220 protein-coding genes, 3 tRNA genes, 2 pseudogenes and 1 riboswitch (2 of these 226 running past the window's edge) are annotated in these 230686 nt (G+C 67.2%); of the genes and pseudogenes, 108 read left to right on the top strand and 117 right to left on the bottom strand.

The genetic code is table 11. The features are described 5' to 3' along the window. Together DR843_RS16380 and DR843_RS16375 are read left to right on the top strand one after the other, a co-directional pair. On the top strand, positions 1-608 hold the 3' end of the coding sequence (locus tag DR843_RS16380; protein WP_109687522.1) for a plasmid pRiA4b ORF-3 family protein. Its footprint begins 913 nt before the window's first position; only the last 608 of its 1521 coding nucleotides appear in the window; its start codon lies off the left edge, out of view; its stop codon occupies positions 606-608. 159 nt (positions 609-767) lie between these two features. Continuing rightward, positions 768-2030 carry a flavin-containing monooxygenase gene (locus DR843_RS16375; protein ID WP_109687520.1) on the top strand — a complete coding sequence of 421 codons (1263 nt, stop codon included), beginning with the start codon at positions 768-770 and terminating at the stop codon, positions 2028-2030. 65 nt (positions 2031-2095) lie between these two features. Here the strand turns inward: DR843_RS16375 and DR843_RS16370 are convergent, their stop codons facing one another. The 8 genes from DR843_RS16370 to DR843_RS16335 form a co-directional block, all read right to left on the bottom strand. Further along, on the bottom strand, positions 2096-4207 hold the full coding sequence (locus tag DR843_RS16370; protein ID WP_245934163.1) for an oxidoreductase: 2112 nt from the start codon (positions 4205-4207) through the stop codon (positions 2096-2098). Continuing rightward, complete coding sequence (locus DR843_RS16365) at positions 4204-5343, bottom strand: M20 family metallopeptidase (protein WP_211310272.1); 1140 nt, start codon at positions 5341-5343, stop codon at positions 4204-4206. Before DR843_RS16365 ends, DR843_RS16370 begins: the two co-directional genes overlap by 4 nt. Further along, on the bottom strand, positions 5336-6010 hold the full coding sequence (locus DR843_RS16360; RefSeq protein WP_109689092.1) for a DUF1028 domain-containing protein: 675 nt from the start codon (positions 6008-6010) through the stop codon (positions 5336-5338). Before DR843_RS16360 ends, DR843_RS16365 begins: the two co-directional genes overlap by 8 nt. Beyond that, positions 6007-6435 carry a RidA family protein gene (locus DR843_RS16355; RefSeq protein ID WP_245934162.1) on the bottom strand — a complete coding sequence of 143 codons (429 nt, stop codon included), beginning with the start codon at positions 6433-6435 and terminating at the stop codon, positions 6007-6009. The genes DR843_RS16360 and DR843_RS16355 overlap by 4 nt, the downstream gene beginning before the upstream one ends. 2 nt (positions 6436-6437) lie before the next feature. Then, the gene (locus DR843_RS16350; RefSeq protein WP_109687514.1) at positions 6438-8006 is read right to left on the bottom strand and encodes a GMC family oxidoreductase; all 1569 of its coding nucleotides are present in this window, start codon (positions 8004-8006) and stop codon (positions 6438-6440) included. After that, positions 7999-9486: an aldehyde dehydrogenase gene (locus DR843_RS16345; protein ID WP_109687512.1), complete on the bottom strand. Its 1488-nt coding sequence runs from the start codon at positions 9484-9486 to the stop codon at positions 7999-8001. Before DR843_RS16345 ends, DR843_RS16350 begins: the two co-directional genes overlap by 8 nt. An 11-nt stretch (positions 9487-9497) precedes the next feature. After that, entirely contained in the window at positions 9498-10904 is a 1407-nt protein-coding gene (locus DR843_RS16340; protein ID WP_109687510.1) for a purine-cytosine permease family protein, read from the bottom strand. Positions 10905-11044: 140 nt separating this feature from the next. Beyond that, positions 11045-12001 (bottom strand): LysR family transcriptional regulator, encoded by a 957-nt coding sequence (locus DR843_RS16335; RefSeq protein ID WP_109687508.1) that lies wholly within the window; start codon positions 11999-12001, stop codon positions 11045-11047. Positions 12002-12137: 136 nt separating this feature from the next. On the opposite strand from DR843_RS16335, the gene DR843_RS16330 reads away from it, so the two are divergent. The 6 genes from DR843_RS16330 (at position 12138) to DR843_RS16305 (ending at position 20159) form a co-directional block, all read left to right on the top strand. Then, on the top strand, positions 12138-13763 hold the full coding sequence (locus DR843_RS16330) for an amidohydrolase (protein WP_109687506.1): 1626 nt from the start codon (positions 12138-12140) through the stop codon (positions 13761-13763). A 25-nt stretch (positions 13764-13788) separates the two neighbouring features. Continuing rightward, positions 13789-15291, top strand: a complete 1503-nt coding sequence (locus DR843_RS16325) for an APC family permease (RefSeq protein WP_109687504.1) — start codon at positions 13789-13791, stop codon at positions 15289-15291. 169 nt (positions 15292-15460) lie between these two features. After that, positions 15461-17047 (top strand): GMC family oxidoreductase, encoded by a 1587-nt coding sequence (locus tag DR843_RS16320; protein ID WP_109687503.1) that lies wholly within the window; start codon positions 15461-15463, stop codon positions 17045-17047. Beyond that, complete coding sequence (locus DR843_RS16315; RefSeq protein WP_109687501.1) at positions 17044-18555, top strand: aldehyde dehydrogenase family protein; 1512 nt, start codon at positions 17044-17046, stop codon at positions 18553-18555. The genes DR843_RS16320 and DR843_RS16315 overlap by 4 nt, the downstream gene beginning before the upstream one ends. A gap of 42 nt (positions 18556-18597) precedes the next feature. Further along, on the top strand, positions 18598-19680 hold the full coding sequence (locus DR843_RS16310; RefSeq protein WP_109687499.1) for a mandelate racemase/muconate lactonizing enzyme family protein: 1083 nt from the start codon (positions 18598-18600) through the stop codon (positions 19678-19680). 140 nt (positions 19681-19820) lie between these two features. After that, positions 19821-20159 (top strand): hypothetical protein, encoded by a 339-nt coding sequence (locus DR843_RS16305; protein ID WP_109687497.1) that lies wholly within the window; start codon positions 19821-19823, stop codon positions 20157-20159. A gap of 7 nt (positions 20160-20166) precedes the next feature. On the opposite strand, the gene DR843_RS16300 is transcribed toward DR843_RS16305, so the two are convergent. Beyond that, positions 20167-21285: a baeRF11 domain-containing protein gene (locus tag DR843_RS16300; RefSeq protein WP_109687495.1), complete on the bottom strand. Its 1119-nt coding sequence runs from the start codon at positions 21283-21285 to the stop codon at positions 20167-20169. 126 nt (positions 21286-21411) lie between these two features. Between DR843_RS16300 and DR843_RS16295 the strand changes: the two genes are divergently transcribed. Both DR843_RS16295 and DR843_RS16290 read left to right on the top strand, forming a co-directional pair. Beyond that, positions 21412-22974: an LLM class flavin-dependent oxidoreductase gene (locus tag DR843_RS16295; RefSeq protein WP_109687493.1), complete on the top strand. Its 1563-nt coding sequence runs from the start codon at positions 21412-21414 to the stop codon at positions 22972-22974. 3 nt (positions 22975-22977) lie between these two features. Then, positions 22978-23943 (top strand): cutinase family protein, encoded by a 966-nt coding sequence (locus DR843_RS16290; RefSeq protein WP_109687492.1) that lies wholly within the window; start codon positions 22978-22980, stop codon positions 23941-23943. 16 nt (positions 23944-23959) lie between these two features. On the opposite strand, the gene DR843_RS16285 is transcribed toward DR843_RS16290, so the two are convergent. Next, positions 23960-25441, bottom strand: a complete 1482-nt coding sequence (locus tag DR843_RS16285; protein ID WP_109687490.1) for an amidase — start codon at positions 25439-25441, stop codon at positions 23960-23962. A gap of 49 nt (positions 25442-25490) precedes the next feature. Here DR843_RS16285 and DR843_RS16280 point away from each other — a divergent pair, with 49 nt between their 5' ends. Further along, entirely contained in the window at positions 25491-27014 is a 1524-nt protein-coding gene (locus DR843_RS16280) for a long-chain-fatty-acid--CoA ligase (RefSeq protein ID WP_109687489.1), read from the top strand. Between the two features lie 4 nt (positions 27015-27018). Here the strand turns inward: DR843_RS16280 and DR843_RS16275 are convergent, their stop codons facing one another. Together DR843_RS16275 and DR843_RS16270 are read right to left on the bottom strand one after the other, a co-directional pair. Then, entirely contained in the window at positions 27019-27987 is a 969-nt protein-coding gene (locus DR843_RS16275; RefSeq protein ID WP_146202605.1) for a hypothetical protein, read from the bottom strand. Positions 27988-27991: 4 nt separating this feature from the next. Beyond that, complete coding sequence (locus tag DR843_RS16270; RefSeq protein WP_170119901.1) at positions 27992-28840, bottom strand: hypothetical protein; 849 nt, start codon at positions 28838-28840, stop codon at positions 27992-27994. A 185-nt stretch (positions 28841-29025) separates the two neighbouring features. On the opposite strand from DR843_RS16270, the gene DR843_RS16265 reads away from it, so the two are divergent. Continuing rightward, the gene (locus tag DR843_RS16265; protein ID WP_109687483.1) at positions 29026-30054 is read left to right on the top strand and encodes a GNAT family N-acetyltransferase; all 1029 of its coding nucleotides are present in this window, start codon (positions 29026-29028) and stop codon (positions 30052-30054) included. A gap of 5 nt (positions 30055-30059) precedes the next feature. Here the strand turns inward: DR843_RS16265 and DR843_RS16260 are convergent, their stop codons facing one another. Continuing rightward, positions 30060-31133 carry a hypothetical protein gene (locus DR843_RS16260; RefSeq protein WP_109687481.1) on the bottom strand — a complete coding sequence of 358 codons (1074 nt, stop codon included), beginning with the start codon at positions 31131-31133 and terminating at the stop codon, positions 30060-30062. A gap of 91 nt (positions 31134-31224) precedes the next feature. On the opposite strand from DR843_RS16260, the gene DR843_RS16255 reads away from it, so the two are divergent. Both DR843_RS16255 and DR843_RS16250 read left to right on the top strand, forming a co-directional pair. Next, positions 31225-31554: a putative quinol monooxygenase gene (locus DR843_RS16255; protein ID WP_245934161.1), complete on the top strand. Its 330-nt coding sequence runs from the start codon at positions 31225-31227 to the stop codon at positions 31552-31554. A gap of 35 nt (positions 31555-31589) precedes the next feature. Beyond that, positions 31590-32516, top strand: a complete 927-nt coding sequence (locus DR843_RS16250) for an alpha/beta hydrolase (protein ID WP_109687479.1) — start codon at positions 31590-31592, stop codon at positions 32514-32516. On the opposite strand, the gene DR843_RS16245 is transcribed toward DR843_RS16250, so the two are convergent. Beyond that, positions 32485-33621: an ABC transporter permease gene (locus DR843_RS16245; RefSeq protein ID WP_109687477.1), complete on the bottom strand. Its 1137-nt coding sequence runs from the start codon at positions 33619-33621 to the stop codon at positions 32485-32487. The two genes, DR843_RS16250 and DR843_RS16245, sit on opposite strands and share 32 nt — an antisense overlap. A gap of 284 nt (positions 33622-33905) precedes the next feature. Next, positions 33906-33989: transfer RNA gene (locus tag DR843_RS16240), tRNA-Leu, on the bottom strand. Positions 33990-34168: 179 nt separating this feature from the next. Here DR843_RS16240 and DR843_RS16235 point away from each other — a divergent pair. From DR843_RS16235 to pknB, 6 genes are read left to right on the top strand one after another with little or no spacing between them, the layout of a single operon-like run. After that, on the top strand, positions 34169-35092 hold the full coding sequence (locus DR843_RS16235; RefSeq protein WP_109687475.1) for an FHA domain-containing protein: 924 nt from the start codon (positions 34169-34171) through the stop codon (positions 35090-35092). A gap of 25 nt (positions 35093-35117) precedes the next feature. Next, complete coding sequence (locus tag DR843_RS16230) at positions 35118-35585, top strand: FHA domain-containing protein FhaB/FipA (protein ID WP_109687473.1); 468 nt, start codon at positions 35118-35120, stop codon at positions 35583-35585. Further along, entirely contained in the window at positions 35582-36835 is a 1254-nt protein-coding gene (locus DR843_RS16225) for a PP2C family protein-serine/threonine phosphatase (RefSeq protein ID WP_109687472.1), read from the top strand. The genes DR843_RS16230 and DR843_RS16225 overlap by 4 nt, the downstream gene beginning before the upstream one ends. Next, complete coding sequence (locus tag DR843_RS16220) at positions 36835-38205, top strand: FtsW/RodA/SpoVE family cell cycle protein (RefSeq protein WP_109687470.1); 1371 nt, start codon at positions 36835-36837, stop codon at positions 38203-38205. The genes DR843_RS16225 and DR843_RS16220 overlap by 1 nt, the downstream gene beginning before the upstream one ends. Further along, complete coding sequence (locus DR843_RS16215; RefSeq protein ID WP_109687469.1) at positions 38202-39653, top strand: peptidoglycan D,D-transpeptidase FtsI family protein; 1452 nt, start codon at positions 38202-38204, stop codon at positions 39651-39653. Before DR843_RS16220 ends, DR843_RS16215 begins: the two co-directional genes overlap by 4 nt. A gap of 31 nt (positions 39654-39684) precedes the next feature. Then, entirely contained in the window at positions 39685-41598 is a 1914-nt protein-coding gene (pknB, locus tag DR843_RS16210; protein ID WP_245934160.1) for a Stk1 family PASTA domain-containing Ser/Thr kinase, read from the top strand. A gap of 20 nt (positions 41599-41618) precedes the next feature. Here the strand turns inward: pknB and DR843_RS16205 are convergent, their stop codons facing one another. Next, complete coding sequence (locus DR843_RS16205; protein ID WP_109687467.1) at positions 41619-42245, bottom strand: aminodeoxychorismate/anthranilate synthase component II; 627 nt, start codon at positions 42243-42245, stop codon at positions 41619-41621. 99 nt (positions 42246-42344) lie between these two features. Next, positions 42345-43091 (bottom strand): DUF881 domain-containing protein, encoded by a 747-nt coding sequence (locus tag DR843_RS16200; protein WP_109687465.1) that lies wholly within the window; start codon positions 43089-43091, stop codon positions 42345-42347. A gap of 117 nt (positions 43092-43208) precedes the next feature. Between DR843_RS16200 and DR843_RS16195 the strand changes: the two genes are divergently transcribed. Further along, a complete protein-coding gene (locus tag DR843_RS16195; protein WP_109687463.1) occupies positions 43209-43724 on the top strand; it encodes a cell division protein CrgA in 516 nt (171 codons plus the stop codon). Positions 43725-43797: 73 nt separating this feature from the next. On the opposite strand, the gene DR843_RS16190 is transcribed toward DR843_RS16195, so the two are convergent. The 3 genes from DR843_RS16190 to DR843_RS16180 form a co-directional block, all read right to left on the bottom strand. After that, on the bottom strand, positions 43798-44631 hold the full coding sequence (locus tag DR843_RS16190) for a hypothetical protein (protein WP_109687461.1): 834 nt from the start codon (positions 44629-44631) through the stop codon (positions 43798-43800). A gap of 173 nt (positions 44632-44804) precedes the next feature. Beyond that, positions 44805-45701 carry a rhomboid family intramembrane serine protease gene (locus DR843_RS16185; protein WP_109687459.1) on the bottom strand — a complete coding sequence of 299 codons (897 nt, stop codon included), beginning with the start codon at positions 45699-45701 and terminating at the stop codon, positions 44805-44807. A gap of 83 nt (positions 45702-45784) precedes the next feature. Then, positions 45785-46303 (bottom strand): peptidylprolyl isomerase, encoded by a 519-nt coding sequence (locus DR843_RS16180; RefSeq protein ID WP_109689086.1) that lies wholly within the window; start codon positions 46301-46303, stop codon positions 45785-45787. A 143-nt stretch (positions 46304-46446) separates the two neighbouring features. Between DR843_RS16180 and DR843_RS16175 the strand changes: the two genes are divergently transcribed. Beyond that, positions 46447-47364, top strand: a complete 918-nt coding sequence (locus DR843_RS16175; protein WP_170119900.1) for a hypothetical protein — start codon at positions 46447-46449, stop codon at positions 47362-47364. A gap of 3 nt (positions 47365-47367) precedes the next feature. Here DR843_RS16175 and dinB read toward each other — a convergent pair whose 3' ends face one another. Next, positions 47368-48600 carry a DNA polymerase IV gene (gene dinB, locus DR843_RS16170; RefSeq protein WP_109687455.1) on the bottom strand — a complete coding sequence of 411 codons (1233 nt, stop codon included), beginning with the start codon at positions 48598-48600 and terminating at the stop codon, positions 47368-47370. Between the two features lie 109 nt (positions 48601-48709). On the opposite strand from dinB, the gene DR843_RS16165 reads away from it, so the two are divergent. Then, complete coding sequence (locus DR843_RS16165; RefSeq protein ID WP_146202603.1) at positions 48710-50158, top strand: hypothetical protein; 1449 nt, start codon at positions 48710-48712, stop codon at positions 50156-50158. 31 nt (positions 50159-50189) lie between these two features. Here DR843_RS16165 and DR843_RS16160 read toward each other — a convergent pair whose 3' ends face one another. Next, positions 50190-50990, bottom strand: coding sequence for a DUF1684 domain-containing protein (locus DR843_RS16160; RefSeq protein WP_109687451.1), 801 nt, complete (start codon positions 50988-50990; stop codon positions 50190-50192). 18 nt (positions 50991-51008) lie between these two features. Next, positions 51009-51123: riboswitch (SAM riboswitch) on the bottom strand. A 97-nt stretch (positions 51124-51220) separates the two neighbouring features. Here DR843_RS16160 and DR843_RS16155 point away from each other — a divergent pair. The 3 genes from DR843_RS16155 (at position 51221) to DR843_RS16145 (ending at position 53993) form a co-directional block, all read left to right on the top strand. Continuing rightward, the gene (locus tag DR843_RS16155; RefSeq protein WP_109687449.1) at positions 51221-51556 is read left to right on the top strand and encodes a hypothetical protein; all 336 of its coding nucleotides are present in this window, start codon (positions 51221-51223) and stop codon (positions 51554-51556) included. A gap of 134 nt (positions 51557-51690) precedes the next feature. Then, entirely contained in the window at positions 51691-52425 is a 735-nt protein-coding gene (locus DR843_RS16150; RefSeq protein WP_109687447.1) for an SDR family NAD(P)-dependent oxidoreductase, read from the top strand. Then, on the top strand, positions 52422-53993 hold the full coding sequence (locus DR843_RS16145) for an AMP-binding protein (RefSeq protein ID WP_109687445.1): 1572 nt from the start codon (positions 52422-52424) through the stop codon (positions 53991-53993). Before DR843_RS16150 ends, DR843_RS16145 begins: the two co-directional genes overlap by 4 nt. Positions 53994-54119: 126 nt before the next feature. Here the strand turns inward: DR843_RS16145 and DR843_RS20950 are convergent. The 10 genes and pseudogenes from DR843_RS20950 to DR843_RS16095 all read right to left on the bottom strand — a co-directional run. Continuing rightward, a pseudogene (locus tag DR843_RS20950) lies at positions 54120-54668 on the bottom strand (TetR/AcrR family transcriptional regulator); the annotation flags it as partial. Then, positions 54669-55493, bottom strand: a complete 825-nt coding sequence (locus DR843_RS16135) for an ABC transporter ATP-binding protein (RefSeq protein ID WP_109687443.1) — start codon at positions 55491-55493, stop codon at positions 54669-54671. Further along, positions 55490-57289, bottom strand: a complete 1800-nt coding sequence (locus tag DR843_RS16130; RefSeq protein WP_109687441.1) for a branched-chain amino acid ABC transporter ATP-binding protein/permease — start codon at positions 57287-57289, stop codon at positions 55490-55492. The genes DR843_RS16135 and DR843_RS16130 overlap by 4 nt, the downstream gene beginning before the upstream one ends. Continuing rightward, positions 57289-58146: a branched-chain amino acid ABC transporter permease gene (locus DR843_RS16125; protein ID WP_109687439.1), complete on the bottom strand. Its 858-nt coding sequence runs from the start codon at positions 58144-58146 to the stop codon at positions 57289-57291. Before DR843_RS16125 ends, DR843_RS16130 begins: the two co-directional genes overlap by 1 nt. An 87-nt stretch (positions 58147-58233) precedes the next feature. Continuing rightward, a complete protein-coding gene (locus tag DR843_RS16120) occupies positions 58234-59457 on the bottom strand; it encodes an ABC transporter substrate-binding protein (protein WP_109687436.1) in 1224 nt (407 codons plus the stop codon). A gap of 121 nt (positions 59458-59578) precedes the next feature. After that, the gene (locus DR843_RS16115) at positions 59579-60763 is read right to left on the bottom strand and encodes a lipid-transfer protein (protein WP_109687434.1); all 1185 of its coding nucleotides are present in this window, start codon (positions 60761-60763) and stop codon (positions 59579-59581) included. After that, entirely contained in the window at positions 60760-61218 is a 459-nt protein-coding gene (locus tag DR843_RS16110) for a MaoC/PaaZ C-terminal domain-containing protein (RefSeq protein ID WP_211310271.1), read from the bottom strand. Before DR843_RS16110 ends, DR843_RS16115 begins: the two co-directional genes overlap by 4 nt. Continuing rightward, positions 61215-62360, bottom strand: coding sequence for an acyl-CoA dehydrogenase family protein (locus DR843_RS16105; protein ID WP_109687432.1), 1146 nt, complete (start codon positions 62358-62360; stop codon positions 61215-61217). Before DR843_RS16105 ends, DR843_RS16110 begins: the two co-directional genes overlap by 4 nt. A 5-nt stretch (positions 62361-62365) precedes the next feature. Continuing rightward, entirely contained in the window at positions 62366-63340 is a 975-nt protein-coding gene (locus tag DR843_RS16100) for a bifunctional MaoC family dehydratase N-terminal/OB-fold nucleic acid binding domain-containing protein (RefSeq protein ID WP_211310270.1), read from the bottom strand. A 4-nt stretch (positions 63341-63344) separates the two neighbouring features. Further along, a complete protein-coding gene (locus DR843_RS16095) occupies positions 63345-64511 on the bottom strand; it encodes an acyl-CoA dehydrogenase family protein (protein ID WP_109687430.1) in 1167 nt (388 codons plus the stop codon). A gap of 69 nt (positions 64512-64580) precedes the next feature. On the opposite strand from DR843_RS16095, the gene DR843_RS16090 reads away from it, so the two are divergent. Together DR843_RS16090 and DR843_RS16085 are read left to right on the top strand one after the other, a co-directional pair. Beyond that, positions 64581-65198: a TetR/AcrR family transcriptional regulator gene (locus tag DR843_RS16090; RefSeq protein WP_170119899.1), complete on the top strand. Its 618-nt coding sequence runs from the start codon at positions 64581-64583 to the stop codon at positions 65196-65198. Then, entirely contained in the window at positions 65195-66094 is a 900-nt protein-coding gene (locus DR843_RS16085) for an SDR family NAD(P)-dependent oxidoreductase (protein WP_109687426.1), read from the top strand. Before DR843_RS16090 ends, DR843_RS16085 begins: the two co-directional genes overlap by 4 nt. A gap of 6 nt (positions 66095-66100) precedes the next feature. On the opposite strand, the gene DR843_RS16080 is transcribed toward DR843_RS16085, so the two are convergent. From DR843_RS16080 to DR843_RS16060, 5 genes are read right to left on the bottom strand one after another with little or no spacing between them, the layout of a single operon-like run. After that, positions 66101-67618 (bottom strand): acyl-CoA carboxylase subunit beta, encoded by a 1518-nt coding sequence (locus DR843_RS16080; RefSeq protein WP_211310269.1) that lies wholly within the window; start codon positions 67616-67618, stop codon positions 66101-66103. Continuing rightward, positions 67611-69266: a class I adenylate-forming enzyme family protein gene (locus DR843_RS16075; protein WP_211310268.1), complete on the bottom strand. Its 1656-nt coding sequence runs from the start codon at positions 69264-69266 to the stop codon at positions 67611-67613. The genes DR843_RS16080 and DR843_RS16075 overlap by 8 nt, the downstream gene beginning before the upstream one ends. Positions 69267-69313: 47 nt before the next feature. Beyond that, the gene (locus DR843_RS16070; protein ID WP_211310267.1) at positions 69314-70138 is read right to left on the bottom strand and encodes an SDR family NAD(P)-dependent oxidoreductase; all 825 of its coding nucleotides are present in this window, start codon (positions 70136-70138) and stop codon (positions 69314-69316) included. Then, positions 70132-71280 carry a steroid 3-ketoacyl-CoA thiolase gene (locus DR843_RS16065; RefSeq protein ID WP_109687424.1) on the bottom strand — a complete coding sequence of 383 codons (1149 nt, stop codon included), beginning with the start codon at positions 71278-71280 and terminating at the stop codon, positions 70132-70134. The genes DR843_RS16070 and DR843_RS16065 overlap by 7 nt, the downstream gene beginning before the upstream one ends. Then, positions 71273-72961: an AMP-binding protein gene (locus DR843_RS16060; protein ID WP_109687423.1), complete on the bottom strand. Its 1689-nt coding sequence runs from the start codon at positions 72959-72961 to the stop codon at positions 71273-71275. Before DR843_RS16060 ends, DR843_RS16065 begins: the two co-directional genes overlap by 8 nt. A gap of 82 nt (positions 72962-73043) precedes the next feature. Here DR843_RS16060 and DR843_RS16055 point away from each other — a divergent pair, with 82 nt between their 5' ends. The 3 genes from DR843_RS16055 (at position 73044) to DR843_RS16045 (ending at position 76332) form a co-directional block, all read left to right on the top strand. After that, positions 73044-74156, top strand: coding sequence for a TIGR03617 family F420-dependent LLM class oxidoreductase (locus tag DR843_RS16055; RefSeq protein WP_109687421.1), 1113 nt, complete (start codon positions 73044-73046; stop codon positions 74154-74156). A gap of 75 nt (positions 74157-74231) precedes the next feature. Continuing rightward, a complete protein-coding gene (locus DR843_RS16050) occupies positions 74232-75452 on the top strand; it encodes an acetyl-CoA C-acetyltransferase (RefSeq protein ID WP_109687419.1) in 1221 nt (406 codons plus the stop codon). Between the two features lies 1 nt (position 75453). Beyond that, positions 75454-76332: an enoyl-CoA hydratase gene (locus DR843_RS16045; RefSeq protein WP_109687417.1), complete on the top strand. Its 879-nt coding sequence runs from the start codon at positions 75454-75456 to the stop codon at positions 76330-76332. 20 nt (positions 76333-76352) lie between these two features. Here DR843_RS16045 and DR843_RS16040 read toward each other — a convergent pair whose 3' ends face one another. Both DR843_RS16040 and DR843_RS16035 read right to left on the bottom strand, forming a co-directional pair. After that, positions 76353-77099: an SDR family NAD(P)-dependent oxidoreductase gene (locus DR843_RS16040; RefSeq protein WP_109687415.1), complete on the bottom strand. Its 747-nt coding sequence runs from the start codon at positions 77097-77099 to the stop codon at positions 76353-76355. Between the two features lie 55 nt (positions 77100-77154). Then, positions 77155-77919: an SDR family NAD(P)-dependent oxidoreductase gene (locus DR843_RS16035; RefSeq protein WP_109687413.1), complete on the bottom strand. Its 765-nt coding sequence runs from the start codon at positions 77917-77919 to the stop codon at positions 77155-77157. Positions 77920-77978: 59 nt separating this feature from the next. Here DR843_RS16035 and DR843_RS16030 point away from each other — a divergent pair, with 59 nt between their 5' ends. From DR843_RS16030 to DR843_RS16020, 3 genes are read left to right on the top strand one after another with little or no spacing between them, the layout of a single operon-like run. Then, complete coding sequence (locus DR843_RS16030) at positions 77979-78890, top strand: SDR family oxidoreductase (RefSeq protein WP_109687410.1); 912 nt, start codon at positions 77979-77981, stop codon at positions 78888-78890. A 1-nt stretch (position 78891) separates the two neighbouring features. Then, positions 78892-80085, top strand: a complete 1194-nt coding sequence (locus tag DR843_RS16025; RefSeq protein WP_109687408.1) for an acyl-CoA dehydrogenase family protein — start codon at positions 78892-78894, stop codon at positions 80083-80085. Positions 80086-80092: 7 nt separating this feature from the next. Next, positions 80093-81214 (top strand): acyl-CoA dehydrogenase family protein, encoded by a 1122-nt coding sequence (locus DR843_RS16020; RefSeq protein WP_170119898.1) that lies wholly within the window; start codon positions 80093-80095, stop codon positions 81212-81214. 16 nt (positions 81215-81230) lie between these two features. On the opposite strand, the gene DR843_RS16015 is transcribed toward DR843_RS16020, so the two are convergent. Together DR843_RS16015 and DR843_RS16010 are read right to left on the bottom strand one after the other, a co-directional pair. Continuing rightward, positions 81231-82031, bottom strand: a complete 801-nt coding sequence (locus tag DR843_RS16015; RefSeq protein WP_109687404.1) for an SDR family oxidoreductase — start codon at positions 82029-82031, stop codon at positions 81231-81233. Further along, complete coding sequence (locus tag DR843_RS16010) at positions 82028-83179, bottom strand: acetyl-CoA C-acetyltransferase (RefSeq protein ID WP_109687402.1); 1152 nt, start codon at positions 83177-83179, stop codon at positions 82028-82030. Before DR843_RS16010 ends, DR843_RS16015 begins: the two co-directional genes overlap by 4 nt. Before the next feature lie 80 nt (positions 83180-83259). On the opposite strand from DR843_RS16010, the gene DR843_RS16005 reads away from it, so the two are divergent. The 11 genes from DR843_RS16005 to DR843_RS15955 all read left to right on the top strand — a co-directional run bounded on the left by DR843_RS16005 (position 83260) and on the right by DR843_RS15955 (position 93289). Next, positions 83260-84900, top strand: a complete 1641-nt coding sequence (locus DR843_RS16005) for a FadD3 family acyl-CoA ligase (protein WP_109687400.1) — start codon at positions 83260-83262, stop codon at positions 84898-84900. A gap of 85 nt (positions 84901-84985) precedes the next feature. Beyond that, positions 84986-85849 carry a CoA transferase subunit A gene (locus DR843_RS16000; protein WP_109687398.1) on the top strand — a complete coding sequence of 288 codons (864 nt, stop codon included), beginning with the start codon at positions 84986-84988 and terminating at the stop codon, positions 85847-85849. Beyond that, positions 85846-86628: a CoA-transferase subunit beta gene (locus tag DR843_RS15995; RefSeq protein WP_109687396.1), complete on the top strand. Its 783-nt coding sequence runs from the start codon at positions 85846-85848 to the stop codon at positions 86626-86628. The genes DR843_RS16000 and DR843_RS15995 overlap by 4 nt, the downstream gene beginning before the upstream one ends. Then, positions 86625-87701 carry an NAD(P)H-dependent flavin oxidoreductase gene (locus tag DR843_RS15990; protein WP_109687394.1) on the top strand — a complete coding sequence of 359 codons (1077 nt, stop codon included), beginning with the start codon at positions 86625-86627 and terminating at the stop codon, positions 87699-87701. The genes DR843_RS15995 and DR843_RS15990 overlap by 4 nt, the downstream gene beginning before the upstream one ends. Continuing rightward, positions 87701-88486 carry an SDR family oxidoreductase gene (locus DR843_RS15985; RefSeq protein WP_109687392.1) on the top strand — a complete coding sequence of 262 codons (786 nt, stop codon included), beginning with the start codon at positions 87701-87703 and terminating at the stop codon, positions 88484-88486. The genes DR843_RS15990 and DR843_RS15985 overlap by 1 nt, the downstream gene beginning before the upstream one ends. Before the next feature lie 20 nt (positions 88487-88506). Then, a complete protein-coding gene (locus DR843_RS15980; protein ID WP_109687390.1) occupies positions 88507-88962 on the top strand; it encodes an FAS1-like dehydratase domain-containing protein in 456 nt (151 codons plus the stop codon). Continuing rightward, positions 88959-89387 (top strand): MaoC/PaaZ C-terminal domain-containing protein, encoded by a 429-nt coding sequence (locus tag DR843_RS15975; RefSeq protein WP_211310266.1) that lies wholly within the window; start codon positions 88959-88961, stop codon positions 89385-89387. The genes DR843_RS15980 and DR843_RS15975 overlap by 4 nt, the downstream gene beginning before the upstream one ends. Further along, positions 89384-90127: an enoyl-CoA hydratase family protein gene (locus tag DR843_RS15970; RefSeq protein WP_109687388.1), complete on the top strand. Its 744-nt coding sequence runs from the start codon at positions 89384-89386 to the stop codon at positions 90125-90127. The genes DR843_RS15975 and DR843_RS15970 overlap by 4 nt, the downstream gene beginning before the upstream one ends. Before the next feature lie 21 nt (positions 90128-90148). Beyond that, the gene (locus DR843_RS15965; RefSeq protein ID WP_109687386.1) at positions 90149-91288 is read left to right on the top strand and encodes an acyl-CoA dehydrogenase family protein; all 1140 of its coding nucleotides are present in this window, start codon (positions 90149-90151) and stop codon (positions 91286-91288) included. A gap of 4 nt (positions 91289-91292) precedes the next feature. Beyond that, the gene (locus DR843_RS15960; protein WP_170119897.1) at positions 91293-92288 is read left to right on the top strand and encodes an acyl-CoA dehydrogenase family protein; all 996 of its coding nucleotides are present in this window, start codon (positions 91293-91295) and stop codon (positions 92286-92288) included. Further along, positions 92285-93289, top strand: a complete 1005-nt coding sequence (locus tag DR843_RS15955; protein ID WP_170119896.1) for an FAS1-like dehydratase domain-containing protein — start codon at positions 92285-92287, stop codon at positions 93287-93289. Before DR843_RS15960 ends, DR843_RS15955 begins: the two co-directional genes overlap by 4 nt. Before the next feature lie 89 nt (positions 93290-93378). Here the strand turns inward: DR843_RS15955 and DR843_RS15950 are convergent, their stop codons facing one another. Next, the gene (locus tag DR843_RS15950; RefSeq protein ID WP_109687380.1) at positions 93379-94980 is read right to left on the bottom strand and encodes an AMP-binding protein; all 1602 of its coding nucleotides are present in this window, start codon (positions 94978-94980) and stop codon (positions 93379-93381) included. Between the two features lie 24 nt (positions 94981-95004). Then, positions 95005-96123, bottom strand: a complete 1119-nt coding sequence (locus DR843_RS15945; RefSeq protein ID WP_109687378.1) for an MBL fold metallo-hydrolase — start codon at positions 96121-96123, stop codon at positions 95005-95007. Between the two features lie 145 nt (positions 96124-96268). On the opposite strand from DR843_RS15945, the gene DR843_RS15940 reads away from it, so the two are divergent. Then, positions 96269-97399: a serine hydrolase domain-containing protein gene (locus tag DR843_RS15940; RefSeq protein WP_109687376.1), complete on the top strand. Its 1131-nt coding sequence runs from the start codon at positions 96269-96271 to the stop codon at positions 97397-97399. 14 nt (positions 97400-97413) lie between these two features. After that, complete coding sequence (locus DR843_RS15935) at positions 97414-98748, top strand: flavin-containing monooxygenase (RefSeq protein ID WP_109687375.1); 1335 nt, start codon at positions 97414-97416, stop codon at positions 98746-98748. Positions 98749-98892: 144 nt separating this feature from the next. Here the strand turns inward: DR843_RS15935 and DR843_RS15930 are convergent, their stop codons facing one another. Beyond that, on the bottom strand, positions 98893-99369 hold the full coding sequence (locus DR843_RS15930) for a DUF6584 family protein (protein ID WP_109687373.1): 477 nt from the start codon (positions 99367-99369) through the stop codon (positions 98893-98895). A gap of 122 nt (positions 99370-99491) precedes the next feature. On the opposite strand from DR843_RS15930, the gene DR843_RS15925 reads away from it, so the two are divergent. The 3 genes from DR843_RS15925 to istB (DR843_RS15915) all read left to right on the top strand — a co-directional run bounded on the left by DR843_RS15925 (position 99492) and on the right by istB (DR843_RS15915) (position 102494). After that, entirely contained in the window at positions 99492-100286 is a 795-nt protein-coding gene (locus DR843_RS15925; RefSeq protein WP_109687370.1) for a DNA polymerase beta superfamily protein, read from the top strand. A gap of 193 nt (positions 100287-100479) precedes the next feature. Further along, positions 100480-101697 carry an IS21 family transposase gene (gene istA, locus DR843_RS15920; protein ID WP_109683678.1) on the top strand — a complete coding sequence of 406 codons (1218 nt, stop codon included), beginning with the start codon at positions 100480-100482 and terminating at the stop codon, positions 101695-101697. Further along, the gene (gene istB / locus DR843_RS15915; protein WP_109683679.1) at positions 101697-102494 is read left to right on the top strand and encodes an IS21-like element helper ATPase IstB; all 798 of its coding nucleotides are present in this window, start codon (positions 101697-101699) and stop codon (positions 102492-102494) included. Before istA (DR843_RS15920) ends, istB (DR843_RS15915) begins: the two co-directional genes overlap by 1 nt. On the opposite strand, the gene DR843_RS20945 is transcribed toward istB (DR843_RS15915), so the two are convergent. The 3 genes from DR843_RS20945 to DR843_RS15900 are packed head-to-tail and all read right to left on the bottom strand — an operon-like array spanning position 102491 to position 104164. After that, the gene (locus tag DR843_RS20945) at positions 102491-102757 is read right to left on the bottom strand and encodes a helix-turn-helix domain-containing protein (RefSeq protein ID WP_425451581.1); all 267 of its coding nucleotides are present in this window, start codon (positions 102755-102757) and stop codon (positions 102491-102493) included. The genes istB (DR843_RS15915) and DR843_RS20945 overlap by 4 nt on opposite strands. 2 nt (positions 102758-102759) lie before the next feature. Further along, positions 102760-103029 carry a hypothetical protein gene (locus tag DR843_RS15905; RefSeq protein ID WP_109687366.1) on the bottom strand — a complete coding sequence of 90 codons (270 nt, stop codon included), beginning with the start codon at positions 103027-103029 and terminating at the stop codon, positions 102760-102762. Position 103030: 1 nt separating this feature from the next. Next, a complete protein-coding gene (locus tag DR843_RS15900) occupies positions 103031-104164 on the bottom strand; it encodes an ISAs1 family transposase (protein WP_211310265.1) in 1134 nt (377 codons plus the stop codon). 685 nt (positions 104165-104849) lie between these two features. On the opposite strand from DR843_RS15900, the gene DR843_RS15890 reads away from it, so the two are divergent. Further along, a complete protein-coding gene (locus tag DR843_RS15890; protein ID WP_109687361.1) occupies positions 104850-105101 on the top strand; it encodes a hypothetical protein in 252 nt (83 codons plus the stop codon). A 221-nt stretch (positions 105102-105322) separates the two neighbouring features. On the opposite strand, the gene pqqE is transcribed toward DR843_RS15890, so the two are convergent. The 6 genes from pqqE to DR843_RS15855 all read right to left on the bottom strand — a co-directional run bounded on the left by pqqE (position 105323) and on the right by DR843_RS15855 (position 109678). After that, entirely contained in the window at positions 105323-106462 is a 1140-nt protein-coding gene (pqqE, locus tag DR843_RS15880; RefSeq protein ID WP_109687357.1) for a pyrroloquinoline quinone biosynthesis protein PqqE, read from the bottom strand. After that, a complete protein-coding gene (gene pqqD / locus DR843_RS15875) occupies positions 106455-106733 on the bottom strand; it encodes a pyrroloquinoline quinone biosynthesis peptide chaperone PqqD (RefSeq protein WP_109687355.1) in 279 nt (92 codons plus the stop codon). Before pqqD ends, pqqE begins: the two co-directional genes overlap by 8 nt. Beyond that, positions 106720-107412: a pyrroloquinoline-quinone synthase PqqC gene (pqqC, locus tag DR843_RS15870; RefSeq protein ID WP_109687353.1), complete on the bottom strand. Its 693-nt coding sequence runs from the start codon at positions 107410-107412 to the stop codon at positions 106720-106722. The genes pqqD and pqqC overlap by 14 nt, the downstream gene beginning before the upstream one ends. An 81-nt stretch (positions 107413-107493) precedes the next feature. Continuing rightward, positions 107494-107589 (bottom strand): pyrroloquinoline quinone precursor peptide PqqA, encoded by a 96-nt coding sequence (gene pqqA, locus DR843_RS15865; protein ID WP_109687351.1) that lies wholly within the window; start codon positions 107587-107589, stop codon positions 107494-107496. 49 nt (positions 107590-107638) lie between these two features. Next, positions 107639-108145 carry a hypothetical protein gene (locus tag DR843_RS15860; protein ID WP_109687349.1) on the bottom strand — a complete coding sequence of 169 codons (507 nt, stop codon included), beginning with the start codon at positions 108143-108145 and terminating at the stop codon, positions 107639-107641. 42 nt (positions 108146-108187) lie between these two features. Continuing rightward, complete coding sequence (locus tag DR843_RS15855) at positions 108188-109678, bottom strand: PQQ-dependent dehydrogenase, methanol/ethanol family (protein WP_281268882.1); 1491 nt, start codon at positions 109676-109678, stop codon at positions 108188-108190. Here DR843_RS15855 and DR843_RS15850 point away from each other — a divergent pair. Further along, positions 109658-110938: an IS256 family transposase gene (locus DR843_RS15850; RefSeq protein WP_172461486.1), complete on the top strand. Its 1281-nt coding sequence runs from the start codon at positions 109658-109660 to the stop codon at positions 110936-110938. The genes DR843_RS15855 and DR843_RS15850 overlap by 21 nt on opposite strands. Positions 110939-111251: 313 nt before the next feature. Here the strand turns inward: DR843_RS15850 and DR843_RS15845 are convergent, their stop codons facing one another. The 7 genes from DR843_RS15845 to DR843_RS19845 all read right to left on the bottom strand — a co-directional run bounded on the left by DR843_RS15845 (position 111252) and on the right by DR843_RS19845 (position 117759). Further along, on the bottom strand, positions 111252-112271 hold the full coding sequence (locus DR843_RS15845) for a hypothetical protein (protein WP_109687346.1): 1020 nt from the start codon (positions 112269-112271) through the stop codon (positions 111252-111254). Continuing rightward, on the bottom strand, positions 112268-112531 hold the full coding sequence (locus DR843_RS15840) for a WXG100 family type VII secretion target (RefSeq protein ID WP_109687344.1): 264 nt from the start codon (positions 112529-112531) through the stop codon (positions 112268-112270). Before DR843_RS15840 ends, DR843_RS15845 begins: the two co-directional genes overlap by 4 nt. Positions 112532-112538: 7 nt before the next feature. After that, entirely contained in the window at positions 112539-112781 is a 243-nt protein-coding gene (locus DR843_RS15835; RefSeq protein ID WP_109687342.1) for a hypothetical protein, read from the bottom strand. Positions 112782-112785: 4 nt separating this feature from the next. Continuing rightward, positions 112786-113451, bottom strand: coding sequence for a hypothetical protein (locus DR843_RS15830; RefSeq protein ID WP_146202601.1), 666 nt, complete (start codon positions 113449-113451; stop codon positions 112786-112788). A gap of 154 nt (positions 113452-113605) precedes the next feature. After that, positions 113606-116440: an FtsK/SpoIIIE domain-containing protein gene (locus tag DR843_RS15825; RefSeq protein WP_109687338.1), complete on the bottom strand. Its 2835-nt coding sequence runs from the start codon at positions 116438-116440 to the stop codon at positions 113606-113608. 35 nt (positions 116441-116475) lie between these two features. Next, a complete protein-coding gene (locus tag DR843_RS15820; protein ID WP_109683633.1) occupies positions 116476-117465 on the bottom strand; it encodes an IS481 family transposase in 990 nt (329 codons plus the stop codon). 63 nt (positions 117466-117528) lie between these two features. Next, complete coding sequence (locus tag DR843_RS19845; RefSeq protein ID WP_146202600.1) at positions 117529-117759, bottom strand: hypothetical protein; 231 nt, start codon at positions 117757-117759, stop codon at positions 117529-117531. A gap of 351 nt (positions 117760-118110) precedes the next feature. Between DR843_RS19845 and DR843_RS15815 the strand changes: the two genes are divergently transcribed. Then, entirely contained in the window at positions 118111-119391 is a 1281-nt protein-coding gene (locus DR843_RS15815; protein ID WP_172461486.1) for an IS256 family transposase, read from the top strand. A gap of 72 nt (positions 119392-119463) precedes the next feature. Here DR843_RS15815 and istB (DR843_RS15810) read toward each other — a convergent pair whose 3' ends face one another. The 7 genes from istB (DR843_RS15810) to DR843_RS15790 form a co-directional block, all read right to left on the bottom strand. Beyond that, positions 119464-120261, bottom strand: coding sequence for an IS21-like element helper ATPase IstB (istB, locus tag DR843_RS15810; RefSeq protein ID WP_109683679.1), 798 nt, complete (start codon positions 120259-120261; stop codon positions 119464-119466). Then, positions 120261-121478, bottom strand: a complete 1218-nt coding sequence (gene istA, locus DR843_RS15805; RefSeq protein WP_109683678.1) for an IS21 family transposase — start codon at positions 121476-121478, stop codon at positions 120261-120263. The genes istB (DR843_RS15810) and istA (DR843_RS15805) overlap by 1 nt, the downstream gene beginning before the upstream one ends. 53 nt (positions 121479-121531) lie before the next feature. Next, positions 121532-121888, bottom strand: a complete 357-nt coding sequence (locus tag DR843_RS20990) for a VapC50 family PIN domain-containing toxin (protein ID WP_483995135.1) — start codon at positions 121886-121888, stop codon at positions 121532-121534. Positions 121889-122075: 187 nt separating this feature from the next. Next, entirely contained in the window at positions 122076-122603 is a 528-nt protein-coding gene (locus DR843_RS15800; RefSeq protein WP_109687336.1) for a helix-turn-helix domain-containing protein, read from the bottom strand. A 305-nt stretch (positions 122604-122908) separates the two neighbouring features. Beyond that, a tRNA-Ala gene (locus DR843_RS15795) sits at positions 122909-122984 on the bottom strand. A gap of 34 nt (positions 122985-123018) precedes the next feature. Continuing rightward, complete coding sequence (locus DR843_RS20400; RefSeq protein ID WP_211310263.1) at positions 123019-123144, bottom strand: DLW-39 family protein; 126 nt, start codon at positions 123142-123144, stop codon at positions 123019-123021. Positions 123145-123196: 52 nt separating this feature from the next. Then, positions 123197-123270, bottom strand: a tRNA-Ile gene (locus DR843_RS15790). A 91-nt stretch (positions 123271-123361) separates the two neighbouring features. Here DR843_RS15790 and DR843_RS15785 point away from each other — a divergent pair. Further along, a complete protein-coding gene (locus DR843_RS15785; RefSeq protein ID WP_109687334.1) occupies positions 123362-123649 on the top strand; it encodes a DUF952 domain-containing protein in 288 nt (95 codons plus the stop codon). 122 nt (positions 123650-123771) lie between these two features. Here the strand turns inward: DR843_RS15785 and DR843_RS15780 are convergent, their stop codons facing one another. From DR843_RS15780 to dnaA, 9 genes are all read right to left on the bottom strand, one after another. Next, complete coding sequence (locus tag DR843_RS15780; RefSeq protein ID WP_245934157.1) at positions 123772-124347, bottom strand: DUF3566 domain-containing protein; 576 nt, start codon at positions 124345-124347, stop codon at positions 123772-123774. Continuing rightward, on the bottom strand, positions 124344-126962 hold the full coding sequence (gyrA, locus tag DR843_RS15775; RefSeq protein ID WP_109687332.1) for a DNA gyrase subunit A: 2619 nt from the start codon (positions 126960-126962) through the stop codon (positions 124344-124346). Before gyrA ends, DR843_RS15780 begins: the two co-directional genes overlap by 4 nt. A gap of 133 nt (positions 126963-127095) precedes the next feature. Beyond that, on the bottom strand, positions 127096-129174 hold the full coding sequence (gyrB, locus tag DR843_RS15770) for a DNA topoisomerase (ATP-hydrolyzing) subunit B (RefSeq protein ID WP_109687330.1): 2079 nt from the start codon (positions 129172-129174) through the stop codon (positions 127096-127098). A gap of 284 nt (positions 129175-129458) precedes the next feature. Continuing rightward, complete coding sequence (locus tag DR843_RS15765; protein ID WP_109687327.1) at positions 129459-130397, bottom strand: hypothetical protein; 939 nt, start codon at positions 130395-130397, stop codon at positions 129459-129461. A gap of 76 nt (positions 130398-130473) precedes the next feature. Continuing rightward, a complete protein-coding gene (locus DR843_RS15760) occupies positions 130474-131007 on the bottom strand; it encodes a DciA family protein (protein WP_245934156.1) in 534 nt (177 codons plus the stop codon). Continuing rightward, the gene (gene recF / locus DR843_RS15755; protein ID WP_109687325.1) at positions 131004-132167 is read right to left on the bottom strand and encodes a DNA replication/repair protein RecF; all 1164 of its coding nucleotides are present in this window, start codon (positions 132165-132167) and stop codon (positions 131004-131006) included. The genes DR843_RS15760 and recF overlap by 4 nt, the downstream gene beginning before the upstream one ends. Positions 132168-132195: 28 nt before the next feature. After that, positions 132196-133107, bottom strand: coding sequence for a phosphogluconate dehydrogenase (NAD(+)-dependent, decarboxylating) (gnd, locus tag DR843_RS15750; protein WP_109687323.1), 912 nt, complete (start codon positions 133105-133107; stop codon positions 132196-132198). 35 nt (positions 133108-133142) lie between these two features. Further along, positions 133143-134273 (bottom strand): DNA polymerase III subunit beta, encoded by a 1131-nt coding sequence (gene dnaN / locus DR843_RS15745; protein ID WP_109687321.1) that lies wholly within the window; start codon positions 134271-134273, stop codon positions 133143-133145. Positions 134274-134820: 547 nt separating this feature from the next. Next, positions 134821-136302, bottom strand: coding sequence for a chromosomal replication initiator protein DnaA (dnaA, locus tag DR843_RS15740; RefSeq protein WP_109689065.1), 1482 nt, complete (start codon positions 136300-136302; stop codon positions 134821-134823). Positions 136303-136864: 562 nt separating this feature from the next. Between dnaA and rpmH the strand changes: the two genes are divergently transcribed. From rpmH to DR843_RS15700, 8 genes are all read left to right on the top strand, one after another. Continuing rightward, complete coding sequence (gene rpmH / locus DR843_RS15735) at positions 136865-137002, top strand: 50S ribosomal protein L34 (RefSeq protein ID WP_109687320.1); 138 nt, start codon at positions 136865-136867, stop codon at positions 137000-137002. 12 nt (positions 137003-137014) lie between these two features. Then, positions 137015-137410, top strand: coding sequence for a ribonuclease P protein component (rnpA, locus tag DR843_RS15730; protein ID WP_109687318.1), 396 nt, complete (start codon positions 137015-137017; stop codon positions 137408-137410). After that, complete coding sequence (yidD, locus tag DR843_RS15725) at positions 137407-137745, top strand: membrane protein insertion efficiency factor YidD (protein ID WP_109687316.1); 339 nt, start codon at positions 137407-137409, stop codon at positions 137743-137745. The genes rnpA and yidD overlap by 4 nt, the downstream gene beginning before the upstream one ends. Before the next feature lie 65 nt (positions 137746-137810). After that, complete coding sequence (yidC, locus tag DR843_RS15720; RefSeq protein WP_109687314.1) at positions 137811-138818, top strand: membrane protein insertase YidC; 1008 nt, start codon at positions 137811-137813, stop codon at positions 138816-138818. Between the two features lie 47 nt (positions 138819-138865). After that, complete coding sequence (locus DR843_RS15715; RefSeq protein WP_109687312.1) at positions 138866-139471, top strand: Jag family protein; 606 nt, start codon at positions 138866-138868, stop codon at positions 139469-139471. A 39-nt stretch (positions 139472-139510) separates the two neighbouring features. Continuing rightward, on the top strand, positions 139511-140233 hold the full coding sequence (gene rsmG, locus DR843_RS15710) for a 16S rRNA (guanine(527)-N(7))-methyltransferase RsmG (RefSeq protein WP_109687310.1): 723 nt from the start codon (positions 139511-139513) through the stop codon (positions 140231-140233). 416 nt (positions 140234-140649) lie between these two features. Further along, positions 140650-141879, top strand: a complete 1230-nt coding sequence (locus tag DR843_RS20810; protein ID WP_281268881.1) for a ParA family protein — start codon at positions 140650-140652, stop codon at positions 141877-141879. Positions 141880-141954: 75 nt separating this feature from the next. Further along, positions 141955-142992, top strand: coding sequence for a ParB/RepB/Spo0J family partition protein (locus tag DR843_RS15700; protein ID WP_109687306.1), 1038 nt, complete (start codon positions 141955-141957; stop codon positions 142990-142992). A gap of 69 nt (positions 142993-143061) precedes the next feature. On the opposite strand, the gene trxA is transcribed toward DR843_RS15700, so the two are convergent. The 6 genes from trxA to DR843_RS15665 all read right to left on the bottom strand — a co-directional run bounded on the left by trxA (position 143062) and on the right by DR843_RS15665 (position 151056). Beyond that, a complete protein-coding gene (trxA, locus tag DR843_RS15695; protein WP_109687305.1) occupies positions 143062-143388 on the bottom strand; it encodes a thioredoxin in 327 nt (108 codons plus the stop codon). A gap of 169 nt (positions 143389-143557) precedes the next feature. Continuing rightward, positions 143558-144529 (bottom strand): thioredoxin-disulfide reductase, encoded by a 972-nt coding sequence (gene trxB, locus DR843_RS15690; protein ID WP_211310262.1) that lies wholly within the window; start codon positions 144527-144529, stop codon positions 143558-143560. A 96-nt stretch (positions 144530-144625) separates the two neighbouring features. Continuing rightward, positions 144626-146275 carry a protein kinase family protein gene (locus tag DR843_RS15685; protein ID WP_109687301.1) on the bottom strand — a complete coding sequence of 550 codons (1650 nt, stop codon included), beginning with the start codon at positions 146273-146275 and terminating at the stop codon, positions 144626-144628. A 61-nt stretch (positions 146276-146336) separates the two neighbouring features. Further along, positions 146337-148283, bottom strand: coding sequence for a murein biosynthesis integral membrane protein MurJ (murJ, locus tag DR843_RS15680; protein ID WP_109687299.1), 1947 nt, complete (start codon positions 148281-148283; stop codon positions 146337-146339). Further along, the gene (locus DR843_RS20150; protein WP_170119895.1) at positions 148280-150565 is read right to left on the bottom strand and encodes a hypothetical protein; all 2286 of its coding nucleotides are present in this window, start codon (positions 150563-150565) and stop codon (positions 148280-148282) included. The genes murJ and DR843_RS20150 overlap by 4 nt, the downstream gene beginning before the upstream one ends. Positions 150566-150570: 5 nt before the next feature. Beyond that, entirely contained in the window at positions 150571-151056 is a 486-nt protein-coding gene (locus DR843_RS15665) for an NUDIX hydrolase (RefSeq protein WP_109687295.1), read from the bottom strand. Positions 151057-151112: 56 nt separating this feature from the next. Here DR843_RS15665 and DR843_RS15660 point away from each other — a divergent pair, with 56 nt between their 5' ends. Beyond that, positions 151113-152606, top strand: a complete 1494-nt coding sequence (locus tag DR843_RS15660; RefSeq protein WP_109687293.1) for a CCA tRNA nucleotidyltransferase — start codon at positions 151113-151115, stop codon at positions 152604-152606. Here the strand turns inward: DR843_RS15660 and DR843_RS15655 are convergent. Both DR843_RS15655 and DR843_RS15650 read right to left on the bottom strand, forming a co-directional pair. Further along, positions 152597-153466: an SDR family oxidoreductase gene (locus tag DR843_RS15655; RefSeq protein WP_109687291.1), complete on the bottom strand. Its 870-nt coding sequence runs from the start codon at positions 153464-153466 to the stop codon at positions 152597-152599. The genes DR843_RS15660 and DR843_RS15655 overlap by 10 nt on opposite strands. Positions 153467-153611: 145 nt before the next feature. Further along, positions 153612-155048, bottom strand: a complete 1437-nt coding sequence (locus DR843_RS15650; RefSeq protein WP_170119894.1) for an MFS transporter — start codon at positions 155046-155048, stop codon at positions 153612-153614. Between the two features lie 195 nt (positions 155049-155243). Here DR843_RS15650 and DR843_RS15645 point away from each other — a divergent pair, with 195 nt between their 5' ends. Further along, positions 155244-155915, top strand: a complete 672-nt coding sequence (locus DR843_RS15645; RefSeq protein ID WP_211310261.1) for a TetR/AcrR family transcriptional regulator — start codon at positions 155244-155246, stop codon at positions 155913-155915. Between the two features lie 44 nt (positions 155916-155959). Here DR843_RS15645 and DR843_RS15640 read toward each other — a convergent pair whose 3' ends face one another. After that, complete coding sequence (locus DR843_RS15640) at positions 155960-156181, bottom strand: biotin/lipoyl-binding carrier protein (protein WP_109687288.1); 222 nt, start codon at positions 156179-156181, stop codon at positions 155960-155962. Between the two features lie 183 nt (positions 156182-156364). Here DR843_RS15640 and DR843_RS15635 point away from each other — a divergent pair, with 183 nt between their 5' ends. Then, entirely contained in the window at positions 156365-157171 is an 807-nt protein-coding gene (locus DR843_RS15635) for a hypothetical protein (RefSeq protein ID WP_109687286.1), read from the top strand. Between the two features lie 3 nt (positions 157172-157174). Here the strand turns inward: DR843_RS15635 and DR843_RS15630 are convergent, their stop codons facing one another. The 4 genes from DR843_RS15630 to DR843_RS15610 all read right to left on the bottom strand — a co-directional run bounded on the left by DR843_RS15630 (position 157175) and on the right by DR843_RS15610 (position 161807). Next, positions 157175-158164, bottom strand: a complete 990-nt coding sequence (locus tag DR843_RS15630) for an IS481 family transposase (protein ID WP_109683852.1) — start codon at positions 158162-158164, stop codon at positions 157175-157177. A 116-nt stretch (positions 158165-158280) separates the two neighbouring features. Beyond that, the gene (locus tag DR843_RS15625) at positions 158281-159501 is read right to left on the bottom strand and encodes a LysR family transcriptional regulator (RefSeq protein WP_109687284.1); all 1221 of its coding nucleotides are present in this window, start codon (positions 159499-159501) and stop codon (positions 158281-158283) included. A 592-nt stretch (positions 159502-160093) separates the two neighbouring features. Next, positions 160094-161185 (bottom strand): inositol-3-phosphate synthase, encoded by a 1092-nt coding sequence (locus tag DR843_RS15615; protein ID WP_109687280.1) that lies wholly within the window; start codon positions 161183-161185, stop codon positions 160094-160096. A 25-nt stretch (positions 161186-161210) separates the two neighbouring features. Further along, complete coding sequence (locus DR843_RS15610) at positions 161211-161807, bottom strand: PadR family transcriptional regulator (protein WP_245934155.1); 597 nt, start codon at positions 161805-161807, stop codon at positions 161211-161213. 240 nt (positions 161808-162047) lie between these two features. Here DR843_RS15610 and DR843_RS15605 point away from each other — a divergent pair, with 240 nt between their 5' ends. The 6 genes from DR843_RS15605 (at position 162048) to rplI (ending at position 167698) form a co-directional block, all read left to right on the top strand. Next, complete coding sequence (locus DR843_RS15605; protein ID WP_109687278.1) at positions 162048-164372, top strand: transglycosylase domain-containing protein; 2325 nt, start codon at positions 162048-162050, stop codon at positions 164370-164372. A gap of 31 nt (positions 164373-164403) precedes the next feature. Then, positions 164404-165843 carry a glycosyltransferase 87 family protein gene (locus DR843_RS15600; RefSeq protein WP_109687276.1) on the top strand — a complete coding sequence of 480 codons (1440 nt, stop codon included), beginning with the start codon at positions 164404-164406 and terminating at the stop codon, positions 165841-165843. 178 nt (positions 165844-166021) lie between these two features. Continuing rightward, on the top strand, positions 166022-166309 hold the full coding sequence (rpsF, locus tag DR843_RS15595; protein ID WP_109687274.1) for a 30S ribosomal protein S6: 288 nt from the start codon (positions 166022-166024) through the stop codon (positions 166307-166309). 59 nt (positions 166310-166368) lie between these two features. Then, the gene (locus DR843_RS15590) at positions 166369-166917 is read left to right on the top strand and encodes a single-stranded DNA-binding protein (protein ID WP_109687272.1); all 549 of its coding nucleotides are present in this window, start codon (positions 166369-166371) and stop codon (positions 166915-166917) included. Positions 166918-166988: 71 nt separating this feature from the next. Then, positions 166989-167225 (top strand): 30S ribosomal protein S18, encoded by a 237-nt coding sequence (rpsR, locus tag DR843_RS15585; protein ID WP_109687271.1) that lies wholly within the window; start codon positions 166989-166991, stop codon positions 167223-167225. A gap of 23 nt (positions 167226-167248) precedes the next feature. Next, entirely contained in the window at positions 167249-167698 is a 450-nt protein-coding gene (gene rplI, locus DR843_RS15580) for a 50S ribosomal protein L9 (RefSeq protein ID WP_109687269.1), read from the top strand. Between the two features lie 208 nt (positions 167699-167906). Here rplI and DR843_RS15575 read toward each other — a convergent pair whose 3' ends face one another. Then, a complete protein-coding gene (locus tag DR843_RS15575) occupies positions 167907-169250 on the bottom strand; it encodes an MATE family efflux transporter (protein WP_245934154.1) in 1344 nt (447 codons plus the stop codon). A 353-nt stretch (positions 169251-169603) separates the two neighbouring features. Here DR843_RS15575 and DR843_RS20805 point away from each other — a divergent pair, with 353 nt between their 5' ends. The 3 genes from DR843_RS20805 (at position 169604) to DR843_RS15560 (ending at position 173087) form a co-directional block, all read left to right on the top strand. Then, positions 169604-170359, top strand: coding sequence for a C40 family peptidase (locus DR843_RS20805; protein ID WP_281268879.1), 756 nt, complete (start codon positions 169604-169606; stop codon positions 170357-170359). A 400-nt stretch (positions 170360-170759) separates the two neighbouring features. Next, entirely contained in the window at positions 170760-171908 is a 1149-nt protein-coding gene (locus tag DR843_RS15565) for a C40 family peptidase (protein ID WP_109687267.1), read from the top strand. Positions 171909-171971: 63 nt separating this feature from the next. Further along, positions 171972-173087, top strand: coding sequence for a peptidoglycan-binding protein (locus DR843_RS15560; RefSeq protein ID WP_170119893.1), 1116 nt, complete (start codon positions 171972-171974; stop codon positions 173085-173087). A gap of 6 nt (positions 173088-173093) precedes the next feature. On the opposite strand, the gene DR843_RS15555 is transcribed toward DR843_RS15560, so the two are convergent. Continuing rightward, entirely contained in the window at positions 173094-173822 is a 729-nt protein-coding gene (locus DR843_RS15555; RefSeq protein WP_109687264.1) for an AIM24 family protein, read from the bottom strand. Positions 173823-173985: 163 nt separating this feature from the next. On the opposite strand from DR843_RS15555, the gene DR843_RS15550 reads away from it, so the two are divergent. The 4 genes from DR843_RS15550 to DR843_RS15535 all read left to right on the top strand — a co-directional run bounded on the left by DR843_RS15550 (position 173986) and on the right by DR843_RS15535 (position 178268). Then, positions 173986-174405, top strand: coding sequence for a hypothetical protein (locus DR843_RS15550; protein ID WP_109687262.1), 420 nt, complete (start codon positions 173986-173988; stop codon positions 174403-174405). Positions 174406-174847: 442 nt separating this feature from the next. Next, positions 174848-177520: a replicative DNA helicase gene (locus DR843_RS15545; RefSeq protein ID WP_170119892.1), complete on the top strand. Its 2673-nt coding sequence runs from the start codon at positions 174848-174850 to the stop codon at positions 177518-177520. A 161-nt stretch (positions 177521-177681) separates the two neighbouring features. Further along, a complete protein-coding gene (locus tag DR843_RS15540) occupies positions 177682-177936 on the top strand; it encodes a toxin HicA (protein WP_245934153.1) in 255 nt (84 codons plus the stop codon). A 29-nt stretch (positions 177937-177965) separates the two neighbouring features. Then, positions 177966-178268, top strand: coding sequence for a type II toxin-antitoxin system HicB family antitoxin (locus DR843_RS15535; RefSeq protein ID WP_245934152.1), 303 nt, complete (start codon positions 177966-177968; stop codon positions 178266-178268). Between the two features lie 275 nt (positions 178269-178543). Here the strand turns inward: DR843_RS15535 and DR843_RS15525 are convergent, their stop codons facing one another. Further along, a complete protein-coding gene (locus DR843_RS15525) occupies positions 178544-178816 on the bottom strand; it encodes an acylphosphatase (protein ID WP_109687259.1) in 273 nt (90 codons plus the stop codon). 19 nt (positions 178817-178835) lie between these two features. After that, a complete protein-coding gene (locus DR843_RS15520) occupies positions 178836-179213 on the bottom strand; it encodes a DUF427 domain-containing protein (protein ID WP_109687257.1) in 378 nt (125 codons plus the stop codon). Positions 179214-179348: 135 nt separating this feature from the next. Here DR843_RS15520 and DR843_RS15515 point away from each other — a divergent pair, with 135 nt between their 5' ends. Further along, positions 179349-179945, top strand: coding sequence for a hypothetical protein (locus tag DR843_RS15515; protein WP_109687256.1), 597 nt, complete (start codon positions 179349-179351; stop codon positions 179943-179945). 14 nt (positions 179946-179959) lie between these two features. Here the strand turns inward: DR843_RS15515 and DR843_RS20145 are convergent, their stop codons facing one another. Beyond that, positions 179960-180730, bottom strand: coding sequence for a phage tail tip lysozyme (locus tag DR843_RS20145; protein ID WP_211310260.1), 771 nt, complete (start codon positions 180728-180730; stop codon positions 179960-179962). Positions 180731-180863: 133 nt separating this feature from the next. Here DR843_RS20145 and DR843_RS15505 point away from each other — a divergent pair, with 133 nt between their 5' ends. Together DR843_RS15505 and DR843_RS15500 are read left to right on the top strand one after the other, a co-directional pair. Then, positions 180864-181691, top strand: a complete 828-nt coding sequence (locus DR843_RS15505; RefSeq protein WP_342767189.1) for a uracil-DNA glycosylase — start codon at positions 180864-180866, stop codon at positions 181689-181691. A gap of 9 nt (positions 181692-181700) precedes the next feature. Beyond that, positions 181701-182651, top strand: a complete 951-nt coding sequence (locus DR843_RS15500) for an aldo/keto reductase (RefSeq protein ID WP_109687252.1) — start codon at positions 181701-181703, stop codon at positions 182649-182651. 4 nt (positions 182652-182655) lie between these two features. Here DR843_RS15500 and DR843_RS15495 read toward each other — a convergent pair whose 3' ends face one another. After that, on the bottom strand, positions 182656-184212 hold the full coding sequence (locus DR843_RS15495; RefSeq protein WP_245934151.1) for an SLC13 family permease: 1557 nt from the start codon (positions 184210-184212) through the stop codon (positions 182656-182658). Between the two features lie 96 nt (positions 184213-184308). Further along, the gene (locus tag DR843_RS20140; RefSeq protein WP_170119891.1) at positions 184309-184467 is read right to left on the bottom strand and encodes a hypothetical protein; all 159 of its coding nucleotides are present in this window, start codon (positions 184465-184467) and stop codon (positions 184309-184311) included. A gap of 152 nt (positions 184468-184619) precedes the next feature. Here DR843_RS20140 and DR843_RS15490 point away from each other — a divergent pair, with 152 nt between their 5' ends. Both DR843_RS15490 and DR843_RS15485 read left to right on the top strand, forming a co-directional pair. Further along, positions 184620-185636, top strand: a complete 1017-nt coding sequence (locus DR843_RS15490) for an alpha/beta fold hydrolase (RefSeq protein ID WP_146202599.1) — start codon at positions 184620-184622, stop codon at positions 185634-185636. Between the two features lie 117 nt (positions 185637-185753). Next, positions 185754-186122, top strand: coding sequence for a hypothetical protein (locus DR843_RS15485; protein WP_146202598.1), 369 nt, complete (start codon positions 185754-185756; stop codon positions 186120-186122). Positions 186123-186127: 5 nt separating this feature from the next. Here DR843_RS15485 and DR843_RS15480 read toward each other — a convergent pair whose 3' ends face one another. Beyond that, positions 186128-186895, bottom strand: coding sequence for an endonuclease/exonuclease/phosphatase family protein (locus tag DR843_RS15480; RefSeq protein ID WP_146202597.1), 768 nt, complete (start codon positions 186893-186895; stop codon positions 186128-186130). Positions 186896-186941: 46 nt separating this feature from the next. On the opposite strand from DR843_RS15480, the gene DR843_RS20615 reads away from it, so the two are divergent. The 3 genes from DR843_RS20615 (at position 186942) to DR843_RS15465 (ending at position 188855) form a co-directional block, all read left to right on the top strand. Beyond that, complete coding sequence (locus DR843_RS20615; protein WP_245934150.1) at positions 186942-187124, top strand: barstar family protein; 183 nt, start codon at positions 186942-186944, stop codon at positions 187122-187124. A 214-nt stretch (positions 187125-187338) separates the two neighbouring features. Continuing rightward, entirely contained in the window at positions 187339-188220 is an 882-nt protein-coding gene (locus DR843_RS15470) for an NYN domain-containing protein (RefSeq protein WP_109687244.1), read from the top strand. Positions 188221-188276: 56 nt separating this feature from the next. Beyond that, the gene (locus DR843_RS15465) at positions 188277-188855 is read left to right on the top strand and encodes a YggT family protein (RefSeq protein WP_170119890.1); all 579 of its coding nucleotides are present in this window, start codon (positions 188277-188279) and stop codon (positions 188853-188855) included. A 45-nt stretch (positions 188856-188900) separates the two neighbouring features. Here the strand turns inward: DR843_RS15465 and glpK (DR843_RS15460) are convergent, their stop codons facing one another. Beyond that, positions 188901-190439, bottom strand: coding sequence for a glycerol kinase GlpK (gene glpK, locus DR843_RS15460; RefSeq protein ID WP_109687239.1), 1539 nt, complete (start codon positions 190437-190439; stop codon positions 188901-188903). Continuing rightward, entirely contained in the window at positions 190436-191194 is a 759-nt protein-coding gene (locus DR843_RS15455) for an IclR family transcriptional regulator (RefSeq protein WP_109687237.1), read from the bottom strand. Before DR843_RS15455 ends, glpK (DR843_RS15460) begins: the two co-directional genes overlap by 4 nt. 127 nt (positions 191195-191321) lie before the next feature. On the opposite strand from DR843_RS15455, the gene DR843_RS15450 reads away from it, so the two are divergent. From DR843_RS15450 to DR843_RS15440, 3 genes are all read left to right on the top strand, one after another. Further along, on the top strand, positions 191322-192131 hold the full coding sequence (locus DR843_RS15450; protein WP_109687235.1) for an MIP/aquaporin family protein: 810 nt from the start codon (positions 191322-191324) through the stop codon (positions 192129-192131). A gap of 27 nt (positions 192132-192158) precedes the next feature. Continuing rightward, positions 192159-193682, top strand: coding sequence for a glycerol kinase GlpK (gene glpK, locus DR843_RS15445; protein WP_109687233.1), 1524 nt, complete (start codon positions 192159-192161; stop codon positions 193680-193682). Between the two features lie 94 nt (positions 193683-193776). Next, a complete protein-coding gene (locus DR843_RS15440; protein WP_109687231.1) occupies positions 193777-195495 on the top strand; it encodes a glycerol-3-phosphate dehydrogenase/oxidase in 1719 nt (572 codons plus the stop codon). Here DR843_RS15440 and DR843_RS15435 read toward each other — a convergent pair. After that, positions 195488-196390: a LysR family transcriptional regulator gene (locus tag DR843_RS15435; RefSeq protein WP_245934241.1), complete on the bottom strand. Its 903-nt coding sequence runs from the start codon at positions 196388-196390 to the stop codon at positions 195488-195490. The two genes, DR843_RS15440 and DR843_RS15435, sit on opposite strands and share 8 nt — an antisense overlap. A gap of 91 nt (positions 196391-196481) precedes the next feature. On the opposite strand from DR843_RS15435, the gene DR843_RS15430 reads away from it, so the two are divergent. Next, positions 196482-197636, top strand: a complete 1155-nt coding sequence (locus DR843_RS15430; protein WP_109687227.1) for an SLAC1 family transporter — start codon at positions 196482-196484, stop codon at positions 197634-197636. Here DR843_RS15430 and pgi read toward each other — a convergent pair. The 6 genes from pgi to DR843_RS15400 all read right to left on the bottom strand — a co-directional run bounded on the left by pgi (position 197542) and on the right by DR843_RS15400 (position 203775). Next, positions 197542-199215, bottom strand: coding sequence for a glucose-6-phosphate isomerase (gene pgi / locus DR843_RS15425; protein WP_109687225.1), 1674 nt, complete (start codon positions 199213-199215; stop codon positions 197542-197544). The genes DR843_RS15430 and pgi overlap by 95 nt on opposite strands. 25 nt (positions 199216-199240) lie before the next feature. Continuing rightward, the gene (locus tag DR843_RS15420) at positions 199241-199723 is read right to left on the bottom strand and encodes a DUF3995 domain-containing protein (RefSeq protein ID WP_109687224.1); all 483 of its coding nucleotides are present in this window, start codon (positions 199721-199723) and stop codon (positions 199241-199243) included. Continuing rightward, a complete protein-coding gene (locus tag DR843_RS15415) occupies positions 199723-200373 on the bottom strand; it encodes a 4a-hydroxytetrahydrobiopterin dehydratase (protein ID WP_109687222.1) in 651 nt (216 codons plus the stop codon). Before DR843_RS15415 ends, DR843_RS15420 begins: the two co-directional genes overlap by 1 nt. Positions 200374-200415: 42 nt before the next feature. Next, a complete protein-coding gene (locus DR843_RS15410) occupies positions 200416-201027 on the bottom strand; it encodes a nucleoside deaminase (protein ID WP_109687220.1) in 612 nt (203 codons plus the stop codon). Between the two features lie 90 nt (positions 201028-201117). Next, on the bottom strand, positions 201118-202857 hold the full coding sequence (locus DR843_RS15405) for a cation:proton antiporter (RefSeq protein ID WP_109687218.1): 1740 nt from the start codon (positions 202855-202857) through the stop codon (positions 201118-201120). A 9-nt stretch (positions 202858-202866) separates the two neighbouring features. Then, positions 202867-203775, bottom strand: a complete 909-nt coding sequence (locus DR843_RS15400) for a LysR family transcriptional regulator (RefSeq protein WP_109687216.1) — start codon at positions 203773-203775, stop codon at positions 202867-202869. Between the two features lie 87 nt (positions 203776-203862). Between DR843_RS15400 and DR843_RS15395 the strand changes: the two genes are divergently transcribed. Then, positions 203863-204804 carry an EamA family transporter gene (locus DR843_RS15395; RefSeq protein ID WP_109689051.1) on the top strand — a complete coding sequence of 314 codons (942 nt, stop codon included), beginning with the start codon at positions 203863-203865 and terminating at the stop codon, positions 204802-204804. A 2-nt stretch (positions 204805-204806) separates the two neighbouring features. Then, complete coding sequence (ilvD, locus tag DR843_RS15390) at positions 204807-206657, top strand: dihydroxy-acid dehydratase (protein ID WP_109687214.1); 1851 nt, start codon at positions 204807-204809, stop codon at positions 206655-206657. A gap of 20 nt (positions 206658-206677) precedes the next feature. On the opposite strand, the gene DR843_RS15385 is transcribed toward ilvD, so the two are convergent. Beyond that, positions 206678-207199, bottom strand: coding sequence for a DUF6328 family protein (locus tag DR843_RS15385; protein ID WP_109687212.1), 522 nt, complete (start codon positions 207197-207199; stop codon positions 206678-206680). 12 nt (positions 207200-207211) lie between these two features. Continuing rightward, the gene (locus tag DR843_RS15380; RefSeq protein ID WP_109687210.1) at positions 207212-207664 is read right to left on the bottom strand and encodes a universal stress protein; all 453 of its coding nucleotides are present in this window, start codon (positions 207662-207664) and stop codon (positions 207212-207214) included. Between the two features lie 231 nt (positions 207665-207895). Between DR843_RS15380 and DR843_RS20610 the strand changes: the two genes are divergently transcribed. Then, positions 207896-208774, top strand: a complete 879-nt coding sequence (locus DR843_RS20610; RefSeq protein WP_245934149.1) for an XcyI family restriction endonuclease — start codon at positions 207896-207898, stop codon at positions 208772-208774. Between the two features lie 63 nt (positions 208775-208837). Continuing rightward, the gene (locus DR843_RS15370; protein WP_109687208.1) at positions 208838-209503 is read left to right on the top strand and encodes a helix-turn-helix transcriptional regulator; all 666 of its coding nucleotides are present in this window, start codon (positions 208838-208840) and stop codon (positions 209501-209503) included. Positions 209504-209506: 3 nt separating this feature from the next. On the opposite strand, the gene DR843_RS15365 is transcribed toward DR843_RS15370, so the two are convergent. The 3 genes and pseudogenes from DR843_RS15365 to DR843_RS15355 all read right to left on the bottom strand — a co-directional run bounded on the left by DR843_RS15365 (position 209507) and on the right by DR843_RS15355 (position 212685). Next, the gene (locus DR843_RS15365; RefSeq protein ID WP_109687206.1) at positions 209507-210175 is read right to left on the bottom strand and encodes a response regulator transcription factor; all 669 of its coding nucleotides are present in this window, start codon (positions 210173-210175) and stop codon (positions 209507-209509) included. A gap of 26 nt (positions 210176-210201) precedes the next feature. Then, positions 210202-211479: a sensor histidine kinase gene (locus tag DR843_RS15360; protein WP_109687204.1), complete on the bottom strand. Its 1278-nt coding sequence runs from the start codon at positions 211477-211479 to the stop codon at positions 210202-210204. Between the two features lie 217 nt (positions 211480-211696). Next, positions 211697-212685: pseudogene (locus DR843_RS15355) on the bottom strand (IS481 family transposase). Positions 212686-212855: 170 nt separating this feature from the next. Between DR843_RS15355 and DR843_RS15350 the strand changes: the two are divergent. Together DR843_RS15350 and DR843_RS15345 are read left to right on the top strand one after the other, a co-directional pair. Next, complete coding sequence (locus DR843_RS15350) at positions 212856-214223, top strand: NAD(P)/FAD-dependent oxidoreductase (protein WP_109687202.1); 1368 nt, start codon at positions 212856-212858, stop codon at positions 214221-214223. Between the two features lie 10 nt (positions 214224-214233). Further along, a complete protein-coding gene (locus tag DR843_RS15345) occupies positions 214234-214824 on the top strand; it encodes a GNAT family N-acetyltransferase (protein WP_109687200.1) in 591 nt (196 codons plus the stop codon). 21 nt (positions 214825-214845) lie between these two features. Here the strand turns inward: DR843_RS15345 and DR843_RS15340 are convergent, their stop codons facing one another. Then, entirely contained in the window at positions 214846-215868 is a 1023-nt protein-coding gene (locus DR843_RS15340; protein ID WP_109687198.1) for an ATP-dependent 6-phosphofructokinase, read from the bottom strand. 69 nt (positions 215869-215937) lie between these two features. Between DR843_RS15340 and DR843_RS15335 the strand changes: the two genes are divergently transcribed. Together DR843_RS15335 and DR843_RS15330 are read left to right on the top strand one after the other, a co-directional pair. Next, positions 215938-216429 (top strand): 8-oxo-dGTP diphosphatase, encoded by a 492-nt coding sequence (locus tag DR843_RS15335; protein WP_109687196.1) that lies wholly within the window; start codon positions 215938-215940, stop codon positions 216427-216429. Positions 216430-216507: 78 nt separating this feature from the next. Continuing rightward, entirely contained in the window at positions 216508-217347 is an 840-nt protein-coding gene (locus DR843_RS15330; RefSeq protein WP_109687194.1) for an alpha/beta fold hydrolase, read from the top strand. 6 nt (positions 217348-217353) lie between these two features. On the opposite strand, the gene DR843_RS15325 is transcribed toward DR843_RS15330, so the two are convergent. After that, a complete protein-coding gene (locus DR843_RS15325; RefSeq protein WP_109687192.1) occupies positions 217354-218121 on the bottom strand; it encodes an alpha/beta fold hydrolase in 768 nt (255 codons plus the stop codon). A 17-nt stretch (positions 218122-218138) separates the two neighbouring features. Between DR843_RS15325 and DR843_RS15320 the strand changes: the two genes are divergently transcribed. The 4 genes from DR843_RS15320 to DR843_RS15305 all read left to right on the top strand — a co-directional run bounded on the left by DR843_RS15320 (position 218139) and on the right by DR843_RS15305 (position 221132). After that, the gene (locus DR843_RS15320) at positions 218139-218609 is read left to right on the top strand and encodes an OsmC family protein (protein ID WP_109687190.1); all 471 of its coding nucleotides are present in this window, start codon (positions 218139-218141) and stop codon (positions 218607-218609) included. Between the two features lie 30 nt (positions 218610-218639). Further along, positions 218640-220187, top strand: a complete 1548-nt coding sequence (locus DR843_RS15315) for a bifunctional phosphatase PAP2/diacylglycerol kinase family protein (protein WP_109687188.1) — start codon at positions 218640-218642, stop codon at positions 220185-220187. A 67-nt stretch (positions 220188-220254) separates the two neighbouring features. After that, on the top strand, positions 220255-220422 hold the full coding sequence (locus DR843_RS15310; RefSeq protein WP_109687187.1) for a ribbon-helix-helix domain-containing protein: 168 nt from the start codon (positions 220255-220257) through the stop codon (positions 220420-220422). After that, positions 220419-221132, top strand: coding sequence for a VOC family protein (locus DR843_RS15305; protein WP_109687185.1), 714 nt, complete (start codon positions 220419-220421; stop codon positions 221130-221132). The genes DR843_RS15310 and DR843_RS15305 overlap by 4 nt, the downstream gene beginning before the upstream one ends. 92 nt (positions 221133-221224) lie before the next feature. Here DR843_RS15305 and yczE read toward each other — a convergent pair whose 3' ends face one another. Then, positions 221225-221881 (bottom strand): membrane protein YczE, encoded by a 657-nt coding sequence (gene yczE, locus DR843_RS15300; protein WP_170119889.1) that lies wholly within the window; start codon positions 221879-221881, stop codon positions 221225-221227. Positions 221882-221942: 61 nt separating this feature from the next. On the opposite strand from yczE, the gene yczR reads away from it, so the two are divergent. Next, positions 221943-223379, top strand: a complete 1437-nt coding sequence (yczR, locus tag DR843_RS15295; RefSeq protein WP_170119888.1) for a MocR-like transcription factor YczR — start codon at positions 221943-221945, stop codon at positions 223377-223379. A gap of 3 nt (positions 223380-223382) precedes the next feature. Here the strand turns inward: yczR and DR843_RS15290 are convergent, their stop codons facing one another. Beyond that, positions 223383-223841 carry a rhodanese-like domain-containing protein gene (locus tag DR843_RS15290; protein ID WP_245934148.1) on the bottom strand — a complete coding sequence of 153 codons (459 nt, stop codon included), beginning with the start codon at positions 223839-223841 and terminating at the stop codon, positions 223383-223385. Beyond that, positions 223838-224320 (bottom strand): cysteine dioxygenase, encoded by a 483-nt coding sequence (locus tag DR843_RS15285; protein ID WP_109687181.1) that lies wholly within the window; start codon positions 224318-224320, stop codon positions 223838-223840. The genes DR843_RS15290 and DR843_RS15285 overlap by 4 nt, the downstream gene beginning before the upstream one ends. 241 nt (positions 224321-224561) lie before the next feature. Here DR843_RS15285 and DR843_RS15280 point away from each other — a divergent pair, with 241 nt between their 5' ends. The 3 genes from DR843_RS15280 to DR843_RS15270 are packed head-to-tail and all read left to right on the top strand — an operon-like array spanning position 224562 to position 226672. Then, positions 224562-225974, top strand: a complete 1413-nt coding sequence (locus tag DR843_RS15280) for a glucose-6-phosphate dehydrogenase (RefSeq protein WP_109687179.1) — start codon at positions 224562-224564, stop codon at positions 225972-225974. Between the two features lie 52 nt (positions 225975-226026). Continuing rightward, complete coding sequence (locus DR843_RS15275) at positions 226027-226296, top strand: type II toxin-antitoxin system Phd/YefM family antitoxin (RefSeq protein WP_146202596.1); 270 nt, start codon at positions 226027-226029, stop codon at positions 226294-226296. 1 nt (position 226297) lies between these two features. Beyond that, positions 226298-226672, top strand: a complete 375-nt coding sequence (locus DR843_RS15270; protein WP_170119887.1) for a type II toxin-antitoxin system VapC family toxin — start codon at positions 226298-226300, stop codon at positions 226670-226672. Between the two features lie 48 nt (positions 226673-226720). On the opposite strand, the gene DR843_RS15265 is transcribed toward DR843_RS15270, so the two are convergent. Further along, entirely contained in the window at positions 226721-227860 is a 1140-nt protein-coding gene (locus DR843_RS15265) for a geranylgeranyl reductase family protein (RefSeq protein WP_211310259.1), read from the bottom strand. A 121-nt stretch (positions 227861-227981) separates the two neighbouring features. On the opposite strand from DR843_RS15265, the gene DR843_RS15260 reads away from it, so the two are divergent. Next, entirely contained in the window at positions 227982-229538 is a 1557-nt protein-coding gene (locus DR843_RS15260; protein WP_109687172.1) for a flavin-containing monooxygenase, read from the top strand. A gap of 9 nt (positions 229539-229547) precedes the next feature. Then, positions 229548-230686: the 5' portion of a glycosyltransferase family 4 protein gene (locus DR843_RS15255; protein WP_109687170.1), read on the top strand. The gene runs 109 nt beyond the window's last position; only the first 1139 of its 1248 coding nucleotides appear in the window; the start codon lies at positions 229548-229550; its stop codon lies off the right edge, out of view.

The raw sequence follows: 230686 nt of genomic DNA, 5'->3' as shown, positions 1-230686 counted from the left end.
CCGTACGCCCGTGGCAGCTCTTCCTCACCCTCGCCGGCGAGGACGGCATCCCGTTGACCTCCGCTGGCTGGATGCGCCCCGCGGTGGTGGAGCAGATCGCGCGCGAGTTGGGCGTGGACCAGTGGTGGATCGGCAAAACCAACCGGGAGGATCTCACCGCGCCCGTCGCCCGACTGCGTGAGCACGTGATGGAACTGGGTCTGCTGCGAAAGTTCAAGGGCAACCTGGTGCGTACGCCGCGAGGCCGGGCGATCGACGGCCATCCAGACTACCTGTGGGAACTGCTCGCAGACTCGCTTCTGACGACCGGTCGTGACGGTGATACGGGCGCGCGATTCGAGCAGAACGCAGCCGCCGCCAGCCTCGTGCACATTGCCGCCGGTCACCCGATCGGGCAGGAGACCAACGCCGCTGTCGCCACCTTGCTGACTCGCTCGGGGTGGTCGATCAACGGTGGACCGATCGACCGCCACGAGATCCCCTACCTCGGCTGGACAGCCGACGTTATCGCCTGGGTTGGTCCGGTGGAGCGACCACGGGGGTTGCGCTCCACCCCGCCCACCGCGGCGCAGCGTGCGCTCGCGGCGACCGCCCTCATCGTGGACTGAACCTGCACCGGCCCGGATCATCAATTTCTTTGAAGTAGAAGGCCAATAACATCTGTTGGACAGGCGCTAGGCATCTCGTCAAGACTCTTCTCAACGTCCTCCACCATCGAGTCGGCGCAGCGTCGCGCAGCACAGATGACGACCGGAAGAAGTCCAGCCATGTCTGAATCCCCCGAACCGCTGCGTGACGTCGAGGTGGCGGTGATCGGTGCCGGCCAGGCCGGGGTCGCCGCCAGTGAGCACCTCGGCCACCACGGCATCGACTACGTCGTCCTCGAACGGGATCGCATCGCCGAGCGCTGGCGCACCGAGCGCTGGGACTCGTTGGTCGCCAACGGGCCGGCCTGGCACGACCGTTTCCCCGGCCTGGAGTTCGACGACGTCGACCCCGACGGTTTCGCCGCGAAAGAGCAAGTCGCGCAGTACTTCGAGAAGTACGCCGCGATGATCGATGCGCCCATCCGGACCGGGGTCAACGTCACCAGCGTGCAGCGCCTCGACGGCAGCGCCGGTTTCCGCATCGAGACCTCCGAGGGTGCCTTCACTGCTCAGTACGTCGTGGTGGCCACCGGGCCGTTCCAGACCCCGGTCTTCCCGCCGATCGTGCCGCAGACCGAGGCCATCACCCAGATCCACTCCTCGGCGTACTTCAATCCGAAGCAGCTCGCACCGGGCAACGTCCTGGTCGTCGGCGCCGGTTCGTCGGGGGTGCAGATCGCGGAAGAGATCAACGCCGCGGGCCGCGAGGTCTATCTGTCCGTCGGCCCGCACGACCGGCCGCCGCGGTCCTACCGCGGCCGCGACTTCGTCTGGTGGCTGGGCGTTCTCGGCCTGTGGGACGCAGAGACCCCGCCACAGGGTGCCGAGCACGTCACGATCGCGGTCAGTGGCGCGGGCGGCGGTCACACCGTCGACTTCCGTCGTCTCGCCGAAGCGGGCATCACGCTGGTCGGGCGCACCGAGTCCTACCAGGACGGCGCGCTGAGCTTCGCGGACGACCTGGCCACGAACATCGCCTTGGGCGACGAGAACTACCTCGCCCTGCTCGATGCTGCCGACGCGTACGTCGAGCGCAACGGCCTGGACCTGCCCGAAGAACCCGACGCGCGGATCATCGGCGCCGACCCGGCGTGTGTCACCGATCCGCTGAACGAACTCGACCTCGCCGACGCCGGGATCACCACCATCGTCTGGGCCACCGGTTTCACCCAGGACTACGACTGGCTGAAGGTCGACGCCTTCGATGAGAACGGTCGCCCGGTGCAGCGTCGCGGCGTCAGCGCGGAGCCCGGCGTCTACTTCCTGGGCCTGCCCTGGCTGTCCCGCCGCGGCTCCAGTTTCATCTGGGGTGTCTGGCACGACGCGAAGTACGTCGCCGACCACATCCAGACCCAGCGCGGCTACCTGGCCTACTCCGACTGACAAGCCCCAACCACAAAAGCCCCCACGGTCCAGACGGACCGTGGGGGCTCTGTGCTGGTGCTGTCCTACTGCTCGTAGGCCAGGGACCGATCGAACTCCCATGCCGGCGCCAGCTGCGTGACCTCGCGACGGAACTGCACCGCATCGTTGGGCAACGCCGGGGCGTCGAACTCCTCAGCGGCCTTGCGCCCCGACCACACCGCGGCAGCGATCGTGCCCGGCGCCCAGCAGTCACCAACCCCACGCACCGTGGCCAGGCGTCCGTCAGCAGCCATCGGCAACAACTCGTTCAGCAACTCCTCACGGGGCAACCGTGCCGTCACCATGACGACGGAGTCAGCCTCCAAAGACCGCAGCCCGCCGGTGTAGACGTCGGCCACCTGCACCGAGTCGGCCTCGACGGACACCAGCGCGGTGTCGATCACCCGGTGGACGCCCTTCTCGATCAGTCGCGCCTGGATCTTGCCCACCTCGAACGTGTGCTGCGTCCACGGCGAGACCTGCGAGGTCGTCGTCACGATCGACACGTCGTACCCCTCGCCGGCCAGCAACTCCGCGACCACGCCACCGAGGTAGTAGTAATCGTCGTCCCACACCACGACCTTCTTGCCCGCCGGGCGCGCACCGGTGAACAGGTCGTTCGGCGTCAGCACCGACGCGCCCTGCGAGACCGGCACCGGCGTCGTGTGCCAGCGCCCGACCCCGTCGCGGCGCCATTCCGAACCGGTCGCGACGATGACGTTCTCGAACCCGAAGTCCTCGATATCGCCTGCGGTCATGGGGCTTTCGCGGTAGACCTCGACGTTCGACAGATCTTCCAGGGCCAGCTCGCGGTAGTCCCGCACCCGGCCCCAGGCACTCAGCCCGGGCAGTTTCGACTCGTCGGTCACCCGGCCGCCGAGGTTGCGTGAGCCCTCGACGAGCGTCACCTCATATTCGCGTACGCCGAGTGCCCGGGCCGCTTCCAACCCCGCCGGGCCGGCGCCCACGACGAGCACCTTGGACTTGGATTCGCGGACCCGGATCTTCTCCGGGTGCCAGCCGCGCCGGAACTCCTCACCCATGCTCGGGTTCTGCGTGCAGCGGATGACCGACATGGTCTGGTCGCCGGTGACGCACACGTTGCAGCCGATGCACTCACGGATCTTGTCCAGTCGACCAGCACGAATCTTGTTGGGCAGGAACGGATCTGCGATCGATGGCCGCGCTGCACCGATCAGGTCGAGGATGCCCTTGCGCACCTGCCGCACCATCTCGTCCGGCGAGGTGAAGCGGCCCACTCCGACAACCGGCTTGCTGGTCAGCGACTTCAGTCCCGCGACGTACTGCTCCTGACTGCCCTCCGCCCCGAACCGCGACGTGAGCGAGCACTCCTCCCAGGAACCCATCGCGAAGTCCCACAGATCGGGCACCTCGCCCACGGTCTCCAACACGGCCGAGATGTCCTCGCGGCCCACCCCGCCGACGCCGAACTCACCGTCGACCGCGATGCGACAGGCAACGGCTGCGCGACCGGCGACCTCTTCCTGGGTGTCCTCGAGGATCTCCCGCAGCAGGCGCATCCGGTTCTGCACCGAGCCGCCGTATTCGTCGGTGCGCTGGTTGTAGCGCGGCGACAAGAAGTGGTGCAGCCCGCTGTACCCGTGCGCGGCGTACACGTAGATCACGTCGTAGCCGAGTTCCACCGATTTGCGTACGGCGGTGCGGTGCCACCTGCGCAGGTCGGCGATGTCCGCTTTGGTCATGGCTCGCGCCTGCACCGGGGCGATCGTGTCCGGTGCAACCGGCAAATGCGCTGGGCCCAGGGGAGTTTCGCGGCTGTAGAGGTTCGGGGCGTTCATCCCGTTATGCGCCAACTCGATCCCGGCAAGGGCGCCGCCTTCATGAATCGCGTCGGCGATCCGGGCCAGCACCGGCAGGTCCTGGTCGTCCCAGATCCGCAACTCGATGAACGGCGCGATGTCCGAGGTCGCGTGGATCTCGACCTGCTCGGTGCACACCACGCCCCATCCGCCCTCGGCCTTGACGCGGCGCATCGCCGCCTGCGCGCTGGGGTCGCGGTAGCCCATCCCGTTGCAGTGCGGCACCTGGTAGAAGCGGTTCTTGGTCGTGCGAGGGCCGATCTGCACCGGCTCGAAGAGAATGTCGTACGGCGAGGGGCTGGCTTGATCGGTCACGAGAGATCCTTGGTTGCTGAGAATTGGTCGATGGCGGTCCACGCCAGGGCAACTGCTCCATCGAAGAGCGCCTGCTCGGCGACCGGTCCGATGCAGTGGTCAGCGAATTCCTTCTGGTGGTTGACCGCTGGCAGGCTGCCGACTCCGATGTAGGGGTGGATCGCGGGCACGGTCAGCGACACGTTGCCCATATCCGTCGAGGCGCGGTTCATCCGGCCGCCCAGGTCGGCGTCCGCGAACGAGCGACCCAGCGCGAGGGCATTCGCCTTGTAGAGGGCGAGAACGTCCTGGGCCGTGTGGAATTCGCTGTACGGCGCCGACTCCGGCTCGATGGTCAACGTGCACCCGGTAGCCAGAGCGCCCGCTTCGAAGCAGCGCCGAACGCGCTCTTCGATGACGGTGAGTTCGGCCAGCGTCTCGGCCCGAACGTACCACCGACCCTCCGTGCGATCCGGGATCACGTTGGGTGCGTCGCCGCCCTTGGTGACAATCCCGTGAACCCGCACCGAGTTCGGCAGCTGTTGGCGTAGTAGCGCAATCGCCAGCTGAGCGATCGTGAACGCGTCCGCTGCGTTGACGCCCTGCTCGGGGTACGCCGCGGCGTGCGCCGCCTTGCCGGTGTAGGTGATGTGCGAATGGGAGACCGCGAACGGTCGTGCTTCGGCGACGTCGACCGGCGCCGGGTGCGCCATCATCGCCAGGTCCAGACCGGCGAAGGCACCATGCTCGAGCAGTTCGATCTTGCCGCCACCCCCTTCTTCCGCAGGGGTTCCGTAGATCTCGACCGTGAGGTCCAACTCGGCAGCGACAGCCGCCAGGGCGCGACCGGCACCCACGGCGATCGCCGAGATCAGATTGTGCCCGCACGCGTGTCCCAGACCCGGCAGCGCGTCGTACTCCGCCATGATCCCGACCCGGCGCGAGCCGGAGCCGGCCACGGCGAGGAAGGCGGTCTCCAGCCCGAGGTAGGGCTGGGTCACCGTGAACGGCGGTCCCAGAGCGGCCGCAACGGCCACACTCGAGCGGTGCTCCTGCCACGCGGTCTCCGGTGCGGCGTGCAACTCCTCCGACAACGTGACCAGGTCGGCCCGATCAGCCGAAACCGTCTCGTAGGCAATCTTTTTCAGATCACTCATCGCCCGGGACCCCATACGCCGGTGCAGTGCTCGGATCCAGTCCGCGGGTCACGTAATCCGCCTCCTGCGGCGACCACAACTCCCACAACTGCTGCAGATCCGCCAGTGGGGAGTCCGACCAGTCGACCCGCAGATCGGTCACCGGCCAGGACACCTGGTCCACGATCAGCATCCCTGCCGAGTGCACCGGACCGGCCTCACCACCCGCGTCCGCGCCGGCGCGCAACGCGGCGAGCAGACGGTCCCCGAGGGGCAATTCGGCCGCCCGCTCGAACGCCGCCAGCATCGCCGCCGGTACGCCGTCGTCGGCCAACAGGTTGCCGGCGGCCACCGCTGCGTCACCGACCGCACTGGCATGCACCCCGAGGGTGCGCGACCCCGAATGCGCGGCCGCACCGCCCTGGCCGTCGACCACCGTCAGCTGGCGGTACTCGCTGAACGGGCCGGCGTCGACCACCAGATCGAGTGCCTCCTGCGCGGAGCGACCAGCGGCCACCGCGTCCAACAACGCCGTCCCGAGTGAAGGGTCGGTGATGTTCTGACTGGCCGCCGCCCCCACGCCGGCTCGCACGTGCGCGCACCGAGCCGCGACGGCCGGACTGGACGAGGACACGATGATGCCGAAACGACCGGTCTGCGGACAGCGGGCCGCCAAGGAGAAGGTCACGGGATCACCGCGACGACGCCGACCTCGACCAGCCACTCGGGCCGCGCCAACGCCTGCACCACCAGACCGGTCGATACATAGAACACACCGGCCAACCGCTCACCCATCACCCGGTACACGTCTTCACGGTGTCGGATGTCGGTCAGATAGATGTGGCAACTGACGATGTGCTCCGGCTGCGCACCCGCCTCGGACAGCAGCAGCAGGATGTTGTCGCACACCTTCTGGGTCTGCCCGGCGGCGTCGCCGACGGCGACGTTCTCCCGGGTGTCGAGATCCTGGGCGACCTGGCCGCGGACATAGACCGTGTTGCCTGCGACCACCGCCTGGCACAGATCGTTGCCGAGATTCTGCTCAGGGTAGGTGTCGGCGGTGTTGAACGGACGGATGCGGCGGTGGCCGCCGACGACGATCTCGTCGGTCACGGTCAGGCTCCTTCTGGGTGTGGAATTGCTTCGGTGATCAGGTCGGCGGCCCGCTCGGCCACCAGCATCACCGTCACGACCGGATTGGTCGCGGTGAGGGTGGGGAAGACGGAGGCATCGGCGATCCGCAGCCCGTCGATCCCGCGGACGGCGAGGTCCGGGTCGACCACGGCGAGACGGTCGTCGACTGCGCCGATCCGGCAGGTACCGCTGACGTGGTACACGGTCTGGTGGGTGGCCCGCAGGATGGCCGACAACTCATCGCCGTCCTGAATCTCACTGCCAGGGAACACTTCTCGCTCCACCCAGGAGGCCATCGGCTCCTCCTGGGCGATCAGCCGGGCCCGGCGGACGCCCTCGACCAGCAGTTGCTCATCGCGTCCGTCGGGATCGGTGAAGGACCGGTAGTCGATCGCCGGCGGCACGTCCGGGTCCGCAGACGTGATCCACGTGCGACCCCGACTCAGTGGGCGGGCCACGTTGGGCGCGATCGAGATGATGTTGTGGGGCAACGGTTCCTGACCGCGCTCGGCGCGGTAGCGGTCGGCGTGCACGGCCCACGGCTCGACCGGGAAGTGCATCAGGACGTCGGGTCGGTCATCGGGGGTCGCGTCGCTGATCATCGCGCCGGCGTCCCAGCCGCTCGCGCAGACCTCGGGCGGGGTCCGCCGCGACTGCCAGACCACCAGCCCTTCGACGTGGTCCTGCAGGTTCGCCCCGACGCCCGGGAGTTCGTGTCGCACGGGGACGCCGGCAGCTTTGAGTACGTCGCGTGGTCCGATCCCGGACAACTGCAGCAGCCGCGGGGTGTCGATCGCGCCCGCGCACAGGACGACCTCCCGCGTGGCCGATAGCGTCGTGGTCACACCGTCAGCGGACCGCACGCGCACACCGGTCGCGCGCCCGCCGTCGTCGGACAGCACGATCTGCGTGGCCCGCAGACCGGTGAGCACGGTTGGCAACGCAGTCCCTGGCTCCGCCTCGTGCAGGTAATGGATCGACGTAGACGCACGCACTCCGGACTCCGGCGTGTAGCCGACCTCGAAAAATCCTGCGCCGCTGGGTGATTCGTCCAGTCGTCCGTCGTTCCATGCGTCCTGCACCGGTACGCCGAGTGCGGACGAAGCGCTGGCCACCACGTCCGCGACGAATGGGTTCTGGTCCTCCTGCGACACAGGTTGAATGGGAGTCCGCAGTCGCTGGTAGAGCGGCAGCACGGCATCCGGACCCCAGCCGGTCGCGCCGAGCGACTCCCACTCCTGCAAGTCGGAGGCCAACGGACGCCAGGCGATCATCGTGTTCGCAGTCGAGCAGCCACCGAGAATGCGCAGGCGCGCCAACCGGATGTGGGAGTTGCCGCGCTCATTGGGCAGGCTGCGGTAGTCCAGGTCGTATTCGCCCTCGAGCATCTCGGCCCAGCGGCGCAGGTAGCGAGCCCGCGGCTCGTGCTTGTCCGAGGGGCCCCATTCGACCAGGGCTACGTCGCGGCCGCGCTCAGCCAGTCGGGCCGCGAGCAATGATCCGGCAGTGCCACCACCCACGACGATGAACTCGTGCTGCGAATCAGCCATAGTGCACCCAGGTCGTCTTCAACCCGGTGAATTTGTCCATCGCGTGCAACGACAGGTCACGACCATAGCCGGACAGGCCGAATCCGCCGAACGGCGTTGAAACATCCAATGCGTCAACGCAATTCACCGATACCGTGCCGGCTCGCAGCGCTGCAGCAACCCGGTGTGCCCGACGCAGATCGTCGGTCCACAGCCCAGCCGCCAACGCGTACGGCGTGCCGTTGGCCACTGCGATCGCCTCTTCCTCGGTGTCGACGACGTGCGTCACCAGAACTGGCCCGAAGACTTCCGTCTGCGCAATGCGGGCAGTGGGTGCGACATCGACCAGGACCGCGGGACGGACGAAACACTCTGTGGCTGCGCCGGGTTCGAGCTCGCCGCCGACCAGTGCTGCCGCTTCGGCCGCACCATCGGTGAGCAGCGAACGCACCTGCGTTGCCTGCCCGATGCTGACCAGCGGCCCCATGTCCGTCGCCGGATCCAACGGGTTGCCCACCGTGATCGCTGCTGTCCGGGCCAGGAGCCGCTCGGTCAGCGCCTCGGCAACCCCACGTTGCACGACCAGCCGTGACGTGGCGGAGCAGACCTGGCCGGCGTTGGTGAAGATCCCGCCGGTCACTCCGGCCGCGACCGCGTCGAGATCCGTCACGTCATCCAGGACCACGACGGCACTCTTGCCACCGCACTCCAGCCACACCTGCTTCATGTTCGACTCGCCGGCGTAAAGCTGGAAGAGCTTGCCGACCTGGGTAGAGCCGGTGAAGGTGACCGCGTCGACGTCGGTGTGACGCCCGAGCGCCTGACCCACGACCGGGCCGTCGCCAGGCACAACAGACAGCACGCCATCGGGAAGCCCTGCCTCCGTGGCCAATTCGCCCAGCCGCAACGCCGACAGAGGCGTTTCCTCCGACGGCTTGAGCACGACACTGTTGCCGACGGCGAGCGCCGGTGCCAGCTTCCAGATGGCCATCTCCAAGGGGTAGTTCCACGGCACGACCGCCGCGATGACGCCCAGCGGTTCGCGAGTGACCGTGGCCAGATCGCCCGGCCCGGTCGGCGCCACCTCGCCGTACACCTTGTCCAGGGACTCGGCGTACCAGCGCAGGATCGCGGCCGACCCGGGAATGTCGATGGCGGTCGTGTCGACGATCCGCTTGCCACCATCGCGGCTGTCCAGCAGCGCCAACTCATCGAGGTTGGCCAGGATCAGGTCGGCGAGGCGGCTGAGCACGGCGGCCCGATCCCGCGGCCCCTGACGGCTCCACGAGCCGGACAGGAAGGCCCGACGGGCGGCATCCACCGCGAGGTCGACGTCGCGCTCGTCGCACTCGGCGACCTCGGCGATGACCTGGCCGGTCGCCGGATCGACGGTGGGCCGGGTGCGACCAGAGCTGCTCGGGACGGGCCGACCGTCGATCCAGGCCAGTCCGGCGGGTCGCTGAGCGGCCGCGGCGGCGGCCCATTCGGGAGCTGTCTTCACAGAGTCGATCCTCACACCGTGGCGTCGGCAGCCAGCACCACGTGCGAGCTGCGAGCGGCCTTGGCCCAGAAGTAGTAGACGGGGCAGATGACGGCCAGGCCGACGATCCAGGAGATGTCGACCCCGTTCATCGCTTTGGCGATCGGGCCGGTGTAGAGCGTGTTGGACAGGAACGGCAACTGCACCAGGATGCCCAGGACGTAGCAGCCCACGGCGGGCACGTTGAGCTTGCCGTAGATGCCGCCATCGGACTCGAAGAGCGAGTCGATGTCGTAGTCCCCGTGGCGCAGCAGGTAGTAGTCGACCAGGTTGACCGCGGTCCACGGGATCAGCACGCACATCAGCAGCAGCATCAGGTTGCTGAAGTTGCCCAGGAAGTTGTCCTTGCCCAGCAGGCCGATCACACAGCTGATCGCGAACAGACCCAGGCAGACGATGATCCGCATGGCTGCCTTCGGTCGCCACGTGGGCCACAGCGTCTGGCCGATCGTGAGAGTGGACAGCGCGCCGCAGTAGAGGTTCATCGCGTTCGTGGCGGCGATGCTGATGCCGAAGACGGCCAGCACGAAGACCCCGAAGATCCCCGATCCGTCGCGCACCGCGGCGATCGTGTCGTCCTTGGGGAAGGCGGCACCGAGCACCGCGCCCAGGAGCATCGGCAACAACGAGCCGAGCACGCACCCGGAGTAGGTCGCCCAGAAGGCGGCCCGCACGCCGGTGTCCTTGGGCATGTAGCGGGTGTAGTCCGAGACGTACGGCGCGTAGGCGATCTGCCACAGGGCGGCCAGCGACAACGTGCTCATGAAACCGGCCCAGGAGAAGGATCCAACCGAGAAGGTGTCGCTCGGCAGTTTGATCACGAAGAGCATGACCAGCGACAGCAGCAGGGCCACACCGGCCAGCGCGCTGATGACGCCGGCCATGGCGTGGATGACCTTGTAGCCGAAGATGGCGCCGAGGACACCCAGCACACCGACCAGCAGGATCGCCGGGGTCTCACCCATCCCGATCAGGCTCGCGAGTGCCTGGCCGCCGAGCACCATGTTGGAGGCGAAGAACGCGGTGTACATCAGCACCACGATCGTGACGACCAGCAGGCTGCCGTAGGACCCGAACTGCGCACGGGTTTGCAGCATCTGCGGCACACCCATCTGCGGACCCTGCGCGGCGTGCAGGGCCATCACCACACCACCGACGAGGTTGCCGATGATCAGGGCGATCGCCGCCGCCCAGACCGGCAGCCCGAAGACCAGGGTGGCCAGCACACCGGTCGCCACGGTCAGCAGCATGATGTTGGAGCCGAACCAGATGGTGAACAGCTGGGTGGCACTGCCGTGCCGCTCGTCTTCGGGGATGTGCTCGATGGTGCGAGCTTCGAGAGTCTCTGTGAGCGTGGGGTTTTCGTGTGACGTTGCCATGGAGCGTCTCCTAGCAGTGCGGGGTGCGCGGGGCGCGATGTCAAGGGGATGCACCACGATGTGCGACGGGCACCCGCAGGTGCCGGATCACCCAACGATGTGGCGTCCGGCGGTCATTTGTCCATCACAAGAAAATGGCGTTAGTCATCTAATTTGCCGATACCCGGCTCCAGGCCGCCGATGGCGCGGCACTGCTCGATGAACGCCATCGCCTTGCGGGTCAGCCGCGCACCGTCCACCCAGGCCGCGACGGCGTCCAGGGTCGGCAACTCGTCCTTGATACGTAGCGCGACGACCGGCCCGCCGCTGTAGCTCTCGTCGCTGGCGGGGCGCTGGTTGAGGATGGAGTAGCCGTGTCCGGCGGCCACCATCGAGCGCACCGTCTCGAACAATCGCGACCGGTAGCCGATCGTCGGTTCGACCCCGACCTGGGCGAACAACGAGCGGAAGTAGCTGGCCGTGTGCGGCAGGTCGAGCAGCACCAACCGATCGCCGGCCAGCTCGGCCAGCGACACACTGCGCCGCCCCGCCAACCGGTGACCGACCGGGACCAGCACGTACGGCGGGATGGTCGCCACCGGGACGCAGCGCAACTCCGTGCCGAGGTCGTAGCTGTACATCACCGCGACCTCGAAGGCGCCGTCGCGCAACCCCTTCTTCAACTCCGCATGCTCGGCCTCGATCACGGTGAGGTCGACGCGGGGGTAGCGATCGGCGTACTGCGTGACCAGCCCGGGCAGCATGAACGGCGCGATGGTGGCGAACATGCCGACCCGCAACTCGCCCATCAGCGTCTGGCCCGCGTTGCGCGCGGCGTCGGCGAGCTCCTGGCTGTGCGCGAGGAAGCCGCGCAGTTCGGTGTAAAACTCCCGCCCGGCCGGGGTCAACGCCAGGCCGCGGGCATGATGGCGCAGCAACAGCTGGACGCCGAGTTCCTTCTCCAGCTGGGCGACCGCGGTCGAAACCGCTGACTGGGAGACGACCAACTCACGCGCGGCGGCGGTCATGCTGCCGTGTTCGGCCGCCGCGGCGAAGTAGCGCAGTTGGACGAGGGTGAAGTTCGGCAGGCGGTTGCCCGCGCGGTCCTGTGCGGCCATCGACGCCTCCCGGTGCAACAGAAATTCAGATGACTTTCATCAACAGAATCAGCTGAGCTGAAACTCAAACGTAACCGCCCGACCCCCTCCGGCGTGGGAGGGTCTGCGGAACACGTGCCGACCCCGGGAGGATCCAATGCGAGCCGACACTGTCTTCCGCGGATCGATCCGAGCCTCTGCGGGATCGCCGTTGACCGATGCCCTCGCCATCCGCGACGGCAGCGTTGTGGCCCTGGGCGCCACCGACTGCGCGGACCTGACCGGTCCCGGCACCCGGATCATCGACGTCGACGGAGTCGTGCTGCCCGGCTTCGTCGACGCGCACGTGCACCCCGCGATGGGTGGCCTCAACCGGATGCACTGCGATCTGGACGAAGTGCATGGCCTGCAGGCCTACCGCGCCCTGATCACGGCACACGTTGCCTCGTCCTCCTCGGAGTGGATCACCGGATCCGGTTGGTACGGCGATGTGTTCGCTGGCGGGTTCCCGACGGCGGCCGAGTTGGACAGCCTCACTGACGGTCGACCCGCGTGCTTCATGAGCCACGACGGCCACGGCGTATGGGTCAACTCGGCGGCACTGGAGCGTGCCGGGATCACCGAGAGCACACCCGATCCGGAGGGCGGTCGGATCATCCGCGACGCCTGCGGTGCGGCCACCGGCATGTTGGTCGAGTCCGCTGCCAATCTGGTCACCGACCTGCTCCCGGCACCGAGTGCGGCCGAGATCGAGCGCGCACTGCTGGAGGCGCAGACCTACCTGCACTCCGTAGGCGTCGTCGGCTGGCAGGACGCCGGTGTCGGCGAATGCCTCGGGCTACCAGACACGTTCGAGGCCTACCGGGCCCTGGACGCGTCCGGTGCGCTGACCGCGCGGGTCACCGGTGACCTGTGGTGGCAGCTGGACGGCGACCTCAGCCAGATCGAGGGTTTCGTACGCCGCCGCGAGACCACCCGGGACGCCCGCCGGTTCCGCACCACCGGGATCAAGATCATGCAGGACGGGGTCTGCGAAAACCTCACGGCCGCAGTGCTGGAGCCCTACCGGGGTCACCCGCACCAGCACGGTTTGAGCTTCTTGGAACCGGTGTGGCTCACCGAGATCGTCGGCGCCCTGTCCGCTGAGAACTTCGATGTCCATCTGCACGCAGTGGGCGATCGCGCGGTCCGGGAGGCGCTGGATGCCGTCGACGCGGCGGCCCACCGACCGGACGCCCGCCATCAGATCGCGCACATCGACCTGATCGACGCGGCCGACATCGACCGGTTCAAGCGGCTCGGCGTCATCGCCAACGTGTCCCCGTTGTGGGCCCGCGAGGACCGGGTGCTGGTCGAAACCAAACTGCCGTACCTCACCGACGAGCAGCGTCGCCGGCATTTCGCCTTCAGCAGCTTGCACGGGGCGGGCACTTCCCTGGCGTTCGGCTCGGACTGGCCGGTGTCGAGTCCGGACCCGCTGTGGGCGATTCACGTCGCCGTGAACCGGACTGCGCCCCATGCAGATCCGCACGCCGCGGACGAGCACGCCCAGCGAGTGCCGCTGTTGCCAGACGAAGGTCTGGACATCGTCACGGCGGTCCACGCGGCGACGGCCGGCGCCGCCTACGCGTCCCGCCTGGACCGCAACGGGACCCTCGACGTCGGTATGGCCGCCGACCTGGTGGTCCTTGACCGGGACCCGATCAGCACGCCAACGCACGAACTCTCCGCCATCCGGGTGCACGCGACGTACGTCGATGGCGCCCCTGTCTTCACCGCCTGACCCACTCAACGCAAGGACCCACGTCATGACCACCACACCCACCGCGTTCGCCCAGGAACAGGAGCAGAACCTGACCCGGTCCCTCGGCCGGTTCGACCTCATCTTCCTGTTGATCTCGGCCGTCGTCGGGCTGGAGACCCTCGGCCAGGTCTCCACCTTCGGAGCGGAAGCCTTCACCTGGACGGCCGTGCTGGCGGTGACGTTCCTGGTCCCCTACGGCCTGATCTTCGCCGAGACCGGTGGCGCGTTCACCGAGGAGGGTGGCGCCTACACCTGGGTGCGGGACGCATTCGGGCGCATGGCCGGTGCCGTCGCGGCGCTGCTGACCTGGGTGACCCAGCCGGTGTGGGTCGGCGGTTCGATGGCGTTCCTGGCCACCGAGGCCTGGAACGTGAATCTGGCGCACATCGCCTCCGGCTCGTTCGCCGACTACGCGTTCAAGCTGATCTTCGTGTGGGTGACGGTGATCGCGGCGATCGTGAGTCTGCGGTACGGCAAATGGATCCCGACACTCGGCGCGCTGCTCAAGGTCGGACTGCTGGTGCTCTTCATCGGCACGACCATCGCCTACGCGATCGAGCACGGCATCACCGATCTGTCGATCTCCGACTTCTCCCCGACCTGGATCGGCTTCTTCGGCGCGGTCCCGATCCTGCTGTTCGCCTACCTGGGCTTCGAGTCGGGCAACAGTGCGGCCGGTGAGGTGAAGAACCCCGCGCGGGACATCCCGTTCGGCATCCTGCGTTCCAGCGGCATCGCCGCGCTGTGCTATCTGCTGCCGATCTTCGCGATCCTGGCGGTGATGCCCAAGGACCAGATCAAGGGCATCAGCGGCTTCTTCGACGCAACCTCCACCGTCTTCTCGGTCTACGGTCCGGCCGCCGGCCCGATGCTGAAGGTCCTGTCGGTGTGTCTGGTGCTGATCCTGATGTCGCAGGGTGCGTCCTGGATGATCATCTCCGACCGGATGCAAGCGATCGCCGCGGCCGACGGTGCCTTCTTCGGCGGTTTCTTCGGTGTCTTCAACAAGCACCTGAGCACGCCGGTGCGGGTCAACTTCCTGTCCGGGGTCGTAGCGACGGTGTTCATGTTGGTCGCGATGCAGGTCAGCGGTGACGCCGGCGCGGTGTTCGCGGTCGTGCTGACCATCTCGATCACCACCTTCCTGCTCAGCTATCTGCTGGTGATCCCGGCGGCCATCCGGCTGCGCACGCTGCTGCCGGACGTGCACCGGCCGTTCCGGGTGCCGGTGTCGAACGCCGTCTTCACCGCGATGGGCGTGCTGTGTTTCCTGTGGATCCTGCTCGGGTCCTGGGTCGCGATCTTCCCGGGCACCCTGGAGGCGCTGGTCGGCGCGGACTACCCGTTCTTCGACACCTGGGGTGTGCACCGCGGCACCTTCGAGCTCTTCACGATCGGCACCCTCGTCGTCCTGATGATCCTGTGCGCCGTGGGCTACGTGCGTGGGGCACCGCTGCGGGCGAACCTGGCCACTCCCGAGCCGGAGCCGGTGCCCGCCACAGAGTGACCCCGTCCCGCCTGCTCCTCTGTCGACTTTGGATACGTGTGGCCGGTTTCGACGCCGCGAACCCGCCACATGTATTCAGACCCGCGCGAGGTGGGGTGACCGGACCGGGTGACGTCCCCAGCAACCCCGCGCATACTGTGCAGTAAGTCACACCGACGGCGGGAGCAGCATGGGCAACGAATCGTTCGACTACGTCATCGTGGGCGGTGGCAGCGCCGGAGCGGTCATCGCCGCCCGCCTCACCGAGGATCCGGCAGTCCGCGTCCTGCTGCTGGAGGCCGGTCCCGAACCGGATGCCGACGAGATCACCATCCCGGCGGCGTTCACATCGCTCTTCAAAACCAAGTGGGACTGGAACTACACGACCACCTCCCAGAAGCAGCTCGAGGGCCGTCCGACCTACTGGCCCCGGATGAAGGCCCTCGGTGGCTGCTCCTCAATGAACGCGATGATCTACATCCGCGGCAACCATCTCGACTACGACACGTGGCGGGACGAATTCGGCTGTGCTGGTTGGGGATACGACGAGGTGCTGCCCTACTTCATCAAGGCCGAAGACAACCAGAGCATCCACGACGAGTACCACGGCAACGCCGGACCCCTGTGGGTCGAGGACCGCCGATACACCTTCCCGTTGACGACCGCCTGGGTCGAATCGGCGATCGCCTCCGGCCTCAAACGCAACGACGACTTCAACGGTGCGGGCCAGGAGGGCGCCGGCCTGTACCAAGTGACCTGCAAGAAAGGGAAGCGCTGGTCCACCTGGAAGGCCTACCTCGAGCCGGCCCGCAAGCGCCCGAACCTCACCATCCGGACCGGTGCCCTGGCGACCCGTGTGGTGCTGGACGGTCAGCGGGCCACCGGCGTGGCCTACCTGACCGGCAGAGACGAGCACACGGCGTACGCCGATCGCGAAGTCATCCTGTCCGGCGGCGCCGTCAACTCGCCCCAGCTTCTCCTGCTCTCCGGCATCGGCCCGGCAAATCACCTGCGGGAGTTGGATATTGACGTGGCTGTCGATCTCCCGGGCGTGGGGGAGAACCTGCACGACCACCCGGCGGTCCCGATCATCTGGCGGACCAGGGGCGCCGACGATCCGGCTGCCATGCAGAACATGGTCAACCTGGGCAAAGCACTCGTCGGTGGTCGTGGCCCGCTGTCGTCGAACATCGGTGAGGGCGGCGCCTTCTTCACCAGTCGCGACGGTCTGGCGGCCCCGGACATCCAGATCCACGTCGCACCGACGTCGTTCTACAACAACGGACTCAACGAACCCAACGTCCGCTCCGTCACCACTGCGCCGACACTGGTGAACGTCGCCAGCCGCGGGACGTTGCGGCTGCGCTCGACGGACCCGCGCTGGGCGCCGACGATGGATCCGGCGTACTACGACGACCAGACCGACCTCGACGCCATGCTCGCCGGTTGCCGGCGGGCCATCGACATCGCTCGGAGTGGACCGTTCGCGCAATACCTCGCGGGGGCGGCCCGACCAGCCAGCAGTGATCCGAGCGACGAAGAGCTGACCGCACACATCCGCGCCTACACCCAGACGCTCTACCACCCGGTCGGCACCTGCGCCATGGGCGACGGCGAAGATGCCGTCGTCGATCCCTCCCTGAAAGTCCGCGGTGTCGAAAACCTCCGTATCGCAGACGCATCCGTGATGCCGATGGTCCCCCGCGGCAACACCAACGCACCCACCATCATGGTCGGCGAGAAGGCTGCCGACCTGATCCGAAAGGACGCTCGATGACCCTGACCGCCGACGCTCCCGTCACCACGACCGACGAGCAGCCGAAGACCTTCGACAGCTACAACCCCACCACCGGCGACGTCTACGCGACGTATCCGATCGACGACGCGGCCGCAGTGCAGGCTGCGGTGGAGCGTGCCCGCGAAGCTGCCGACTGGTGGGCCGGCCTTGGTTTCAAGGGCCGCGGCAAATACCTCGACCAGTGGCGCGCCGTCCTGGCTCGCCGGATGAACCAGCTCGCCGACGTCGTCTACGCCGAGACCGGTAAACCGCACGGTGACGCCGCCCTCGAGGTCGGCATGGCCATCGAGCACCTCGCGTGGGCGACCAAGCACGCCAAGAAGGTGCTCGGCAAGCGGCACGTCTCCAGTGGTCTGGTCATGGTCAACCAGCGCGCGACCGTGGAGTACCTGCCGCGTGGCGTCGTCGGAGTCATCGGCCCGTGGAACTACCCGGTCTTCACCCCCATGGGCTCGATTGCCTATGCCCTCGCGGCGGGCAACACCGTCGTCTTCAAGCCCTCGGAGTTCAGCCCCGCGATCGGCACCTGGCTGGTCGACGCCTTCCACGAGGTACTGCCCGACCACGACGTCCTGCAGATCGTGCGTGGCTTCGGTGAGACCGGAAATGCCCTGTGCACCAGCGGCGTCGACAAACTTGCCTTCACCGGCTCCACCAGGACCGGCAAGAAGGTACTGGCCGCCTGCGCCGAGACGCTGACCCCGGTGGTCATCGAGGCCGGCGGCAAGGACTCGATCATCGTCGACGCGGACGCCGACGTGGACAAGGCCGCCGAGGCTGCCGCCTGGGGTGCCTTCTGGAACGCCGGTCAGACCTGCATCGGCATCGAACGCGCGTATGTGCACGAGAAGGTCTACGACCGCTTCGTCGACAAACTGGTCGAGCGGGCCAAGGCCGTCCAACCCGGCGTCAACTACGGCCCGATGACCATGCCCGCCCAGGTCGAGGTCATCCGCAAGCACATCGACGACGCCATCGCCCGGGGTGGCAAAGCGCTCACCGGTGGCGAGGTCACCGACGGTTTCATCCCCGCCACGGTGCTGGTCGACGTACCTGAAGATGCTCTGGCGGTGACCGACGAGACGTTCGGCCCGACGATCACGGTCCGCAAGGTCACCTCCGCCCAGGAGGCGATCGACCTGACCAACGCCAGCGAATACGGCCTGGGTTCAGCGGTGTTCAGCAAGAAGAACGGCACCTGGATCGCCGACAAGGTGCGCTCGGGCATGACCGCCGTCAACGCCGTACTCGTCTACGCCGCCATCCCGTCGCTGCCGTTCGGCGGCGTTGGCCAGTCCGGCATCGGCCGGATCCACGGTGAGGACGGCCTGCGCGAATTCGCTCAGCCCAAGTCGGTCGTGAAGCAACTGATGCCGGCCGCGCTCAACGTGACCTCCTTCGACCGTGGGCCGACCGAGGACAAGCTGTGGGGTTCGCTGATCCTGACGTTGCACGGGCGCGCCAACCAGTTCCTGAAGAAGCAGTAGCCCGCCACCGGTGAGCGCAAGCCCGGCGATACCGTCGGGTTTGTGGTCATCACCGACGTCAACACCTCGATCCTGCGTTCGCCTCTGCACACGCCCTTCGTCACCGCCTTGCGCCGCACCACGACCTCCGACTCCCTGCTGGTCACCATCACCGACGACGAAGGCAGGACGGGGTACGGCGAGGCGCCGCAGATCTGGCAGGTCACCGGAGCATCCATCCCGGGTAGTCAGGCGTGCGTCGAGGAACTGCTGGCGCCACTACTGATCGGCCAGGACCCCCGGGCGTACGTCGACCTGATCCACCGCGTGCGCGGCGCCGTCGCGGGCAACGAGGCAGCGATCTGCGCCGTGGATGTCGCCCTGCATGATCTTGCGGCACGGGTCGCCGGGATCCCGCTGGTGCAATTGCTCGGCGGCAGCGCAGCCACCACGGTGGAAACCGACGTGACCCTCGCCGCGGGCACCGTCGATGAGTTGGCCGCTGCAGCGAAAGCGCGTGCGGCGGAGGGATTTTCGGTGCTCAAGGCAAAGGTGGGCACCGGCACTGCTGAGCAGGACGTCGCCCGGGTCAAGGCCATCCGCGACGCCGTCGGTCCGGACGTCACGATCCGCCTCGACGCCAATCAGGGCTGGACGCCACGCGAAGCGGTCCGGGCGATCCGCGGTCTGGAGGATGCTGATCTGCGCATCGAGTTGGTAGAGCAACCGGTGCGCCGTCTCGACATCGAAGGACTGGCCTGGGTCAGCGACCGGGTCGAGTTGCCGATCCTGGCGGACGAGGCTGTCTTCAGCGTGCACGATCTCGTCACCGTCATCCGGCATCGGGCGGCCGACATGGTCAACGTGAAGTTGGCCAAGTGCGGCGGCCTCCTGGCGGCCGGCACCCTGCTCGAGCTGGCGAAGTCCGAGGGCATCGCCACCATGGTCGGTTGCATGATGGAGTCCGAGATCGGGGTGGGGGCCGCGGCCAGCCTGGTGGCGGCGTACGGGACGAGCGTCGTCAGCGACCTCGACGCGCCCTGGTGGTTCGCGAGTAGTGCAGTACGGGGCGGAATGGCATTGCAGAGCAACCAGATTCACCTGGCCGACCTGCCCGGTAGTAGTGTGGATCGGATCTTGGAGTAATCGGCTGTGTCGGGGGAAGTCCCGACATCCGCCCACTAGGTCGCACAGGCTCGGCACAGATAGCGTTTCGATCGGTCGCAAACCCTCGCGGCCGAACGCAACGCCGGGTTCCATACCCTGCCCGCTCGGAGGAAAACCTGATGAAGAAGCTGTCCCGTTTCGCTGCCGTCTCCATGCTGGTCGCTACACCGGTCACCCTCGCCGCGTGCGGTGGTGGTGACGACAAGCCGGCCAAGGCCGATGTGAAGTCCGGCTACAGCAAGCTGCTCAAGACGTCGCTGGGCGCGGACGCCTCCGCCGGTGGCGACATGATCGACAAGATCTCCTCGTGCACGGTCGACAAGATCTACGACAAGGCCACGACGCAGACCCTCAAGGCGATGGCCTCCGGCGACAAGAGCACCAAAGCCGACGACAAGGACGAGACCTTGCTGACCGACGCCACCAAGGACTGCACGACCAGCGCGATGAAGGGCTGAGTTGGTCCTACAGCGTGAACCGCAAAAGCGCCGCCGCCGGCGTCTGGGCCGGAAGGTCAGCCGCGCGTACGGCGAGTACCCCGGCGTCGGCGCGCACTGCACGACGGACGATTTCGTCGACCACGCCATAGTTCTCGGCGGTGTCCGCGTCCTCGATCGCGATGGCTCCTTGCTCGTCGACCGTTCCGTTCACCACGGCATCGATGTCGAACGCGATGACGTCGATCGCCCCGGCCGTCGCCGCCCGGGCGATGTCGCTGAGGTCGGTGATCGCCCGGCCCTGCGAGGCAAACGTCGCGAACCGGTCGTTGAAATCCTGCACCTGTTGGGCGTAGATCTCATCCAGGATCGGGCGGGCCGCTTCGGCGAGCTGCTGGTCGCTGAGGTCCTCGGGATTGCCCTCGATCGAGCGCGGCGCCAAACCCTGGTAACTGTTCACCGACCGGTAGATGCCGTCCAGCGGCTGCGTCGTCGCCAGGATCAACGGGATCCCGGAGCCGGTGAGCAGCGGACGCAGTGCCTGGTCCACGCCGCGCGCATACTGCCGCAGCCGCACCTTCTGGCCCTCCGAGCCCTGCAGCCGCCGAACGGGCGCGCGGTCCTTGATCGAGGACTTCCCGACGTACGACGCGGCATCCGTCGGCAGGTCCGGCACCGTGACCGTCTCCGCGGCCGTGTCCGGCACGATCTCGACCAGTCGCGCCGCGTTCTGGGACAGCGCCAACACGAACGCAGTCTGCGCGAAGGTCACCGTGCGCAGCAGCGGCTTGAGCAAGAACCGATCGGAAACGTCCACCCGAGAAGACAATTCGTTGGGCAGCCGGAAGCTCGTGAGGTGGTCGCCGTCGACGAACACCGCGAGCGAACGGGCTTGATAGATCCAGAAGTTCTCGTCATCGATCAAGTCATCCAGGGCCTCGGTGATCAACCCGAGCCGGCCTCGTTCCAACTCCGCCTCACGCAGGATCCCCACGGCCTCGTCGCGAGCGTTCTTCAGTTCGATCCGTGCCTGGGCAGCATCAGAGGGCAGCGTGCCAGTGGGCAGATAGATGGAGACACAACCTGGCGCTTGCACCTCAGCCAGCTGGCGGATGGTGGCGACGGACGGGATGTCAACGTGCAACATGAGCACTCCTCGGCTGGGCGCCGCGCCGGTGCGAGCGCCGATGACTCAATCCTCCCACGCGCTCCTTTCACCGCTCAGCTGACCGGCTGGAACCGACAGCCCTACGCTGTGGATAGGAGGAGATTCATGGACTACGGACACGAACTGAAGTTCGGCCTGTTCCCCACCCCGGACGCTTCCAACGCCCAGCGGGTCGTCGATCTCGCGCTGCTCGCGGAGGACGTCGGGCTCGACCTGGTCAGCGTGCAGGACCACCCCTACTCGCCGATGCTTGACGCGTGGACCCTGCTGTCCGTGATCGCGGCGCGTACCCAGCGCGTGCACGTCTCACCTAACGTCGCGAATCTGCCGTTGCGACCACCCGTCGTCCTGGCCCGGTCGGCGGCCACCCTGGACGTGTTGTCCGGTGGGCGTGTCGAACTGGGTCTGGGATCAGGCGGTTTCCAGGACGCGATCAAAGCCGCCGGCGGGCCAACCCGCACCGCGAAACAGTCTGTGGATGCCTTGGTCGAGGGCATCGAGGTCATCCGCGGAATCTGGGGCCCGATCGGTGGGCCGGCTGTACAACACCCCGGAACGCACTACGACGTCAGGGGGATTCGCCCTGGACCAGCGCCAGTGCACCGCATCGGCATCTGGATCGGCGCCTACAAACCGCGCATGCTGCGCATTACCGGCCAGTTGGCGGACGGCTGGCTGCCCAGTTCGTCGTACGCCACGCCGGACGTTCTCGACGACATGAACCTGGCCATCGACCAGGCTGCCATCGCCGCGGGACGCTCTCCGTCCGAGATCACGAGGCTCTACAACATCATGGGCCGTTTCGGCAGCAACGACGGCTTCCCCACCGGTTCGGCCCGGGAGTGGGTCGAGCAACTGGCCGAGCTGACGGTGGACAGCGGTATGTCCACCTACATCCTGGCCTCCGATGACCCCGACACCATTCGCCGGTTCGCCGGTGAGGTGGCACCCGGGGTGCGCGAACTCGTTGCCGCAGAGCGCTCTTCGTCTCCAGAGGAACCGCTGGCGTTGGGTTCACTGACCGATGCACTGCCCACCGCTCCACGCGCGAAGGCGACGATCGAGGCGTCGCCGCTGACCGTCGTACCCACGCCGGCGCCGGTGACCCGTCGCTCCACCGAGCAGCCGTGGGACGAGTCGACCCGGCCGCATCGCCCAGCGGCCGATCCGACGCGGCTCTACACCGCGCACGAGCAGGCGAGCGGACAGCACCTGGTCGACATCCACGATCAACTGCGTCAGGAGTTGGAGCAACTTCGCGGCATCGTCGACCAGGTGATCGCCGGTCAGCTCGATGTTGCCGAAGCTCGTTCTGCCATCAACGAATCCACCATGCGACAGAACAACTGGACCGCTGGGGTCTACTGCGCTCAATACTGCCGGGTCGTCACGACGCACCACACGATCGAGGACGTGAGCGTCTTACCGCACCTGCGCTCTGCTCAACCGTCGCTGGATCCGGTCATCGACCGGCTGGAGGAGGAGCACCGGGTGATCCACGGCGTGCTCGACGGTGTCGATCAGGCCCTCGTGGCGTTCGTCAGCGAGCCCGATGGTCCGGACCGGCTGCAAGACGCCCTCGATCTGCTCAGTGACACCCTTCTTTCACACCTGTCGTATGAGGAGCAGGAGCTGGTCGAGCCGCTGGCGCGACTGGGGTTCTCCTGAGGGATGCACCGCCTGCTGACTGCGGCATTGGCGCTGGCCTTCTTCACGGTCAGTCCAAGCTATCCACCACCTGGCTCCGCCGAGCTCGCCGCCCTATCAACGGTGCAGCCCAGCGTCGAATCCACCTGCAGCAACGTTGTTTTCCTCACTGACGGCTATCGGGCCGCGACCACGGGCTCGTCGTACGGTCAGCTCCCCGCCCGCGCGGGTTGGCGGGTCGAGTTGATCCGGTACGACGACGCGATCGTCGGCATCATCCAGCCGCACACGCTCGACTGGACCGTGGATCATGCCGTACCCGTCGTGGTGCAACGGGTGCGATCCTTCCACGCCGCCTGCCCGGCTGCTCACATCACGTTGCTCGGCTATTCCTTCGGTGCGTTGATCGCGGGCGACGCCGCGGAGCACTTCGCACACTCCGATGATGTGCCACGCCAACAGTTGAACGCCGTGCTCTACGGAGACCCACGAAGACCATTGTCCCGCAATGGAATCGAAGGATGGGCCGGTGGCTACCTGACGGTGATGGCCACCGTGCCCGGGATCACCGCCTCTGCGCCACGCGACTTCGGCGAACTGCGGGTTTCGGAGGTCTGCAACCAGAACGACGTCATCTGCAACGCTGCGAACCCGCTGACCAATCCAGCGGCGTTCCGGGCGGAGGTGGACGGCTACCTGAATGGCGCGCACTACTACGCGATGGACCCGTGGCGCGATGCCCAACCCGGTGACCACTATGTCCCCGCGACAGGGCCGCTGACCTACGGCGGACCCGCCGGGGATCTGCCGACACCCCGCGAACTCACCCAACCCGGCGGCGTGGACGTTGCCGGTCTCCTGCAGTGGCCGCTGAACTATCTGGTGAACCGGTTGGATTGGGCGGAGGGTCTGTCCCGCTTCGGATTACCCGGAGACGCCCTGATCCACGAGTTCATCGCCTGGTCGGAGCGCAACGGGGTGCAACTCTAGACCGCTTCAGACCGCTTTAGACAGGCGCGGGATAGCGACTGACCCACGGTGCTGCCTGCTCCAACTGGGCTGCCAGGGCGAGCAACCCGGCGTCCTCACCGAGCCGTCCGACGAACTGCACGCCGAGCGGCACCCCGTCGGCGGTCCAGTGCAGCGGCACGTTGATCGCCGGCCGACCGGTCATGTTGGCCAGCTGGGTGTACGGCACCCAGCCGAGCGCTTGCTCGACGAGGTCGTCGGCAATTCCGCTGAGCGCCAACAGCTTTCCGGCTCGTGCCCGCGCGATGACCCGCGAACCCACCTGCAACGCGTGCGGCGTCTCGGTTTCACCGACCTTCAGGGGGACCTTGGCCAAGGTGGGCGTCAACAACAGGTCGTAGGTGTCCTGGTAGTCCACCAGCGACCGGGTGAACTCGTGGATCCGCTCCAGCGCCATGAACACCGGCCCGATGCCGGTCGCACGCCCTAGCTCAGCGACCGCCAGGGTGTCCGGTTCGAAGTCGGCGTCCTTGGCTCCGAAGATCTCCTTGATCCGGGTCACCTGGCCGTAGAGCTGGGCGAACCAGATGGTCAGGAAGTCCCGTGACAGTTGCGCATCGTCGTACGGCGGCTCGACCTCCTCGACCTGGTGGCCGAGCTCGGTGAGCACCTGCGCAGCTTCCTCGACGGCCTGGATCGCGTCAGCGTCCGGCGAAGGATTGATGGCCGACTTGGTGGAGTAGCCGATGCGCAAACCGGTCGGCGGGGTCTGGATCGCGACGCTGAACGGCACTGCGGGCTGGACGATCTGGGTGCCCTCGTACTTGTTCGGCCCGATGATCGCATCCAGGAAACCCGCTGTGTCGCGGACGGTTCGGGAGACGACGCCCTGGGTCACCCAGCCGAGGAGCGGATCACCCTCGACCGGACCGAACGGCGTCAGCCCGCGACTGGTCTTCAAGCCCACCAAGCCGCAGCACGCTGCGGGGATCCGGATCGAGCCGCCGCCGTCGTTAGCACCTGCCACGGGCACGATCCCGGCGGCGACCGCCGAGGCGGAGCCGCCGGACGAACCACCGGAGGTACGCTCCAGATCCCACGGGTTGCGGCACGGTCCCCACAACGTCGGCTCCGTGATGCCCTTCGAGCCCAACTCCGGCGTGTTGGTCTTGCCGAAGATGACCACGCCTGCGTCGAGGAACTTCTGCACCACGCTCGAGTGCTCCGTGGCCTTGGCGTTGCGCAGTGCGGCGGTGCCGTGACTGGTCGGCAGACCGCCGTACTCCTGCAGCAAGTCCTTGATCAAGAACGGAACTCCGGCAAACGGACCGGTGAGCGGTTCGGTCACCCGTCGCTCAGCGATCGCATCCATTCGCCGCACGATGGCGTTCAGTTTCGGATTGACCTGGTCGGCCCGTTGCTGGGCCAGAGCCAGCAGGTCGGCGGCGCTCGCCTCGCCGTCGGCGACCTTCGCGGCCAGGCTCGTGGCGTCGTACGTCGAGTATTCGCTGAGTTCCACCTGGGAAGAGTACGTGGTCAGCGTGTGATGTGAGCCACATACTGTGCACATGACGCTCGACACCGCATCCGCCTGGACGTTCCGCAATCACTGGATGAGTCACGTGGGACGGCACGCCCAGATGCAACCGGACGGTACGGCGCTGCGCTACCTGGGTGCCGACACCAGCTGGGCGGCCCTCGACGAGCGATCGCGCCGGCTCGCCGGTGGTCTGCGGGGTTTGGGGGTCGAGGCGGGCGACCGGGTGGCCTTGCTGTGTCTGAATCACCCGCAGTTCGTCGAGATCGTCCTGGCCGCGAACCATCTGGGTGCGATCGCGGTGCCGCTGAACTTCCGTCTCACCCCGCCCGAGGTCGCCTACGTGCTGCAGGACAGCGGGGCGAAGGTCGTGTTCGCAGATTCGCCTCTGCTACCGGCCCTTTCGCAGGCCGGCGAGCTGACCGTGGTCGACGTGGGGTCCTCGGCCGGTGACCGGTGCGCGTACGACGATCTGCTGGGTGAGCCGATCGAGCACGGCGACGTGCCGGAGTCGGCGACCGCCTTGTTGATGTACACCTCGGGCACCACCGGGCGGCCCAAGGGCGCGATGCTGTCGCACGCCAATCTGGCGGTGCAGTCGATGACCTGTATCCGGGCGATGGAGACGTTCGACGAGTCGGACATCGGCTTCATGACCGCACCGTTCTTCCACATCGCGGGGCTCGGATCGTTGGCACCCAACCTGCTGCTCGGCGTACCCACGGTCATCCATCCACTTGGTGCGTTCGACCCGGCGGCGGTCTTGGATGCCTACGAACGTGAAGGCGCCACAGTGGTTTTCAACGTGCCGCAACAGTGGCAGCTGTTGTGCGCGGAGCAGGAGGCCCGGCCGCGGTTGCTGAAGTTGCGGGTACTGACCTGGGGCGCGGCCCCCGCGTCGGACGCGTTGTTGCGACAGATGGGAGCGACGTTCGACGGTCTGATCGTGGCCGTCTTCGAGCAGACCGAGACCTCACCGATCACCTGTGTCCTGCGTGGCGAAGAGTCGTTGCGGAAGCTGGGCTCGGTGGGTCGCCCGATCCCGACCATCCAGTACCGGGTCGTGGACGAGGCGATGCAGGACGTCCCGGTGGGCACGGTCGGCGAAATCGTCTACCGCGGGCCGCAGGTGATGCAGGGCTACTGGAACAAGCCGGCAGAAACGGCAGCGGCCTTCTCCGGTGGTTGGTTTCACTCCGGTGACCTGGTGAAGCAGGACGACGAGGGCTTCGTCTGGGTGGTCGATCGCAAGAAGGACATGATCATCTCCGGCGGCGAGAACATCTACTGCGCCGAGGTGGAGAACGCGATCGCCGACCACCCGGCGGTGCTCGAGGTGGCGGTCATCGGCCGACCCGATCCGCAGTGGGGTGAGGTGCCAGTGGCCAACGTGTCGCTGCGCCCGGATTCCGAACTGACCATTGAGGAGCTGACCGACTTCCTCGGCGACCGGCTGGCGTCCTACAAGCGGCCGAAAGAGTTGGTGGTCCTGGAGGCGCTGCCCCGCAACGCGAGCGGGAAGATCCTCAAAACGACTCTGCGCCAGCAAATCTGACCAGCTACGGAGTCTGATCCCAGCGCTGGCTGTAGCGGCGCAGCGCCTGCAATTCAGCGATGCCAGAGACCGTCTCCGACCTGAGCAGGCTGCCGATACCACGCAGTCCAGCATCGACAGCGGCTTCGGCGTCTTGCGAAGGAGTCGTCAACGAACTCTCGGGTCTGACGTCACGGCGATCCGCTGGAATCCCGTCCAGCAACCGGTAACTGTCCAAAATCGTCTGCGCAGCCTGGCGTGCGGTTTCCTGATCCAACACCGACAAGTTGGCAATCGCAGCGGTGAACGAAGCCAGATCCGCAGCGTCGATAGGTCTTCCGTGCGTGGACAACGCATCACACGCGGCCCGCAGCAGCCGCTCCACCTGCTCGACGGTCGCCCCAACGCTTCGGCCGCTCGCACGCAAGCGATCCATCTCCCGATGGAGGTCGCGGCTGGCACGGCAGAATTCGCCATCCCGCAGCGCGAAAAGTGCCTGCTTCGCCCATGCCGCATCTCGCGGACTTCCGAGTGCCGCAACCGCACCCGGGAGGTATGCGACGTCAGGGCAGACCTGGAACCGGGGATTGTCACGGATCCAGTGCGAAACATAGAACGCTGCTCCCGCCAGCGCGGCAACGACCGCAAGGAACACCAGTGAGACGGCGAGCGGCGGCTTCGGGCTGTCGCCCAATGTAAGGCGGAAACTGCCCACGGCAATGACTGTTCCCGCCATCCCCACGTAATCCAGCGCGCCATTCTGAAGCCACCCCGCGACGGCCGGTGCGCGGCGTACGTCGGGACACACCACGAACCGGTGCACCGGCCCTTCCTCTTGCTGAATCGTTAGTTCGACCCCGCGCTCGACCACCACCGCATCGAAACGGGTGACGTCACCGGATCGCCACCGGCCGGACAGCGCCCGGCTCGGCTCCGGATCGCGGCCGGGCTCGGATAACCGGTCGATCCGCTCGTCGAAGCGCTTGCTGGACAAGCTCTCACCCAAGACTGGACTCGTCCCAGCGCCTGCTGTAGCTGCGCAACTCCTTCAGCCCGGTCACCCCCGCATCGGTGTGGCGGTCCACGATGTCATCGACGGCCCGCATCGCAGCATCTACCGCGTTATGCGCATCCTCACTCGGAGCCGACCCACCCACCGGAGCTACTGCGCGGCGATCAGGCGGAATCTCGTCGAGCAGCCGGTAACTGTCCACGACAGTCTGTGCAGCCTGCCGCACCGTCTCCTGCTCCAGCACCGGCAAGCCCGGCACAACGTCGATAAGGACTCGCAGCTCACTCGCGTCATCGCTCCTATCGTGCTCGCGCGAGGCTGCAGCAGCGGCTGACACCAGCTCAACGATCGCCCCCACTGGATCGCCGGCAGCCACCGCCGACGGCGGATCGACCATCATGTGGTGCAGCAGAGTACTGCCGGCGCAGAAGTTGCCGTCCCGCAGCGCGTTGACAGCCTGAGTTGCCCACGCTGTGTCGCGTGGATCGTCGGCAAGAGCAAGCGTCTCGGGCAGGGTCGCCGAGTGAGAACACCGTTGGTAACGGGTCGCCGATCCGGACCAGAAGTAGAGCCGGGTGAACGCGAGCGCCACGAGGAGAAACAGCAGGACGAACGGTGGCCCGAGGGCTTCCGGTATGACCGGAGGCTGTTCTACGCCATTGTCGTCAGGCATCGGAATGGTCGCAAAGAGCGATATCGCTGCCATTCCTAACGATCCGAAAATGATGTATTTGCTGCCGAACGCATAGAAGTCGCCGCGCGTCACTGCCGGGCTGTGGTCATACCGATAGAGCCAATAGCGTTGTCTAGGGCCGCGCTCCTGGCGCACGGTCACCTCGACGTCGGGCCCTATCTCCCGCGCAGCGAATTCGACCACCGCGCCATCCAACTTGCGGCCGAGGAAACTGCGTGTGGGCCACACGACATTGTCGTCAACCGGTCCACGCCTCATGCTGCCCCCTTGTCCGACTCACATCGTATGCAGGACGGGTCTCAGAGGTAAGCCGATACCGTGGAACCATGCCGGGCGAAGCGCTGACCATCGACGGTCTCGACCCGCGGTACGACGCGCGGCGGCCCACGGTCGAAGACGTCCCTGCCGTCACCGCGCTTCTGCGGGCCCACCAGCTTGCCGCCCACGGCTCGGCCAGCGTGGACCCCGACATGGTCGAGACGAATCTGGTCGGCTACGGCTCGTGGACCCGCCGACAAGCCCTGGTCTTCGACGACAGCACGCTGGTGGCGTGGCTCTCGGTGCACGACCGGGCCGCCGGGCGCAGCATGGTCGACGTCACCGTCAGCCCGGACGTCCCCCAGACCGACGCTGCGGCGATCGCGCGCGCTCTCTTCGGCTGTGCTGAGCGCCTGGCCCGTGACATCGCCCGGGCCCGGCAGTTGCACAGCACCCTGCTGGACTCGGGTGCCTACGAGACCGACGCCCGTCAGCAACAGTGGCTCACCGACTACGGCTTCGAGAAGGTGCGGACCTGGTTGCAGATGAGCCGCCCGGTGACTGCCCAGGACGCGACCGGCGTACCTCCCGCGCGCGAGGGCGTCACGGTCCGGTTGGTCCGCCAGCACCCCGACGGCCTGCCCGTCGCCGAAGACCTGCAGACGGTGCACCAGGTGCTCGAGGAGTCCTTCCAGGACCACTTCAGCTCCTACCGCGAGAGCTTCCCGGAGTTCATCATGCGGTTGCGTGAGGATCCCGGACACCGTTGGGACCATTGGTGGTTGGCGACCGTCGAGGTCGACGGTGAGGAGTTGCCGGCGGGGGCCGTCGTCACCACCGTGCTGCCCGAGGACGCGGACGGATTCGAAGGTACGTACGTCGATTACATCGGTGTGCATCGCCGGGCCCGTGGCCGTGGGGTCGCCAAATCCCTTCTCAACAAAGTCATTTCAGAAACTGCCAAGCGCGGTGGCAATCGCGTCGGCCTGGAGGTGGATGCGGACTCACCGACCGGAGCCGACGGCCTCTACACCTCGATGGGTTGGGTGACCAGCTACCGCACCCAGTCCTGGCATCTGGAGCTCGACCTGCACTGAACCCGTCATCGGCGGGCGCGGCGGGTCTCCTCCCGCATGCGCTCGACCGTCGCCACGAGTTCGGCGGTCTCCTTCTGCCGGGTGCCCGGCGGGTACTGCGCAGGTTGCCGACAGATTCGATCGAGGCGCTGGGCGTCGTGCGCGAGGCTTGCCGCCTGCACGGCGGTGAGCCACTCCCTGGACCGGCTCAATCCAGCAGCGATGTCACCGGAGCCGGTCCGGCCGAGGGTCAGGATCACTTCGCCGAGCCAATCTGCCTGGTAGTCGGCCAGATTCGCGTCCTGGTTGCGTTGCTGGCTGGAGGCTTCGAGCAGCGCTTCCCGTAGCCGGAACATCGCTTCCTGCACCCGACCGTCGCCCCACGACAAGTGTTGTTGCCGGCACGCCGTGACCACCTCCTGCGCCCGGTCGACGACGGCCTCCTGCTCGCTGCGGGTGGTGCTCGCGACCCACTCCTGCAGTTGCGCGGCGTCCCGCGGACGGCCGCTACGCGTCAACTCGCGCTGCGCCGCGAGCAGCTCCGAGTGTCGGTAGCCCGTCACGACGAGCGGGCCGGGTGGGTCCACGTCGGCGAGAACGCTCACCCTCTCCATCGACTGCTGCGGATCGAGATCCAACGGATCCTGTTGCGACCATTGCGACTTCGCGTACTGCTCTAAGGCTCGCAAGGTGGTTGTGTCACTGACGAAGCTGGCCGCTTCGGCTTCTCGCAGCACGTTCTGCGCCGCTTGCACGATCCCCGCGAAGCGTTGCTCCGGCGTCACGCCGTCCTCGTCCGCGGTCCGCCGCAGATAGCCCGGGATCTCCCGCAGCGCGCGATGGCCCTGCACGATCGCCGCGGCCGCCGCCTGGGTCTCTGCCTGCTGCTGGATACCCAGGAAGGACTGGCGCCGCCCCACCCGAGCCGGCAAATCCGTGTCGGTGCCGTCGACCGCCGTGCTCAACACGTCACGGGCCTCAGCGAACACATCGCCGCCGCTGGGCTGCTGACCAGGCGATCGGCGTACGTCGAAGTGACGGGTCAGCCACCAGGTCAAGGCGACCACCAACAGCGTCCACGCGACGAACAACAGCCACATCCGGCCACACCCCCTTCGTGACCTCATCTTCTCCCGCAACCGGCTGGATACCGCCCAAAGTGGCGGCCTTGAACCCCGCGCGGTGAGTAGCGTGATCGCAGTCCATCTCAGCGAGGAGAGCACCGTGTCGGATCTGCAGGTCGTTGCCACCATTCCCGCCAAGCCCGAGGCTGCCGACGCGATTCGCGCCGCGCTCAGCGCGCTGGTCGAGCAGACCCGGCAGGAGGAGGGTTGCGTGTCCTACGACCTCTTCGAGTCGGCCGCCGCGCCCAACACGTTTGTGACCGTGGAACGGTGGCGTGATCAGGCCGCGCTCGATGAGCACATGCGTTCACCCCATCTGGCTGAGGCGTTCGCGGCGGCCGATGGCGCGCTGGCCGGCGACGTCGCGATCCACCCACTGGTGCCCGTCGAGGACTGACCCCGCGCCCGGCGGGGACAGCGTAGGTTTTGAGCATGCGCTCCGACACGCTCACCCTGACCGCCGGCGACGGCACCCAGCTCCACGTCTACCGCTGGCTGCCCGACGGCGAGCCGACCGCGATCGTGCAGATCGCGCACGGGATGGCCGAGCACGCCGGCCGTTACGAACGCTTCGCCCAGGCCCTCACAGACCATGGCTACGCGGTGTACGCCGAGGATCACCGTGGTCACGGCGTCACCTCCGAGACGACCGGGGTGGGGTACCTCGCGGACGGCGACGGCTTCGACACGGTCGCCGAGGACTTCGTGACGGTCTTCGACAAGGCCAGCGACGAGTTCCCCGGCCTCCCCAGGGTGCTCTTCGGGCACAGCATGGGCTCGATGCTGGCCCGACACTTCGCGACCAAGCACAGCGACGACATCTCCGCGCTGATCGTCTCGGGCACGGCAGGTGACCCCGGCCTTCTCGGCAAGGCCGGCAAGGTCGTCGCCACCCTGGAGTCCAAGGTCCGCGGCAAGCGCACACCGAGTCCGCTGATGAACAAACTGGTCTTCGGCGAGTACAACAAGGCGTTCAAGCCCAACCGCACCGACTTCGACTGGTTGTCGCGCGACGAGGCCGAGGTCGACGCCTACATCGCGGATCCGCACTGCGGCAAGGTGTTCAGTTCCGGCTTCTACGCCGACCTGCTCTCCGGGTTGGACCGGATCAACTCCGAGGAGCACGTCGCCACGGTGCGCCGCGACCTGCCGATCCTGCTGATCGCGGGCGACAAAGACCCGGTTGGCGACAACGGCAAGGGCGTCGAGGCCGTCGGCGCGCAGTACGAGAAGCTCGGCGTCACTGACGTCACGGTGATCCTCTACCCCGGCGCCCGCCACGAACTGCTCAACGAGACCAACCGCGACGAGGTCACCGAGGGTGTCCTCAGCTGGTTGGAGCAGCACCTTCCGCAGTAGTCGCGTCCGGGGCGTGCTCTGCGGCGCGCCGCAACTCGTCCAGTTCTTCCTCGGCCTCTGGCAACAACACGCTCAGGTGCTCTTCATCGGCCAGCAGTTTGGTGCCCAGGAAGGTGAGGATGATTCCGGCGAGTGCCCACACCAGGATCGTCACCAGGAACGGCCACACACCTGCCCCGTCGAAGTAGACGACCCGTCGGATCGCCTCTGTCGCTGACCCGTTCGGCAGCCAATCGCCGATGACCCGCCAGAAGGTCGGCAGCACATCGGTCTGGTAGGCGCCGCCCGCGCTGGGGTTACCCAGCACCACGAAGAGCAGCACGGCAAGTCCGATCCCCAGCACCCCCAGGAAGGATTGGAAGGCGATGGTCACGCTGCTCGCGGCGTACGACACCAACGTCCCGATCCCGACCAACGCCCAGAAGTGGCCGGTGATGGCCCCCAACCCCTGGTCGACGACCAGGGCGCCGCCGAGACCGGACAGGAAGGCGTAGGGCAGTAGACCCAGCACTCGGGCGGAGGCGCGGGTCAGGTTGTGCGCCCGGGTGCCCTTGGCGACACCCAGCAGTGAGGCCACCAGGTAACCGCCGACCATCCAGCCGATCGCCAGGTAGAACCCGGTCAGACCGCGCCCGTCACCCGATTGCAGAGGTACGACGTCCACGGACTTGATCGTGCGCTGCTGTGTCGCGGTCGCCTGGGTGAACAGCGTTTCCATGCTGGTGACAACCGACGTGCCGCCTCCGCTGGCCACGAGCAGGGTGTCCTGCGTGCCCGAGGGGTTGATCACGAAGGCCGCGCTCACCTCGACGTCCTTGATCTGCTGCCGAGCGGCCGCCTCACTGGCGACGACATGCGCCTTAACCGGCGAGCCGTCGATGCCGTTGAGCTTGGCCACGGTCTGCTCGCCGACCTGCTGGGTGGGCGCGACCACCGCAACCGGCACATCCTTCGGCTTCGGCTCGTGGAACGCCCCGACGTAGGACCAGATGAACGCGACCTGAAGGAGCAGGACGCCGATCATCAGCACGACGGTGCGGGCATCGATGGAATCGCGCAGCTCTTCGGCAAACGTCGGAGCAGCGTGTTTGGGTTCGCGGGGCATGAAACTTCCTACGGCCAAGAGTTGTTCGGGCGCAAGGGCACCCCTACATCATTTCGACACTACATCTGTAGTAGGAGGGCTCGCCAGCCGAACCGGCGTGCGTCTACTCACACGGCCAGCCCGCGATCGGCGTACCGGGAAGCGCAGTGGTCAGGTTCTAGGAGAGATCCGGGATCCAGGAGACATCGGCGGCAGCAAACGTCTCGATCGCTCCCAGATCCGCGGGCCGAAGACGGGACCAACAACAAGACCCCGGCCCATGAGGACCGGGGTCTGCTGATCTGTGCGCGAGGGGGGAGTTGAACCCCCACGCCCTTTCGGGCACACGGACCTGAACCGTGCGCGTCTGCCTATTCCGCCACTCGCGCGAGTGCCGGTCTAGTGTGCCTGTTCATCGGCCGATTCACCAAACTGAGTGGCGCCCAGCTCGGGTCCAGCGCGGCTCGCCGATCGCCACACCTAGCGCAGTTACCATGATCGTGCCCTGCGCCAACGCCCAGGGCAGCCGTCACGCACAACGCGCGCGGCACCGACCGGGAGGCCAGACATGGGTGTGTTCGAGAAGCTGGAAAGGCGCCTCGACAAGAGCGTGAACTCTGCCTTCGCCCGGGCGTTCCGCTCCACAGTGCAACCGGTCGAGATCGCCAGCGCCATCCGCGGCGCAATGGACGACACCGCCTCGCGCACCAAGCGGGGTGAGCAGCCGGTGGTGCCCAACGTCTTCACCGTCTACCTGTCCACCGAGGACCACGCGGAGCTCACCAAGGACGAGAAGGGCCTGGCCGACCAGCTGATCGCGGCCACCGCCGAGCACGCCGACACCCAGCGGTACGCCGCGCGCGGACCGTGGGCGGTCACCTTCGAGTTGGACGACACCCTGGAGACCGGCGTCTTCCGGTTGCGGCCCTCCATCGCCAAGGACCCCGCGGCGATGAACGAAGCACCCGCGAGCGCCGAGGCTGCCTCCGACGAGCCGTTCAACGTCCGGCCGGCGGGTCTGGGCGCGGCGTACGCCCAGTGGCAGCAACCGCCGGTCGAGACGTTCGACGAACGGGTCGAGGACCAGTCACCGTTCAACGCCCCGCAGTACGACGAGCCCGACTTCAACGCGAACACCTGGCAGGACGAGGTCGACGAGCGCGACCCGTACGCCGCGGCTCCCCGCCAGTTCCAGGCCCGCCCGTACCTGGTCATCCAGGGCGAACGCTACGAACTGGCCGGTGCGATCACCGTCCTTGGCCGTGACGAGGAAGCCGACATCATCATCTCCGACCCGGGCGTCTCCCGGCGGCACAGTGAGATCCGGGTGACCAACGACGGCCCGCACAAGGTCGCCTCCGTGCGCGACCTCGGCTCCACCAACGGCACCTACGTCAACGGCGACCAGATCACCTCCGCGCGGTTGCGGAACGGTGACCGGATCACCATCGGGCGCACCAGCATGACGTACGGCGACGGGTCCCGCCGGTGAGCGGGCAACCCCCCAGAGGTGCTGCATGAGCGAACTGACCATCACGCTGATCCGGTTCGGCGTGTTGATCGCCATCTGGGCGTTCGTCATCGCGATCGCCCTCGTGCTGCGCAACGACCTCTACGGCACCCGGGTGGTGACGCGCGGCGCGACGGCCGCGAGCGCCGTACCTCGCGAGCGGGCGCAGCGCCGCAAGCGCGCCAGCGGCCCGACCCATCTGATGGTGACCGACGGTTCGATGCGCGGCAGCCGCATCCCCCTGGGCGACACACCGATCCTGATCGGTCGCAACCCCGAGTGCAGCCTGGTCCTGAGCGACGACTTCGCCAGCGGGCGGCACACCCGCATCTACCGCGACGGCCTGCAGTGGTACGCCGATGACCTGGGCTCCACGAACGGCACCTTCGTCGAGGACCGCCGGATCAGCGAGCACGCCGCGTTGAAGCAGGGCAGCGAGATCCGGATCGGGCAGACCGTCCTCGAGGTGCGATGAGCATCGCTCTGCGGTACGCCGCGCGGTCCGATCTGGGCCTGGGCTCCAAGGCGCGCAACGAGGACTCCGCCTACGCCAGCCCGGACCTGCTGATCCTGGCCGACGGTATGGGCGGTCACGCGGCCGGTGACGTGGCCAGTTCCACCGTGGTCGCGCACCTGCTGGAGTTGGACGACGACTCGCACGGCGCCGATGACGTCCTGCGCGACCTCGGTGATTCCGTGGCCGGCGCCAACGCCCGGCTGACCGACTACATGACCGCCAACGCCGACCTGGACGGCATGGGCACCACGTTGATCGCGCTCGTGCGGTCCGGGGACATGTTGGCCCTGGCCAACATCGGTGACAGCCGCGCCTATCTGTTGCGCGATGGCACCTTCACCCAGATCACCAAGGACCATTCGTTCGTCCAGTCGCTGCTGGACGAGGGTCGGATCACCGCGGACCAGGCCGTCCACCATCCGCAGCGTTCGCTGGTCACCCGGGTCCTCACCGGTCGACCCGACGACGAGCCCGATCTGTCGCTGCGCGAGGCCAAAGTCGGGGACCGCTACCTGCTGTGCTCCGACGGCCTGTCGGACTACGTCGCCGGGAGCACGATCGAGGAGATCGTCCGCACCGCCGACACCGTCGAGGAGGCCGCGGACCGACTCATCGAGATCGCCTTACGCGCCTCCACCCGGGACAACGTGACGGTGGTCGTCGCCGATGTCGTCGAAGGTGATGACGACTCGGCCACCCAGGACCCCACGGTGGTCGGTGCCGCCGCGACCCGCACCGTCGGTGATCCGTCCTCGCCCGAACCCCGCACCCCCGCGGAGAAGGCCGCTGCCCTGCGACGGTCGCTGTCCGATCCGTTGCCGGAGCAGGAAGCCACCGACGAGTTGGAGTTGGCCGAGCAGTCGCGTCGGCCCCGTTGGCTGCGCTGGAGTGTTGTTGCTGCTGTGGTCGCCGCGGTCCTCGGGCTGGCCACGTACTTCGGGTACGCCTGGACCCAACAGCAGTACTACGTCGGTTCCGCAGACGGCAATGTCGCCATCTTCCAAGGGGTTTCGCAAGACATCGGGCCGATCCGGCTCCATTCGGTCAAGGAGCGCACGGACATCGCGCTGACCGATCTGCCCAGCGCGTTCCGCCAGCAGGTCAACGACACCATCTACGCTTCCTCCTCCGAGGACGCCCAGCAGATCGTCACCAACTTGCGGGTCCAGCAGGCGGCGTGTCAGTCCAACCCACTGGGGTGCAGCTGATGAGTATCGTCACCGCCGCCGCGCCGCGCACCCGGCGCAACACCGAACTGCTCCTGCTGATCTTCGCGATCGCGATCGTGCTGCTGTGCTACACCAACGTGGGGCTGGCCATCGACGGCACAGTGCCGGCCGATCTGGTCACCCTTGGGGTCGGGTTTGCCGCGCTGACCCTGGTGTTCCACCTGGTCCTGAGGTGGCGGGCACCGTACGCCGATCCGGTCCTGCTGCCGATCGTCACCCTCCTCAACGGGCTGGGTGTGGTCATGATCCACCGGATCGATCTGGCGAAGGGGTTGTCGATCGGCGAGGGCGCGGCGCTGCGCCAGTTGATGTGGAGTGCGCTGTCCATCGTGTGTGCCGCGCTGTTGGTGATCTTCCTGCGCGATCACCGCCGCCTGCAGCGCTACAAGTACACCTTCGCCCTCGCCGGGCTGATCCTGCTGCTGTTGCCGTTGCTGCCGGTCATCGGCCGCAACGTCAACGGCGCTCGCATCTGGATCGGCCTGGGCGGCTTCACCTTCCAGCCCGGCGAGCTGGCCAAGATCTGTCTGGTCATCTTCTTCGCGGCGTATCTGGTGCAGACCCGGGACGCGTTGTCCCTGGTGGGCCGCCGGGTGCTGGGGTTCCCGTTGCCGCGAGCGCGCGACCTGGGCCCGATCATCGTGGCCTGGCTCGCCAGCCTGGTGGTGCTGGTCTTCGAATCCGACCTGGGCACCTCGCTGATGCTCTTCGGGGTCTTCGTCGCCATGCTCTACGTGGCCACCGAACGGGTCAGCTGGATCGCGATCGGCATGGTCCTCTTCGGGGCCGGTTGTTACGTCGCATATCTGCTGTTCGCGCACTTCCGGGTCCGGGTGGATCTGTGGCTGGACCCGTTCACCCCGGGCATGTCCGACCAGTTGGCCAAGGGCCTGATGGGGATGGCGGCCGGTGGACTGTTCGGGACCGGTCTGGGTCAGGGGCACCCGGAGATCACCTACTTCGCCAACTCCGACTTCATCATGGCCTCCTTCGGGGAGGAGTTGGGTCTGGTCGGCGTCGCGGCGCTGCTCACCTGCTACGTGATCATCGTCGAGCGAGCACTGCGCGCCGGCGTCGCCAGCCGGGACTCCTTCGGCAAACTGCTGGCCACCGGCTTCGCCGCGATCGTCGGCTTCCAGTGCTTCACCGTGCTGGGTGGGGTGATGCGGGTGATCCCGTTGACCGGTCTGACGACACCGTTCCTGTCCGCGGGTGGCTCTTCGCTGCTGGCCAACTGGTTGATCATCGCCCTGCTCCTGCGGATCAGCGACGGTGCCCGTCGACCGGACATCGCCGCACGCCCGATCGCACTGGGCGATGAGCCCACGCAGGCGGTGCCGGCCCGATGAACGCACCGATCCGCCGCCTCGGCCTGGTTCTCGCCGCGATGTTCTGCGCGCTGCTGGTGGCCGCCACCACGATCCAGTTCGTGCAGGCGCAGAGCCTCAACGAACGCCCCGGCAACCGGCGCACCCTGCTGGCGACCTACGGCAAGCAGCGCGGTGCGATCCTGGTCGACGGCAAAGCGGTGGCCCAGTCCGTGCCGGTCGACGACGACTACAAGTACCTGCGCACCTACCCGCAAGGCAAGCTGTACGCCAGCGTCACCGGCTACTACTCGATCGTCTACGGCACCAGCGGGATCGAGAACTCCTACAACGACCTGCTCTCGGGCAGCTCGGACAAACTCTTCTACCGGCGGATCGTCGACATGGTCACCGGTCAGAGCCAGAAGGGTGCCAGCGTCGAGCTGACCATCAATCCCAAGGCACAGCAGGTCGCTGCCGACGCGATGGGCAGCCAGCGCGGCGCGGTCGTCGCCCTCGACCCCCGCTCCGGTGCGATCCTGGCGATGTACAGCTCCCCGTCGTACAACCCCAACTCCCTTGCCTCGCACGACCTTTCGTCGGTGATGAAGACGTGGCAGCAGCTCACGACGGAGCAGTCCAATCCGATGCTGAACCGGTCGATCAATGAGCTCTACCCGCCGGGATCCACGTTCAAACTGATCACCTCCGCCGCCGCCCTCAGCAGCGGGAAGTACACCACCCAATCCGAGCTGAACGGTGCCGCCCGGCTGCCGTTGCCCGGTACGTCCATCTCGCTGCCCAACGACAACGGCCAGGCGTGCGGCGCGAACGACAAGACGACCTTGCAACATGCACTGACGATCAGCTGCAACACGGCGTTCGGGTCGCTGGGTATCGACCTGGGCGAGGACGCCCTGCGCAACCAGGCCAGCAAGTTCGGCTTCAGCCAACCGGTCACCGTCCCGATGAGCGTCACCCCCAGCGTTTACCCGACCGGGATGGACAAGGCCCAGACGGCCATGTCGGCGATCGGTCAGTTCGATGTGCGGGCGACCCCGCTACAGATGGCGATGGTGGCCGCGGGCATCGCCAACGACGGCAAGGTGATGACGCCGTACCTCGGGCAGACGGTGCGCGACGCCAATCTCAACATCATCCAAAGCGCCGACCCGAAGCTGTTCTCGACCGCGGTCACGCCACAGGTCGCGAATGACCTCACCACGATGATGGTCAGCGTCGTCGACGAAGGCACCGGCACCAAGGCGCGAATCGATGGGGTGAAGGTCGCGGGCAAGACCGGCACCGCCGAGACCGCCGCGAACCGCAACGCCGACGTGTGGTTCGTCGGCTTCGCGCCGGCGGACAATCCGACGGTGGCCGTCGCGGTGCTGGTCGAAGACGGCGGCACCGCCGGCCAGGAAGCCCTCGGCGGCACCGTCGCGGCGCCGATCGCCAAGAAGGTCATGGAAGCGGTGCTGCAGCAATGAACCCGGGGGACGCAGCAATGGAGGTAGTCCGGTGAGCGACCAGAATCCGCCGATCGACGACGGGGATCACACGGTCGCCGATCCGCCGCCGGCACAGGACCAGATCCCGGTCGGCGACAACACGCCACGCATTCTCGGCGGCCGCTACGAGGTCGGCGAACTCATCGGCCGTGGTGGCATGGCCGAGGTGCACCTGGGCCATGACAACCGGCTCGGTCGCACCGTCGCGATCAAGGTGTTGCGCACCGATCTGGCCCGCGACAACGCGTTCCTGACCCGGTTCCGCCGCGAGGCGCACTCAGCCGCCGGGCTCAACCACCATGCGATCGTCTCCGTCTACGACTCCGGTGAAGACATCTTCATCGAATCCGGCGGCGCCCGGGTTCAGATCCCCTACATCGTCATGGAGTACGTCGATGGCCGGACGCTGCGGGAAGTCCTGAACGAAGAGGGACACCTGAGTCCCGATGAGGCGGCCCGAATCACGATGGGCATCCTGTCCGCGCTGGAGTACTCGCACGAGAAGGGCATCGTGCACCGCGACATCAAGCCGGGCAACGTCATGCTCACCCGGGGCGGCAGCGTGAAGGTGATGGACTTCGGTATCGCCCGGGCGATCGCCGATTCCGGCGCGACCATGACCGGGGCGCAGGCCGTGGTCGGTACGGCGCGCTACCTGTCGCCCGAGCAGGCGCAGGGCGAGTCGGTGGACGCCCGCTCAGACCTGTACTCGGCCGGCTGCGTTCTCTACGAACTGCTCACCGGCCGTACCCCGTTCGTCGGCGAACCGGTGTCGCTGGTCTACCAGCACATCACCGACAAACCCCAGCCGCCGAGCGTCTACGAGCACAGCGTGCCGGCCGCGATGGATGCCGTGACCCTGCACTCGCTGGAGAAAGGCCGGGACGCCCGCTACCAGAGCGCCGAAGACTTCCGCGCCGATCTGCAGAACGCCCGCGCCGGGCGACCGATCAGCGCGGCAGCCCAACACACGTTGCGCGAAGCCGGGGTGACCCGCCCGGTCACGGAACGACCCGACAGTGTCGACCGTCGTGATCACACCAAGGATCTGCAGACCGCACCGCCGCGCAAACGACGCATGTGGTTGTGGGCCATTGCGGCGCTCGCGGCCCTGGTCGCCATCGTCGGCGTCGGATTGTTGATCAACCAGCAGTCCCGCGACAAGACGGCCGTCGTACCTCCCTTGAGCGGCATGACCCAAGCCGCGGCGGAAACCGCTCTGACCGCCAAGGGCTTCCAGGTCAGCGTGCGGAACGAGGCGGACAACGCCGCCAAGGGCACGGTGATCGACCAGGACCCACCCAGTGGCACCGAAGCCAACGTCGGTTCGGTCGTGACCATCACGGTTTCAGCCGGGCCCGGCAACAAGGTCATCCCGGCCAACCTGGCGGGGATGAGCTACGCCGACGCCACGGCGGCGCTGTCGGCCGCTGGATTCCAGAACGTCAAACAGGGCGACCAACAGGTGGACGACACCCAGTGGGCGCAGGGTCTGGTGGCCACGACCAGTCCTGCCGCGGGGACGACCATTCCGGCGACCCAGACCGTCTACCTGAACCTGTCCAGCGGCCAGGTCACCGTGCCGCAGAACCTGGTCAACATGACGGCCTCCGAGGCGAGCGCGGCGCTGCTCAAGGCGCATCTGTTCATGAACCTCAAGCTGACGCCGGTAGGTAGTCAGAGTCAGGTCGGCCTGGTGCGCAAAGTGCAGGACGCGGGCGAGAAGGTGTCCGTGAATTCCAGCATCGACGTCTACGTCGGTACCTACACGCCGCCGAACACGACGATCACGGTGAGCCCGACCTCCCCGCCGACCACACCGACCAGTCCTCCGACGTCGTCCAGCGAGCCCACCTCGCCGACCCCGACCACGACCACGACGTCTGAGCCGCCCACCACCACAACCACACCGGCGCAGCCCTGAGGACTGCGGGTCGCGACCGGTCAGGCGGTGTGCACCAAGGGCACCAGACCCGCGGAGCGTTGCACGGCGTCGGTGGCACCGCAGATCGCGAGCCAATTGGCCAGCAACCGGTGGCCACCCTGGGTCAGCACTGACTCGGGGTGGAACTGCACCCCGTGCAGCGGCAGGCTGGGGTGCTGCACGGCCATGATGACGCCGCTGTCGGTGCGGGCGGTGACGACCAAGTCGTCGGTGACCGTGTCGGACTCGATCGCCAGCGAGTGGTAGCGGGTGGCGGTGAACGGTGACGGCAGGCCCTCCAGCACACCGCGGCCGTCGTGGATCACCTGGGAAGTCTTACCGTGCAACAACTCGGGGGCTCGCGACACGGTCGCGCCGTACACCACCCCGAGCGCCTGGTGGCCCAGACACACGCCGAGCATCGGTTGTGCCCGCTGTGCACACGCCTCGATCATGGCCATCGACACGCCGGCCTCCTCGGGCGTGCCCGGACCGGGGGAGACCAACACTCCGTCGTACGCCGCGCCCTCCTGGGGCGTGACCGCGTCGTTGCGCACGACGTCAGTCTCGGCGCCGAGCTGCTGCAGGTAGCCGACGATGGTGAAAACGAAGCTGTCGTAGTTGTCCACGACCAGGATGCGGGTCACCGCTCTATTGTGGCGCGTCCACAGTTGCGTGCCACTCGCTCCGCTCCTGACCCGCGCCGTTGGCCGCATCCACACTCGATCTGTTTCTGATTCACAACGCTACTGTGCGCCCACGGACCCGGCGGGCACCTTCGCGTACTGCAGACTCAACCCACCGCCGTACGCCGGGAAGGTCACGTTCTTCTTGGTCTGTACGTCGTAGCCCAGGCCGATCATGTCGACGTACTGCCGGTAGCCGGCCACCGAGGGGTCGTTCTCCAGGGCCGCTTTGAGCTGCGCCGGATCGCCCATCGCGGTGATCGTGAAGGGTGGGGAGTAGACCCGGCCCTGCAGCAGCAGCGTGTTGCCGACGCAGCGGACGGCGGAGGTGCTGATGACCCGCTGGTCCATCAGCATCATGGCGGTCGCGCCGCCCTTCCAGAGCGCGTTGACGACCCCCTGCACATCCTGTTGGTGGACCAGCAACCAGTCGTTGTTGGCGCCCTCGGGCAGTTGGCTCGGGTCGAGTTTGGAGTCGTTGAGCGTGACACTGACGACCGTGCCGGTGACCCCGGTGAAGCCGGCGCTGCGCGCTTTCTGGTCGACCTGCGCCTGCAGACTGCGCAGCCCGCTCGAGTCGGACTGGCTGTTCAGCGCATTCACTTCCGCTTGCAGCTTCGCCACCGTGCGCTGCTGCGCGGCCACCCGGTCGTTCCCGGACTGCACCACGTCGACCAGGCTGCGCGTCTCGGGGCGCAAGTCCTGACCGCCCGAGGTGGCGGCGCTGACCCCGAAGAGCACCCCGGCCAGGATCGCGATCGCGGGCACGGCGTAGGACCAGCGGCCGCGTGTTGCCAGCCGTTTCATACCATCGCCCCCCGCCTACCCGTGCGTCGTCGCCTAGGCTCTACGGTAAACCGCGCGAGCGCCCGCCGCTCGCACCGCAGGCAACCGCGGGCCGACTGGCCGCAACCGGGAGTAGATGTGAGCAGGGCCGACAACGGGGTCGAGGACGTCGACGACGAGTTCACCAGGCAGGCCAAGGACGCGGCCAACGCCGCAGCCGCCCGAGAAGATGCTGCCGACGCGGACACCGACGGCAGCCCCGCCGAGTCGAAGGACGCCGCCACCGACCGCACATCCGGCACGAAGCAGCCGGCTGACAAAGCGACCAAGGACAAAGCGGGCAAGGACGGCGCCGCCAAGGCCAAGGACAAGGCAGCGGCCGTCACCAAGACCAAGGACTCCGCCGCCGAGGACACCGAGCAGCCCACCAAACGCAGTCGGCGGGAACCCAAACCGGCGAAGGTCGCCAGTGGTCTGAACCCGTCCTGGTGGGTTCCGACCATGCTCGGTCTGATGGTGCTCGGCCTGCTCTGGCTCGTCGTGTTCTACCTGTCCAGCTCCAAATACCCGGTCCCGGGCATCGGCACCTGGAACCTGGCGATCGGTTTCGTGCTGTTGATGACCGGCTTTGCGATGACCACCCGCTGGAAATAGCTGCTTGAGTACGTCGAGGGGCCGCCGGTACATCCACCGGCGGCCCCTCGTCGTACCTGGTCAGCTCCTGCGGTCAGCAGTTCATGGCCACCGAGAAATAGGTGTCCTCGGCGTTGCCGTCCTTGTTGGTGACCTGAATGGTGACCGTGGTCGGATCTGTCGCGTAGGTCATGTCCGCTGACACGTCCTCGGTGTTGGCGAAGATCAGATCGGAGGTCGCGGCTGAGCACTTACGCACGTTGCGGTCGAACTCGATCTGGTAACGCCCCGTCGAGACCCTGGTGCTCGACACCACGCCCGACGACCCGCCGTAGACGGTGCCGGTGGGTGTGAGCACCGCGTAGAGCGGTTTGACGTAGTAGCCGGTCACATCCGCAACCGCGTGCGCCTTGCCCGGCGTCTTCAGGTTGAACGCCCAGCCGCCACCAGCCGTGATCGGCAACGTAATGCCGTTGGCGATCGCGCCGGTCTTCGGGTAGTTGATCGCGGAGGCCGTCGGCAGCGCTGTGCCCGCCGGCCACGCGTACATGTAGCTGCTCGAGGACTGGCCGATGGCGACCAGGTTCAGCGACAGCGCCACGGCATAGCTGGGCACGCCACACCCGGCGGACTTGCCGCCTTGGCTGGACAGGTTGCCGACCGCTTTGAAGCTGCGCTGGGAGTTGTTGAGCCGACCACCGGCGGTCCGGGTGTCCAGGACACGACACGGGGTCACGGCAACGAACTGCAGCTGCGATCCCGCTGGTAACGTCGGCGCGCCGGCGACGTGCGCCTGGCGACCGCCGGAGGCGCCGCCATTGGGGCTGGTACCGCCGCCGGCGGCGACGGCGACGGTCGCACTCGAGGCGACCAGGACGGCCGCGGCGACGCCCGCGACCTTGGGTGAAACGTGACGGAGAGGGCGCATGACGGTTTCCTTCGTTGAGACAGGTGGGCGGGGTTGCCCGGCTGTACCTCTTGAAGAGATAGACCACCGCGGCGGAATACGCCAGCCATTCCACGCTAGGACGCGCGTTCGAAGTTACACCCGTGTAGTTATCCACGGCCTGTGGATAACCCTGGGGATAACGCCCTGTCGGTTCAGAAGTTGTAGGCGTGCAGGATGAATGAGGGCACGTCGGCGGTCTGGTAACGCCACACCGCGAGGGCGATGAGAACGACGACAACCCCTGCGAGCGCCGCCCACTGCACCGGCGGACGCTTCTTCAGCGCGGTGTAAATACCGGCACACACGCCACCGGTGATCGCACCACCCAGGTGCGCTTGCCAGGCGATACCACCCACGACAAAACCCAGGACCGCGTTGATCACGATGAGCACGATGATCTGGCTGTAGTCACGCCCCAGGTGCCGGTTCAGGACCACGAGGGCCAGGAAGAGCCCGAAGACCGCTCCCGATGCCCCCACGGTGGGGGTGAACCAGCCGGAGGTCGGTGCCTCCTGCAGGGTGCGCGGCGTGCTGGCCAGCAGCATGTAGCCGACCGAGCCGCCGAACGCTGAGATCAGGTAGAGCGCCGCGAACCGCACCCGGCCCAGCAGCGGTTCGAGGTACTGCCCGCAGATCCACAGGGCGTACATGTTGAACACGATGTGGAAGATCGAGCCTTCGGAGTGCGCGAAGGCGGCCGTCATCGTCCGCCACGGCTGCGAACCGAACTGCACCGGCGCGAACCAGATGTCGCTGGTGAAGGTGGGCACGGCCTTCTGGATCAACCACACGACGGCACAGATGCCGATCAGGGTGTAGGTGACCACCGGGTTGCCGCGGGTGACGGTGCCCCCGAAGATGCCACCCGCCGTACGCACTGTTTTCGCGCCCTCGTTGACGCAGTCAACGCACTGGATGCCGACCGGCGCCGGGCGCTGGCATTCGGGGCACGTCGGCCGGCCGCAACGCTGGCAGGACACCAGCGCGACCCGATCGGGGTGTCGCGGGCAGGTGGGCAGCGCGGGAGCGCTCGAGGACTGGTCGGTCATGTTCTCTCAAACGATCGGGTACGCCGTGGGGTTACCCCACGACGTACCCGATCCTCGTCGTTTGGGTCGGCTGGGCGGTCGGCTCAGCGCTGAATGTCCACGGATTCGATCACGACGGGCTCGACCGGGCGGTCCTGGGCCCCGGTGGGCACCGCGGCGATCGCGTCCACGACGTCGCGGCTGGGCTGGTCGGCGACGGCACCGAAGATCGTGTGCTTGCCCTGCAACCAGGTGGTCGGCGCGACGGTGATGAAGAACTGCGAGCCGTTGGTGCCCTTGCCGCCACGCTTACCGGCGTTAGCCATCGCCAGGATGTACGGGGCGGTGAAGTCGCGGGCCGGGGAGATCTCGTCATCGAAGGTGAAGCCGGGGCCGCCGACGCCCTGACCCAGCGGGTCGCCGCCCTGGATCATGAAGCCGGGGATGATCCGGTGGAAGACCACACCGTCGTAGAACTTCGTCGGGTTCGAGCGCCCGGCGTCGTCGGTGTACTCCTTGGTGCCCTCGGCCAGGCCGACGAAGTTCTCGACCGTCTTGGGGGCGTCGTTCTCGTAGAGGTCGACGACGATGTCGCCGTGGTTGGTGTGCAACGTTGCCTTCATGGCGCCAGTCTGGCACGCCGCGCGCCGCGGCACCGCACGGTCTTGGGCCCCCAGCCACCCGGTCGGGCGCAAAGACCGGCAGACTGGGACCGAGCACTCCGGTCGCTTCGAGGCGGCCGGCCGAACCGCAAAGGGGCAATGACGTGGCCAAGACCAGGACCGAAGGACTGCTGGACGCCGTGCACGAAGTGGGCGAGAAGCTGAACGAGCAGTTTGCTACGGCGAAGGAAGCAGCGGCCCCGGTGCTCGAAGAGGCCAAGGAGAAACTGGTCGAGGGCGCCGAGCACGCCAAAGAGGTCATCGCGGAGAAGACCGAGGACGCGCGCGAGACGCTGGCCGACAAGGCAGACGACCTGAAAGACGCCGCCGCCGACAAAGCCGATGACCTGAAGGACGCCGCGGACCACCACTTCGCGGAGGCCAAGGAGGCGGCGGCCGACAAGGCGGCCGACCTGAAGGACGCCGCAGCGCAGAAGACCGCTGACCTCAAGGAGTCCGCTGCGGACAAGGCAGCCGATCTGAAGGTGGCCGCTGCCGAGAAGACCTCGGACGCGAAGGAAGCGGCCGCGCAGAAGACGGCGGACTTCAAGGACTCCGCCGCGGACAAGGCCGCCGATGCCAAGGACGCGACGGCGCAGGCGGTGCACGCTGCGTCGGGCTTGTCCGCCCAGGACGTGCGTGACCTCATCGAGAAGGGTTTCGCTGCGGTGACCGCCGCGAGTGCGGCCGCCGCCCAGAGCAGCAAACAGACGCTGGTCGCGGTGCCGAAGAAGAAGCGCGGCAAGTTCCTGATCGTCGTCGGCGTCGCGGGGCTGGCCACGGCCGGCGCGCTGATCGTGGCGGCCCGTCGCAAGAAGGCCCAGCAGGGCGAGCCGAAGCAAGCGGCCGCTGACATCGCGGCGCAGGTCGAGGAGACCACCGCCAAATTGCAGGGCCGGGCCGCCGATGCCGGCGACACCCTTGTGGACAAGGCCGACGATGCCGTCGCGGGCGTCGAGAACTCCCTCGACAACGCGATCGACGGCAACGCGCAGACCCGCCGCGCCCGCCGCGGAAACTGACCCCTACGGTTCGCTGATCGGCAACACCGGGGTCTGGGTGCCGACATCCTGGTCGAGCATCCGGGCCCGAGTCAGGGCTGTGGTGCCGAATCGCTGACGTACGTCGTCCACGGCCTGTTCGAGTTCCGCGCGGGTCTGGTCTCGGCGTACGTCATCCAACGGCAACAGCAGTTGCTCCGACCCGCGGGGGTCCAGCCCGGACAGGGTGACTCCGACGAGCGTGAGCCCGCGGTCGACGGCCTGCCCCCACACGTCGTACATCAAGGATCGGGTCGCGGCCAGGATCGGCGCGGTCGAGTCGGTGGCGCTGGCCAGCGTGCGCGAGCGGGTGGCGCGGGAGAAGTCGGCCCAGCGCAACCGCACCGTCACGGTGCGCGCCCGCAGGTCGGCGTCGCGCAGGCGGTGGGTGACCCGGTCCACCAGGCGGGTCAGGATGTCGTCGATCTCGCTCTCGCTGCGCGGCCGGGCGCCGAACGCGCTCTGGGATCCGATCGAGCGACGGCGGTGACCGGTGTGCACCGGGCGCGGATCGCGCAGGTTGGCGACGGCGTGCAAATGCCGACCGGCGGCCGGTCCGAGGGCGTGGGTGAGCGTGCGCTCGTCGAGTGCCGCCAACTGACCCACCGTACGAATGCCGCGTGAGCGCAGCTTCTCAGCCGTGACTTTGCCGACGCCCCAAAGCCTTTCGATGGGAAGCGGGTGCAGGAAACCCGCCTCGTCGGCGGGCACCACGAGCAACCCGTCCGGTTTGCAGTGCGCGCTGGCGATCTTGGCCAGGAACTTCGTGCGGGCGACACCGACCGAGATCGGCAGGCCCACGACGGCCCGCACCTCGGAGCGGATCACGGCGGCGACTTCCTGCGGGCTGGTGTAGCTGCGACGCAGCCCGCTGACGTCGAGGAACGCTTCGTCGATCGACAGCGGCTCGACGACCGCAGTGATGTCCCGCAGGACGGCGAAGACGTCCTTGCTGGCCTGGGAGTAGGCGGACAACCGGGGCGGTACGACGATCGCGTCCGGGCACAGCGAGCGCCAGATCCGCTCGGGCATGGCCGCACGAACACCGCAGGCTTTGGCCTCATAACTGGCGGCCATCGCAATGCCGCCCCCGACGATGACCGGTCGACCCCGCAGGTCCGGATCGTCACGCTGCTCGACGGAGGCGAAGAACGCATCGAGGTCGGCGTGCAGGATCGAGCCCTGGGACTGCCACGACGCTGCACTGGACACGAACATATGTTCGCACCCCGTGCTGACAGAGTGCGGAATGGCGGGCTTGTTGCGCAGCTACGGTGGGTATGCAATTTTGCTGCGGGCACCTGTAACAAGTCCTTATGGTTCCGTCATGTCCTATGTACCCGCGCCTTATGCGCCGGTGCCCTGGTTGATGCGGGTGTGGCGACACTGTGCACCCGATGTCGATCTGCGGACCCAACGCAACATCGCGCCGCTGATGCGCGTCTACCCCGGGGTTCCCAAGGATCTGTCGCACACGACGCTGTCGCGCTACGAGAACGGCACGGTGCCGGTCACGCTGGAACTGGTGACCGCGTTCGAGCAGGTGCTCGGTCTGGCGCCGGGGATCATCGGCGCGCACCTGGAAGACACCGACGTGGTGCAGATCGACCGATGGCAGCGACGGGCGTTCCTGGACGGTGTGGACCGCGGCCTGGACGGACCGGACTGGCAGCGGCTCAGCCACCTGCTGACCGCACCCACCGGTGGGTTGGTGCTACGCAGCGACGACACCCAGGCGCTCATTGCCCGGCTGATGACCGAGATGACCGTCTCTCTCGGCCCGGCGTATCAGTTCCGGATGCAGGCGCTGATCCGGTTGGCCAAGGACGAATTCACCCGTGATCTGGTGGGTGACGCCATCGAGGCTCACCTGTCGGCCTGCGGCTACTCGGTGATCGGCGATGCCCTGGAGTTGTTGCCCAAGGCGCATCATCCGCGTACGGCCGGGGTCCTCATGGACAGCTACGAAAAGCTCGAGGGGGTCGCGCTGATGCTCTCCGCCGGCGCGATCGAGATGGCCATCATCGAGGACCAGATCAGCCCGGTCTTCTGGGCGCGGCTGTCCGAGCAGTTGCTCGCCGACCTGAGTCAGCCGGACTCAGCTCGGTACCGACCGGCGACGTTGATCTTCGATCTGCTGCCGCGTCCGGTGCAGGCTCACCTGATCGGGCGGCTGGGGGACAGCGCACGGCAGGCCCTGACCGAACTGCGCAAGGCGCACTCGGCCGTGGTGCGCAGCCCCGAAGAAGTCCGGGTGCTGCGCGCCCGGTGTGACCGCATCGCCGAGATGTTGCTCGAACAGACCCGGCCGCACCGACCGGCCACGTTGACCGAGGGACTCATCTACTGGCTGCGCGAAGCCCTGGCGGATGAGCATCTGCCGCTGGAAGGCGCGATCGTCCTGGCCTCCAGCCCGTTCGCCGACGCGCTGTCGCACCACTTGGAGCGTCACGACCGCGATCTGCCTGGCGCCGAGGTGACACTGAACTCCTGTCAGCGGTACGACGCGAGTTCCCTCGCGGACGCCTACCGGACCGCTGAGCCGAGCGACCGCGCCCGACTTCTGGTGCCGCTGGCGCACAACCGGGCGTTCCCGCACGACCTCGACCTGCGTACTGAGACTCAGGCGCCGGACGTCGAGCACCGCCGATTGCTCTACGCCGCCGGGATGTCCGCCCATCCCGGCTTGGCGACGTTGGCCCAGGAGCCCGGCCTGACACCCTTCGAGCGGCAGGCCGCCGGCTGGTGGTCGCGGGTGGAGATCCCGCCCGCCTGACGGGGCACGCCCAGCGCGGGTGAGCGCATCGTCACAGCGGCGTCTTCTCACCGGCCTCGACCGCGATCGGCAGCGTGTTCTGCGCCGGCGGCAGCGGGCAGGTGGCGTACGGCGTGTACGCGCACGGCAGGTTGGTCGCGCGGTTGAAGTCGAGCGTGACCCGACCCGCCGCATCAGGTGCGGGCACCGACAGAGCCCGGTTCGCGGCGTACGTGCTGATCCCGCTCGTGGCGTCACGCAACAGCACCAGCAGATTGCCCCCGTGCCCCGGGAAGGCGACCAGGGTCAGGTCCTGGCCGTCCTTGGTGAAGTGGATCTCCCCGGGTGCGTCGTAGACGTGCTGCAAGCCGTCGACCGCGGCACCGACCGTGGTGGGGATGGGTTCGTCGTACGCCGAGTAGCGGCCCTCGATCACCCACGCCGGATCGGGGGCGAACGTGGGCGTGCCCTCGTAGCCAGCCAGGATCTCGTGGTCGGGGTGCCGTGGGCGGATGATGTCCTCACCTCCACGCTTGGCGACTTCGATGACGCCATCCTCGAATCCCACTGTGACACCGGCGCGTTCGGGGATCACGCCGAAGTCGACAGTGCCATCGAGGCGCTCACCGTCCCTAGTCAGCGTTTCGCCGTCATCGAGGCGGACGTGGACGCCGCTCTGGTCGGTCCACCACTGGCCCGGAGCGCGGTCGAAGCGCTGCGGCTCCTGCGACAAGAAGTGCAGACCGGTGACGGCCAGGAAGCCGTGCCGGTCGGCGCGGGTCTGCTCATGCTGCTGGTGCCACTGCTGCCAGTCGGCGGCGAAGTCGGTGCTGTCGATCACGGCATTACTCATTGCTGCTCCCTGAGGTCACTCTCACGCTTGCCCGCCGGGGTTCCGGTCGGGCCGGGCTTTCACCTGGAGCACCCCACCGTGGAAGGAGGGTTGCCGGTCAGCCAGCCAGGGCTTGTCACTGACACTCAATGCCTACTGCGACGGTAGGTTATCGGGTTAGCCCGTGTCCACTTCTGTCCGGTCGCGGTTTTGCGGGTCTGTCCGTGACCTGTGTGCAATACGGTTTGTCCATGAAGAAGTTCAAGCTGACGCTCGTGGTGCTCGGCCTCATCGCGCTGGTGGTCGGCGGCATCCTGCTGTTCATGGTGCTCAGTGTGGACTTGAAGGTCATCTGGGAGATCGCCACCCGATACCAGGGAGGCGGCACGACCAAGGGGTTGACCGATCCGCGACCCAAGATGGGCATCATCTGCGGCCTCGCACTGGGTGCGGGCCTGTTGATCGGGTTGGGCTTGGGTTTGCCGCTGCACCGGTCGTTGTCGCAGAAGAAGCTGGACGCGTTGGTCGACCAGCGGGTCCAGCAGCGACTGGCCGGGACGGCTACGCCGGACGCTTCCGCCGAGTAGGTCGGCGACGGCGCAGTCCGCGTGCACCGATGCCGTCAGCACCCCTTGTCACGACCATCTCGTTGGCGATTGAATCCATACCAAGCAAACGATAGCTTTGTTGGCGTGAACTGCCAGAATCGATCGCTCGGAGGATGAACGGCGAGGCGACAATCGCACCCTCCCTCGCCGGAAAGACCGCCCTGGTCACCGGTGCCGCACACGGACAGGGAGCCGCCGAAGCAGCACTCTTCGCCAGCCTCGGGGCCACGGTGATCGCCACCGACCTGCTGCACGCCGAGGTCGCCGATGTCGCCCGGCGGCTCGGGCCCTCAGTGACCGGGTTGGCTCACGACACGGCGTCCCGCTCTTCCTGGGACGATGTCGTGGCTGCCACGGTGGAGGTGCACGGCCACCTCGACGTCCTGGTCAACAACGCCGGCGTCTACCGGACGGGCGAATTCCTGCCGTGGCTGGAGGCAGACCTTCGGCACGTGTTGGACGTCAATCTGATCGGGCCACTGCTGGGTGTCCAGGCGGTCGTACCCGTGATGCCCCCGGGCGGCTCCATCATCAACATCGCCTCCATCTCGGCCCTTCGCGGGCACCCTGGTGCCGTCCCCTATGCGGCGTCCAAGTGGGGTCTGCGTGGCGCCACCCGCTCGCTCGCCGGGGAACTGGCTCCACGGCAGATCCGGGTCAACTGCGTCTGTCCCGGATCGGTGGATACCCCGATGACGCAGAACAGCACCGCCGACCTCAGCCTGCTTCCGGTGCCCCGCAAGGGGACGCCGGAGGAGGTCGCATTCATCGTCGCCTACCTGGCGTCCGATGCCAGCGGCTACATGACCGGCACGGAAATCGTTATCGATGGAGGAGCTACCGCATGATCACCGACCGACTCCGCGCCCCGGCGTACATGCCCGATCTGCTCGTGCGGGCGCTCGCGCGCGGCCGCAGCCTCCCGGCTGTCCAACTGCCCGGGGCGACGCTGTCCTACGCCCAGCTACGGGATCGGATCAGCCAGTTCGCCCAGGCGTATACGGCCGCCGGTGTGATGCCTGGCACCCCCGTCGCCGTCCTCTCGGCCAACCGCCCCGAGGTGTTCTTCGTGCTGGGGGCGGGGTACCTCACCGCAACGCGAGCCACCGCGCTGCACCCGAAGGGCTCGCTCGATGACCACGCTTTCGTCCTGGAAGATGCCGGCATCGACACCCTGGTCTTCGATCCTGCCGGGTACGCCGATCACGTCGTGGCGCTCGCCGAGCGCCTGCCGGGTCTGACCCGTCTGTTCTCCCTCGGCCCGGCCCCCATCGGCACCGATCTGGTGACCCTGGCCGACACGTTCACCCCGCGACGGTTGGTGGCCCCTCAGGTGCACGCCGATCAACCTTCCAGCCTGGTCTACACCGGAGGTTCGACCGGTCGGCCCAAGGGGGTCGTCGGGACCTACCGGAGCACCGCGATGCTCACCCAGATCCAGTTGTCAGAATGGGAGTGGCCGACGACGCTGCGCTTCCTCTTCTGTACGCCGCTCGGTCATGCTGCCGGTGGATTCTGGATCCCTGTGCTGCTACGCGGCGGCTCGATGGTCGCGATGTCCGCCTTCTCCGCCACGGCTTTCCTGGAAACGGTTCAGCGCGAACGGATTACGGCCACGATGTTGGTGCCGACGATGCTCTACGCCATCCTCGATCACCCGGATCTGGACTCTTACGACGTGTCGTCGCTGGAGGTCATCTACTACGGGGCTTCTCCCATCTCGCCCAGTCGCTTGGCCGAGGCCATCCGCAGATTCGGGCCGATCTTCTTCCAGTTCTACGGTCAGACCGAATCGCCGATGACGATCTCGGTCATGCGACGCAGCGAGCACCGTGAAGACGATCTCGAGCGCCTCGCCAGTTGCGGTCGGCCCGTCGCCTGGCTCGAGGTGGCGCTGTTGGATCCGGACGGGACCGCGGTCTCGCCTGGTGTCTCCGGAGAGGTCTGCGTGCGTGGCCCCCTGGTCACCGACGGCTATTGGAATCGGCCGGAGGAGACCGATCGGCTCTTCGCCGGCGGATGGTTGCACACCGGCGACATCGCGCGCCAGGACGCGGATGGCTTCCTGACCATCGTCGACCGGACCAAGGACGTCATCATCTCGGGAGGATTCAACGTCTTCCCCCGGGAGATCGAGGACGTGATCTCCGCACAGCCCGCGGTCGCCGAGGTCGCCGTGATCGGCGTACCTGACCCGAAGTGGGGGGAGGCCGTGAAGGCGGTCGTGGTCCCTCAACCCGGTCAGCACCCGGACGTGGCAGCCATCATCGCCGCTGTGCGCGAGCGCAAAGGCCCCAGTCACGCGCCGAAGAGCGTCGACATCGTCAGCGAACTCCCACTGACGGCCGTCGGCAAACCGGACAAACCTACACTGCGACAGCGTTATTGGCAGGGTCAAACTCGCCAGGTCGGGTGATCGGCGCCCGTCCGGGAGTTCCGCGACCGGCTCGCCGGCAGCCTCAACGCTGCAACAGGCCGCCGTGCAGCAGTGCGAGGAATTGGTCGGCCAGCACCGTCGGGGTGTAGCTGCCCCCGGGCGATACCAACGGACCGACGACCACACCGTGTCTCGGATGAAGCGATAGAGGATCCGGGCATCCAGGTCGGGGCGGAACTCGCCGCCCTCCTGGCCGCTGATGATCGCGCTACGCCAGACCTGCTCCACCTCGCGGCCGGCGTCGACCAGGTAGCCGAAACCCGGTTGCGTGGCCAGGCTGGAGGCTTCGTTCTGGTAAAGCGCCACGGTCAGCGGCCGTTCGTGGATGATCTCGAACGCATCTCGCACCAAGCGATCGACCAGATCGGTCGCCGATCCGCCGGCAGCCACCGCCGCCGCAGTCTTCGTGTGCAAGTCGTCAACGAACGAGCGGAGGATCTCGTGCGCCATCTCGTCCTTGGACGAGAAGTGGTGGTACAGGCTGCCGGAAAGGATGCCGCCGTGCTGGGCGATGTCTCGGACGGTGGTTTCGGCGTAACCCTTGGTTGCGAAAAGGTCCTCGGCGATCGCCAGGAGCTCGCGCCGCCGTTCGGATTGCGGCAGGGTATCGGCCTCGCCCCTGCCGGACGAGCCCCCGTTGTTCCTCGGGCTCACCTAGTGGCTCCTTCCGCCCATATCCTGCTCCTTCGTCTCGACCGAGCCGACCGCCTTGTTAGATCGTTGCAAACCTATAGCCCCGACATACTCCCCGAGGACCGCCTCCCGGATCTGATCGGGATGACTCTCCGAGACGCGGCCGGCGAAACTGACCCGTCCATTGTCGAGCACCACGACATCATGGGCGATATTGAGCGCGGCGTCGATCGACTGCTCGACGAGCAGGATTCCCAATCCCGCGTCGGCGAGAGCGCCGATACGTGCCATGACCTCCGCCACAATGGCGGGCGCCAGGCCGCCCGACGGCTCGTCCAGCATCAGCACCTGCGGTTTGGCCATGAGCGCCTGTCCGATGGCGAGCATCTGCTGTTGGCCGCCGGACATCGAGCCGGCCAGCGCGCCGCTCTTCTCCTGCAGGATCGGAAAGAGGTCGTACGTTCCGGTGAGTTGATCGCGCAGTTCCGTCCGCGACAACCGGCGAGTGTGCGCACCGAGGATCAGATTCTGCTCCACGGTGAGTCGCCGGAAGACCCGTTTGCCCTCCTGCACGTAAGCGAGACCGCGATGCACCCGCTCAGCGACACCCGCCGTGCCCGCATCCTCGCCCAACAAATGGACCGAGCCGCCCGTGAGTTTGTTCAGACCACTAATGGCGCGCAGGGTGCTGGTCTTTCCCGAGCCGTTGCGTCCCACCAGTGCCGTGATCTGCCCCGGGTGCACGGCAAAGGACACATCCCAGACGACCTGCAGATCGCCGTACCCGGTTGCAAGGGTGCGCACCTCGAGCGACGGCGCGCCGACCGCGGATGTCGACGACGTCATGCCTGCCCCACTGTGCTCGCAGCCGCGCCGAGATACTCCCGCCGCACCTGCTCGTTGGCGGCCACCTCCGAGGGGTTCCCGTGCGCGATCACCTGCCCGTGCGCCAGAGCCACCACCTCGTCGGCGAGACCCATGATCAGTTCGAAATTGTGCTCGACCAGCACGATCGTGCCGCCCGTATCACGGATGCCACGAATGATGTTTGTCAGTCGCGGCACCTCGTGCTCATCCAGTCCCGAAGCGACCTCGTCCAACATCAGCACGCCCGCACCCGAGGCCAAGCAGCGCGCGACCTCGAGCAGCCGGCGCATCCCCAGCGGGAGGGAGATCGCTTCGTCGGCAGCGTGACCTTCCAGGCCGACCAACTCGAGCAATCGCCAGGCCTCGCCGCGATCGCTCTCGCGAGCGCGCCGGTAGGAAGGCAGTCGTAGGACAGCCGGCACGAGGCCAACCCGCTCGCGCGCGGACCGTCCGCTCCTCACGACCTCGAGCACTGTCATGCCCTCGGGAATGTTGGGAGTCTGGAATGTTCGCGACACGCCGGCTCGCGCCACCTCATGTGGATGTCGGGTCGGCAGCGGCTTGCCGCCCAGCGAGATCGTGCCGCCGTCTGCCCGATAGAACCCACACACCATGTTGAGCAGCGTCGTCTTGCCCGAACCGTTGGGACCGATGAGTGCCGTGACGTGCCCTGGCTTCGCGGTGAACGTCACGTCGGACAATGCCCGGTTCCCACCGAATGCCTTACTCACCCCTTCGATGACCAAGGCACTCCCAGCGACTGGCTCCGGATCCGGCAACACCTCCGGCGCGATCGAGTCGGGCGGCGTGATGTGAGCCGACTGGTCAAGGCGCCGAACGGCCAGCTTCCCCAACCTCGCCAGGCCGCCTTTGAGCAACAGTCCGCCGACCAGGAGGAACGCGCCGCTGAAGATGAGCGAGTACTGCTGGAAGGCGTTCGATTGGTTCGGACCGAACTGCATGATGAACGATCCGACCGCGGCGCCGTACACACTCGTCGAGCCACCCAGGATCGATGCCGCAAGCAACGTCGTGACCGTGTGGAAGTCGAAGGAATCCGGAGCGACGAACAGGTCGATGTTGGCGAACAGCGCTCCACCCAGACCAGCAGGTATCGACCCGAGCCCGTAGGCGAGCAGTTTCATCCGGTAGACCGGGATGCCCATGGAGGACGCCAGGACCGGGCTCTGCTTCAAGATGCGGAATCGCGTTCCGAAACTGGAGGTGACGATGTTGCGCATCACCCAGAACCACACGACGCTCACCACCCCGATCGCCACGGCAAGCCCATTGGCACCGAGTGCCTGGCCGAACACGGTGGGCGGCTGGATCCCCACCAGACCATTACGGCCACCCGTCTGGTCAGGGAACATGCTCAGCACGTCGGGCACGATGAGGATGAGGAAGAAGGACGTCATGGCCAACGACCACGACCCCAGTCGCAGCCCCGGGATGCCGGTGACAAGTCCGACAACCAGCGCAACCGCGGCGGCCACGACCAGCTGCAGCAACAGATCGGTGTGGCCACTGACGGACAGGCGAGCGCCGGCGTAGGCGCCCGCGGCGTACATCGCTGCTTGCCCGAGCGCCAACTCACCGGCGTAACCGAGAGAGAGATTGAGACCACTGGTGACCAGGGACAACACGAGTGCGAGCTCTATCTGTCGGACTTGTGCATAATCCAGGCCCAGGAACGGGACCAGGATGATGAGTACGCCGATTATGGCGGGAATGGTCCAGGAAGGCAGCGTCCGCACGGCGCGCCATATCTGCATCAGACGGTCCTTTCCTGGGCCCGGACGAATATCCCGGTGGGGCGGGCCATGAGGACAACCACCAGGACCAGGAAGACGGCGATGTTGGCGTACTCGGCCCCGACATATCTGATGGTCGCCGCCTCGACGAAGCCGACGGTCATACCGCCGACGAGCGCACCGGGCATGTTCCCGAAGCCGCCGAGCGCGAGAGCCACGAACCCCTTGAGGGCCAACGAGGACCCCAGCGTCGCAACCGCGTAGGTCGATGGACCGATCAACATTCCGGACAGGCCGGCCACCGCTCCCGACACCGCGAAGGTGCCCAGCGCAAGGAGCCGCACGTTGATCCCGCGCAGCATGGCGGCCTCGCGATCTTCGGTGATCGCCATCAGCGACAAGCCGACCGTCGTACGCCGGGTGATCACTTCGAAGGCAAGCACCAGCAGTACCGCGAAGATGACGATCGCGAACTGGACCGGATAGGCCTGGCCGCCCAGAACGCGCACAGGGTCGTTACCGCCGGCGAACGGGACGGTCAACGGCGACGATCCCCAGACCAGTTCGGATACTCCGGTCAACAACACGGACACGCCGAGCGTTGTGATGAGGGCGCTGTGCATATCCGACAGAGGTCGGATGGCGATGCGTTCCTCCACGACGGCAACCACGAGAACTGCCACTGTCACGAGCACGGCCACGACGACTGAAGGAAGCGTCCAACTGACCAGGCCGGTGTATGCGATGAATGCGCCGAGCATCATCAACTGGGCATGCGCGAAATTGAAGGTGCGGTAGCCCATGTACACGATGTTGTAGCCGAACGCGACCAGCGCGTAGATACCGCCGGTCGACAGCGCCGCCCAAACGAGTGTCATCTAATCTCCTCGGTGAGTGCCCACGTGATGTGCGCCCGCGGACGGAAAAAACCTGACCGTCCGCGGGGCGCGACATACGTTGAGAGGTCAGCTCTCGGGATGGATCTGGCCGTTCTTGACGGGTGCTGGCTGGACGAAGATGTAGATCGTCTTGTCAAGGCCGGCCGATGGGGCGTGCTTGGTGGCCGTGTAGGCGTACAGCGGCGTGATCACCGTCTTGGCGTCCTTCTGCACCTGCGAATCGGTGAGAGCCTGGGCCAGCTTGGTCGAGTCGTTCGCTGCGCCGACCTTGTCCGCCGCCGCCTTGATCAAGAGCACGCCGTCGTAATTGACGGCGAGAATCACACTGGTCTGGATCGGCGCCAGCTTCGCCATCGCCGCGACGGCCTGGTTGACATCGGTGGCTTTGGCGTCGAACACCGAGGACGGCGTCGCCTCCACCAGGAGATTCTCTGCACCCTTGGTGCCCAGGATCCCTTGAGGAGCGCGCATACCCGTGAGCGATGTAGCCGTCACCGAGGTGTTCCCGTAGATCGGCACGGTCCAGTTTAGCTTCTCGACGCCTTTGAGCACGTAACCGACCGGAGCCCCGTAGGCATCGAGCACCACAGCATCGGGGTTCGCAGACTTGACGTTCTCGAGCTGGGGGGTCATGTCCAAAGCGGTCGTGTCGTACTCCTGATTCGCGACGACTGTCATCCCCATGTCGGAGAGGGTGCTTTGGGCGAGCTTGCCGAACGTCTGCCCGTAGGCGCTATTGCCGTGGATGACCCCGATCTTCTTGTAGCCCTTGCTCTTCAGTTCCTCGGCGATGCCCTTGACGCCGGTCCCGGCGTCCTGGGCGAGATCGAAGTTGTACGGGTACTTGGCGGGGTTGTCCGAGTCGGCCGTGGGACCGGTGTTGAACGACAAGATCTTGTTGTTGGTCAGGATCGGCAACGTGGCTGCCGCGATGGTCGATGGCCCGGAGTTCATGTAGGCATCGGGCTTGCCCTTGGCGATCGCTTGCTGCAGGACCGAGACGGCGGTTGTCGGATCCCCTTGGTCGTCAACGACCGTGACCTGGATCTTTCGTCCAGCGACCCCACCTTCGGAGTTCACCTTGTCCGCCGCTGCCTTCGCCGCGTTGATCGCGGTGCTGCCTTGCGCGGCGAGCGGCCCGGATGCCGCACCCGACACAAGGAGCTTGAACGGGTCACCCGCGCCACCGCTCGAGCCGGAGGAGCTGTCGGAGGACGACCCGCAACCGGCGAGACTGAGCGAAGCAGCGGCCACTGCCACAGCAACAATTCGAACTGCTCTGATCTTCATTGATCGTCCTTCCCAGGCGGTACGCGGGCCAATAAACCAAGCGCTTGCTTGTGTAGCGTAGAGTGGCCCACGTCACACGTCAAGCGAACTCACAAACCCGACCACGCCGCGGTGTCGGGCCTCATCGAGCGGCGAGAATCAAGCCGCTGGTGGGGACTCCGGTGCCCGCTGTCACTACCACTCGCTCCACCGTGCGCGGCTGATTCACCGACGTGCCGCGCACCAGCCGGACGGCCTCAGCGATTCCGTTCATTCCATGCAGGTAGGCCTCGCCGAGCTGCCCGCCGTGCGTGTTCAGCGGGAGCGACCCGTCCAGGTCGAGGTGACCGTCGGCGATGAAGTCCGCCGCTTCCCCCCGACCACACAAGCCCATCTCCTCCAACTGCGGCAGCACCAACGGCGTGAAGTGGTCGTAGAGGATCGCGGCATCCAGCTCCGCGGCGGTGATCCCGGCCTGACCGAAGAGCGACCGGGCGACGACGCCCATCTCGGGCAGCGAGGTGAGATCGTCTCGGTAGTAGCTGGTCATCATGTGCTGATCCTTGGCACTCCCCTGGGCGGCCGCGGCGATCAGTGCGGGCGGACCGGGCAGATCTGCCGCCCGCTCCGCGGAGACAACGACGATGGCTTGGCCGCCGTCCGTCTCCTGGCAACAGTCCAACAGCCGCAACGGCTCAGAGATCCATCGCGACTCTTGATGCTCCTCCAGCGTGATCGGCCGACCGTAGAAGTAGGCCTTGGGATTCGTGGCGGCCCGCGCCCGGTCGATGACCGACACCCGCCCGAAGTCCAGCGACGACCGCCCGTAGACGTGCAAGTAGCGCATCGCGAACATCGCGACCCACTGCGCCGGGGTCGACAGACCGAACGGCGTCATCCAGGAGTACGCCGCCCGGTCGGCGGAGGTGTTCATCGGACGATCCGCCTGGCCGAGGCCGAAGCGCTCCCCGGACCGCTCGTTGAAGGCCCGGTAGCAGACGACGACGTCGGCCATTCCGGTGGCGACCGCCATCGCGGCGTGGGCGACCGTGCCGCACGCTGCCCCGCCTCCATAACCGACGCGGGAAAAGAAGCGCAGATCGTCCATGCCAAGGTTGCGGGCCACGTGGATCTCCGCGCTGCTGTCCATCGTGAAGGTGCACAGGCCGTCCACCTCGGCGGGGGCGATCCCGGCATCCTGGAGCGCGGCGAGCACTGCCTCGCAGGCCAACTGCAACTCACTGCGCCCGGAGTTCTTGGAGAACTCCGTGGCACCGATGCCGACGATTGCCGCCCGCCCGGAGATGGAGCGACCCCGTCGTGTCATCGCGAACGCTCCTCGATCGCCGGCCGACCGTCGTTGAGCGTTGCCAGCGTCGTTCCCTCGGGAAGGGCGACCGTGACCGATCCGGAGACATGGACGCCCCGCTCGTGTGTCCCCCGCACCTGCACCACGACCTGATCGGAGTCCTCGTCACTGACCTCCCCGGTGAGGACGAGTTCATCACCGGGATGACAGGGCATCCCAAGGCGGATCTGCAGGCGGTTGACGGTGACAGCCGGGCCTGCCCAATCAGTGACGAGTCGCTCGACCAGTCCGGTGCTGGTCAGGATGTTCAGGAAAATGTCCGGCGCTCCCCGCTCACGAGCGAGGTCCGGGTCATGATGTACATCCTGGAAGTCCTGCGAGGCCATCGCGGAGGCGACGACGAACGTGCGATCCACCGGGATCCTCACCTCGGGAAGCCGTCGCGGCAGGGTCTGGGTCCGTGGCTCGGTCACGCGCTGACTCCGCCCAGGGCCACCAGCGTGCCGAGGCTGGCGAGCGACTGCTGTTGAGCGCCGAAGAAGCTGGCGTTCTCCTTGCCGCGCAAGAAGTACCGGTGCGCCGGATAGTCGACGTCGACGCCCATCCCGCCATGCAGGTGCAGTACCCGGTGGACGACATCCAGTCCCGCTCGTTGAGCCCACCACGCCGCAACATGGGCATGCGCGAGGGTCTGGTCGGTGGGGGTGTCTGCGGCATCCAGGGCGTACGCCGCCTGCCAGCACGTCGCTCGCTGGGCGGACACGTCGATGTGGCAGTCGGCGACCTTGTGTTGCACCGCCTGGAAGGTGCCGATCGGCCGGCCGAACTGCTCGCGTGAGCTGACGTAGTCGGCAGCGAGCCGGGTGGCTCCCCGTGCGACCCCGGTCTGGCAGGCGGCAAGCGCCGTCTGCGCCTCCGCAAGAAGTCGCGGGACACCCGCCGGACCCGGCCCGGCCACCTGGACGGCCGGCGCACGGTCGAGGTCCACCGTCGCCGCTGTGTCGCACGACGTGGTTCTCGACATCGTCGCCTGCACCCCTGCGCCCTCGGGATCGACAGCCAGGACCACCGGGCCGTCGGCGGTCATGGCGGTAAGGACCAACACAGCGGCATCGCCACCGGCGGGAATCAGAACCTTGGCGCCGGTGACCACGTGCGTGGCCGGAACGGACCGCACGGTGGCTTGTCCGACCGATGGCTCACACCAGGTGGTCGGCAACAGGCAATCGGGGCTGGCGGCTTCCTCGAGACCGAGCGCGATGCGGCAACCACCGTCGACGTAGGTCGGTAGGACCGCCCCGGCCAACTCATGCGGGCCGGCCGCGATGCAGCGGGCGGCCACCGCAGCCGACCAGAGGGGCACCTGCGCGAGGTGCGCTCCTTGCTCCTCGAGCACCAGGGCCAAGGCGACCATCCCGAGGTCGCCGCCGCCGACCTGCTCGGGGAGCGAAACACCCAACAGTCCGGACGCGGCCAGCGCTGCCCAGAGATCGGGGTCGACCGCCGATCCCTGCGATGCGAGGGCACTGAGTCGCTCCGGGTCGCTGTGGTCGGCGAATACCTCGCGGGCCAGCATCAGCAGCTCGCGCAACACATCGTCCAAGGCGAATTCCATGGCGCTCAACTCCTTGCGGTGGGATCAGACCGGCGGAAGACCGGCAGTGTCAGGTCGGGATCGGCATCCAGCCAGCCAAGGGATACCGACATCCCGATGTGCACCTGCGCTGGGTCCACGTCGACGACGTCGGCGATCAGCCGGGTTCCCTCGGACAGCTGGACCACGGCGATCACGAGCGGGTAGTCGAACGCGGGGTGGCGAGGGTGATGGACCACCGTGTAGCTGAAGACCGTCCCCTGACCCGATGCTTCGATCGTCTCGAACGCGAGGCTGTGGCAGTGCGGGCACATCGGTCCCGGGGGATGACGTAACCGGCCGCAGGCGGAGCACCGCTGAATGACCAGTTCATGACGCCGCGCCGCGTCGAAGAAGAAGGAATTGTCGCGGTTGACGGCTGGTCGGGGGCGTGGGGCGCGCTGCGCTGTTTCGCTGCTCGGACCTCGCTCTTGGCGGACGGGCGGTGCGAAGCGCAGCAACCGCCAGCGCTGGATGCCGACAACCTCCCCGCCTTCATCGGTGTAGGTGCGGCTCGTCGTCACGAAGCGACCGGGGCCCAGCGCGGTCTTCTTCTCCGGGGTGATCTCGGTCAGCCGCTCGGTCACGGTGATCCGGTCACCGACGACCAACGGTCGGCGTACGTCGATGTCGGAGTCGGTGGCGACCACTGAGGTGTAACCCAGCTCGGCGAGCAACGCGAAGAGCTCCCGGCTACTCTCCGGCGGACCTGCGACCGTCTTGCGATAGCCGCGCATGGTCCACGCCTGCAACATCGCTGCCGGCGCACGGCCGGCAGGTTCGGGCGCCACCATCCCCATCGCCTCGACCCACTGGTCGATGCGCGCCTCATCCACCGCCCAGCGTGCCGATGTCGGTGCTCCGAGTTGCTCGCCGACCATCGCCTGCAGCCGTTGCTCGATCTCGGCACGGCGCTGTGGACTCGGCCCGATGGTCGCAGTCTCGTCGGCGATGTCGCTCACGTCGCTACCCCCTCCGCGGCGTCCGGGGCAACCCGTAGCCCGTCGTGGCGACCATGTCACGCAGGACATCGTTGACCCCGCCACCGAACGTGTTGACAACGCTCTGGCGACTCAGTTGCTCCAACTCTCCGGCGAGGACTGCACAGGGCTCGTCGGGACGGATCCGGCCCCTGGCGCCGAGGACGCGCAGCAGGATGCGTTGCACGGCGATATGCGCCTCGGTGCCGTAGACCTTGGTGGCACTGGCGTCGGCGACATCCAACTCGCCGCGCGCCATCAGATCGGTCATCCTCCAGTTGAGCAGGCGCATCGCGTCAAGCCGGGCGAAGCTCTCGGCAAGGTCCGCGCGAACCCACGGGACGTCGACCAGTCCCTCCACCCGCGCCCAGTCCGATACGCGTTGCCACAGGCCCAGCGTGCGACCACCTAGGGCCGCCAACCCCACCCGCTCGTGGTTGAGCATCTCGGTGATGACCCGCCACCCACCATCGACACCACCGACGAAGGCGTCGGCGCCGATCCTGATCCCGGTGAAGTAGGTCGCGGTCACCGACATCCCCCCGACGGTGCGGATCGGGCTCCAGGAGTAGCCCGGGTCGTCGGTCGGCACGATGACCATCGAGATACCTCGATGCCGCGAGTCCGTCGCGCCCGTGCGCACCGCCAACCAGATGAAATCGGCGGTGTTGCCTCCCGTCGTGAAGACCTTGCTGCCGTCGATCACCCATTCGTCACCGTCGGCGACGGCCCGGGTGTGCAGCGCGGCGAGATCGGTGCCGGCCGACGGCTCGGTGTAACCCACCGCGAAGACGATCTCGCCGGCCAGGATGCCGGGCAGATACCGCTGGCGCTGCTGGGCCGTGCCCAGCTTCATCAGGGTCGGCCCGATGGTGTTGACGGTGACGAACGGGAACGGCACGCCGGCTCGCTGCACCTCGTCGAAGAACACGAACTGGTCGCGTTGACCCAGGCCGCGGCCGCCGTACTCCTTCGGCCAGCCGAGTCCGAGCCAGCCATCGGCTCCGAGCCGGCGCGTCACCTCCCGGAACCGCGGACCGCCGGCACCACCTTCACCCGCCGCCCGCAGTTCGTCCGCGGGCATGAAGGTTGCGAAGTACTCACGAAGCTCATGGCGCAGCCGGAGTTGTTCGGCCGTATCTTCGAGTCGCATGACCGCATCCTGACACGCTTGTAGACAGTTGTCTAGACTACTGTAGAGACGCCCGTGTATAGTGCCACCGTGTTCGAATTCCCGGCTCATGCCACGGTGGTCCCCCGAGCGTTCTCGCCCGCCCAGGCGGCTGGACTGCGCGCGCTGACCGACGCGGCCATCGAACTGGCCGCAGTCGGAGGGTACGAAGCCGCCGGCGTCCGGGAGGTCGCCGCCGCCGCCGGCATGTCGGCGGCGCGCGCCTATCAACTCGTCGGCTCCAAGGATGAGTTGCTGGTCCACGCGCTGTTGTCGCTATCCGAGCGGTCGACGCACGCAGTGCGCACCGAACTGGCGGTCGACGCCTCCCCGGCGACTCGCCTTGGGGTGGTGTTGGACAGGATCATGCGACAGATCGCCGCACGCCCCTTGCTCTACCGGGCGCTGCTGCGGGCCTATCTGTCCGACGCCGCGTCGATCGTCGTGGCCTCCGGACTGCCGGCGTTCGGGCCGGACCGCGCCGGTTGGATCCTGGAAGCGCTCTTCCCCGGAGACGACGATCCGTCCCCCGATCGCCGCGCTCTCACCGAGTCGGTGTCCCTCCTCTTCCTCGGAGCGATGGTCTCCGTGGCCGCCGGGCGCGATGTCGGCGAGGTGCGCCAGGTCCTCGACCGGACGGTCGATGCCCTGCTGGGAGAACTGGAGTGAGGACCCTCGAAGGACGCGTTGCTCTGGTGACCGGAGCCGGGGACGGTCTCGGCAGGGTCGAGGCGCTGACTCTTGCCGCGGCCGGCGCAGCGGTCGCCGTCAATGACATCGACGACCGCGCTCACGCTGTCGCCGAGCAGATCGAACGTCTCGGCGGACGCGCGATCCCGCTGGTTGCCGACGTCGGCGATTGGGTCGCCGCTGAGACGCTCGTCTCCGACACGATCGGTGCCTTGGGTGGGCTCGACATCCTGGTCAACAACGCGGGGATCACCCGCGACCGCATGCTGTTCAACCTCGCCCGAAGTGACTGGGAGAGCGTGATGGCGGTGCACCTGACCGGTCATGCCGCGACGTCGCGAGCGGCAGCTGCCTACTGGCGCACCCTTGCTAAGACCGGCGACCCGGTCGACGCCCGGGTTATCAACACCGCCTCGGAATCCTTCCTGTTCGGGCCGCCCGGCCAAGCGAACTACGCCGCGGCTAAGGCCGGGATCGTGGCACTCACCTTGTCGACGGCGCGCGCCCTCGGCCAGTACGGCGTGACCGCCAACGCCATCTGCCCACGCGCCCGCACCGCGATGACCGCCGATCTGTACGGCGAGGAACAGCACCCGACGGAGGCCGGACGCGACCCGTGGGCACCGGAACACGTCGCGCGACTCGTGCGCTACCTCGCCGGGCCGGCGGCCGCCGGCATCACCGGTCAGGTGCTGGTCACCTACGGTCCCAGGGTCGCAGTGCTAGCCGCACCGACGGTCGCCGCCACCTTCCGGGCGGACGTCGCCTTCGATGACGACACGCTCGACGCCGGCTTGGGTGATTTCCTGCGGACCGAATTCGCAGGGCGCGGCTTTGCAGCGCCGCAGGTGGCGCACGCGTTCGACGAAGCCTGACCTCGGTCAGCCGGGCTCGCCGGCACGAGGTGCCGCAGCGGGCAGGCCGAGGACCTCGATCAGCGCCCGGCGCAGTTGCCGCGGATCGATGATCTCGTCGTAGGTTCCGGTGGAGGCAAATCGCCACGGTCCCGCGCCCTCAGCCGCCAGCAGTTCCTCGCGGCGAGCCGCGTCTGCTCCCGACGTCGCGCCGCCGACCCCCGCGGGCATCCCGCCGAGCGTGGCACCGGGGAAGGCGAACGAGCGCATCTGGTGATCAAAGGGATTCGCACCGAAGACCGAACTGCCGAAGCCGAAGGCCTTGCGGACCGTGACGTGAATCTTCGGGACGGGCGAACGCCGCTGGGCCAGGAAGAAGCCAGCGCCGGCCCGCAGGATTCCGGCCCGCTCAGATGAACTGCCGGGCAGCATCCCCGGCGAGTCGGCCAGCAGGAGCAGCGGCAGTCCCCACCGACCGGTCCGTTCGATGAAGTGCGTCGCCTTGTCGGCCGCCGCCACGTCGATGGACCCGGCGAGCACCGCCGGCTGGCTGGCAACGATCGCCACGGCGTGACCGCCGATCCGGGCGAGCACGGTCAATAGTCCGACGCCGTAATCGCGCTGCAGTTCCATACTGCTGCCAGCATCAGTCAGGGCCTGCACGACCGGTCGCATGTCGAACGGGCGGCGACTATCGACCGGGATCAGATCGAGCAATTCGGGCAGATCCCGGGCGGCCGTGACGGCCGGGTCGGTAGACGGCACGGGCCCGCCGGGCAGATAGCCAAGCACTCGGCGTACGGCGAGGGCGGCGACCGGGGCATCGTCCGCCACCAGGTGCACCAACCCCGACTCCCTCGCGTGAACGTCAACGCCCCCAAGCTCCTGGGCGTCCACACGTTCGCCGATGGAGGCGGCCACCAGCGGCGGTCCGGCGGAGAACAGCGCGCCTCGCCCGCGGACCATCACGCAGATGTCGGACAGCGGCGCGGCAAGGGCGCCGTGACCGGCCGAGGGCCCGGTCACCACCGACAACACCGGGACGACCCCGTGCAGATCGGCCAGGATCTGCAAGTCGTGCGGCGCCGGTCGGTGGGGCGCCAGCGGGTTGGTGGCCCGGTGCCCCGCCCCGGACAGGAGCAGGATCAGCGGGGCGTGCAACTGGGCGGCGAGCATTGCCAAGCGGACCCGCTTGCTACCACCGGGGACTCCGATCGATCCGCCAGCGACCGTCGGATCCTCCACCCCCACGCAGACCACCCGGCCGTCGATCCGCGCCGTGCCCGCCACGAAACCGTCCGCCGCGCGTGGCGGCTCGATGCCGTCACCGACGGAGCCGGCGAGCAGCCCGATCTCCCGGAAGCTATCCGGGTCGACGAGCAGCTTCACCCAGGCCCGCGCATCGCGGCCGCCGCGCTCGGCCAGCCGCTCGAGCCGTTCGGTCCCGCCCATCGCGAGCGCCTGCGCCTGCCGTAGGGCCAGGTCCTCCAGCAAGGGGCGCCACTGCTCAGGGATGTCCGCAGAAGCTGTCGGAGAGTCAGCCACCGGAGATCACTCGTCGGATCTGGACTTTTCCCGTTGCGTTGCGCGGCAGCGGCTCGGAAGTGAACCGCCACCGCGTTGGTGTTTTGTAACGCGCGATCTGGTCGGCTGCGTGCTCGCGCAGCGCGGCGACCAGCTCGGCGTCGCCACGGTGCGCCCACTGCGGTGTCACCACCACCACCGCGGCAACCTCTTGGCCGAGCTCCGGGTGCGTGACCCCGTAGACGATGATCTCGGCAACCGCCGGATGGGTTGCGAGGGCTGCCTCGACTTCCGCAGGGTAGACATTCTCACCGCCGCGCACCACCAGATCGCTGCGCCGCGAGGAGACGTAGAGTTGCCCGCCCTCGAGGTAACCGAGGTCGCCTGTTCGATACCAACCTCCCGGCCGGAACGCAGCGGTGGTCGCCGCCTCGTTCTCCCAATAGCCGAGCATGAGTTGCGGCCCGCGGGCGTGGATCTCACCCTCCTGACCATCCGGCAGAGGTCGCCCGGACTCGTCCCGGATCTGCACCTCGACGGTCGGGACGACCCGACCGGCCGTCGCAGGGTAGGCGTCAACGTCGGCAGCAGAGCCGAGGGTCACCGCCGTCGCCGTCTCCGTCGACCCGTACGTCGTCCCAAGCGCCCGCCGGGCCTGTGGCAGTGCCGCAGTGACGGCGGCCCGCAACGCCGGTGAGTAGGCCGCGGAATTGAGCGACATCGTCCGCAGTGACGACAAGTCGTAGCGCTCCAGGTGCGGGTAGGCCGCGATTCGCGCAGCCATCGTGGGGACCGCCCCCCAATTGGTCACGCCTTCCCGCTCGATGAGGGCGAGCACCTCGCCAGCATCGAAGCGGCCCCGCACGATGACTGCGGTGTCGCCGACATCCAACCGCGGAACAACCAGGTTATACAGCCCGGCGATGTGGAAGAGCGGCGTCGCGAGCAGGAACCGCCGCCGCGCAGGGGGCGCGCCGAGCCGCTCGGCGACCGCGTCGTTGAGACGATGAAAATCGTTGGCGCACAGGATATTTCGGTGACTGTGAATGACGCCTTTCGAGCGACCCGTCGTCCCGGAGGTGAAGAGGATGGTCGCCGGATCGTCCTCGCCCAGCTCAGCGCCGGGTAGCTCGACCGTGTGTGCACCCGGATCTGGCAGCAGTTCGCGCAGGTCCTCCATCGAAAGGGTCGGCGCACCCTCCGGCAGCATTCCGCGCAGCGCGCCGTCGACGACGGCCACCGCCGGCTGGGTGAGGTCGAGAGCGTCTCGGATCTCCCCGGAGCTCCACCACGAGTTCACCGCGACGGCAACCGAACCGATCGCCACCGTTGCCCACCAGGTCACGATCCATTCCGCGCACGGCTGACCGAGGATCGCGACTCGATCCCCTGGTCCGATCCCCGCACCGATCAGGCGCCGTGCGACCGCTGCGACCCAATCGCGATGCTGGGCATGGGTCAGCCGCAGCTCACCGTCGACGAGATATTCGTTCTGCCCGTGCCGCGCGGAGTCGATCAGCAACTCCCGCAACGAGCGACGCCGGTGGCGGTAGACAGGCAGCACCACGCCGCACACCGGCTCGACGGCGATCTCGAAGCTAGCGCCGGTCGCGGTGAGTTCAGCGACGGCGTCGGCCCGTCGCTGCGCCGCCTGCTCTGCAGCAATCACCAGCTCAGACCGCTCGGCCGGATCTCGTGGCCTCACCGGGCTTCCGATCACCGCTGCACCACCTGGCCACCGTCGACATTCCAGCACTGCCCGGTGATGAATCCGCCACGCTCGCAGGCAAGGAGGGCGACCACCTCAGCGATGTCGTCACCCGATCCGACCCGGCCAAGAGGCACGGTCGCGGCCACGTAGCGGGCCCAACCCGCTTCATCGACGTCATCGATCCGAGAGGTGGCAATCACACCCGGACATACCGCGTTCACCCGGATCCCGTCGCTGGCCAACTCCCTGGCCATGGAGACGGTGAGCGACTGCACGGCCGCTTTCGACGCGCCGTACGCGGCCATCCGTGGCGGACCGGTCTTCCCCGCGACCGAAGAGATGTTGACGATCGCTCCGGGGCTGCGGCGGGCCAGCATCCGCCGCGCCGCCTCGCGGCTGACCAGAAAGGTCCCCCGGAGGTTGACCGCCACTACCTTCTCCCAGGCGTCCAGGTCCGTGTCGACCACCGGCACCCGGTCGGGGCCCCGCGCCGCGGCAGCATTGTTGACGCAGACGTCGACCGGCCCGAGCTGATGCTCGATTTCATCGAAGGCCGCCACCACCGCGGCCTCGTCGGTGATGTCGAACCGAAGGGCCATCGCGGCTCCGCCGCGGGCAGTCAGTTCCGCCGCGACCGAGTCGACACCTCGCCACCCGGCGGCACGCTCAGTCTCAAGTTGCACCGAACTGTCCCGGCCGGTGCCGCTCACTGCGACCGCAGCCCCAGCATCGGCGAGACGCTGTGCAATGGACCGGCCGATCGAACGCATGCGGCCAGCACCGGTCACGAGCGCGACCTTGCCGGCGAGGTCCGCGCCGGGATTCAGCACCGTTGCACCACAGCGCCGGTCGCCATCGCTCCGCCAGCACAGATCGCAACGACCGCGATCTCCCCGTCGATGCGCTCCAGCTCGCGCAGGGCCGCTCCCACCAGTCGCACGCCGGTCGCGCCAACGGGATGCCCGAGCGCGATCGCGCCGCCGTTGACGTTCAGCCTTGTCTCATCGATGCCGTGCACCTGCGCGCTGGACATCGGGACGGCCGCGAACGCCTCGTTGATTTCGAAGATGTCCACATCGCCGACGGTGAGTCCCGCTGCGCCGAGGACACGTTCGATCGCCTGAACGGGACCATCGAGCAGGTACTCCGGCTCCTGCGCACCGACCAGCGCCTGGGCGAGCAACCTGCCCCGGGGGCGCAGTCCCTCGGCGATGGCACGGCTGCGATCCATGAGCACCGCGGTCGCCGCGCCGTCGGTCACCTGTGAGGAGGTCCCCGGGGTGTGCAGCCCGTCGGCGATGACCGGATCCAGTCCGCCGAGCGTCTCCAGCGTCGTCTCACGCAGGCCGCTGTCGCGCTCGACGACGCGCTCACCACTCTCGGCGTCGGTCACCGTGATTGGGACGATGTCAGCGTCGAAGCGATGCTCCGCCCAGGCGGTCATCGCACGTTGCTGGGAGCGCGCGCCGAAGGCATCGAGATCGTCGCGTGAGAAGCCACGGCGGCGTGCGATCCGATCGGCACCGACGAACTGCCCCGGCATCTCGAGAGGGAAGGGCTCAGGGCGGACCTTGCCCGGACCGTTGACGACGTTGGCCATCAACGGGACTCGGCTCATCGACTCGACCCCGCACGCGAGACCAACATCGATGGCGCCGACCGCGATGAGCGCGGCGATCAGATGGATGGACTGCTGGCCGGACCCGCATTGTGCATCCAGTGTCGTCGCGGCAACCTGGGACGGCAGGCCGCGGGAGAGCCACGCAGTACGGGTCACGTTGCTGGACTGCTCACCGGCCTGCGTCACACAACCGCCGATCACCTGACCCACCTCGGACGCGTCGAGCCCCAGCCGATCGAGAGCAGCCTGCTGGACCGTTCCCAGCAGCGTTGCAGGATGGACGCCCGCGAGATCGGTACGCCGACGCGCGAACGGCGACCTCACGACGTCGACGATGACCGGCTCACCCACGGGCGACTCCGCCCTGCTGCGGCAGGAGCACGTCGCGGCCGTGGGCAGCGAACTCGCGCTCGAGACGATCCCGCGCCAAGGCATCGAGGACGCTGAATCCCGTTCCGAATCCAGTCGATTCGTACACGGGGTCGTCCACGTGCCAACCCTGCCGCCTGAGGCCCACCTTGGCCAACTTTCCGCTAGCGGTCGTCGGAAGCTCCTCGATCACCCGCACGAAGCGCGGCCACGCCTTGGTGCCGAGGTCGCTCTGCTCCTGCAGGTGCCGCACGAGCCGGTCGGGATCGAAGGACACCCCGGGCCGCATCTGGAGAGTCACCATCAATTGGTCGCCGGTGCGCGGATCGGGTACGGCGTACGCCGCGGCGACCGTGACGTCGTCCCAGCGCTCGATGATCCGCTCGATCGGTGCCGCGGCGAGGTTCTCTCCATCGACCCGCAACCAATCGGCGCCGCGGCCTGCGAAGTAGAAGAAGCCGCGCTCGTCGCGCCAGCCCAGGTCACCGGTCCAGAAGTTGCCACCCCGGATCCGCTCGGCGTCGGCGCCCGGGTTGCGGTAGTAGCCGTCGAAGGCACCGGCAGCGCCGATCGCGACGATCTGACCTGTGGCCTCCTGTGCATTCAGCAACCGGCCGTCGGCGCCCCGCACCGCCCGCGGGCACTCCTGCTCGGTGAGTGGATCGAGGATGCGCAGATCCAATCCGCCCACCGGCAGCCCCAGCGCGTCATCCGGCGTCTCGGGGGTCCGGTTGATGCGCACTACGCCCTCACTCATGCCGTAGCCCTCGGAGACCCGGCAGCCGAAGCGCTCGGCGAACGCGCGCACATCGGAGGCAGAGGCCTCGGTGCCGACCGCCAGTCGCAGGGTCGAGGTGGCGTCCCTGGGGTCCGGTGGCTGCGCCAGCACGTAGGACAACGCGCGGCCGACATAGTTGACGAAGGTGACGCCGTACCGGTGCACGTCTCGCGAGAATCCGGATGCGGTGAAGCGCGGCGCAAGGCACACGGTCGCCCCGGCATGCATCGCCGGGGCCAGGTTCATCATCAGGGAGTTGCCGTGGAAGAGCGGCATGCACACGTAGGTGACCGAATCGCGATCGATCTCGGTGCGGGTCCGCAGCGACTCGGCCAACGAGGCCAGCCGCCCCTGGCTGCACACCACTGCCTTGGGGGCGCCGGTGGACCCCGACGAGAAGAGAAGTAACAGCGTGTCAGCCGGGTCCGGTTCGATCGCGGGCAGTCCGGCCGCGGAGAACCGGCTGAGTGCCTCCTGATACTCACTGGTGCCGATGATCAGGGTCGGCAGGGCGTCCGCCGACGGTCCAGCCAGACCGGCCGCTTCCACCAGTGGCCAGCGCTCCTCGCTGGTGATCAGCAGGTCGCAATCGGTGTGCCGGATGTCGCCAGCCAGTTCGGCTCCTCGGCGCGTCGGGTTGGCGGCCACGATCACCGATCCGCTGAGAGCGGCGGCGCAGACCCAGAACACGAAGTCGGGCACGTTGTCTAGAAGGATGCCGATGTGGCGCGGTCTGCCTGCTGGACGCGGTTGGGAGAGTAGATAATTCGCGCGGATCGTGGATTCGCGGACTACCTGGTCCCAGGTCCAGACGGCCGCACCGGCCCGCACACCCAGATGATCGTCACCGCTGCGCGAGCGAACCACGTCAGCGAACGTCAGCACGCGAGTACCTCTCCTCACCATTGACAAGCAAGCGCTTGGTTGACACTATGCGTCGACTGCACAGGAGGTCAAGGGGGTCCCGATGCCCGATGCTGCGAAGGTCCCGCCGGCGCCTCGTGCGTCGCCGCGCTGGGGCGTCGCGACCGCACTGCCAGGTGACGTCGCCCTCGCGGACGTCCCGGCGCTGTGCCGGGCGATCCAGGACTGCGGTATCGACGTCCTGCATGTGCCGGAGTCGGTGCACGACTCGTTTCTGGTCGCGTTGCTCGCCCTGCAATCGACCACGACGTTGCGCGTGCGGACATCACTCACCGTGGCGCTGCCGCGCAGCCCGATGGTCACCGCCCTCGCCGCCTGGGACCTGGTGGAGGTGTCGGGAGGCCGCTTCGAGCTCGGCCTCGGCAGCCAGGTGCGTGGCAACATCGTCGACCGCTACTCGAGCCAATGGTCCGACCCTGCGGCACAGATGCGCGACTACTTCCACGCGGTCCGGGCGATCTTCGCCGCCTTCGAACGCCGCACCGGGCTGACCTACGAAGGTCCGTACTACCGGTTCACCCGGCTTCAACCTCTCTTCACCCCACGCGATCACGGCTACGGTCCACCCCGGCTGGTCGCTGGAGGCGTCGGTCCGCGGATGTGTCGCGTCGCGGGCGAGGTCGCCGATGAGTTCGTCGCACATCCGACCGCATCGCATCCCGAGGTGGTGCGCCAGCAGATCCTGCCGCGGCTGACCGAGGGCGTGCTGGCGGCAGGTCGGCAGGACCGTCCGGGGATCACGGTCGTGCCGTGGTGCCTGACCGGCATCGACCACGCCGCCATCGAATCCGAACGTGCCCGGATCCGGCGCGAGCTGTCTGTCCTGTTCTCCACACCGGCTTACCACCGCACGTTGACCCTGCTGGGCCACCCCGACGTGGGGGCGCAACTGCACGCCCTGTCCCGCGAGCGCCGATGGAGCGAACTCGCCGAGGCCATGCCCGCGACGCTGGTGGCCGACCTCGTGCCCGAGGGCACCTATGACCAGATCGCGCGGATCCTCACCACGCGGTACGACGGACTGTGCGACACCGTCGCACTGCCCCTGCCGCCCGCGCTGGTCAGCGCTCCTCAGCAACCGCCCACTCACATCCTCGATGGCTTCGCCTCGGCCATCGCTGAGCTGCATCGACAGGTAGCGTCCGGGCCTGCTTGACCGGCCGTGAGACCCGTCCTAGAGTCGCTACCAAGCGCTTGCTCGGTCACGGCGCCGATCCGCTCGGAGGGCAAAATGGTGGAAGCAGTCATTGTCGCGGCGGCCCGATCGCCGATCGGACGAGCAGGCAAGGGGTCTCTGGTCGACGTACGACCGCTCGATCTGCTGGGTCAGATGATCGAGGCGGCGCTCGCGCAGGTCCCGCAACTGTCCCGGACACAGATCGACGACACGTACGTCGGGACGGCCCAGCCAGCAGGCGAGCAGGGCTACAACCTTGGCCGTCAGGCGTCGATCTTCGCCGGTGCCGACGCGGTGCCCGGGGCCACCGTGTCGCGCTACTGCGCCTCCAGCGTGCAAACCACCCGGATGGCGTTCCACGCCATCAAGGCCGGCGAGGGCTCGATCTTCCTCTCCGCCGGAGTGGAGTCGGTCTCCCGATACCGCCTCGGCCGCAGCGACGGCATGCCGGACACCCACCATCCTCGGTACGCCGACGCCGAGGCTCGCTCCGCACGACGCGCCGGCGCGGGCGTCCCGGAGTGGACCGACCCCCGCGACGAAGGCCACCTGCCCGATCCGTATCTCGCCATGGGCCAGACCGCTGAGAATGTCGCCGGTCTGCGCTCGGTCAGCCGCGCCGCCCAGGACGAGTTCGGCGTGCGCAGCCAGAATCTGGCCGAGAAGGCCATCGACTCCGGCTTCTACCAGGCTGATATCACCCCGGTCACCCTGGCCGACGGCACAGTCGTCAGCACCGACGACGGACCGCGCCGGAGCGTGACGATGGAGAAGGTGTCCGCGCTCGCGCCGGTCTTCCGGCCCGACGGCACCGTCACGGCCGGTAACTGTTGCCCGCTCAACGACGGCGCGGCGGCTCTCATCGTGATGTCGGACGTGCGTGCCCGCGAACTCGGGATCACCCCACTCGCCCGGGTGGTGGCCACCGGCGTCTCCGCCTTGTCGCCCGAGATCATGGGCCTGGGTCCGGTCGACGCGTCCCGTCAGGCGCTGGCCTACGCCGGAATGTCGGCCTCCGATATCGACCTGTGGGAGATCAACGAGGCGTTCGCCGCGCAGGTCCTGCCCACCGTCGAGGACCTCGGACTCGACCTCGAGCGCGTCAATGTGCACGGCGGAGCGATCGCGCTCGGCCACCCCTTCGGCATGACCGGCGCCCGCATGACTCGGACCCTGCTCACCGGCCTGACAGCGCGGGATGCCTCGACGGGGGTTGTCACGATGTGCGCAGCAGGTGGTCAGGGGATGGCCCTCATCGTGGAGCGATTGTCCTGACATGACCACCCCCAACGCCACCGAGGCGCAGGCCGTGATCTATGAGACGGACGGGCAGGTCGCGACCGTCACCCTGAACCGCCCCCAATACCGCAACGCGCAGAATTCCGCGATGACCTACGCGCTGGATCGGGCGTTCTATCGCGCCGCCGCGGACGACGAGGTGCGGGTGGTGATCCTGCGCGGCGCGGGGGATCACTTCTGTGCGGGTCACGACATCGGCACACCGGAGCGGGACGTCGATGTCGCCTTCGAGCGCCAGGCCGGGCTGTGGTGGAGTCACGTCGGCAAGGAGGGGGTGGACCAGCGCTTCGCGCGGGAGTCCGAGGTCTACCTCGGCATGTGCCGGCGCTGGCGCGATCTGCCCAAGCCGATGATCGCTCAGGTGCACGGCGCGTGCATCGCCGGTGGCTTGATGCTGGCGTGGGTGTGCGACTTCATCGTCGCTTCCGACGATGCGTTCTTCATGGATCCCGTGGTGCGGATGGGGATCCCGGGTGTGGAGTACTTCGCCCATCCGTGGGTCATGACCCCCGCGGTGGCGCGCGAGTTCCTCTACACCGGCGACCGGATGCCGGCCGCCCGAGCCCGTGAGGTGGGCATGGTCAACCATGTTGTCCCCCGCGAGGACCTCGCATCGACGACCCTGCATATCGCGCAGCGGATCGCCACCATGCCCCGGCTCGGCCTGGCATTGACCAAGCGGGCGATCAACCAGGCCGAGGACCTCATGGGCATGCGGGCGGGGATGGATTCAGTCTTCGGGCTGCACCACGCCGCACATGCCCACAACGCCGAGGTGGGCCGGGACTCGCTGGCGGGCATGGACGCCCGGTCGATGCGGGACTCGGAGCGGGACTCGGAGCGGGCCGGCGACTGATCGTCGACGGCCGCCCACGATCACTGCGTGATGGTCCAGCCGCCGTCCACCGGGACCAGGACGCCATTGACGTACGCCGCGGCCGGAGACAGCAGGAAGAGCGTCACGTACGCGATGTCGTCCGGTTGCGCCATCCGGTGCAGTGGGATGCGGCGCAGGACCGATTGACCGGTCTCGCTCTCTGAAAATCCCTGCAGCCGTGGGGTGTCCACCATGCCCGGCGCCACCGCGTTGGCTCGCACGACATCGGCTCGGTAGGCCGCGAGGTGCCTGGTGTAGCCCGCGATCCCGGCCTTGCTCGCGGGGTACCAGTCAGGTGAGGTGCCGACGATGTTGCCCGCCACCGAGGCCATGTTGACCAGGGTGGCTCCCGCGGGTGCCTCGGCCAACCAGGTCTCGGTGACCCGGCGGACGCTGCCCAGCGCAATCCGGACAGCTTCGTCGAATTCGAGGGTCGGTCCGCCAGAGGCGGGTCCGGCATTGTTGACAAGATGGCGCACGGTGCCGGCGCTGCGCGACACCTCCATCGCGGCGACGACCGCCTCCTGATCAGCGACATCGGCCACCACCGGCAGCGCCTCGCCGCCCTCCGCCTCTATCTGCGCGACGGTCTGCGCCAGCCCGTCGGGCGCGAGATCCCAGGCGGCCACCCGTAACCCCTGCTGCGCGGCCCGCACCGCTATGGCGCGCCCGATCCCGCTGCCGGCACCGGTCACGACGATGACGTCACCCGGCGTGAACCCGAAGTTCAGCGACTGCTCCTGCATGGACTCCCTCTCCTGCGGTGTTCGATGATCACTCCCGGCATCCCGCGGGGGGTGACTAGACGCCGTACGCTCCGTCGACGTCGAGTTTCTGGCCCGACACGAAGCCGGCACGCTCGGAGACCAGGAAAGCGACCGCCTCGGCCACGTCCAGCGCGGAGCCGAAACGGCGCAGTGGGATGTTGCGGCGGGTCACCGCCAACGCCGCGTCGTCCAATTCCCCATCCGCCATCAACCGCGCGGCCATCCCGTCGGTCAGCATGCCGGGGCCCACGCAATTGGCCCGCACGCCGTAGCGGCCCTCCTCCGCGGCGACGGCTCGCACCAGAGCCTCAATGGTCGCCTTCGGCGCCGCCGAGAGGCCGTCGCGGACGGGATACCGGGTCGTCGCCGCCGTGGTCACGGCGGTGATGCTGCCCGATCGCTCCCGTAGTAGCGGCAGGAAGGCCGCCACCAGGGCGAAGAAGGCGATCCCCTCCTGCTGACACTGCCGGGCGAATTCGACGGGGTCGACCGTCGACAGATGCCGCATCGGCACATGCGGTCCGGCGGCGTGGACCAGGGCGTCGACTCCGCCGAACTCCGCTGTCACAGCCGCGGCGAGGGCGCTCGGTGCGTCGAGATCGCCCAGATCGAACGGTAGCGCGATCACCCGGCGTCCGATCCCTTCGAGCTCATCGACCAGGTCCTGCGCAGCGGCACTGCTTCTGCCGTAGGTGAGCGCGAGGTCGAATCCGTCCCGGGCGAGCACCCGGGCCACGGCACTGCCGATACCCCCCGTGGCGCCCGTGACCACAGCACTGTGCGTCGACTCAGGCGGCATGCACCCAGGCTATCTACCAAGCGCTTGCTTGACTAGACCGCTTGTGGTTGTCTGAGGACATGGCGACCGTCCGCGATCCGTCCCCGACCCCCAGCGTCCGCGACGGGATCTGCGCCGGCCGCGTTGTCATTGTGACCGGTGCCGGGCAGGGCCTCGGCGCTGCGCACGCCCGCGCCTTCGCTGAAGCCGGCGCCACGGTCGTCCTGAATGATCTCGGGCCCGATGTTCAGACGGTTGCCGACGAGTTGGCTGCCCAGGGTCACCCGGTGCTGGTCGTCCGCGGGGATATCGCCGATTGGGAGTTCGCCTGCGAGTTGATCGCGACCACTGTCGACCGATTCGGGGAGTTGCACACCCTGGTCAACAACGCGGGCATCAACCGCGACCGGATGCTCGCGACGGTCAGCGAGGACGAATGGGACGCAGTGATCCGGGTCAACCTCAAAGGTCACGCCGCGACCATGCGGCACGCGGTCGCGCACTGGCGCGCCCGGCACAAGGAGGGCCGGCCGGTCGCGGCCCGCGTGGTCAACACCAGTTCCGGCGCTGGGCTCTTCGGCTCAGTCGGGCAGGGTAACTACGCGGCCAGCAAGGCCGCGATCCTCGCGTTGACCCAGGTGGCGGCGGCCGAATGGGGCCGCTACGACGTCTTGGTCAACGCGATCGCACCGTCGGCACGCACCCCGATGACCGAAGCGGTCTTCGCCGACCAGATGGCCGCCCCCGAGGAAGGATTCGATGCCATGGATCCGGCCAACATCTCGCCCGTCGTCGTATGGCTCGGATCGGATCGTGCGAACGTCACCGGTCGGACCCTCGAGGTGGCCGGTGGTCAGGTGTGGTTGTGCGAGGGTTGGGCGCACGGTCCGTCGCTGGACGCGGGTCGACGGCTCGACCCCGCTGAGCTGACGGACATCGTGGCCAGCCTCGAATCGCGCGCCCAGCCAGTCACCCCTGTCTACGGAGCGTGAGATGACGTCACAACACCGTGCACCTCGCCCATTGGGCCACGACGTCGCCGACGAGGACGTGCGACGGGAGGCGCGCGAATGGCTCGACCACGAACTCGGCGGTGAGTTCCGTGATCTGGTCGGACGTGGCGGCGCCGGCAAGGAGGATGAATCACTCGACCGGCGCCGCGACTGGGAGCGCCGGCTCGGCGAGGGCGGGTGGATCGGTTTGGGCTGGCCGGTGGCAGACGGCGGACGAGGGGCGACCCTCGGCCAGCAGGTGATCTTCCACGAGGAATACGCCCGGGCGGGTGGGCCGGGTCGATTGGGGCACATCGGTGAGCAGCTCCTGGGTCCGACGCTGCTTGCCTTCGGTACCGCAGATCAGCGCCAGCGGTTCCTGCCGGGCATCCTGGCCGGCACGACTCTGTGGTGCCAGGGCTACTCCGAGCCCGGCGCCGGGTCCGACCTCGCCGGCGTGCGGACCAGCGCCCGGCGCGATGGAGATGACTACGTCATCACCGGTCAGAAGGTGTGGACCTCGCTGGCCCATCTCGCGGACTGGTGCTTCGCGGTCGTCCGCACTGACCCGAATTCCGTCCGGCACCACGGTCTGTCCTACCTGCTGGTCCCGATGGATCAGCCCGGCATCGACGTCCGCCCCATTCCTCAGATCACTCGGCGCAGCGAGTTCAACGAGGTGTTCTTCGACGGCGCTCGGACCCCGACCACCAACCTCGTAGGCGAGGAGGGCCAGGGCTGGAAGGTCGCGATGGGCACGTTGGGCTTCGAGCGCGGAGTCTCCACCCTTGGCCAGCAGATCGGCTTCGGGCGGGAACTGGCCGGCGTGATCGCCGTGGCCCGCGACAATGGCGCCGCGCAGGATCCGGAGATCGCCGAGCGCCTGACCCGCGCCTGGGTCGGCCTGCAGGTGCTGCGGCATCTGGCGGTGTCGACGCTGCGATCCTCCGCCGAGTTGAGCGGCTTCGAAGCATCGGCATCCAAACTCCAGTGGGCCGGATGGCACCGTGCGTTGGGTGAGCTCGCGATCGACGTCCTGGGCACCGACGGGTTGACGGTGGATGGCGCGACCTACGGCCTCTCGCCGCAGCAGACCGCTTTCCTCTTCAGCCGAGCCGACACGATCTACGGCGGATCCGATGAGATCCAGCGCAACATCATCTCCGAGCGGGTGCTCGGGCTGCCGAGGGGATAACCAGCCGATGACCATCACCAGCACCGAATCCCTCGAGTTGCGAGCGCAATTGGCCGCCGGAGTGGCGGAGGTCTTCACCGATCTGGAGTCCGGCTGGCGCGACCGCGTCATCGATACCGACGAGGGCTTCGACCCACTGCTGCACGCGCAGGCGGTGGGACTGGGCTGGGCCGGTGTGCCGGTCCCCGAGGAGTTCGGCGGGCTTGGTCTAGGACTGGCCGAGGCGATGGCCGTGATCGAGCAACTGGGCCGGGTGCTCGCGCCCTCACCGCTGGTCGACGCCCTTGTCGTGGGTACGGCGCTGGGCCGGGTCGGTGTCGAACCCGCCGCGCAGGAGGTGCTCGGCCGGCTGTCCGGTGAGGCAGCGGTCGTTGCCGTCGCCGGCCTGACCGCCCACCGCGGGGAGCCGGTGACGGCGACCGGGATCGAGATCGGGTCGGACGGGATCGTGTCGGGCTCGGCTCGCTGCGTCGCCTTCGCCGGCAGCGCCGATCTGCTGGTCGCGGTGGGAGCCGACCAAGTCGCCGTCGTCGACGCCGCGGCCGAGGGTGTCGCCGTGACCGCCCAATCCGGTCTCGACCACACGCGCCGCCTCGGCGAGGTGATCTTCACCCGCGCGCACGGCAGGATCCTCGGCGGCCCCGACCTGGCGGATGAGCTGCGGATGATCGCCCTGCTCTCCAGCGCGGTCGAGTGCGCGGCCGCGGCCCGATCGTGTCTCGAGACGACCGTGGAGCATCTGAAGACGCGAGAGCAGTTCGGCCGTGCACTGGGCACTTTCCAGGCGCTGCGGCATCGCGCGGCGGATCTGTATCTGACCGCAGCCGAAGCCAGGGCGACCGCGGACTACGCGGTCGGGGTCGCGAGCGGGGAGGTCACACCGCGCGCCGGGCAGGAGGCCCTCGGCGACGAACTCGCGGTCCTTGCACCTCTGGCCAAAGTCGTCTGCACCGATGCCCTGATGACGGTCGCTGCCGATTGCCTGCAACTGCACGGCGGAAGCGGCTTCACCTTCGAATACCCGATCCACCACTACCTCAAGCGCGGTAAGGCCGAGCAGCATCGGCTGGGCACCAACTCGGCATGGCGGGCGTATTTCGGACAGCGGCTCGGGCTGAACACCCGGTGACGTCCAACCCGCCGGATCAGCCGGGGGTCGGCGGCCGCGCCGCCAGTAGTCGGGCCGGCAGTTCGCCGCCTCCGTCGACCAGCAGTGACGCACCGTTGATGTATCCCGCAAGCGGCGAGCACAGCAGGAGCACCGCGCCCGCGACATCCTGTGCGGTGGCCATCCGCTGCATCGGGATCACGCCGGCGACGCGAGCCGGGCCGTCGTCGTCGCCGTAGTAGTCGCTGGCCGCGTCGGTCAGCACCAGCCCCACTGTGACCTCGTTGACGCGCACCGCCGGCGCGAACTCCACAGCGAGCGCCCGCGTCGCCATGCTCAATCCGGCCTTCGCAGCGCTGTAGGCGGCCGTCCCGGGCATCGGGTGCCGGCCAGACACCGAGCCGATGTTGATGATCAAGCCTCCGGCGTGACTTTGCTCCAGGGCTGGGTAGGCCAGGCGCGCTAACTGCATCGGCGCGACCAGATTCAGGGTGATGACCGAAGCCATCAACCGCGGCGAAGCGGTGCGGGCATCGGCCTCTGGAGAGCCTCCGGCGTTGTTGACCAGGAGGTCGAGTCCGCCGACTGCCGCCACCGTCTCATCGACGAGCCGGGCCTGCTGCTCGACATCGCGGATGTCCGCCGCGATGAAGTGCGCGCGCTGGTCGCCGTACTGCGGAAGCTGTTGCGGCTCAGAGCGACTGGCGACGACCACCTCGGCACCAGCGGCGAGCAGCGCTTCCGCGATCACCTTGCCGATGCCGCGCGGCCCGCCGGTCACCAGCGCGCGGCGACCGTGCAGATCGACGCTACCGGCCGGCGTACCCGATGCCGTCACAGCCGCTCGATGATCGTCACGTTGGCCTGGCCACCGCCCTCGCACATCACCTGCAGACCGTAGCGGCCACCGGTGCTCTCCAACTCGTTCAGCAGGCTGGTCATCAACCGGGCACCGGTCGCGCCGAGCGGGTGACCCAGCGCGATACCGCCGCCGTTCACGTTGACCCGCGCGGGATCGGCGCCGGTCTCCTTCAGCCAGGCGAGGACCACGCTGGCGAAGGCCTCGTTGACCTCCGCGAGGTCGATGTCATCGATCGACAGACCGGTGCGCTGCAATGCGCGTGCGGTCGCCGGGATCGGCGCGGTGAGCATCCACACCGGGTCATCGCCCATGACCGATAGGTGGTGGATGCGAGCCCGCGGAGTCAGACCATGATCGCGGACGGCGGACTCTCCGGCGACCAGCAGCGCCGCGGCTCCGTCGCAGATCTGGCTGGCCATCGCCGCGGTGACGATGCCGCCCTCCTCCAGCGGGTCGAGGTCGGCCATCGCCTCCAAGCTGGTGTCCCTGCGCACACAGGTGTCGCGCACCGCTGAGCCAAGCGGCGCGATCTCGCGGTCGAAGCGGCCCTCATCCTGAGCCCGGGCCGCCCGGCGGTGGCTCTGCAGCGCGAACTGCTCCATGTCCAGCCGACTGCAGCCCCACTTCTCCGCGATCATCTGGGCCGATCGATACTGCGACGGGGGGACGCTGCCGTAGCGTTCCCGGAAGCCAACCGAGCCGGTCACCGGATCGGGGAAGCCGAACTGCTCTCCGACTGTCATCGCCGCGGAGATCGGGATGGCGCTCATGTTCTGCAGACCGCCGGCGACGACCAGGTCGGCAGTCCCACTCATCACCGCCTGCGCCGCGAAATGCACGGCCTGCTGCGACGAACCGCACTGCCGATCCACCGTCACGCCGGGGACGTGGCTCGGCAGCCCGGCCGCCAACCACGCCGTCCGGGCGACATCGCCGGCCTGGCCGCCGATCGTGTCGACGCAGCCCATGACCACGTCGTCAACGGCACCGGGGTCGATTCCGGTGCGTTCCACCAGTGCGGTCAGCACGTGGGCGCCCAGGTCCGCCGGGTGGACCTGGGCGAGGTCACCTCGACGTCGGGTGACCGGCGTACGGACGGCGTCTACGAGATATGCCTCGGCCATGAGGGCTCCCTTGTGTCGCGATCGGATCGGTGCAATCCTAGCAAGCGCTTGGTTGGCAAGAAAGGGTGGTGGCGGCAAGGATGGCGGACACCGAGGTCCACAGCGACCCCTTGACGCTGCCCGGGGTACTTCGCGACACGGCCGCGCGGCGCCCCGACCAGGAGGCGCTGATCGACGGCCCGGTGCGCCTGACGTACGCGCAGCTGCGTGAGGCAGTCGACCGCTTCGCACAGGCCCTGCTGGCGCGCGGGGTACGACCCGGCGACCGGATCGGCCTGTGGGGGCCCAACCAGTGGCAGTGGGTGGTTGCCGCCCTCGGCATCCAGTCCACGGGCGCCATCCTCGTCCCGGTCAACACCCGTTTCAAGGGTGCGGAGGCGCAGTACGTCCTGCGGCGTTCCGGTGCGATCGCGCTGGTCGCGGCCCATCGCTTCCTGCAGAACGACTACGTGCGCATGCTCGCCGAGTTGCCCGCCGCCGGACCGTGCGCCGACGCCGGGCACGCCGAAGCGCCCGAGCCGCTGGTGCCGTCGCTGCCGGCCATCCACACGATCATCGCGTTCGACACCTATCCCGGGTCCGGCGTCCTGGACTGGGCGGACTTCGATGCCCTGGCCGACGACATCCCGCGGCAACGCGTCGACGAGCGGATCGCTGGGATCGCACCCGACGACGTGGCGGACATCCTCTTCACCTCCGGCACCACCGGCGCTCCCAAGGGTGTGATGACCACCCAGGTGGCGAACGTCGTCGTCGACCGGGGGTGGGCCGACCTGGTCGGTCTACTGCCGGACGATCGCTATCTGCTGGTCAACCCGCTCTTCCACAGTTTCGGCTACCGGGCCGGCCTGATCGCGTGCCTCCTGCGCGGGGCCACGATCGTTCTGCAGGCGGTCTTCGACGTCGAGGAGACCATCCACATCGTCCAGACCGAGCACATCTCGGTCTTCCCCGGCGCACCGGCGATCTACACCTCGATCCTGGACCACCCGGGCCGCGCCGGCCGCCGGCTGTCCTCGGTGCGACTGGTCGTCACCGGAGCGGCCGTGGTCCCGGTTGCCCTCATCGAACGGATGAAGTCCGAACTGGGTTTCGCCACGATCATCACGGCGTACGGGCAGACCGAAACGTGCGGCACCGCGACGGTGTGCCCGCCCGATGCGCCGATCGAGAAGATCGCCTCAACCTCGGGCCGGGCGATCCCGGGCACCAGCCTGCGGATCAGCGGGCCGGACGGCTCCGAACTGCCGACGGGAGAAGCCGGCGAGATCCTCGTGCGCGGCGCCAACGTCATGAAGGGCTACTGGCAGGATCCGGCGGCGACCGCGGCAGCAATCACCCCGGAGGGCTGGCTGCACACCGGTGACGTCGGATTCCTGGACGCCGACGGCTACTTGACGATCACCGATCGCATCAAAGACATGTTCACGGTCGGCGGATTCAACGTCTACCCGGCCGAGGTCGAGCAGATTCTGGTGCGGCATCCGGCCGTTTCCGATTGCGCTGTAGTCGGCGTCCCTGACGCCCGACTCGGCGATGTCGGCCGGGCCTACGTCACGTTGCGCGATGGTGCCACCGTCACCGGTGAGGAGTTGCACACCTGGGCCCGCGAGCAGATGGCCAACTTCAAGGTTCCGCGCAGCTTCCAGATCCTGCCGCAGTTGCCGCGCAACGCGGCGGGCAAGGTCCAGAAGTTCCGACTGACGGACGTCGGCGAGTGAGCAGCATCCTCCCCGGGGGGCGCCTGCCGTTGCTGACCAACCAAGCGCTTGATAGGGTCCTGTCAACCACGGATTCGGAGGACTGATGCGCGACAAGCTGATGACCGAGGACGATGTCGTCGCTCGGCTGTCCTCGGGAATGACCATCGGCATCGGCGGTTGGGGCTCGCGGCGCAAACCGATGTCCCTCGTGCGGGCGATCCTTCGCTCGGACATCCGTGACCTCACCGTGGTCACCTACGGCGGCCCGGATGCCGGTCTGCTGTGCGCGGCCGGCCGGGTCCGCAAGCTGATCTTCGGGTTCGTCTCCCTCGACTCGATCCCGTTGGATCCGCACTTCCGGGCCGTTCGTCAGGCCGGGGGGCTCGAGGTAGAGGAGTACGACGAGGGCATGCTCCAGTGGGGTTTGTACGCCGCGCAGTTGCGGCTGCCCTTCCTGCCGACCCGCGCGGGGCTGGGTTCCGATGTCATGAGCGCGAATCCCCACCTGCGCACGGTGCAGGATCCCTACGGCGGCGACGAGACCGTGGCCATGCCCGCCATCCCGCTCGACGTCGCGCTGGTGCACCTCAACCGGGCCGACCGCTACGGCAACGCCCAATACCTCGGGGCGGACCCCTACTTCGACGATCTCTACTGCGCCGCCGCCACGGAGGCCTACGTGTCGGTGGAGCAGGTCGTGGACACCTCGAAGCTCGCCAACGGCGAGCACCACCCGGCGACCCTGCTCGTCCCGCGGATGTGGGTCACCGGCGTCGTCCATGCACCCGGTGGAGCGCACTTCACCTCGTGCGAGCCGGACTACGGTCGCGACGAGGCGTTCCAGCGCGAATACGTCCGCGCCGCAGGCGATCCCCAGCAATGGGCGGACTTCGAGCAGCGATTCCTCAGTGGTGATGCAGAGACCTATTGGAAGGCCGTCGAGGCCTGGCGGGAGGAGAGTCGATGACCACCACCGACAACGCGACGGGGGTCATCCCGGCCACACGCGCCGAACACGCCGTCATCGCCTGTGCCGAGACCTTCCGCGGCGGCGGGGAGATCCTCGCCAGTGCCTTCGGGATCATCCCCTCCATCGGCGTGCGACTGGCTCGTTCGACCTTCGAGCCGGAACTGCTGCTCTCCGACGGCGAAGCCAACCTAGTCCACGGCACCGGCCCGATCCCCGGCGCGTTGCCCGGCCCGGTGGAGGGCTTCATCCCGTTCCGGCGGATATTCGACATCCTCTGGAACGGCCGTCGCCACGTGATGATGGTGCCCAGTCAACTCGACCGGTACGGCAACTCGAACATCTCGGCCATCGGCGACCACGCCCGGCCCAAGGTGCAACTGCTCGGCGTCCGCGGCGCCCCTGGCAACTCTGTGTGCCACCCGACCAGCTACTGGGTGCCGCGCCATTCGACGCGAGTCTTCGTCGATCGGGTCGACTTCGTCTGCGGCGTGGGCAATGACCGGGCCGCGGCCAACGGCCCGGCCGCATCGCGGTATCACGACCTGCGCAAGATCGTCACCGACCTCGCAGTGCTCGGCTACCGCGAGGACGGGACGATCCGCTTGATCAGCGTGCATCCTGGGGTGTCGGTCGACGACGTCGTCCGGGCCACCGGATTCGAGCTCGGTGACACCTCCGAGGTCACCACCACCCGTGAGCCGACTCCCGACGAGCTCCACCTCATCCGAGAGATACTCGACCCCATGTCGTTGCGCGACAAGGAAGTCCCGACGTGAGCGATCCGCTGCACACCCGGCTGTGCGATCTGGTGGGAGTGCGCTACCCCATCGTGCAGACGGCGATGGGCTACGTCTCCGACGCCAAGCTCACGGCGGCCACCGCGAACGCCGGCGGTCTGGGAATCCTGTCAGCGGCCTTGCTCGACTTCGAGGAACTCGCGGCGGCGATCGCGGACGTTGCGTCCCGCACCGAGGCGCCCTTCGGCGTCAATCTGCGGGCCGACCAACCCGACGCGGTGCGCCGCATCGAGCTGCTGCAGCGGACCGGGGTGCGTGTCGCGTCGTTCGCGCTCGCGCCCACGAAAGAACTGATCGAGCGCTGCAAGGACGCCGGTTTGGTCGTCATCCCCTCGATCGGCGCGCGTCGGCATGCCGAGAAGGTCGCCTCGTGGGGTGCGGATGCGGTGCTGGTGCAAGGCGGTGAGGGTGGCGGCCACACCGGGCAGGTCCCGACCAGCCTGTTGCTGCCGCAAGTTGTAGACGCGGTGGACATCCCCGTGGTCGCGGCCGGCGGCTACTTCGACGGTCGCGGCCTCGTGGCCGCACTGGCCTACGGTGCGCAGGGCATCGCGATGGGCACCCGATTCCTGCTCACCAGCGACAGCCCGGTCCAGCCCGCGGTCAAGGAGGTCTACCTCCAGGCGCGCGTCACCGACACAGTTCTCACATCCGAGGTGGACGGCGTGCCGCAACGGGTGTTGCGCGCCGGTGCCGTCGACCGCCTGCTGGACACCGGCCCGGTCCGCCGGCTCGCACGGGCCGGCCGCAACGCACTGGCCTTCTCGAAGATGTCCGGCACTCCGCTGCCGCAGATGCTGCGGCAGGGTCTGCAGTTGAAGCAGGGCAACGACCTCACCTGGAGCCAGGTGGTGATGGCCGCCAATGCCCCGATGCTCTACCGCTCGGCCTTGTTGGAGGGTCGCAGTGACGAAGGAGTCATGGCGACCGGCCAGGTCGTCGGCCTCATCGACGACATCCCCAGCGTCGCCGAGTTGGTCGAGCGGATCATCGTCCAGGCCCGCACGACGCTCGCCCGGTTGGGTGCCGAGCAACCGGAAGTGAGCGCCTGATGACCATTCCCCCTCCACCCGCACCGCCCGCCCCGCGGGACCTGCTCGCGGACAAGGTCGTCGTGGTCACGGCCGCCGCCGGCACCGGCATCGGCTACGCCACCGCGCAGCGAGCGGCGCAGGAAGGTGCGCAGGTGGTGATCTCCGATCGCCATGAGCGACGTCTGGCGGAGGCCGCTGAGCGCCTGGCGACCGACACCGGGTCGGCACCACTCGCCGTACCGTGCGACGTCACCGACCAGGTCCAGATCGACGCACTGATGGACGCGGCGGTCGAGCAGCACGGGCGGATCGACGTCCTGGTCAACAACGCCGGCCTCGGCGGCACGGCCAGCGTCGTGGATATGACTGACGAGCAATGGGATTCGGTCATTGCGGTCACCCTGACCAGCTGCTTCAAGGCGACCCGCGCGGCATTGCGACACATGGTCCCTGCCGGGCGTGGCATCATCGTCAACAACGCCAGCGTCATCGGCTGGCGCGCGCAGGCCGGGCAGGCGCACTACGCCGCGGCGAAGGCCGGGGTCATGGCGCTGACCCGCTGCGCCGCTCTGGACGTCGCCGAGCACGGGATCCGGATCAACGCAGTCGCCCCGTCGATCGCGATGCATCCCTTCCTGGCGAAGGTCACCACGGACGAGCTGTTGGAGCACCTCGCAGCGCAGGAGGCGTTCGGTCGGCCCGCGGAGCCGTGGGAGGTGGCCACGGTCATCGCCTTCCTCGCCAGCGACTACTCGACATACATGACCGGCGAGGTCGTGTCGGTCAGCAGCCAGCACCCCTGACCCCATCGAAGGAGGACACCGTGGCCAATCCGGACGCCGTCGGCGCCGTCGGCGAACCGTTTCGCATCGACATCGAGCTCGGCAAGATCCGCGAGTTCGCCCGCGCGACCATGAGCACCAACCCACAATTCTGGGCGCAAGAGGCCCCGGTCACGCCGCCCACCTTCCTCACGACGACGATGCACTGGCAGCCCGTCGAGGGCGGGGTTTGGGGCGATGTCGAACTGGACCAGCAGCGCGGGATGCACGCCGAGCAGGAATTCGTCTTCCACGGTCCGCCACCGCGGGCCGGCGCCCGGCTGACGGCGCAATCCGAAATCACCGACTACTACACCAAACCCGGCCGCCGCGGCGGCGAACTCACCTTCGTCGTCATGCGCACGAGATTCACCGACCAGTCGGGCACCCTGGTCGCGGAGTCGATCATGACGGGCGTCGAAACCAGCGCCGTCGTCAGCGAGGAGGATCCACGATGAGCACCGAAGCGCCCGCGATGATGCCGGCGCTGCCGAAGCCCTGGAGCGTCGGGCCGATCACACGGACTGACATCGTGCGCTACCAGGGCGCATCCGGCGACATGAACCCGATACATCACGACGAGCCATGGGCACGAGCGTCGGGTCTGCCGATGCCGCTCGGGATCGGCATGTTGCAGGCTGGTCTGATCGGCACCTACCTGTCGGACTGGCTCGGCCCGGACAACGTGCGCCGATTCCGGATCCGCTTCGTTGAACAGGTCTGGCCGGGCGACACATTGACGATGACCTGCGAAAAGGTGGAACCGATCGACATCGACGGCGCTCCGGGCCTACAGGTCGAGGCGGCCTGCACCCGCGAGGGCGGCGGCCGCGCTGTCACGGTGTGGGCCAGCTACCTGCTGCCGTCGCAGGAGTCGGCATGAGCGCGATCAGCACGACCGTCGCAGACGGCGGCGTCGTCGAAGTTGTCGTCGACGCACCACCGGTCAACGCGCTGCGCGTGCAGGACTGGTTCGATCTGGCCCTCGCGGTCACGGACGCCGGACGCGACGCAGCGACGCGGGTCGTCATCCTGCGGGCCGAAGGCAAGGGCTTCAATGCCGGCGTCGACATCAAGGAGATCCGGGACACCGACGGTTTCGCCGCTCTGGTCGGCGCCAACCGCGGATGTTTCGAAGCGTTCCGCGCGGTCTACGAGTGCGAGGTCCCGGTTATCGCTGCGGTGCAGGGCTTCTGTGTAGGCGGCGGCATCGGGTTGGTTGGCAACGCGGACGTGATCGTCGCCTCCGACGACGCCTTCTTCGGCCTGCCGGAGGTGGATCGCGGAGCCCTCGGCGCCGCCACCCACCTGTCCCGGCTGGTCCCCCAGCACCTGATGCGTGCGATCGTCTACACCTCCGCGACGGCGACAGCGGAGCAACTCGCAGCGTTCGGCTCTGTGTATCAGGTCGTGGCGCGGGACCAATTGCGCTCTGCCGCAATGGAACTCGCCAAGCAGATCGCGGCAAAGGACCCCACTGTCATCCGCGCCGCGAAGGCCTCCCTGAACGGCATCGACCCGGTCGACGTCAACCGGTCCTACCGCTACGAGCAGGGCTACACCTTCGAGCTCAACCTCAGCGGCGTCTCGGACCGGATCCGCGAGGACTTCGGCAAGCACTGACCACCCACGAGGAGAAGTCGTATGGACCTGAGCTGGAGCGCGCAACACGAGGCGTTTCGCGTCGAGGCCCGCATCTGGCTGACGGAGAACGTGCCGCGCGAGCCGCTGCTCTCCGGCGACACCCGCGAGGGGTTCGCCCAGCACGTGGAGTGGGAGAAGCGGCTGTACGCCGATCGCTGGGGTGTCGTGTCCTGGCCCGAGGCGTACGGCGGCCGGGACGCGGACCTGTGGGAGTGGCTGATCTTCGAGGAGGAGTACTACCGGGCCGGGGCGCCGCAACGAGTGACCCAGAACGGCATCTTCCTGTTGGCACCCACCCTCTTCGAATTCGGCACCCCACAGCAGCAGGACACCCTCCTGCCGCGAATGGCCGCGGCCGAAGACCTCTGGTGCCAGGGTTGGTCGGAGCCCGGCGCCGGGAGCGACTTGGCCTCGATCCGCAGCCGCGCCGACCGCGACGAAGCGGCCGGCGGATGGCGGCTCAACGGCCAGAAGACCTGGACGACGCGTGGCGCCTTCTGCACCCACCTGTTCGGTCTCTTCCGCTCCGACCCCGAGTCGCAACGACACCATGGCCTGACGTATTTCCTCGTGCCGCTGGACGCCGAGGGCGTGACGGTCCGCGGCTTCGATCGGCTCGACGGGGATGAGGGTTTCGCCGAGGTCTTCTTCTCCGACGTCTTCGTGCCCGACGACGCTGTGCTCGGAGGAGTCGGCCAGGGATGGTCGGTGGCGATGGCCACCACCGGATCCGAACGGGGCCTGACCCTGCGATCGCCCGGTCGCTTCACCGCGGCCGTCGACCGCCTGGTGGCGCTTGCCGAGCAGCGGCCCGATGCCGTGACCGGGTCCATCCGCCAACGGATCGCCGATGCGTGGGTGCGGGCGCGCGCCTATGACACGTTCACCCTTGCCCAGGTGACCGACATCATGGAGCAGCGCCCGGTCGGTGCCCGATCCTCGCTGAACAAGGTGCATTGGTCCGAGCTCGACATCGCGCTCCACGAAACGGCATTGGACGTGCTCGGCCCCGAGGCGCTGGTCGACGGGCCGTGGACCCGCGGCTTCCTCTTCTCGCTCGCCGGCCCGATCTATGCCGGCACTAACGAGATCCAGCGCAACATCATCGCCGAGCGGGTGCTCGGCCTGCCCCGGAGGTGACCCCATGAGGTTCGCACTGACCGAAGATCAGACCGCGCTCCAGCAGGTGGTGCGGGCCGTGATGGCGCAGCAGTGTCCGCCCGACCTTCTGCGCGACGTCGCGGCGACCGGGCCCGCTGCCGCCGACGGACTGCGCTCCGCCTGTGACGAGATGGGCATCTGGGGTCTGCTGGTCCCCGAGGAGGATGGCGGTCTCGGCCTGGATGAGACCGCACTGGTGGCCGTGCTGGCCGAGACCGGGGCGGCCGCTGCTCCACTGCCTCTCGTCGGCACGCTCGCCGTCGCGCCGGGGGTGTTGGCCGAGCTCGACCGCTGCGCGCAACTCGCCTCCGGCGAGGTGCTGTGCGCGGCTACCCCGCAGCTGACGGGGCCCGCACCCAGTCGCGGAGCCGACCTGCTGATCCGCGGCGGGTTCGGTGGCCGTGGTGCGCTGAGCGTGTTCGACCTGACAACCGCCGATCGGTCGGCAACGGAGGCGATCGACCCAGCCTCACTTCTCGAAGATGTCTCTGGCGCAACGCTCCTCGCAACAATTGACGATCCGGACATCGTCCGCCGGGCCTGGTTGCGCGGTGTCCTCGGGACGGCCGCGGAGTTGGTGGGGGTGGCCCGGCGAATGCTCGGCATCACCGTCGCCTACGTCACCGATCGTCAGCAGTTCGGCGCTCCGATCGGGTCGTTCCAGGCCGTCAAGCACCACCTCGCGGATGCCGCTCTGGCAACGGAATTCGCGGCGCCCCTCGTCCTGTCCGCTGCCGCCCAGGTCGCGGCCGGCGCGCCGGGCGCCCAGCGTGAGGTCCACGCCGCGAAGGCCGCCGCCTCGGACGCCGCACGGACGACAGCCCGGCAGGCCATCCAGTGCCACGGTGCCATGGGCTACACCACCGAGTACGACCTGCAGTTGTACGCCAAGAGAGCCTGGGCCGATGCCGCATCGTGGGGCACGGCACAGTGGCACCGCGAGGCACTGGCCACGGACCTCGGCGTACCTGCGTCGTGATCGACGACTTCGCCCGTCGGCTGGCCGGTCTTGTCGGACTCACCGACCCGCCGCGCGTGGCGAAGGACCCGATCACCGAGCAAGCGATCCGGATCTGGTGCGAGGCCGTCGGTGATGAGAATCCGGCCTACCAGGATCCGGCGTGGGCGGCGGCCTCGCGATGGGGTGGGATCATCGCGCCCGCGACGAGCCTGAACATGTGGACGCTGCCCGGCAACCGTAGGACCCATCGTCAGGGTGAGAGCCTCGACCGGGTGAACGCCGTCCTCGCTGAGCGCGGATACACCTCGGTGGCTGCCGTTCAGACGTCACATCGCTACGCGCGCCCGTTGCGGCCGGGGGAGCTGCTGGCGCAATACCCGTCGATCACGGCGGTCTCATCGCAGAAGAGCACCCGTCTCGGCCGAGGTCATTTCGTGGATCTCCTCAGCGAATACCGCACGTTGGCAGGCGAATCCGTGGGCAGCGTGCTTCTGCGGATGCTGCGCTGGGATCCCAGAACCCGTCCGCCGGAGCCAGCCGGGCGGGCAACCGGGGGACCGCCGGGCCACCCCTGGCCGGTGCCGCCGCCGGTTCGGCGGCCTCGAGCGACGGCGACGCTGCTCCCCGCGCAACTCAGGCCCGGTGGTCACCTTCCCCCAGCGACGATCCCCGTCACTCAGGCGTCGATCGCCGCCCTCGCGACAGCGACACACGACTTCAACGACGTGCATCTGGATCGGGACGCCGCCCAGGCCCGCGGCGCTCGGGATGTCTACATGAACATTCTCGGCACCGCTGGCCTGATCAACTGCTACCTCACGGACTGGGCCGGACCCGAAGCCGAGATCGTCGCGTTCGATGCTCGGCTGGCCGTGCAGAACCACCCCGGAGACACCCTGCAGTTGACCGGCGCGGTCACCAGCGTCAACGGGCCAATCGTGACGGTCGACGTCCGAGGCTCCAATTCGCTGGGCGACCACGTGTTGGCCACTGCGAGGGTGAATCTAGTTGTGCAGTAATTACTTTCACCAGGCAATGTGGGCAGGTAGCGCTGGCACCAGTCTGAGGCAATCCCCGCGTGGGATGGCCGCCCCTGCAGGCTGAGTGATCAGCGTTCGCCAGCTCTGGGGTCGGTGCTCCACGTGGCCGCGGTGACTCCTTCGGCCCGAAGCACGTGCTTCAAGACCCGGCCCACTGAGTTCTTCGGCAACTGCGTGCGGACCTCGACGTGCGACGGCACCGCGTAGCGCGGGACTCGTGGGCGCACCCAGTCGAAGAACTCCTGCTCATCGATCCGGCATCCGTCCCTAGCAACGATGGTGACCTTGAGGTCGTCCTCGGCGAGCGGCGACTGCACCGCGTGGACTGCTACCTCGCGCACCTGGGGATGCTGGGCGATGACCTGCTCGATCTCCACGCTCGAGATGTTCTCGCCTCCGCGACGCAGATAGTCCTTCCCGCGGTCGACGAAGTGCAGGTGGCCGGCGTCATCGAAGCGGCCGTAGTCGCCGCAGTGAAACCACAGCCCGCGGAACGCATCCAGGGTTCGCTCCGGCTGGCGCCAGTAGCCGGTGAACATCACGTCGGGACGCAGCGGTCGCACCACGATTTCACCGATCTGACCGGTCGGCAGCGGATTGTCCTGCTCGCCGACTATCCGCACCTCGAAGGAGTCGCTCGGCATCCCCGCCGAGCCGGGGCGGTACTGCCCGGCCGGCGTGCTGGTGATCAGCGCGGCCTCGGTCATCCCGTAGACACCGGCTCCCACCCGCTCGACTCCGAAGCGCTCGCGCCACACCGCGGCCAGTTCGGGGGTCACCGGCGATCCGGAAACCGTGCGCAGCCGACCGTATGCCGCCGCCGTGTCGGCAGAGTCCGGCGCGGCGGCGATCATCGGCAGCATCGATCCCATGAGCGCCGCAGTGGTCGCCCCGGATCGCAGCACTTCGGCCCAGAAGCCGGTGACTGAGAAGCGGGCAGCGATGTCGATTGGCGCGCCGACCTGCAGCGAGCCCAGGGTGTGCGTTACGGCGGCGAGATGGAAGAGCGGCAACGCAGTCCATAGACCGTCCTGTGCGGTGCGCCCGAGATTCTCCCGGACCTGTCGGGCGAAGTTGCCGACGTATCCGTGGCTCACCTGGCACGCCTTGGAGGCACCCGTCGTCCCCGACGTGTAGATCAGGTGACTGGTGGCGAACGGCTCGGGTGGCGCCACCTTCGCCAGCCGATCCGACTGCGCCACAACCGTTTCCAGATCGTGTCGGACCGTCCAAGGCCCCAGTTGTGTGTCGTCGCGCTCATCGGCGCCCGAGCCGAGGATGAGCGGCAGCCGCAGATGTGGGGCGGCCACCGAAGCGCCGATGACAGGCAGATGCTCAGGGTCGGTGATCATCAGCGCCGGCTCGCTGTCCGACACCTGATGGGTGAGCACGTCACCGCGGTTGCTGGTGTTGTACGGCGTGACCAACGTGCCGCACATCGTCCCGGCCCACCAGGCCAGCAGTGCCGTCTCTCCGTTGCGCGCCATGACGCCGACGCGGTCGCCGGGGGAGGTGTGCTCCGAGATCGCTGCCGCCAGCCGGCGTGCGCGATCCTCCAGCTCGGTGACCGTGTGCCGCTCCCCAGCCAGGGTGATGGGCAGATCAGGTCGCTCCTGCAGGATCCGGTCCAGCGCAGGCACCAACGGGAGTCCGCCGCTGGTGGTGCCCATCGTTGTCCTTTCTGTTGGTGCGCGTCAGGCGCCTGCGAGCTCGTCGCCCCCGGCAGTGGTCGCGAGCTCGTCGGGGGCTGCAGCAAGGTCGGCACGTTGCCAGATGTCCACGGCATCGCGCTGCTCGACCGTCAGTTGACCGTTGTCGCGCAGCAGCTGCAGATGGGCTACGGTCTCGGCGACCGCCATCCGGCGCATCGAGGGGCGGATGTCACTCCACGGGCGAGACCAGGTCAGCTGCTCGGTGAGCCGGGCCGCGGGCGCCGGCCCGTCGGCCAGCAGTGCGAGCACTTCCTCTTCCCGCTGGGCGTGATGCTCGGCGACCGCCTCGGACCGCTCGGCGAGGCCAGCGAATCGCCACTCGTGGGCGGGCAGCACCTCATCGACGTCGAGCGCGCCGGCGCGCGACAGCGAGCGCAAGTAGCTCGCCAGCGGGTGCGGCCCGCTGGCGGGGAAGGCGGAGACGGCAGGCGTGATCCGCGGCAACAGATGGTCACCAGTCAGGAGCAGCCGCTCGTCGCGCGCGTGCAGACACAGATGGCCGGGGGTGTGTCCAGGGGTGTGGATCGCGATCCAGTCCCGGCCGGCGAGCGGCAGCCGATCACCGTCCTCGAGGAAGCCGTCCGGTCGGCTGAGGTGGAAGTAGGTGGCAAGCTCCGCGGTGTCGGTGCCGAACTCCGTGACCAGCTGCGGGGGGCAGCCCTGCCGAGCCAGCCAGGGGCCGGTGCGATCGAGGATGGCACTCGGATCGCCGGCGTCCACTGGTAGCAGGGCCTGATCAGCCTGGTGCATCAGGACGGGAGCCCCGGATTCGGCGCGCAGCCGTCTGGCACCGCCGAGATGGTCCGGATGGGCGTGAGTCACGACGATCCCGCTGACCTCCGCCGCGGTGCGGCCTGCGCGTTGCAGACCGCCGACCAAGGCGACCCACGATCGCTCGTCGTTCCAGCCGGGATCCACCACGAGGACGCCGTCGTCGTGTTCGACCAGGTAACAGAGCACATAGCGGATACCGCTGTCGGGGTTCGGCAGCGGGATGGACCACAGGCCCGGTCGCACCTGCTCGACGGGAGGGGTCTCGCGACGTTGCCACGCGGCGTACTGCGCATCGCCGGTGACCCGCGGACTCACGCGATCATTCACGGCGCCTCCTGCGGGCGGCGTCGCGACGCCGCGATGAGCTCATCGACACGTGACATTTCTTCACCATAAAGCAAGCGCTTGCTACATCAGCGTGGGCGACGGCGCGCCCCTTCCCCTCGAACCAAGCAAGCGATAGGTTGACCGCATGGTCGAAGGCGACTGGACTGCGCGCTTCGCGCCGTTGGCCGATCTGCTGGCTCGTAACCTGCAGGACGGGACCGATGTCGGCGCGGCGGTTGCTGTCGTGCTCGACGGCGAGTTGGTCGTGGACGCCTGGGGTGGCCAGGCACAGCCAGGGGTCTCCTGGCAGCGCGACACGATCGTGCAGGTCTGGTCGGTCACCAAAACGATGGCCGCACTCGCGGTCCTGGCGCTGGTGGATGACGACCGGCTCGATCTCGACGCTCCGGTCGCGCGCTACTGGCCGGCGTTCGGTGCCCACGGTAAGGACGCCGTAATCGTGCGTCAGGTCCTCGGGCACGCCAGCGGAGTTCCGGGCTGGGATCGGAAGGTGACGGTCGATGACCTGGTGGACCTCCAGCTGACCGAATCGTGGCTCGCCGACGTATCCCCCTGGTACCAGGCCGGATCCGCGCCCGCCTACCAACTGGTCAACCATGGTCATCTCCTCGACGGCATAGTCCGCAACGCGCTGGGTCGCACACTGGCGCAGGTCATCGACGAGTTGGTGCTCGAGCCGACCGGCAACAACGACTTCTTCCTGGGTGTGCCCGATGAAGCCCTGATGCGTTGCGCTGACCTCGTTCCGCCGCCTCCGTCCAACATCGACTACTCGGCGCTACCCGCGGTCAGCTTCCTACTGCGGACGATGACCAATCCGCTCCTGCCCGCGACGGTCTGCAACTCCGTTGCCTGGCGGCGCAGCGAGGTGGGCGCCGCAGCTGGCCACGGCAACGCGCGCGGTGTCGCGCTGGCGCAGTCGGCGATCACGTGCGGCAGCGGGGGCCTGCTGAGCGAGGCCACCGTACGGCGAATCTTCGACGTCCAGGCCGAAGGGATCGACCTGGTGCTGGGTGCCCCCGTCCGGTACGGCGTGGGGTTCGGCTTGCCGATGACGTCAGCACCCGCCGTACCCGACGGACGCGTTTGTTGGTGGACGGGGTACGGCGGCGCGATCGTCGTCAACGACGTCGATCGGCGGATGACGTTTGCCTACACCCCGAACTCCATGGCCAACCACCTCATTTCTTCGCCCCGCACCGATGAGTACGTCCGCACCGCCTTTGCCTGCCTCGATCCGCAACCCACCGCCTGAGGAGCAACACCACGATGACCAACGCTCACGTCTGCATCATCGGAGCCGGATGCTCCGGGATCACCACCGCCAAACGGCTCAAGGAGTTCGGGATCTCCTACGACCAGTTCGAGATGAGCGATGACGTCGGGGGCAACTGGTACTTCCGCAACCCCAACGGTCGCTCGTCGGTTTACGAATCGCTGCATATCGACACGTCCACCGCCCGGTTGGAGTTCGAGGACTTCCCGGCGCCCCCGGACTACCCCGACTTCCCGCACCACACACTCATCCACGACTACTTCAAGGCGTACGTCGATGAGTTCGGTCTGCGACCGGCGATCGAGTTCAACACCGAGGTCGAGCGGGCGTCGCGGCGTCCGGACGGTGGCTGGGATGTGCGCTTGTCGACCGGCGAAACCCGCTCCTACACCGACCTGGTCGTCGCCAACGGTCACCACTGGAAGCCGTCGCTGCCCGACTGGCCCGGCGAATTCGACGGCGACATCATCCACTCCCACCATTACGTCAACCCCTTCGACCCGATCGAGATGCGCGGGAAGCGCGTCATCGTGGTGGGCCTGGGTAACTCGGCGCTCGACATCGCTTCGGAGCTTTCGAGCCCGTGGATGGCGGAGAAGCTCTACGTGTCCGCGCGGCGTGGGGTGTGGGTGCTGCCGAAGTATCGCAACGGGGTCGCCGCCGACAAGGTGATGGCACCTCCGGACGTGCCGAAAGAGGTTGCGCTGGAGGCGTCCCGGAAGATCATCCGTGATCTAGTGGGGTCGATGAGTAGTTACGGCTTGCCGGAACCGGACCACGAGCCGCTCGCCGCTCACCCGTCGGTGAGCGCGGACTTCCTGACCAAGGCGGGGTCGGGCGATATCCACATGCTCAAGGAAATCGTCCGATTGGACGGCAAACGGGTCTGCCTTGCGGACGGCAGCAGCGTCGAGGCGGATGTCATCGTGGCGGCCACGGGATACGACATGAGCTTTCCCTTCTTCGACGACGCCGACACGACGCTGCACCCCGACTCCGAGCACCGCTACCCGCTCTTCAAGCGGATGATGAAGCCGGGATTGGAGCATCTCTATTTCGTCGGACTCGCGCAGTCGTCACCGACGATCGTCAACCTCGCCGAGCAGCAGTCGAAGCTTCTGGCGCGACTGTTGACGGGGCAATACGTGTTGCCCAGCGTCGAGGACCAGGAGCGGATCATGGTGGAGGACGAAGCCAACCACCTGGCCCAGTACTACGCCGCTCACCGGCACACGATCCAGATCGACTTCGCACGGTACGTCGTTGACCTTCTGGCGGAGATCGAAGCAGGCGAGAAGCGTGCCCTGAGCACCGCGGTGAGCAGCTGATCTGAAGGTTTCGGCCCTCGGCCGCGAGGGCACGATCCTCAGGGGGTCGCCGCTCGGCTCGACCATGTCGCGCACCTGCTTGACGCCAGAGTCGACGTGAGATCGCCCGGCGGAGGGCCTGCGGGCTCCGACCCGGGATCGCGCTTAGCGGAAGATCCAGTGCAACACCGTCCACGCGCCGATCGTGACGAGGGCACCGAAGCCGACGACGATCAGCAAAACGAGCAGTCCGTCGATCCATGAACCTGCCAACTCCTGCTGCGAGATCGACTGGTCGCTGCTTGTCGACTCCGGCCGCAGCGCACGCATCCCGGGGGTGTCACGGTTCCGTCGGATAGGGCCGGGAATGGTGTGCCAGCGCTCGTTCGGGTCGCCGTACCTTTCCTCCCACGCGGCAACGGCGGCCCGGGCGCGTTCGTCATCGCGACCGGTCACGAACCAGAGCGCACCTGCGGCGGGAAGATCCTGCATCTCGAAGTACACCTGGGCGAGCAGGTCGACGATCTCGTCGTCCTGCCGTTGACCGATGGCACCACGAAGACGGTCGCGCGCCTTCCACGTGCGGCCGCTCGCCAGATCGTCTCGAGCCCTTTCGATGGCGCCCGTGCGAGTTGCGGTCATCGCCCGAGGATGCCAGACGGATCACTCACGGCCCAACGGAATTCGTTGGCCGGTTAATCGGTCGTCGCGGTGCGCCCGCATCCGTAGATTGGGTGCCTCATCGTCAGCGCGGAAGGAGCCTCATGAGCACCAAGACCAGTCCGAACGTCTCCCATGGCGATCGGGACGTCGCGTTGGCGAACGAGATCCTGCGGGTGACGGTCGGGTCGGGCGCGCACGGCATGGCCATCGAGGGGCACGATGACAACGACGAGATGGGCGTCTACGTCCAGCACCCCGCGCAGCTCTTGGGACTATCACCCACTGCGTCGCACTACGTGTCGCGGACGCAGCCGGAGGGGTCGCGCTCTGGTCCGGGGGACACCGACCTGGTCATCTACGCGTTGCGGAAGTTCATCAGGCTTGCGGCAGCGGGGAATCCGACGATCCTGATCCCGTTCTGGTCGCCGTCGTCGGACCTGCTGGTGTCCACGCCGCTTGGTGATGAGTTGCGCTCGCTGCGATCCCAATTCGCGACCCGGCAGGCCGGGCGGCGCTTCCTGGGCTATCTCGATGGGCAACGTGATCGGCTGCTGGGGCGTGGGCGTCAGTCGCGCGTGCCGAACCGCCCGGAGTTGGTCGCCGCACATGGCTACGACACGAAGTACGCGAGTCACGCTCTGCGCCTGGGGTTACAGGGGATTGAGCTGATCACGACCGGCCAGTTGTCGCTGCCCCTGCGTTCCGAGGACTTGGAGCCGTGCATGGAGATCAAACGCGGTCAGGTCGGGTACGACGAGGCGTTGCGCCGCATCGACGACGTACGTTCGCGTCTGGCCGAGTTGCTGGACGGCCAGGTGGCGGTGCGTGACGAACCGGACATGGACGTTGTCAACAACTGGATGGTCCACGCCCACCGCCGCCACTGGGACTGGTGACCGAAGAGATCGTGGTGGGACGGCCGACGTACCTCAGTGACAGGTGGCCGCGAACGCACAGGTGTCGCAGTCGAAGGCGCTGACACACCATGTCAGCGCGTGCGCGAACGCCAGGTCCAGCAGGCTGTCGACGACGCTTGAAAACGAGGCCATAGCGACGGTCGAAACGAGGCCACCCAGACAGATTGGATGGGTGATCTCTGTGGAGGATTGGGCTTTGATCCGGCGGCTGGTGGCGGATGGTGTTCCGCAGCGTCAGGTCGCACGAGAGTTGGGCATTGGCAGGTCGACGGTGGAGCGGGCGTTGGCCTCGGACCGGCCCCCGAAGTACGAGCGGCCAGCGGGTCCGACATCGTTCACGCCGTTCGAGCCGGCGGTGCGGCAACTGCTGGTGAAGACACCAGACATGCCAGCGACGGTGATCGCCGAACGGGTCGGCTGGACGGGGTCGATCACCTGGTTCCGTGACAACGTGCGGCGTTTGCGACCTGAGCATCGGCCGGTTGACCCCTGCGATCGGTTGATTTGGTTGCCGGGTGACGCGGCGCAGTGCGACCTGTGGTTCCCGCCGCGGAAGATCCCGCTGGAGGACGGCAGCAGGACGTTGCTGCCGGTGATGGTGATCACTGCCGCGCATTCCCGGTTCATGGTCGGGCGGATGATCCCGACCCGCCATACCCAGGACCTGTTGCTGGGCATGTGGGAACTGCTGCAAGACCTCGGCCGGGTTCCGCGTCGGTTGATCTGGGACAACGAGACTGGGATCGGTCGCGGGAAGCGGCATGCCGAGGGAGTCGGCGCGTTCACCGGCACCTTGGCGACCACCCTGTTGCGGTTGAAGCCCTACGACCCTGAATCCAAGGGTGTGGTCGAACGCCGCAACCGCTACTACGAGACGTCCTTTATGCCCGGGCGGACCTTTGAGTCACCGGCTGACTTCGATGCCCAGTTCCGCGACTGGCTTGGACTGGCGAATAGCCGTGTCGTGCGGACCATCAAGGCTCGCCCGGTCGATCTGGTCGATGCCGACCGGGCCGCGATGCTGCCGCTGCCACCCGTGCCGCCAGCGGTGGGATGGGTCAACCGGGTCCGGCTGGGACGTGACTACTACGTGCGTGTCGACAGCAGCGACTACTCCGTGGAACCGAACGTGATCGGCAGATTCGTCGACGTCCACGCCGACCTGGCCAGGGTCGAAGTCCGCCACGAGGGCCGCCTGGTCGCCGCCCACCAGCGGGTGTGGGCACGCGGGATGACGATCACCGACCCGGCCCACGTCGCGGCCGCGAAAGTCCTGCGTGAGCAGTTCCAACTACCCCGACCAGCCGCCGATCCCGACCAGGAGTTGGCACGGGACCTGGCCGAATACGACCGGGCCTTCGGCCTGATCGATGGCGAGGAGGTCGCCTGATGGCCACGAAGAAGACCGAGACGACCGAGGCGCTGAAACAGCTGACCTACCTGGCATCAGCGTTGAAGGCGCCCCGGATCACCGAAGCCGCGGCCCGGTTGGCTGATCATGCCAGGGACGCCGGCTGGACCCACGAGGAGTACCTCGCCGCAGTCCTGGATCGTGAGGTCGCCGCCCGCAACGCCTCCGGCGCCCAGCTGCGGATCCGCGCCGCCGGGTTCGGGGCGAGGAAGACGATCGAGGAGTTCGACTGGGATGCCCAACCCGCCGTCCGGCAACAGGTCGCATCCTTGGCCTCGGGTGGATTCCTCACCGAAGCCCGCAACGTCGTGCTGCTCGGGCCACCCGGCACCGGCAAGACCCACCTGGCCACCGGACTGGGGATCGCCGCGGCCAACCACGGACACCGTGTGCTGTTCGCCACCGCAACCGAGTGGGTCACCCGCCTGACCGATGCCCACCAGGCCGGTCGACTCCCGCAAGAACTCGCCCGACTGCGCCGCTACAGCCTGATCATCGTCGACGAAGTCGGCTACCTACCCTTCGAACAAGACGCCGCGAACCTGTTCTTCCAACTCGTGTCATCGCGCTATGAACACGCCTCGCTCATCCTCACCAGCAACCTGCCATTCAGCGGCTGGGGCGGCGTATTCGGCGACCAAGCCGTCGCCGCCGCCATGATCGACAGAGTCGTCCACCACGCCGACGTCCTCACCCTCAAAGGCGCCAGCTACCGGCTACGCAACCGCGGGATCGACACCCTGCCCAGCATCAGAACCCAAGACACGGCAAACTAGACAACACGAACCGGTGGCCTCATTTTCGAGCGTCGCAACGGCCTCACTTTCGAGCGACGTCGACACTGGCGCCGGCATTCGACCAACGTGTCCATCCGAAGGGCGTAGTGCACCCTCGGCCGGGCTTCGTCCCGACTGACCAGACCGGCTCGCAGAAGGATTCGGAGGTGTTTGGTTGCCGTGGGCTGACTGATCCGCAACTGCTCCGCGATCTCGCTGACGGACAACGGAGCCTCGCGGTGCGATCCGAGCACCTTGATCATCTTCATCCGCACCGGGCAGTTGCTGCCGCGGCAGCGGCCTTGCCCAGCGGTCGCGGGGGCGCCTGCTCCGACCACACGCCCAGCGTCCGGACCGTCGCGTCGATCACCGACCGACGCTGCCGGCCCTCGGCGATCGCGGTGCGCCGCAAGATCGAGAAGGATCCGATTCCCACCGCGGATGGGGCGTGCCCAGACTGCGGCCCGGTGATCGGTGCGCCGAAACGGAGAAGGGCAGGCGGGTGGTGCACCTGCAGGGTCCCGGAAAGTCGCATTTCAGCTGGTCAGGATGTGTTTGATGGCCTGGTCGGGGTTGCGGGCGTGGTGTCGTAGTCCGGCGGCGATGTTGTCCCATTTCGCGAGGCGCAGGATGTTGATGGCTGTGTTGCGCAGGCTGGCCATGATTTGGGGTGCGGCGCCGGTGCGGATTTGGGAGCGGTCCTCATCGAAGGTGACGTCGCGGACCCAGCGCAGGCGGATCTCGATGCCCCAGTGTCCCTGAATCCATCCGGCCAGGGTCGCTGGTTGCGCTTGCTGGTAGCCGGCGGAGGTGATCAGGTACACCACTTCTACGGTCTTCTTCCCGCGCACGGTGACGGTGCGGCGGACCTGGGCGACTTGGGCCGCGCCAGGGAAGGTGACCTGCTCAGGGGCTTGCAAGACTTTGATGGTGCGTGTCACCCGTCGTCCCCGGCCCTTGGTGATCGCCCGGTGGACCGGCACATCGCGCCACGGAAGGGCCTTGAGCTGCGCCAGCAGGGTGGGTTGGTTGGCTTTGACGGTGAACAGGTAGTCCGCGCCGGCGGCCAGGATCGCGATCGCCGTGTCGGTTTGGGTGTGCAAGGCGTCAGCGGTGATCACTGTCCCGGTCAGATCATCCGGATCGAAGGTGGCCAATAGCTCTGGTACTGCGGGGATCTCGTTGCTCTTGGCCGCGACTGCGAGCTGACCCAGCACGATTCCTGCATCGTGCTCGTGCGCCGCGATCAGGTGCGGCGCGAACTGTTGGCTGGTTCGCGCTCCGCGTAGGGTCTTGCCATCGATCGCGATCACGCGGCGTTGGTCATCACCGGTGTGGCAGCGGGTCCACCAGAACCGACTCATCGCCGCATCCACAGCGGCGGCGTCCAGGCGGGCGAACAACTTGCGGATCATCGATTCCGTCGGCGGACGCGACAACCCGAACCTGACCAGTCGATCGGCGCCCAAGGTGCCCACCCATTCACCGATCGCGGTGAACGAACGCGCCCCGGCCAGGACCGCGCTCAGCGCCGCTGCCAGCACCCCCGGCAACGGGTAGCGCCGACCGCGAGCCTTGCGTGGGTCGGTCACCGTGCGCAACGCGCCCAGCAATCCATCGGCGTCGCAGTCGCGGGTGTCGTTCGCGCGGTGGATCAGAGAAGATGGCATCAGCGGATGGGGTTCCTCGGCGAGACGTTGGTGTGAGAACTTCCATCTCAGCCCCATGGGCCCCATCCGTCACACACGCCACGCCGATCACATCACCACAAACCCGCAGGTCACAGCCCCTTCAAACGACTTCTCCGGGGCCCTGCCCGCAACCCCGACTAGGCCATCAAACACATCCTGACCAGCTGAAATGCGACTTTTCCGGGACCCTGACTTATGGAAGGACGTACCCGGCTACCCCCTCACGCAAGGCGATCTCGTAGACCCACGCCCGCTTAACGCTCAACACGCGATGCCGCACGATGGTCTCCGAATCCACCAAAAAGGCTGCTCGGCACTGACGATCCGCCGGCTTGTCAATGTTCTTCTGCTCAACATCGTCGGGCCTGCAGTCGGCAACCGTGTCCCGGCAAACGCGCGCCGCCTCCTCCTGGCGGGAGTCGCGAAACGCAATGCCGTCTCCGCTACAGCCCTCCCACACGGCGTTCCTCAGGCACCTCCGACGTCTCTAAACAAAGAGTTTCAAGTTCGGACGTAATGAGAAAACGTCCCGAGAAATTTTCAATCAGCACTGAATTCTTTCCCGAAGAATCACTCCAAGGGTCGCGCTTGTCGGATCGAGGCACCGCGTCGAGACGAGTGTCGACGACAGGTGCGCGACGGGGGCCGAGGTGCCCGATTTCTGGTGACGGCCGGCTTTGCGGGTCTGGCCATCGACGGAGTCATCCTGCCCCTGGTCGAGCGCCTGTTCGCGCCGTCGCTGCTCGAGGGCTGGAACGGCTTCGGATCCATCGGCGTCGCGATGGCCATCATCATCTGGTGCGGAGCGATCGCCATCGGATGGGTGCTCACCGCCTGCATGAGCGCCGTGATCTGGGAACGCTACGCACCCACGCAGGCGGTCCTGGACGTCGAAAGCGACCCGCCGGCCTGCTGAGCGGCGTACCGCCAATCACCCCAGATCTCAACCGTGCTCGTGCACCTTGCATGCGCAGTACATGAATCCGCACGCGAAGCAGGCCGGCATCCCCTTGCACTGATGGCAGCCGCCGCAATCGACCGGTTCGGTGTGGCGTGCTGCATCGTCGGCTGAGTAGGGCTGGCCGCATCGCGGGCACGGCGGCCGCATCGTCTCCACGCCCGAGGGCACCGCGTCACTCATGAGCGTGGCACCACCGCGTCGGCCGCCGGCACCGTGGCCGTGCGCAGGTGCAGATCAACGGAGCGGGTGCGCGGGGTGAGCAACTCGCGAGGCGGCCGGGACGGATCGTTGGCTTGCGCCACCGCTGACTCGACCAGGGCGTGATCCGGTGACAGGTGGCAGACCGGGTCGGTGCGCGCGGCGTCGCCGGTGAGCGCGAACGCCTGGCAACGGCAACCGCCGAAATCGAGCTCCCGTCGATCACAGCTGCGGCACGGATCAGGCATCCAGTCCGTACCCCGGTACTGGTTGAACAGCTCGGACTCCTGCCAGACCCAGGCCACGGAATGCTCCCGGACGTTGGCGCGCGGCAACGGCAGCGACTGAGCGGCGGGGCACGGGAACGCGTCCCCGTTGGGGGTGATCGTGAACTGCCGGCTGGCCCAACCGTCCATACACGGTTTGGGGTAGCGGCTGTAGTAGTCCGGGATCACGTAGATGATCTCCATCCGGTCCCCGACGCGCTCGCGGGCTTCCCGCACCACCGTCTCGGCGTACTCCAACTGCTGCCTGCTCGGCATGAGTCCGCTGCGGTTCAGGCCGGCCCACCCGTAGTACTGGGTGTTGGCCAACTCGATGCGGTCGGCGTCCATCTCCTCGGCCATCGCGATGATGCCGCCGATGTGGTCGAGATTCTGCCGGTGCAACACCACGTTCAAGGTGATCGGCCAGCCCAGCCGCCGCACCAACCGGGCGGCGTCGCGTTTACGTTCGAACGATCGGATGCCGGCAATCCGGTCGGACAGTTCCTGCTCATCGGCCTGGATGCTGATCTGGACGTGATCCAGACCGGCCTGCCGCAATTGCTCCGCGCGCCGCTCGGACAGGCCCAGTGCACTGGTGATCAGGTTGGTGTAGAGACCCAACCCACTGGCCGTCTGGACCAGCTCGACGATGTCGCGCCGCTGCAGTGGCTCCCCGCCGGACAGGTGCAACTGGAGAACGCCGAGCTCTGCGGCCTCGGTGATCACGCGCTGCCAGTCCTGCGTGGACAATTCGTCCCGGTAGTCGGCCAGCGCCAGCGGGTTGGAGCAGTAGGAGCACTGCAGCGGGCAGGCGTAGGTGAGTTCGGCGAGCAGTCCGTAGGGGCTATCCATCAGTGGTCTCCACGCAGCGCTTGGCGGTCAGCTCGTCCAACAAGCCGCGTACGTCGTCCTCGGACACCTCGTCGTAGCGGCTGCGCAGCTCGACGACGATGTCTTCGACGGCGCGGGATCCGTCACACAGCTCCAGCACTGCCGCCGCGGTCTGGTTGACGACCACGATCCGCTCCGGCGACAGCAGCACATGCTGGCCGCGCGCGGCGTCGTACCTCATCCGGACGTGCGGTGCGAGCCGTGGGACACCCATCAGCTCAGTGACGGCCATAAGCCTGGTCGATGGCGTCGAGCATGCTCCACAGCACATCACATTTGAAGGACAGTGCGGCCAGCGCGGCCGCCTGGGTGTCGGGGGTCACGCAATGCTTGCGGACGATCTCCAGGCCGTGTTCGGAATCGCGCGGCGCCTGGGTGAGCCGGGCGCGGAAGTACGCCAGCGCATCCGGGTCGATCCAGGTGTAGTACTTCTCGAAGGCGGCCAGCCGGTGGGCCATCAGGTCCGGTGCGAACAGTTCGGTCAGGGAGGACGCGACGGCCTCGACCCACGGCTTGGTCCGGGTGAACGTGACGTAGGCATCGACCGCGAACCGGACGCCCGGCACGATGTGCCGTTGGTCTTCCATCTCCTCGCGGGTCAACCCAGAGCCTTCGCCGAGCCGCAGCCACGACTCGATGCCGCCGTTGCCTTCGGCGGTGCCGTCGTGATCGATGATGCGTTGTACCCAGCGGCGCCGAACCTCCCGGTCCGGACAGTTGCTGATGATCGCTCCGTCTTTACGGGGGATGTTCAGCTGGTAGTAGAAGCGGTTCGCGACCCAGCCGCGGATCTCCTCCGGCGTGGACTGGCCCTCGTTCATCCGCTGATGGAAGGGGTGCTCGCTGTGGTACTGCTTGGCGTGAGAACGGAGCGCCTGTTCGAACTCGTCGGGCGTCAGCGTCGTCGTCATGGTTGCTCCTTTGATCACGTGCCTGGTGCGGGTGCCGAACCGTCTCGACGGCTCGGCACCCGCACGCGGGGAAGGCTGTTGTTACTTGTCCAGCGTCGCGACGTAGGCGGTCACTTCAGCGGACACCCGGATCTCGGTGATCACGGGGGCTTCCCATTTCTGCGTTGCAGTCTTCATGTTGTGCCTCTCTTTCTGTTATCTCTTCGTAATGGCAGACCGGGGTTGGTCAGCCAAGGCGCAGCAGGACCGGCACCGCGACGATTGCCGCGGCTCCAGCGATTCCTGAGGTGAGGATGCGGTTCTGGTTCAGCTTCGGAACGGCGCGGACGATCGCAGCGCTCACGAGCAGACCGGCCATGGCCAGCAGGGTGCTGGACACCAGCTGCTCGAAGAACGAGACCGCGACCGACGAGGTGCCGTCGACCAGCCCGAAGCTGATGTTGTCCAGGGTCAGCGCGAACGGCAGGGCCCAGACGTAGCGGGTGTTGGCAACCTTCCGCGAAAGGACCGCCACCGCGATCAGGTAGACACCCAGAGCGATCAGCGCAGCCGACGACACAAAGGTGGCAACCTCTTCGGACATCTCCCAGTGCAGCGCGGTTCCGAGCAGGAACGCGCCACCATCGGCGATGCCGAACAGTGCGGCGTAGGCGAACCGCGCCTTGCCGGTGATGAGCGCACCCACGGCGAGGCACGCGATGAAACTGTCAATCCCCAGAGCTAGAAATCCCATGAGAACCTCTCTTTATTGATTCGAAGATGGATAGCTGTTGGGTCAGTCCGACAGCTCGAACGCGATGAGTGACGCACCGTGGCCCTGGGCGGACATGCCCGGGATGATGCCCTCGAGCCACCCACCCCAGCCGACCGGAACCGCGACGTACTGCTTGCCGTTCACCTCGTAGGTCATCGGGCTGCTGTGGTGCCCGCTGCCGCACTGGAATTCCCACAGCTTCTCGCCGGTCTCGGCGTGGAAGGCCATGAACTCACCCGTGGGCTTGCCTGCGAAGACCAGGTTGCCTTCGGTGGACAGCACCGATGCCGCCATCGGCATGTCCATCCGGTAGCGCCACTTCTCCTCGCCGTGCGAGTCGAACGCGCTGACCGAACCGGCCATGTTGTCGATGTCGACCTCAACGGCGGCACCCCAGTAGGGCATGCCTTCCTTGAACTCGCGGCGGCGGCGGGTAGCCGTGGCGCCCACGTCGGCAACCGGAACGTAGAACAGGTCGTGGTTCGGGTTGTACGCCGCGTGCGTCCATTCCTTCGCACCGGCCGGGCCGGGGAAGAAGTGCACCGGCTCGCCTTCCTTGTCCGGGTACTTACGAGCCGTCACCTTGCCGTCACGGGTGATGACGCCCCAGTCGATGCGGTCGACGAACGGGGTCACGTGCTGCAACTCGCCGTTGGTCCGGTCGAGCACGAACATGTAGCCGTTCTTGTCGAAGTGGGCCATCAGCTTCTTGCCGTCCCGCTCGAACAGCGTCATCTCCATGGTGGAGTCGTAGTCCCACAGGTCGTGCGGGGTGAACTGGTAGTGCCACTTGATCTCGCCGGTGTCGGCATCGAGCGCCACGACGCTGTCGGTGTAGAGGTTGTCGCCCTCACGCACCTCACCGTCGAAGTCCGGTGCCGGGTTACCGGTACCCGCGTAGTACAGGTTCAACTCCGGGTCGTAGGTGCCGGTGACCCAGTGGTTGCCGCCACCGCGCGCCCAGGCCTCGCCGTCGTCGGGCCAGGTCTCCGAGCCCGGCTCGCCGGGCTTGGGGATGGTGTAGGTGCGCCACTTGTGGTCGCCGGTCTCCAGGTCCCAGCAGTCGATGTGACCGCGGACGCCGTACTCACCACCGGCGGAACCGGTGATCAGGGTGTCCTTGATGACCAGGGGAGCCAGCGAGGCGCTCTCTCCTGCGCGGACGTCACCGATCGCACGCTGCCAGACCTTGTCACCGTTGGTGGCGTCGAGGCACAGCAACTGGGCGTTCTGGGTGACCATGTAGACCTTGCCGTTGGCCACCGCGCAACCGCGGTTGACGTTGGCGCAGCACAGCGTGATGTCGAACGGCACGGCGTGCTTGTAGCGCCACAGCTGCTCACCCGTGGTCGCATCGAGCGCCCACAGCCAGCCGTCCCAGCCGGTCACGAACATGACGCCGTCGACGACCAGCGGGTCTGTCCGAAACTTTGTGTAAGTGGCTTGGCGTGACGTCCCTGGCTTTGGCTGGGGCGGAAGGAAGATCGCGTCATGTCTGATGAGCAAGCGCATGGTGAGTTGGTGGCGAGGTCGTCGGCCGAGTCGGTTGACGTTGATGATCTGGCGCAGCAGCTGGTCGCTTCGGCGGTCGAGCGGCAGGTCGCTTTGACCGGTGAGGGTGGGTTGTTGACGACGCTGACGCGGCGGGTCCTGCAGGCAGCCCTGGAGGCCGAGATGAGCGCCCACCTGGGGTATGACAAGCACGCGGTCAACGGCCGCGATGGCGGCAACTCCCGCAATGGCTCCAGCCCCAAGACGGTGCGCACCGAGATCGGGGACGTGCAGATCCAGGTTCCGCGGGATCGGGCCGGCACGTTCGAACCGCAGATCGTGCCCAAGCACCAGCGCCGCCTGGCCGGGTTCGATGAGGCCGTGATTTCGCTGTACGCGAAGGGCATGACCACCGGGGACATCGCCGCTCACCTGTCCCAGGTGTACGACACCGATGTTTCCCGGGACCTGGTCTCGCGGGTCACCGACCAGGTCCTGGGTGACATGAAGGCGTGGTCGGCGCGTCCGTTGGACGCGATCTACCCGGTGATCCTGATCGACGCGATCGTGCTGAAGGTCCGCGAAGGGACGGTCGCGAACCGTCCGGTGTATGTGGCAATCGGTATAGACCTCAACGGTTTCCGCGATGTCCTGGGGTTGTGGGTCGGCCCATCGGGTGGGGAAGGAGCCAAGCAGTGGATGAACATGCTGTCGGACTTGAAGAATCGTGGCATCCTCGATGCGTGCATCGTGTGCTGCGACGGCCTCAAAGGCTTGCCCGAGGCGATCACGGCGACCTGGCCGGCCGCCACGGTGCAAACGTGTGTGGTGCATTTGGTCCGCAACAGTCTGCGGTACGCCTCCAAGAAGTACTGGCAGGCCATCACCCGCGACCTCAAGCGGATCTACACCGCCCCGTCGCTGGCGGCGGCCGAAACCGAGTTCGAGACCTTCGCGCAGCAGTGGGAACCGCTGTATCCGGCGATGGTGCGGATGTGGCGCAACTCCTGGACCGAGTTCATCCCGTTCCTGGACTTCCCTGTCGAGGTCCGCAAACTGATCTATACGACCAACGGGATCGAGTCGTTGAACGCCCGGTTCCGGGCAGCGACACGTCGACGGGGCCATTTCCCGGACGAGCAATCCGCGTTGAAGGTGCTCTACCTCGCGGTGTTGGAGCGGCAGAAGAACCGACCCAACCCCACCGGGCAGATCGCCGGCTGGAAGAACATCCTGAACGTACTATCCATGACCTACGGCGACCGCCTAGGTCTGAACTAGCCGATGCCACTTACACAAAGAATCAGACGGACCCCGACTCGGCCCGTTCCCGACTGGCCGGGTTGCTCAACGGCGACCTCGCGGTGCGCGACGAACCCGAGATGGACGTCGTCAACGCCTGGATGGTCGACGCCCACCGGAACCACCGGGCTTGGGCGCCAGGTAGTTGAGATCTCTGCGTCAGGGTGACGGAATTCCAGATGTCGCATCGAGTGGCACGACGCTGACTCCACTGCACTATTGTCGGGTACAGTCCGGGTGCAACGATTGACTTCACCGACGACGGAACAGACCGATGTCGACTCGTATGCGCCTACCAGGTGCGATCCTCAACTATGGAGCCGAGGTTGCCGGTCGCGATGTCGAGGCTCCACGTCTGCAGCTGGGTGCCGTTGCGGATACACGAGATGACTGGTCCGGACGGTCCTGTGCCGAACTCCTGCTGAGAGTTCGGCACCCACTGCAGCAGCGTCGTCCCCTCTGGACAGCTAGCTGTCCAGTCGATCTTGCGCTTGTCAACGTCGTACGCCTGGACAACCCCCACCCCCGATTGGGTGGTGGCATAAACGATGTGCGACCCCAGCGCGTCAGCAAAAAAATTAGACCGGCCCACTGAACGGTCCGTTCCCATGGTCAACGGAACCTCCGGGCGGATGGCCGCCCACACCTTGTGCTGCGAAACGCTCCACACCATGATTGTTCCGGTCTGGGCGTTCGAGTCCCGCCCGACCGGATCCACGGTCGCCATGACATAGTGGCCGACTCCTGGACTTGACGAGCCACTATCAAGCGAGAGTCCGTTGAAGTCGTTGCCAATCGGGTCCTGCGACACAATCTGGGTGCCACTCCACGTAACCATAGACGAGCACCCCGCATCCTGGGCATCCAGGAGTAATACGTGCACCTCTTTGGGACTTCCGACGTCGAATGTCTGTTGCGATCCGCATCCGAGGGGCATGCCGTTCGCGTACTCTGCGGGCTTGCGGTCCAGACCAGAAACGAACGAAGTGGCCGCAACACCCAGTGCAAGGACCGCAGCCAGCATCCACACGAACCTGCGGCGCAAGACTGCAGCGACGACAATGACGATGGACACCGGGACCAACACTGCTGCAAGGCCGATCAGGTACGCCGACAAGGCAGTGCCCGCGTCGTACGCACCGGGTAGGTCCGGCCGCCAGCCCAGCTTAGCGCGCCCGAGGTATCCGATCGGCCAGGGGACAACCCCCACCAGAACGGCGAAGGACGCGAGACCTACGCCCAAGCGCTTCGCGCGTTGCCGGTAGACCCAGTTCTGGACGGTACTGACGCGCGGATCGAGGTCGAGGTTCATGAGTTCAAGAACCGTTCGAGTTCGCCGGCCTTGCGGCGCAGCCACGGGACCGATTCCTGGGCTTGGCGATTGAAGGAACTGGCGGCCTGTTGCAGGACCCGCAACTGATCCTCGAACTTGCGGCGCTGGGTGTCTTCCCATTGCGCCTGGGCCAAGGCGCGGGTCACACTCGCGACGGCCTGTTGGATGTCCTGCGCAGCACGGTGGGTTTTGTCGGCCAAAGCCCGCAGATCATTCGGGTTGGCGTTGACTTGAGCCATTTGGTTCCTATCTCCACTCTTCGTTGTCGTAGCTCTCCAACTGCCGGCGAGCCTGCTCAAGTGCGGCGTCAAGCTCGTTCAGGGCCTGGAAGTACCTACGGTCGGCGACGGTAAGGGGATCGAGATGCTGATGATTAATCCGCCGGAACACGACGTCCTGCCACTCCTGACCGGCCATGTTCACTTGCAGATTGCGCCTGCCGGTAGCGTCAACGAGACGTTCGATCAGATCGTGCAACGGGCCGCTCACCTGCTCAGCCCCTGCTGCCTGCGAGGACTCGTGCGGGGATGGTCGCGATACCAAGTTGCTGCGCGCACCAACCACGGTGCCGTCCGTTGGTCACGCTGAACGATCCGTCAGCCAGCCGCTCAACCACCGGCGCATCGGAGCCAAAGAACCCGTCGTACGTCGCCGCGTAACTCCGATTCCCATTGCGCCCCTCGACCGCGTCTCTCGTCGCGAGCTCTTCCCGGCCACCACCTGCCAACAGCGTCGGCAAAACCACTTCCTGAACGGCGCGCACTGCCCACCGCATATCGGAAGCGGGACTCGACGGGCGGAAATCGGCGTCGCCGTGGATGCCCTCGATCGCCATCGCGTCCACCGAGATCATTTCGAAACCGGCTGGCAGCACAACGGATTCGGCAGCGGAACCGCTTCCACCACCTGAGCTTGCACCCGCTCCGCGGCTCACGCAGCCCGCTGCACCGGACACCATCCGCAGGTAGTCCTCCACCCGCACGCCTGCGGCAGCAATTCGCGATTGGACACGATCGACTGCCTCCCGCTCCTCAACTTGCCATCGGATCCGGGCAGCCTCCCACACCCGAACGGCCTCCTGAACATGGCGAAAAGCATGTTCGAAGTCCTGGGCGGACTCGCGCCGGACGCGTCCGCGTGTCGTACCCTCGGCCGCCACCTCGTTGAATTGCCGATGGCGGACCGCTAGCTCCTCCAGGACATCCTGAACCCGTCCGCGCACCTGGGTGTCAAGACTTGCGGCCTCGGCAGCACAGGACGAAACAGCCGCACCCACCTCTGCAATGGCGGAAAGGCTCGTGAGAGCAGCTGATTCACTCACCGTGGTGCTCGCTGTCGGTCGCCGACGTTAACAACGCGAACATCTCTTGGGGCGGGACTCGTTCGAAGCGCTGGGCTCGCCGGGCCGTTCCGGCCTCCATGTCGTCGAGGTAAAGCTCGTGTTCCTTCAACCCACTGGGTTGGTCACTGTCCAGCAGACGCAGGGCATCCTCCCTAGAAAGCCGTCCAGTTACCCGCACCCCAACTTCGCGCAGCTGGTTCGATGTCAGTCTGCGATCCAACCCTGCGACGCCGTCCACACCGAGGATGAGATGTACGCCGACCTCGGGGCCATCCTTCAGGATCGTTTCGGCCGCCTCCACCACCTCATTGGCGTAGTCGGTAAGGTCGAGCATGCGCATCCGATGCAGCATCGGCACGGCGAACACGATTGCCCGGTCGCGATATCGAGTCGCATCGTGTCGCTCGCGCACCACCTGAGCGAGTTCGTTGAACGCTTCGCTCACACGACTGCGGATGACCGGTGTTGCGCCCAGTCCGAGGACTTCTTCGAAAGCATTCTCGATCTCGAGGTCATCGGTGGGCGCCAGCACGAACCGGACTTCGGCACCATCGACTAGAGCAGCAACCGCTGCACTGTTCACCTCCGCCCAAGACTCCGTGCCGAGGAACAGCCCGTGGCCACCGGCAACCCGGCGCAACCGCATCAACGCGTCCTGCCCGATCAGATACGGCATCCCGACCGGAAGAGCTAACGTCCGGTTGGGGTTGCTGCCGCGCACAAGATCGGCCAGTCCGCGCGCCGGAACGGGCTCAGCGCCGTTAAACACCCATGGGATGTCGCCGACACCGGCGGCATCCAACAGCTTCGAGATCTGATCCAGCGCTTGCGCGCGGGCGTCGGGCGACCAGAAGGTCGCCTGAAAACGAACGTTGGCGTCCTTGTTCCCGCCCGCGTAGTTGATTAACCCCTCGCCCGGCCGGCTCAACAGGGAGGCATCCATGTTGTTCTCCGCGAGGATCAGGCGTGACTCATCAACAGAGCAGCGCAACGCGACGCGGGTGGTGACCTGCTGCAAGGTGTGCCGCTTTAGTCCGTCGTGACCGGACAGCGTTTGTGTCGCTAACAGGACGTGCACCCCAAACGCCCGTCCCTGCCGGATGATGCGGTCGAGCAGTTCGCCTGCGCGAGTCGCCAGCCGGTCGTCTCGCTCGAACAGTTTTTGGAACTCGTCCATGACCAACAGGACCCGGGGAATTGCTTCACCAGTGGTTTCGCGGTAGGTGGCGATGTTAACGTCCCGACCACCCGAGGCCTTAAACAGCACTCCGCGACGTTCGATCTCACGGTCAATGTTCTCCAGTACGGACAAACCGAAATCACGGTCGGATTCGATTGCGATGACACGGGCGTGCCGCAGCCCCTTGCGCGCGTACTCGTTGAACTCGACGCCCTCCTTGAAGTCGACGAGGTAAAGCTCCAGCTCGACCGGGGAGTAGGCGAGGACGAGATCCATCACGACCGAGTGCAGCCACACGGATTTGCCGGAGCCCGGCACGCCGGCGACTAAGGCGTTGCTTCGCGTGTCCGAAGCGAAGACGAGTTCGGCGACGTCCCGCGCACCGGCACGACCGAATCGGGCGGCGATCCCGTCCGCGGAATTGCCTTTCCACCAGGTCAACGGATCGTCGGGGTCGATCGCCATACGCCCCGGCACGCTCGAGCCCTGCTCCCGCTCGGACTTGGCGCGCGCGACCCGTGCTGACTCTGCGGGGGTGACGACGACGTCGTCAGCCGACCGGATGGCGCCGGTAATTCGCCCGCGCAACGCCGCAAGCGTCGCGTCGGCCAAGGGTGAAAGACCCCGGGTCACCCAGCGCGGCTCGACGCTGCGGATCGGACCTTCACCGTGGTATGACTCAACGACCTCGCCGAACACAGATCGGATCCAGTCGTCCGAGGGTTGCTCATGCATCAGCAGCAACGAGTCCAGATAGTGCTCCTGTACGTCCGGGGGAATCTGCGCCGCGTGGCCAATGACGAACACTCCGCAGCGAGGTCCGGCATTGATGATCTTCTGCAATCGGATCCAGAGGTCTGGGTCTGGGTTGCCCGGGGACCGTTCGCAAGCGGTCATCAGGTCATAGATCAACACAAGCCGGTAGGGCTCAGCGACTTCGCCAGCGGCGAGGTTGAAGTCAGTGAGACTGCTGAACTCTCCTTGCAGGAACTTGCGCGTCACGTAGGTAATGTGGGCTTCCAACTCCTCCAAAAGCCTAACGAACCCCGGGGCTGTTGTCTCGATGCGGTTGCCCAGGACGCTCTCGCCAGCGTCGCCGAGGCGGTGCAAGAAATCGGCGCTCTTGCCCAGCTGGACCGGATCAACCACGCGCACCCTGCAATGTCCGGCTGGGAGCAGAGCCAGCATCTGAAGCGTGACCTGCGTGATGGCGTTGTAGTCACCGGTGATGAACCCACCGCGATGATCGAAATCCACGACGACGGGAGCCCAATTGGCCGCGTCGAATGATGAGGTGACTAACTGTCGCTGCGTGGAGGTGGCTGTCTCGACTTGGACCCCGGCGCAGCGGGCGTAGCCCACGGTGAACTGCAACGGCCCCACCCCGCTCACCCACGACCCGACCTCCGCCGCATCACGGGCACCGTCGACGCCATCGATCCAGGCATATCCAGGGACACTGAACAGCGAAGTGCCGTCGCTTGCAAGCATCGCCGCTAGACTCGCGGCCATCGTGGTTGTCGCGCCGTCTTCGACTGCGTTGGCTGCCTCACCTGCGTCCGCGATGAGGCTTGCCACAGGTTGCGCAAGCGCGCGGGCCCGACCGCGCCCGACGAAAGTGCGCACCGTATTAAGGAGATCTGTGACCTCTCGAGCGCTCGCTAGCTGTAGTGCCCCGCCAGGTTGGGTACGCGGTCTGCGGGTGAGCCACCTTTGAGCGCGGTGTGTGCGCGGTGGTGATTGTAGATGTGCAGGAAGTCCTCGTACGCGGCGGCGCGTTCGGTCTCGCTGGTGTAGGGGCGGGCGTAGGCCCACTCCTCGGTCAGGGTCCGGTTGAACCGCTCGACTTTCCCGTTGGTTTTCGGGGTGTAGGGGCGGGTGCGTTTATGGGTGATCCCATGGTCCTGCAGCATGTTCCGGAATAGGTGGGAGCGGTAACAGGACCCGTTGTCGGTCATCACCCGGTCCGTGGTGATCCCGACCTGCGCGAAGTGCGCCACCGCCCGTTGCATGAACGCGGTCGCGGTCTCCTTCTTCTCATCGGCCAGGATCTCTGAGTAGGCGTACCGGGAGTGGTCATCGACCGCGTGGTGCAGGTAGGCATACCCCCGCCCACTGCTGGAGGTAGCACGGGAGTTAGCTTTCCCCGCAGCGCGGCCATGGACCCGGTGTCCACCCCCATCGGGGATGCGGCCCAGCTTCTTGATGTCCACGTGGACCAAATCACCCGGGGCGTCGCGTTCGTAGCGCACCACCTTTCGACGACCGGCCCGTACCGGGGCACCAGTGGCCGGGTCCGTCCAGGACAACCGAAGACACCGGTACCGGGTCAGGATGCGGTGCACCGTGGCCGGATTCATCCCCAGGTGGTAGGCGATCCGGGCCGGCCCCCACCGCCGCGAAACCCGTAACCCCAGGACTCGCCGTTCCCGGCGCCTACTGGTGCGGTGCGGACATGACTGGGGCCGGCTGGGACGATCGCACATCCCCGCCGCACCATGCTGGCGGTACCGGGCCGCCCAGCGGTGCGCGGTGGTGACCGAGACCCCGAACCGGTCTGCGGCCCGCCGCAACGGCCACCCATCGTCCACCACGCACCGCGCCAGGCGCAGGCGACCAGTCGCAGAAAGCGGGGCATTAGCGTGGACCATGAGGACCTCCGGGTTTGGGGATGTGTTTGCTTCGTCGCTTCACACCTCACCCGGAGGTCTTCCTCAAGTCACGCCGACAGGCCGAGAACCGTTCCTAACGTCCCGGGGCAGTACAGCTAGCCAGCGCTCGGCGGACACGTCGCTGCTGGGGGCGGCCGCAGGCAGCGCACCCACTCGGCGTTCGGCCGCGGCCACCAAAGCCTGACGGGCGTGCATGATTTCGGTCATTTGGACCGTGACATCGGGCCGGGCCAGCAGACACCGCTCCACCAGTTCGGGCAGCGCAGTCTTCACGCGGACGATGCCTGCATGCCGGGACGCCCGTTCAGTCTCGAGTTGTCCAGCAACTGCCATTAGTGTCGACCGGGTATTCACTGGTCAATGATGTCCCCACAGACGCCTTCCCAACATGATGTTGCCGACTCCGCCCGAGCGCGCAACATTGGCTTGCCCGCTCCCTTGACTCACCCGGCGGTCGCATGCGCACAACTCGACGCCTCGAGTGTCTAGAACATTCAGACGCGCTCCGGTCGTGTCGACGTCGCTCGAAAGTGAGGCCGTTGCGACGGGGTCTGTCCGAAACTTTGTGTAAGTGGCTTGGCGTGACGTCCCTGGCTTTGGCTGGGGCGGAAGGAAGATCGCGTCATGTCTGATGAGCAAGCGCATGGTGAGTTGGTGGCGAGGTCGTCGGCCGAGTCGGTTGACGTTGATGATCTGGCGCAGCAGCTGGTCGCTTCGGCGGTCGAGCGGCAGGTCGCTTTGACCGGTGAGGGTGGGTTGTTGACGACGCTGACGCGGCGGGTCCTGCAGGCAGCCCTGGAGGCCGAGATGAGCGCCCACCTGGGGTATGACAAGCACGCGGTCAACGGCCGCGATGGCGGCAACTCCCGCAATGGCTCCAGCCCCAAGACGGTGCGCACCGAGATCGGGGACGTGCAGATCCAGGTTCCGCGGGATCGGGCCGGCACGTTCGAACCGCAGATCGTGCCCAAGCACCAGCGCCGCCTGGCCGGGTTCGATGAGGCCGTGATTTCGCTGTACGCGAAGGGCATGACCACCGGGGACATCGCCGCTCACCTGTCCCAGGTGTACGACACCGATGTTTCCCGGGACCTGGTCTCGCGGGTCACCGACCAGGTCCTGGGTGACATGAAGGCGTGGTCGGCGCGTCCGTTGGACGCGATCTACCCGGTGATCCTGATCGACGCGATCGTGCTGAAGGTCCGCGAAGGGACGGTCGCGAACCGTCCGGTGTATGTGGCAATCGGTATAGACCTCAACGGTTTCCGCGATGTCCTGGGGTTGTGGGTCGGCCCATCGGGTGGGGAAGGAGCCAAGCAGTGGATGAACATGCTGTCGGACTTGAAGAATCGTGGCATCCTCGATGCGTGCATCGTGTGCTGCGACGGCCTCAAAGGCTTGCCCGAGGCGATCACGGCGACCTGGCCGGCCGCCACGGTGCAAACGTGTGTGGTGCATTTGGTCCGCAACAGTCTGCGGTACGCCTCCAAGAAGTACTGGCAGGCCATCACCCGCGACCTCAAGCGGATCTACACCGCCCCGTCGCTGGCGGCGGCCGAAACCGAGTTCGAGACCTTCGCGCAGCAGTGGGAACCGCTGTATCCGGCGATGGTGCGGATGTGGCGCAACTCCTGGACCGAGTTCATCCCGTTCCTGGACTTCCCTGTCGAGGTCCGCAAACTGATCTATACGACCAACGGGATCGAGTCGTTGAACGCCCGGTTCCGGGCAGCGACACGTCGACGGGGCCATTTCCCGGACGAGCAATCCGCGTTGAAGGTGCTCTACCTCGCGGTGTTGGAGCGGCAGAAGAACCGACCCAACCCCACCGGGCAGATCGCCGGCTGGAAGAACATCCTGAACGTACTATCCATGACCTACGGCGACCGCCTAGGTCTGAACTAGCCGATGCCACTTACACAAAGAATCAGACGGACCCTTGCGACGCTCGAAAATGAGGCCACCGGTTCGTGTTGTCTAGTTTGCCGTGTCTTGGGTTCTGATGCTGGGCAGGGTGTCGATCCCGCGGTTGCGTAGCCGGTAGCTGGCGCCTTTGAGGGTGAGGACGTCGGCGTGGTGGACGACTCTGTCGATCATGGCGGCGGCGACGGCTTGGTCGCCGAATACGCCGCCCCAGCCGCTGAATGGCAGGTTGCTGGTGAGGATGAGCGAGGCGTGTTCATAGCGCGATGACACGAGTTGGAAGAACAGGTTCGCGGCGTCTTGTTCGAAGGGTAGGTAGCCGACTTCGTCGACGATGATCAGGCTGTAGCGGCGCAGTCGGGCGAGTTCTTGCGGGAGTCGACCGGCCTGGTGGGCATCGGTCAGGCGGGTGACCCACTCGGTTGCGGTGGCGAACAGCACACGGTGTCCGTGGTTGGCCGCGGCGATCCCCAGTCCGGTGGCCAGGTGGGTCTTGCCGGTGCCGGGTGGCCCGAGCAGCACGACGTTGCGGGCTTCGGTGAGGAATCCACCCGAGGCCAAGGATGCGACCTGTTGCCGGACGGCGGGTTGGGCATCCCAGTCGAACTCCTCGATCGTCTTCCTCGCCCCGAACCCGGCGGCGCGGATCCGCAGCTGGGCGCCGGAGGCGTTGCGGGCGGCGACCTCACGATCCAGGACTGCGGCGAGGTACTCCTCGTGGGTCCAGCCGGCGTCCCTGGCATGATCAGCCAACCGGGCCGCGGCTTCGGTGATCCGGGGCGCCTTCAACGCTGATGCCAGGTAGGTCAGCTGTTTCAGCGCCTCGGTCGTCTCGGTCTTCTTCGTGGCCATCAGGCGACCTCCTCGCCATCGATCAGGCCGAAGGCCCGGTCGTATTCGGCCAGGTCCCGTGCCAACTCCTGGTCGGGATCGGCGGCTGGTCGGGGTAGTTGGAACTGCTCACGCAGGACTTTCGCGGCCGCGACGTGGGCCGGGTCGGTGATCGTCATCCCGCGTGCCCACACCCGCTGGTGGGCGGCGACCAGGCGGCCCTCGTGGCGGACTTCGACCCTGGCCAGGTCGGCGTGGACGTCGACGAATCTGCCGATCACGTTCGGTTCCACGGAGTAGTCGCTGCTGTCGACACGCACGTAGTAGTCACGTCCCAGCCGGACCCGGTTGACCCATCCCACCGCTGGCGGCACGGGTGGCAGCGGCAGCATCGCGGCCCGGTCGGCATCGACCAGATCGACCGGGCGAGCCTTGATGGTCCGCACGACACGGCTATTCGCCAGTCCAAGCCAGTCGCGGAACTGGGCATCGAAGTCAGCCGGTGACTCAAAGGTCCGCCCGGGCATAAAGGACGTCTCGTAGTAGCGGTTGCGGCGTTCGACCACACCCTTGGATTCAGGGTCGTAGGGCTTCAACCGCAACAGGGTGGTCGCCAAGGTGCCGGTGAACGCGCCGACTCCCTCGGCATGCCGCTTCCCGCGACCGATCCCAGTCTCGTTGTCCCAGATCAACCGACGCGGAACCCGGCCGAGGTCTTGCAGCAGTTCCCACATGCCCAGCAACAGGTCCTGGGTATGGCGGGTCGGGATCATCCGCCCGACCATGAACCGGGAATGCGCGGCAGTGATCACCATCACCGGCAGCAACGTCCTGCTGCCGTCCTCCAGCGGGATCTTCCGCGGCGGGAACCACAGGTCGCACTGCGCCGCGTCACCCGGCAACCAAATCAACCGATCGCAGGGGTCAACCGGCCGATGCTCAGGTCGCAAACGCCGCACGTTGTCACGGAACCAGGTGATCGACCCCGTCCAGCCGACCCGTTCGGCGATCACCGTCGCTGGCATGTCTGGTGTCTTCACCAGCAGTTGCCGCACCGCCGGCTCGAACGGCGTGAACGATGTCGGACCCGCTGGCCGCTCGTACTTCGGGGGCCGGTCCGAGGCCAACGCCCGCTCCACCGTCGACCTGCCAATGCCCAACTCTCGTGCGACCTGACGCTGCGGAACACCATCCGCCACCAGCCGCCGGATCAAAGCCCAATCCTCCACAGAGATCACCCATCCAATCTGTCTGGGTGGCCTCGTTTTCGACCGTCGCTATGGCCTCGTTTTCAAGCGTCGTCGACAGGTCGGGCAGCGTCCGCGAACTTTGAAACCCCAGCCCTGGCAAGAGCACGCAGGAAATCGTCAACGGCTGTCGCTGGAGGGTCGAAGCCGTCGACAAGTTCGACCAGGGCGCGAAGAGTGGTCGCGCGGTAAGTAAAGGTCGAGTTGGTCGGGGAGGAAGTCGTCAAGGTGAACCCCTTGATGTCAAACAGTTGGACAGAAGCCGCTGGGAGTCTTTGATTGTCACCAGCCCCTCGCCAACAAGGACAGCAGCTGTGACAACATGCCGGTCCTTCTGGTCGTTCGTCATCGTTGGCACCGGACTGTCGTAGCCGCTCACCATTGCGTCGGCGAAGTATCACTCCATGATGCCAACACGCTCTGCGACGAGTGCGGGGTCTTCACTATTCCTGATGAGGTTCTGCGACAGTTCGAGGAGTACGTCTCGGGACCACAACGGGCCAAACAACCTCGGTGCGCGAGTTCAAGGACGAAGTCGTCAAGCAAATGCCCCGTAGAGCACGTTCGTGTCGAGGAAGGCGAGAAAGGTCACTTATTGTCCAGCTCAGCCAGTCGCTGAACATCGGTAGGTTGACCCTCCTGGGCCTTCGAGTCGAGATTGGCACGCTGCAACTCCCGCAGGGCAGAGCGTCGCTCGGCCCGGAAGCTCTTGTGGTAGTCGATCAGGTCTTCCAACCGGACACGACGATGGCGTCCGGGCTTGTCATACGCGATGTCCCCGGCCTCCAGCAGTCGCACCAACGTCGGGCGGCTGATGCCGAGGAAGTCTGCGGCCTGTTGCGTCGTCATGGTCACCCCCTGCGGAACGATCGTGATGCCCTCGCCCGCAGCGAGCGCAGAGGTGACCTGATCCAAGATGCGGAAGATCTCGTCCGGGATGGAACGGGCCTTGCCCTCGGGATCAATGAGAGCTGCCTTCGACGAATCCTTTGCCAGGAACAGTTCCATCTCGTGCATCAATGCCGCGAAGTCCAGGATCTCCTCGCGAGCACCAGGCTCCGGCAGGTACGTCTGTGCCTTACGGGCGCCGCGCGGCGAATCGGTCGAGGTGCTCATGGCAGTACCCTAATCGACGAAACGAAAAATTCGAACGCTCCGTACATGTGTGAGCTGGTGCTCGCAGGCGCGCGTTCACGCGTCAGGAGACTTAACACGTCCAGTCGACGTGTTAAGTTTCGCGCCAATTCTTAACACGTCGGCGGCTACGAAGGGGACGCTGACGTGGAGAACCGGCTGGTCAGGCCGTTTCGGGGTCGAGATTTTCGCCAGATCCGTGGTCGATCTGGCACCAGCGACCCTTCGCGACCGCCTCACAGGCGGTGGATGACCTGAGGAATATGCCTCTGACCTGAGGTGATGTGTGGTGGAGCCAACGGGACTCGAACCCGTAACCCCCTGCTTGCAAAGCAGGTGCGCTACCAATTGCGCCATGGCCCCGAGCGCCGAGCCGAACGACCGGCGAGGGTGACGGTCAGCGTGCCGGCGGCTGATCCGACGCCTGGATCCAGACGCCCGGCTTGGCCGCTGCCGCCTGCTGCCGCTTCACGACCGCCAGAGCAGCCGCTGCCACACCAGCGAGGACAACGAGCTTCTTCACAAGAATCTCCTAGCGGCGGGCAATGCGAGCAACACGACGACCGTGCAAAACGTGGGCCTAAGAGGACTTGAACCTCTGACCTCTTCCTTATCAGGGAAGCGCTCTAACCGACTGAGCTATAGGCCCTCACACAAGACTCCCGACACTCCCGGAAGCCCGGTCGAGATTACCCCACCCGCGCCGTACCAACCAAAACGAGGATGCCAGGATCGACCGCATGCTCATCTACAAGATCCTGCGTCCCGCCGAGTGGAAGCAGTGGCAGGTCGAGGGAACCTTCGAAGGTACGCCGCTGGACCAGGCCGACGGCTTCGTCCACTGCTCGACGCGCGAGCAGGTGCCCGGCACGATCGACCGCTTCTTCAACGGCGAGACCGGCCTGGTCCTCGTCACCCTCGACGCCGACGAGCTAGCCAAGCACGTGGAGTGGGAGAACGACTTCCCGCACATCTACGCCGCGCTCACCCTCGAAGACGTCGTGGAAGCCACCCCCTACGAGCAGTAGCGACGCGGAGGGGGCTTACCCGGCAGGGTTTGGAAGCGGCTGCACCGAAATGGCGAGCGGGAGGGTGCAACGGCTTCCAAAGTTCCGCCGGGAGGGAGGGTGCGCCCGCGCCGGCGAAAAGGTCAGTCGTCCGACAGCGTCAGCCGCAACCCGCCGACTAGCGACGCACAGATGTTGTAGAGGAACGCTCCCAACGTCGCGAACGCCGTGATCAAGATGATGTCGATGAAGCCGATCACCACCGCCAACGAGACGACCTTGCCGAAGCCGATGTAATCCATCAGGTCGAACGTCGAGCCTTGCTTGTCCAGCGAGCGCAGCAAGTCGTTCAGGTCGGAGAAGACCCCCATCCCGGCCAGCACGATCCACAACAACGCGACCGCGACCACGCTGGCAATGGCGAACGCCACCGACAGCAGGAACGAAATCTTCATCACCGACCACGGGTCGACCCGCGACACCGACAGCCGCACCCGACGCGGGGTCGCCCGGGCGGGCCGAGCCTGCGCACCCGCACGAACCCCGGCCGGTCGGCCGGAGCGAGAAGCCGGCTGCCGTCCCCGCGCTGCCGCAGGAGAAGCCGGGGAAGCCGGGCGGCCAGGAGCGCCAGCGGGACGGGACGGTGCCGCCGATCGCTGCGCGCTACCGGGCAACCGGGCTGCGGTTGCCCCGGCGTTGGGGCCGTCGGACTGGCTCACTCGTCGTCTCCGGATTCGTCGGTGTCGGTCTCGGCGGAAGTCGCCTCATCCGACGGTACGGCATCCACGTCCAGATCCCCTGGAGAAGCTACGGGAGGCGTCGAACCGTCCGCCGGAGGAGCCGCCTCGTCCTCGGCCTCCACGTTGCGAGCCACAGCGACGATCGCGTCGCCCTTGTCCGGCGTCGCGAACTGGACGCCCTGCGTCGAGCGCCCGGTCCGGCGTACCTCATCGACGCGGGAGCGCACGATCTTGCCCTTCTCCATCACTACGAGGACCTCATCGCCCTCGTCGACGGTCAGCGCCCCGACCAGGTCACCGCCGCGCTCGGAGAAGTTGGCAACCTTGACCCCGAGCGTGGCCCGGCCCTTGGTCGGGTAGTCCGAGCTCGCCGTACGTTTGGCCAATCCGTTCTCGAAGACCACGAACACGTCCGGGTCGGTGCCCTCGGAGATCACACTCATCGCGAGCAGGTGGTCCCCGGACCGGAACTTCATCCCCGTCACCCCCGAGGTCGAGCGGCCCATCGGTCGCAGCGCCTCATCGGTGGCGCGGAAACGCACCGACTGACCCTTGCGCGACACCAGGAGTACGTCGTCCGCGGGCCCCGCGAGCGCCGCGCCGACCAGCTCGTCCCCATCGCGCAGATTCACCGCGATGAGTCCGCCGGAACGCGGCGAGTCGTACTCGGCCAGCCGGGTCTTCTTGACCAGCCCGTTACGGGTAGCCAGCAGCAGGTACGGCGCCGCGTCGTAGTCCTGCAGCGCCATCACCTGGGCGATCTCCTCACCCGGTTGGAAGGCCAGCAGGTTCGCGACGTGCTGACCCTTCGCGTCGCGCGCCGCCTCCGGCAACTCGTACGCCTTGGCCCGGTAGACCCGGCCGCCGTTGGTGAAGAAGAGCAGCCACTGGTGGGTGGAGGTGATGAAGAAGTGCGACACCACGTCGTCGCCGCGCAACGACGCACCGCGAACACCCTTGCCACCACGACGTTGGGCGCGGTACTCCGACACCTTGGTGCGCTTGGCGTACCCCCCGCGGGTGATCGTGACGACCACGTCCTCCTCGGGGATCAGGTCCTCCATCGACATGTCGCCGTCGTAGGGCACGATCTGGCTGCGCCGGTCATCGCCGTACCGGTCGACGATCTCGGTCAGCTCTTCACTGACGATGGTCCGCTGCCGCTCCGGCTTGGCCAGGATGTCCTTGTAGTCATCGATCAGCCGCTGCAGCTCGTCGTGCTGCTCCAGGATCCGCTGCCGCTCCAGCGCGGCCAGGCGCCGCAACTGCAGGTCGAGGATCGCGCGCGCTTGGATGTCATCGACGTCCAGCAACTCCATCAACCCGACCCGGGCCTCGTCCGCCGACGGCGAGCGCCGGATCAGCGCGATGACCTCGTCGAGCATGTCCAGCGCCTTGAGGTAACCGCGCAGGATGTGGATGTCCTGCTCGGCCTTGTCGAGGCGGAACTGGGTGCGCCGCACGATGACGTCGATCTGGTGCTCGACCCAGTAGCGGATGAACGCCGACACCGGCAGCGTGCGCGGCACCCCGTCGACCAGCGCCAGCATGTTGGCACCGAAGTTCTGCTGCAGACCGGTGTGCTTGTACAGGTTGTTCAGCACGACCTTGGCCACAGCGTCGCGCTTGAGCACAATGACCAGGCGCTGGCCGGTGCGCCCTGAGGTCTCATCGCGCAGGTCGGCGATCCCTGCGACCTTGCCGTCACGCACCAGCCCGGCGATCTTCTCCGCGAGGGTGTCCGGGTTGACCTGGTAGGGCAGCTCGGTGACCACCAGGCACTGCCGGCCCTGGATCTCCTCGACGTTGACGACCGCGCGCATCACGATCGAGCCGCGCCCGGTCCGGTACGCCTCCTCGATCCCCTTGCGGCCCATGATCAGGGCGCCCGTGGGGAAGTCCGGTCCGGGGATCCGTTCCAGTACGGCGTCCAGCAGCTCCTCGCGCGAGGCCTCCGGGTGCTCCAAGAGCCACTGCGCCGCGTCGGCGACCTCCCGCAGGTTGTGCGGCGGGATCTGGGTGGCCATCCCGACCGCGATGCCCGAGGAACCGTTGACCAGCAGGTTCGGGAAGCGGGCCGGCAACACCGTCGGCTGCAGCGTCTTGCCGTCGTAGTTCGGTTCGAAGTCCACGGTGTTCTCGTGGATGTCGCGCACCAGTTCCATGGCCAGCGGGGCCATCCGGCACTCGGTGTATCGCGGCGCAGCGGCACCGTCGTTGCCGGGGGAGCCGAAGTTGCCCTGGCCGTCGATCAGCGGGTAGCGCATCGACCACGGCTGCACCAGACGCACCATCGCGTCGTAGATCGCGGTATCACCGTGCGGGTGGTACTGACCCATGACCTCGCCGACCACGCGCGAACACTTGTTGTAGCCGCGGTCGGGACGGTACCCACCGTCGTACATCGCATAGACGATGCGCCGGTGCACCGGCTTCAGGCCGTCGCGCACATCCGGCAGCGCCCGCGACACGATGACCGCCATCGCGTAGTCGATGTAGCTGCGCTGCATCTCGGTGTTGAGATCGATCTCGTCGATCCCGCGGTTCTCCGGCGGAGTCGGTTCGTCCGGTCCGCCGGTGGTGTCGTCAGTCATGAATCCCTCTGTGTTTCAAGCAGTTTCGACAGCGTCAGCATCAAATAGCTGTGTTTGATCGGATATCTTCCTTGTGCTCCGGCTCCGGCCGCGTGCTCGCTGCGCTCGCCCACAACCTCCGCCTCGCCCTTCGTCAGATATCCAAGAACCGAACGTCTTTGGCGTTGCGCTGGATGAATCCCCTTCGGGACTCGACGTCCTCACCCATCAGCACCGCGAAGATCTCGTCGGCGGCGGCCGCGTCGTCCATCGTCACCTGCAGCAGCGTGCGGGTGTCGGGGTCCATCGTGGTCTCCCACAACTCCTCGTAGTTCATCTCACCCAGACCCTTGTAGCGCTGGATCGGGGAGTCCTTCGGCAACCGCCAACCCTTGCTCTGCCCGAGCTCGACCAGACCGTCGCGCTCCTTGTCGGAGAAGGCGAATTCGTGCTCGTGGTTGGACCACTTGATCCGATACAGCGGCGGCTGCGCCAGGTAGACGTAGCCGTGCTCGATCAGCGGCCGCATGAACCGGAAGAGCAGCGTCAGCAACAGCGTGCGGATGTGCATACCGTCGACGTCGGCGTCGGCCATCAGCACGATCTTGTGATAGCGCGCCTTCTCGATGTCGAAGTCCTCACCGATGCCGGTGCCGAACCCGGAGATCAGCGCCTGGACCTCGTTGTTGGCCAGGACCTTGTCCATCCGGGCCTTCTCGACGTTCAGGATCTTGCCCCGAATCGGCAGGATGGCCTGGTTGAACGGGTTGCGACCCTGGGTCGCAGAACCGCCCGCCGAGTCACCCTCGACGATGAAGACCTCACTGACCGTCGGGTCCTTGGACTGGCAGTCGCGCAACTTGCCGGGCAACCCGCCGCCTTCCAGGAGCCCCTTGCGTCGTGCGGTCTCCCGCGCCTTGCGCGCTGCGAGCCGAGCCGACGCCGCCGAGACCGCCTTGGAGACGATCGCCCGTCCGTCGCGCGGGTTGCTGGCCAGCCAGTGTTCGAGGTTGTCCCGTACGGCGCCCTGCACGAACCCCTTGACCTCTGAGTTCCCGAGCTTCGTCTTGGTCTGACCTTCGAACTGCGGTTCGCCCAACTTCACGGAGATGACCGCGGTCAACCCTTCCCGGATGTCATCACCGGTGAGGTTGTCGTCCTTCTCCTTGAGCAGCTTGTTGTCCCGGGCGAACTTGTTGATCAGCGAGGTCATCGCCGCCCGGAAGCCTTCTTCGTGGGTGCCGCCCTCGTGGGTGTTCACCGTGTTGGCGTAGGTGTGCACCGACTCGGAGTACGCGGTGGTCCACTGCATCGCGATCTCGACCGACAGCAACCGCTCGGTGTCCTCCGCCTCGAACGCGATGACGTTGTCGTGCACCGGTTCGTTGCGCTTGGAGGAGTTGAGGTACTTCACGTAGTCCAACAGGCCGTCGTCATAGCGGTAGGTGACGGTCTTGGGGGAGGCCTCCTCGACCGTGGTGCCCTCGGCGGCCGCTTCCTCGACCGCGGCCTCGTCGATCTCCTGCTCCCGCTCATCGGTCAGCGTGATCGTCAGACCCTTGTTCAGGAAGGCGGTCTGCTGGAAGCGGGCCCGGATCGTCTCGAAGTCGTAGTCCACCGACTCGAAGATGTCGGGGTCGGCCCACCAGGTGATCGTCGTACCCGTCTGGTCCTGCGGTCCCAGCTCACCGACGACCGACAGCGGTGCCTTGGGCACCCCGTGCTCGAACTCGATGAAGAAGCGCTGGCCCAACTGGCGCACCTCGGCGGTCATCCGCGTCGAGAGCGCATTCACCACCGACGAACCGACGCCGTGCAGACCACCGGAGACCTTGTAACCGCCGCCGCCGAACTTGCCGCCAGCGTGCAACTGGGTGAGCACGACCTCCACGGTCGAGACGCCTTCGGTCGGGTGGATGCCGGTGGGGATACCGCGGCCGTCGTCAATGACCCGCACCCCACCATCAGCCAGCAGGGTCACGTCGATCGTGGTCGCGAAGCCGGCCAGCCGTTCGTCGACCGCGTTGTCCACGATCTCCCAGATCAGGTGGTGCAGACCACGCGGACCGGTCGATCCGATGTACATACCCGGCCGTTTGCGGACCGCTTCCAGGCCCTCGAGGACCTGGATCGCGCTGGCGTCGTACACCGCGTCGGTCGAGGTGTCGGGACTACGAAGGCTCTCCTGCGGGTCCTGCTCGCTGTCGGGCTGGGGGTTGGTCGCGTCGGCCACTAGCTCGTTGCTCCTGTTCCACGGATCGCCCGGCCGCCGGGCACAGCGTGGGCACAGACTCCTCGCGGGCACCGGGAATCGCAGGTACGCCGCGGGTGGACTCACCGCTGTCAGACGGACGGGCAGCGCCCTCACCGAGGTGAGTGCGCTGTTCGCCCATCAGTCTACCGTGCGTTGGATCAGAACCGGCCTGCAGACCCACGTAATCCCCAGCCAGACCGCCGAACCAATCCCCGAATGATCCCCGCTACGTCCCTGGGGTCCTCAGCGGCTCTGCGGACGACTCACGACACCAACAGGTAAACCTCGGCTCCGGTGTCCGTCGAGCAGGTCACCAGGTCGGTCCGCACACAGTTCAACGTGTAGTCCCGGCCGGTCGCGGGCGAATGCGCAGTGACCTGGAACTGGGCCTGTCCGTCGCTGATCGGACCGGCCGCCGCAGCCGCCACGTTGGTCGCGAAACCGCAGGACGCACGCGCGTTCCCGCCGACCGTCGGTGCACAGACCTTGGCCCCAGCCGGGAACGTGCCCGCTGCGGTGGAGGTGCTCGTCTCTGACGAGGTGGACGACGACGTGGTCGGGGACGTCGATGAGGAGGTCGTGGTGGGGGACTGCGAAGTGCTGGTCTCTGACGAGGTGGGCGCCAGTGACGGCTCGGTGGACGTCTGCGTCGGCGTGGGGCTGGTCGCGGTCGCCGTCGGCAGCAGCGAGTTCGTCACCGCGGGGGTGCTGTTGTTGTCCCGGCTGGCCCACAGGTACCCGCCGACCGCGCCGACGATCGCCAACGAGGCCATGATCACCGCGATCGGCCACCAGATCGAGCGCACCGGGTCCTCCGGACCGGCTTCGTAGCGACCCTGCTCGTACGCCGCCTGCTCATACGGATCGCGCTCGTACGGCGCGCCGCCGTACTGCGATGCCCCGTACTGGGATGCGCCGTACTGGGACTGGTTGTATTGCTGCGCCGGCAGGGCCCTGGTCGCTTGCGGGTCCGTGCCCTGCCCGTAGGCCGGATCGACGTAGATCTTCGGTTTCTGCACCGGCAGATCGTGGGGTGCGACTCCGGGCGGGACGCTGACCGTCGGGTCCTCCGACCGGTCGACGGACCCACCCCCAGCAGCGCCAGCGCCACCCTGACCAGGCAATCGCACCGGCCGCGTGGGGTCGGAATCACTGGGAATCGGCCGGGTCTGTTCGGGGTCGTTCGGTTCGTTCGGGCTCACGGGTAGAGACACTCCTTGGTACGACGAACGCCCCAGGGTAGCGACCTCGCCTGGGTTGCGGTCCAACTCAGGCCGGTCAGCCGTAGGTGTCCCGGGGTCCCCGACCGCCCGTGATTCCGCGATAACCGTGCTTCCACGTCGGTGCTCCCGGGCCGACGATCCGCAGTTCGCGGACGACCTCCGGCCCCACCTGCCGCTCGATCGCACCCAGCAGGCTGGAGTTGAGCAGCCGCAGCTGCGTGGCCCAGGCCGTCGATTCCGCCCGCACCGTCAACACCGAATCCTCGAACGTGGTCGGGATGCAGTGGCTGGCGACCTCCGGCCCCACGATGTCCGACCAGCGACTGAAGACCGCCCCTGCCTGTACGTCGACCTGCCAGGCCCGCTCCTCGATCAACTTCTCGATGCCGGCCCCGAGCGGTTGTGGCTCCAACGAGTCCCGGCGCGGCGCGACCCCGGGCTGGGTGCCCGCCGGCCGGGGACGCACCCCGGGCCGCAGACCACGGTCACGGGCGGCACGGCGTACCTGGTTCAGCGCCTCCCGCGCCGCCTCCAGAGGGTCTGGTTCATCGGCCAGTTCCTCACTGGCAGAGTCGTTTTCGTCGTTCACGAAGCACTCTCCTGCGGCACCGTGATCGCGCTGACGGCCGCGCGGGTCACCTCGAAGCGCGGTCCGACCAACCCCTGCGGGATGTCGGCCGGGACCGCCGCGGTGACCAGCACCTGCTCACAATCCTCGATCAGAGCAGCCAGGCGCTCGCGGCGGCCGGTGTCCAACTCGGCGAAGACATCGTCGAGCACGAGCACCGGATCGGTCCCCAGATCGTGCCGCAGCAGTTGGTAGGCCGCGAGCCGCAGCGCCAACGCGAACGACCAGGACTCACCGTGGCTGGCGTAGCCCTTGGCCGGCAGATCACCGAGTTCGAGTTCGACGTCGTCGCGGTGCGGCCCGACCAGGGTCAGCCCGCGATCGGCTTCGGCCTGGGCGACCTGGGCGAACCGGGCGTGGGTCGCGGCGGTCAGCTCCTCCACCGTCGGCACCTGCCCGGCCGCAATCGGTTCGGCGATGTCCGGATCAAGACTGCTGCGGTAGGTCGCGTGCGCACCTCCCGCACCCGCGCTCACCTGGTCGTACGCCTGGGCCACGTGCGGTGCCAGATCGCGCAGTAACCGCAGTCGCGCGTAGAGCAGGTGGGCACCGGCGGTCGCCAGATGCTCGTTCCACGCCGGCAATGACGCCAGGACGGCGCTGCGATCCGGCGCGGTCCGGGCTGATTTCAACAAGGCGTTGCGCTGTTTGAGGATCTTGTCGTAGTCGCTGCGGGCCGCTGACCAGCGCGGTTGCCGTGCGACGAGCAGGTCGTCCAGGAACCGGCGGCGCTGCTCCGGGTCGCCCTTGACCAGCGCCAGATCCTCGGGGGCGAACAGCACGGTGCGCAACGTGCCGAGGGTTTCCCGCGGCCGGGTCGGATGCGCGTTCAACCGGGCCCGGTTGGCCCGGCCGGGGTTGATCTCGAGCTCGACCTGCTGGGTGCGCCCGTCGCGGACCACTGCGGTGGAGATGACCGCTTGTCCGGTGCCCGCCCGGATCAGCGGCCCGTCACTGGCCACGCGATGGGAACCCATCGACGCGACGTACCCGATGGCTTCGACCAGGTTGGTCTTGCCCTGGCCGTTCTGGCCCACGAACAGACTTGGCCCGGCGGCCAGCGCTAGGTCGACGTGGTCGTAGGAGCGGAAGTCCGTCAGCACCAGGTGGGCGACGTACATCAGCGCTCAGTGCACCACGCGCACCGGATCAGTGGTCGGTGACGATGGGCTTCTCGCCCTTCTTCGTCACTTCGTGACCACCGAATTCGTTGCGCAGCGCGGCGACCGCCTTCATCGCCGGGGACGCGGTGCCCTGCCGGGAGAAGAACCGCTGGTAGAGCGCGGAGGAGATGACCGGCATGGGCACGCCGTATTCGACGGCTTCCTGCACGGTCCAGCGGCCCTCACCGGAGTCGTTGACGAAGCCCTCGATGCCCTCCAGGGTGGCGTCCTTGGCCAGCGCGTCGGCCATGAGTTCCTGCAGCCAGGACCGCACGACGGTGCCGCGGGTCCAGGCCTTGAACGCGGCCGGGACGTCCTTGACGATTTCCTTGGCTTCGAGCAGTTCGTAGCCCTCGGCGTAGGCCTGCATCATGCCGTACTCGATGCCGTTGTGGACCATCTTCACGTAGTGGCCCGCGCCCACGTCACCGGCGTGCACGAAGCCTTCGTCGCGCGGACCTTCCGGCCGCAGCGCGTCGAAGATCGGCATCACCCGGGCGATGTTCTCATCCGAGCCACCCGCCATCAGGCCGTAGCCCTCGGTCTTGCCCCAGACCCCGCCGGAGACGCCGCAGTCGACGAATTCGATGCCCTTCTTGCCGAGCTCTTCGGCGTGGACGGCGTCGTCGGTGAACTTGCTGTTGCCGCCGTCGATGACCAGGTCGCCCTTGTCCAGCAGCCCGCCGAGCTCATCGACCAGGCTCTGGGTGATCCGGCCCGCGGGCACCATCAGCCAGACCACGCGAGGCGGGGTCAGCGCCGTGACCAAGTCCTGGACCGTGGCCACATCGCTGACCTGCGGATTGGTGTCGTACCCGACGACCTCATGCCCCGCGGCGACGATGCGGTCCCGCATGAATCCGCCCATCTTGCCCAGGCCGATAAGTCCGATCTGCATGGCGCTCCTTGAATGTCAGAGGTGGTGGTGCCGCGTCAGCTGGCGAACCGGACCGGCATCAGCACGTAGCGGTAGCTGTCGTCGGCGTCGCCGTCAGCTTCATTCTGCCCCGACAACACCGCCGGGCGCCCGGGTTGGGTGAAGGACAACCGGGCGTACGACGTGCCCAGGACCTGCAGCCCGTCGAGCAGGAACTGCGGGTTGAAGGCCGTTTCGATCTCCGGACCGGTCAGCGTCGCCTCGAGCGCTTCGCTGGCCTGGGCCTCCTCGCCCTGTCCCGCCTCGATCGCCAGGACGCCCTCACTGAACCGCAGCCGCACCGGAGTGTTGCGCTCGGCGACCAGGGCGACCCGCTTGACCGACTCGATCAACGCGCTGGTCTGCACGACGGCGACCGTGTCGACTGTGGTCGGGAAGATCGAGGCAACCTTGGGGTATTCGCCGTCCAGCACCCGGCTGGTCGTGCGCCGCTGACCGGCTTCGAATCCGACCAGGCCGTCACCGCCGGCGGCCGAACCGAACGCAACGTCGACGCTGCCGCCCGCGCCGAGCGCCTTGGCGGTGTCAGACAAGGTCCGGGCCGGGATCAGGGCGACGTACGCCGCGTCCGCGCTCGTGGGGTTCCAGCTGAGTTCACGTTGGGCCAGGCGATACCGGTCAGTGGCCAGCAGCGTCACCTTGTCACCGTCGACCTCGACCCGGACACCGGTCAGGATCGGCAGGGTGTCGCCGCGGTCGGCCGCGATCGAGACCTGGGCGACGGCCTGGGTGAACGCCGTGCCGTCGATCGAGCCGCTGCCTTCGGGAGCGGTCGGCAAGGTGGGGTAGTCCGCGGTCGGCATCTCGTGCAGCGCGAACCGGCTTGAACCACAGACCAACTGGACCTTGGTGCCGTCGGAGGTCAGCAGCACCGGCTTGTCCGGCAGGGAGCGGGCGATGTCCGACAGCAACCGGCCGTGCACGAGGGCGGTGCCGGGCTCGTCGACATGGGCTGCGACGGTGACCTTCGCGGACACCTCGTAATCGAAGGCGCTGAGGGTCAGGCCGTCGTCGCTGGCTTCGAGCAGCACCCCGGCCAGGACCGGGACCGGCGGGCGGGCGGCCAGACCCCGGACGGCCCAGGTGACCGCATCCGCCAAAACGTCACGTTCGACTTGCAGCTTCACCGACCAGACCGTCCTTGCTTCTTTTGAAGTGCCCTGCTGAATGCCACGGATTTGAATGCCACGGATTGGCCCGCCCGAAAACTGGCTGCGGGCGTTCCGCCCCTGACCCTAGCCCGGCGGTATGACGGCAACAACAGCAAGGTGTGTCCGGGTGGTCGCGGCCCGATGCGTTCCGTGCTGGCATTCGTCCACAGTCCCCATCGTGGTGGGGGTTCCGGGAAACCCTGGATAGAGAGTTCTCGTCGTTGTCGTAGCGGTTGGGGATCACGGGGATAACTCGCAACGTTGCAGGTCGCAGCGGGTTCGCGGCTGTGGATAACGTCGGGACAGTGCGGGCGGCTTTCCCCGGTCCGGACTCGACCAGGTGCGGCGTCCACGGGCAATCCCCGGATCGAGGCCACCAGAAGGCACAGTTATCCACCGTTTTCGCGATACTTGTGCACAGATCTGTGGATAACGAGGGACGCGCGTTCTCCACAGGGTTATCCACAGACGGGGGATAGCGGTACGTGACGTACCGGTAAGTACGCCTTCAGAGTGCGAGCGATCAGGAGTTGCCGGAGGTTGCCGCGCGCCGCACGATCTGGGTCAGTTCGCTGATCTGGTCATAGAGCGAATGTCGTTCCGGCAGCAGCTGGCGGATCTTGCGATCGGCGTGCATCACCGTGGTGTGGTCGCGGCCGCCGAAGTACTGCCCGATCTTCGGCAGCGACAGGTCCGTCAACTCGCGGCACAGGTACATCGCGACCTGGCGGGCGTTGACCAAAGTCCGCGAGCGGGACGCGTCGCACAATTCATCGATGGTCACGCCGAAGTAGCGGGCGGTCTCGCGCATGATCAGTGGGGCGGTCACCTGGCCGGCGCTGGCGCTAGGTACGAGGTCCTTCAACACGTGCGCCGCCAGGGCCGGATCCACCTGGCTCTGCGTGACCGATCCGTAGGCGGCGACCCGGATCAGCGCCCCTTCGAGTTCGCGGATGTTGCTGGGCACCTTGTCGGCGATCAGGCTGAGGACGTCGTCGGAGATCTCGATGCGGTCGGTGATCGCCTTTTTGCGCAGGATCGCGATGCGGGTCTCCAGGTCCGGCGGTTTGACGTCGGTGGTCAGCCCCCATTCGAAGCGGGACCGCATCCGTTCTTCCAGGCCGTTGAGCTGCTTGGGCGGCTGGTCACTGGTCAACACGATCTGCTTCTCGCTGTTGTGCAGCGCGTTGAACGTGTGGAAGAACTCCTCCTGGGTGCTCTCCTTGCCCTGCAAGAACTGCACATCGTCGATCAGGAGGACGTCGACGTTGTCGCGGTAGCGCTTCTGGAAGCTGCTGGCCTTGTCATCGCGGATCGAGTTGATGAAGTCGTTGGTGAACTCCTCGGAGTTCACGTACCGGACCCGAGACTGTGGGTAGTACGAGCGCACGTAGTGCCCGATGGCGTGCAGCAGGTGGGTTTTGCCCAGTCCCGAATCGCCGTAGATGAACAACGGGTTGTAGGAGCGGGCGGGTGTCTCGGCGACGGCCTGGGCGGCTGCACAGGCAAACCGGTTACCGGCCCCGATCACGAACGTGTCGAAGGTGTATTTGGGGTTCAGCCGGGTGTCATCCCGCTCGGTCACCATCGCCGGTCCGTGCCCGGAGGTACTGGGCCGCTGGCTGATCGGTTGGGCCGCCCCCTGCGGGGGTGCGGAGTCGAACGGGCGCGGGGCAGGCGGTTGCTCGGTGTAACTGTCCACCAGGGTCAACGTCGGGACGTCGTCCGCCGCGATTGCCTGCGCCTCGGCCAGATCCTCAGCGGTCTCGGAACTCTCGGTGCCGCGCAATGACTGATCAACCGTCACCGCGATCGTCAGATCCCGCCCCACTGCCCGGCTCAACGAGGTGCGGACCGGTTCGGCCAGCGTGGATTCCACGGCTGTCTTGGTGTTGTCGAACGGAACCGCGATCAACGCGGTGTCGCCGAGCACGCCCACCAGACGTGCGATCTGCAGAAAACCTCGCTCTTTGGCGGGGATCCCGGAATCAGCCAGGTCGAGCATCACGGTGTGCCAGATGTGAGCCAGATCGGGTTCGGAATCCTCCAAAGCCACCGGTGCCCCCTTTGCGCCCAACAGGTCTCGTTGCGATCAGCGTGCCATCGCGTCCACGGCACACCAAAAGTTATCCACAACAGTGTGCACAGCTGTGGAAAGCGATCTTCGGGCGGGGGGACGGTGACTAGAAGACCCGACCGTAACAACCTGGTCACGCCCGCGGCAACCGTGAGTGGCACAAAGTTTGCTTCGTCGGCGTGTCGCTACCGGGAACCGGTGGCTAACCGCGGTTTGGTGGCCTGTTCTGCGGTGGAAAGACCGGATCTGGTGCACTTTGTCGGTGAGCACCCGGTGCCGCGGCGCGGTCCGTCCGTTGTCCCGCGCCATCGCTGGTTTGACCCGTTGTATGCACCAACGTAAAGTTGACGAGGCCTGTTGCGTCCTGCGTGCGTCCGGTTCCGCCGGTATAACCCGTCCAGAAGCGATCGGGCCGAGAACTTCCGCGGCAGTCCGCGGTTTGCAGTGACACCCATGGGCCACCTGGTCCGCCACCGACGGAGTTATTGACGTGAGTAAGCGCACTTTCCAGCCGAACAACCGCCGCCGTGCCCGCAAGCACGGTTTCCGGCACCGCATGCAGACCCGCGCTGGTCGGGCGATCCTGTCCGCCCGCCGTAGCAAGGGCCGCGCGAGCATCTCTGCCTGAGCTGCTGCGCTCATGCTGGCGCGCCGCCACCGTCTACGCACCCCGGACCAGTTCCGGGCGGCGACTCGACGAGGTGGGACGCGCCGAGCCAGCGGATCGATGGTGGTGGTGCAGATGCGCACTCACAGCATGACCGACCCGGGCCCGACCCGGGTCGGTTTTGTCGTGTCCAAGGCAGTTGGCGACGCAGTCACCCGTAACCGGGTGAAGCGCATTCTGCGACACGCCGTCGCTGCCAGGCTCGCTGCGGTCGGCGACGGCCAGGACATCGTCATCCGTGCTCTTCCGGCGGCCAGCGCCGCCGTCTCGGAGCTGGGGTCGCGCCGTCTGCGCGCCGAGCTCGACACGTTGCTCGATCGGCTGTGCGACACCTCCCACGCGCCGTCGTCTGCGCTGGTCGCGCCGTGACCGGTGTCGGCCGGCTGCGGGCCGTGGTGCGCGGCGTGACCACTGCGCCGCTGCTCGCCCTGATCTGGTGCTACCAGCACCTGATCAGCCCGATGACGCCCCCTACCTGCCGGTTCTACCCGAGTTGTTCGTCGTACGCCGTGACGGCGTTGCGCCGTTTCGGCCTGATCCGTGGGAGTTGGCTGACGCTATGCCGGGTGCTGCGGTGCAACCCCTGGAACCCTGGGGGCGTCGACCACGTTCCGCACAGAGAGGGCGATCACGGCGCTGATTCGACTGGCCACGCCGAGCGCCGTCATCACCCGGAGCCGACCGCCGTACCGTCAACCAGGTAGCTCACCCCGCACTCACCTGCGGACCGGTCACGTGACCGCCCGCCCCTGCAGCAGTTAAGGACAGCATGGACACGATCCTCTACCCACTCGAATGGTTCGTCGCCTTCGTGATGGTGGGGTTCCACAAGATCTTCTCGACGATCGGGCTCAACCCGGAGTCGGGCTGGACCTGGGCACTGTCCATCGTCGGACTGGTGGTGGTCCTGCGTATTTTGCTGATCCCGCTGTTCGTCAAGCAGATCAAGTCCTCGCGCCGGCTGCAGCTGATTCAGCCCGAGATGCAGAAGATCCAGGCCAAGTACAAGGGCAAGAAAGATCCTGAGTCTCGGCAGAAGCAGACCCAGGAAATGATGGAGCTGTACAAGCGGGAAGGCACCAACCCGTTCAGCTCCTGTTTACCGATCCTGCTGCAGGCGCCGTTCTTCTTCGCACTCTTCCGGGTGCTGAACCACCTGGGTCAGATCGGGTCCGGGGCGATGAAACCCATCGGCCCGTTGACCCAGGAGCTGGCCCGTCAGGCCGAGTCGTCCTCGATCTTCGGGGCGAAACTCTCGTCGACCTTCCTGGGATCCACTGACTCCGCGACCAAGATCGTCGCCGTCGTCCTGATCATCATCATGTCTGCCACGGTGTTCACCACTCAGCAGCAGTTGATGCGCAAGAACATGCCTGCTGCTGCCTTGGACAACCCAATGGCCAAGCAGCAGAAGATGATCATGTACATCATGCCGGTGTTCTTCGCCATCTCCGGCGTGAACTTCCCGATCGGTGTGCTGCTCTACTGGGTGACCACCAACCTGTGGACGATGGGTCAGCAGTTCTACACGATCCGTCGGATGCCGGCGCCCGGTTCGGCCGCCGAGAAGGCCCTGGAAGCGCGCCGCGCCGCCAAAGGACAGTCCATCGCCAAGGTCACCATCCCGGGCGTGTCGTCCGCGACGATCGCCGAGGGCGAGTCCGCGGCGCCGGCACCGGGTACCCCCGGACTGGCCACCGCTGACGGAAACGCGGCAGGCAAGGCCGGCGGTCAGCGCGTGCAACCCAAGAAGAACAACAAGAAGCGGAAACGCTAGGGCTCACCGCCCCCTCATCGTTGAACCCACCCCGTGATCGGAGTCCCATGACCGACATCAACACCACTTCCGCGGCGGACGAGACCACTGTGCAGGAGCAGTCCGTCGACACTGTTACGTCCGAAGAGACGACGACCGCCGAGACCGGTGACGAATCCGGGCAGTCGCCGGCCGGCGGCGGTAAGGCTGCCCGTCTGGAGCGCGACGGCGAGATTGCGGCCGACTATCTGGAGACCCTGCTGGACATTGCCGACCTGGACGGTGACATCGAGGTCGACGTCGACGGCGACCGGGCCGCGATCTCCATCGTGGACAGTGACGACGGCCGCGCACCGCGCAGTCTGGTTGGTCCGCGAGGCAAGGTGCTCGAGGCACTGCAGGAGCTGACCCGATTGGCTGTGCAGGCGGAGACCGGCGACCGGTCCCGGTTGATGCTGGACATCGCGGGCCACCGCTCGACTCGGCGTACCCAGTTGGAGTCCTTGGCCCACGAGGCGTGCGAGCAGGTCCGCAGTTCGGGTCAGCCCCAGCGCCTGGAGCCGATGAGCGCCTTTGAGCGCAAGGTAGTGCACGACGCAGTGCTGAAAGAGGGACTCGGTTCGGAATCCGAAGGCGCCGAGCCGAACCGCCGCGTCGTCGTGCTGCCCGGCTGACCCGCCGGAGCCACGTTTCACGTGAAACCATCCGCAGAGATGGTCAACGACGAACCCGCCGAGGTGCCCGAAGCGCCCGAGGCAGCGCGCAGCTACCTGGGTGAGCAGTTCGAGTTGATGAGCCAGTACGTCGGGCATCTGGCGACCAGCGCCATCAGCCACGGTCTGATCGGGCCCCGGGAGCGGGACACGCTGTGGACCCGGCACGTCCTGAACTGCGCCGTGCTCGGTGAGCTCATCGAACCGGGAGAGTCGGTCATCGACGTCGGATCGGGCGCCGGCCTACCGGGGTTGGTGCTCGGCATCAGTCGCCCGGACCTCGACGTCACGCTCGTCGAGCCGCTGCTACGGCGAAGCACCTGGCTGTCCACGGTGGTTGCGGATCTGGGTCTGACCAATGTGACGGTCCGCCGAGACCGGGCCGAAGCGGTCCACGACCTGCAGGCGCAGGTCGTGACCTCCCGCGCGGTGGCGCGATTGGATCGACTGACCGGATGGTGCGCGCCATTGGTGGCTGCGCATGGCCGGGTCATCGCGATCAAGGGCGCCACGGCGTACGAGGAAGTGGCTGAGACACGGGATTCGCTGACCGCGCTCGGTGTGGTGGATACCCGTATCACTCAGTGTGGCGTGGCGGTCGTCGACCCCCCGACGACCGCGGTCGAGCTGGTTTTCGGGGATGAGGCCACGATCGCTACTGCCGCCAAACGGGGATCCGGCCGCAAGAAGCAGCGGTCGAAGAACCGGCGCCGCCAGGCCTGACTCGCGCCGGTCGGTGTCCACGGGCGCGGCCAGCGCGCCCGATCAAGGAGTTCGGCCGGGGCCCGGTTGGTCGCGAGTCGTCCGGATGGAAGGATCGAACAATGCCAGGACGATCATCGCAGCGGGCTGCGGAACGTACATCTGTTGGCTGGATCGCGCCGTCAGCCGGCGCAGTACGCCGCGTGGGGACGCACCTCGATGCGGACTCGAGTTCAGCCGCGCACGGCGAGGCCCGGTTCGGCCGAGCCGTCGCGGTGGGATGGCGGCCGCCGAGCCCCGAACCGCGCACCGTGATCGGACGGACGCTCCCATCCCCTCCGGTAGCGCCAGCGGGGACTGGATCGGTGACAGCCCGGCAGGGTGATGGTTTGTCCCTTGCCGTGCCCAGCTCGAGTGATCGCGTCCCTAGCTCGAGCGTGGCGCACTCGTCGTCGGCCGATGGGGGCAGCCCCGATGGTGGCAGCCCAGACACGGGCAGCGCCGACACGGGAAGCGCCGATAGCGCCGAGAGTGACCCCGACGACGATGACAGTCCTGACGGCGATGACGATTCCGATGGTGATGAGAACTCCAACGGCGACCAGGGGGACGTCGACGAGGGGGATGGTGACGACGGCCTGCCGTCCGTTTCACGTGAAACAGAGCCAGCCAGCCGGCAGCCGGCCGAGATTCCGCCGCGGAGCCCCGGCGAGGCCGATGACGAGCCCGCCCAGCCCGCCAAGGTCGCCGAGCCCACCGACGTCGCGGAGCCCGAAGGAGACACCCCGGACACTCCGCTGGCGGCCCGGATCGCCGACGAACAACGCCGTCGAGTCGTCGCGAACCGCACTGCCGTGCCCCGGCCGCCGGCGCCCCGGGTGATGACCATCGCCAATCAGAAGGGCGGGGTAGGCAAGACCACCACCACCGTGAACGTGGCCGCTGCCTTGGCCCAATCCGGACTGAACGTGCTGGTCGTCGACATCGACCCGCAGGGCAACGCAAGTACCGCGCTAGGGATCCCGCACCACGCGGAAGTCCCCAGCATCTACGACGTGATCACCGATGATCGGCCACTGGGTGAGGTCCTACAGGAGTGTCCCGACGTTCCGGGGCTGTGGTGTGCGCCGGCGACGATCGACCTAGCGGGAGCGGAGATCGAGTTGGTTGCCCTGGTGGCCCGCGAATCGCGACTCAAGCGGGCGGTGGAGGAGCACCTGGCCACCATGAGCGACGACGATCGCTTCGACTACGTCCTGATCGACTGCCCGCCCAGTCTGGGATTGCTCACCGTGAACGCGTTCGTCGCCGCCGCGGAGGTGTTCATTCCGATCCAGTGCGAGTACTACGCGCTCGAAGGCCTCAGCCAGCTCCTGAAGAACATCGGCATGATCCGGCGGCATCTCAATCCTCGCCTGGAAGTGTCGACCATCTTGCTGACCATGTACGACGGGCGCACCAACCTGTCCTCCAATGTCGCCGACGAGGTCCGCGCGCACTTCCCCGATAACGTGCTGCGTACCCAGATCCCGCGATCGGTGCGGATCTCGGAGGCACCCAGCTACGGGCAGACCGTGCTCACCTACGACCCGTCGTCCAGCGGCGCGCTGTCCTACCTCGAAGCAGCCAAAGAACTCGCGCTGCGGTCCGCACCCGCCGCGACCTGACCGAAAAGATCAACTAACCGGATGACCGGGTCGCCCGCACGACCGAGTTGCGCGGGCCCCAGATAGGTTTGACCCGTGAACGATAAGCGACGCGGCCTGGGACGCGGACTTGGCGCCCTTATCCCCACTGGACCGACGGGTTCCCGACCCACGGACGTCTTCTATGGCGACTCCGCCGTCGATGAGGAACGTTTCACGGGAAACATCGCCCCTCACGAGCGGGCTGGGGACACTGCTACCGAGACCCCCACAGATGCTGGTGACGCGGCCGCGGAACTCCAGCCGGTGCCGGGTGCGACCTTCGCCGAGCTTCCGCTGGACAGCATCCGCCCCAACCGGGATCAGCCACGGACCGTCTTCGATGAGGATGATCTGGCTGAACTCGTGCACAGCATCCGGGAAATTGGCATCCTGCAGCCGATCGTGGTGCGCACGCTGCCCGGCCAGGAGGCCGAGGCCGGTGGTCCGGCCTACGAGTTGGTGATGGGCGAACGCCGCTGGCGTGCCAGTCGCGAGGCCGGCCGAACGACCATCCCGGCGATCGTCCGCGACACCGCAGACGAGTTCATGTTGCGCGACGCGCTGCTGGAGAACCTGCACCGCGCTCAGTTGAACCCACTGGAGGAAGCGGCCGCCTATCAGCAGCTGCTGCAAGACTTCGGCTGCACCCAGGAGGAGTTGGCTGCACGGATCGGTCGATCGCGGCCGCAGGTCTCCAACACCATCCGGCTGATGAAGTTGCCGCCGCTGGTGCAGCGCCGAGTAGCCGCGGGTGTTCTGAGTGCCGGCCACGCCCGCGCCCTCCTCGGTCTGCCTGACGCGGCCGCCATGGAACGGGTGGCGCAGCGGATCGTCGCCGAGGGGCTCTCGGTGCGCGGCACCGAGGAAGTGGTGGCCACGGGCTCTGACCAGGCTCCCAGCCCGCGGGTGTCGCAGCCGGCACCGGATGACCCCGAGCTGACGGAGTTGGGCAATGCACTGGGCGACCGTCTTGATACCCGGGTGACGGTCAGCCTGGGGCGTAAACGTGGTCGGCTGACGATCGAATTCGCCGGGCAGGACGATCTGCGCCGGATCCTGTCAGAGCTCGGCGTCACCGGGGCCACGGACTGATCTGCAAGCGCCGACAAAGAAAGAAGGTCCGCACCGGGTTCTCGGTGCGGACCTTCTGCTGAGTCAGATTCAGCCCAGGAACGGTTGCAGTTCCTTCAGCAGCTTCGGCTTGGGCAGCGCGCCCACGATGGACTTGACGACCTCGCCACCGACGTAGACGTTGAGGGTCGGGATGCCGGTGATGCCGTACTTCGCCGACACCTGGGGGTTCAGGTCGGTGTTCAGCTTCACGACGTCGATCTTGTCCGCGTTCGCCTCGGCGATCTCCTCCAGGATCGGAGCAACGGCCTTGCACGGGCCGCACCAGGGCGCCCAGAAGTCGACAAGCACCGGCTTCTCGGACTTCAGGACATCGGAATCGAAGGTGGCGTCGGTGGTCTCCTTGGTGGCAGCCATGGGAGTTCCTTTCAGGGGCGGGAGGTTGGGCTCGGTAGTCGTGGACTCGTGCTGGTGTTCGCAACAACAAGCGGTCGTGCGCGGGGATTCCCCAGCGGTGACGCTCGGTGACAGCAGCGTCGGGACGGTCACCTCGTTGTCACCGAAAACAGTTGCGGCGCAATGACATTCACGAAATAACGATCGCTTCTGGTAACTGCTCGTCGGCGGCGATGCCGGCGAGGAAACGCTCGGCGTCGAGGCTGGCAGCGCAACCACTGCCCGCCGCGGTGATGGCCTGGCGGTAGGTGTGATCCACCAGATCACCGCACGCAAACACACCGGGCAGGTTGGTGGCGGTGGTCCGCCCCTGCACCAGGACGTAACCAGCCTCGTCAGTGTCGACCTGGCCGACGACCAGTTCGCTGCGCGGGACGTGCCCGATGGCGACGAACAGCCCGGTCACCCCCAGCTCGCGGGTCTGGCCGGAGTCCACATCGCGCAGCGTGACCGCGTTCAGCTTGGGATCACCGTGCAGAGCGGCGACCTCGCTGTTCCAGGCGAAATCGATCTTCGGGTTGCTCCGCGCGCGCTCGGCCATGATCTTGGAGGCGCGCAGCTGGTCACGGCGGTGCACCATCGTGACGCTTCGCGCGAACCTCGACAGGAACGTGGCCTCCTCGACGGCGGAGTCGCCACCACCGACGACCGCGATGTCCTGGTCCCGGAAAAAGGCACCATCACAGGTCGCACACCAGGAAACACCGTGGCCGGACAACCGCTTCTCGTCGGTCAACCCCAACTCGCGGTACGCCGAACCCATCGCCAGGATCACGGCCCGTGCTTGGTAGACCGTGCCCTCGGCGTCGGTGACTTCCTTGATGGGACCGGTGAGATCGAGCGCCTCGACATCGTCACGGATCAGCGTGGCGCCGAATCGCTCGGCCTGGGCCCGCATGTTCTCCATCAGATCCGGGCCCATGATCCCCTCAGGGAAGCCCGGAAAGTTCTCCACGTCGGTCGTGTTCATCAGCGCACCACCGGCGGTGACGGAACCTTCGAAGACGATGGGGGCGAGGTTGGCCCGCGCCGCGTAGACCGCGGCGGTATAGCCTGCGGGCCCGGAGCCCACGATGATCAGGTCGTGCACCTGCTGCGTCACGTATCTCTCCACTACTGCGGGGCGGCCGGCGTCCACCGGAAACGGCCTCTTGGATAACCGATCGTAGGCCCCGTGTGTTCCCGTCGTGACAGACGGTCAGGAGTAGACCTTCACATCGCCGATCCGGGTGCGGAAGACGTCGTTGTACGCGCTGAGTTTGGTGATCCACAGCAACACGTACTTCCCGGTCAGCGGACCTCCGGTGACACTCTGCTGGCCGGAGCCGTTGTTCAACGTCCCGAGCAGATCCTGCGCATCGCGCGACTTGCCGTCACTGACGTAGACCTGGATGGTCGTGGGATTACCCAGGACGTTGATGTCGACGCGACTGACCGATTGACTGCCGTCCAGCGTCAGCAGCAACCCCACGGCGTGTTTGCCGTTCTCGGTGAAGGTCTCCAGTTTGTACGGGTGGGTCGACCACGAGGTGTACTTGTTGCCGTCGATCGCCCGGTACGTCAACTGGTTGTTCTCGTTGCCGTCGCCGTCGGGGTCGTAGCTGGTGGCGCCTTCGATGGTCAGCAGCTTCCCGGTGACCGCAGCAGAGGTGGTCGGTGAGCTGGATTTTGACGCACTCGTGGTCGTGGTGGCGCTCGGCGAAGGAGTAGCCGCTGAACCACCGCGGTCGAAGAAGGACCGCAAACCGAGCAGGCCCAGGATCATCGCGATCACGACCAGTCCGCCCACGATGACCAGAGCCAGCCGGCTCGTGGCACGGTCCGGGTCGCCGTACACGTCAGGAATCAACGGCGCCGGCGGCTCCAGATCGGCGTACTCCTCCTGGTGCTTGGGCGGTTCGGGGGCCTGCGCCACGCGCAGTGTCGAAGCGTCGAAGGTGTGCGTGTCGTCCTGTTCGAGCTCGGGGCGCCGCCCGACCATCGTCGCGTCGGGGTCGGTGGGGTCGATCGGGGCAGCGACCGCAGCGCCCGAACCAGACACGGCGGCGGTGCGGGCACGGGCGGCTTGGTCACCCGACACCGAGTGCACGATCTCGGAGGACCATGGGGACAGCTGATGAGCCAGGGCCGTCGGCGTCGCCGGGCCCGCGTCCTCGATCAGGACCTGCTCGACCAGACCATCAAGATCGGAAGGTACGCCGCGGGTCACCTTGCCGGGTAGCTGCAGCACTCCGTTGACCGTCTGCGCGTCGGGCAGTCCGGCGACGGCTTCGGGACCGGACCACTGACCGGTCAGCGCGGCGTACAGGCAATGAACGAGGGCGACCGTGTCAGCGCGGGACGCGGCGTCGGCGTCCAGGTCGTCGGTGCCGGCCAGGGCAGACTCGATGGCCAGGCCGCGCACGGAGACCGCTCCGGAGCGGGAACGTTCGATGGAATGCGGGGTCAGCGCCAGGTGGTGCAGGCCACGGCCGGCGGCAGTGCCCAGGCCGATCGCGGCTTCACCGATGATGCGGCGAGCCTCCTCGGCCGGCAACGGGCCGAGTTGCGCCAACGCGGCCAGGGAATCGGTGCGATGCAGCGCCTCGCTGACGATGAACGCCAGGTCCTCCTGGGTGCCCACGTCCAGGACCCGCACCAGGTGCGGATCCTCCACGGCGGACGCCCGGCGGGCGCTGTCCACGGCAGCGGCGGAACCCGGTCCGTCAGCGTCGAACAGCGTGATCGTGACTTCCCGGTCAAGGGTGGCGTCGTGCGCGAGCCATAGCTCGTGATCGTCGGCCCGGCGCAGCAGTGTGGTGGTGGTGTAACGGTCGGCGAATACGCTGCCGCCCTGCACCTCGCGCACCTAGCCGCCCTTCTGATTCCGGTGTCCGAGGCCTTGGTGACCTGGACGCAACGCAGGCATCTTATGCGGTGCGGCGCAGCCTGTCGGTGACGGCTCGCACACGTGCGAGCAACGATTCGATCTCGGGAACATGCCAGGCCTTGGCCACACTGACGTAGACCACACAGAACAACGGGACGCCGAGCGCAACCTCCAGGAGGGCGACACCACGGGACTCCAGCGGGCTGCTCGGGGTGAAGACGCCGAGCGTGAAGTGATAGAACACCCCCACGACCACCGCGGCGACGAAGGCGGCGCCGGCGAGTTTGCCGTAGGTGCGAAGGACCCCGTTGCTGGGGACTCGACCCAAGTGGCGACGCACGAGGATCCACGCGATGCTCGCCTCGATGACGTAACTGAGCGACTGGGCGCCGGCCACACCCGCTCCGATGGCCTGGACGGGTAGCCGCGCCGCGAGCAGGGTGAACGGAATCGCGATCGCTGTGCAGACCACCTGCAGATAGAACGGTCGGATCGCGTCGCTGAAGGCGTAACACACCCGCTGGATCAGCACGCACATCGTGAACGGGATCATGCCGAGGCACATCGCGATGGTGGCGTCCGCGACCGCGGCGCCGGCGTTGTCCTTCGTACCGAACATGGCGATCGCGATCGGCCCGATCAGGATGAAGGATCCGATCGTCACCGCCACCGTGGAGACACCGGACAGCCGCATACCCAACGTCAGGTCATCCGCCACCGCACCACGGTCATCGCGGTGAGCGGCGTGCGACAGGCGGGTGTAGAGCGCGGTCACCAACGACAAGGTGATGACCGAGTGCGGCATCATGAAGAGCAGGAAGGCGTTGGACTGGGCAGCCTTGCCACCGAAACCGGGCGGCACCGAGTTCAGCACCCGCGAGGTGATGATCTGGCCGACCTGCTGCACAGCGACCGCGCCCAGCGCCCAGCCGGCGATCTTCGTGGTAGTGCGAGCCTCCAGACCCCGGAAGTGCCAGTTGCTAGCGAAGTGGTACCCACTGCGCCGCAACGGGATGATCAGGATCAGCGCCTGCGCAGCGATGCCGAGCGTGGCGCTGCCGGCCAGGACCGAGATCTCCGCCCAGGACCAGCCGTCGGTCTGTTGGATCCGCCCCGGGTCGGTCATCCCCCACAGCACCAGCAGGCCCAGGATCGACACGATGTTGGCCAGCACCGGCGCCCACATCAGCGCCCCGAAGCGGCTGCGCGCGTTGAGAACCTCTCCGAGCAGGGTGTAGGCACCGTAGAAGAACAACTGCGGCAGACAGACCAGGGTGAAGGCAACGCCCAGCCGCAGACGGTCGGGGTCAGTGGTGCTGTCGAAGATCCGATAGAGGTAGGGCGACCCGAGCATCAGGATCACCGTGATGGCGGCCAGCAGGATCATCGCGCGGGTCAGCAACGCGTCGGTGAAGCTCTTGCCGCCGTCGGCCTCCTTCATCGCTCGCGTGATCTGCGGGACGAGGACGGCGTTGATCACCCCTCCGGCCAGGAGCAGGTAGATCAGGTTGGGCAGGTTGTTCGCGGTGTCCCACACGCTGGCGGGTGCGCTGTTGACGCCGATGATGTGCGCCAGCAGGACAACCCGCAGCACGCCCATCAACCGGGAGACGATGGTGCCGGAGGCCATCACCACGCTCGAGCGCAGGATCCCCCCGCCGGCCGGCGGGTTCTGCGGGGCCGTCGGGTTGACCGCTGCTGCGGTGGGTGCGGCCGAAGCTGGCGGTGCGGAGGCAGGCGGGGGCGTCGTCTGCGGGTGCGTGGCCGGGGCCGTAGTGCGGTCCCGGCGGGTGTCCACCACGATGTCCGGCAGATGTTGGACCGAGCCGGTCTCCAGTTGGTCGAGCGCGGCCACGAACTCGTTGTCGGCCGTCGACTCGGGCAGATCGCTGCGGACCCACGCGTTGTACAAGCCACCCAGACTCGCCGCGATCGGGGGCGGCTCGACACTCGCAGGTGCGTCGTCGGAAGGTTGTCTGGGGCTCATTCTTCTTCGTCGTCATCGATGAGAGGCGCGGGTGTGACGGTAACAACCGCGTCGCTGGGCGTCCGGGCGCTGGGGTCGAGTTGCTCCGCGGTCCGCGGACCACGCCGGACCGCGCGGATCAACCCGACGACAAACACAATGCCACCCAGGGATCCCAGGACCCAGAAGATCCAACTCGCGGTCGGTCGTACGTCGACCTGCACCTGGGTGGTTTGGCCATCAGGGCTGCCGAGGACCAGACCCCCCGGTGTGCTGAGCGTCGCATCGACCGGCACCTGACCCTGGGCCAGCGCCTGCACGTGGAACCGGGTGGTGGCCCGGCCGGCGACGCCGAGATCGAGGGTGTGGGTGGGGTCTTCGACCTGCAGGATCGCCCGCCGTGGTGTCAGCGTCAGATGCACCCCTTCGACAGCGCGGGTCAGCGTACTGGTGACCGTCACACTCAACTGGCCCGAATCGGCGAAGAAGTTGACGTTGCCCGGGCTGACTGCCACCCGCGCGAGCAGGCCAGAGGTCGCCGTACTGGCCAGATGTAGGGACTCGGCAGCACTGGGCACGTCGGCCCGCCAGCGGGTCGAGAAGGTGGTGTCCAAGGCGGCGGTCCGGGCAGCGATGTCGTTCGTTGCGTCGACGAGGATGGTGCCGAAGCCGGTCAGCCGGCGTCGTTGCTGCTCAACGCCTTCCAGCAGGATGGCGGTGATCCCGGTGCGACCGGGCGTGGGGTAGGGCGTGCCCTCCGAGGGGGTCTGACGCACCTGGGCCACGGGGCCCGTCGCCAGGTCGGTCGCCGTTTGTTGACCCGTGTGATCGGCGGTCCAGGCGGCGGCTCGGGTAGCGATGAGACGGGCAGCCAGAACGGCCGGCTGGAGGGTCAGCTGTCGGGGGACCAACGCCGCGATCGAGCGCTGGTTGCTCGGCCCCTGCAGGTACAGGGCCAGGGTGTAGGCGAGCAGATGGGCCGATGCCGCGCCCTCCCCTGAGGGGTCAGCAGTGGACAGCAGCGAACTGAGCGTCTCGTCGTAGAGCAGCAGGCCGGCGGTCCCGGTGGCCCGGCGGGTCGCCGTCGTCACCAGGCCGGTGTCCGTGACCACCCGGTTGGGCTGGATGACCACGGGTGCGCTGCCTCGGGCGGCACGCCAGGTGCTGGCCAGTTGGGTGAGTTGCCGGTCGGTCTGCGCTTCGGCCGGGGCGGCGACCACGGTGTCGCTGATGGCGCGCAAATCCTCCGGCAGTCCAGGGCTCAGCGCCCGCTTCAGGACGTTCTGGTCACCACTGGCCAAGAGTCCCGACAGGTCGGGATCGTCCAGCGGGGTCCACCACACCTTCTGCTGGCCCTCGGCGGTGACGGACGCCAGCCGTTCGCGTAGCGCCGTCATCTCCGTCTCGATGGGGTCATCGGTCGGTGCGGCCGTCGTGTCCGTCGGCGTGGGGGTGGCGCCACCTGTCGGGTTCGTGGTCGTGGCAGCACTGGTGCCCGGCGCCGTTGCCGTGGGGGAGGCAGTGCCAGTGGGCGAGGTGGTGGCCGCGGGCAGATTGTCGTCCTGGGCCACCGGTTCGGTGACGATCCGCGGGTCGACCAGCCAGGTCACCGGCTGGCCGGCCAACGAGGTGAGCAGCTGGTCGATGGCGGATCCGCTGCCGATCGCCTTCTGCCAGGCCGCGGTGCGCGCGTCACCGCTCGGTCCGAAGAGCGCCGGGTCGGCAGGCAGCGTGAGCGGAACCACCCAGGTGACCGCCAAGCTGGGCGTAACCGAGCTTGCCGTCACCACCTGCAACGAGCTGCGCACGCTGCGCAGCACGGGCCCTCCGACGGTGCTGACACTAACCATCAGCGGCAAACTTGCGTACGAAGATCCTTGCGGTAGAGCACTTTTGGGGATTTTCACCGACCAGTTTGCACGACGCGACGGTGCGAGTTGCGACAGCGTGGTGGTGGCTACCGAGTTGGTCAGGTACGTCGTGTCGCCCGATTGCCAGTCGGCGAGCCGGGTCGTGGTGTCCAGCGATCGGCTGCCGAGACCGATCGTGATGACCGGGGTCATCGCATCGGTGGACTGATTGGTGACCGTGCCGGTGATGGTCACATCGGACGAGCCATCGGAGATCTGGGGGCTGACCGAGCCGATCGTCAACGCACCGGCTGTGTCCCAGTCCGCGGTCAGCGCACTGGCGGACGACGCAGGGACGCCGCTACCGAAACCGACTCCGATGGACAGCATCGCCACCACGACAGCGAGCAGCAGAGCGCGCAGCCAGGGCCGGCGGACGGGTCCAGACGCCACGGGTCTCAGGCGGTTCCGGCCAAACGCTCCCAGGCGAGCTGCACGATGCGGCGTTCGTTGGGGAAGGTCAGGTAGCGGTGCACCGTGTCCAACCGGAACCATCGCGCGTCCACTGCCTCATGATCGGGGTCGCCCTCGACGCTGATCGTTCCGCCGACGGCCTCGAGTAGATAGTGGTGCACGCGCTTGTGAATCCGGAACTTGGGTGTCGTGAACCAGTAGTCGATCGTGCCGAGGGTCAGCAGGGCCTGACCGACGATGCCGGTCTCCTCGGCCACCTCCCGGACGGCGGTCTCGACCAGGGTCTCGCCGGGCTCGACGTGCCCTTTCGGTAGACACCACTCGAGCTTGCCGGCCCGGTTGTGCCGCGCGATCAAGGCGATCCAGGCCAGTCCGTCGTTGACGTCGATGACCACCCCACCTGCGGAGATCTCCTCCACCGCAGGCAGCCGCCGCACACTGCGGCTGGCGCGGGGCGGCGACAGGCTCATTTCAACACTGTAACCACGGGCACGGCGCTGAGGGTGTCTTCGCCTAACCTTGGCGGGTGCCTGAGCCTGACCCCGTGAATGAGTTGCCGTACGCCGAGTTGCAGGCTCGCGCCGTACGTCACCTTGCGCCCGTCCTGGGCGTGCTCACCGATCTCGGGGCACGATTCGCTGCCCAGGGACACGAGTTGGCGCTCGTCGGCGGCCCGGTGCGGGACGCGCTGCTCGGGCGCACACCCAGCGATCTGGACTTCACGACGTCCGCGAGTCCGGAGCAGACGCAGGCGATCTTGGACGACTGGGCCGACGCGACCTGGGACATGGGCCGCGCTTTCGGCACGATCGGGGGCCAGCGCGGCGCGGACACCGTTGAGATCACGACCTACCGGGCGGACGTCTACGACCGCACCAGCCGCAAGCCGGAGGTGATGTTCGGCGATTCGCTGGTCGATGACCTGCGCCGGCGTGATTTCACCGTGAACGCCATGGCGTTGCGGTTGCCGGAGCCGGAATTCGTCGACCCGTTCGGCGGGTTGGGCGATCTGGCGGCCCGCATCCTGCGCACGCCGGCCCCTGCGGTCGAGTCGTTCGCCGACGATCCGTTGCGGATGATGCGCGCGGCCCGCTTCGTGGCCCAACTCGGCTTCACCGCATCCGCCGAGGTCGTCGGCGCGATGACCTCGATGGCCTCGTCGCTGGAGATGATCTCGGCCGAGCGGGTGCGCGATGAGTTGTCCAAGCTGCTGCTGGCCGATCGTCCGACGCCGGGTCTGCGGTTGCTGGTCGACACCGGCCTGGCGGGCGTCATGTTGCCGGAATTGCCCGCGCTGCAATTGGAGGTCGATGAGCACCACCGGCACAAAGACGTCTACGAACACTCGCTGACGGTGTTGGAGCAGGCGATCGCCCTCGAAGGACCCCGGGAGGTTCCTGGGCTCGGTCCGGTGGAGCCGGTGCCCGGACCGGACCTGGTGCTGCGGCTGGCGGCGCTACTGCACGACATCGGTAAACCGGCGACACGACGTTTCGAGGCGGGCGGTGGAGTCTCCTTCCACCACCACGAGATGGTCGGCGCGAAGTTGACCAAGAAGCGGTTGAAGGCCCTGCGGTATCCGAGCGACATCGTCAAGGACGTGTCCCGGCTGGTCGAGTTGCACCTGCGGTTCCACGGCTACGGCGGCGGGGAGTGGACCGACTCGGCCGTCCGCCGCTACGTCACCGACGCCGGTCCGTTGCTGTCCCGGTTGCACCTGCTGACCCGCTCGGACTCCACCACCCGCAACAAACGGCGGGCCGCGGCGCTCGCGGCGTCCTATGACAGCCTCGAGCGGCGCATCGCGGTGGTGCAGGCGGCCGAGGAGTTGGCAGCTGTCCGCCCGGAACTCGACGGCAACCAGATCGCTGAAACCCTTGGTATCAAACCGGGTCCGGTCCTGGGGCGGGCGTACAAACACCTGCTGGAGTTCCGCCTGGACGCTGGGCCGGTCGGCCCGGACGCCGCGCGAGCGGAGTTGCTGCGCTGGTGGGCGCAGCAACCCGAGGCTCAGGCCTGAGCCGACCGCAACGTCTCGATCAGCGGGGTCGTCGGACGGCCGATCAACCGCGACAACGTCCCGTCGGTGAAGGCCAGGTCACCCTCGGCGATGTTGGCGTCCAGCCCGGTCACGAAGCCGATCGCGCCATCGGGCAGACCGGCCTGCTTCAGGTCCGCAACGTGTTCCTCTGTGGAGACGTCCTTGCTGACCACGGCGCGCCCCAGCACCTCGCCCAGCGCAGCCGCCAGATCGTCGTACGTCCAAGCGGTGTCGCCGGCCAACTCGTAGGTCTGCCCGAGGTGCCCGTCGGTGGTCAGCACGACGGCCGCTGCTTCGGCGAAGTCCTGGCGCGCCGCAGAGGCGACCTTGCCCTCGTGGGCGCTGCCCAGCAGCACACCGCTGTCCCGGACCTCGTCCAGTTTGGGCAGGTAGTTCTCGTTGTACCAGTTGTTGCGCAGGATCACCGTGGGCAGCCCACTGGTCGCGAGCGCCTCCTCGGTCGCCTTGTGCTCCGGCGCCAGGATCAGGCGGCTCGTGGTCGCGAACGGCGCTGAGGTGTAGACGAATTCGGTGATCGTCTCGCGAGAGGCAGCGGCCTGGATGACGGCCGTGTGCTGGGCGACGCGCTGACCGACTTCGCTACCGGAGACCAGCAGGACCTTGTCCACCGGCTCGGCGCCGACCAGCGCGGCGAGGATGGTTTCCGGCCGGTCGTAGTCGAGCTCGGCAGCGCCCACTCCGCGGTCGATCAGGTCCGCGATCTTGTCCGGGGTGCGGGCGCCGGCGATGATCTGGTTCGCCGGTACGCCACGCTGCAGCAACGCCTCGATGGCCAGTCGGCCGAGGTGTCCGGAGGCGCCGGTGACAAGGATGGTCATGGTGGTCCTTTCGCGAAGAGGTCTGTTCGCGGCAACCTGCAGACCGTCGTTCCCATTCCCGCCCGGCACAGACGGGTTTGGTCACGGATGGCTGCTTCCACCGGGAAGAAGCCATCCGTGACCACCGTCGGGAACGGGGAGGGAACTAGCTCTCCGCGAGGATCAACTCGTCATCCAGCGCAAGCTCCTGCGTGCCGCGGCCGCCTCGGGGACGCAGCGCCACCATCAGCACCGCGAACCCGATCGCCAACAATCCGCCGGCCACCGCGAACCCGCGGTCCGCACCGGTCACGAACGCATCGGTCACCGCTGCCGGTGTGGCCGAGGTCGGGTGCGCCGTCGCGAACACGGTCACCAGCACCGCGAGACCGAGGGCACCGCCGAGCTGCTGGGTGACGTTGACCAGACCCGAAGCAACCCCGCGATCGGCGGGCTCGACCCCAGTCAGGCCCGCGGCGGTCAGCGGGACGAACGCCGACCCGTTGCCCAGGCCCAGCAGGATCATCGGCACGACCATGGCGGCGTACGACGTGTGCGCGCCCAGGATCAGCGCCATGGATCCCAGCCCGATCGCCGAGAGCGCCATCCCGATACCAGCGATCACCCGCACGCTGTAACGGTCCGCCAACCACCGCGAGACGATCTGCGACGAGGCGAAGACCGACACCGGGATGGGCAGGAAGGCCAGGCCGGTCTGCAGCGGTGTCCAGCCCAGCACCAACTGCAGGTACTGGCTCATGAAGAAGAACGCACCCATCGAGCCAGCCACCAGGAGCAACCGGGCGACGTACGCCGTGGAGCGCTCGCGGTGCGCGAAGAGCCGCAGTGGCGTGATCGGGTGGCTGACGATCGACTCGTTGAAGACGAAGGCCGCCAACAGGACCGCGCCGGTGATGAAGGCGATCAACGTGCCCGCGTCGCCCCAGCCGTCTTCGGCCGCGCGGATGAATCCGTAGACGACGGTGCTCATCCCCAGGGTCACCAGGAGTGCGCCGAGGGCGTCGGCCGGGGTGCGCGTGGTGGTCGTGCGGGGCAGCACCATCAGGGCCGCCACGAAGACCGCGACGCCGATCGGTGCGTTGACGAAGAAGACCCAGCGCCAGGAGGCGAGATCGGTCAGGAGGCCGCCGGCGATCAGACCGATGGCCGCGCCGGAGGCGGAGACCACCGTGTACCAACCGATCGCCCGGGTCTGCTGGCGCCCCGGGGAGACGCTGGACATCAGGATGGTCAGCGCTGCGGGAGCCAGCATCGCCGCGCCCACGCCTTGAAGTGCGCGGGCGCTGAGCAGCACCGCGACGTTCGTCGCGAAACCGCCGAGGACCGAGGAAGCGGTGAACAAGGTCAGGCCGGCCAGGAAGACCGAGCGTCGGCCGAAGATGTCGCCCAGCCGCGAGCCGAGCAGCAGCAGACCGCCGAACGCGAGGGTGTAGGCGTTGATCACCCAGGACAGGCTGGCGGCGTTCATCGACAAGTCCCGCTGGATGTCCGGCAGGGCGATGTTCACGATGGCCGCGTCCAGCACGATCATCAGCTGGGTGATCAGGACGACGGCGACGATCACGCCGGTACGACGTGACATCCCCGCGGAGGGAGGGGTTTCGGGGGTGAGGGCCGGCGCGCGAGAGGTTTCAGTGTGTGTCATGTCAGTTAGCCCTTCGAGGAGTATGGGGCGTAGAATCGCAACAAGCGGAGGATTTCTCCGGTTGCGATAGAACGACTATACGGAGGCATCCTCCGGTTATGCAAGTGGTGCCTCGAAGGTGGTGTGGAGTCCATGGGGGAAACGTCGACGACGATGTCGCGTGATCAGCGGACTGCGACGGCGGATCCGGAAGCGAATTCCGTTGCGGCAGAAGCGAAGAAGCCGCTGCGTGCCGACGCCGCCCGGAACCGCGCCAAGTTGCTGACAGCCGCTGCGGACGCGTTCGCCCAGCAGGGTGTCGAGGTGTCCCTGGAGGACATCGCGGCGGCTGCCGGGGTCGGTATCGGGACCCTTTATCGCAACTTCCCGACGCGTGAGGATCTGGTCCTGGCGGTCTACGCCGACCAGGTCAGTGCCCTGGAGCAGCGGTCGCAGGAGCTGCCCGAGCAGTTGGCGCCCGCCGAGGCACTGCACGAGTGGATGCGCGGCTTCGTGGACTTCTATGCGGTCAAGCGCGGCATGGTCAATCTGCTGCGCTCGATGCAGAGCACCAACCAGGCGCCGTTCGAAGGCACCCGGGAGAAGTTGCTCGCCTCCGCTGACCGTGTCCTGCAACCGGCGATCGAGGCTGGCGCGGTCCGGCCGGACGTGAGCGCCAGTGAGATCACCCGCGCCCTCGGCGGCATCTGCCTGGCGACCGCTCCGAACGCCGATGACACTGCGTTGCCACTGGTGGATCTGATCTTCGACGGGCTGCGCTACGGCTGCCCGGTCAACGTTGCGGCCGACCCGGGCACCACCTGAGCCACTCGGCGTACCTGCCGATCTGGTCCTGGTCGGTCAGGGCCTCAGTCGGTCACGATGACGAGGACTTCGCCCTCCTGCACCACGTCGCCGCGGCGGACGCGCACGGCGGTCACGGTGCCGGGGAACTCCGGCGTCACGGGGATCTCCATCTTCATGGACTCCAGGAGCACCAACTCCTGGCCGGCCTCGACGTGATCGCCGACGGACACGTGGACGGCAGCAACCTCGGCAACCAGGTCCGAGGCAATCTCCTGATGGGGCACCTGGCCAGTCAAGCACTGGCTACGCCGCGGCCGCGCGGTGTGATTCGCCGGAAACCGTGCACGTTCTTTGTGCGTTCCACACAGCAAGAGGTGCGCGGTCAGTCATGACATCGGTCATGGCCGCCGATCCAACTCGCGATGTATCGTGAGTTGGTCTGCACCCGTCGGTACCGAAGGAATCCCATGACAATCATCGCCAGCATCGTTGCGGCCGCCTGTTTGGCGCTGCTGGTCGGGCGGATGACCGGTCGCGTGCCGCAGCACTCGACCGGGGGTGCTTTCCTTGGTTTGATCGTGTGTGGAGTGCTCGGGGCGGGGTGGGTGTTCCCGCTGCTGCCGCTGGTGTTCGTAGGCTGGGTCGTGTTGGGGCCGGCGCGCCGGGAGCACAAGCGCTCACTGAAGGCGGCGCGGCGCGCACATTTCGAGGGAAGGTGGCAGCAGATGGCTGACACAGGTGCTGGTCAACCATGCTGTGACAACCCGATGCCGCACCGGCACCGGCCCTATGAGCCGCCCACGGCCGACACTCCCCGCCGCCGTCGGCCCTACGACCCTCCGGGCACGCAGACCCGGGTCGCGGGTGGCGACCAGGGTCTCCTGCAGTACGCCGCAGACACCCGGCTGCCGGAATCCAGTCGCGAGCGGATCGGCGCGCTGCACGACCGGCTGGCGGAAGCCGTGAAGTATGTCAAGGAGCGCAACCTCGACTCCGGCCTGCACGGGTTCAATCTCGAGCAGATCCGCGACGACTTCGCGCCGAACGCCATCAAGACTTTCCTGGCCCTGCCGCCGTCGACCGCGCGGACCACCGTGATCGTCGATGGCAAGACCGGTGAGGTGCTGCTCAACGAGCAACTCGACCTGCTGATCAAGGGCGTCGACCAGCAGTTGGTGTCGGCGGCCATGGCCAGTGGCGATGAGATGGTGGCCAGCGAGCGGTTCCTGCGCGAGAAGTTCGGCCCGCGGCCCGCCGATCTCGACCTGGACTGACGCCTAGGTGTAGTGCCCCGCCAGGTTGGGTACGCGGTCTGCGGGTGAGCCACCTTTGAGCGCGGTGTGTGCGCGGTGGTGATTGTAGATGTGCAGGAAGTCCTCGTACGCGGCGGCGCGTTCGGTCTCGCTGGTGTAGGGGCGGGCGTAGGCCCACTCCTCGGTCAGGGTCCGGTTGAACCGCTCGACTTTCCCGTTGGTTTTCGGGGTGTAGGGGCGGGTGCGTTTATGGGTGATCCCATGGTCCTGCAGCATGTTCCGGAATAGGTGGGAGCGGTAACAGGACCCGTTGTCGGTCATCACCCGGTCCGTGGTGATCCCGACCTGCGCGAAGTGCGCCACCGCCCGTTGCATGAACGCGGTCGCGGTCTCCTTCTTCTCATCGGCCAGGATCTCTGAGTAGGCGTACCGGGAGTGGTCATCGACCGCGTGGTGCAGGTAGGCATACCCCCGCCCACTGCTGGAGGTAGCACGGGAGTTAGCTTTCCCCGCAGCGCGGCCATGGACCCGGTGTCCACCCCCATCGGGGATGCGGCCCAGCTTCTTGATGTCCACGTGGACCAAATCACCCGGGGCGTCGCGTTCGTAGCGCACCACCTTTCGACGACCGGCCCGTACCGGGGCACCAGTGGCCGGGTCCGTCCAGGACAACCGAAGACACCGGTACCGGGTCAGGATGCGGTGCACCGTGGCCGGATTCATCCCCAGGTGGTAGGCGATCCGGGCCGGCCCCCACCGCCGCGAAACCCGTAACCCCAGGACTCGCCGTTCCCGGCGCCTACTGGTGCGGTGCGGACATGACTGGGGCCGGCTGGGACGATCGCACATCCCCGCCGCACCATGCTGGCGGTACCGGGCCGCCCAGCGGTGCGCGGTGGTGACCGAGACCCCGAACCGGTCTGCGGCCCGCCGCAACGGCCACCCATCGTCCACCACGCACCGCGCCAGGCGCAGGCGACCAGTCGCAGAAAGCGGGGCATTAGCGTGGACCATGAGGACCTCCGGGTTTGGGGATGTGTTTGCTTCGTCGCTTCACACCTCACCCGGAGGTCTTCCTCAAGTCACGCCGACAGGCCGAGAACCGTTCCTAACGTCCCGGGGCAGTACACCTAGGCGTTCACCGCCGCCAGGCGTTGGCTGAACTGCGCTCGCGCTATCTCGACACTTCTGAGGCTGCGCCGGGCGAATGCGGTGAGCCTGGACCCGCTCGGACTGCGCTCGATGATCCGGGCGCCGAGCCGCACCTCCATCCGTTGGATCCGCCGAGACAGGGCGGGCTGGGTCAGACATAACTGGGCCGCCGCGCGGTTCACACTGCCTTCGCTGGCCAGGGCCTGCAGCACGGCGATGTCCTCCTCGTCCAGACCGGCCGACTCACTGCGAGCGGTGCACGTCACGCGATCAACCTGCGGTCCCGTCGACGAGCGAGGCGCATCCAGCACGACCTGACGGTCGTGGGCGCGATAGCTGTCGCGCAACGCGGCCGCCAACCGATCAACGAGGTGTTCCCCGAGGCGGTGCTCGTCGGCCCAGAGCACCAAACGGCGCTCGGCCGGCACCGGCAGCCGCACCAGGTCCACCGGGTTCGTCGCCGGGATGATGGTCAGGGGCGAGGCCAGCGACACAGCATCGCCGAGGGCGACCAGCCCCTGCAACGTCACGACGCAGTCCACCAGGCGTATCGCGGGATCGGCTATCCCCATACGCTGCAACACCGTTCGCACTAGAGGCTCGCCGGAGGGTGTGCTCACCCAGGGCAGCCGTGCGAGCTGCGCAGGCCCGGCGGTGCGTAGTCCGGCCTGCAGCCGGCGGGCAATCACGAGGGCGACCTGTTCGGTCGCTATCAGCCGGCGGGCGAACGGGCCGATCGGCATCGCATCGGCCGACTCCCACACGTAGGCAACATCAACCGCTCCGGCGTCCAATCGACGTACGGCGTCCGGTGCCGTTGTCTCGGTCAGGCTCAGCAGCGTGCTGGGTTGGCCTGTGGCCATGTCGATGGCCACGCGTTGGTAGCGGCTACCGATCACGGCCAGTCGCACGGTGGGGACGCCGGGGTCATCGGCGGGGGCGGTGATCTGCTCCAACCGGCGCAGATATTCACGTGATGCGGCGAGCAGCGCCAGGCCAGCGGTGGTGAGTCGTAGATCCGTGGGATTGCCCTGCACCAGGTGGCCGTGCTCATCGGCCAACCGGCGGACGGCCCGCTGCAGACAGGCCACGCTGCGGTGCAGTTCTTGGGCGGCCGTGAAGAGGTTGCCGTGGACATGCACGGCGCCGAGGACGGCGACTTCCTGGGCGGTCAGTGGTTCGGGGAGCGTTGCGGTCACGTGGGGGTCCGTTCGCCGCGTGGCCGGGTGTGCACCAGCCACTACGTCCTACGATCCCGCGGCCTGCATGAACAGCGGGTAAGGCGACGGCCAAGATTGCCCCAGATCCGTCGTTGGCCTTGTCACGATTCTGAGGATCACGAGCTTTTGGAGGAGATGTGCGGCGGTGAGCATCCTCAACAACGTCCATCTCCTCAGAATCGGTGCGGCGACGGGCCGGGGGTCTAGCCTCGGGTGATGGTGAGGGTTTCGCGAGCGCCCTTTCCACCATCACCGCCAAAGTTTGGGCGCACGGATCGCAGATCGCAGCGCCCGTGACGGCAATTCCGACGGCGAGTCCATCGACGCAGATGGAGAACGGTTGCGACGTCGGCGTCGACTACCGATACACCGTCACGGTGACCCCGACGCCCTGAGTCGGCTGCTCGATCACTCCAGACACGCGAAGGCGGCCCACCCCGGAAGGGATGGGCCGCCGTACGTCAATCAGTAGGCGAACTCAGCGTTTGTGGAGCCGACTCCTTGACCTCGGACTCCGGCCGCGTGCTCGCAAGCTCGCCCGCAACCTGCGCCTCGCTCTGCGTCGGCGAACTCAGCGAGCCTCGGTGCCGGCGATGAAGCCCTCCAGGCGGGCGCGGCCCTCGGTGTCCTCGCGCTGCTCCGGCGGGGACTTCATCAGGTAGGACGAGGCGGACAGCAGCGCGCCGCCGATGCCACGGTCCTTGGCGATCTTCGCCGCACGGATCGCGTCGATGATGATGCCGGCCGAGTTGGGGGAGTCCCAGACCTCGAGCTTGTACTCCAGGTTCAACGGCACGTCACCGAACGCGCGGCCTTCGAGGCGCACGTAGGCCCATTTGCGGTCATCGAGCCACGCAACGTAGTCCGACGGGCCGATGTGCACGTTCTTGTCGTTGATCTTGCCCGACAGCGGACCGTTCAGGTTGCTGGTCACGGCCTGGGTCTTGGAGACCTTCTTGGACTCCAGACGCTCGCGCTCGAGCATGTTCTTGAAGTCCATGTTGCCGCCGACGTTCAGCTGGTAGGTACGGTCCAGCGTGACGCCACGGTCCTCGAACAACTTGGCCATCACGCGGTGGGTGATGGTCGCGCCCACCTGGGACTTGATGTCGTCACCGATGATCGGCACACCGGCGGCCTCGAACTTCGCGGCCCACTCCGGGTCGGAGGCGATGAAGACCGGCAGGGCGTTGACGAAGGCGACACCCGCGTCGATCGCGCACTGCGCGTAGAACTTGTCGGCGTCCTCGGAACCCACCGGCAGGTAGGAGACCAGCACATCGGCCTTGGCGTCCTTGAGGGCCTGGACGACGTCGACGGGCTCCGCGTCGGACTCATCGATGGTCAGGGCGTAGTACTTGCCGATGCCATCGAGGGTGTGACCGCGCTGCACGGTGACGCCGGTCGGCGGCACGTCGGCGATCTTGATCGTGTTGTTCTCCGAAGCGTTGATCGCCTCGGACAGGTCGAAGCCGACCTTCTTGGCGTCCACGTCGAAGGCGGCGACGAACTCGACGTCACCGACGTGGTACTCGCCGAACTTCACGTGCATCAGGCCGGGGACCGTGCTGTCCGCCGGAGCGTTCTTGTAGTACTCGACACCCTGGACCAGCGAGCTGGCGCAGTTGCCGACGCCGACGACGGCGACGCGGATGGATCCCATGGACATAGCTCCTTGTGCGGATTTTCTACTTGGTTTCAGTGGTGGACTGCTGGGTTGCGGGACGGCCGGCCCGCTCGGTCTCAATGAGTTCGGACAGCCATCGGACTTCGCGTTCGGTGGATTCCAAACCGTGTCGGTGCAACTCGGTGGTGTAGGCGTCCGCGCGCTCGCGGCGCTGGCGGGAGGCCTCACGGGCGGTGTCCAGACGCTCCTCGAGGCGCGACCGGCGACCCTCGAGGATGCGCAACCGCACGTCCTGGCCGGTCTGACCGAAGAACGCGAAGTGGACGTCGAACGAGCCGTCCTCCCAGGAACCCGGACCGGCGTCGGAGAGCATCGCTTCCAGCTGCTCCTTGCCCTCGGGGGTCAGCGCATAGGTGATCCGCGAGCGGGAGTTGATCGCGTGACCCGCCTCGTCGGCGGCGCTCGCGGTGACCCAGCCGCGCTGCTGCAGTGTCTTCAAGCAGGGATACAGCGAACCGAAGGACACCATGTGGAAGGCGCCGAGGATGCCGGACAACCGCTTGCGGATCTCGTAGCCGTGCAGCGGTGAGTCGTGCAGCAGGCCCAGGACGGCAAGCTCGAGCATCGCGCCGCGGCGGTTCGCGCGGGTGGGGCTCATGGCGGCTCTTTCCTGGTGCTGAGGAGTGACACGGTGAAGCGGGACTGCGATATAACGAGACAACGTTAGCGCTCGATGTATCGAAATGATACATCGAGCGCTGTGAATCTGATTACAACGGGTGTTGCCCGGTGTGCCGCGGGATTCTGCGGCCCACGGCCGCTGCGCACCTCGCCAAGGGGGCCTGCCGACCAGCGCGTTCGCAGGAAGCGCTAAGTTGCGCGGCTACCCTTCTTGATCGTGAGCGATCAGTCCGACGTACCCGCCGACACGGCGACCACCACCCATGGGCGGCCGACCAAGCGGTCGTCGGGGCGGCCGAAGAAGAAGAAGAAGCAGAAGAAGAAGCACGGTCTGTTCTTCAAGGTCGTCGTCGGCACGCTGCTGGGACTATTGGGCCTGATGCTTGCGGTCATTGCCGCACTCGTGGTCATCTACTTCACCACCGACATCCCGCAGGCGAACGCGGATGCGACCAAACAGATCTCCATCGCCTACTACGACGACGGCAAGACCGAGATCGGCCGCCTCGGCTCGATCAACCGGGTCCCGGTGACGTTGGACAAGGTCCCGGTGCAGACGCAGCACGCGTTTCTGGCGGCGGAAGATCGCAACTTCTACGAGAACAAGGGTGTCTCACCCACCGGCATCCTGCGGGCGTTGTGGTCCAACATCCGCGGCGGCTCGATCAAGGGCGGTGGCTCGACGATCACCCAGCAATACGTCAAGAACTACTTCCTGACCCAGGACCAGTCGATGTCGCGCAAACTGCGCGAGGCGATGATCGCGATCAAGATCGACCAGAAGTACTCCAAGGACCAGATCCTGGAGGACTACCTGAACAACGTGTACTTCGGCCGCGGCGCGTACGGCATCCAGGCCGGAGCGCAGGCCTACTTCGGCGTCGACTCCGACAAGTTGACGCTCAACCAGGGCATCTTCCTGGCCAGTGTGATCAACGCGCCGAGCCTGTTCGACCCGGCGTACGCCGAGGGCAACATGGCCCGCGCCCAGTCCAGGGCGGCGTACGTCGCTGACGGCATGGTCACCAAGGGTTGGCTGACCCAGGAAGAACGCGCCAAGCTCACCCTGCCGACGTTCCCGGTGATCAAGCAGAAGTCGAGTGTCTCCGGCCCCAACGGATACATCATCCAGGCGTTGCGCAAGGAGATGATCAACAAGCTCGACATGACCGACAACGACATCGACCGCGGTGGGCTGCGGATCGTCACCACGATCAACAAGAAGGACCAGGACGCAGCCATCGCGGCAGTCAACAAGGTCGTGCCCGAAGACATCCGTAACCAGGGCAACATCCACACCGGACTGATGGCTCAGAAGCCGGACGGGGCCGTGGTCGCGATGTATGCGGGCACCGACCCGCAGAAGGAAGCCTCCGCCACGCAATACCAACTGCTGCAGGGCGGTTCGAGTTTCAAGGTCTTCGGTCTGGCAGCGGCGATGAAACAGGGGATGAACCCCTCGACCACCTACTACAACGGCCCGGCCGAGCTGTACGTCGGCGGCTCCGGCAACGGTTCGGTGGTGCACAACTTCGGGAACGAATCGTTCGGCCGGATCAACCTCGTGACGGCCCTCGCGCACTCGGTGAACACCGTGTTCGTGCAACTCAACAAGGACCTGGGCGACGACTACAAGCCGACCCTGCAGGCGGCCCAGGACCTGGGCATCCCGGCAACGGACCCGGGCATGTTGGACACCAAGGAACCGGCGACCTTCATCAACAACATCCTGGGTACGCCGGCGGTGAAGGTGGCCGACATGGCCACGGCGTACAACACCATCAACAACAACGGAACCAGGGTCGATCAGTACTTCATCAGCAAAATCACCAGTGCCGGCGGCGGCGCGGACTACACGCACAGCCAGTCCGGCACCGAGGTCCTGACCAAGGACCAGGCCACCACCCTGACCCGGGCGATGTCACACGTTCTGACCGACCGGGGGGCGACCGGATCCACCGCCAACGACATCCTGGGCCGACCCGCGGCAGGTAAGACCGGTACCTCGGGAACCACCAGTGAAAGTGGTGCGATCTGGTTCACCGGCTACACCCCGGGTCAGCTCACGACCTCGGTCGGGATGTTCAAACCGAACAGCCAGGGCGGTACGGATGGGCAGATCACCTACAACGGTCAGCCGGCCACCGGTGGTGCGCTGGCAGCACGGGTGTGGGGCTACTTCATGAAGAGTGCACTGGCCGGTCAGCCGGTGGCCGAGCTGCCGAAGTCATCGGGCGACAGCGGCGCGACGTTCACCCGCCAGCCGACCTACACCAGCCGGGAGACCCAGCCGCAGACAACGACGTCCACTCCCTCGTCGACCGTGACCACCTCTGAGCCACCGACGTCCACGACGAGCACCACGACGACGCCGACGCCCACCAGCACCACCACGCAACCGCCGTCGACGAGCACCACCCAGCCCACGCCGACGCGCACGCAGGAGCCGACCACGACCGTGTCGCGGGAGCCGGAGCCCAGCAGTACCCAGGCCCAGAGCGCCACCCAGAGCGAAGAGCCGAAGGTCCCGGTGGCGCCGTAGCGGACGCCGGGCCCGGTTTAGTCTGATCGCGATGAGCGTGATCGAGGAGGGTGCGCAGGACCCGGACGGTCCCGGCGGCCAGGTGAGTGACGAGGCCGACCAGGAGCGCGGCGTACGGGAAAGGGCGGCTCGCGAACGCTTCGAGCGGGCCCGGGTGCGCACGCCGAGTCGGGTCGAGGGTCCGGCCATCGTCGGGTCCCAGGTCTTCGGCGGAGCGGTGGGCCGGTTCGCCACGATCGGTCGTCGCGGCTGGCCGTTCGTAGCGGCGCTGCTGTCTGCTGCTGCCAGCGTCATGGTCGCGCTGTCGGTCCTGCAGAAGAGCCATTGCGTGAAGGTGGGGTGGGGTTCGCCCGGCTCGCTGTGGCGGGCCTGCTACTCCGACATCCCGATCAGTGGCGGCGGCTCCGGCGGGCCGTGGGCGTCCGGCGGACCGGGCCAGTCGCAGCCAGTGCTCACTGCCGTCCTGACCTGGTTCGCGCAGAAGATCGTGCCGGGCGGAAGCAGCCTCGAACGCCAACAGATGCTCTTCGCGGTCGGCGCCGTCATCGTCGTGATCTGCATTGCCCTCACCGTCACCGCGACCGCGGCGACGCTGCGCAACACCCCCTGGCTCGCCGCGCACGTCGCGCTCAGCCCGGTCCTGATCACTGCCTCGATGGTGTCCTTCGACGTCTTCGGGGTCGCGCTGGCCGCACTCGGTCTGTGGGCGTGGGCGCGGCACCGACCGTTGCTGGCCGGGGTCCTGCTGGGCGCCGCCGTGATGGCCCGCAGCTACCCCTTGGTCTTCGTCGCCGTGCTGGTCCTGCTGTGTCTGCGCGACGGGAGACGGCACGACCTGACGCGGCTGGTCGCGGGTGTGATGGGCGTCAGTGCGATCTGTATCGGGCTGGCAGCGGCCGTCGGCGGTGAGCCGTTCGCGCCGTACGCCGGATGGAACGACGCCGGACCCGGATACGGATCGGTCTGGTTGTTGCTGCAGATCGCCGGGGTCAACATCCCGGCACACCCGTTGACCGTCATCGCCCTGGCCGGCTGGGTGATCGCACTGCTGGTGGGATTCATCGCGGTCCGCGTCCGTCCGGACGTCGCCTTCGCGCCGTTGGCCCTGCTGATGCTCGTCGTGGTCCTGCTGACCGGGAAGGCCATCCCGGTGCAGGCGTGTCTGTGGCTGCTGCCGTTGCTGGCGCTGTGCGCCGTGCGCTGGCGCGATCACCTGATCTGGGCCGGCGTGGAGATCGTCTACTTCATCATGGTGTGGATGTACATCGCCGCGCCGAGCAACGCGCCCAAGGGACTGCCGGGGGCGGCGTACGCCGTGTTCAGCCTGGCCAGGACGTTGGCCTACGTGGGCATCGCCTGGGCGGCCTGGGACTCCAGCGCCAGCGCCCGTACGGCGATCGGCGGCGACCCGGTGCACCGGCCGGTCCCCGCGCGCAGCGCCACCCTCGTCGCGCTGCCGGTCGGCGATTAGGGGCCGACCCCGCGCTGCCGATAGACTCGGGTGTCTTACCTGTCGCCTGTGGATAGTTTCTGCGGGTTGTCGGTGTGCTGCGTCACAGTGGTACCCATCGACGGACAGGTAGGCACGCTGCAACCCTCCTGTCACGGAGAGACCGTGACCGCCGAGACCAAAGGAGGTGGGTTCACGCATGCGTCAGTACGAATTGATGATCATCCTCGACCCGTCGCTGGACGACCGGGCCGCAACCCCCACGCTGGAGAAGTTCCTCACCGTGGTCACCAAAGACGGTGGCACCGTGGAGAACATCGACCTGTGGGGCCGTCGCCGGCTGGCCTACGACATCAAGAAGCAGTCTGAAGGCATCTACGCGGTCATCAACATGACCGCCGAGTCCGCCACTGCCCAGGAGCTCGACCGCCAGCTCGGCCTGTCCGAGTCGGTTCTGCGGACCAAGCTGCTGCGCGCCGACGCCTGACCGGGCGTCATCCCGTCACCACCCACTGACCCACATCGACCATCCCGAGGGACGACACCATGGCTGCAGGCGACACCGTCATCACCATCATCGGCAACCTGACCCAGGACCCGGAGCTACGGTTCACCCCGTCCGGGGCTGCCGTCGCGAACTTCACCGTGGCGTCCACGCCGCGCACGTTCGACCGGCAGAGCAACGAATGGAAAGACGGCGAGACGCTGTTCATGCGCTGCTCGGTGTGGCGCGAGGCGGCTGAGAACGTCGCCGAGTCCCTGGTGCGCGGTTCCCGCGTGCTGGTGTCCGGGCGCTTGAAGTCGCGTTCCTTCGAAACGAAGGAGGGCGAGAAGCGCACGGTGATGGAGCTCGAGGTCGACGAAGTCGGCCCGTCCCTGCGATACGCGACTGCGAAGGTCAACAAGACCCAGCGCGGTGGCGGCGGTGGCGGTGGTTGGAACTCCGGCGGAGGTAACTCCGGCGGCAGTGACAACAGCAACGACCCGTGGGCCACCGGTGGCTCCGGTCAGCAGGCGCCGGCCCAGTCGGCTCCTGCAGGTGGCAACCAGGGTGGTTGGAGCACCGGCCCGTCCTACGACGAGCCGCCGTTCTGATCGCCCGCTGAACCAGAATTACCCATCCCGAGCACTGCTCGGGCTCTCATAAGAAGAAGGAGAGCACCACGATGGCAAAGCCCGTTGTGCGTAAGCCGAAGAAGAAGGCCAACCCGCTGAAGGCCGCCAAGGTCGAAGCGATCGATTACAAGGACGTCGCGTTGCTGCGCAAGTTCATCAGCGACCGCGGCAAGATCCGCGCTCGCCGCGTGACCGGCGTGTCCGTCCAGGAGCAGCGGCTGATCGCGACCGCGGTCAAGAACGCCCGCGAAATGGCGCTGCTGCCCTACTCGAGCTCGGCTCGCTGAGCCCGCGTAAGGAGAGCTGAACCATGAAGATCATCCTGACCCACGAGGTGTCCGGACTGGGCGCCGCTGGCGACGTGGTCGAGGTCAAGGACGGCTACGGCCGTAACTACCTGCTGCCCAAGGGCCTGGCCCTGCCCTGGACCAAGGGTGGCCAGAAGCAGGTCGACTCGATCAACCGTGCCCGCCAGACGCGTGCGGTGAAGTCGCTGGAGCAGGCGCAGAGCGCCAAGGGCACCCTGGAGAACACCAAGGTCACCCTGCCCGCCCGTGCCGGTGACAACGGCCGCCTCTTCGGTGGCGTGACCACCGCCGAGATCGCCGAGGCCGTGCAGGCCTCCGGTGGCGGCAGCATCGACCGTCGGACCGTGGAGGTGCCCTCCCCGATCCGCACGACCGGTGAGCACACTGTGACCGTCCGGTTGCACCCCGAGGTGTTGGCCACCGTGACCCTGAACGTGGTGGCGGCCAAGTAACCACGCGCCGTACGTTCGAAGGCCTCGTCCCGCTGGGACGGGGCCTTCGACGTTGTCCCGGGCGCACGGTTGCAGGAGCAGGTCAGGTTGGGGGAGGTGAATGGGCCACCGAACGGCTCCCACAACCTGGATCCCTCCACATCCGTGGACGAGGTTCGGGCGAAAAAGGCGAAGGAGCCGGGGCGCCGGGGTCAAGGACGGGGGGCGGTCAACTGCCGGTGACCAGCCAATGATCGGAGCGGGCCCGTAGACCCAGCCCGATGCAGCGCAGCACCAGGAACCAGCCGAAGGCCAACCACACGATGACCATGGCGGTGCTGTCGCCGAGACCGGCCAGTTCGTGGGCCCGCGCCCGTAGCGCGATGACCACCGGTGCGTAGCCCAGCAGGACCAGGACCTGCAACCAGGCCAGGGCGCGGCCGTCGCCGGCGCCGATCAGCACTCCGTCCAGGACGAAGACGACGCCACAGACCGGTAGCAACACCGCCAGCACCAGCAGCGCGGCGCCGAGGGTCTGCTGCAGGTGTCGGTCGTTGGTGAACAGCACCGGCAGCACGGTGTGGGTGGCCGCGAGCAGGACGGCCAGGGCGAACCCGAGCCCCAGGCCCCACCAGGTGAGGATCCGGGTCAGCTGCCGGGCGCCGGACCGGTCGCCGGCGCCCAGGGCCCGGCCGGTCATGGTCTGGGCGGCGATCGCGAGGGCGTCGAGGGCGAAGGCCATGAAGGAAAACACGGTCATCGAGACCTGGTTGGCGGCCAGGACCACGGTGCTGACGCCCGCCGAGAGCCAGGTGTCCAGCAGCAGCGCGCCGCGCAGCGCGAGAGTGCGCACCAAGAGCGGTACGCCGCTCGTGGCGGAAGTCAGGACGCCCGCCGGGTGCGGGGTCAGTCTGGCGCCTTTGGCCCGGGCCTGCTGCGCGACCACGAGACCGAGCCCGATGCCCATGCCGGTCTGCGCGATGACGGTGCCCCAGGCGGAGCCGGCAATCCCCAGACCCGCGGGGTAGACCAGGAGGTAGTTCAGGGCGATGTTGACAGCGAAGCCGATCGTGGCCGCGATCAGCGGCGTACGGGTGTCCAGGAGGCCGCGCAGGACACCGGTCGCGGCCAGGATGACCAGCATTCCGGGGATGCCGATCGCGGAGATGCGCAGGTAGATGACCGCCTGGTCGACGGTCGCGTCCGATGCGCCGAACAGTCGGCAGATGGGTTCGGCGCAGGTCCCGACCACGATGGCGGTGACCGCTCCCAGCACGATCGACAACCAGATCCCGTCGACACCGCCGGCCAGCGCCTCGCTCTCCTGACCCGCGCCCATCCGGCGGGCCACCAGTGCGGTGGTGCCGTAGGCGAGGAAGACGAAGACGTTGACGCCGGTCAGCAGCGCGGCGCTCGCGACGCCGAGACCGGCGAGGGGCACGGTGCCGAGGTGTCCGACGATCGCGGTGTCCGCCAGGAGGAAGAGCGGCTCGACGATGAGCGCGAGGAACGCAGGTACGGCGAGCGCGGCGATCTGGCGCGCCGACACCGTCGTCGGCGTCGGTGATGGCACCTGCTGATGCTACCTATCCGACATGTGAGACATTCGCGATCCGAATGTTGGACGACTTTGGAAGGGGTCGTCAGCGTTACAGCCAAAAATGCGACTAAGGCTGAGATCCGCGTGGTTTCGCGGAAATATCACGAAAAGATTACGGTCCCTGGTGCCCCGCTGCCCGGCTGCTGTTGTGCCGCGACGCGCGTGAAGCTGTGCACAACCTTGGCGAAGGGTTGGGATGGGCTCAGCGGTCCTGCCATAGTTTCTGGCGCTGGCCGAAGCAACGGGGAGTCTTCGGCCGGGAGCGCCGCAGGACCGCACTGGTTCAGCGCTCACTTTGTCCGCACACGAAGGGTTCCTCTCCGATCATGGCTTCTTACCGTCCCCGCCACCTCAAGCGCTCGGTTTCGCCGTTGCGTGGTCGTGGCGCCGCTCTGGCGGCCTCTGCTGCGGTGCTCGTCCCCGCGCTGGCTGTCACCGATCAGGCCGCTGCTGCGCCGGTGAGCGCCAAGACCGCAGTGGCGCCGGCGGCGGTGGCTGCCGCGGCGACGACCTCTGGTCCCACCCTGCGCTACGGGTCCTACGGGTCCGCGGTCCGTGTTCTGCAGAGCAAACTGAACGCCAAGGGCTACCGGCTGGCGGTGGACGGGTCGTTCGGGCCCAAGACCCGCGCAGCCGTGCGAGCCTTCCAGGCCAAGGCCCGAGTCGGCGTATCCGGAACCGTCGGTGCCGCAACCTGGCGAGCACTGGGTGGGTACCCCAAGGCCGCTGCTCCCTCGCGAAGCAGCGACCGCAGCAGCATCGTGGCGATCGCCTACCGCTACCTCGGCGCGCCCTACGTCAGCGGCGGGTCCGGGCCGCGCGTATTCGACTGCTCCGGACTGACCTCCTACGTCTACCGCCAGGCGGGTATCTCGCTGCCGCGGACCGCGCGGGGCCAGCAGGCCGCCGTACCGCGCACGTCCCACCCGGTCCCCGGGGACCTGGTCTTCTTCGGCTACCCGGCCACGCACGTGGGTATCTACGTCAGCCCCGGCAAGATGATCGCCTCGCCGCGCCCCGGCAAGGTGGTCAACGTACAGCCGATCTACCAGCGCCCCTCGGGCTACGGCCACGTGCGCTGATCCGCTCGCTCCACCGGTTCCGCCGGCTGTCTCACGAAATGAGACAGCCGGCGGAACTTTTTTCGTTCGGCGTGTCGTACGAAGAACTTAAAATGACACGTTTGTAGTATCCGCCCCCGCAAAACCGCGTCTGCCTTGAAATGACGCGGATCTGGCAGCGCGAGCCCCGGAAATCCTGCGTGTCGATGCTTGACACCAGTGGCACCGTCAGCCCCGACAGTCTCGTTGGCACCATCTTTCACATTCGTCACACGCCCGGCATAGTCCTTAGTCGTAGGCGGCCGGAGGGGTCCCGCGCCAGGTCCTGCACGCAGTTCCACCCCTGCCACCGGGCCTTCGGTGGTGCGGTTCGACAACGCGAGCGCCGACACGGACGGCCGGACGACGACGAGAGGGTCTCATGACCACGACTGCCCCCACGATTCCCGATGTGCGCTTGAGCGAGGCGAACAAACCTCGTCACCAGCGGCAGCGCCCCGGTCTGTCGGCGAAGGTTGCGCCGATGGTGACCTCCCGCAAGGGACTGGTGCTGTCGGGTACTGCGCTGGCCGTGCCTGCTTCAGCTGGCGCTGTGCTGGCCGCGACGCCCGCGGAGGCGGCGGTGAGCCCGGTGAGCGCGGTGCGCACGCCCAGCGTGGTGCACGTGACCACCACCCCGACCAGTTCGGTCGTCGTCGTCAGTTACAACGACACGGGCGCATTGGTGAAGACCATCCAGCAGCGCCTCGGCGGGTTGGAACTCGACGGTTGGTTCGGGCCCAAGACGCTGGCGGCGGTCAAGGCATTCCAGACTTCCAAGGGCCTGGTGGCCGACGGAGTCGTCGGTGCGTTGACCTGGCGGGCGCTGGGCGGGTTCCCGGGTGGCTCTACTGGCACCGGTGGTTCCACCGGCGGCGGTTCCGGTTCTGGCGGGACGTCGTGCACGGTCAAGGTGCTGCGCTACGGCGCCTCCGGTGACGCGGTGCAGGTCCTGCAGCAACGCCTCGGCAAGGGCTTGGCCGACGATGGCGAGTTCGGCGCGCTGACCCTGGCCGCCCTGAAGTCCTACCAGGCGGCCAAGGGACTGGTCGTCGACGGGATCGCCGGTCCGGCGACCTGGTCGGCACTAGGTGGGTTCCCCTGCGGGACCACCGCGACCGGAGGCACCGGCACGGGCACCGGAACCGGAACCGGCGGTGGCACCACGACCCCGGTGCAGGGTCCGCTGCAGCAGAAGGCGATCGCGATCGCCAAGCAGTACCTGGGCATTCCCTACGTGCTCGGCGGCAACACCCCGGCCCAGGGCTTCGACTGCTCCGGGCTGACCAAGTACGTCTACGCCCAGTTGGGTGTCACCCTGCCGCGCACGGCGCGCGCCCAGCAGGCCTTCCTGGGCAACACGAGCAACCCGGTGCCCGGCGACCTGGTGTTCTTCGGTAACCCCGCCTATCACGTCGGTATCTACCTGGGTAACAACACGATGCTCGCTGCGCCGCACCCGGGTGAGGTGGTCCGGATCCAGCCGATCTACACCACGCCGTCCAGCTATGGGCACGTGACCGGTAACTGATCGATGGTTGCCGAGCCACGTCATCAGCGTCGGCGGCCCGGGTGGGGCGATGCGGTTCGCCCGTTGGTACACAGCCGACGGACGCGTGCCGCAGCAGGCTGTGCGGCCACGCTTCCTGCGGTCGTCGCCGGCAGTGCGCTGGGGGCGGCTCCTGCCGAAGCGGCCGCCCCGGCGCCGGCCGCGGTCCCGTCCGGTGCCCACGTCCAGGCGGCGAGCGCCGTACCGACCGCCGCACAGGTGTTGCGCTACGGCTCCAGCGGATCGCTGGTGAAGGTGCTGCAGCAGCGACTGGGCACCGTCAGCGTCGACGGACAGTTCGGCGCCAAGACTGCCGCCGCCGTCAAGGCCTTCCAGCGCTCACACAAGCTGGTCGCGGACGGCGTGGTCGGTGCGCTGACCTGGAAGGCGCTGGGTGGCTTGCCGGGCACGTCGACGTCCGGGTCGACACCTCCCGCATCCGGCACCGCGTCCTGCACCGCTTCGGCAACCCTGCGGTACGGCGCGTCCGGGGCGGCCGTGAAGTCGTTGCAGAAGGCCCTGGGTGGGTTGGTCGTCGACGGTCAGTTCGGCGCCAAGACGCTGGCAGCGGTGAAGAAGTTCCAGAGCGCCAAGAAGCTCCCGGCGACCGGCACGGTGGATGCCGCCACCTGGAAGGCCTTGGGTTGCACGACGACCTCCGGTGGGACCAGTGCCACGGGAGGCGGCGGGACGGGTGATGCCCCCGCAGATCCGGACTCGCCGTACCGGCTGCCCTGGAAGGCAGGGGTGAGCTACCGGGTCAGCCAGGGCGCGCACGGCTCGTTCTCGCACAACGGGGTCTACGACCAGTACGCCGTGGACTTCGCGTTGCCCTCGGGTACCCAGGTGCTCGCCTCGCGGGCCGGGGTGGTGAAGGGGTCGGGGTGGATCTCCGGCGGCGGCAACTACGTGCTGATCCAGGACGCCTCGGGCCTGTGCCAGGAGTACTTCCACCTCAGCTCGTATTCGGTGCGCGCGGGTCAGCAGGTGGCCCAGGGCGCCCCGATCGCCCGCTCGGGCAGCACGGGTCACTCGACCGGTCCGCACCTGCACTTCCAGATGGTGAACTGCTCGACCTGGAAGGCGGCCTCGGTGGTGGACACCTACGAGGAGGGCACGTCGTACGTCGCAGGGGAGTGGGCGACCAGCCGCAACGGCTGACCCGGCTCAGCCGAGCAGATTGTTCAGGATGTTGCCGGGGCTCGTGGCCTGCACCGGGTTCCCGCCGCCGGTGACCACCGATTCGGCGGGTTGGACCAGCACGTAACCCTGGCCGCTGAACGCCATCTGCAGCATTTCGCCGGTGCCGCCGCGCACGAGGGACTTCAGGCCGCCGGAGTCGACCTTGATGTCCATCTGCACGCCAGCGGTCCACATCACGACCGCTTGCGCGTCGGCGAACGTGGTGCCCTGCGACACCTCGAAGGCGACGGGGTCGCCGTGGGTGGTGATCGCGACGTACCCGGTTCCGCGCAGGACCACGTTGAACATGCCGCCGGCGGTCATCCCGCCGCGGCTGGCGATACGGTGGATGTCCCATTCGATGGACCCGGAGAACGCCAGCACGCTGGCGCCGTTGACGCTGATCGAGTCGTTTTCCAGATACATCAACTGGATCTCCGTGGCGTCGTTGGCCACGAAGAGCTCCCCTTGGCCGGTGCAGCGCATCATGTTGACGCCTTCGCCGGTCAGTTTGGCTTTCAGCAGCTTGTCCAAACCACCGGAGCCGGTGTTCTCGAAGTGCACGTCGCCCTGGTAGGCGACCATCGAGCCGGTGAGGGCCCAGACCGGGCCGTACTGCATGGAGATCTTGAGCAGCTTCTTGTTCTGCAGCACGAAGGGATCAGCGGCGGGGTTCTCCTGGAAGTCCTTGAACAGCGATCCGTGGATGGGCATGGGGGCTCCTTGGGGGTTTCCGGTGGTGACCATCAAGAGTCTGGTGCAGCCTGGTTACGTACGTCTGGTGTTCGTCACGACTCCTTGACGTACGGCGGGTGCCTGGTTCGCGGGGGACGCCTGATGTTGGTCATGAGCGGCAATGGAGGAGAGGAATCAGCACATGGGTTTCATGGACAAGGCGAAGGCGGCCGCGACCGACTTCGCGGCGAAGGCGGAGACCGCGATCAACCAGGCGGGTGGTGCGGGTCAGTCGTCGCTGGACAAGAACGTTGACCAGCTCTACCGAGACCTGGGGATGTTGACCTATCTGGAGAGCACCGGCCGCTCGGTTGATCCGGCCGACCGAACACGGTTGATCGAGTCGCTGCAGACGGCGGAGAGTTCAGGTGCGATCAGTTCGTTCGCGCTGTCCAGCGCGCCGCCCCCGCCGCCGGGTGCGGTAGCGGCGGGGACTGCGTCGGTGCCGCCACCACCCGCGGCGAGCAATCTCGAGGGTCCCGGTGGTGCGGGTAGCTCCCTGGGCGGCGGGTCCGCCTCCGTTCCACCGCCACCGCCGCCGCCGCCGTCATGGGGCAACTGACGACCGGTATCCAGGCGTGGCTGGCCCGTTCGGCGATGGTGCGCGGAACGGGCCATCATGCACCGTGGGGCCGCTTTCTTGGGGCGCGTTCACGTCATGATCTGTGGACAGTCCGAAGGATGGACCGGGGCCGAGAATCTTTCTGTGCACATCCTGGGAGGGTCATCTATGCAGGTCAGCGGCCTGCAGTTCGCTGGCTAGCGGATTTGTCCACAGGGGTGTCCCCAACCTGTGCACTGTCACTCGCGGCGTTTTGCGCACCCCTTGCACAGGTTATCCACAGGCCGTTCGGCGGAGTCCGCTGACGGACTTCGTCTGCGTGGCCAGCGGCGCTACCGTCGGGTCCGACCCCTTGCTCATCGCGTGATCCGAACTCGTTGTCGGTGCTGCGTGCAACGCTGCGCGGGTCGGGTTGACGGCAATCGGAGCGAAGGGGCGGTCGGTGACCAGCACGCAGGCGGAGCCCGGGTACGCAGGGCCGGACTCGGCGTACGGCGATCGGTCTGGTGGGCCGGGGCTGTTGCCTCCCCAGGACGTGCACGCCGAGCAGTCGGTGCTCGGGTCGATGTTGCTGTCCAAGGACGCGATCGGTGAGGCCGCCGAGGAGTTGGACTCCCGGGATTTCTACCGGCCTGCACACGAGACGATCTACGCGGCGATCATCGACCTGTACGGCCGAGGCGAGCCGGCGGACGCGATCACGGTCGCCGATGAGCTGACCAAGCGTGGCGACCTGCAGCGGGTGGGTGGTCAGGCGTACCTGCACGAGCTGATCAACTCGGTGCCGGTGGCCTCCAACGCGGGGTACTACGCGCACATCGTGGCCGAGCGCGCCGTGCTGCGGCGGTTGGTGGAGGCCGGCACGCGGATCGTGCAGATGGGTCAGGCGACCGGCAACGGGGACGTCCTCGACATCATCAACGCGGCGCAGGCCGAGGTGTTCGCGGTCAGTGGGGGCAAGGACTCCGAGGACTACGTGCGGATCGGGTCGGTGGTCGAGCCGACGCTGGACATCATCGAGGCGGCGTCGGGGTCCTCCGACGACATGACCGGTGTGCCAACGGGTTTCACTGATCTGGACCACCTGACGAACGGTTTGTCGGCGGGTCAGATGATCGTGATCGCGGCGCGACCGGCGGTAGGCAAGTCGACGCTGGGGTTGGACATTGCCCGCTCGGCGGCGATCGAGCACCACATGTCCACGGTGATCTTCTCGCTGGAAATGAGCCGCACCGAGATCACGATGCGTTTGTTGTCGGCGGAGGCGCAGATCCAGTTGCAGCAGTTGCGCAAGGGTCAGTTGCGTGACGATGACTGGGCGAAGTTGGCGCACACCTCGGGTCGGTTGTCGGATGCGCCTTTGTTTATTGACGATTCGCCGAACATGTCGCTGATGGAGATCCGCTCCAAGTGCCGGCGGTTGCGTGAGCGGCACAACCTGAAGCTGGTGGTCATCGACTACCTGCAGCTGATGTCGTCCGGGAAACGCGTGGAGTCGCGCCAGCAGGAAGTCTCGGAGTTCTCCCGGGCGTTGAAGTTGCTGGCCAAGGAGCTCGAGGTGCCGGTGATCGCGATCTCGCAGTTGAACCGAGGTCCGGAGCAGCGCACCGATAAGCGACCGATGATGAGCGACCTTCGCGAGTCTGGTTGTCTCACAGCGGATACCAGGGTGCTGCGAGCGGACACGGGCGTGCCGACGACACTGGGATCGCTATTCAAGTCCGGTGAGCGCGAGGTACCGGTGTGGTGCTTGGACGACTCGCTGCGATACGTCGCCAGACCGATGACGCACGTCTTCTCGACCGGTGTGAAGCCGGTGTTCCGACTGACGCTGGCATCCGGAAAGACGATCCGTGCCACCGAGAACCATCCGTTCCTGACGTACGACGGGTGGCAGGCTCTAGGGGATTTGCGGGTTGGTTCGCGGGTTGCCGTGCCACGCCATACTCCAGCCCCTGAAGCGTTCGATCCCTGGGACGACGACGCAAAGGTCGTGTTGCTGGCACACATGCTCGGAGACGGTTCAATGCTGCGACGCCAGCCATTGCGCTACGCGTCGGTCGATGAAGAGAATCTGCGTGCAGTTTCAGAGGCGGCACTGTCGTTCGGTGTTGTTGCTGTATGGGACGAGTACCCAGCTGCGCGGTGTACAACCCTTCGGTTGCGGGCGCCGTACCGTTTGACGCACGGTGTGCGGAACCCGATTGCGCAGTGGCTTGACGAGTTGGGCGTATTCGGGCTTCGCAGTCACGAGAAGTTTGTTCCTGAGGGGCTGTTCCATGCCTCGAAACGCCAGATCTCGCTCTTTTTGCGTCACATCTGGGCAACCGATGGCTCGGTGACGATCAACAAGAGCCGGCGCGGGGGACGTATCTACTACGCCTCGACGTCCAGGCGCCTCGTTGATGACCTGTCGACGCTCCTGCTCCGGTTCGGTATCTCGACACGGACGCGCGTCACGAAGAAGGCGGGCTATCGAAACGGCTTCACGATCGACGTGTCGGGAGTCGATAGCCAACGCCGTTTCCTGCAGGAAATCGGTGTCCATGGGGCGCGTGGTGTTCAGGCGACCCAGTTGTTGGAGATCATCCGCGGAGTCGAAGCGAACACCAATGTGGACACCGTTCCCCTCCAAGTTTGGGACACGGTCAAAGAGGTGATGTCTGAGCGAGGGATGACCTCTCGTCAACTGCAGGCGGCGCTCGGCGGCGCGTACTGCGGATCCACCTTTTATCGCCATTCACCGTCTCGCGAACGGTTGTCCCGAGTGGCAACGGTGCTCGACAGCGCTGACCTTGAACTCTTCGCGGTGAACGACGTTTTCTGGGACACCGTCAAGGCCGTCGAGTTGGATGGTGTGGAGGAAGTGTTCGACGCAACGGTTGTCGGCGGGCACAATTTCATCGCCGACGGGATCGCCGTGCACAATTCGATCGAGCAGGATGCCGACGTGGTGATCCTGTTGCACCGCGATGATGCGGTGAACCGCGAGAGCGAGCGCGCTGGTGAAGCCGACCTGATTGTGGCCAAGCACCGTAACGGCCCCACGGACACCATTACGGTTGCGTTCCAGGGGCACTTCGCCCGATTCACCAACATGGCAAAGGCGTTCTGAGCCGACATATCGGCGTCAGTTGTTGTCGAGACGCAACGAAGGTTGCAGAAACGACGCCGAATATTGCACCTAGGCCAAAATCATGGTGCTGGCGCGGGGCGGGCGTGGAAACAGCGCCCTCGGTTGAACCCTGATGGTACCGCTGACGGTACCATCAGGTCGTGTCCTCTATCGCCTCGATCGTCGCGGCGATGAGGGCAAACCCCAAGAACATCCGGTACGGCGACCTGCACAAGGTCTGCGAACACTACTTCGGCCACCGCGCACTACCGGTGGATCGCATGCGGTGTTCCGGACTCCGTGGCCGGGTGATCCGCGGGTCAACATCCGGCAGCGACCACGGCAAGGCCAAGCCGTACCAGGTGCGGCAGGTACTGGCAGCGATCGAGAAGAAGGAGGACCTGGGACGAGCGTGAGGACTGAAATCTCGCACTACACCTACCGGGTGACCTGGTCGGTCGAGGACCAGGAGTTCGTAGCGACCTGCCTGGAGTTTCCGTCCCTGTCCTGGCTCGCTAGCACTCAAATCGAGGCGTTGAGCGGGTTGGAGCAGGTCATCGCAGAAGCCCTGGAAGATTTGCGCGACGAAGGGGAAACGATCCCGGAGCCGCTGTCGGAGCGCCACTACTCCGGCAAATTCAACCTGCGCGTTGGAGAATCCCTGCATCGTCGGCTAGCGATCGAGGCCGCCGAAGAACAGCTCAGTATTAACCAGCTCATCGTCCGCCGACTCACCAACGCCAGCTGAGGCACATGGGCAACTGTCGCGAACCGGGCGACGCCATCCCCGCCGCCGACTCTGCAGACACCGCCGAGTTGAGATGAAAGAGTGCAACGTTCGCCGCGCGGCCCGGGAAGTGTGCGTTGCTTCTCGACACTCGTTCTGGGCGACGGCGGGCATAGCCCCAACCACGGGGGTGTCTTGCTCCCGGATGCGCTGCGTTGGACCTTCCGGGCCAGCGACGACGACAACTCCGCATGAGTGCCGCCAAGCTCGCCCCGAGGCCTATCGACAGTCGCCGGCTAGTGCGGCTCTACCACGAACCCGGCCTCACCCTTCGCGGGGATCTCGACGACGTCCACGGTGGAGACGCTCGCCGACGGCGGCCCTTTGTGCAGCCAGGCGAGCATCGAGTCAACCACCTCCGGTGAGCCTTCCAGCTCGGCCTCTACCGCGCCGTCACTGCGGTTGCGCACCCAACCGGCGAGACCGTATTTGTCAGCCACTGTGCGCGTGCTCCACCGGAAGCCGACGCCCTGGACGGACCCGGTCACGACCACCCGTACTCGGCGCATAGCGTCATCCTGCCCGAGCTCAGTCCTCGACCGAGATTTCCACCGCGTCGGGGTAGAAGGCCAGGTGGTCGGCGATCGGCGACACCGCGTCGTACGGCTCCGGGTAGAACCAGACCTTGTCAGCGGTCACGTTCCCGTCCGCGTCGCGCAGACAGTGGTAGCGAGCCGTCCCCTTATAGGGGCAGTACGTCGTGTGGTCACTTTCGGTGAGCACGTCCGGCTCCACATCGGCGCGGGGGAGATACTGCACCGCCGGATACGACGCCTCATTCAACCGCAGGCTGGAGTTGCTCGAGGCAATGACGCGACCACCGAAACGCACTGTCACTCGGTGGTTTTCGGGCTCAACGGTGATCGGATGATCCGGCCCCGGTTCGAGTCTGGGCTGGGCAGTCATAGCGTCCTCGATTCGTTGCTATCCCCACGGTACGGCGGCAGAACACAGTCGCGTGCCGCTACGAGCGCTAACAGCGGTATCAAACCGCGGTCGGGATGTCTCCTGATGAGGAACCCCCGTCACCAGGAGACCACCATGACCGACGTAGCGACGCGCGACACCGTCCCGCTGACCGCAACCGCAACCCAACTGACCGCCGACTTGCCGATGACCGTGCGTGATCTGCGCTCCCGGCAGTTCGACTCCGTCAGCCTCCACCTGAACCCGGACATCATCCGGCTGCTGCAGGGCGACCATCCCGACCTCGGACCGTCGGTGCTCACGTTGACCACGCGAGCGCCGTACGCCGATAACGGGCTTCTCGACTTCTACGCACCCGGGCGGTGGGACTGCACCGCGGGTCTGGTCTTCATGGGCTCGATCCACCAGGTCGGCGCAAGCGTCGGGGAGTGGGAGGGCAGCGTCGGCTACGCGTCCTACACGATCGCCGACCCCGGCACCTACCTGGTCGCGCTCGCGTTCCGCGGCAGCGCTCAGACGATGCGGATGAGCGGCCCGTTCGGCGAGGTCAGCATGGCCTCGAACTCGAATGCGCAGACGTCCTGGCTGACCGCGACGATCAGCACGTCCACACCGGGTGAGAAGGTCTGGACGAACTTCTCCGCGCGGGAGGACCACGGCTGGGCCGGGTTGGCCTACTTCGAGGAATTCAGCGTGCACCGCCTGTCCTGAGCGCGAAAAGGCCGTCACGGGTGAGCGTTGTAGACCTGGGTCGCGTACGAAACCCGGGTCGAGGTCTGACAGTCGCCACAGCGCTCGTAGTTGTCCTCAAAAGCCACGGTCGCGTCGTATACCGTTGTGGCAGAGGTCAATTGGGACTTGCCGAGCCAACCCTGCGTGTCCAGCTCGTGCTGGATGAACTCCAACTGGGTCTGCAGCGCCCACGGGTCCTCGCCGCGGCTCTGCGCCCAGGAGACCAACGTGTCCCACCGGTCCCCGACGCTCCACTGCGCGATCCCTCGGCCCGGTCCACCCGGTTGCACGGCACCCGGATTCACGCTGGTACCCGACTCCTGCATGAGGTTGCCGACCACTCCGGCCGCCTGCTCCCGGGTGTAGCCGATGGAGCGGAAGAAGTTGAAGGCCGCCGTCTGGTTGTTGGCGGGCGCCTGGGCTGCGAGATTGACGGAATTGATCGGGGTCAGATCGACATCCGCGTACCAGCCCGGTGCCTGTGCGGCGCCGCAGCCGCCACCGTTGTACGCCGTGCACAACTGAACGATCGCGCCGCCGGTCTGGTTGTTGAAGACGCGGTGGGTACCCACGACGTTCGACAGATTCGTGGCGCCGTAGTTGTAGAACTTCAAGGACGGGGTGCCCCACGAGTTGCTGGGGTAGATGCACACGTAGCCGGACGGGCAACCGTTGGTATCTGCGTGCGCAGGGGCTGTCCCGCCCCACGCCAACGACGCGAATCCGACGGCCGCGACGGCCGCGAGAGCTCGGGAGGCCTTCATAGGTAATTCCTTTCACAATCGGGGGAGAAGGGAAAGCAATTACCACGGTAGGGCCGCGATGGTTAGGCGTGGGTCAAGAACGGGTCGTCAAAGCCCATCGATGCCGGGCACGCAGACGGGTAACGTCGGGACGGTGGAACGGCTGCCGCACCCGGTCACCGGCGCGTTGATGACCTCGCCGGCGACCCCGGGTGACGGCTGGCCCGGCGACGCCGCTACTTCTGATACGCCGCGGGCGAACTCCGCGATCGACGTACGCCGATTGGCGGCCGACGCTCCTGATCTCACCGAACTCAGTGCGCGGCTGACCGTCTGTCGCGCCTGCCCCCGCCTGGTCGCCTGGCGGAAGGAGTGCGCGCACGTCAAGAAGGCCGCCTACGCCGACCAGCCGTACTGGGGCCGACCGGTCGCCGGGTTCGGGGACACCAAGCCGTGGCTCCTGGCCTTCGGCCTGGCGCCTGCTGCCAACGGCGGCAACCGCACCGGCCGCAACTTCACCGGGGACCCCTCTGCTGCTTGGCTTTTCGAAGCCCTGCATCGGGCGGGGCTGGCCACGTTGCCGACCTCGGACAACGCCGGCGACGGACAACGCCTGACCGGGGTGCGCCTGCTGAACCCGCTGCGCTGCGCTCCGCCGAAGAACAAACCCACCCCGGCAGAGCTCTCGACCTGTGCGCCGTGGGTTGCCCGCGAGCTGGAACTGGTCCTGCCCGCGGCGCGTGTGGTGTTGTGCCTCGGCGCGATCGGCTGGTCCGCGGCCCTCACCGCGCTCGCCAACGCCGGTGTCGACATCCCCCGTCCACGACCCAAGTTCGGCCACGGCACGGAAGCCACGGTCGCCGGACTGCACCTGCTCGGCTGCTACCACCCGTCCCCGCACAACACCTACACCGGACGGCTGACCCACCAGATGTTCGACGAAATAATCACCCGCGCAATGCAACTCGCGGATCAGACGTAGGAGAGGCAGATGAGCACAGGCGCGCAGAAGGTCGGGTTGGGTTTGGCGGCACTCGGCCGACCGGCGTACATCACCTCCGGGCGCGGCGATGATCTGGGCGGGCACCGGTCGATGGAGCAGATGCGGGCGCGCACCGCACAGGTGCTGGACGCGGCGTACGCAGCGGGTGTCCGGTACGTCGACTGCGCCCGGTCGTACGGCGTGTCCGAGAGTTTCCTGGCCAGTTGGCTGGCCGGCCACCCGGCCCTCGACGACGTGACGGTGGCCTCCAAGTGGGGCTACCGCTACGTCGGTGACTGGCAGATGACCGCCGAAACCCATGAGCAGAAAGACCATTCGCTCGCGGCGTTCCAGGAGCAGGTGGCGGCCACCCAGCACGAACTGGGCAGCCACCTCGACGTCTACCAGATCCACTCGCTCACTCCGGACAGCCCAGCGTTGGCCGACCAGTCGCTGCTCGATGCGCTGGCAGAACTGCGGGACAACGGGATTCGGATCGGCTTCTCCACCTCTGGTCCAGCGCAGGCAGATGTCGTGCGCGCCGCGATCGAGGTCACCCGGGGCGGCGAACCGCTCTTCCGGGTGGTCCAGTCGACGTGGAATCTGCTCGAACCCTCAGTCGGGCCGGCGTTGCAGGAGGCCGCCGAGGCCGGCGTCCATGTCGTGGTCAAGGAAGCCCTTGCCAACGGACGACTGGTGGCCGGTGACCCGCAGACGCCCGGCGTGCACGAGGCGGCGAATGTCCTCAACCTGCCGCTGCACCAAGCCGCCTTCGCTGCCGTGGCTGCCCAGCCGTGGCTGGGTCACGTCCTGTCCGGCGCGGTCACCCCCACACAGGTCGAGGAAAACGTCGCCGCTGCGTCAATCAGCCTCTCCTCGAGTCAGATCGAGCAGCTGCTCGTGGATGCGCAGGACCCGCGGGAGTACTGGACGGCCCGCTCCCAGCGCGCCTGGGCCTGACGGTTCAGAAGGGCCAGATCACGGGCACCAGGAACGCCGCCACGAGGCCGAAGAGGATCAGATTGGGCAGACCGAGCCGCCAGTAGTCGCCGAAGCGGTAACCGGCCGGCTCCTGGATCATCAGGTTCGCCGGCGTCGCCACCGGCGTCAGGAAGGCAGCGGCCGCCGCCACCGCGATCGCCATCAACATCGGCAGCGGCGAGGTGTGCGTGGTCTGAGACACCGCGATCGCGATCGGTGCCACGATCAGCGCTGTTGCCAGATTGCTGATGAACTGACCGAGGATCAGCACCACCACGACCACCGCGATCAGCAACAGCCGTGGCGAGTCCCCGAACGTCGTCACCAGGCGAGAAGAGATCTGGTCCGCGGCACCACTGGTCTGGATCGCCGTCGACAGCGGGATCATCCCGGCGATGGTGATCAACGTCGGCAACTGGATCGCACTTTGCGCCTGCTCCCGGGTCAGGGCCTGCAATGCGACCAGCAACACCGCCGCGGCGAGCACCACGATCGCCGGCGGGGCGGCACCCACCACGAGCAACACGCACATCGGCACCACGACGGCCAGGGTCAGATAGGTCCGCCGCCCGAACCGGCCGCTCTGCCGCCGAACCTCCTGCGGCTCAGCGACACTGACGACATCCGCGTCGCCGAGGTGCTCGTCCAACGCGGACCAACCGCCGCGCACGACCAGAATGTCGCCCGCCTGCAGCGTGGCACTCTCCAACGCCGAACCGCCCCGGCGCAGTGCCACGACGAAGAGTTCGTCGCCCTGCAACGGCATCCCCACATAGACGTGCTCACCGATGAACGACGACCGGGGCGGGATGACGATCTCGTTCAGCCCCTCGTGGTAGGAAACCGCGGCGTCCTCATCGGCCAGGTCGTACTCGCGAGCCATCAACTCGGCGTACTGGCTCAGGTCGTTCGGTGCGTCGCGCGGGATCCGCTCCGGCAGCACCTTCGGCCCGAGGAAGAGGTTGATCGCGAAGGTGCCCACCACCAAAGGGATCCCGGCGAGCGCAAACTCGAAGAAGCCGAACGGGCGGGCACCGGCGTCCTGGGACACCTCGGAGACCAGCAGGTTGATCGGACTACCCAACAGCGTCAGCAACGATCCGGCGTGGGCCGCAAAAGCCATCGGCATCAACAGTTTCGAGGGAGCGCGACGGATCCTGGTTGCCAGAATCACCCCCACCGGCACCAGCGCCGCGACGGACCCGTTCACGCTGATGATCGCCGTGAGCACGGCCACCAAAATCATGAGTCCCAGTACGACGGACCGCGGCCGAGTGCCGGTCCGCGCCATGAGTTGCTGGCCGGCGAAGGCCGTCACTCCGGTGGCGTCCAGTGCCTCACTGACCACGAACAGGCTCGCGATGTAGACGATCAGCGGGTCACCGAAGCCGGCCACGGTCTGCCCGAGGGTCAGCACCCCGGTCAGATACAGCGCCAGAGCGACCGCGACCGCGACCACCGACGGGGGCAGTTTGTTGCTGATGAAGACGGCGACGGCGACGACAAGGATCACGAACGTCGTCGTGCTGGCCGCGATCACACACCTCCACCTGGGACACAACCGGTCTGCCCAGAATGGCAGGACGCCCCTTCACGATCCACCGAGGGGATCGCGAAGGGGCGTCGGCGCACCGTGCTACTTGTTGATACTGCTGCGACCCCTCCCGAGCAAGGTCAGGACCGCGCCGACGACCAGGACGGCCAGGCCGATCCAGATGAGAAGTTTGCCGACGCCGGCGAAACCGACGATGAGCAGGATGACGCCGATCACGACGAGTGCGAGCCACGGGGACATAACGGACCCTTTCCGGGTGGAGGAACGAATGATCAAGACCGTCCGGTCGAGCGTTCCCCCGCAACCGGACAGCGACCACCCAACCTACGAAAAAGAAGGAAATTCGTCGCCACCCTCAAGAACCAAGACGCGCGTTCGGGCAGACTCCCCCTATGACTCTCTCGTCCGCACCCGCTGGCCGTCGCCGCCGCCGGTCAGCCGCCCCTCGACGTACGTCGATCCTCACCGTGGCGGGTCTGCTCGCCGCAGCCGGCGCCACGGCCTGGGCGCCCACTGCGCACGCCGCCGCGACGAGCCCGGCGGTGACCACCACGGTCGCCACGCGGTGCGCCTTCCTGACCTACCAGACCCCCGTCGACTGGTACTTCCCCTCCGGTGCGGCGAAGGCCCTGGTCTGGCTGCAGCACGGGTTCGCCGAGAACAAATCCCTCTACGCCGGCTACGCCCGGCAACTGGCGGACAACGGATTCCTCGTCGCTGCAACGACATTGCCCTCGGCGGATCTGTTCGGCTGCACGGTGAACAACCTGGGCAACAACACGGCGTACCTCAACAACGTCGCCACGCTCTTCGGCACCAAGGACGCCAGCAGCGGTGCGTTGAACGCCTCGTTCCGTGCCGCGCGGGTCACCGCGGGTCGGGCCGACCTGGCCATGCCACAGAAGCTGGCTTTCGTCGGTCACTCCGCCGGCGGTGAGGCGGTCAGCTACGTCGCCGGCCGGCTCCGCACGGCCTACCCGGCCACGTTCAGCCAGCTGACCGGCCTCGTCCTGGAGGACCCGGTCGCGTCGCCTGCTGGCTCGAATCTGGCCACCGGTCTGAGCGCACTGGCCCCGACCGGCGTGCCGGTCTACGCGCTGGCCAGTCCGAAGAATTCGTGCAACGCCGACCAGAGCGGTACGCAGCAGCTGATCACCAGCCTGCCCGGCCGGTTCCACGGTGCCCAGATCAGCACCGGTGTGCACCAGGACATCTACGGCAGCGACAACACGGCCCTGTTCAACCTGGTCTGCGGGACGCCGAAGGCGGGTAACACCAACGCCGTGCGCACCCTGACCACCGGGTGGCTGACCGGGTTCGCGGACGGCACCGGTGACCCGGCGTACTTCCCGGGTGGTTCGGTGTACGACGCCCTGCAGTCCGCGGGAACGATCAGCACCCTGCCCTGACCGCTGAGTTGTCCACAACCCACTCTGCACGCTCCCGCAGGACTCAATAGCGTTCTGGTCATGGGGAACTGGACACCGAGGAGTCAACCGAGCCACTGGACGACACCAGCTGGGGCAGTGCCCTATGCACCGCCACCGCCGCGACCGCGCAGACCTGGTGCGGCAACGGTTCGCTGGGCGGTCGCCGTCGCTGTGCTGGCGGCAGCGAGTGGGCTTGCGGTGGTGGGCCTCAGCTTCTTGTGGGTACTCGCGGCGATGGCTCCACCGGGTATGACCGACTGGCTGTTTCCTCGAGCGCGACACGTCGCCGCCTGCGTGGTCCTGCCGCTGAGCCTGCTGTCGATCTCGGTCGCGGTGATCGGTATCCGGCAGATCCGCGAACGGGACCGCAGTGACATGTGGCGGAGGCAGGACCGTGGCCTAGGGGTTACGGCGGTCGTCATCAGCGTCAGCTGTGCTCTGCTCGTGGCCACCTCGTACTTGTAGGCCGATCAGTCCAGGACGACGCGGATCGCACTGTGGTCGGTGATCCCGGTCAGGCGTGGCTCATGGTCGAAGACGCACTGCGTGACCCGACCGACCAGACGGTCGTCGCACAGCGCGTGGTCGAACCGGTACCCGTGCCCCTGGTGGCTCACCCAGGTGTGCGCATACTCAGCGCCGGCCGCCGCGCTCGTCAGATCCGTCATATGCAACTCGGTGGTCAACCGGTAGAAGAACTCGTACTCGAAGAGTTTCGTCGAGCGGTAGAGCGGCTGATGGTCCGGCGGAATCACGTTCAGATCGCCGATGAGCAGACTGCCGGCCGCGTCCGCCGCGGGCCAGGACCGCTCCAACTGGGCCATGCAGTCGTGTAGCCAGGATTCCTTACGCTGCAACGCCTTTCGGTCTGGCGGGATGCCGTGTGGTGGCGATGACGGACCGTAGAGGGCCACGACATCGACCGGCCCGGTCGGGTCGGCCAACCGCACCTTGATCGCGCGACCGGACAGGTCGGCGTACGGGTCATCGCTGTCAAGGGTCGGCACGTTGGTGGCCACCAGGACCCCTCGCTCGCCCCGGGCGGGATGCGCATCGTGCAACGCGAAGCCCTGGTCGCGCAGGCCTGCGCACAACGCCCGATGACCAGGGCCGCTGCGGATTTCGCTGAGTACCAACACCGCTGCGTCCTGATCCAAGAGCCATCGCACCAACCCCGGCACCCGCCGCTCACCGGGCGCCGAGACGTTGAGACTGACGATCCGTTGTGACCCGGCCACGCGGGTGAGCGTACAGAAGCTCGGCGGACCGGCTTGGATGATCGGCATGGCCATCTACCGGATCGACGGCGCCCGGATCCACACCATCGATGACTTCTACGCCGAGATGAACCGGCTGGTGATGGCCGGCGAGGACTGGCAACTCGGCTCGAGTCTTGATGGGTTGAATGACTTGCTCTACGGCGGGATCGGCGCCCTGGTCGGTGACGACGATCCGCAGTTCGTGTAGGCCGACCACGACCGGAGCTGTACGGCGCTCGGCGCGGACACGACGCGGCGCTGGCTGACCGCGAAACTGGACGGCCCGTTCAACCACGCGCTGATCAAGCAGCAACTGCACGACCTCGAGGCCGGCACCGGGCGGACCTACTTCGAGCTGATCCTCGACGTCTTCGCCGAGCACCCGGGTGTCGGGCTCACCCTGGCCTGACAGACTCGGGGACATGCCCGAACCCAGCGCCGCCGTCGCCGTCTACATCGACTTCGACAACGTGGTGATCTCCCGCTACGACCAGGTCCACGGCAAGGGCTCGTTCTGGCGGGACCGGGACAAGGGCTTCGATGCCGCCCGCCTCGCCGCTGCCGAGGTCGATCTGCACGCCATCCTGGACTTCGCGTCCTCCTACGGCCGACTCGCGCTCACCCGTGCGTACGCCGATTGGTCGGTCCCAGCCAACGTGCACTACCGCAAACAGCTGGTCGATCGCGCTGTCGACCTGATCCAGCTGTTTCCCGCGTCGGGCTCGAAGAACGGGGCCGACATCCGTCTGGCCGTGGACGCGCTCGAGGACATGGGCCAGATGCCGTCGGTGGCGACTGTCGTTCTGGTGGCAGGGGATTCGGACTACATCCCGCTGGCGCAACGATTGAAGCGGATGGGCAGGTACGTCGTCGCGGTCGGTGTGGCCGGCGCGACCAGCCGCTCCCTGGCGGCGGCCGTCGACGAACTGGTCACCTACGACAATCTGCCCGGGCTCTCCGACCGCGACGCAGACGAGGTGGAGGAGCCCCCGGCGAAGAAGCGGTCCTCGGTCAAGAGCACACCGACCAAGGACGAAGAGGACAAGGACACCGGGCAGCTGAGTTCGCGGCAAGCCACCCGCCTGCTGTTGCGCGCGTTGCGGATCTTGCGGGAGAAGGACCCGGACGCCGAATGGTTCAACGCCGGTGAGGTGAAGAGTCAGATGAAACGGATGGATCCGTCCTTCAACGAGAAGGACTTCGGCGTGACCTCGTTCTCGGAGTTCATCAAGACCCGTAGTTCCATCGCCGAGTTGGAAGAGGACCACCACAGCCGCACCGTTCGGTTGCGACCTGGGCACTGAAGCACCTGGTTAGGGTGGCAGGACCACCTGACCGCGTCGATCCAGGAGCAGGACCCGTGTCCCAGCTGAACAGTCCGCCGCCAGCCAGCCTCACCGCGGAACCACCGAAGGAGAAGCGCACCCTGCTCACCTTCGGGCGGGTGCTTGCCTATCTTGCCTACGCCTACGTGGTGGTCGTCGAGATTGTCCTGGGGCTCGGGTTCGTCCTGCAGTTGTTCGGGGCCAGCCAGGAAGCCGGTTTCGTGCGCTGGATCTACCGCTCGATGGAGCGGGCCATGGAACCCTTCCGCGGCATCTTCCCCAGCGTCGACCTCACTTCGAGCACCAACGGCCAGCACAACGCCGTCCTCGACACCTCGGTGCTCTTCGCGATGTTGGTCTACGCGATCGTCGCCTGGGCGATCCACCTGGCCATCTACTGGCTCACCAAACAACTGAACCGGTATGAGCGCGAGCGGGCCGATGCTCTGAACCGGCAGACCTATCTGGCCGGCCAACAGCGCGCCGCAGCCGCCTACGCCCAGCAGTACCCGAACCACTACCAGCCGACTCAGTACCAGCCGCAAGAGCCGGTCGAGCACCCCCAGGGTGGGCAGCAACCGCACTATCGCGACTACCCCGGTGGTCCGGCCTGAGCGGTCCCGGGTGCGGGCGTCGCCGACCCGATGGGTGATGGGCCATCACCGGGCACCGAACGGGGCCTCGATGTCCTCTTCGTCCTCGCGGGCCCAGCCCAGGGTGTGCTCGACGGCACGATCCCACTCGGCCCGTCGGCGTTGGCGAAGGGCATCGGTCATCCCGGGCTCCCAACGACCCGCACGGTGCCAGTTGCGACGTAACCCCTCCAGGTCGGGCCAGTACCCGACGGCCAGCCCCGCGGCGTACGCCGCCCCGAGCGAGACGCTCTCGGAGACCAGGGTGCGTTCGACGGGGATCCCGAGGAAGTCAGAGACCATCTGCATCAGCAGGTGATTGGCGGTCATCCCGCCATCCACCTTCAGGCTCGTGATGGCCAGTCCGGTATCGGCGTTCATCGCGTCGACGACTTCCGCGGTCTGCCAGGCGGTGGCCTCGAGCACGGCCCGCGCCAGGTGAGCCTTCTTGACGTACGACGTGAGGCCGACGATCACCCCGCGCGCCTCCGGGCGCCAGTGCGGAGCGAACAGTCCAGCGAACGCCGGCACGATGTAGCAACCGCCGGTGCTCTCGACCTGTCGGGCGAGGGTCTCGATCTGGGGCGCCGAGTCGATCATCTCCAGCGCATCGCGGAACCACTGCACGAGCGCACCGGCCATCGCGATCGATCCCTCGATCGCGTAGACGGGCTCTTCACCGTCCAGGGAGTAGGCGACGGTCGAGATCAGACCATGGCGTGACCCGGTCAGTCGATCGCCGGTGTTGGTGAGCACGAAAGCGCCTGTGCCGTAAGTGCATTTGGCCTCACCGGCGCTGAAGCAGGTCTCCCCGAAGAGCGCTGCTTGCTGGTCGCCCAGGGCACCGCCGAGGGCGACCCCGGGCATCCCGGCGACGCAGGTTCCCCACACCTGCGCATTCGAGCGGATCTCCGGCAGCATTTGCTCGGGGATGCTCATGGCATCCAGCAGCCGCTGATCCCATTCCAGCGTGCGGATGTTCATCAGCATCGTCCGGCTGGCGTTGGTGACGTCGGTGGCGTGCACGCCACCGTCCGGGCCACCGGTCAGGTGCCAGGTCAGCCAACTGTCCATGGTCCCGAAGGCGACCTCGCCGGACCGGGCTCGGCGGGCCAGTCCCGGCACGTGATCGAGCAACCACCGCAGCCGAGGCGCCGCGAAGTAGCCGGCCGGACTCAGGCCGCACACCTCCTCGAACAGCACGCGGTGCGGGCCGCGCTGCAGATCCGCGACGATCTGGCTGGACCGGGTGTCCTGCCAGGTGATGGCCGGTGCCAGCGGCTTGCCGGTCAACCGGTCCCACACCACGGTGGTCTCGCGCTGGTTGGCGATGCCCAGCGCGGCGATGTCCGTGGTGAGCAGCCCGGCGGATTTCAGCGCCTCAGGCAAGACGCGCAGGGTGTTGTTGAGGATTTCCTCGGCGTCGTGCTCGGCCCAGCCCGGCTGCGGGAAGAACTGCCGCTGCTCGTGCTGGGCGACGGTGACCATCCGGCCACGCTGGTCGAAGATCATGCACCGGGTCGAGGTGGTGCCCTGGTCGAGGGCGGCGACGTATCGGGCGTTCACAGACGCTCCTGCAGGGTGAGTGAGATGGCGGTCGCGGCGTCGACGACCCGTTCGGGCAGTCGTTCGCGGGGCCGACCACGGGAGTCCAGCATTCGTGCTGACCGGCCGACGACGGCCAGTGCGCCGACGCCGACCCCTGCGTAGTGCAGGATCGGGGCCGCCACCGCGGCTACTCCGGGGGTCAGCGTGCCGTCCGCCACGGCGTACCCCTGGCGGCGCACTTGCGACATGGTGCGCGCCAGTTGGGTGCGGCTGGTGATCGTCGCGGCGGTGAACGGGTGCAACTCCAGGGAATGCAGGCGGCCGGCGGCCGAGGAGAAGGCGAGCAGCACCTGGCCGAGGGACGTCGCGTGCAGCGGTTGCCGTTCGTCGATGCGCAGTCGTTGCGGTGAGCCGTCCGGGCGGAACACGTGGTGCAACAGCAGGACACCGTTGCCGCTGAGGACGCCCAGTTGCACTTCCAAGCCAGTGGTCGCAGCCAGTTGGTCAGCCCAGTTGGCGGCCCGCGAGCGCAACAGGTGGGGGTCGAGCGTCTGCCCCAGCCGGGCCAGGCCGGGGCCGATCAGATAGCGGCCGGTCTCCGGCTCCTGCGCGGCGAAGCCCACGTCGACGAGGGTGCGGACGATGCCATGCACGGTCGGCTTCGGCAGGTCCAGCATCCGGGCCAACTCCCCGAGCATGACCGGCTCGGTGGCGGCAGCCAACAGGTGCAGCAGGTTGGCGGCTCGTTCGATCGACTGAATGGGGGCGGGCACAGCTCATCTTAAGCCGTTCGACATGGCCGAACCATCGTTCGCGTATGTCGAACGCTGGCTATGGCGTCGCTCCGGCAGGCAGTGTTGTGTGATCCACATCGCAACGAGGCGACGAAAGGACCTGCCCATGAAGAAAGACACGCTGACTTGGGAACTCCTCGCGGAGTTCGCCGGCACGTGCATCCTCATCCTGTTCGGTGTTGGTGTGGTGGCGCAGGTCGTCACCGGCAACGGCGCACAGGGTGATCACGACTCCATCGCCTGGGCCTGGGGCCTGGGTGTCACGCTCGGTGTTTACGTATCCGCCCGGATCTCCGGTGCGCACCTGAACCCGGCCGTCACGGTGGCCCTGGCCACCTTCCAGGGCTTCTCCTGGAAGAAGGTGTTGCCCTACTCCCTGGCCCAGACCGCTGGTGCGTTCGTGGCCGCGATCATCGTGCGGTTCACCTACGCCGACCTGATCAACTCGATCGACCCCGGTCACACCTTCAAGTCGCAGGGCATCTTCTCGACCCTGCCCGGCACGCACGTCACCATGACCACGGCATTCTTCGACCAGATCGTCGGCACCGCCATCCTGGTCTTCGTGATCTTCGCGCTGACCAACGCGCGCAACAACCCGCCGCTGTCCAACCTGGGTCCGTTGCTGGTCGGTCTGTTGGTGGTCGCGATCGGTATGGCCTGGGGTGCGAACGCCGGCTACGCCATCAACCCGGCACGTGACTTCGGCCCGCGTCTGGCGTCCTGGATCACCGGCTACAGCACCGCGATGAAGGAGCCCGGCGGTAACTACTACTTCTGGTTGCCGATCGTCGCACCGCTCATCGGTGGTGTGGTCGGCGGCGGACTGTTCAAGCTGCTGATCGACCGCGGCCTGGACGTCGTCCACGACGAGCCCGAGCAGGAAGCGGCCGGCGAGCCCCTTCCCAACCAGTGACAACCCGACTTTCAAAGGAGAGAGTAAATGGCTGAGTACGTAGGAGCCGTCGACCAGGGCACCACCAGCACCCGGTTCATGATCTTCAACCATGACGGTGAAGAGGTCGCGCGTCACCAGTTGGAGCACGAGCAGATCATGCCCAAGGCCGGTTGGGTCGAGCATGACCCGATCGAGATCTGGGAGCGCACCAGCTCGGTGATCCAGACCGCGCTGAGTCGGGCAAACCTCACGGCTGCTGACCTGGCCGCCGTCGGCATCACCAACCAGCGTGAAACCACGGTGGTCTGGAACAAGAACACCGGTCGTCCGTACTACAACGCGATCGTCTGGCAGGACACCCGCACCGACAAGATCGCCTCCCGCCTCGAGCGGGACGGTCACGGTGACCTGATCCGTCAGCGCGCGGGACTGCCGCCGGCGACCTACTTCTCCGGCGGCAAGATCCAGTGGCTGTTGGAAAACGTCGACGGCTTGCGTGCGGACGCCGAGAAGGGCGACGCGCTTTTCGGTACGACGGACTGCTGGGTCACCTGGAACCTCACCGGTGGCACCGAGGGCGGCCGGCACGTGACCGACGTGACGAACGCCAGCCGGACCATGCTGATGGATCTGGAGACCTGCCAGTGGGATGACGAACTGCTCGCGCTGTTCAACATTCCCAAGGCGATGCTCCCGGAAATCGTGTCCTCCTCCGACGCCGAGGCGTACGGCGTGACCGACCCGCACGGTCCGTTCCACGCAGAGGTGCCGATCACCGGTGTGCTCGGTGACCAGCAGGCGGCCACGGTCGGCCAGGTGTGTTTCGCACCCGGCGAGGCCAAGAACACCTACGGCACGGGCAACTTCATGTTGCTCAACACCGGTGAGGAACTGGTGCGCAGCAACGCCGGTCTGCTGACCACGGTCTGCTACCGCTTCGGCAACAACAAGCCGATCTACGCGCTGGAGGGTTCCATCGCGGTGACCGGTTCAGCGGTGCAGTGGCTGCGTGACCAACTCGGCATCATCTCCGGTGCTGCCGACACCGAGCGGCTGGCCGGTCAGGTCGAGGACAACGGTGGCGTCTACTTCGTCCCGGCGTTCTCCGGTCTGTTCGCGCCGTACTGGCGCTCGGATGCACGCGGTGTGATCGTGGGCTTGTCCCGCTACAACACCAACGCGCACCTGGCGCGGGCCACGCTCGAGGCGATCTGCTACCAGAGCAAGGACGTCGCGGACGCCATGGAGAAGGACTCCGGCGTGAAGCTGGAGGTGCTCAAGGTCGACGGCGGTGTCACCGCCAACAACCTGTGCATGCAGATCCAGTCCGACATCCTGGGTGTCGAGGTGAGCCGCCCGGTGCTGGCCGAGACGACCTGTCTTGGCGCGGCGTACGCCGCTGGTCTGGCCGTCGGCTTCTGGAAGGACACCGACGAGTTGCGCGCCAACTGGCACGAAGGCAACCGCTGGAAGCCGGAGTGGAACGACGAGCAGCGTGCCGAGGGGTACGTCGGATGGCGCAAGGCCATCGACCGCACCCTCAACTGGGTCGACGTCGACGCCGACTGACACCACCGCCGGGGCCCGCGACGTCGCGGGCCCCGGCGCAGTCGTCACCCCGGGGTCGGGTGGCGCGTTCATCGATATCTGAGAGGCTTGAACCATGAGAGCGATCGCCCTGTCACCGCAGTTCCGGGAAGACTCGATCAAGGCGATGTCCGAACAGGAACTGGACATCCTGGTCATCGGCGGCGGTGTCGTCGGTACTGGTAGCGCACTGGATGCTGCCACTCGAGGCCTGAGCGTTGGCCTGGTCGAGGCACGAGACTTCGCGTCCGGCACGTCGAGTCGGTCCAGCAAGCTGATCCACGGTGGTCTGCGCTACCTGGAAATGCTCGACTTCCGTTTGGTGGCAGAGGCATTGACCGAGCGTGGTCTGTTGCTGCAGAAGATCGCTCCTCACCTGGTGCACCCGGTCGCCTTCCTCTACCCGCTGCAGCACCGGGTCTGGGAGCGTGCCTACGCCGGGACCGGCGTGGCGATGTACGACGCCATGAGCCGCCTGTCCGGTAAGGCCGGTGTCCCGCTGCACAAACACCTGACCCGCACCGGCGCCCGCAAGCAGTTCCCCTCGCTGCGCAAAGACGCGCTCACGGGCGCGTTGCGCTACTACGACGCCCAGGTCGACGACGCCCGGCACACGATGTTCGTGGCGCGCACCGCCGCGGCGTACGGCGCCCACGTCGTCAGCCGCGCCCGCGTGGTCAACCTGGTCAAGGAAGGCGAGCGAGTCACCGGTGCGGTCATGCACGACCTGGAGTCCGGCCGTGAGTTCACCGTCCGGGCCAAGCAGGTCGTCAACGCGACCGGCGTGTGGACCGATGAGACCCAGTCGATGGCCGGGTCGCGTGGTCAGTTCCACGTGCGGGCCAGCAAGGGCATCCACCTGGTCGTGCCCAAGGACCGGATCCGCGGTGACGTCGGGCTGATCCTGCGCACCGAGAAGTCGGTCCTGTTCGTCATCCCGTGGGGTGCGCACTGGATCATCGGGACCACCGACACCGACTGGGACCTCGACAAGGCGCACCCGGCGGCCAGCGAGAGCGACATCGAGTACCTGCTCGAGCACGTGAACTCGGTGCTGGAGACGCCGCTGACCAAGGACGACGTGCAGGGTGTGTACGCCGGTCTGCGGCCGCTGCTCGCCGGCGAGTCCGAGGCGACCTCGAAACTGTCCCGTGAGCACGCGGTCGGTCACCCGGCCCCGGGTCTGGTGGTGATCGCTGGGGGCAAGTACACGACGTACCGCGTGATGGCCAAGGATGCGGTCGACGAGGCGGTGTTCGGGCTGAACGCGCAGTTCGACCGGGCCATCCCCGCGTCCACGACGCAGAACGTGCCCCTGCTGGGGGCCGAGGGGTATCCCGCACTGATGAACGGGCGGAACGCGCTCGCCGAGCAGTACGGCCTGCACGAAGTGTGGATCGAGCACCTGCTGAAGCGCTACGGATCCCTGATCCACGAGGTGTTGGAGGCGACCAAGGACGACCCGTCGCTGAAGGAGCCGCTGTCTGGCGGTAGCGACTACCTGCGCGCCGAAGTCGTCTACGCCGCCACCCACGAAGGGGCCCGGCACCTGGACGATGTCTTGGCGCGGCGTACCCGGTTGTCGATCGAGACCTTCGACCGCGGCACCGGTGCCTGCGAGGAGGCGGCCGAGCTGATGGGCAAGGTCCTCGGGTGGAGCGACGAGCAGCGCGACAACGAGATCGATCACTACCGCAAGCGGGTCGAGGCGGAGTTGGAGAGCCAGCGGATGCCCGACGACGCGACCGCCGACGCAGCGCGCATGGGCGCTTCGGACGTAGTCCCGATCAGCTGAGGGTGAGGCGGTCGGCCGCGATCGACAACAGATCCGCGGCCGACCCTCTCGGCGGGCTGCTGGGATGCCAGACGGCGCGCAGAGCGCGACGTAGGTCGACCCCTTCGATCGCCACCGCGACCAGGCGACCGGATTCGACGTCGCGACTGACGGCGAGCGAGGACAACACTGCGGGTGCACCGAGCGTGATCACCGCGTCGCGTACGGCGGCCGTGGACGGGAGCACGGCCGCCGCCTCGGCGAGGGGCCCGAGCGCGTCCTGTAAGAAAGCCCTTGTGCCCGAGCCTGATTCGCGCAGGACGAGCGGGGTGGCAGTGAGTTCTCCAGCCGGCAGCGGTGAGCTCCGTCGAGTCCACGGGTGATCCGGCGGGACCACGGCGACCAGCCGGTCGTGCGCGACGACTCGTGAGCGAACCGACCGTGGCACTCGCGGCGACTCGACGAAGCCGAGTTGCGCTGCGCCACTGGAGACTTCGTGGATGACCTGGTCGGAGTTGCCGGGTCGCACGTGCAGCCGGACCTGGGGATCGAGGGTCCGTAGTCGGCTCGCCCAGCCGGGCAGCAGACACTCGGACACCGTGTTGCTCGCCGCGACGGTGACCGACCGGCGGTCAGCGGCACCGAGGGTGCGCACACCCTGGTCGAGATTCTCGGCGGCGGTCAGGATGTCGGTGGCCCAGTCGATGACGACTCCGCCGGGCGCAGTGAGCCGCACGCCACGGGCAGTGCGTTCGAACACGGGCACCCCCAGAACCCGCTCGGCGCTGCGGATGCGCTCGCTGACCGCTTGCTGGCTGACGCCGAGCCGCTGGGCAGCAGTCGTCATGCTGCCTTCGCGAGCCACCGACACCAGCGCTTGCAGCTGGGCCAGCTCGGGGACGCGGGACAGGTCCATCGTGCTCACCCGGTCAGCCTACAAGCAATGCTTGTAGCTTCACCGGAACAAGCCGCTACCCGCAGCGCGATCGCCGCGCCAGCCTGGTTTTATGAAAGCCGCTGCACCCACCCCGACTTTTGAAGCGCTACTCACCCGGATCCACGCCCGCCAGGTGAGCAGCGCTACGAAAGCCACCGCGCTGCCGCCGGTAGGACCCGCGTGGTTTCCCAGTGTGATGGGAACCGCGATCCTCGCGCTCCTGGTCGAGCAACACCTCGGACGTACGCCGATCGGGCACCTGGCCGCGGCCGCCTGGCTGGTCGCTGCCTGGGTTGCGCTCCTGTGGCTGTGCGTCGCCTTCGCACGCCGTTGTCGACGCAGTCCCGGCGCCCTACGCGAGTCGGTGTCCGACCCGAGCACGGTCGCGTTGTGGGGCACGGTGTCGATGGCGGTCCTGGCGACCGGCTCGGCGACGCTGGCCGTGGGGCAGCACGCCGGCTGGGCGGTAGTCATCGACCTGGCCACCTGGACGGTCGGAACGAGCCTCGGCCTGGTCACGGTGGTCGTCTTCGGACTGCTCGTGGCCCGAGGCGGTTCCGGCAGGCCAACCATGGTCTGGGGCCTGGCGGTGGTGTCGCCGATGGTGACCGCGACAGGAGGAGCGAGCCTGGCGGCTGCCCTTCCCCGCCCATGGGGCGTACTGGTCCGGACGTCGTCGGAGTTGGCTTTCGCGACCGCGCTCGTGTTGGCCGTGGTCGTCTTCGCCTCGGCGTATCACCACCATCTACGGATCGCGCCGCTGCCGTTGGAGCTGAGCGCGACCAGTTGGATCCCGCTCGGCGTCGTGGGGCAGTCGATGGCTGCAGCGCAGACGCTCGGTGCTGGCACCGAATTCGAATCAGTCACCCACGTCTACGGATTCGCGATGCTGATCGCGGCGGTACCGGTCATCGGCTACGCGGTGCGACGCACCGCCAGCGGGTTCGCGCGCGGGATGCCGTTCGCGACGAACTGGTGGTCGCTGACCTTCCCGATCGGCACGCTCAGCCTGGGCACCCATCTGCTGGGTGCGCAGACCGGCCTGGCATGGGTCAGCGCGCTCAGTTGGCTGACGTTGCTGTCGCTGGCTGGCACCTGGACGTTCTGCGCCGTCTCGACGGCCCGGGCCGTTATCGGCGCATGGCGCGGTAGTAGCGCACCAGTGACTGGGTCGACTGGTCCTGCTTGGCCAGCGCGGCCTCGTCACCACCGACCGCGGGCGTGACCTGCTTGGCCAGTTGCTTACCGAGTTCGACGCCCCACTGGTCGAAGCTGTCGATGCCCCACACGGTCCCCTCGGTGAAGGTGATGTGCTCATACAGCGCAATCAGTTGGCCGACCGTAGACGGGCTCAGTCGCGGGGCCATGATGGAGGTTGTCGGCCGGTTGCCGGGGAAAACCCTTGCCGGCACGATGTTTTCGGGGGTTCCTTCGGCCCGGACCTCGTCGGCGGTCTTGCCGAAGGCCAGCGCAGCGGTCTGGGCGAAGAAATTGGACAGGAACAGCTCGTGCACGTCGGCCTCGCCGTCTTTGACGACGTACGCCGGGTTCGCGAAGGCGATGAAGTCAGCCGGGATCAGTCGGGTGCCCTGGTGGATCAGCTGATAGAACGCGTGCTGTCCGTTGGTACCCGGCTCACCCCAGAAGATCTCGCCGGTGGTGGTCGTGACGTCGCTGCCGTCGTAGCGCACGCTCTTGCCGTTGGATTCCATGGTCAACTGCTGCAGGTAGGCCGGGAACCGGTGTAGACATTGCGCGTAGGGCAGCACGACGTGGGACTGGGCGTCGAAGAAGTTCGAGTACCAGATGTTCAGCAGACCCATCAGGGCAGGGACGTTGGCCGCCAGCGGGGTGTTCTTGAAGTGCTCGTCAACGGCGCGGAAGCCGGCGAGGAACTCGCGGAAGCGCTCCGGTCCGATCGCCACGACAACCGCGGTGCCGATGGCGGAGTCCACTGAGTAGCGGCCGCCAACCCAGTCCCAGAAGCCGAAGGCGTTCTGCGGGTCGATCCCGAACTCTTCGACCTTGTCCAGCGCGGTGGAAACGGCGACGAAGTGCTTGGCGATGGCTTCCTTGCGGGAGGCATCCTCGTCCTCGATCGCACCGCTCGCGACGAGGTTGTCCAGTAACCACGTCCGCGCCAACCGTGCGTTGGTCAGCGTCTCCAGCGTGGTGAACGTCTTGGAGTCGACGATGAACAGCGTCGTCTCCGGGTTGAGGTCGGCCGTCTTCTCGTGGGCGTCGGTCGGGTCGATGTTGGAGATGAACCGGCAGGTGAGGCCCTTTTGCAGGTAGTGCTTCAGCGACTCGTAGACCATGACCGGGCCGAGGTCGGACCCGCCGATGCCGATGTTGACGACGGTCTCGATCCGCTTACCGGTGACACCGGTCCACTCACCACTGCGCACCTTGTCCGCGAACTCGAAGACCCGGTCGAGCGTCTCGTGGACGTCGGGAACGACGTTGTGCCCGTCGACTTCGATCACCGCGTCGGCGGGTGCGCGCAGCGCCGTGTGCAGGACCGCGCGATTCTCGGTGACGTTGATCTTCTCGCCGGCGAACATCGCATCGCGACGGGCTTCGAGGCCGACTTCTTCGCCGAGCGCGACCAGAGCGGCGAGCACGTCATCGTTGATCAGATTCTTGGACAGGTCGACGAAGAGGTCGCCGGCCGTGAAGGTGAAGCGGTTCGTCCGCTCCGGATCCTCCGCAAAGGCCTCGCGAAGGTTCAAGGAGAAGTCCTCCTTGAGCTGTAGCAGTTGCTTCCAGGCCGCGGTTTGCGTCGCGTCGATCGGACTGCTCATCGAAGGTCTCCCAACTTGTCGTCGACTATGCCTTGGTTTGAACATTAGTGATCATCGCCGTACGCCGGGCAGCGGCCCGGGTGCGCCACAGGCCGACCAGCAGGGCCAGGCCCCAAATCAGGAAGAGGGGATCCCACAGCCAGGCGTGCCCGATCATCGCGTCCCGGTCGTATCCGCCTGCAGGAGAGATGATTCCGCTCAAGACCAGATTGCCGGTGATGGTGTTGATGCCACCCCAGAGCACGAGGACGGCACCGGCCAGCCAGGCAAGAGCCCGGGTGAGCGGCGGCCAGCCGGTCCGCTCGAAGACCAGCGGCAGGACCGCGACCAGCGTTTTGACCGCGGTGACCGGCCACAGCAACCAGGTACTGTCCCCGACCGCGGTCAGGATGGTCTCGCCCAAGGTCGCGAGCAGCGCCGTACCTCCCGCTGCCCAGTAGGCGCTGACCGCTGCGTGCAGCAGGCCACACACCGCCGCAAGAGCGAACGCGACCCTCCCGCGGCGCATCAGCCCATCGCCGCTCGGTCCTGCCACGTGCAGATGCAGGCCTGGTTGCCGTCGTGATCGGCCAGCACCCAGAAGCTCGGCGCCTCCGCGTCAGAGACCATCGTCCCGCCGGCGGCGAGCGCGGCCCGTAACCGGTCCTTGGCCTGCGCGGCGTCGACCCAGACATCCGGATGCCAGCGCTGGCGGGGTTCCTCGGACCCCGACGGTTGGTACCACAGGGACGGCAACGCGCCGGAGTCGTCGACCAGGTCCTCGCTGCCCTGGTCCGGCAGGCCGAGGATCGCGGCCCAGAACGGGCTGATCCGGCCGCCGTCGGGAGTGTCCAGGGCCCACTCGACCTTGGTGACCGCGGGCTCGAGGGTCAGGTCCCCGGCCAGGTCGCTGATCTGGCGGGCCAGGTCGATGTCGCGCTGGGTGATGCCTTTCTCGTCGTGCGAGATCAGCCGGATGTCCAGCTGCCCGTACCGCAGGTCGAGATCGGGGTGGTGATCGGCTGCTTCGGCGCGCTCACCGATCGCGTTGACCAAGGCCAGGCCGGTCGCGAAATCGCCGGTCTTCACCCGCGTCATCAGCCCGCCGGCCGGGTAGGGCAGGTACGACCACCCGGTGAGGTCGAGGTCGGCGATCTGTTGCCCGGTGAGAGTGGTCACGCCTTCATCGTGCTGGTTGCAGCGGTCAGTGGGAACCCCCGGTCAGCTCAGCGGGATGCCCTTGTCGCCCTTGTCGGCCTGATAGATCTGCGACAACTCGTCGTACGTCGCGTGCAAACGTTGCGCGGTAGCCGCCAGTTCGGGGTCCCCGAACTGGGGCAGCAGGACGGCCAGATCGGTGCTGGTGAAGTAGGCGTTGTTGCGGTTGTACAGGTCCCGATCGGGCGCCGCCTGGGTGCGGCCGGGGTCCGGTACCGCGTAGACCGCCTTGAGGATCTGGATGTCGTAGGGGATCGCGAACGAGTCGGCCGAGTCCTGGTGGCTGAAGAAGTAGCTGAAGTTGTCAAAGCCGGACCAGGTGATCCCGGACAGGCACAACGAGCACGGCTCGTGGGTGGCAAGGAAGACACAGTCCTTGGCGGCCGGGCGGTTCTGCGCGGGCAGCTCGTAGAACTTCTTGATCGCGTGGATCTCGCCGTGCCACAGCGGGTTCTCGATCTCGTTGTTGGTGGCGGCCACGACCAGTGACAGGTCATCCTTGCGCAGGATGGCCGCGCCGAAGAGCTTGTTCCCGGCGCTCACACCGGCGCGGGTGAGCGGGACGATGTCGGTCTCGATGACGTCGAGCAGTCGGGTCAGCTGAGTGTGGTCCATCACAGCAGACTAGCGGATTTCGGAAGTTGTATTCCGTAAAACGGAAACCAAACCATCGGCAGATGGAAATCCCGTCGTGGCGCGGTCGAGTTAGTCCATCGGGCCTGGCTCGCGGCGGCGTAATTCCAGGCTGATCTGATCGGCGTCCAGGACGTTCATCAGCTCCGACAGCACCTGCGAGGGTGCGGTGCCCGCCCGCCGGATCTCCAGCAGCCGCCGCCGCTCGGCATCCAGCACCGCGATCCGCAACTCCAACGTCTGGTTGGCCCGGTCGATCCCCTCCGGGTCGTCGGCCGCCGGCCGCAGATCGGCCCGGGACTGGGTGCGGGTCTTCATCCGCTCGACCAGATCCGCGTCGTACTTCGACCCGTCCGCCCGGCGCAGTTCGGGGCTGTCCAGGTACTTCTCACCGGCGACCTGCATCGTCGAGATGAGGCTCTCGATCTCGCTGCGGTCGGTGAGGTTGCCGGTCAGCCCGAGTCGGCGTACCAACGGTCCCAACGTGCCGCCCTGGATCAGCAGGCTGCCCACGGCGACGAAGAAGGCGACCAGGATCAACAGCGAGCGCTGCGGCGTGGTGGCCGGCAGGGTCTGGGCGGCGGCCACGGTCACCGCCCCGCGCATGCCAGCCCAGACCAGCATCGCCCCGTCGCGGGCGCCCCAGCGCTCCTGCAGGATGTAGTCGAAGTCGGCGATCCGCTGCATCCACAACCGTCGGCCGGTGCGCAGCACCTGTTCCTCGTCCATCCCCGCGGAGCGGCGCGAGGTGACCACCCGCTGATAGATGTGCTGCTTGGCCTCATCGGTTGTCCAGTACTCCTTGGCCTTCTCGGTCCGTTTGACCCGCCGGTTACCGGTCCACAGCAGCAGGGCGACGTACGCCGCGCGCACGACAAGGACGGCAACCCCCGCCGCCAGCGCGAGCCAGCCGGCCTTCCACAGACTCTCGTGTTCGTGACGCACGTCCTGGACCAGCTCGATGAGCTGCATGCCCATCAACAGGAAGATCGTGCCCTCGAGGATCAGCCCGATCGTGCTCCAGTTGGCCCGGTCGGCCAGCCGGTCCTGCGCCCGCAGATGCTTCCCGGCGCCAACCGACGTGACCAGACCCGCCGCAACCGCGGCAACCAACCCCGAGCCGCCCAACTGCTCCACCGGCAGGTACGCCGCAAACGGCACCACGAAGGAGACTGCGGTGCTGAGGGTTTCGTCCTGCATGCGGGCCCGCACCCACACCGCCAACCGACCGACCGCGTAGCCGATCGCGGCAGCAATCGCGATCGAGTAGACGAACGACCCGAACACTCCGGCGAGCGACACCGACGTGCCGATCGCGGCCACCGCGGCTCGCAGCAGCACCAGCGCGGAGGCGTCGTTGAGCAGGCTTTCACCCTCCAGCACCGTGAGCAGCCGGGGACTGACCCCGAGGCTGCGGGCGATCGACGTCGCCACTGCGTCGGTCGGGCTGACCACGGCGCCGATGGCCACGCCGGTCGCGAAACCCACCTCTGGGATCAGCATCGACATCAGCCAACCCACCGACAGTGACGTGATCACCACGAGCACCACCGACAACCCCGAGATCGCCGGTAGGTCCCGCCGGAAGTCCATCACCGGCAGCCGGGTCGACGTCGAATAGAGCAGCGGCGGCAGGATGCCCGCCAGGATCCACTCCGGGTCGATCTCGATGTGTCGCAGCGACGGCACCGCGGTCAGGGCGATCCCGGCGGCCACCAACACCAGCGGCGTGGCGATGTTGACGCGGGAGGCAAGGAAACTGACGGCGACGACCACGGTCACCACGAGAACCCCGAGGACCAGCAGTTCCATAGGGCGACTTTAGTGAGCGGTCAGCAACCTCAAGTGATCCAGCACCTCGGCCACCACCGCCCGCGCGGCCCGGTCCGGGCGCAGGATCGCCTCGATCTGCCGGGTCGGCTCACCGTCGATGGTGTCCAGCAGTCGCAGTCGCTGCCCGCCGCGGTCGTCGGCCGAATCCCTCGGCAGCAGAGCGATTCCGTGGCCGGCAGCGACCAGTGCCTCCTGCATCCGTAGATCCTCGAATCGCTGCACCACGTGCGGGGTCAGGCCCGCCGCACCGAACCATTGCGTGAGTAGCCGGTCGAACGGCCAATCAGCCGGTACGCCGATCCACGACTCCCGCGCCAACGTCACCGGGCGCACCCGGTGCCGGTCGGCGAGGCGGTGTCCCGGGGCGACGGCGACGGCCAGGCGCTCGCGGACGAGAGGTACGACGGTGAAGGAGTCGCCGTCGTGTGCGCCCACGGGAGATGGGTCTCCCACCGGTCGGTGGGCGATGACGATGTCGAAGCGATCGGCGTACGCCGCGTAGTCGTCACTGTGCACGTCCAGGTCGCTGACGATCAGCTCGATCTGCGGTTGCCCGGTCAACCGGGACAGCAACGTCGGCACGAACCGCTGACCGGCGGTCGGGAAGACGGCCAGGCGCACGGTCCCCGCGACCTGCCCGCGATACCGATCCCACCGCGCTTGCAGCTGCTCACGGGCCGCGGCCAGATGCACGCTGGCGGCGGCGAGTTCGTGGCCGGCGTCGGTGAGTTCGATCCCGCGGCCCACCCGGCGCAGCAAGGTTGCGCGCGCCTCGCGCTCCAGCAGATGCAGTTGCTGCGACACCGCGGTCGGTGTCACATGCAGCGCCGCCGCGGTCGCGGTCACCGAACCACGCCGGTCGAACTCGCGCAGCATCTCCAGTCTGCGTTCATCCATACCGCATTACCTCCATGAAGCAACGCTACAAGGTTTGCCAAGACATTCTCGATAGACTTGATGATCGGGCGGCCTCAGGCTGGGGTCATGACCCGACGCGACACCACCATCGCCTGCCTGGTGGCCGCCCTGTGGGGCGCGAACTTCGTGGCGATCCACGAGTCGCTGCAACAGTTCCCACCGTTCTTCCTGATCGCTCTGCGGTTCGCGCTGTTGGCCATCCCAGCGCTGCTCTTCGTGCCTCGACCGAACGTGCCGGTGCGCTGGCTGCTGCTCTACGGCGTCGGTTTCGGGATCCTGCAGTTCGTCTTCCTCTATGCCGGGATGGCTGCGGGGATGCCGTCCGGGCTGGCGTCGCTGGTGCTGCAAGCCTCGGCGCCCTTCACCGTCCTGCTAGCGGCGGTCTTCCTGCGGGAGAAGCCGGGCCGGGTGCGACTGATCGGCATCGGTGTCGCCGTGCTGGGATTCACAGTGATCGCCGTGACCCGGGGTCTGGCGGCCCAGTTGGTGCCGGTGCTGCTGGTGCTGGCCGGGGGGCTGGGCTGGGCGATCGGCAATATCGGCAACCGGCAGGCCCGCACCACGCAGCCGTTCGCGCTGATGATGTGGATGTGCGTAATCCCGCCGATCCCGATGCTCGCGCTATCGCTCGCCGTTGAAGGGCCGCACCGGATCGCGACCTCCCTGACGACCTCGCTGTCGACAGCGGCGGTTCCGGCCTGGCTGGGCCTGGCCTACACCGTGCTGCTCGGCACGGTCGCGGGCAGTTCGCTGTGGTCGATGCTGATGGCCCGCAACCCCTCCTCCAGCGTGGCGCCGTTCTCGATGCTGGTGCCGGTCGCCGGGTTCCTGTCCGCCGGGGTGGTGCTCGGCGAGCGGCCAGCCGTCGGGGATCTGGCCGGTGGCGCTCTGGTGATCCTCGGCGTCCTCGCACCCACGTTGGTGGCGGTCGCGGCACGCCGAGGACCGGTGCGGCGCCCGCATGCCGGGCTCGAATATCAGCATCCGGACGAGAGTCTTACGATGTAGTCATGCCCGCGCTGCGTTCCAAGACCTCGACCGACGGTCGCAACATGGCCGGTGCACGCTCCTTGTGGCGCGCCACCGGCATGACCGATGACGACTTCGGCAAACCGATCATTGCCATCGCCAACTCCTACACGCAGTTCGTACCCGGGCACGTGCATCTCAAGGACATGGGCGACCTGGTCGCCGGTGCGATCCGGGAGGCCGGTGCGGTCTCCAAGGAGTTCAACACCATCGCGGTCGACGACGGCATCGCGATGGGCCACGCCGGGATGCTCTACTCGCTGCCCAGCCGGGAACTGATCGCCGACAGCGTCGAATACATGGTCAACGCGCACACCGCCGACGCGCTGGTCTGCATCAGCAACTGCGACAAGATCACCCCCGGCATGTTGATGGCCGCGCTCCGGCTCAACATCCCGGTCGTCTTCGTCTCCGGCGGTCCGATGGAAGCCGGCAAGGCGGTCATCGTCGACGGTGTCGCGCAGACCCCGACGAATCTGATCACCGCGATCAACGCCTCTGCCGCAGAAGCGGTTTCGGATGAGGGACTCGCCGCCGTCGAGCGCTCAGCCTGCCCCACCTGCGGTTCCTGCTCGGGCATGTTCACCGCCAACTCGATGAACTGCCTGACCGAGGCCCTCGGTCTGTCGTTGCCCGGCAACGGATCGACCCTGGCCACGCACGCCGCCCGCAAGGAACTGTTCCTGACCGCCGGCCGCACGATCGTCGACCTCGCCAAGCGCTACTACGAGCAGGACGATGAGTCGGTCCTGCCCCGCTCGATCGCCACCGAGAAGGCGTTCACCAACGCGATGGCCCTCGACGTGGCCATGGGCGGCTCGACCAACACCGTGCTGCACATCCTGGCGGCCGCCCAGGAGGGTGAGGTCGACTTCACCCTCGCCGACATCGACGCCCTGTCGCGGCGCGTGCCGTGCCTGGCGAAGGTCGCCCCGAACCACCCCAGCTACCACATGGAAGACGTGCACCGGGCCGGTGGCATCCCGGCGCTGCTGGGTGAACTGGACCGCGCCGGACTGCTGGAGCGCGACGTCCACAGCGTGCACTCGCCCGACCTGGCGTCGTGGCTGGCGGCCTGGGATGTGCGCGCGGCCGACCCGAGTCGCGAGGCGATCGAACTGTTCCACGCCGCACCCGGCGGCGTTCGCACGACGGAAGCATTCTCGACGCAAAACCGTTGGGAGACACTGGATCTCGATGCCGAGAGCGGCTGCATCCACGACGTCGAGCACGCCTACACCGTCGACGGCGGCCTGGCGGTGCTCTTCGGCAACCTGGCCGAGGACGGCGCGGTCATCAAGACCGCCGGCATCGACGAGGAGCTCTTCCACTTCGTCGGCACGGCCCTCGTCGTCGAATCCCAGGAGGCCGCCGTCGAGGCCATCCTGGGCAAGCGGGTGCAGCCCGGCGACGTCGTTGTGGTCCGTTACGAAGGACCCGCGGGCGGTCCGGGTATGCAGGAGATGTTGCACCCGACCTCGTTCATCAAGGGCCTGGGCCTGGGCAAGGTGTGCGCGTTGATCACCGACGGCCGCTTCTCGGGTGGTTCCTCCGGCATCTCGGTCGGGCACATCTCACCCGAAGCCGCCTCCGGGGGCACAATCGCCCTGGTCGAAGACGGCGACGAGATCGAGATCGACGTCCACCGACGCCTCTTGCAGCTCAACGTGCCCGCCGATGTGCTGGCCGAGCGGCGCGCCAAGATGGAAGCTTCCGAGCACCCCTGGTCGCCGATCGACCGGGACCGGGTCGTCTCCAAGGCGCTGCAGGCGTACGCCGCGATGGCCACCTCGGCGTCCACGGGCGCCGTACGCCAATTGCCCACGCGCTGAGGGGGATCCGGCGAGAAGGCTCAGCTCGACGTACGCCGATCCGCGGCTTTGTCCTGTGCCTTCGCCAGGGTGCGCAGCGGCAAAGCGACCCATAGGGCCAGGAATCCCAGCACGCTCAACACGCCGATGATGATGCTGGCCACGGGCCCGACGACGATGGAGAAGACCAGCATCAGCACCAAGGTGACGGTGATGCCCAACATGACCAGGCCGCACTTGGCCAGGGTGTCGGCCTGCGCGACCAGGACACCCTTCTCGTGCTTGGCGAAGAGCAACCGGTGGGCGCTGACCGGCGCGATCAGCAGACCACTGGCCACGACCGAGCACACGGTCGCGGCCAGGTAGATGACCTTCTCCCAGGTCGCGAGGTCACTGAAGAGGGACTGCAGCGGCAGGGTCAACAGGAAGCCGGACAGGATCTGCACGCCGGTCTGCACGACGCGCAGTTCTTGGAGCAACTCGGTCCAGTTGCGATCGAGCTTCTCGGTCGGGGTCTCGTTGCGCTCGGCATCGCCGGCGTGCCAGACCTCGGGATCGGTCACGCCCCGCGCCGGTCAGGCGGCGGGCGGTGGTGCGGTGTCGCCGTGGACGACCAGCACCGGGCATTTCGCGTGCTCGGCGACCGCTGAACTGACCGAACCCAGCAGCAGGCCCTTGAACCCGCCGTGCCCGCGGCTACCGACCACGATCATGTGGGCACCCTCGCCCTCATCGAGGATCACGTTGGCGGCCGAGCCCTCACGGATGACCGTGTCGATGTCGCTCGGATCGTCCAGGACCCGGGCCAGGGTCGCATCCAGGGATTCCTTGGCCAGCGCCTCCGGGTCCCAATCGGGCAACGTGACCCAGTCCGCGCCGTACATCGCAGTGGGCAACGCATAGGCGGTCACCGCGACCAATCGGCTGCCGCTGGTCTTGGCCATGAAGGCACCCCACTTCAGCGCGTTCACCGACGGGTCCGAGCCGTCTACCCCCACAACTACGGTGTTCTTGCTGTCGTTGCTCATGACCGTGCGCTCCTTCGATCGAGCCGATACCGGCGCCTCGCCGGCGCGAAGGTGGGACGTGCCCACTCCTTCATTGTGCTCCTCACCCCTGCGGATGGAATTGGCGGGTATCGCAGATTCGAACTCCCAACCGGTTCAGGTCTGACCAAAAATCACCTAAAGTCACAAATAGTTGTTCACAACAAAACATGTCCGTGGGCAACTCAACCCCCAAGATCATCGGAGGACGATATGTACAACGTCGCCGAGGCCCAGACAGCGGATCACGACAACGAGTTCGACATCCACGTGACGGCCACTCGCTTCGCCGTGCCGCACCGCAAGAGCAAGATGCTCGCGGGAGCGCTGTTCGCCTACGCCAGCCGGGACGGGATGCATGACACGGTCCGGCACGCGTCGCACCAGATCGACCCGCACCAGCTGCGGATGGAAGTGTCCCAGTTCGTGCCGACCGAGGGGCTACGCGTGCTTCAGGGCACCGGGGTGCGCGACGAGTTGGTCTTTGCCGTTCCGGCGGTGCTGCAGCAGGCCCCCACGGCGATCGGTCACTACCGGCTGCTCCTTGGCCTGACGACGGCGGAGTTCTACAGCGCGACCAGTGGTATCGCGGAGTTTTCCGTGATGGAGGAGCGCGGCGCGGTGCCGCCGGCGCTCCGAGAGGATCTGCCCAGCCTGTGCCGGGCGATCAACGTCGGCATCGCCCAGATGCTCGCCCCCCGCGGTCTGCACTCCACGATTCCCTCGGACCCGTTGGCCCGCTGGAAGCGCTCGGATTCCACGGCGCCACCGGAGGGGTACGGCGACCTGAGCGAGTTGGCGCTGTCCCGCGATCACGAGCGCACCTCGGCTCGGGCGGCCCGTCGGGCACTGGGGGACTGGCCGGGTCGTGAAGTCGGCGTCACCGAGCGCGAACTCGACGTGCTGCGGATGATCACCGAGGGGCTGAGCAACCAGGAGATCGCCGACCGCAGTTTCCTGTCGATCAACTCGGTGAAGTCCTACATCCGGGCCGCGTACCGCAAGATCGACGTGTCCAGCCGGTCCAAGGCGGTCCTGTGGGGTGTGCAGAACGGGTTGATGGAGCAGGAGCCCGTCGAGTCGGACTCCTGAGAAGGCTGCGCCTTCACCCCTCGGGGCGAGGGCTGCACCAAAAGTGCGGCCTAATCTTCGGGTATGCCCGAAGAGGCCGTTTCCGCACCCCTGCGACTGGCGATCCGCAATGACTACGTGGTCGTGGTCCTCGGGATCGCAGCGATGTTGGCGCCGTACGCGGACCAGGTCGAGATCGTCGAAGTCGCCGTGGGTGACGGTGGTCAGCGCACCCCTGTCGACATCACGTTGTACGACGCGTTCAGCCAGACCCAGATCGACGGCAGTGACGTCGATGAGTTGCTCAACGATCCCGCGGCCGGAAAGGTCGTGGTTCTGACCTGGAACGTCAACCCCTCGCTCGTGCGCATGGCCAGGGACAAGGGCGTCAGCGGCTACCTGTCCAAGACCCTGGACGGTGCCGGCCTCGTGTCGGCGCTCACCCGGGTCCACCAGGGCGAGGTGGTCATCACCGAGCAGACCACCCGCTCCAGCAACGTCAACGGGCAGTGGCCCGGCCGGGAGCATGGCCTGACCGCCCGGGAGGCCGAAGTGGTGTCGCTGGTGACCCAGGGGTTGTCCAACGAGGCCATCGCCCGACAGTCCTACATCAGCATCAACTCGGTGAAGTCCTACATCCGCACCGCCTATCGCAAGATGGGGGTCACCACTCGAGCGCAGGCCGTGCTGTGGGGCGTCCAGCACGGTTTGTTGCCGGACCGGGGTCGGCTGGCGCCCGACGGAGACTGAGGCTCAGACCAACCCGGCCCGGGCCGCGATCACCGCCAGTTCGTGTCGGCTGCTCACGCCGAGTTTGCGCTGCGCGCTTTCCATGTGGCTCTTCAAGGTGCTTTTGGCGACGAACATGCGGGCGGCGACCTCGTCGAGGTTGCCCGGTCCGCTCAGCGCGACGATGGCTTCACGCTCCCGCGGCGACAGAGTCCGCACGGCGTCGCGGGCCTGGGACCGGGCCATCGTGTCGGAGCGAGCCGCCGCGGACAGCACGGCCTGCACCGGGGACTGACTGAGTGCGCCGCGGCCCGCAGCGACCGCCCGGATCCCTTCCAGGATGTCCAGCCCGGCATCGGTCTTCAGCAGGAACCCCGCCGCGCCCGCTCCGATCGCCTGCAGGGTGACCGCATCGGAGTCCCAGGTCGTCAGGATCAGGACCGCGGGCGGCTCGTCCAGGGTCACGATCCGGCGGGTGACGGCGACTCCGTCCTCACCGGGCATCCGGATGTCGAGCAGCACCACGTCGGGGGCGTCGGCCTCGATCCGGGCCAGCGCCTCCTCGCCGTCGGCGGCCTCCCCGACGACGACGATGTCGTCCGTCGTGCCAATGATCGCCGCGAGTCCGGAACGCACCATGGGTTCGTCATCGACCAGGAGAACTCGAATGGCGACGGGCGGCTGGTCGCTCATCCGGTGTCCTCCGCAGGGTTCGTCGCTCAGGGGGCTTTCGCGTCGGGCCAGGGCAGGTGCACGGTCGTACGGAAGACCGCGGTGTCACCGGACCCGGTGGAGACATTGTGCTCAATAGCGGCTTCGGCGTCACCACCGGTCCGACGGGCCCGCTCCCGGATACCCAACAGGCCGTTGCCCTCCGTGAACTCATCGGGCGTCGCCGGAGAGAGTTGGTTCACCGCGGTGATGTCGGCGCCGTGCTGCGGCGTGACGTCGATGTGGATGCGCAACGGCTCTCCGGGCGCGTGTTTGCGGGCGTTGGTGAGCAACTCCTGCACGATGCGGTAGCAATCGCGGCTGAACTCCGGATTCAGTGGGCCGGAGTCGTCGACGAAGAACGAGGCGGTGATGGGTGTCCCGGCCAACCGGGTCTCCTCCAACAACTGGGGCAGGTCGGCCAGACCCGGGAGCCCGTCGTGCAGTTCGGGAGTCTTCGGATCGCGCAGCACTGCCAGCAGGGCGCGCAGATCCGCGGCGGACTGCTGCGCGTTCTCCTGGACCACCCGGGCACTGCGGGCCAACGGCTCGTTGCCCTTCGCCTGCATCTCCAGGGCGCTGGCGTGCAGGTTCAGCAGGCTGAGGCGGTGCCCAAGGGCGTCGTGCACCTCGCGGGCCACCTCCTCGCGCTCCTGTTGGCGCAGCAACTGGGTGGTGAGTTCACCGCGTGCTTCTTCGGCGTCGCGTTCGGCCTGATGGCCCCGACGCCAATCCCGCACGAAGGCGGCGATACCGATCACCACCGCCGCGATCAACGCGGTCAAGGCGACCACCAGCCACCACGGGAAATCCTGCCCGTCGCGCATCGCCAGCACGTTGCGCCAGAACGACGTGTCGTGCGAGCGGTGCTGGGTGTCACGCCAGATCGACACGAAGATCGCCAGGATCGCCATTGCGGAGCAGCCGACCCGCCAGCCTCGGCGTACGTCGCTGATCAGGACGTTGAACATCAGGACGGTGGGGACCATCCCGCCCAGCGGCAACAGGATGGTCAGGATCGAGGCGATCAGGCTCAGCTGCACCGGCCAGCGGCCGCGCCATACCGTCAGGGCGGCCAGGATCAGGACCATCACGATTTCGACGCCCGTGACCACCGGGTCGACGTCCTTGGGCCAGTGGATCTCCAACTGCGGATTCTTCGCGGCGGTCGCGAGCAGCACAGCGAACAGCCCGGTCAACGCGCAGATGACCACGATGAGGACGGAGCGCGCGAGCCACCACTTGTCGGTGGGTCGGCCCGCCGGCGCCCGGTCCATGCTGTCCATAAGCAAACGTTAGGGGCTCTGTCGAATCCGACAGATCCACTCTTCGTGTCCTGCGGGCCTCCGCCGAACGATGGAGGCCGGAATGGGCGGTTCGGGGGGCGCGGCAGGTGGGTATATAGCGATGAAATGGCAGTACACCTGCGGAACCCACGGCTACCGCCATGCCCGTGCGCGAGCCCAGGTGCACAAACGTCCTGCGGCGTGTTTGGTTGGGTGACTAGCTGTAGTGCCCCGCCAGGTTGGGTACGCGGTCTGCGGGTGAGCCACCTTTGAGCGCGGTGTGTGCGCGGTGGTGATTGTAGATGTGCAGGAAGTCCTCGTACGCGGCGGCGCGTTCGGTCTCGCTGGTGTAGGGGCGGGCGTAGGCCCACTCCTCGGTCAGGGTCCGGTTGAACCGCTCGACTTTCCCGTTGGTTTTCGGGGTGTAGGGGCGGGTGCGTTTATGGGTGATCCCATGGTCCTGCAGCATGTTCCGGAATAGGTGGGAGCGGTAACAGGACCCGTTGTCGGTCATCACCCGGTCCGTGGTGATCCCGACCTGCGCGAAGTGCGCCACCGCCCGTTGCATGAACGCGGTCGCGGTCTCCTTCTTCTCATCGGCCAGGATCTCTGAGTAGGCGTACCGGGAGTGGTCATCGACCGCGTGGTGCAGGTAGGCATACCCCCGCCCACTGCTGGAGGTAGCACGGGAGTTAGCTTTCCCCGCAGCGCGGCCATGGACCCGGTGTCCACCCCCATCGGGGATGCGGCCCAGCTTCTTGATGTCCACGTGGACCAAATCACCCGGGGCGTCGCGTTCGTAGCGCACCACCTTTCGACGACCGGCCCGTACCGGGGCACCAGTGGCCGGGTCCGTCCAGGACAACCGAAGACACCGGTACCGGGTCAGGATGCGGTGCACCGTGGCCGGATTCATCCCCAGGTGGTAGGCGATCCGGGCCGGCCCCACCGCCGCGAAACCCGTAACCCCAGGACTCGCCGTTCCCGGCGCCTACTGGTGCGGTGCGGACATGACTGGGGCCGGCTGGGACGATCGCACATCCCCGCCGCACCATGCTGGCGGTACCGGGCCGCCCAGCGGTGCGCGGTGGTGACCGAGACCCCGAACCGGTCTGCGGCCCGCCGCAACGGCCACCCATCGTCCACCACGCACCGCGCCAGGCGCAGGCGACCAGTCGCAGAAAGCGGGGCATTAGCGTGGACCATGAGGACCTCCGGGTTTGGGGATGTGTTTGCTTCGTCGCTTCACACCTCACCCGGAGGTCTTCCTCAAGTCACGCCGACAGGCCGAGAACCGTTCCTAACGTCCCGGGGCAGTACAACTAGCCAGGGGGTTCATTCCGCAGGACTGAGGGAACGGGGGTAGCGTGCCTACGGTGCGCGCCCCCGTTCCTGCATCCAACGGCCGGGTGTCGTTCTGGTGGCAGCAACTCGGTGGTGGCGCCATCACCCGCCCGCGACTTTCCGGCTCCCGGTCCGCCGACGTGTGCATCGTCGGCGGCGGGTACACCGGGCTGTGGACTGCCTACTACCTCAAGCAGATTCAGCCGTCGTTGTCCGTCACCGTGCTCGAGCGGGAGTTCATCGGGTACGGCGCGTCCGGGCGAAACGGGGGCTGGTTGACTGCCGCTCTGCCCGGGTCACGAGGCGTGTTGGCCCGCTCCAGTGGCGAGGCCGGCGTGCTGGCGATGGAGCAGGAGTTGCGCGACCAGGTCGATGAAGTGATCGCGGTGTGCGCTCGCGAGGGGATCGACGCCGACATCGTCAAGGGCGGCGAACTGTCCGTCGCCACCTCCGAGCCGCAACTCGCGCGTCTGAAGGCCCACGTCGCCCCGCCGACGGAGGAATTGTCGGCCGCACAGGTCGCCTCACGGATCGCGATCGACGGTGCGCTGGGCGGGTCGTTCACGCCGCACTGTGCCCGCATCCAACCGGCCAAACTGGTTGTCGGCCTGGCGCGGGTCGTCGAAGCGGCCGGGGTGCAGTTGCTCGAAGACACCCCAGCGACCTCGCTTCGACCCGGTCAGGTCGGGACGCCGTACGGGACCGTCTCGGCGGGCACTGTCCTGCGCGGCACGGAAGGCTTCACCGCGGCGCTCGCCGGGCAGCGGCGTACCTGGCTACCGATGAACTCCTCGATGATCGCGACCGACCCTCTGCCCCAGTCGTTCTGGGACTGCGTCGGCTGGTCCGGGTACGAAGTTCTCGGCGACGAGGCCAACGCCTACATCTACGCCCAGCGCACCGCCGACGACCGGATCGCGATCGGTGGCCGCGGCGTGCCCTACCGCTTCGGGTCCCGCACCGACGTCGACGGGCAGACCCCGCAGCGCACCGTCGAGGAACTCTACGGGGCCCTCGTCCGGCTCTTCCCGGCCGCGCAAGGCATCGGCATCGCGCACGCCTGGTCCGGGGTGCTGGGTGTGCCGCGCGACTGGTCGGCAACCGTGACCTTCGATCCCGCGTCGCACGTGGGGTTCGCCGGCGGATACGTCGGGCACGGCGTGACGTCGTCGTCCCTGGCCGGGCGCACGCTGGCCGAGCTGGCGCTGGGGGTCTCCACTCGGCGTACCTCGTTGCCGTGGGTGAATCGCTCGGTGCGCAAGTGGGAGCCAGAACCGTTGCGCTGGTTAGGAGTTCACGGGATGTACGCCGCGTACCGGTTCGCTGATCGCCGTGAGTCGGCGACGGGTCGGCCCTCGCGAGTGGCTGCCGTCGCGGACGTCGTCTCCCGCCGGCCATAGTCTTTCGCCCATGGAATGGGCACCGCGGACCGTCGTGACGACCTCGCTGCAGATGACCTCGCCGGCGCAACTGCAGCCCGCTGGTCCAGCGCCCGATGGCGTGCGTTTCGAGCGGGTGGACGCCCCGACGCCGGAGTTCGTGCGGTGGCTCTATGCCGCGGTCGGCGGCCCGTGGACCTGGACCGACTGCATCCGCTGGACCCGGGATCAGTGGGTGAGCGATCTGGCGCTGCCCGGGACCGAGATCTGGGTGGCGTACGCCGATGGGGCACCCGCCGGGTACGTCCACCTGGGTGCGTCCACCGACGGCGATCCGCACGCGGTGGAGATCAAGTACTTCGGCTTGCTCGAGCACGCGATCGGCCGGGGGATCGGTGGCGCGTTGCTGACCCACGCCGTACGCCGGGCCTGGGAGTTGCCCGCCGACCACGGCCTGCCGCCCGCCCGCCGGGTGTGGCTGCACACCTGCTCCCTGGACGGGCCGGCTGCGTTGCCGAACTATCGCGCTCGCGGATTCGTGGATTTCGCTGAAGTCAGCAAGGAGGAAGTGGTTCCGGTGGAACCGCTCGGCACCTGGGTCTCGACCGGTGGACCGGTATAGCGGCTAGGGAAACCCGCGGGATCAGCCGAACAGGATCCCGGCCTCGTCCCACAGATCGCGCGGGACGGACTTCAACTCCGTCGTCGCGTCGTGCAGGTCGACCGTCGTGATCTCTTCCCCGTGCAGCGCGACCATGTGGCCCCACTTCTCCTCCATCACGGCATCGATCGCGGCGGTCCCGTAGCGGGTCGCCAGCACCCGGTCCCGCGCCGTGGGAACGCCGCCGCGCTGCAGGTGCCCCAACTGCACCGCCCGCGTCTCGATACCGGTCTTGCTCTCGATGATCGGTGCCAACTGCTCACCGATGCCGCCCAGACGCAGTCGGCCGTCGTTGCCCATCCCGCGGCTGGTGGTCTCACCCTCCTGGCCCAGCGGAGCGAATCCCTCGGCGACCACGATCACCGGCGCGCGGCCGCGGTTGTGCGCCTTGTTCACCCAGATGCAGATCTGATCGATCGACACCGGGAACTCCGGCAACAGCGACGCGTGGGCGCCACCAGCGATGCCTGCGTTTAGCGCGATCCAGCCGACGTGCCGGCCCATGACCTCCACGACCATGCACCGGTGGTGTGACTCGGCGGTGGTCCGCAGGCGGTCGATCGACTCTGTCGCGATCGCCACCGCGGTGTCGAAACCGAAGGTGTAATCCGTTGCCGCGACGTCGTTGTCGATGGTCTTCGGCACTCCGACCACGTGGATGCCGTCATCCGCCATCCGCTTGGCGGCGCTCAGGGTGCCCTCGCCGCCGATCGCGATGATGGCGTCGACCTCGTTGTCGTGCAGTTGCTCCTTGATGTTCTCCAGACCGCCGCGCTCGTAAGGGTTGCTCCGCGACGTGCCGAGGATCGTGCCGCCGACGAAGGACAGGCCACGAACCCGCTTGCGCGGCAGCGGGATCATGTCCCCTTCAGCCAGGCCCCGGTAGCCATCCAGGATGCCGGCGAACTTCACCCCGTAGATCTGATCGCCTTTGATCACGGCGCCGCGGATCACCGCGTTCAGGCCCGGACAGTCTCCACCGCTGGTCAGGATGCCGATTTTCATAGGCCTATCTTTACGGAGCGACCGCCCCTGGCGAAGGGTTTCCGACTGGTGGACCGGCAAACTGGCCCTGTGCCGCCGCTGCGAACCTGTCTGATCCTGCCCGTCCGAGCGGGCCGGGTACTGCTGGGCCACAAACTGCGCGGCTTCGGGGCCGGCAAGATCGTCGGGATCGGCGGAAAGGTCGAGCCGGGCGAGAGTCTGGAGCAGGCCGCCGTCCGCGAATTGGCGGAAGAGGCGGGTTTGATCGTCGACCCGGCCGACGCGCAGCTCGCGGCGTACCTGGACTTCCGTTTCCCCCACCGACCCGAGTGGGACATGACCAGCCAGGTGTTCGTCGTACGCCGATGGGCCGGCCAGGTGCGGGCCTGCGAGGAGATCCGCCCTGAGTGGTTCGCCGTGGACGCGCCGCCGTTTGCCCGGATGTGGGACGAGAACCGCGTGTGGCTACCGCATGTGTTGCGCGGCGAACGGGTCGAACTGCAGGCGACGTACGGCGCGGACAACGATCGGCTGACCGAGGTGAGTCTGCGGGTGGTCCAGCAGGTGACCCGGGGAGTGTGACGCAGGACACCCTACTGGTTGGTAGGGTAGGTCTCCTACTACACCTGTGGTGTCCTATTCACGACTGCGAGGTCCGTCATGGTTGCTCCGATCCACTACAGCCGCAAGGGCTCCGGCGAGCCGCTGGTGCTCATCCACGGCATTGGACACAACCGCTCCGCGTGGAGCGATGTGCCGGACCGGTTGGCCGACGAATTCGACGTGATCGCCATTGATCTGCCCGGCTTTGGGGAGTCGCGGCGGCTGGAGAAGCCGTTCAACGCGTCGTTGAAGAGTTCGGTCGACCGGCTGGAACTGTTCTTCGAGGAGCTCGGTCTGGACAAACCGCACGTCGCCGGCAACTCCCTGGGCGGTGCCTACGCCCTGGAGCTGGCCAAGCGCGGCAAGGTCGCCTCGGCCACGGCGTTCTCACCCGCCGGGTTCTTCCAGGTGCCCGGGTTCCTGTGGTGCGGCACGGTGCTGTTCTTCCTGAAGTTCTCCAGCTACACCCCGGCTCCGGCGGCCAAAGCGGTGCTGAAGACGCCGGTTGGTCGCTACGCCATCTTCGGCAGTCTCTACAAGCACCCGGAGAAGCTGGAGTTCGAGCACGCGTGGAGCGACGCCCAGCAGTTGCGCCGCGCTCGCGGCTTCTGGCCGGTGATCGCCCGCAGTTACACGCTCTTCCGCAGCAACAAGCCGGAGATCCTCACCAACGCGACCATTGCCTGGGGCGAGCAGGACTACCTGTTGCTGACCACGCAGGCCAAGCGGGCGCGGCGGATCCTGCCGCGCAGCAAGCACGTGACCATCCCCGACACCGGGCACATCACGATGTTCGACCACCCGGAACTCGCGGCCGACATCATCCGCGACACCGCGACTGCGGCGAGGGGCGAGGCGCCGCAGGAAGCGGTCGCCGCGTTGCGGGTCGCTTCCTGACCGCGATCAGGACAGGAAGTCCCGCCCGATCTGCGGCCACGCGGCCCGCTGCTCGGGCGTCGCCGCCACGAACACCGTGACGTCGTCCAGCAGGTCGGTGAGAGCCTCGGTCGTGCTCAACGGGTGACCCGGATCGTCGGTCCACGCCAGGATCAGGACCGGTTGCTGCAGCTGTGAAATCGCCTCGGGTGTGGGCAGATCCGTGCTCGCGGCGCCGCGCATCACACTGGGCAGCAGCTCATCGGTAATCGCGGGAGCAGGGACCACGAGACCGGCGCACGCCGGTGGAACCGGCTGCAGCGCGTTCATCGCGATCAGCCGCCGCACGCCGTACGTCTCGGCCAGATCCGCGGCCTGCCGGTAACCGTCGGCCTGGGCCGCCCGGGTCGCCCACGCGGTCGGCGGGATGGTGAGCACCAGCCGGCGGAAGCGGCCGGGCCCGCGCACCGCGGCATGCAAAAGTGTCGCGGTGCCCATCGAGGCACCGATGCCGTCCACGGGTTCCGCGGGACTGGTCTGGTCCAGGACCGTGAACAGGTCGGTGGCCAGGTTGCGCCAGTCGTAGTCCGCCGGCTGGGGCCGGCCGCTGGAGGCACCGTGCCCGCGCGCGTCGTACGCAATGACTCGGTGGCGGTCACTCAGCGCGGCGGGCCAGTCGGTGCCCACCGCCTGGTCGTTGGCGCGGCTGCCGGTGAGCCCATGCAGGACCACCACCGGCGGCCCCTCGCCGGTCACCGAGACGTCGAGTTCCGCTCCGTCGACTGGTACGCGCACGGGCCCAGAATAGGAGCATGAGCACCGGGCACCAGTACGTCGTGGATCTCACCTGGTCGGGCTCGACCGGTGCGGGGTACGAGCATTATTCGCGCAGCTACGAGATGACCACCGGGGGCACGCTCGGGCCGTTCTCGGCGGATCCGGCGTTCGGTGGCGATCCGGCGCTGGCCAATCCGGAGCAACTGTTGGTGATGGCAGCGGCCTCCTGCCAGTTGCTGTCGTTCCTGGCCGTGGCGGCGCGCTCGCGCGTTGATGTCATCGAGTACGCCGATCGCGCCGTTGGCGTGATGCCGCAACAGAGCGGGGGACCGATGTGGATCACTGCGATGACGCTGTCTCCGCGGATCACCGTCCGTGGGGACGTGCCGGACGCCAAACTGCGCCGGATGGTCGAAATCGGGCATCGAGAGTGTTTCATCGCGAATTCGGTGCGGACGGAGATTCAGGTGGCGCCGACCTTCCGCCAGTCGCCGGAGCCGACATAAGGACACACAACTGCCCGTAAGGTGACGTGCATGCCGCTGATCCCGCAACCGCCCGCCGTGGGCCGCCTCGACACCGCCGTCCACGAATGGATCACCCGGCACGACGTCCCGGCAAAGGTCGACACCGCGTTGGTCCGGTTGAGCGGCGCTGCGGACCACTCCAAATTGTGGTGCGTGACGGCGTTGGCGATGGTCCCGATGGGCCAGCGCGGCCGCAAAGCCTCACTGCGCGGGATCTTGTCGTTGGCCGTCTCCAGCGCGACGGCCAACGTGATCGGCAAGACCGTCTTCGGCGGTCCGCGTCCGCTGGCGAAGTCGGTGCCGCTGGCCCGACGGTTGATGAAACACCCCACGTCGGGGTCGTTCCCCTCCGGTCACTCCGCATCCGCAGCGGCCTTCGCGACGGGTGCGACCTTGGAATGGCCGGCCGCGGGGATCGTCCTTGTCCCGTTGGCCGCGGCCGTCTGCTACTCCCGCATCCACGTCGGTGCGCACTGGGTGTCCGACGTGGTCGGTGGTGCTGCCCTCGGGGCAGGGATCGCCGTCATCGGCAAGGTGGTCCTCCCCGGCAAACCACCGGGGGAGGCGCAGATCCCGGCGGGTCAGCCCGTTGAGTTGGCCCCGATCAAGGACGGCGAGGGCCTCTTCGTCGTCGTCAACCCGGGCTCGGGTGCGGAGCGGCGCAATGCTCCCGATCCGGTGAAGATCATCCGGGACCGCCTGCCGCAGACGCAGATCCACGAGTTGGCCAAGGGCGACGACCTGCCGCAACTGTTCCGCGACGCCGTCGACAACGGTGCCACCGCGATCGGGATGAACGGTGGCGACGGCTCGGTGTCCGCGGCCGCCACCGTCGCGATGGAGCGGGACGTGCCGTTGGTCGTCTTCCCCGGCGGCACCCTCAACCACTTCGCCAAAGCGGTCGGGCTCAGCGAATACGACACCGTGCTGGACGTGGTGCAGGCCGGCGACGGGATCGCGGTGACCACCGGGGTGCTGGAGATCGACGGCAAGCCCACGAACGCCGTACTCAACACCTTCTCCATCGGGGTCTATCCGGAGTTGGTCACCGAGCGCGAGAAGTACGAAAAGCGCTGGGGCAAGGGGCTGGCCGGGATGTACGCCGCGGGGAAGGTCTTGCGGCAGGCCCAGCCGTTGCCGCTCAACGTCAACGACCACGGCGGACAACGGTGGCTGCTCTTCGCCGGGATCAACCGCTACTTCCCCCGCACGCTCGCGCCGGTCGAGCGCAAGCGGCTCGACGACGGCGTGCTGGATGTCCGTGAGGCGCTGGTGAAGGGCCGCCGCAGCCGACTGAAGACTTTCCTCGAAGCGGCCGGTGGGTCGACCGCGGACCGGATTGCGCGGCGCACGCCCTATGTCCGCAAGCACCTGGGCGTCGAGGACTACACGGTGCAGGATCTGACCGTGACGTGGCCGCCGCGTGACCCTGCGGACGGCCCGGTGATCGTGGCGCACGACGGGGAGACGACGCAGGTGCCGCAGGACACGTACGCCGTGCGGCTGGCGGCCAAGCCACGTGGCCTGCGCGTGTACGCACCCAGCGCTCGCAACTGACTCGCCCCCTCCTAGCCTCTCCCGGCATGGGGTGGTGGGACGAGGGATAGATTGCTAGCATTCTGTCATGTCCAGCGAACGCGCCGCCGCTGACGGCAAGGTCCAGTTCAACGTCTACCTGCCGAAATCCCTGGTGACGGAGGTCAAGCACCGCGCGATCGATGACGGCAGCAGCCTCTCGACCCTCGTCGAGCGAGCGCTGCGTGCCTACCTCGAAGGAGATGGTCCCCGATGATTTCCGTCCAAGCGATCCGCTTCAGCGACGACGTCCCGGCGATGCAGCGATTCCTCGAGACGCTCGGCCTGTCGGCATCAGTGACCAGCGGCGACTGGGCCGTGATGGAGTCCGGCTCCGGTCAGGTGTTACTGCACGGCACCGCCAATGCGACCAGCGGCGCACAGTCCGGGGGGACCCAGCTGACCTTTGAAACTGACGAACTCGATTCTGTGACAAAGGAATTCGGTGTCACTCCGGTCGACGAGGCGTGGGGTCGGTCCCTCTTCCTCACCGACCCACTGGGGGCCGAAGTCGTGGTCAACGAGACCCAGACCGATCACTACGGGTACCAGCAGCACCAGGCCCACCCCGACGCGTCACTGGCGGTGGTGCCAGTCCGGTTCACCGATCCGCAGGGTGCGTACGCCGACTTCCTGACCCGACTCGGACTGCGCGCTGATGGTGACGACGCGGACTACCGGGCGTTCGTCGCCGATCAGTGCTCGGTGGGTCTGCACGTCGACCGGCCCGAAGAGTCACAGCAGTACGTCGCTGTCGGAGCCGGCGCGCAGGTGCACCTGACCTTCACCTCCACCGGCGACGTGCGCGCTCTTGGCGAGAAGCTGCGGGCGGCCGGGTACGCGGAGCTGCGCGTCGACACGACCTTCGGGACGATGATCGAGGTCACGGATCCGGACGGCCGCCTCGTGCAGGTGCATTGGGCCTGATGCGGCGCGTGCGAGGTTCGTCCGCCCCCGCGAGCTTTGGAAGCCGTTGCCCCACATTCCGCGAATTCATGGGTCAACCGGTTCCGAACCCGCTAGACGACAGCCTCGGGGCAACACTCCGCTTGGTCGACTGCCCGGCGCGACAGCAGCGGCGACTGCGGGGTCACCGGCACCAACTGCAGGAACCGCTGCACCAGCGGGCCGATGGCGATCGCATAAAGGACCGTGCCAAGGCCGACGCTGCCGCCCAGCAGCCAGCCGACCAGCAGCACCGTGCCCTCGATCAGCGTGCGGGCAACCCGGACTGACCACCCCCGCCGACGCACCACACTGGTCCACAGACCGTCGCGTGGTCCGGGCCCCAGACCAGCGCCGATGTAGAGCGCACCCGCCAGGCCATTGCCCACGACGCCGAACGCCAGGTAGCCGATCTGCAGGGGCAGCGCGTGCGCAGTCGGCAGCCAGCGGAGCGTGATGTCGGCGGCGGTGCCGATCAGCAGCACGTTCAGGACGGTCCCGATGCCCGGCTTCTGCCGCAGCGGTATCCAGGCCAGCAGGATGATCGCCCCGACCACGTTGACCGTCATCCCGAACGACAGCGGCCAGTGCTTGGCGAGCCCCTGGTGAAAGACGTCCCACGGGTCCAGGCCGAGGCCGGCGCGCACCATGAACGCCATCGTGACGCCGTACAGCCACAGTCCGATCACCAACTGGACCAGGCGTGCCGGGGCGTCATGCAGGTGCTTCATGATGACGATGGTGCGGCCAAGTGGCTACCAAATCAATAGCCACTTATGGAAAAGTGGCCCCATGGCGATCACGGCACGCACGCTCACGGCGATGCTCGGCACGCTCCCGGGCACCCGCTCGGCGTACCTCGAGCTCACCGATGCCCTGCGCCTGTTGATCGTCGACGGCCGCTTGACCGCGGGATCCCGACTACCTGGTGAGCGAGAACTGGCCGCTGCGCTAGGGCTGAGCCGCACCACCACGACGCGCGCCTATCAACAGCTGCGCGATGCCGGGTTCGCGACCGCCCGCCGTGGCTCCGGGACGGTCGTCACGCTCCCGCTGGCCGAGTCCGCCGCGAGCAGTCTGATCGTCGACTCGAGTGATCCGAGCGCTATCGCGTGGACCTACTCCGCGCCGCCCGCCCCTGCGGGCACCGCGCGTGCCTTCGAACGGGCCGCCGTCGCCCTGCCCGGGCTGTTGACCAGCACCGGTTACCTTCCCGACGGACTGCCGGCCCTGCGCGAAGCCATCGCCAGCACGTACGACGATCGCGGCCTGCCGACCGATCCGAGCCAGATCGTGGTGACGGCGGGAGCCATGGGTGCGATCTCCTTGGTGACGCGCACCCTCTTGCGGCGCGGTGACCGGGTGATCGCGGAGGGGCTGAGCTATCCGCACGGGATCGACGCCCTACGCGCTGCCGGTGCCCGGGTTGGTGCGCTACCGGTGCTGGAAACACCCTGGGCGACAGAGGAATTCGCTCAGCTGGCCGCTGGAGGTGCGCGGGCGGCGTACCTGATCCCGGAGTTCCACAACCCGACCGCCGCAGTCATGACGGCCACCCAGCGCGAGCAGATCGCGCGCAGTGCAACCCGGGACGCCGTGACCGTGATCGTGGATGAGTCACTGCATGCGGTCAACCTGGATGGTGCCGCCCTCCCGCCGCCCTATGCGACCTTCGATCCCGGCGCGATCAGCATCGGATCGTCCTCGAAGCCGTTCTGGGGCGGGCTGCGGGTGGGTTGGCTGCGCGCCCCCAAGCATCTGGTGATGCCGTTGATCCAGACCCGGATGGCAAGCGATCTGGGCGCCTCGGCCTTCGACCAACTCGTGGTCACCGAATTGCTCACCGAGGGCGGTCAGACCGCAGCGAGTGGGCGTGCCCGGTTGCGCAGCGGTCGGGACCTGCTGTTGTCGCTCCTGGCCCACCGGCTTCCGGAGATCGAAACCTACTGTCCTGCAGGCGGGTTGAATATCTGGGTTCGGTTGCCCATCGCAATGTCCAGTGCACTGGTCGCCGAAGCGGCCCATCGCGGACTGCTGCTGACGCCGGGCCCACGCTTCTTCACCCAACCGGGCCAGGCGGGCGAACGTTACCTGCGGTTGCCCTTCGTGACCGGATCGGTGCAACTGACCGAGGGCGTGCGCCGGCTGGCGGATGCCTACGCCGCGGTCCGTGACGGTGCCCACGGACGTGGCGGCAGGGCCTGCAGCGGTCTCGACCTGATCGCGTGAGCGTCAGGCGGTCGGCAGGGACAGTGCCTGCCATGCCGCGAACCCGCCGACGACGTCGGTAGCTCGCGAAACTCCCAGCCGCAGAAGGGAATCTGCCGCCAGGGACGATGTGAAGCCCTCCTGGCACAGCACGATGACCCGCGCGTCATAGGAGGCCTGCGGCAACCGAGCGTCGTGACGGGGGTCGAAACGCCACTCCAGCACGTTGCGTTCGATGACCAGCGGGGACAGCGACGGGTGGATCTCGCCCTCCGCCTGGCGCTGGGCCGCGGGTCGGATGTCGACCAGGATCCCGCGCTGCCAGAGCAGCTCCTGGTACGCCGCGCGTGGGCTCAACCGGTCCAATCGGCTTCTGGCGTCGGCCAACTGGTCGTCAACACCGTCGTAGGTGGGTGCGAACGCCCCTCGCCCTGAGCGACGGAACAGCTCGGTGTGCAGTGCGGTGATCGTCGCGGCGCTCACCAGTCGTCTCCGTCCCGATCGACACCGGTGACCCACAAATCGCCGTCGCGCAGGTCGTAGCGAGTCATGGCGTCGAGCACCGGCGAATACGCGTGCACCGAAACCGCCGGTTCGGTCGAGGTGTTGCGCACGTCGTGGATGTGCGCGGCGGTGAACGGTCGGCCGACGCCGGGTCGTTGCTGGCGCACCTGCTCACCCGAGCGCCACCAGTGCTCGGTGAGAGTGCCGCTGATCGTCAGGAAGGCGCCGCTGGCCGCGCCGTGGTCGTGCCAACCGGTGGCCGAACCGGCCGGCCAGTAGATCCCCCACACCTGGACGCGCGAGGTCCGAGCCAGCTGGTGCCAGCGGCGGCCGGACTCGTCGCCGTCGGCGTTGGCGAACGATGCCAGACGGGGTTCGTCGGCGAACAGGTGGGTGATCGAGAGCAACTGGCGGGGTGTGAGGGCAGCAGAGGTGTGCAGGGCGGGGGCGAGGGACATGGCGGTTCTTTCCGGGTCGAGGTGTACGGCGTGGGGTCAGGACACGACGTACGGACACTCGATCTGGCCGCGAGCCAGGGTCCACCGGGACGGAACGGCGAGGCGGCCAACTCCACTGGCTCGGTAGGACATAACGCAAGGTTACTGATGACATAACAACAACGCAAGCGGTTTCGGCGACGTGGCGGCACGTTGGTCGCGGCGCGGCCCTTGGCCCGCTCTGCCGTGACATGCTCGCCTTATGAGTCCGACTGCTCGCCGGAAGGCGGCCACCCACGCACCCCAGCCCGCGACGTTGTTGATCCTCGGCGCTGGTGGCGACCTGACCCATCGGCTGCTCCTGCCCGGCCTGGCCAGCCTGTTGATGGTCGAGGACGACCGCGACGTGCGGGTGATCGGCGCGGACCGTGCCGCCAAGACCGCCACGCAATGGCGGGCCCTGATGAAGGACTCGTTCGATGCTGCGGGCGCGCCGGCAAAGGTGTTGCGTCGAGCGCAGAAAGGCACGAAGTATCTCGAGGCCGACCTGTTGGACCCCGATCACCTGCAGAGCGTGATCGACGAGTGCGCCACCGGGAGCCCGTTGGTCATCTTCTTCGCGTTGCCGCCGGCGGTGACGGCCAAGATCTGTGACCTGCTGCAGAACATCGAGTTGCCGCATCCGACCCGCCTGGCGTTGGAGAAGCCGTTCGGCACCGACGCGCGCAGTGCGCACACGTTGAACCAGACGCTGCTGCGGGTCGTCCCGGAGAGCCAGATATTCCGGGTGGACCACTTCCTCGGGGTCTCCACCGTCCTGAACCTGATCGGTCTGCGCTTCTCCAACCGGCTGCTCCAGCCGGTGTGGAACTCCGAATCGATCGAACGCGTCGAGATCGTCTACGACGAGGCGCTGGCCCTCGAAGGCCGTGCCGGCTACTACGACACCGCCGGTGCGCTGAGGGACATGCTGCAATCACACCTGCTGCAGGTGATGGGCTTGTTCGCGATGGAATCCATCGCCACGCTCGAGCCGACCGAGGTGCACGACCAGATCGTCCAAGCACTGCGTGCCACCAGGGTGTGGGGAAACAATCCGCGCCGGGCCGGCAAGCGGGCGCGCTACACCGCCGGCAAGATCGGTGATCGCAAGATCCCCTCCTACGTCAACGAGAAGGGCGTCGATCCGGCACGTAACACCGAGACCCTCGCCCAGTTGACGTTGGAGATCAACAACAACCGGTGGAAGGGTGTGCCGATCACGCTGCGCAGCGGCAAAGCGTTGGGCGTTGCTCGTAAACAGATCGTCGCCTACTTCCGTGAAGTCCCCCACGTGCCAACGGGATTCAGCGGTACCGAAGCAGCCGACCGGCTGGTCATCGATCTCAAGCCGGGCGCCGTGACGTTCGTGCTGTCGATGAACGCCGAGGGTGGCCCCTACGACTTGGAGCAGAAGGAGTTGCGAGCCGAGTTGGCGCCGGGCCGGATGCAGCCGTACGGCGAGATCCTGGCCGACATCCTCGATGGCCAGACGCTGTTGTCTGTGCGTGGCGATGCTGCCGAGGAATGCTGGCGGATCGTGCAACCGGTGTTGAAAGCCTTCAGCGACAACAAGATCCCGCTGGAGGAGTATCCCGCCGGATCGGACGGACCGTCTGGCTGGCTGCCCGCATAGTTACGACCGACGAATGTTCTACATGTGAAACATTCGCCAGTAGGCTGTGCTCATGCGCACGATCAAGCGTCGGGAGTTGAGCCACCACTCCGGTGCCATCCTCGACGAGGTCATCAAGACCGGCGAGCCCGTGCGGGTAACCAATCGTGACGGCGAGGCTGTGATCATCTCGAAGGAGCCGGTCTCGCTCTACGAGCAGTGGGCACGTGACGGTTTGATTGAGGCAGCGACGCCGAGTGGGGTCGCGTGGGCCGATCTGCCGACGTTGCACACGGACCTCGACATCCATGACGTTTTGGACGAACTCCGCGGCGACTACTGACGTGCTCTATCTGGACACATCGGCCTTTCTCGATCGGCTGTTCCGGCAGAAAGACCATGGTGCGGTGACCGATGCGCTGATGGCTGCGCAGCGGGCCGGTGAACCCGTGGTCTCATCGCGGCTGCTTCGTCTCGAGGCGCGCCGCACCCAGCTGCGGGTCGGCGCAGATTGGCCCGCCATGGACCGTCAAGTCCGTGAGCTGCACCTTCTCCCCGTTAACGAAGACGTGTGGCGTGCGGCGTTCGACATCGAGGTCCACGTGAAGACGCTGGATGCACTACATCTAGCCACCTGCCGACTTGTGGGGGCTCGGCTGCTCTCCAGCGACGAGCAATTGCGCAGTGCTGCTGCGGCGTTAGGTGTGCCGATTGCCTGACCTGGCAGCTGGCACGGGTAGGTCTGGAGGGCCCGAGGGCCGCGCGGGTCACCGGCGTAACAACGCTGCCGATCGGCGTACGACGGGATGGTCGGCCAGATCGGCGACCGACGCCTGACCGTCGGCGACCTTCACGAACTGTCGCCACGCCCACGGGCTCGCGCGCAGCAGCTGGTGCACGAGGCCCGGGTGGCGCTCGAACGTGCGCAATGCCGTTGCGCCAGCGTTCATTTCGCGACCGAGCGTGGTCTGGATCTGGTGTGCGTACGCCGCCTGGACCGCTCCGGGATCGCCTGACCTGGCCAGTGCGGCAGCGGCCGCACCGGCGAGTCCACCCGATCGCACCGCGTAGGAGATGCCTTCCCGCGTCCACGGTTCGAGCAGTCCCGCGGCGTCGCCGGCCAGCAGAATCCGACCGGCGCCGAGCGGCGAGTCAGCGGTGCGGCACCGGGTGAGATGGCCGCTGCTGATCCGCTCCGGCAGGTCCTGCATGCCGAGGCGGGCGACGAAGTCCGCCAGATAGGCCCGCGTTGCATCGGGCCGCCCCTTGCTGTCGATGACCCCGACCGTGAGACCGCGTCGCTTGGCGAACACCCATCCGTAGGAGCCGGGTTCGGGGCCCCAGTCGATCTGGATCCGACCGATCCATTCTTCGGGGATCTGCGAACCGAGTTCGACTTCCAGGCCGAGGTCGGTCTGGGCGATGCGGACGCCGACGGTCCGGCCCAGCCGGCTGGTCGACCCATCGGCCCCCACCACCGCGCGGGCGAACACCGGTCCTTCTGCGGTGGCCAGGGACACGAGGTCGTCGTCCTGGGTGACCCCGGAGACCGCGACGCCGAGGCGGGTCGCAACCCCTCGGCGTACTGCGACATCCAACAGCGCGGCGTCGAATTCCGAGCGGTCCACGAGGGTCAGGAAGGTCGCGGGTGCCTGCCGCGTGACCGGTTTGGTGCCGCGAAGGGTGAAGGTCGCCGTACGCACCCGCTGCTGCACCGGAAGGCGCAGGTCCGGCGGCAGGTTCGCCAGGGTGACACCGATCAGGCCGCCGCCGCAGGTTTTGTACCGTGGAAAGACGGCACGGTCGAGCAGCACGGTCCGGGCACCGGCCTGCGCTGCCACGCGGGCGGCGCTGGACCCGGCCGGACCGCCGCCGACCACGGCGACGTCGAAGATCTCGTCGGTCACGACGCCAGATCCTAGAAGGAAGAAGGTCAGCAGATCAGGATGTGATGCACTACACACCGAGAGCCGGATGTGGTCTACTACACACGTAGTAACCACACCGTAACCATCGAGGAGTCCTTGCATGTCCCAGGTTCTGGACACCGCCGAGTCGGCGGCGCAGGTCGAAGAGCACGACATCGTCATCATCGGCGCCGGTTTGTCCGGTATCGACGCCGCGTACCGGGTGCAGACGCAGAACCCGGGCAAGGACTACGTCATTCTCGAGGCCCGCTCGGCCCTGGGGGGGACCTGGGACCTGTTCCGCTATCCGGGGGTGCGCTCCGACTCCGACATGTACACGCTGGGTTTCCCCTTCGAGCCGTGGCCCGGACCGGATGCCATCGCCGACGGGGACAAGATCCTGAAGTACCTGCAGGACACCGCCAGTAAGTACGGCATCGACGAGCACATCGTCTACGACTCCAAGGTCACCGATGCGGCCTGGGACAGCGCCGACGGGCATTGGACGCTGGAGGTGACCGGCGCGAGCGGCAGCCGCACGGTGCGGACGAAGTTCGTCTACTGGAGCGGCGGTTACTACAGCTACGACAACCCCAACAACCCGACCTTCCCCGGGCAGGAGTCGTTCGAGGGCACGATCGTGCACCCGCAGTTCTGGCCCGAAGACCTGGACTACGAGGGCAAGCGGGTCATCATCATCGGCTCCGGCGCAACCGCGATCACGTTGGCGCCGTCGATGGCCAAGCGCGGCGCCGAGGTCACGATGCTGCAGCGTTCGCCCAGCTACGTGATCACCCAGCCGGGCAAAGACCCGATCGCGCTGTCGCTGAAGAAGCTCGAGGGCAAGCTGGGCAAGGAGAAGGTCTACAACATCGTCCGGATGCGGTACGCCGGGATGACCCTCGGGTTCTACGAGTTCACCCGCCGCGCGCCGAAGCTCGCAACCAAGGTCCTGCTGAACCAGGTCAAGGCCCAGCTCGCGGGCAGCGGCGTCGACATGAAGCACTTCACGCCGCGCTACAAGCCGTGGGACCAGCGCGTCTGTGTGGTGCCGAACGCCGACCTCTTCCGGGAGATCCGCAGCGGCCGGATGAGCGTCGTCACCGACACCATCGATTCCTTCGTGCCCGAGGGCATCCGGATCTCCAGCGGTGAAGTGCTCAAGGCCGACATCATCGTCACCGCGACGGGCTTGCGGATGCAGCTCGGCGGTGGGATGACCCTGAAGGTCGACGGGCAGGAAGTGGATCTGGCCGACCGCTTCGCCTACCGCGGCGCGATGATCGAGGGAGTTCCGAACCTGGCGATCTGTGTGGGGTACATCAACTCCTCGTGGACGCTGCGGGCGGACATGCTGGCGCAGTTCTTCACCACGTTCGTCAACCACGTCGACAACGGTGGCTACTCGTTCGGGTACCCGGTCAACTCCGGTGCTCCGATGGAGCCGCTGCCCTTCATGGACGCGACCTCGACCTACATCCAGCGCGACATCTGGGACTTCCCGAAGGTCGGCGCGCGGGATCCGTGGGCGGTCAAGCAGAACTTTTTCTCCGAGCGCAAGACGCTGGGCAAGAAGAACGTCACCGACGACATGGTCTACGTGCGCGCCGGCGAGGCCCGCAAGCCCGCCGACGACGTTCACACCGGCGTAACCCAGCCCGAGTCGGTGCCTGCCTAAACTGGCGACTTGACCTCACTACGTATCGCCCTGGCCTCTTACCGGAGCAAAGAACACTCCGGTGGCCAGGGCGTTTACGTGCGCAACCTGTCCCGGGAGTTGACCGCGCTCGGCCATCGGGTCGAGGTGTTCTCCGGTGCGCCGTACGCCGTCCTGGACTCCGGCGTGAAGCTCACCAAGGTGCCGGGGCTGGATCTCTACCGCCCCGAGGATCCGTTCCGCCGACCCGGGCTGCGCGAGTTCCGCTCGGACCTGGACGTGCTCGAATACGCCACGATGTGTACGGCGGGTTTCCCCGAGCCGCGTGTCTTCGGCTTGCGCTTGGAGCGGCTGATGCGCTCGCGGCTGGGCGATTTCGACCTCCTGCACGACAACCAGACGTTGGCGCCTGGCGTGTTGCGGCTGCACCGGCGCGGGCTGCCGTTGCTGACCACGATCCATCACCCGATCACGGCCGACCGGAAGCTGGAACTGGCGCACGCGCGAGGTTGGCAGCGGATCACCAAACGCCGGTTCTACGACTTCGTGTGGATGCAGCGCCGGGTGGCGCGGCAACTGCCCGCCGTCCTCACGGTGTCCGAGACCTCGAAGGTGGATATCGAGCGCGACTTCCAGGTGGCCCCGGAGCGGATCGCGGTGGTCCCGGTCGGTGTCGACGTGGACGTCTTCGCGCCCCCTGCCGCGCCTCGCGTCGAGGGGCGGTTGGTCACGGTCGCCAGTGCCGACGTACCACTGAAGGGTTTGTCGGTGCTGATCGCGGCGTTGGCCCGGCTGGACCCGGCTGTGTGGCGGGAGTTGATCGTGGTCGGGTCGCCGTCAGACCGGACCAACAAGCAACTCGCCGACGCCGGGCTGTTGGACCGGGTGTCCTTCCGCAGCGGGCTTCCGGAGCCGGAGTTGGCGACGCTTCTCGCGTCGGCGCAGGTGCATGTGGTGCCGTCGCGCTACGAGGGGTTCTCGTTGCCAGCGGTCGAGGCGATGGCCTGCGGGACCCCGCTGGTCGCCTCATCGGTGGGTGCGTTGCCGGATCTGATGGGCCGTTCACCGTCTGCGGCGGGCGTGCTGGTGCCGCCCGGTGACCCAGCCGCGCTGGCAGACGCGCTGGCGGCTCTGGTGGCAGCCCCGGAACGACGGGCGGCCATGGGGGC

The organism is Branchiibius hedensis, from assembly GCF_900108585.1.
Lineage (GTDB): Bacteria > Actinomycetota > Actinomycetes > Actinomycetales > Dermatophilaceae > Branchiibius > Branchiibius hedensis.
Note: the sequence above shows the minus strand (reverse complement) of the source record. Positions and strands in the feature narration are given on the sequence as shown.

Coding starts and splice junctions, on each gene's coding strand:
- ilvD (WP_109687214.1), top strand. CDS start 204,807: ATGCCCGCGCTGCGTTCCAAGACCTCGACCGACGGTCGCAACATGGCC.
- DR843_RS16120 (WP_109687436.1), bottom strand. CDS start 59,457: ATGAAGATCAGAGCAGTTCGAATTGTTGCTGTGGCAGTGGCCGCTGCT.
- DR843_RS15645 (WP_211310261.1), top strand. CDS start 155,244: ATGGGGGAAACGTCGACGACGATGTCGCGTGATCAGCGGACTGCGACG.
- DR843_RS15520 (WP_109687257.1), bottom strand. CDS start 179,213: ATGACTGCCCAGCCCAGACTCGAACCGGGGCCGGATCATCCGATCACC.
- DR843_RS16230 (WP_109687473.1), top strand. CDS start 35,118: ATGAGCGAACTGACCATCACGCTGATCCGGTTCGGCGTGTTGATCGCC.
- murJ (WP_109687299.1), bottom strand. CDS start 148,283: ATGAGCCCCAGACAACCTTCCGACGACGCACCTGCGAGTGTCGAGCCG.
- DR843_RS15420 (WP_109687224.1), bottom strand. CDS start 199,723: ATGCGCCGCGGGAGGGTCGCGTTCGCTCTTGCGGCGGTGTGTGGCCTG.
- DR843_RS16200 (WP_109687465.1), bottom strand. CDS start 43,091: ATGAAACGGCTGGCAACACGCGGCCGCTGGTCCTACGCCGTGCCCGCG.
- istB (WP_109683679.1), top strand. CDS start 101,697: ATGGCCACGAAGAAGACCGAGACGACCGAGGCGCTGAAACAGCTGACC.
- DR843_RS15985 (WP_109687392.1), top strand. CDS start 87,701: ATGACCATTCCCCCTCCACCCGCACCGCCCGCCCCGCGGGACCTGCTC.
- DR843_RS15905 (WP_109687366.1), bottom strand. CDS start 103,029: ATGCGACTTTCCGGGACCCTGCAGGTGCACCACCCGCCTGCCCTTCTC.
- pqqE (WP_109687357.1), bottom strand. CDS start 106,462: ATGGATAGCCCCTACGGACTGCTCGCCGAACTCACCTACGCCTGCCCG.
- DR843_RS15850 (WP_172461486.1), top strand. CDS start 109,658: ATGTCTGATGAGCAAGCGCATGGTGAGTTGGTGGCGAGGTCGTCGGCC.
- DR843_RS16035 (WP_109687413.1), bottom strand. CDS start 77,919: ATGCCGCCTGAGTCGACGCACAGTGCTGTGGTCACGGGCGCCACGGGG.
- DR843_RS15275 (WP_146202596.1), top strand. CDS start 226,027: ATGCGCACGATCAAGCGTCGGGAGTTGAGCCACCACTCCGGTGCCATC.
- DR843_RS16145 (WP_109687445.1), top strand. CDS start 52,422: ATGATCACCGACCGACTCCGCGCCCCGGCGTACATGCCCGATCTGCTC.
- dinB (WP_109687455.1), bottom strand. CDS start 48,600: ATGTTCGTGTCCAGTGCAGCGTCGTGGCAGTCCCAGGGCTCGATCCTG.
- DR843_RS15900 (WP_211310265.1), bottom strand. CDS start 104,164: ATGCCATCTTCTCTGATCCACCGCGCGAACGACACCCGCGACTGCGAC.
- DR843_RS15320 (WP_109687190.1), top strand. CDS start 218,139: ATGAGCACCGGGCACCAGTACGTCGTGGATCTCACCTGGTCGGGCTCG.
- glpK (WP_109687233.1), top strand. CDS start 192,159: ATGGCTGAGTACGTAGGAGCCGTCGACCAGGGCACCACCAGCACCCGG.
- DR843_RS16235 (WP_109687475.1), top strand. CDS start 34,169: ATGGGTGTGTTCGAGAAGCTGGAAAGGCGCCTCGACAAGAGCGTGAAC.
- DR843_RS15655 (WP_109687291.1), bottom strand. CDS start 153,466: ATGACCATCCTTGTCACCGGCGCCTCCGGACACCTCGGCCGACTGGCC.
- DR843_RS15975 (WP_211310266.1), top strand. CDS start 88,959: ATGAGCACCGAAGCGCCCGCGATGATGCCGGCGCTGCCGAAGCCCTGG.
- DR843_RS20145 (WP_211310260.1), bottom strand. CDS start 180,730: ATGAAGGCCTCCCGAGCTCTCGCGGCCGTCGCGGCCGTCGGATTCGCG.
- DR843_RS16365 (WP_211310272.1), bottom strand. CDS start 5,343: ATGAGTGATCTGAAAAAGATTGCCTACGAGACGGTTTCGGCTGATCGG.
- DR843_RS20945 (WP_425451581.1), bottom strand. CDS start 102,757: ATGATCAAGGTGCTCGGATCGCACCGCGAGGCTCCGTTGTCCGTCAGC.
- DR843_RS15855 (WP_281268882.1), bottom strand. CDS start 109,678: ATGCGCTTGCTCATCAGACATGACGCGATCTTCCTTCCGCCCCAGCCA.
- DR843_RS15815 (WP_172461486.1), top strand. CDS start 118,111: ATGTCTGATGAGCAAGCGCATGGTGAGTTGGTGGCGAGGTCGTCGGCC.
- DR843_RS15440 (WP_109687231.1), top strand. CDS start 193,777: ATGAGAGCGATCGCCCTGTCACCGCAGTTCCGGGAAGACTCGATCAAG.
- DR843_RS16040 (WP_109687415.1), bottom strand. CDS start 77,099: ATGCAGGAGCAGTCGCTGAACTTCGGGTTCACGCCGGGTGACGTCATC.
- rsmG (WP_109687310.1), top strand. CDS start 139,511: ATGGTCAACGACGAACCCGCCGAGGTGCCCGAAGCGCCCGAGGCAGCG.
- DR843_RS15340 (WP_109687198.1), bottom strand. CDS start 215,868: ATGAAAATCGGCATCCTGACCAGCGGTGGAGACTGTCCGGGCCTGAAC.
- rplI (WP_109687269.1), top strand. CDS start 167,249: ATGAAGATCATCCTGACCCACGAGGTGTCCGGACTGGGCGCCGCTGGC.
- DR843_RS16155 (WP_109687449.1), top strand. CDS start 51,221: ATGAAGAAGTTCAAGCTGACGCTCGTGGTGCTCGGCCTCATCGCGCTG.
- pgi (WP_109687225.1), bottom strand. CDS start 199,215: ATGAGCAGTCCGATCGACGCGACGCAAACCGCGGCCTGGAAGCAACTG.
- DR843_RS16025 (WP_109687408.1), top strand. CDS start 78,892: ATGACGTCACAACACCGTGCACCTCGCCCATTGGGCCACGACGTCGCC.
- pqqA (WP_109687351.1), bottom strand. CDS start 107,589: ATGAAGACTGCAACGCAGAAATGGGAAGCCCCCGTGATCACCGAGATC.
- DR843_RS15665 (WP_109687295.1), bottom strand. CDS start 151,056: ATGAGCCTGTCGCCGCCCCGCGCCAGCCGCAGTGTGCGGCGGCTGCCT.
- DR843_RS16290 (WP_109687492.1), top strand. CDS start 22,978: ATGCACCGCCTGCTGACTGCGGCATTGGCGCTGGCCTTCTTCACGGTC.
- DR843_RS15500 (WP_109687252.1), top strand. CDS start 181,701: ATGAGCACAGGCGCGCAGAAGGTCGGGTTGGGTTTGGCGGCACTCGGC.
- DR843_RS15950 (WP_109687380.1), bottom strand. CDS start 94,980: ATGGGCACCACCAGCGGCGGACTCCCGTTGGTGCCTGCGCTGGACCGG.
- DR843_RS16350 (WP_109687514.1), bottom strand. CDS start 8,006: ATGGCTGATTCGCAGCACGAGTTCATCGTCGTGGGTGGTGGCACTGCC.
- DR843_RS16300 (WP_109687495.1), bottom strand. CDS start 21,285: ATGTTGCACGTTGACATCCCGTCCGTCGCCACCATCCGCCAGCTGGCT.
- DR843_RS16130 (WP_109687441.1), bottom strand. CDS start 57,289: ATGCAGATATGGCGCGCCGTGCGGACGCTGCCTTCCTGGACCATTCCC.
- DR843_RS16315 (WP_109687501.1), top strand. CDS start 17,044: ATGACCCTGACCGCCGACGCTCCCGTCACCACGACCGACGAGCAGCCG.
- rpsR (WP_109687271.1), top strand. CDS start 166,989: ATGGCAAAGCCCGTTGTGCGTAAGCCGAAGAAGAAGGCCAACCCGCTG.
- DR843_RS16265 (WP_109687483.1), top strand. CDS start 29,026: ATGCCGGGCGAAGCGCTGACCATCGACGGTCTCGACCCGCGGTACGAC.
- DR843_RS16050 (WP_109687419.1), top strand. CDS start 74,232: ATGGTGGAAGCAGTCATTGTCGCGGCGGCCCGATCGCCGATCGGACGA.
- gnd (WP_109687323.1), bottom strand. CDS start 133,107: ATGCAGATCGGACTTATCGGCCTGGGCAAGATGGGCGGATTCATGCGG.
- DR843_RS15800 (WP_109687336.1), bottom strand. CDS start 122,603: ATGAGCACCTCGACCGATTCGCCGCGCGGCGCCCGTAAGGCACAGACG.
- DR843_RS16225 (WP_109687472.1), top strand. CDS start 35,582: ATGAGCATCGCTCTGCGGTACGCCGCGCGGTCCGATCTGGGCCTGGGC.
- DR843_RS15785 (WP_109687334.1), top strand. CDS start 123,362: ATGCTCATCTACAAGATCCTGCGTCCCGCCGAGTGGAAGCAGTGGCAG.
- DR843_RS16135 (WP_109687443.1), bottom strand. CDS start 55,493: ATGACGTCGTCGACATCCGCGGTCGGCGCGCCGTCGCTCGAGGTGCGC.
- DR843_RS15590 (WP_109687272.1), top strand. CDS start 166,369: ATGGCTGCAGGCGACACCGTCATCACCATCATCGGCAACCTGACCCAG.
- recF (WP_109687325.1), bottom strand. CDS start 132,167: ATGTACGTCGCCCACCTGGTGCTGACGGACTTCCGCTCCTACGACCAC.
- trxA (WP_109687305.1), bottom strand. CDS start 143,388: ATGGCTGCCACCAAGGAGACCACCGACGCCACCTTCGATTCCGATGTC.
- DR843_RS15615 (WP_109687280.1), bottom strand. CDS start 161,185: ATGGGATCCATCCGCGTCGCCGTCGTCGGCGTCGGCAACTGCGCCAGC.
- DR843_RS16295 (WP_109687493.1), top strand. CDS start 21,412: ATGGACTACGGACACGAACTGAAGTTCGGCCTGTTCCCCACCCCGGAC.
- DR843_RS15395 (WP_109689051.1), top strand. CDS start 203,863: ATGACCCGACGCGACACCACCATCGCCTGCCTGGTGGCCGCCCTGTGG.
- DR843_RS16185 (WP_109687459.1), bottom strand. CDS start 45,701: ATGACCGACCAGTCCTCGAGCGCTCCCGCGCTGCCCACCTGCCCGCGA.
- DR843_RS15550 (WP_109687262.1), top strand. CDS start 173,986: ATGGGTTTCATGGACAAGGCGAAGGCGGCCGCGACCGACTTCGCGGCG.
- DR843_RS15285 (WP_109687181.1), bottom strand. CDS start 224,320: ATGTCCCTCGCCCCCGCCCTGCACACCTCTGCTGCCCTCACACCCCGC.
- DR843_RS15555 (WP_109687264.1), bottom strand. CDS start 173,822: ATGCCCATCCACGGATCGCTGTTCAAGGACTTCCAGGAGAACCCCGCC.
- DR843_RS16105 (WP_109687432.1), bottom strand. CDS start 62,360: ATGGAATTCGCCTTGGACGATGTGTTGCGCGAGCTGCTGATGCTGGCC.
- istB (WP_109683679.1), bottom strand. CDS start 120,261: ATGGCCACGAAGAAGACCGAGACGACCGAGGCGCTGAAACAGCTGACC.
- DR843_RS16125 (WP_109687439.1), bottom strand. CDS start 58,146: ATGACACTCGTTTGGGCGGCGCTGTCGACCGGCGGTATCTACGCGCTG.
- DR843_RS15630 (WP_109683852.1), bottom strand. CDS start 158,164: ATGGTCCACGCTAATGCCCCGCTTTCTGCGACTGGTCGCCTGCGCCTG.
- yczR (WP_170119888.1), top strand. CDS start 221,943: ATGGCGATCACGGCACGCACGCTCACGGCGATGCTCGGCACGCTCCCG.
- DR843_RS16000 (WP_109687398.1), top strand. CDS start 84,986: ATGCGCGACAAGCTGATGACCGAGGACGATGTCGTCGCTCGGCTGTCC.
- DR843_RS16215 (WP_109687469.1), top strand. CDS start 38,202: ATGAACGCACCGATCCGCCGCCTCGGCCTGGTTCTCGCCGCGATGTTC.
- DR843_RS15280 (WP_109687179.1), top strand. CDS start 224,562: ATGAGTCCGACTGCTCGCCGGAAGGCGGCCACCCACGCACCCCAGCCC.
- DR843_RS16330 (WP_109687506.1), top strand. CDS start 12,138: ATGCGAGCCGACACTGTCTTCCGCGGATCGATCCGAGCCTCTGCGGGA.
- DR843_RS15860 (WP_109687349.1), bottom strand. CDS start 108,145: ATGGGATTTCTAGCTCTGGGGATTGACAGTTTCATCGCGTGCCTCGCC.
- DR843_RS20610 (WP_245934149.1), top strand. CDS start 207,896: ATGTACAACGTCGCCGAGGCCCAGACAGCGGATCACGACAACGAGTTC.
- DR843_RS15715 (WP_109687312.1), top strand. CDS start 138,866: ATGACCGACATCAACACCACTTCCGCGGCGGACGAGACCACTGTGCAG.
- DR843_RS15410 (WP_109687220.1), bottom strand. CDS start 201,027: ATGGACCACACTCAGCTGACCCGACTGCTCGACGTCATCGAGACCGAC.
- rnpA (WP_109687318.1), top strand. CDS start 137,015: ATGCTGGCGCGCCGCCACCGTCTACGCACCCCGGACCAGTTCCGGGCG.
- DR843_RS15345 (WP_109687200.1), top strand. CDS start 214,234: ATGGAATGGGCACCGCGGACCGTCGTGACGACCTCGCTGCAGATGACC.
- DR843_RS16245 (WP_109687477.1), bottom strand. CDS start 33,621: ATGCCCCGCGAACCCAAACACGCTGCTCCGACGTTTGCCGAAGAGCTG.
- DR843_RS15965 (WP_109687386.1), top strand. CDS start 90,149: ATGGACCTGAGCTGGAGCGCGCAACACGAGGCGTTTCGCGTCGAGGCC.
- DR843_RS15490 (WP_146202599.1), top strand. CDS start 184,620: ATGACTCTCTCGTCCGCACCCGCTGGCCGTCGCCGCCGCCGGTCAGCC.
- DR843_RS15380 (WP_109687210.1), bottom strand. CDS start 207,664: ATGAGCAACGACAGCAAGAACACCGTAGTTGTGGGGGTAGACGGCTCG.
- DR843_RS16150 (WP_109687447.1), top strand. CDS start 51,691: ATGAACGGCGAGGCGACAATCGCACCCTCCCTCGCCGGAAAGACCGCC.
- DR843_RS15450 (WP_109687235.1), top strand. CDS start 191,322: ATGAAGAAAGACACGCTGACTTGGGAACTCCTCGCGGAGTTCGCCGGC.
- DR843_RS16325 (WP_109687504.1), top strand. CDS start 13,789: ATGACCACCACACCCACCGCGTTCGCCCAGGAACAGGAGCAGAACCTG.
- DR843_RS16095 (WP_109687430.1), bottom strand. CDS start 64,511: ATGCGACTCGAAGATACGGCCGAACAACTCCGGCTGCGCCATGAGCTT.
- DR843_RS16045 (WP_109687417.1), top strand. CDS start 75,454: ATGACCACCCCCAACGCCACCGAGGCGCAGGCCGTGATCTATGAGACG.
- DR843_RS15330 (WP_109687194.1), top strand. CDS start 216,508: ATGGTTGCTCCGATCCACTACAGCCGCAAGGGCTCCGGCGAGCCGCTG.
- DR843_RS16190 (WP_109687461.1), bottom strand. CDS start 44,631: ATGCGCCCTCTCCGTCACGTTTCACCCAAGGTCGCGGGCGTCGCCGCG.
- DR843_RS15400 (WP_109687216.1), bottom strand. CDS start 203,775: ATGGATGAACGCAGACTGGAGATGCTGCGCGAGTTCGACCGGCGTGGT.
- DR843_RS15930 (WP_109687373.1), bottom strand. CDS start 99,369: ATGACCGCAACTCGCACGGGCGCCATCGAAAGGGCTCGAGACGATCTG.
- yidC (WP_109687314.1), top strand. CDS start 137,811: ATGGACACGATCCTCTACCCACTCGAATGGTTCGTCGCCTTCGTGATG.
- DR843_RS16260 (WP_109687481.1), bottom strand. CDS start 31,133: ATGTGGCTGTTGTTCGTCGCGTGGACGCTGTTGGTGGTCGCCTTGACC.
- DR843_RS16160 (WP_109687451.1), bottom strand. CDS start 50,990: ATGAGTAATGCCGTGATCGACAGCACCGACTTCGCCGCCGACTGGCAG.
- DR843_RS16020 (WP_170119898.1), top strand. CDS start 80,093: ATGACCATCACCAGCACCGAATCCCTCGAGTTGCGAGCGCAATTGGCC.
- DR843_RS15315 (WP_109687188.1), top strand. CDS start 218,640: ATGCCGCTGATCCCGCAACCGCCCGCCGTGGGCCGCCTCGACACCGCC.
- dnaA (WP_109689065.1), bottom strand. CDS start 136,302: ATGCTCGACCTGGCTGATTCCGGGATCCCCGCCAAAGAGCGAGGTTTT.
- DR843_RS15650 (WP_170119894.1), bottom strand. CDS start 155,048: ATGTCACGTCGTACCGGCGTGATCGTCGCCGTCGTCCTGATCACCCAG.
- DR843_RS15970 (WP_109687388.1), top strand. CDS start 89,384: ATGAGCGCGATCAGCACGACCGTCGCAGACGGCGGCGTCGTCGAAGTT.
- DR843_RS20805 (WP_281268879.1), top strand. CDS start 169,604: ATGGCTTCTTACCGTCCCCGCCACCTCAAGCGCTCGGTTTCGCCGTTG.
- DR843_RS16180 (WP_109689086.1), bottom strand. CDS start 46,303: ATGAAGGCAACGTTGCACACCAACCACGGCGACATCGTCGTCGACCTC.
- DR843_RS15565 (WP_109687267.1), top strand. CDS start 170,760: ATGACCACGACTGCCCCCACGATTCCCGATGTGCGCTTGAGCGAGGCG.
- DR843_RS15515 (WP_109687256.1), top strand. CDS start 179,349: ATGACCGACGTAGCGACGCGCGACACCGTCCCGCTGACCGCAACCGCA.
- DR843_RS15820 (WP_109683633.1), bottom strand. CDS start 117,465: ATGGTCCACGCTAATGCCCCGCTTTCTGCGACTGGTCGCCTGCGCCTG.
- DR843_RS16375 (WP_109687520.1), top strand. CDS start 768: ATGTCTGAATCCCCCGAACCGCTGCGTGACGTCGAGGTGGCGGTGATC.
- rpsF (WP_109687274.1), top strand. CDS start 166,022: ATGCGTCAGTACGAATTGATGATCATCCTCGACCCGTCGCTGGACGAC.
- DR843_RS16010 (WP_109687402.1), bottom strand. CDS start 83,179: ATGGCCGAGGCATATCTCGTAGACGCCGTCCGTACGCCGGTCACCCGA.
- DR843_RS16030 (WP_109687410.1), top strand. CDS start 77,979: ATGGCGACCGTCCGCGATCCGTCCCCGACCCCCAGCGTCCGCGACGGG.
- DR843_RS15610 (WP_245934155.1), bottom strand. CDS start 161,807: ATGAGCCCCACCCGCGCGAACCGCCGCGGCGCGATGCTCGAGCTTGCC.
- DR843_RS15435 (WP_245934241.1), bottom strand. CDS start 196,390: ATGGACCTGTCCCGCGTCCCCGAGCTGGCCCAGCTGCAAGCGCTGGTG.
- DR843_RS15360 (WP_109687204.1), bottom strand. CDS start 211,479: ATGGACAGCATGGACCGGGCGCCGGCGGGCCGACCCACCGACAAGTGG.
- DR843_RS16320 (WP_109687503.1), top strand. CDS start 15,461: ATGGGCAACGAATCGTTCGACTACGTCATCGTGGGCGGTGGCAGCGCC.
- DR843_RS15365 (WP_109687206.1), bottom strand. CDS start 210,175: ATGAGCGACCAGCCGCCCGTCGCCATTCGAGTTCTCCTGGTCGATGAC.
- DR843_RS16005 (WP_109687400.1), top strand. CDS start 83,260: ATGGCGGACACCGAGGTCCACAGCGACCCCTTGACGCTGCCCGGGGTA.
- DR843_RS15940 (WP_109687376.1), top strand. CDS start 96,269: ATGGTCGAAGGCGACTGGACTGCGCGCTTCGCGCCGTTGGCCGATCTG.
- DR843_RS15635 (WP_109687286.1), top strand. CDS start 156,365: ATGACAATCATCGCCAGCATCGTTGCGGCCGCCTGTTTGGCGCTGCTG.
- DR843_RS16280 (WP_109687489.1), top strand. CDS start 25,491: ATGACGCTCGACACCGCATCCGCCTGGACGTTCCGCAATCACTGGATG.
- DR843_RS15925 (WP_109687370.1), top strand. CDS start 99,492: ATGAGCACCAAGACCAGTCCGAACGTCTCCCATGGCGATCGGGACGTC.
- DR843_RS15405 (WP_109687218.1), bottom strand. CDS start 202,857: ATGGAACTGCTGGTCCTCGGGGTTCTCGTGGTGACCGTGGTCGTCGCC.
- DR843_RS15310 (WP_109687187.1), top strand. CDS start 220,255: ATGTCCAGCGAACGCGCCGCCGCTGACGGCAAGGTCCAGTTCAACGTC.
- DR843_RS15935 (WP_109687375.1), top strand. CDS start 97,414: ATGACCAACGCTCACGTCTGCATCATCGGAGCCGGATGCTCCGGGATC.
- DR843_RS15470 (WP_109687244.1), top strand. CDS start 187,339: ATGCCCGAACCCAGCGCCGCCGTCGCCGTCTACATCGACTTCGACAAC.
- yczE (WP_170119889.1), bottom strand. CDS start 221,881: ATGAAGCACCTGCATGACGCCCCGGCACGCCTGGTCCAGTTGGTGATC.
- DR843_RS15430 (WP_109687227.1), top strand. CDS start 196,482: ATGAAAGCCGCTGCACCCACCCCGACTTTTGAAGCGCTACTCACCCGG.
- DR843_RS16340 (WP_109687510.1), bottom strand. CDS start 10,904: ATGGCAACGTCACACGAAAACCCCACGCTCACAGAGACTCTCGAAGCT.
- pqqC (WP_109687353.1), bottom strand. CDS start 107,412: ATGACGACGACGCTGACGCCCGACGAGTTCGAACAGGCGCTCCGTTCT.
- DR843_RS16305 (WP_109687497.1), top strand. CDS start 19,821: ATGAAGAAGCTGTCCCGTTTCGCTGCCGTCTCCATGCTGGTCGCTACA.
- pqqD (WP_109687355.1), bottom strand. CDS start 106,733: ATGGCCGTCACTGAGCTGATGGGTGTCCCACGGCTCGCACCGCACGTC.
- DR843_RS15305 (WP_109687185.1), top strand. CDS start 220,419: ATGATTTCCGTCCAAGCGATCCGCTTCAGCGACGACGTCCCGGCGATG.
- DR843_RS16115 (WP_109687434.1), bottom strand. CDS start 60,763: ATGACACGACGGGGTCGCTCCATCTCCGGGCGGGCGGCAATCGTCGGC.
- DR843_RS16220 (WP_109687470.1), top strand. CDS start 36,835: ATGAGTATCGTCACCGCCGCCGCGCCGCGCACCCGGCGCAACACCGAA.
- DR843_RS16250 (WP_109687479.1), top strand. CDS start 31,590: ATGCGCTCCGACACGCTCACCCTGACCGCCGGCGACGGCACCCAGCTC.
- DR843_RS15600 (WP_109687276.1), top strand. CDS start 164,404: ATGAGCGTGATCGAGGAGGGTGCGCAGGACCCGGACGGTCCCGGCGGC.
- DR843_RS15845 (WP_109687346.1), bottom strand. CDS start 112,271: ATGAACCTCGACCTCGATCCGCGCGTCAGTACCGTCCAGAACTGGGTC.
- DR843_RS15995 (WP_109687396.1), top strand. CDS start 85,846: ATGACCACCACCGACAACGCGACGGGGGTCATCCCGGCCACACGCGCC.
- DR843_RS16165 (WP_146202603.1), top strand. CDS start 48,710: ATGTCCTATGTACCCGCGCCTTATGCGCCGGTGCCCTGGTTGATGCGG.
- DR843_RS15960 (WP_170119897.1), top strand. CDS start 91,293: ATGAGGTTCGCACTGACCGAAGATCAGACCGCGCTCCAGCAGGTGGTG.
- DR843_RS20140 (WP_170119891.1), bottom strand. CDS start 184,467: ATGTCCCCGTGGCTCGCACTCGTCGTGATCGGCGTCATCCTGCTCATC.
- DR843_RS15840 (WP_109687344.1), bottom strand. CDS start 112,531: ATGGCTCAAGTCAACGCCAACCCGAATGATCTGCGGGCTTTGGCCGAC.
- DR843_RS16335 (WP_109687508.1), bottom strand. CDS start 12,001: ATGGCCGCACAGGACCGCGCGGGCAACCGCCTGCCGAACTTCACCCTC.
- DR843_RS20615 (WP_245934150.1), top strand. CDS start 186,942: ATGGCCATCTACCGGATCGACGGCGCCCGGATCCACACCATCGATGAC.
- DR843_RS15525 (WP_109687259.1), bottom strand. CDS start 178,816: ATGCGCCGAGTACGGGTGGTCGTGACCGGGTCCGTCCAGGGCGTCGGC.
- gyrA (WP_109687332.1), bottom strand. CDS start 126,962: ATGACTGACGACACCACCGGCGGACCGGACGAACCGACTCCGCCGGAG.
- DR843_RS16055 (WP_109687421.1), top strand. CDS start 73,044: ATGCCCGATGCTGCGAAGGTCCCGCCGGCGCCTCGTGCGTCGCCGCGC.
- DR843_RS15260 (WP_109687172.1), top strand. CDS start 227,982: ATGTCCCAGGTTCTGGACACCGCCGAGTCGGCGGCGCAGGTCGAAGAG.
- DR843_RS15370 (WP_109687208.1), top strand. CDS start 208,838: ATGCCCGAAGAGGCCGTTTCCGCACCCCTGCGACTGGCGATCCGCAAT.